This window comes from Streptomyces sp. NRRL S-37, assembly GCF_000721605.1.
Classification (GTDB): Bacteria; Actinomycetota; Actinomycetes; order Streptomycetales; family Streptomycetaceae; genus Streptomyces.
This window is the reverse complement of the sequence record NZ_JOIZ01000003.1, coordinates 1-230,686: the sequence shown is the minus strand read 5'-3', so window position 1 is coordinate 230,686 and position 230,686 is coordinate 1. Positions and strand designations below refer to the sequence as shown.

Here is a 230,686-nt window from a genome sequence, read left to right as displayed (position 1 = left end):
GGTGTTCTTCACGAGGAACTCCCTTGGTACGTCGGCGGGTCGAGCAGGGGGAAGGGGGTGCGGCTGTCAGCCCTTGACCGCGCCGAGCATCACGCCCGAGACGAAGTAGCGCTGCACGAACGGGTAGAGGCAGAGGATCGGCAGCGAGGTGAGCACGATCGTGACCGACTGGATGTTCGCGTTGACCTGGGTGAGCTGCTCGGTGGCCGCGCCGGCGCCGGTGCCTCCCGTGGCGCCCGCGAGCAGGTTGCGCAGATAGACCGTGACCGGCATCAGCTCGGTGCGGTCCATGTAGAGGAACGCCGAGAACCAGGAGTTCCAGAAGGACACCGCATAGAAGAGGATCATGGTCGCGACGACCGCCTTCGACAGCGGCAGCACGATCCGCAGCAGGATGCCGTACGTACTGAGGCCGTCGATCTGCGCGGCCTCCTCCAGCTCCGACGGCAGGCTCTCGAAGAAGGCCTTCATCACCAGCAGGTTGAAGACGCTGATCGCGTTCGGCAGGGCGATCGCCCACACGCTGTTCTTCAAGCCGAGGCTGGTGATCAGGACGTAGTGGGGGATCAGTCCGCCGGTGAAGAACATGGTGAAGACGGCGATCCCGACCAGGACGCCGCGCCCCTTGAGGTTCTTCTTCGACAGGACGTAGGCGTAGCAGGTGGTCAGCACCATGGCGACGGCGGTGGAGACCACCGTGTAGAAGACGGTGTTGCCGTAGTTGCGCCAGAACATCGAGTCGCTGAAGACGATCTCGTACGTGGTGAGGTTGAAGCCCTTGGGCCACAGCGTCACCTCACCGGCGCGGATCTGCCGCTCCCCGCTGAACGAGCGGGCGACGATGTTGACGAAGGGGTACAGCGTCACCAGCACGACGAGGGTGAGGATCACGCCGTTGACGCCCTGGAAGACGCGGTGGCCGCGGGTCGGCCGGTGGACGCTCACCACAGGCTCGTCCCCACCGTGCGGCGCGAGAGCTGGTTGGCCGAGGTGATGAGCACCAGGCCGATGACCGCCTCGAACAGGCCGATCGCGGCGGCGTAGCTGAAGCTGTTGGACTCCACACCGGTCCGGTAGAGGTAGGTGGAGATCACGTCGGCGGTGGGATAGGTCAGCGGGTTGTAGAGCAACAGGACCTTCTCGAAACCGACGGCCATGAACGTGCCGATGTTGAGGATCAGCAGCGTGATCATGGTGGGGCGGATGCCGGGCAGGGTGACGTGCCAGATCTGCTGCCAGCGGTTGGCGCCGTCGATGCGGGCGGCCTCGTACAGGTCCTCGTCGATGGTGGTGAGCGCGGCGAGGTAGAGGATCGTGCCCCAGCCGGCGGTCTGCCAGACCTCCGAGCCGACGTAGATGGTGCGGAACCATTCGGGTTCCTGGATGAACCGGATCGGGTCGTGCCCGAACCAGCCCAGGACGTGGTTGACCGGGCCGTCCGTGGCGAGCATCTGCAGCGTGATGCCGGCGACGATCACGATCGACAGGAAGTGCGGCAGGTACGACACCGACTGCACGAACCGCTTCAGGGAGTTCCTGCGCACCTCGTTCAGCAGCAGGGCGAGGACGACCGGGATCGGGAAGCAGAAGACGAGCGTGAGCCCGCCCAGCCACAAGGTGTTCCTGAACACCTGCCAGAAGGTCGGGTCGGACAGGAACATCTCGACGTAGCGCAGTCCCACCCAGTACTCGCCGAAGACCGAACCGCCCGGCTCGAACCGGCGGAACGCGATCACGTTGCCGATCATCGGCAGATAGCGGAACACCAGGAAGAACAGCAGCGGCAGTACGGCCAGCGAGTACAGCTGCCAGTCCTTGCGCAGCGCGCGCCGCCAGCCGGTGCGCGCCGGTGAGCGGGTGCGCCGCGGGGGTGTCTTCGCCGGAGGCGGGTCCTGCGTGCCCGGCGGTGGAACCGATGTGGTGGAGGTGCTCATTGCTCGGGCCTCCCGTGCGTAGAGCGCGGAGCCGAAAATTTCGCGCCCTTACCGGTAACTTCGCGGCAACCTATGAGCGGGGGTAAGCGGTGTCAATGGGTGGTGCAGAGCGGAAATTCAAGCGGTCGCGGTGGCGACGGATCCGGTACGCACGGCTGTGGAAACGGGACTTGATCTGCTAACGTCCCCAAAACTTTCTGGCGTGAGCCCGCAACGATCGGCCGTACCGGCCGTTCGACTCCGTTTCGACTCCGTTTCGACTCTGCGAGGTGCCCCGTGCCCGCGTTCGACCTGCCCCCGGCTGAACTGGAGCGCTACCGGCCGGAGATCGAGGAGCCCGCCGACTTCGACGCGTTCTGGGAGCGCACACTGAAGGAGGCGTCGGACGAGGGGGAGCCCCTGGTCTCGGTACGGCCGGTGGAGAACGGGCTGCGGCTCACCGAGAGCTGGGACGTGACGTTCCGCGGCTTCGCCGGCGACCCGGTGCGCGCCTGGTTCAGCCTCCCCGCGAACGCGGCCGGACCTCTTCCGGCGGTGGTGGAGTTCGCGGGCTACGGACGCGGACGCGGCCTGCCGCACGAGCGGCTCACCTGGGTGAACGCCGGGTACGCGCATCTGCTGATGGACAACCGCGGCCAGGGCGACCAGTACGGCTGCGGCGGCGACACCCCCGACCCGCACGCCCTGGCGCCGGGCGGCCCCGGTCCGGCGGTCCGCGGTCTGCTCGACCCGGGGGACTACCACTACCGCCGGCTGATCACCGACGCGGTGCGCGCGGTGGCCGCCGTACGCGCGCTGCCCGGGGTGGACGCCGGCCGTGTCGCGGCCGTGGGCAACAGCCAGGGGGGAGGACTCGCGCTGGCCGTGGCGGGCCTCGTCCCGGATCTGGCGGCGCTCCTGGTCACCGCCCCGCTGCTGTGCGGCATCCACCGCGCCCTGGACCTCACCGACGTGCCCCCGTACGGCGAGATCACCGCCTATCTCGCGGTGCACCGGGGCGCCGAGGAGGCCGCCCGCCGCACCCTCTCCTACGTCGAGGGCGTGTCCTTCGCCCGGCGCGCGCACGCCCCGGCCCACTTCGGGGTCGGGCTGCGCGACACGGTCTGCCCGCCGAGCGGGGCGTACGCGGCGTTCAACCGGTACGCGGAACGCACGGGCGGGGACCCGGCCACGGTGCTCCACGCCTATCCCTTCAACGGGCACGAGGGCGGGGACGCGGTGCACGTACGGCGCCAACTGGAGTGGCTCGCCTTGCTGTCGGGTGACTGACGGGGTGCGCGGGTGGCACCGATGACGGCCGGATATGTCATCGGGGCCGCCCGCGGGGCGGTTCAGCCGGTCCGGCAGGGCGGGGCCGGCGTGCTGTCACCGCCCGGGCCGTAGAGCACCTGGCCGAACACCGCGCTCTCCCCCGGATCGATGGAACCGTTGTGGACCGTCACGCCCTGGCCGACGTTCGCACCGCCCGCCGTCACGACCAGGCCGACGGCCGGGACGGTGGCGAGCAGGGAGACCAGGACGAGGAAGAGCGCCCGGGTGCGGGCGGGAAGCACTGATCGGGAAGCCGCCTCACTCCCCGGTCTTGTTTCGATCATGACACACCTGTCCCGACGGTGGGGTTGACGGAGCATGCGGGGGTGCGGGGAGAGGGCGAGGCGGGAGTGTCCCGACGGCGGGTTCCGGTCCACCTGAGTGTGGGAGCGCTCCCACCTCACCGTGAAGGGAAGGTAGCGCGGGGTGACGCCGTTGTAAACGGTTACCGCGGGGAGACTTGTGCCGCCGTCAGCCGGCGGTGGCGGCCGTCCGCTCGATCGCGTCGGCCGCCTCGTCCCCCTCGAAGATCCGGACCACATCCACCAGCACACGCTGTCCGCCCGGGATCTTGAGCGCGGCCCGCACCATGCTCGCCACGTCCTCGCGGAGACGGACGCCCCTGAGATCGACCGGACGGCCGAGCTGCTCCTTCAGCACCGTCGCGAACCGCGCACGGCCCTGCGCGTCCTCCATGCACGCCAGCTCGCACATCACCTCGGTGAGCAGCACCATCCGGGCGAGCGCGCCCGGGGGACGTTCCGCCCGGGGCCCGGTGTCCGCCGGGCCGGAGACGGCGTCGGGGCGTGGTGCCGGGAAACCGTGGCGGGGAGGTTCTCCCTCGGTACGCCGGCGGGGCCGCGTACCGGAGGGAAGGGCCGACCGCGCCACCACCACCCGCCGTTCCAGCTCGGCCCACATCTGCGGGCTCTGCCCGGCCCCGGCGGAGCGCAGTTCCTCGTACACGTAGTCGTACAGTTCGTGCACGTCGATCAGGCCGTCCTGGTTGCCGTCCGCCTCACCGGTGCGCAGGCCCCTGACGACGGCCCCGGTGAACCGCGAGGGTTCCGGGCCCAGTTCGGTGATCCGCTCGCCTTCCCAGGCGTATTCGGTGCGGTTGGTCGCGGTGAGGACCGCGCGGCCGTGTCCGGCCAGTGCGTCGTTCACGTGGACCGTGGTGTCGCCCTTGCTCCCGGCCAGGAAGGCGCCGCTGTAGCAGCAGTCCAGGAGCAGGACGACCGACCGGGCCCGGCAAGCGCGCATCCGCTGGTGCACGAAGAGGGCGGAGACGGACGTGGAGGCGAGCAGCCGCCGGTCGGTGTCCCCGGCGGCGAAGTGCAGTTCGCCGCTGTCGCTCTTGAGGCCGTGGCAGGAGATGTGCAGCAGGAGCAGATCGTCCCGGCGGCGGTCGAGGAAGAAGTGCTCGATGGCCCGGGTCACTTCACGATGGCTGCCGTCGACGACCATGCTCACCTCGAAGTCGCCGATCTCCGGGTCCTCGAGCACCTCCGCCAGCGCCTGGGCGTCCCCGGCGGGCGACCTCAGCCGCCGCAGCTCCTCGTGGTCGTACCGGCCCGTCGCGACGAGCAGCGCGTAGCGTCCCGCGGACACGGTCGTCCGTCCCTCACTCGCCCTGGCCGTCGGCCGGTTCCGCCTCGGGAGCGTGTGCGGCGAGGAAGGCGTCGACGATCCGCCGCTGGTCGGCGGAGGAGGCGGCCTCCAGTTCCAGGCTGTCGTCGCCCAGGGTGACGCTGACCGTGCGCACCGGTCGGTTCTCGATCCAGGTCCGCACCAGGTCGAGCACCGAGCGGAGCGCGAGGGGGGCGAGGGTCACGGCGAGTGCGCCGACGGCGATGGCGTCGGCCGGTTTGGCACCGTCGGGGACGTCCCCGGAGCGGACGGTCTCGACGTCCTCGACGTCCAGTTCGAGCAGCCGCTCACGCAACTGGAGGGTCAGCTCGTCGAGTTCTTCCTGGTCGCCGTCCCGACCGCCGGTCAGGACAAGACGCATGCGTTCCGTGCGGTCCACCGCCACCCCCGTCATCCGGTGAGGCTCCAGCGTACAACGGCGGCAACGGTGAGGGCCGTATCCCCGACGCCGGGGATACGGCCCTCAACTGCCCTGCCGGACCGCTTACTTGCGGATCAGGCTGCGCAGCACGTACTGCAGGATGCCGCCGTTGCGGTAGTAGTCGGCCTCACCGGGGGTGTCGATGCGGACGACCGCGTCGAACTCGACGCCCGTGTCGGTGGTGACCTTCACCGTGCGCGGGGTGGTGCCCTCGTTCAGCTCGGTGACACCGGAGACGGAGAAGGTCTCCTCGCCGGTCAGGCCGAGGGAGGACGCGGTCTGGCCCTCCGGGAACTGGAGCGGCAGGACGCCCATGCCGATGAGGTTCGAGCGGTGGATGCGCTCGTAGGACTCGGCGATGACGGCCTTGACGCCGAGCAGCGCGGTGCCCTTGGCGGCCCAGTCGCGGGACGAACCGGAGCCGTACTCCTTGCCGGCCAGGACGACCAGCGGGATGCCCTGCTCGATGTAGTTGCGGGAGGCGTCGTAGATGAACGACACCGGACCGCCGTCCTGGGTGAAGTCGCGGGTGTAGCCGCCCTCGGTGCCCGGCGCGATCTGGTTGCGCAGGCGGATGTTGGCGAACGTGCCGCGGATCATGACCTCGTGGTTGCCGCGGCGCGAGCCGTAGCTGTTGAAGTCGCGGCGCTCGATGCCGTGCTCCGTGAGGTACTTGCCGGCCGGGGTGTCGGCCTTGATGGCACCGGCCGGGGAGATGTGGTCGGTGGTGACCGAGTCGCCCAGCTTGGCCAGCACGCGGGCGCCGGAGATGTCCTCGACCGGGGCCGGCTCCATGCCCATGCCCTCGAAGTACGGGGGCTTGCGGACGTAGGTGGACTCGGCGTCCCACTCGAAGGTGTCGCCGGTGGGGATGGGCAGCGCCTGCCACTGGGCGTCACCGGCGAAGACGTCGGCGTAGGACTTGGAGAACATGTCCTCGCCGATCGCGTTGGCGACGACGTCGTTGACCTCGGCCTCGGAGGGCCAGATGTCCTTCAGGTAGACCGGGTTGCCGTCGGTGTCGGTGCCGAGGGCCTCCGTGGTGATGTCCACCTTCATGGAGCCGGCGATCGCGTAGGCGACGACCAGCGGCGGGGACGCCAGGTAGTTCATCTTGACGTCGGGGTTGATCCGGCCCTCGAAGTTGCGGTTGCCGGAGAGCACCGAGGTGACGGCGAGGTCGTGGTCGTTGACCGCCTTGGAGACCTCCTCCGGCAGCGGGCCGGAGTTGCCGATGCAGGTGGTGCAGCCGTAGCCGACGAGGTTGAAGCCGACCTTGTCGAGGTACGGGGTGAGGCCCGCCTTCTCGAAGTAGTCGGTGACGACCTTGGAGCCCGGGGCGAGGGTGGTCTTGACCCACGGCTTGCGGGTCAGGCCCTTCTCCACCGCCTTCTTGGCCACCAGGGCGGCGGCGACCATGACGTACGGGTTGGAGGTGTTGGTGCAGGAGGTGATGGCCGCGACCGTCACCGCGCCGTGGTCCAGCTCGTAGGTCGTGCCGTCGGCGGCGGTGACCGGGACCGGGTTGGACGGCACGCCGTTGGTGACGGCGGGGGCGTCGGAGGCCGGGAAGGACTCCTGGCCCGCCTCGTCCACCATGTCGACGTAGTTGCGCACGTCCTGCTTGAACTGCTCGGCGGCGTTCGCCAGGACGATGCGGTCCTGCGGGCGCTTCGGGCCGGCGATGGAGGGCACGACCGTGGAGAGGTCGAGCTCCAACTTCTCGGAGAAGTCCGGCTCGGCCTTCGGGTCCAGCCAGAGGCCCTGCTCCTTGGCGTACGCCTCGACCAGGGCGACCTGCTGGTCGCTGCGGCCGGTCAGGCGCATGTAGTTCAGCGTCTCGTCGTCGATCGGGAAGATCGCGGCGGTGGAGCCGAACTCCGGCGACATGTTGCCGATGGTGGCGCGGTTGGCGAGGGAGGTGGCGGCCACGCCCTCACCGTAGAACTCGACGAACTTGCCGACGACGCCGTGCTTGCGCAGCATCTCGGTGATGGTGAGCACCAGGTCGGTGGCGGTGGTGCCGGGGGTGAGCTCGCCGGTGAGCTTGAAGCCGACGACGCGCGGGATCAGCATGGAGACCGGCTGGCCGAGCATGGCGGCCTCGGCCTCGATGCCGCCGACGCCCCAGCCGAGGACGCCGAGGCCGTTGACCATGGTGGTGTGCGAGTCGGTGCCGACCAGGGTGTCGGGGTAGGCCTTGCCGTCACGGACCATGACGACACGGGCCAGGTGCTCGATGTTCACCTGGTGGACGATGCCGGTGCCGGGCGGGACGACCTTGAAGTCGTCGAAGGCGGTCTGGCCCCAGCGCAGGAACTGGTAGCGCTCGCGGTTGCGGCCGTACTCCAGGTCGACGTTCTGCTTGAAGGCGTCGTTGGTGCCGAACTTGTCGGCGATGACGGAGTGGTCGATGACCATCTCGGCCGGGGAGAGCGGGTTGATCTTGTTCGGGTCGCCGCCCAGCTCCTTGACGGCCTCACGCATGGTGGCGAGGTCGACGACACAGGGCACGCCGGTGAAGTCCTGCATGATCACGCGGGCCGGCGTGAACTGGATCTCCTGCGACGGCTGGGCCTGGGAGTCCCAGCCGCCCAGGGCGCGGATGTGGTCGGCGGTGATGTTGGCGCCGTCCTCGGTGCGGAGCAGGTTCTCCAGCAGCACCTTCAGGCTGTAGGGAAGGCGCGCGGAGCCCTCGACCTTGTCCAGCCGGAAGATCTCGTACGACTCGTCGCCCACCTGCAGCGTGCTGCGGGCGTCGAAGCTGTTCGCCGACACGACAGTCTCCTTCATTGATGTGCGCGTACCACCGCATCCTGCCGCCACGCCGCCCTGGCCTATCCGCTGAGGTAAGGCTAAGTTAGGTATCCCTTACCAGGGTGGCGGCTGCGGTGCGCCTCGGCAGATATCTCGATGTCGAGATAACTCTAGTACACAAGGGCCGAATGGTCATGCCCGGACCCGGTACGCCACCCCGCCCCACCCTCCACCCTCCGCCGCGTCACGGCCCGGCGCCATCTTTGCGCCCGGACGGGGTAACCGACTGAGACGGAGTCAGTTCGGGACGGAAAGGGAGACAGGGATGCCGCTCACGTTTCGCAAGAGCTTCCGGATCCTTCCGGGGGTACGGCTGAACATCAACAAGCGGTCGTGGTCCATCACCACCGGCGGCGGGAACGGCCCCCGGTACACCCGCAGCAGCACGGGACGTCGTACGACATCAGCGGATTTGCCCGGACCTTTCGGATGGCGTCGGACCCGCCAGAGCCGCCGCACCAGGGGACACTGACGCCACATCACCCGAATGGCCCCCCCAGGAGGTGCCATCTCATATCTGAGATAACCTCATTCTCATGTCAGACGACTACCTCGTACGCATCGGCAAGCTCATCCGTGACGCCCGTCAGCACCGTGGGTGGACGCAGACGCAGCTCGCCGAGGCGCTCAACACCAGTCAGAGCGCCGTCAATCGGATCGAGCGCGGAAACCAGAACATCAGCCTTGAGATGATCGCCCGGATCGGCGAGGCCCTGGACAGCGAGATCGTCTCGCTGGGCTACGCCGGTCCGATGCATCTGCGCGTGGTGGGCGGCCGCCGTCTCTCCGGCGCCATCGACGTCAAGACGAGCAAGAACGCGTGCGTGGCCCTGCTGTGCGCCTCGCTGCTCAACAAGGGGCGCACCGTGCTGCGCCGCGTCGCCCGCATCGAGGAGGTCTACCGTCTCCTGGAGGTGCTGAACTCCATCGGCGTGCGCACCCGCTGGATCAACGACGGCGTCGACCTGGAAATCGTGCCGCCGGCCGAGCTGGACCTCGCGTCCATCGACGCGGACGCCGCCCGCCGCACCCGCTCCATCATCATGTTCCTCGGCCCGCTGCTGCACCGCCTGGACCGCTTCATGCTCCCGTACGCCGGCGGCTGCGACCTCGGCACGCGCACCGTCGAGCCACACATGATCGCGCTGCGCCGGTTCGGCCTGGACATCGCCGCGACCGAGGGCCAGTACCACGCGGTGGTCGACCGCTCCGTCGCCCCCGACCGCCCGATCGTGCTGACCGAGCGCGGGGACACCGTCACCGAGAACGCGCTGCTCGCCGCCGCCCGGCACGACGGCACCACCGTCATCCGCAACGCCTCCTCCAACTACATGGTCCAGGACCTGTGCTTCTTCCTGGAGGCACTGGGCGTCAAGGTCGACGGCATCGGCACCACCACGCTCACCGTGCACGGCGTGCCCACCATCGACGCCGACGTCGACTACTCCCCCTCCGAGGACCCGGTCGAGGCGATGAGCCTGGTGGCCGCGGCCGTGGTGACGGAGTCGGAGCTGACGGTCCGCCGGGTCCCCATCGAGTTCCTGGAGATCGAACTGGCGGTCCTGGAGGAGATGGGCCTCGACCACGACCGCACGCCGGAGTACTTCGCCGACAACGGCCGCACGCGCCTGGTGGACCTCACCGTCCGCCCCTCCAAGCTGGAGGCGCCGATCGACAAGATCCACCCGATGCCGTTCCCCGGCCTCAACATCGACAACGTCCCGTTCTTCGCGGCGATCGCGGCGACGGCCCAGGGCAAGACCCTCATCCACGACTGGGTCTACGACAACCGCGCCATCTACCTGACCGACCTCAACCGCCTCGGCGGCCGCCTCCAGCTCCTCGACCCGCACCGCGTCCTGGTCGAGGGCCCGACCCGCTGGCGCGCCGCGGAGATGATGTGCCCGCCCGCCCTGCGCCCGGCCGTGGTCGTCCTGCTGGCCATGATGGCCGCGGAGGGCACGTCGGTCCTGCGTAACGTGTACGTCATCAACCGGGGTTACGAGGACCTGGCGGAGCGGCTGAACTCCATCGGGGCGCAGATCGAGATCTTCCGGGACATCTGACATCTTTCAGAAAAAGCGCCGCCACGCCCTTGCTGACCTGTATGAACGCGAGGCATGAAGGGGCGTGGTGGCGCCTCTGGGGCTTTTCGGGGCTTTCGGCCGGAACCGAAGGCGTCGTCTTGCGGGCCGGAGCGAGACCGGGAGAAGGGCCGAGCCGGGGCCCTGCCCCGGCTCACCGCCCCGCGCCGGCGTTGCCGTCGCCCTTCGCCGGGCCACCGGCGACTTCGGCGGTGTCGGTGTGACTGTTGTCGTCGCGGCAGCCGTCCCCGTCGTGCCGTCGGTGTCGTGCTCGACCCGCGACAGGCACTCGCCCCGTGTGACGGGTCGCATCGGGTGCCGGGCGTTCCGGGAGCGGCTTACGCCGACAGAACGATGTCGATGGCCGCTGTCAGCGCCTTCGTCTGGTTCTCCATGGCAGGCAGAAGTTCCTCGACGGCCTCGTCGAATTCGGCCGCGGTTTCCGCCTCGGTGGCGGTCAGGCAGTGGTCCCTGGTGATCCGGGTCTCGGCAAGGTAGTGATCCCACGCCTGCTCGAGGTCCGGCGAAAGGGACATGCTGATCCGGCGGCCTCGGTCCTCGGCGTCTCGCAGGATGCCGGTCCATGTGGCACAGGCCGGCTCCAGCCTCTTCGCCACCCTGATGACGTCGTGGCGTTGTGGGGTCGCGGGCATGGTGGCGAGAGCCTCCGCCATGATGTGGCGGGCGTCCGCGGTCCGATCACGGACGCCCTCCAGGTGGGACATCCGATCGATGAGGGGTGAGTTCACCGACCGGCCCGGTCCGGTCGGGGAGATCGCGTACTGGATCAGCAGGTCGTTCGGGTGCAGAGGGGCGGACACGACCAGCGTCTGGAAGACGGTGGTACTGAGAACGAGCCCCATGGTGATCGTATGGAGGAACTCGATCACGGGGCGACGACCGGCCATGCGAGGTGCGTCCGTCGTGCCGCGCGGCGGCCCGCTCAGGCGCCTGCGTGCCCTCAGCACCGTCGCCAGGGCGTGGGAGAGTGCCGCTCCCCCCGCGGCTGCCAGCAGTCCGAGGGTCATCACATACCCCAGCGCGTACTCGACCAGGGGTGCGTAGCGGCCCGGCTGCCAGGTACACGTCCGGGCAAGACTGTTCGCCGGGCCCAGACACCCGTCGAGGACACCTCTGACGCTCTGGCACAGCAGGCCGATCAAGCCGGAAAGGCCGGAGGCCACCAGAGCGGTGAGGACGGGATGACGACCGTGAGCGGTCCATCCGGCCACCACCCCCGTCACCAGCATCACGGTGCCGGTCACCACGGTGATCCAGGCGAGATTTTCGATGCTGTCGATCCGCCAGCCGGTCCCTCCCGCCGCGGAGCCGGTGACCATCGGCTCCGCGAGGATACCGGCACAGCACAGCAGGCCGCCTACGACGCCGATACGGACGAGGGGAACCAGCTCGGGAACGTGCGCGGCGGGCAGCACCGATCCCGGTCGCACCAGGTCCAGCCAGTAGCCCTCGCGGTCCCGTCCGTGCCGGTGCCATATCACCAGGACGATCCGGCGCCATATCAGCAGAATGACGGACCACAGCAGCATTCCCGGAACGATGCCGCCCAGCCTGCCGACGGCCGTCAGGAAGGAGAGAAGAAGGAGCAAGCCGAGGAACACGACGCCGCCGTACGCCACAAAACGAAGCAGCACCCTCATGGCCGCGCGTTTTCCGGCGAACAGCTCGGTCACCAGGTCCGGTGGCCTGTGGTCGGGGGACTGCTGCACCTGCTCCAGAAGCAGCTGAAGCCTGCGGGCCCGCCGGCGGGCCCCGGCACGCCTGATGCGTCCGAACCGATTCCCCACGGTCGGCAGGGGCCGCCGGGCCAGCCACAGCCGGAGGGGGACGAGCCACAGGAGCGGCACCGACCACCACAGCCCTGTGAAGCCCATGTCGCTGCCGGGCAGAGCGGTGAGGATCGCCATCACCCGCACGGCCAAGGGTGCGTCATGTGCGGGAAGTTCAGCCCATTCCAGCGCCTCGGTGACGGAGAAGTGCCAGCCGGTGATCCACGCTTCCCTCACCCACCACAGCAGCACGAACGCCAGGACGAGCCCGGGTACGAGCAGTCCCGCACGTATATGGAGGTTGATGCTTCGCCCCCGATAGGTTCGTATGCGCAACTCCGCGTACTGCGCGGTCCAGCTCATCAGCAGGACGGCCACGGCGACGAGGAGCACCAGGACCTCGGGGCGGGCGGGCAGCGGCTGTCCCTCCCTGACGCCGGCGTTCGACAACTCGCCCAGGGCGAGTCCGGCGCCCAGCCACAGCCCCGCCCACCAGCCTGCGGGCACGGAGCGGCCGGTGAGCACCGCGTGGAGAACGGCGCGCCACAGCACGACCCCTCCGATCTGCGCGGTCAAGCCGCCGACCAGCAGATACTGCCCCAGGGCGGGCCACGCCCACGAGGAGCCGGACATCGAGGTCATCGCGTCCCGCGTAGCGGCCGGCCACTCACCGGCCGCACGGAACGGGGACGTGAGCCGCGTTGCGGCGATGTCGGCGGCCAGCCCTGTGAGCAGCAGGGGGAACGCCCGCTGCGCGAACAGCGTCTCGGAATCGGCAAGGGCCCGGCCGCGCAGCCGCCAGGACGGATGAGTGTGCCAGACCTCCACCGCGGCGGTACGCAAGCGCGCGAGCCGGCCCTGGCCGAGCGGTCGTTCCCCGCGGGCGGGGAGCAGGTCGGCGGGATCGACGTGCCAGAGGTGAACGGCCGTGCGGTCGGCGTAGATCTCACGGGTGCGGAGGATGTCGGCCCGGGTCAGGTAGACCAGCGCCACGATCAGGGCGTCCTGGGCCAGATCGTACGGGTTCAGGGACACCGGAGGGGTGATGACTCCGCCGAGTACCACCCCGATGAGGATCACGACTGCCTTGGGGAGCAGCACCATGGCCATCAGGGCCCGCCACATGGACTCGGTGGCATAGGTGATGCCGACATCCCGATTACGGATGTGCGCCAGCTCGTGGAGGACCACGGCCCGGAACGTGGCGGGAGCGAGTGTGGCGCACGCGACGAGGCCGGCGTCGAGGCAGACCTGGGGATGCCGGTGGGTGCCGAGGACGGCGGCGCCGGCGGACGGTGCCCCGGGTGCGTAGAACCAGGCCGGCTCCACCCGCAGGTGCGACCGTTTCCACAGGCGGTCGAGCTCGGCTCGCACCCGGCCGCCGTCGGCGATCTCCGCTATCGGGACCAGCCGGCCTCGCCGGACCCTCCACCCGGGGAGTTTCCGGTAGAGCCAGCCCGCGGCGATGGCCAACGCCGCCGAAGCGAGGTAGGGCAGGAGGACGACCAGCAGGCGTCCGCCCCAGGCGCGTGCGAGGTGTCCGGCGGCCTCGTGCGCCGCGCCGACGCTCACCGCCACACACAGCACCAGCAGCAGGACGAACCGCTCCGTGGTGCCGGTGATGAGGACGCGCTCGTCGAGTGTCGGTTCTCCCGGTTCTTCCGGCAGGGACGCCTCGGGCCGGGCCTCCGACGTCACACCTCGCTCTCGCCGTTGCCGGCCCTGACCAGACGGCCGACGACGCTGTCGGCGAGCTGCTGCGCCCGGGCCTCCTCCATGCCGGCCTGCTTGGCCTTGTCCAGAACGCCCGCCCAGACCTCCCGCAGTGCCTCGGCGCTGAATTCCGGAAGCTCCGCTTGCTCCGGGGCGGAGCCGGGGCGGCGCCGCAGCCGATGCCAGAGTGCGGTGCCGCGCTTCTGGGCCCCGGTCACCGCCGCCTCGCTGATGCGGTTGGCGACCTGTTGCACCACCACCCAGACGACGGGGCTCACGAGAACCACCACCTCGCCCATCCCGAATCCGAGAGGGTCGTCACGCCGGGCCCGCCGGACGAGTCTTCGGCCCATCTCCTCCTGGTCATACTGCCGAAGTCCGGTCAACAGCGGCAGCTCGTACGGCGCGGTCTCCGCCACCACATCATGAACGACGTCGTACAACCGCCGGCCGCACGCGCCGTCGCGGCCCTCACTGCCCTCCGCGTTCTCTGCCCTCATGCCGCCCTCACGCCCCCTCGCTCAAACTGGCACTACGTCAAGTATTCCCGCCGGCCAGGGTTTGCGCCGGACAACTCGTCATCACCGGCCGCCGGCGGATCCGCCCCGCCGCGCGCCGACGGGGGTCAACGCCGGAGCCACTCGAGAAGTTCGTGATGACGTACCTGGTAGACGGTGCGGGCGTCAGGCCAGGGGGAGTGTGCGGGGCACGCCCCGGCGGAACACCGTCCAGGTGCGGAAGCCGATGTCGTGCAGCACGCGCACCACATCCGGGTACTGGTCGCAGACGCGCTCGGGGACGTGCGCGTCGGAGGCGAAGGTGAGGGGCACGCCGAAGTGGTGGGCGCGCTCCAGGAGGTCGTGCTCCGGGTACCAGCCGCCGTGCATCTTGGTGCCGCCCGAGGTGTTGACCTCCATCACGGCACCGGCGTCGCGGATCGCCCGGAGCATCTCGTCGGCCGCGGCCGGCGCGGGGACGGTCCCCAGTTCCGGGCGGTTTCCCTTGAGAGCGTCCACGTGCCCCATGACCTGGAAGAGCCCCGAGCGCGCGCACTCCGCCACCGCGCGGAAGTACCGTCCCTTGACCGCGGCCAGTGCGTCCTCGCCGTCCTCGACGGTCTCCCAGCGGGTGGTGTCGAAGATGTCCCGGCCCTCGAACATGTGGACGGAGCCGATGACGTAGTCCAGCGGGTACCCGGCCAGCTCCCTGGAGTAGGGGTCCATCCGGCCCCGGAAGAAGTCCGCCTCGGTGGAGACGAGGATCTCGATGCTGCGGGCGAACTCCTCCTTCAGCGCCAAGGCCTCGGCGATGTACGAGGGGAACTCCGACTTGGGCATCGCCACCGGGGGCAGTGCGTGGTCGGCCTCCTCCGCGAACATGGGTGTGTGGTCGGACAGGCCGAGCACCTTGACGCCCTTGTCGAGCGCCGCCGTGACGTAGTCGCGCAGCGAACCGGTGGCGTGCCCGCACCGCTCGTGGTGCGTGTGGAGGTCGATCACCGGCTCACACCGCCAGGTATCCGCCGTCGACGGGCAGATCGGTGCCGGTGATGAAGCTCGCCTCACCGGAGAGCAGGAACGCGATCGGCGCCGCGATCTCCTCGGGATCGGCGAACCGCTTCAGCAGGAACTTCCCGCCGTGTTCGGGTGCCGCCTCGGCCGTCGCCCGGTCCAGGCCCAGGGCCTCGCGGTGGAAGCGCTCGTTGTTGGCGTTCCAGACGGTGCCCGGGCTGACCGAGTTGACGCGGATGCCGCGCGGGGCCAGTTCCTCGGCCGTGCACCGGGTGAAGCCGAGTACGGCGGACTTCCCCGTGTTGTACGTCAGGTAGCCGCTCTGCGAGATGTGCGCCGAGATCGAGGCCATGTTGACGACGGCCGCGTCGGCGTCGCGCTCCGGAAGGCCCGCCACGAACTCACGGGTGACGAGCGAGAGTCCGACGATGGTGGGGTCGAGCGCGGCGTGCCAGTCCTCGGCGGTCGCCTCCAGCCCCTTGAAGACGAACCCGGCAGCCAGGTTGACCAGCAGTGTCGGCCGGTCCCAGTCGTCCGGGAGGCCCGCGAAGGCGGCCTTGACGGCGGCGGTGTCCATGACGTCGCCCACCGCGAGCCGGACCTCGTACCCCTCGGCCGTCCACTTCTCGGTCGCGGCCCGGCCGTGCTCCGCGCTCTTGTCGTAGACCAGGACCCGGCAGCCCTCGGAGCACAGGCGCTCGACGACCGCGGCTCCGATGCCCTGCGCGCCGCCGGTCACCATCGCGGTGCGTCCGGCGAGTCCTCGTTCCCGGCCCCTCATCCTGCCAGCTCCTTCGTGGTGGTCCATCGTCCGACGAGGCGGACGGCCTCGTCGCGGTCCAGGTTCTCGGTGGCTCCGTGCGGGGACAGCGTCCGCCCGGTGCCGTCGGTGACGTCCGGGTCGGTGGCGAGCGCGGCCACCGCGTCCAGGTCCACGCCCGCCCGGAACAGGGCCCGGCCGAAGGGGGTGCCGTCCAGGCCGTCGCCGTCCCCGGCGGTGAAGTACCGCCAGTTCTGGAACATGCCCTCCAGGTGTCCCGCGGACAGGTGCACGGCGTTGCGCCCCTCCGAGAGCTCGATGCCGTGCTCGCGGGCGAGGGCCCCGAGGGTGCCCCGCAGCGATCCGGGTGCGGCGTGGAACGGGTGCAGCTCGCCGAGTACCTCGTCACGCAGCTCCGCCACGGGTCGCGCGCTGTGGCACTCCAGCAGGCCGACCAGGGCGTTCGGGGTGCGGTACCCCTGGTCCAGGGCCGGCAGGAAGCCGTTGAGGACCACCGTCGGCCGGCCGCCCACCTCGGTGACGGAGGCGTACGAGCCGGAGCCGAGCTTGTTGATGCCCGCCTCCCGGCAGCGGTCCTCCAGCGCGCGCGGCGACAGGCCGCCGTGGGCCATCGCCACGTAGGCCGGGAGGACGTCGCGGACGCCCGCTTCCTCCCGCAGGGCGTCGAGTTCGCGGCGGGCGCCGGAGGTCAGCGCGGCGACGCCGTCGACGGCCACCCGGTGCAGGCGGGGGTAGTGCAGCAGCAGCTCGCCACGGGCGGCGAAGTCCGCGGCCGGGACGACCGCGCAGCGCAGGACGGACACTCCCTGGCGGCCGAGTGCCTCCACCGCCGCCGCCGCCATGCCGGCGGCGTGCGGGGCGGTCATGACCTCGGGCTTGACCACGACGGCGACGTGGCTGCCGCCGTCGGGCGCCGGCGTCCGCGGCCGGCCGCTGTCGGCGCGGCGCCGGGTGGCCGGCGCCGCGGCCGACAGGGCGCGTACCTCCTCGGGGGTCACCACAGGGTGATGCCCGTCTCTATCAGTTCCGCCGTCAGGTCGCCGGAGCTCGCGACCGTCTTCTCCACCAGCTCCTTCAGCGCGGTCTCGTCCGCGTCGAGGGAGGTGACGACGACCTCGTCCGGGGCCTCCAGCGGGGCTTCCTTGGAGGTGAAGATGTGCACCTGGGAGGGGCCGCCGAACCGCTCGTGGACCTCGCGGGCCAGGCGCATGGCCATCACGTTGTAGATCTTCCCGGTGTGGTCGAGCGGGTTCTTGCCGGCGGGTGCCTCGATGCTCATCGGGCGCATCGGGGTGATGAGGCCGTTGACGCGGTTGCCGCGGCCGACGACGCCGACGTCTCCGGTGTCGGCGACGGAGCCGATCGCGGTGAGGTACGGGCGGCCGTTGCGGTCGGTGGCGTTCATCAGCATCTGCACGTCCTGGATGCCGAGCGAGGCCACGTACGCCTCCAGCTCCTGCTGGATGACGGACTTGCGGGCCCAGTACTGGTCCATCGTCTCGATGTCGGCCGCGAGGAACGGCATGTTGACGACGAGGCTGAAGGTGTCCCGGCGGCGGCTGCCGAAGACCTTGACGTCCCAGCCGGTGTCGGCGTGGCGCTTCTTGAAGTCGGCGCCGTTGATGAGGTTCTCCAGGCCGAGCACCACCGTCTCCAGGCGTGACAGCGGCGCGTAGCCGTGCAGCAGGTTGGTGTCGTTGGAGACGAGACCGGGGGCCCGCAGCGGCACCAGGTCGGCCGCGGAGGCCGGCTGGTAGCGCGAGACGCCGCGGCCCGAGCCCTGGTGGTCGACGATGCCGAGCTCGACCACCAGGTGACGCCCGGGATCGAAACCGGTGGTGACCTCGGAGAGGACGTCGGCGGCGGCACGGAACATGATGTCGTGCACCGGGATCTCGGTGGAGCCGACGCGGTAGGCGCCCTTGCCGAACACCTTGACGCGGTACGGGGCGGTGATCTCGCCCCGTCCGAAGTCGACGTCGGCGCCGCCGCCGTACAGTGTGACCTTGTCGAACCAGTGGTGGGCGACGCCGCCGAACTCCTTCAGGCAGTGCTGGGAGTAGTAGCGGGACATGCGCTCCGCCATGGCGTCGCACATGGTGTCGGGGTGGCCGACGCCCTTGCGCTCGACGAGCTCGTAGGGGAGGTCCTCGACGGTGCGGGAGTCTCGTTCGATCGACAGCATGGCCATCTCTTCTCGGTGATGAGGGGGAGGCGGGGGAACGGGGGCGGTCAGGCGCGCCAGGGGCGCGGTACCCGGCGGGCGGACGCCTCGTGGGTGTCGGCCCAGCGCCGGATCGACCGGTACAGCACGTCCCGTGTGTCCGGGACCCGGACGGTGACGTCGAAGGGGTCGGTCACCGACAGGTAGCCCTGGTAGGCGCGGAAGGCGGTCACCTTCAGCAACTGCGCCCGGTCCAGGTACTCCTCGGCGAACGGCAGGTAGAAGCGGTTCCACTGCTGGGGTGTCACGTACGGCAGCCGGTCCAGCGGGGTCACATCGTGCTCGGCGCGCCAGTCGTTCAGGGCGTCGAGCACGGTGTCGAAGGCGTCGCCGACCCGCTGGGCGCCGTCGCCCCGGCCGAGCACCGACAGCCGGTGCCCCCGCGGTGGACCGGAGTCGAGCAGCCGGGTCACGTGCCCGGCGACGTCGTCGGTGCTGACCATGTCCAGCAGGCCCTTCTCCTCCGCGACGAGCGCGGGCACGGCGCCGTTGCACATCGCGGCGGGCAGCCAGAAGAAGCCGCTGTAGCGGTCGAGCGCGCCGTCCGCCCGGGAACCCATGACGATCGGGAAGCGCACGATGTCGGCGCCGTCCCGCTCGGCGTTGACGATCCGCTCGGCGTGCGCCTTGGACCACTCGTAGGAGTTGCGGTAGGCGTCGCGCGAGGAGGAGGTGATGTCGCCCTCGAGGCCCGTGACGAAGGACGAGGACAGGTGGACGAAGTGGGTCTCGGGGCCGGCCAGGGAGAGCACCGCGCGCAACGGCACGACGTTGGCGTCCTCGGCGTCCTCGTCGGGAAGGTTCCAGCGGGTGTCGGCGGCACAGTGGACGACGGTGTCCCAGGGGCCGCGCAGCTCCCGCGGTGGCTCCTGCGTGCCGATGTGCCAGGCGGAGTGGTGCTCCCCCTCGCCGCCGCGGCGGCTGACACCGTGCGGTGTGTGGCCGGCCGCCCGCAGCGCGCGCATGACGGCGCTGCCGACGGCCCCCGTGGCACCGGTGACCAGGATCCTCGCGGGCACGGTCACGAGACCGCCGTGATCCGCCGCTCGATGGCGTGCAGCATGTGCTCGGCGTTCTCCCGCAGTGCCTTGGTGGCGACCGGGTTGAGCATGTCGGCGAGGAGCGGGATGCCTATCTCGAAGTCGACGACGAAGGTGACGACCGAGGTGCCGTCGCCGGTGTCCTCGACGCGCCAGTACCCGTTGAAGACGTCGAGGTCCCCGGAGACCTGGTCGAAGGACATGACCCTCGCGTCGTGGTCGAGCGTGTCGGCCTCGATCCACTCCAGGACCGAGCCCTTGAGCAGGACGGACCACTCACTGGTACGGGCCCCGGTGTCGGTCTCGCCGATCACGGTGACCGACTCGACGTTCTCCATGTAGGCGGCGTAGTCCTCGAGGCGGGTGACGGCCGTCCAGGCCTCGGCCGCCGGGGCCTTGATCGGCAGGTTGACCTCGACATGCGGCATGGTGGTGTGTCTCCTTGTGTGGTGCCCGGGGTGGGTTCCGCGGCGTCCGGCGGCAGCGGCGGGGCGTCAGTCGGCCGGGTCGAAGGTGATCTCACGCCCGGTTCCGAAGCTGCCGACGACCTCGTCGCAGACCAGGAGGGACGGCGGGTGGTGGTGGGCGGCGAGCGAGTCGAGGGCGAGCCCGGCCGCCTGCTGTCCGCGCCCGTAGAGGCGGCTGCCGACGACCGGGGTGAGGAGGGACACCACCCGGTCGCGGGTGTCGCTGAGGGTGGCGCGCAGTCCCACCGCGGCGGCCATGGCCGCCGCTCCGTCCAGGGTGCCGTTGTCGATGTCCGCGGCGAGCTGGCGGCAGGCGCTGCCGAGGGTCAGCAGTTCGCGGGTGGCGCGGCCGAGCAGGGCGGTGCGCGGGCCGAAACGCCGCGAGACGTTCACACCGTGGTACGCCGTGTCCAGCAGGCCGCTGAGGACACCGTGGTACGTGGCGGTCAGCAGCACCGAGAACCAGGCCATGCCGGCGGTGACGTTCTCGTCGATGACGTCGGCGGGGCCGCGGTGGAAGACGAGCCGGTCGTCGACCTCGACGTCCCGCAGGACCAGCCGGGCGGTGTCGGACTCCCGCATGCCGAGCGAGGGCCACTCCCCCTCGGCGTCCAGTCCGGGCGAACTGCTCGGGATCAGGGCGAGGATGGTCTCGTCGGTGCCGGTGACGCGGGCCGTCAGGCAGACCAGGGTGGCCGTGGTGGCCAGCGAGCACGGGTACTTGACGCCGCTGACGCGGTAGCCCTTCCCGGTCGGGACGGCCTCGGAGCGGCTGGTCATGAAGTTGGGGCTGCCGCCGGGCTCGGCGAACGCGGACGCCACGAGGGCGCCGGAGCGTGCGATGCCCTCCAGCAGCATCCACGTGGTGTCGCGGTGCCGCCGGAAGTAGTCGACCATCAGGCCGACCGTGAAGGCGTGCATGTTCAGGGCGACCGCGGCGGAGGGGTCGAGCCTGCCGAGCGCGCGCTGCGCCGCGGCCGTCCCGGCCAGGTTCGCGCCGGCGCCGCCGAGGTCCTCGGGGATCGGCAGCGCGGCGTATCCGGCCGCGGCGAGGTCCTTGATGCGTTCGGTGCCGGTGACTCCCTCGCGGAGCCGGGGCGGTGTCCACGCCGTGCTCCAGCCGGCGTCCAGCAGAGCCCGGTGCGGCGGCACGCCGTCGTCGGGGTGTCCTGCCGTGTTCTCGGCAGCCGTGCTCATGGTTCTCCCTTCGCCCGTCACGGACCGGCCGGCCCGGTGGCCCGGGTGCCCGGCTCGCCGTGACGGATCGACTCTAGGCAGCGTGGCCGCCGTAGTTCAGCGGGTGTTTCTTTGTGCGGAACGCGAGATCGGGCGGATGCGGCTCCGCCGGTCGTCACAGGTCCCGCACGGGCCTCGCCCGGCCCGTCGTCACAGCTCGAGCAGGGTGAAGAACGCGTCCGGCACGGGAGCACCGGGCGTCACGCGGACGGTGTCCCAGCCGAGGGCGGCGGCGGGTACGAGGTCGAGTCCGGCCGAGTCGCCCACCATCACCCGGCGCTCGAAGCCGCCCTCGCCGATCCGCCGGAACGCGCGGGCGTCGGGCTTCTTCGGGCCGCCGTCGGCGGTGAACAGTCCCCGGTCGAAGACGTCGGGCACCCCGGCCTGGCGCAGCAGGTCCCACATCAGGGTGCCGGGCAGGTAGCAGTTGGACAGGATCCGGAGCGTGTGGCCCGCCTCGTGCGCCCGGCGCGCGGCCTCCGCGACCGGCGCGCACAGGGCGTATCCGCCGGGGTCGGCGCAGCCCAGCGCTCGCCACAGGGCCCCCTCCACCGCGGCTCGCTCCCGGACGGCGCCCTGGGCGCGCAGCGCGCCCTCCATCAGGTCGAGGGTCGCGGGCTGCGAGGCGCCCGGGTCCGTCATGACCTCGTACAAGGTGCCGTACACGGTGTGCACGACGGCGCCGGCGGACCTGGTGTCCAGCTCGAGCGTGTCGGCGAGGACGGCGGTGAACCGTTCCGGGCCCGGCAGCGGCCGGGACGTGACCAGGGTGTCGAAACAGTCGAAGACGACGAGCGCGGACATGGGTGTCCCTCTCTGACGGCGTCCCGGATCCGGCGGCCTACCGCTCAGGACCAGGAGAGTTTGCGGTGGTCGGCCCGGAAGAAGACGAGGGTGACGACGGTGAGTCCGGCCGTGAAGGCGCAGAGGACACCCGCCGGCAGCAGGACGTCCGCGACCCCGCCGCCGCGCAGGATGACCTCGTTGAAGCCGCGCATCGCCCAGTAGCTGGGCACGGCGGGAGCGAAGGGCTCCGCCCAGTCCGGCATCGCCGACTGGGGGGTCAGGGCGCCGCCGAGTCCCGCGAAGACCAGGGCCAGGAGGTTGGCGATGACGCTGAGCTGGGAGATCGTGCGGCACAGTGCGACCAGCGCCATGCCCACCATGACCACGCAGAGCGCCAGCGGCAGCGCCACCACCACCAGGGCGAGGCAGGAGCCCGTCACCCGCAGGCCGAACAGCGCTCCCCCGGCCCCGAAGATGACGGCGAGCTGGAGCACCGCGGCGGCCAGCGGCACGACGACGCGCGCGGCCAGCAGCTCGGCCGGGCGGGCGGTGCTCGCGCGCAGCCGGTCCCAGGTGTTCCAGCCGTGTTCGCGGAACATGGCGAAGCCGACCACGTTCACCAGGAAGAAGAGGAACATCACCGCCATGCCGGGGACGGCCTGTTCGGCGCCGTTGGCGTCGGCGGCCTCGCCGCCGGCCCGCAGGGCGGCGCGGAACAGCGGCTGCATGAAGCCCATGATGAGCAGCGGCATGACCGTGCGGACCACCAGGGGCGCGGGGTCGCGCAGCAGCAGCCGGACGTCCTGCCGGACGAGGGCGGTGATCCGTGTCAGTGCCCCGTCACGCATGCTGCTCCGCCCCGATCCTGTCCGTGCTCGTGTGGTCTTCCCCGTTGCCGCCGTGCTGCCCTCCGGTGAGCCTCAGGAAGACGTTGTCGAGGCTGGGCCGGACGACGCGCAGGGCGGACAGCCGGGCGGCGGCGTCGCCCAGGGCGGCCAGCACCTGGGCCGTGACCAGGTGGGGCTGTTCCACCCGGACGAGGAGCGTGTCGCCCTGCCGGGTCACCGGCCAGGGCAGGCCGAGTTCGGGAGGCGTGCCGGAGAAGACCAGTTCCACGGCGCTGTCGCCGTGCCGCCGGACCAGGTCGTCGACGGAGCCGCGGGCGATGACGCGCCCTTGGTGCAGGACCGCCACGTCCGCGGCGAGGTCCTCGATCTCGGGGAGGTAGTGCGTGGAGTAGCAGACGGCGGTGCCCTGCGCGGCCAGCTCCCGTACGTGGGCGACGAGGCGGGCCCGGGTCTCCACGTCGACACCCGCGGTGGGCTCGTCGAGAAGCACCAGCCGCGGCCGGTGGATCAGTGCCATCGCGGTGTGCACACGGCGCTGCTGGCCGCCGGAGAGCCGGGACGCGGGGCGGTCCATCAGCCCGGTGAGCGCGAGGGGTTCGGCGACCTCCTCGGTACGCCGCCGGGCCTCCTTGCCGCGCAGACCGGCCAGTTCGGCGAAGAACCGCAGGTTCTGGCGTACCGTCAGGGGCGGGTAGATGCCCAGTTCCTGTGGGGCCAGGCCGAGTTCGCGGCGGGCCCGGCGCGGATGCCGCGTCACGGAGTGCCCCAGTACCTCGATCTCCCCGGCGTCCGGCCGCACCAGGCCCGCGATCAGGGACATCAGCGTGGTCTTGCCCGCGCCGTTGTGTCCCAGCAGGCCCACGATCGTGCCCTCGGCGATCTCCAGGTCGACGTGGTCGAGGGCGATCGTGCGGCCGTAGCTCTTGCCGGCTCCGCGCACGGAGAGGGCCGGTGGCCGGACCGGCCCCGGCTCAGTCGGCACGGCGCGTCCAGGCGTCCGGCAGCAGCGGGGGCAGACCGACGCGGTCCATCAGAGGCTGCCAGGTACGGGCGAGTTTGAAGCCCTTCATCATGCCGCTGCCGGACCGGACGTCGGGCAGCGGTTCGGTGTACCCGAGCTGCGCCTCGGTCTCCGCGAGGTGGTCGCGCAGCCGCTGGAGCCACGCCTCGCCTCGCTCACCGGCCGCGTCCAGTCCCTCGGCGGCGAGCGCCGTCCCGGCCTCCGCCTCCTCGGCGGGAAGACCGGCGAACGGATCGAAGGCGGCCTCGTCGTGGCCGTACATCAGTTCGCCCTCGGTGCGCAGCCCGCGGATCGACAGCGACAGCTGGATCAGGTCGTACGCCATGAGGACGGCGACCTCGTCCTGTCCGGCGGCGACGGCGCCCTCGACGTCCTCCAGGCGGGCCCGGCAGCCCAGGAGGAGACGGGCGGCGCCGTGGCCGCGGAAGGTGAGCAGCCGCCGGAGGTCGGCGGACGCCTCGGCGGGGCCGGTGGCCGTGTCGCCGGTCACGGTCGTGGGGGAATGCGTCACGCGGGAACCTCCGGAGCCGGGTGGGCGACACCGAGCCACACCATGTTGTGCGTGAAGAGCGGAAGAAGATCCTCGGGGGGCGGGGTGCCGGCCGGCCCCGACCAGACGACGCCGTCGCCGTCGGCGGCCGGCAGGCCGAGCCGCCGTACTTCCAGGGCCCGCAGCTGCCAGCGGTCCACGACCGTGCGGTCGTCCAGTTCCATGGCCCCGGCGCCGGTGGCCCAGCGCAGCACGGTGTGCAGCGTCCCGGCGGGACCGACGAGCCGTTCGACGGCGTCGAGGCAGAACGGCACCCGCTCGCGGGGATCGGCGGGCGTCAGGACGGTGCGCAGCAGCCGCAGGTTCTCGTGGTCGCCGAGCACCTTCAGCTTCTCGCCCACCCACTTGGCGGCGAAGTACAGTTCCCCGCCGTCGGCCGCACGGGCGTTCAGCGCGGCGACGACCGCCTCGCGGGCCCGGACCGCGGCCGTCAGCGGCTTGGCGTCGAGCAGCCAGCGGGCGGCCTGTGCGAGCCGGTGCGCCTCGACCACCCACCACTCCCGCAGGACTTCCGCGAGCCAGGGCCCGCGCAGCCCCGCGTGCCAGACGTCCCAGGGCTGGACGACCGCGAGGGGCAGTCCGAGGGCGAGCCGGGAGACGGTGCTGAGGGTACGGCGCCGGTGGTTCCAGGCGTCCTCGGTGACGCTCTCGAAGCGCGGCCACGGATCGGCGGTCAGCGCGGCGGCACTCGCCCGGACGGTGCTCGCCCGGCGGATGCCGATGTCGATCAGCGTGCCGTGCTCGTGGGACTGGATGGGGAAACGCTTGAGGTTCTCGTTCTCGACGAGGACCAGGAGATCGAGGTCGCTGCGCACGTTGCCGAAGCCCGCGAGCACCGACCCGGCGGCGACCGCGAGGGCCGGCGTCCCCATGCCCTGGTCGGCCTCCTTGAGCACGGCGTCCTTGCTCAGTCCCCGCAGGTCGAGGAAGGCGGCGAGGCGCCTCTCCAGGACATCCGGTCCGGGGAACGCCGCAGCGCCCGGGGAAGTGGTCTCCATGCGTCGGTGCACCTTTCGGATACGGACGGCGAGGATGATCACCCTGTCAAGGGCGGCGTCCGGGTTCAACGCGTGTTCCGGCAGCCGGAACACCGCTTCGCAGGGACGCGCGCGGGGGGCTAGAACCGTGTCCCGACAGCTGCGGACCGTCCGCCCCGCCGACCGGCGGCCCTCCCCCTGAGGAGCACCGCGTCGCGCGGTCCGCGATCCGCCGGACCACGGAAGAGGACGGCTGCGCACATGACCGCGAACACCGGTGACAGGACGGCCCGGGAGACGCTCACCGCGATCCGGCGGCACCTCTCGCCGCAACTGGCCCTCGTCTACGGCATGAACGGCTCGGGCGCCGTCGAGGCGCGGGGCGAGGGCGCGCGGATGCGCCTCTCCGACGGCCGCACCACGCTCGACTTCGGCAGTTACGCGGTGACGCTGCTGGGCCAGCGCCACCCGGCCGTGGTGGCGGCGGTCCGTGACGAGCTGGACGCGATGCCGGTGTCCAGCCGGGTCCTGGGCAACCGGGCCACCGCGGCGCTCGCCGAGGCGCTGGCCGGCTGGGCCGACCCGGGCCGCCTGACGAAGGTGTGGCTGGGGCTGAACGGCGGCGACGCGGTGGAGGCGGCGCTGAAACTGGCCCGCCGGGCCACCGGCCGCCGGCGGGTGATCGCGGTCGAGGGCGCCTACCACGGCAAGTCCATGGGCGCGCTGGCCGCGACCTGGAACGCCCGCTACCGCGCATCCCTGGAGCCGCTCCTCGGCGGGGTGACCCACATTCCCGCGGACGTCTCCGCGGTACCCGGCGCCTTCGAGGGCGAGGAGGTCGCCGCCGTCCTGTTCGAACCCGTGCAGGGCGAGGGCGGCGTACGGCCCCTGGACCCCGCGTTCCTGAAGGCCCTGGCCGACGCGGCCCGCGCCCACGGTGCGTTCGTCATCGCCGACGAGGTGCAGACCGGGCTGCGCCGCTGCGGTCCTCGCCTGGTCGGCACCGGCCTCGGTCTCGAGCCGGACGCCGTACTGCTCGGCAAGGCACTGGGGGGCGGGGTGCAGCCGGTGTCCGCCGTGGTGGCGACGCCGGAGCTGTACGCGCCGCTCGCCGCGGACCCCTTCGCGCACACGACCACGTTCTCCGGGCACCCGCTCGGCGCCGCGGCCGGTGTGGCGGCGCTGCGGGTGGTGGAGGAACTCGCCCCGCGCGGCGCACGTCTGGCGGAGGTCTTCGGCTCCGGCCTGACCCGGCTGGCGGAGCGCCACGCCGGTCTGGTCACCGCGGTGCGCGGACAGGGCCTCCTGTGGGGCGTCGAGTTCGCGACGCGGGCCGCCGCCGGCGAGATCCTGATGGAGCTCGGCCGCCGGGGCCTGGTCGTCTCGCCCTGTCTGGGCCGGCCGGAGGTGCTGCGGCTGCTGCCGCCGCTGGTCGCCACGGACGAGGACGCCGAGGAGGCACTCGCCCTGCTGGACACCGTCTGCTCGGCGGTGCCCGACGAGTTCCGGACGCCGGCCGCCCCGGCCCTGACCGTCCGACGCCCCGCCCCACGACCGTCCGGGCCGGGCCCCGGCAGCAACGCGAGGAGTACGAGATGAGCACGGAACCCGGCGTCCCGGCCGGAACCCGGGAGACACGGGAGACACAGAGGGCTCAGGGAACACGGAGCGCGCGGGAAACACAGGCGCCCGACCAGACCGGCGTCCAGTACCGCTACCACCGCGACCTGTTCCCCGCGCTGCACGACTGGGAGAACACCGAGCGGGCCATCGTGGAGTTCACCGGCGAGCAGGGACCCGACGGGCTCCTGGGCCTGGACCAGATGGGTCACTTCGGCCCGCAGGGCTGCGACGCCGTGGTCGGCGCCGTCGTCGCCCGCCTGGGCTCCGGCCGCGCGGTGGACCTGTGCGAGCTGGGCAGCGGTTTCGGCGGCGCGCTGCGCTACACCGTGGACAGGCTCGCCGCCGCGGGCGTCGAGGTGCGGCGCTCCTACGGTGTCGACCTCGTCGCCGAGCACTGCGAGGTCAGCGCCCGGATCAGCCGCGCACAGGGCCGCACCACGATGACGGAGCTGTGCGCCTCGGCCACCGCCGTGCCCCTCCCCGCCGCCTCGCTCGACCTGGTGCTGGTCACGGGCTCGATGCCGCACTTCCCCGACCCGGGCGCCGTACTGCGCGAGGCGGCACGGCTGCTGCGGCCCGGCGGGCTGCTGGTGGTCACCGAGGAGGTGAGCCTCACGCCGGACGGCGAGGAGCCCTCGGAGGCGTTCCGCGCGGTCCATCCGCGCGGCGTCTTCTTCACCACGTCGCTGACCGGCCGGACGGACCAGCTGGCCCGGGCCGGTTTCGGCGACGTGGAGCGCAAGGACCTGACCGACTGGGCCGTGGCACTGCTCACCGACCGGCTGAAGGTGGTGCGCATCTTCCGCGGGAGCGTCGCGAACATCTACGGGGGAGCCTCGGCGGACCTCATCCGGGACACCCTGACCGCGGCCCGGGAGGAGTACCTCGCGGGCAGACTGCTGCCCACGCTGTTCGTGGCCGGGAAGCCGTAGCCGGGAAGGGCGGCGGGTGCCGTACGCCGTCAGGAGGCGGTCAGCAGTTCGGGATTGCGCCGCAGGGCGCGGGAGACGGCGGCGCACGCGGTCTTGAGGTGCGCGGCCGCCGGGCCCACGTGGAACCCGGCCTGCGGCCCCGCGACGGCCAGTGCCCCGGCGACCGCGCCGGATGCCGTCAGTACCGGGGCGGCGACACCGACCACGCCGGGCACGCCGCGGACGACCGCGAAGCCCTGATGCCGCACGCGGGCCGACTCGGCCTCCCGGACGCGCGCGCCCCGGCCGGCCACGGTGTCGTCCTCGGCGCCGAAAGCACGGAACACCCTCGTCGCGGCCCGGTCGGAGGCCCGGGTCTCCTCCATGCCCAGTCCGCGGCCGGGTTCGTGGGTGCGCCGTACGGCGTCCACCAGGACGGCGTCCGCACCGGTGGGGTCGGCGACGAGGACGAACGCGCTGCCGTGGGTGAGCCGGTGCAGTTGTTGCGCGTGCGGGAAGGCGATGTCGCGGAGCATGAGCCGGCGGGGCACCCTGGCTCCCAGCATGAACAGGCCCATGCCGAGCCTGAGTCCCTTCTCCCCGCGCTCCAGCATGCCCTCCTTGACGAGCTCGGTGATGATGCGGTGGGCCGTCGCCTTGGGCATGTCGGCCCGGCGGGCGATCTCGGAGAGCGGGAGTTCCGGCTCGCCGGACCGGAAGGCGCGGAGGACGCCGAGACCGCGCGCGAGCATGGAGCGGGAGCTGTTGTCGACGGACAAAGAATGACCTCCGTGTCGGGGCGGAGCGGTGGTGCGGTGCCGGCCCGGTACGCGACGGGGCGTACCGGGCCGACGCGGGCTGCGAGAGTGGGAGCCGCTACGCGGCGAGGGCACCGGCGGCGTGCCGGTCGCGCAGTTCCTCGGCGTGGGTGACGACCTTGCGGATGCCTTCGGCCCAGGCGTCCATCAGTTCGGGGCGCTCGTCGGAGTACGTGGGCAGCCGCAGCACGCGGGCGATGTAGGCGTCGGCGCCCGGGAACTCGTCGCCCCGGTACACGCGGTAGGTGTTGTCCCCGGGGTGGTACGTGCCGGGGTGCCAGGACGGGCTCTGGAAGGCGGCCTCGCGGTGCAGCGGAGGCGAGGTGGGCCGGGTCAGCGGGACGCCCTCGGCCCTGACGGCGGCCGTGAAGACGTCGATGGGCAGGCCGCCGAGCTCCTCGGCGACGTAGAGGGGCTGGTAGCTGACGTAGTGGGCGACGCGGTCGACGTGCTGCCGGCGCACCGGCGGGGTGATGCCGGGGATGTCGTCCAGGAGGGCGCCGAGCCGGCCGTAGTTCCGCTCGCGTCCGGTCAGCACGGTGTCGAGCCGGGCGAGGGCGCCCCGGGCGAGGGCCGCGCCGACCGGGTGGATGCGGTAGTTGAGGCCGAAGCCGGTCCGGCCGTAGGCGCCGTACTCGTCGCTGGTGACGTCCTCCTCGCCGCGGTCGATGCAGTGACCGAGCATCACCGCGCGCTCGTAGATCCTGCGGTCGTCGGTGACGAGGACGCCGCCCTCGCCCGCCGTGACCTGCTTCTTGGCCTGGAGGCTGAAGGCGGCGACATCGCCGTGGCGGCCGACCGGCCGGCCCGAGCACTCCGCGCCGTGCGCCTGGGAGCAGTCCTCGACGACCGCGAGGCCGTGTGCGCGGGCGAAGGCGGTGATGCGCTCCATGTCGGCGGGGAAACCCATGAGGTGGGTGACCACGACGGCCTTCGTGCGCGGCGTGAGGTGGGCGGCGAGCCCGTCGGGGTCGAGGATTCCGGTGTCGGGATCCACGTCGGCGAGGACGGGGACGCCGTTGCAGGTGAAGACCGGCATGGCGGTGGCGAGGAAGGTGTAGGCCGGGGCGATGACCTCGTCACCGGGACGCAGGTCCAGGCCGAAGAAGGCCGAGTGCAGGGCGGACGTGCCCGAGTTGACGGCGAGGGCGTGGGCGGCGCCGAGGCGCTCCCGGTAGCCGTTCTCCAGGGCCTGGACCTCGCCTTCGCTGCCGTTGTAGGTGATCTCACCGCGTCGCAGCATCGCGGTGACCGCTCCGATGTCCTCCTCGGTGATGTCCGGCCACTTGGGCCGCTCGGCCGGGGTCAGCAGGGGCTCTCCGCCGAGGAGCGCGAGTCGCGTCATGCCCGTTCCTTACTGAGTAGTTCTCGGATGTCGTGCGGGGTCCGCAACCGCAGGCAGGGCACGGAGCGGGCCTGCATGCGGGCGAACAGGTCGGTGTTGGTGCGCCGGACCACGGGGAACTCCCGGTGGGCCCAGAGCACGAGCTGCAGGGCGCTGCCGGGGCGTTCGCGGTTGCCGTTCCACAGTTCCTCCCGCGTGCGCAGCCGTCGTACGGTGCGACGCAGCAGCCGGGCCGTGGTGGCGCCGCGGGGCGGGTCGACCCAGACGACGGTGTCGGCGAGTTCCTCGAGGACCGGGTGGGCCGCGGCGTACTGCCCGTCGGCGATCCAGCCGTCGGTGCGGTCCAGGGCGGCGACGTCGGCGAGGAACTCGTCCTCGGGACGCCGCTGCCAGCCCGGCGCCCAGAACATGGCGTCCAGTTCGTAGTGGGGCAGGCCCCGGGCCTCGGCGAGGGCGCGGGCGACGGTGCTCTTGCCCGCGCCCGAGGGGCCCACCACCCACACCCGGCTGCCGGTCGTGCTCACGTTCTGTGCCCTTCTTCCCTCGCCGGAGGTGGTACGGGGATGTCTCCGTCCAGGAGCCGGGTCAGTGCGGCGGTTCCGTCGTGCAGGGCGGAGAAGTCCTGCCGGAGTTCGACGCCGGGCACCTGTGCCGCCAGGCGGGCGAGGAGGTCCTGCCGGACCGCCGGCGCGACGGGGGCGAAGAACGGCAGCAGGAAGTCGGCGTGTTTGACCACGGTGGGCAGTTCGTTGGCGGTGAGCCGGGCCAGGGTCTCCTCCGGGCCGAGGGGCACGACACCGGGTTCGGGGTGGAACCGAGGGAAGACCAGGACCCCGACCCGCGCCTCGGCCAGCAGCGGAGGGCCGCCCACGAGGTCGCGCAGTTCCGCCGGGTGGAGCAGGCGGCCGGTGTCGCCGGGCAGTCCGGCGGCGGCGAAGGTGTCCCCGCGCACGGAGACCCGACGGGGCCAGCCCCGCCCGGTCCAGCCGCCGGCGTCCGCGCGGACGGAGACGTCGTCGTTGCCGACGAAGCGGAGCCCGTGACGCAGGGCGGACAGGACGGTGGAGGTCTTCCCCGCGCGTTTCGCCCCCAGTACGAGCGCGCCGTGCCCGTCGTCCCGGGCGACCAGCCCGGCGTGCGGGAAGACCTCCGGTTCCTCCGCGTGCATCAGCCGCAGCAGGATGCGGGTGAACCGGACCAGGTTGTGCCGCAGGAAGTGGCGTGGCATCGCCGGGTCGAACAGCACCTCGCGGGCCGTTCCGTCGTACCAGAGCCGGGTGGGGGGTTCGGTGGCGCTGGTGATGACCACCTCCTCCCCCGCCGGCCGCGTCCGGTCCGCGGTCCCGATCCGCCAGCGGGCGTCGTCGGGGCCGCCGGGCCCGGGAGCGACCCGGACGTAGGGGCCGAGCAGCTCCCGGGCGTACGCGGCCGTGTCGCGGCCCACGTCCAGCGCCACCGCGTGCTGCGGGGTGCGGCACACGTACCGCGTCATCGCGGTGTTCCCTGCGGCGCCGTGGCGATGACGTCGGAGAGGATGCCGCGGACCGCGCCGGCGCCCTCGGCCCGCCAGCCGAGGTACCACTCCAGGATGCCCGGGGCGCGCCGCGCGACCTGCCGGAGGTAGTCGGGCGACGGGACGAAGTTCAGCTCCAGCACCGGGATGAGGGAGCCGAGTTCGTCCGGTGTGAGCGGCTCGTGCGCCGTCGCGGCGGCGAGGACCGCCCGGGCCCGGTCCGGCAGGACCTGGAAGCCGCCGCGGGCCTTGCGGGGCAGGAACAGCAGCGCCCGTGCCACGTCGTAGACACGGGAGCGCAACTGCAGCGCGTCCCAGTCGAGGACGCAGGCCAGCTCCCCGCTGTCGGAGTACAGCAGGTTGGAGCCCGCGACCTCGCCGTGGGTGAGGACCTCGGGGAGGTCTCCGTACCCGGCGAGTTCGGTGCGGGCCCGGCTCAGCACCGCCGCGTAGGCGCGCCGGGCACGGGCGCGCACGGCGGCGCTCACGTACGGGGCGGCTGTCTCGTCGACCTCGTCCAGCGCCGCGTGCGGGGGCTGCGCGGTGGTGAGCCAGAACTCCAGGTTGCGGGTGGAGCTCTGGCCGTCCGCGGGCAGCCCGTCGACCGGGACGCGGTGCAGTGCCGCCAGGAAGGCACCGGCCTGTTCGATGTCGCCCGGCCGGCCCGAGTCGAAGGGCCGGCCCTCCCGCCAGGGCCGCAGTTGCCAGACGGACCCGTCGTGGACGGCCGAGCTGCTTCCCTCAGCCGTCGGCACGGGAACCGCGACCGGGATGCCGGCGGCGGTCAGCCGGGGCAGGGCGGCGTGCTCGAAGGCCGTCCACTGCGGGGAGACGTCCCGCCCGAGCCGCTTGAGCGCGTACTCCCCCCGCGAAGTGGTCACGCGCCAGACGGTGTTGACGCTCTCCCGGTTCAGTGCCCACGCCCGGTGGGTACCGAGGCCGTAGCTCCGGTCGAGGACGCGGGCCACGGCGGGGTCGCGCTCGGGCAGCCAGGAGGCGGGGTCAGGCATTCCCGTCGACCGCCTGCAGCGCGTGGTGCTCGCCGGCCTTGCGCACGAAGGCCTGGAAGTCGTGCAGTGCCTCGGACTCCTTGGCCCCCGTCTTCGGGCTCTTGAACAGGAAGGCGCAGACGGGGTCGATGACGCCGACCATGCCCTGGCGGGAGGCGCTGTACGCGGTGCGGACGGCGTTGGCCAGCACCGCGGCGGCATTGGGGCTGTCCTCGACCTCGAGGCGTACCTCCATGTGCACGGGGGCGCCGATGATGCTCTCGCCCTCGATGCGCAGGAAGCACACCTTGCGGTCGCCGAGGTGTTTGACGAAGCCGTTGGGGCCCGCGGCGACCTCGCGGGAGTCGATGCCGGCGTTGGCGAGGGCCTTGCGCTTGGAGACCTGCTTCGAGCGGGACCTGGCCGGGTCGGAGAGGTTCAGGAAGTCGGTGTTGCCGCCGACGTTGAGCTGGTAGTTGTCCTTGACCTCGACACCGCGGCTCTGGAAGAGCTCGATCAGGGCGGTGTGCAGGGTGGTGGCACCGAGGTGGCTGCGCAGGTCGTCACCGAGGAGGGGGGCGCCGTGCTCGGTGAACAGGGCCGCCAGCGCGGGGTCGTTGGCGACGGGCTCGGGGGTGGCGTTGACGAAGCCCGCGCCCGCCTCGGCGGCGGCCCTGGCGTACGTCTGGACGGCCTCGGTCGAGCCGGTGGGCAGCAGGCAGACCACGACGTCGGGGCGCGCGGCGGCCAGGGCGGCGGCCAGCGACTCCGGGGTCGCGACGGCGGTGGCGAGGTGGGCGTCGACGGCGTCGCCGAGCGTGCCGTCGAGGCCGTCGAGCAGCGGGCCGGCCTGGACGGTGACGTCCAGGTGCGGCACGTCCACGTGGCGGACGGCGGCGGTGCGTCCCGCGTACACGGCCTCCGAGAGGTCCCGGCCCACCTTCAGGGCGTCGACGTCGAAGGCCGCGACGAACTCCACGTCGCCGAGACGGTGGCCGCCGATGTACTCGTGCATCACGCCGTTGGAGGGGCCGGACCGCTCCCGGTCCAGGACCACGGACTGCACGAAACTGGAGGCGCAGGAGCCGACGCCGGCCAGCGCGACCCTGATCACGTTGTCACTCAATGTATTCCTCCGGACGTATACCTGACGATCGTCAGGGATTACTCGGCGCACTGAGGCATCTCACGCGGCGTCGAGGCATTTCACTCGGCCGAGGATCGGTGCGAACAGTGGATCCGGTCCAGCAATGTTCGCCCGGTTCAGGAAAACGTATATCAGCGGACTTCATTTATCCACCAGGAGCATCGAAAAACGCAAGGGATTCTCCCCGTCACATGTGACGGCGATATTCCAGAACGCGTTCCCTCGCGCATCGAACCGAATCCCGGTGTCTCACGCGCGCCCCCGAGAAGCGCAGAGAAAAGGAGCGGAAAATGGGCATGGCAAGCCACCCGTAAACCCCCGGGCGAAAAACAGGAGGATGTACGGCGGGTACGGGTCCACGAGATCATCGGCGCCGGGTGAGCGGCGCCGGACAGGAGAACGGGGCGGCGGCTTCTTTCCGGAGGGAGCGGCCCCGCCTCACGGTGTGCCGTCGTGCCGTGAAGGCCTCGCACGGCACGACGGCGTCACGTCACGGTGAGCCCGGCATCGACCATGAGGTTCTCACCGGTGATGAAACCGGCCTCCGAGGAGAGCAGGAAGGCGACGGCGGAGGCGATCTCCTCCGGGTCTGCGGTGCGGTGCAGCATGTGCCGGCCGCCGATGTCCGGGCGGGCATCCGCCTCCTCGCGCGACACTCCGTACTTCTCCTTGTAGCGGCGCGCGAGGTTGTCGCTCCAGACCGTTCCCGGGCTCACCGCGTTCACCCGGATTCCCGCTCCGGCCAGATCGGTGGCCATGCACCGGGTCATGCCGATGATGGCGGCCTTGGTGGCGCTGTAGGTGACGGACCGGGGCTGCGCGATGTGCGCGGAGATCGAGGAGACGTTGACGACGCTGCCGCCGCCGGCGGCCTCCATCAGGGGCGCGCTGTGTTTGACCATCAGGGCGTGGCCCATGATGTTGACGTCCGTGACGCGCCGCCACTCCTCCACGGTGGCCTCGATCCCGCGCGTGATGAATGCGGCGGCGCAGTTCACGAGGAGTTCGACACCGCCGAACGCGGTCCGTGCCGCCTCCACCGCGGCCACCACGTCGCTCTCGTCGGAGATGTCGCCGTGCACGAAGCCGACGTGCTCACCGCCCGGGCGCTGTGTCAGTTCCGCGACCGCGGACTTCCCGGACTCTTCGTTCGTGTCCATGATCATGACGTGGGCGCCCTCCTCGACGAGGCGCTCGGCGACCGCCCTGCCGATCCCCTGGGCGCCGCCGGTCACCAGGGCGGGCCGTCCTCGTAGTCCCTTCACGTGCTGGTCCCTCCGGTTCCGTGCTCAGCTGCCGACGACATCGGGCTCGGCGGGGGCGCCGTCGGTGAGCACGGCGCGCAGCCGGGGTGCCAGGTCGGCGGGCACCAGCCGGTCCGTGGCGGCGTCCAGCTCGTCCAGCGTCCACCACCGGTGACCGGAGACCGTGTCGATCTCCCCCTGGCTGAAACCGCTGGTGTCGACGGAGAAGTGGGAGACGCGGCAGAGGTAGAACCGCTCGCGGCAGTCGTAGGTGTTGCCGCCCCAGGAGGCGACGGCCTCCCGGTACCAGATCTGGGGGCCGATCTCGAACTCCGTGCGTCCGGTCTCCTCCTCGACCTCCCGGCGCAGGGCTTCCTCGGGCGACTCCCCCTCCTTGATGCCACCGCCCACCGGGTACCAGAAGGTCTCGCCGTTGGCGTCGTCCACGCTGGAGAACAACAGGAGTCTGTCGTCCTCGTCCAGCAGCAGGGCCCGGGCGCTGTAACGGATCTTCGGGGTGGTCGTCATGAGGGGTCTCCTGTCTTCTCGGCACCGGCGCGCGGGGTGAGCCAGGCCGCCAGAACGTCGCTCTCGTAGGTGGCCGGTGTCCATGTGGCGTGCCGGGCGGGCACGGCGGCGGCCAGTTCGCCGAGCCGGCCCTTGACGTCACCGGCCGGTTCGGGGCTCGCGTCCGCGGACAGCCACCGGCCGCGGTACGCCGTGTCGGGCACGAGGATGTGCTCGGCCAGGGCGGTCACGGCCTCCCCTTCGGCGACCGGGCCGGACAGGGGCCGGGGGGCGCCGGTGTTCTCGAGCAGCACCAGTGTGCCGATCCGCGTGGAGGCCAGGAACTCGACACCGGCCAGCCGCCGCATCTCCTCGTTGCTGAGCGAGATCTTGCCCTTGGGGTCCGGTCTGCGGACGGCCGCCTCACCGTGTCTGATCAGCCTGTCCTTCTCGCCGGGCTCGATACCGAGACCGGCCGCCGCTTCCCGGGTGAGGCGGGTGGACAGCGGCAGACCGACCACGGCCCATTCCGGGCCGTCGGCCAGCAGCAGGCACCGGTCGGTGGCGACGCAGTGGCCGCCCGCGCGGGCGAGCTGGACGGAGGCCGAGGTCTTGCCGGCGCCGGAGGGGCCGGCGAGGACCACCCCGGTGCCGTCGGGCAGGACGGCCGCCGCGCCGTGCAGCATGAGCGCGCCGCGGTCGACGAAGTGCTCGCGCACCAGTTCCCGCATGGTGCGGGTGACGACGAGTCCCAGCTCGTGCTCGTGCGCGGCGACGATCTCCCAGGTGAGGAAGTCGGTGGTGATCAGGGCGTGCGGGAACTCGTGCCCCTCCTGCGAGACGAGGACGAACGCTCCGTCCTCGTTCCGGTGGCAGCCGTACCACCAGCCGGCGTAGGACTCACGACGCTCGGTCGCCGGTCCCGCGGTCAGCTCCGCGAGCCGGGACGGGGAGCTGACGGCTTCGATGTCGATCCGCGTGGCGGCCCGGTCCGGCTCCTCACGGGCGAGACGGTGCTGGCTGCTGACGTAGTCGAGGACCTCGGGGTCCTCGGCCCGGACCCGTAACTCCAGGTCGTGCCAGGTCGTCCGGGTCTCGCGTGGTAACCCCAAGGTGAAACGCCTCCATGACGCGGAAGAAGTGATCGTGCGGCACCGGCTACGGGTGCTCTATCTCCCTCGCGTACCGGAGCCGGAGGCGGTCACGGTCGGTCCTCCTGTGGCGGACATCTCCGCAGGAGCCGCTTCTGCGCAGGAGCGCGTTCTCTTCAGCATTCCGCTTCTTTCTGTCGCGACGGACAGCGATCACCTCGGCGGATATCCACTGCGACACTCCCCTTCATGTCACGGCAGACCCTCACCGCATGGCCGGATCTCCTCCGGAAAGGCAGAGGAGAGACCGGGCGACAATTATCGGTTTTCACTGACTGGGCAGAGGGCGAACCGGCCGGTAAGTTACTGGCCCGTTGACTTCTGAGTCTCGCTTGCTGACCACATGAGGTTTACGAACTGCAAGCGATCATCTCAAACATCATTGAAACTTTCAACGCTCCTTTTCCCTTTCGGCGAGGGCGAGCGGGACAGTTCCTTGACATGAAGGACCACGGACACACCGATTCGGCCTCCTCACCCCTTCCGGTGATGTGGCGTGAAATCGGCGCGGACTTGTTCGGTATGGGCGGATTCAACCTTTCCGACCCCGGCCGGACGGTGCCGGACCGTACCGGATCCCGCCTGCCATGGCGCGGTTCTCGCCATGGGCCGGCGGATCGGCCGCGAGGCGCTGCCGGACGTGAACTAGTGATGTCACTAGTCGGCCGTCGGAGAACGACCGTCACACCCGCCTTCGCGAGGCGGCCGCGGTACCGGATATGACGAAGGCCACTTCCTGTGCGCCGCCCGGCGGATCCGAGCCGCGTCCACGCGCACGCTCATCGGCCCGTCTCCGCCATCGGGGGCGGCAGTACGTCCAGATCGAACGTCCGGGGCCCGCACGGGCGCCCGGAGCGTCAGGGCCGGCAGCCCACGCCCGGCCCCTTCCCGGGCCGGAGCCGGAGCGCCGTGGGAAACCGGACGCCGTCCGGACGATCCGCGTGCCGCCCACCGATGACTTCCGGCGGGTGGCACGGTCATACCCGGTACACGCACCAGGATCCGGAGGACACCATGCCGCGGAAGATCACCGCCAGCCTGTTCATCTCGCTCGACGGCGTCGTCGAGGCGCCCGACCAGTGGCACTTCCCCTATTTCAACGACGAGATGGGGGCCGCCGTCGGCGCGGGCATGAACACCACGGAGGTCCTGCTCTTCGGCCGCAGGACCTATGACAGCTTCGCCGGCGCCTGGCCCGAGCGGGAGGCGGCGGGCGGCGAGGACGCGGGCTTCGCCAAGCAGCTCGGCGACATGCGGAAGATCGTGTTCTCCCGCAGCCGGCTCGACCTGCGGTGGCGGAACTCCGAGCAGGCGCAGGGGGACGTCGCCGAGGTCGCCGCCGCGCTGAAGAGCGAGCCGGGCGGTGACATCTCGCTGAGCGGCTCGGTCTCCGTCGTCCGGCAGTTGCTGGCCGCGGGCCTCCTCGACGAACTGCACCTCCTCGTCCACCCCATCGCCGTACGCAAGGGCATGCGCCTCTTCGACGAGGGCGAGCCGTCGATCCCGCTGAAGCTGCTCAAGTCCCAGACGTTCACGACGGGTGTGCTGAACCTCGTGTACGGGCCCGACACCGCGCCGCCGACGGGCGGTTACGAGGAGGCCGTCGCCACGCTCGGGGAGTGAGGGCCCCTCGTACCTCACCCTGGCCGTGGTGACCTGCTCCCCGAACCGCACGACGCCCGGACTGGCCTGCCCGTGCGCGTAGAGCACACCGCGGTTCCCGGCCGCATCCCGCTCCGGGGTGCGGCCCGCTCGGTTCACGGCCCGGCCCGCGACGCCTCGCGCATGCCCGCCCCGGAGCCGGCGGTTCACTGGATCAGGTCGGTGTGCGGGTGCTCGGGGGGAGGCCGGGCAGACTTGAAGTGCTCTCCCTCGTGAACGAGGGAGATTCCTGCCTACCTTGCGGTGGCGGGCTTGACGCCACAGGGACGCCTGACCACTGCCCTCCCGACAGCCGGGGTTTTTGCACACGAACGTGGCCTGGTCCTCCCGGCTGCCCGGTGTGGTGAAACCACAGGCCGAGCAGCGCAGGGAGGTGTCGGGGGCGGGGACTTTGTGCAGGGTGCCGCCGTGGCGGGCGGTCTTGTACGTCAGCATCGTCACGGTGCGGCCCCATGCCTCCTGGCTGATGGAGCGGTTCGGGCCGGACTTCTGCGCGACGTTCCTGCCGGGTTCCTCGATGGTGCCTCTGGCGGACTTGACCATGTTCTTGATGGTGAGCTGTTCGACCACGACGGTGCCGTACCGCTTGGCGATGTCGGCAGTGGTCTTGTGCTGCCGGTCAACGGCGCGGCGCGTGGCTGTTGCGCGGAACTGCTTGATCCGGTCGTAGGTGTGCCGCAGGCGGCGGGAGGTCTTCTCCCCGCGCCCCCGGTGCTGCTTGCGCTGGGCGGCGCGTTGTTCCAGGCCGAGCAGTCTGGCCTTCTCCCGCGGGTTCAGCCACTTGTCCCGGTCGGCCGTCCCGTCGAAAAGGCGGGGCGGGCGTCCGTGATCTTGGTGGTCGCCGTCGGAGAGGGCGAGGGGCAGGTTCACCCCGGCGTCAATGCCGACCTCGGGTCCCTGGTGAGGCTCGGCCCGGGCGCTTCCACGAGGTACGCGGGACGGCGGCGGGGCCGGACGGCCGGCCCACAGCCGGTCACGTCCGTTGCGGCTCCCGCGACCTGGTGGTGAGCAGGGTGCGGAGCATGGCGAGGAGGACCAGGGTCCAGGCGGTGAGGGCGACCCAGAGCCAGGCCCGGCCGATCCATTCCACGATGGGGAGGTCGTCGGCGCGGCCGAGGTACATGCCGGCGACGGCGTACATGCCGAGGGGGAAGACGATGCTCCACCAGGTGGGCTCGTAGGCGAGGGGCACCCGGTGGACGCGGTGGCGCCAGACGCCGACGGCGATCAGGACGGGGACGAGCCAGGTCGCGAAGCACCAGAAGACGACCGACATGCCGGCCACCAGTCCGCGCACCGCGTCGACCATGGGGGCGCTCTCCATCTCCACGATGCGCGCTCCCGCGACCACGGTGATGGCGACCGCGCCCATGGAGACCCAGTAGGGCGGGTCGAGTTCGCGCGGTTCGAGGGGGTAGAGCATCAGGCGGAGCGAGACGAAGATCGCGGAGGCGGCGTAGAGGACACAGCCGACCGACCAGGAGAAGACCGCGACGACGGCCAGGCCATGGCGTGCGGCCTCGTAGTGGGGCTCCAGGGTAGCGGCGGCCACGGCGACCGACTGGCTGGCGACCACCCAGACGAACCAGGTCCCGTTGGCGGCCGCCACGACCGGGCGTTCGCTGCGGCCCAGGACCGCCGCCCAGGGGATGGTGTAGCCGAGGACCACCCAGGTGAGCGCGGCGATCACGAGGAGGACGGTGGCGGGGAGGAAGTGGCCCTGGCCGGCCAGGCCGACGGCGAGGACGTCGGTGCCCGCCACGAAGGTGAAGAAGAGGAACGCCTTGCGGGTGTCGTGGGCGTCCGCGGCGAGTTCACGGCGGTGCGCGACGAAGCGCCAGACGGTGAGGACGACCAGCAGGGCGTACGCGACGGCGGTGAGGACGAGGAGGGACCGGGCCGTCAGGGTCCAGCCGCGCAGTTGACAGCCGACGGAGATGATGCCCGTGGCCATGACGAGGGCGAAGTACCCGGGGGACAGACGCGCCGGTGTCAGGCCGGCCAGCCGGGGTGACGGGGGCAGTGACGTGGAAAGCACTCCGGCACCGTATGTGATCAGGGCCCCGGCCGCCTCGGGACGTTCGGCCCTCTCCATGACGACGGGCGTGCGGCGTGACCCCGGACGGAGCCCCGGGGCACGGGCGTACGACGCCGGTCCGGCGGTTCTCCTCGACGGTTCCCGCCGGGCACCGCACCCGCGACGGCGATCGGCTTCGGGCGGCGCCCGTGACGAAGACGCACGTCGCCCGGCACGGACGGAGCCCGTGCCGGGCGACGGTGCCCGAGCGCTTCACGGCACGGGCCGCGAGGACGGATCCATGGATCTACGGTCTACTTGTTGATCCAGATGCCGAAGTCCCGCGTGGCCGTGTAGAAGTCCTGGAAGCCCAGGCGCGACCCCGCGCTACGGGTCAGCGTGCCCTTGGCTATCGCGCCGCCGGAGGCCGAGGCGGTGTAGACCGGGCCGCCGCTGTCACCGCTGCGGGCCACCGTCTGGCCGTTCATCTGCTCCGCCTCCACCAGGTCCTCGGAGTCGTTGTAGAAGAAGAGGACCTTGATGTTGCAGACCGGGCCGCCCGTGGCCCGGGCGCTGGTGATTCCGGACTGGCACAGGTACTCGCCCGGGAAGACGTGGTCCCAGCCGTCGACCCGTACGCCCGCGTCGCTGTCGGGTCCCCCGGTGTACATGAAGTTGTCGGAGTTCGTGGGGATGAGCATCACGTCGTGGGGGTCGCTGGACTTGGTGGAGGTACCGATGTAGGCGCCCTGCGGGTTGGTGAACCGGTTGCCGCTCCGGCCGCAGTGCTCGGCGGTGAGCAGGTAGGTCGCGCTCGCGTCACGCACACCGAACCCGGCCGTGCACGCACCGCCGTCGAAGTTGATCTGTGCCCCGCCCGACCACGGCGCGCCGTCGTTCACACGGGAGCGTTCCCGCAGGGGCTCCTCGCTGACCGCCTTCACGGGCACGCCGGCGATCCGGTCGACCGTGCGCCGGGCCTGCGCGGCGGAGGCGGTGCGCGCCGTGCTGGTGGTGTCCCGGGCCAGTACCAGTCCGCTGCCGTCCGTGGGGATCTTGACGCTGTGGCCGAGTGAGGGGTCCTTCTCCAGTCGGGCCTGTAAGACCTCGGAGGCGTCCTCGAGTTCGGCCAGCGAGTGCTCCGCGGCGACGATGCGCACGGGGGCGGTCCCGCGGGCCCGCTCCGCGGCCTGCCGCACGGGCTCGGGCAGATCGCCCTTCCACCACAGGGTGACGTGCTCCTCCTGGAGGCCGATGCCCGTGTAGCCCTCGTAGTCGCCCTGCTCCTGGGCCTTGGCCAGGATGCTCGCGGCGGCGACGAGGGGGCGCTGCTCGTTCATCTTCCGCAGGTCGTCGGCGCCGACGACCTGTGAGATCGGGACGGCCTTCTCGCCGTTGCCGTCGTGCTGCTGCCCGGCGCTGGCGCCCGAGGCGAGGGCGCCGACGAGCGCCATCGCGGCGGTCAGGGCCGAACCCGCGGCCCACAGGCCGGTTCTGCTGTCACGCATGAGGATGCCTCTCTTCTTGCCGTGGCGGTCTGTGATCCAGACGTCACGGGCATCCTCATGGCCCCCGATCTACGTTCGATCCACAGCTGATCCACACCGCCCAGGCTCCGACGGATCGGAAGGCGCGCGAACTTCACATCTATTGCTTCGAGTTGGGATCTCGGCGGAGGAGAGACCGGGCGCCCCCAGCGCTCCGAGAGAAGTACGCGGTCCGCGACACGCCGGCCGCCGCACCCCGGCACGCCCTGGCCGAGGGCATCCTGCCGCATCTGACCACACGGTCCTGGAACCGCGCACCGCGGGAGGGCGAGTCCTACGCGTACGCCACGATCGGCTTCGAGCTGTGACGAGGACGCGCGTGGCCCCCGCCGGATGTGCCACCCTCCGAGCGTCCACACGAGCGATGACACGTCGGCAGCGTAAACACATAGAGGCGACGCCCCGGGCGGCAGCGGTCTGCCCTGTCCGGCCGTGGAGCCGGCGACCATCAGGGGGTTTGTCCACCCACGCGGGTACGGGCTCCCGCCGGGAGCGGAATTCCTCGCATACGCCAAGCGAACGAAAGGGCAACGCTCTGCCCCGGAGAATGCCCCATCCTCCCTTCCAACGGGACCGGGGGGCCGGTCAGTCTGAGGGATGCACACACAGCAGCAGCGACGGGAGCGGTGGCAGGACCGGGACACGCGGCGGAGACGATCGGGCTTGTCGTCGCGGTCGGTGGATGACCCCACCGGCCTGCTGGCGCTCCAGCGCACCGCCGGGAACCGGGTCGTGACCGCAGCGGTCCAGCGGGTGCGGCAGGAGGAGACCGAGGCGTCCCCTCCTCCCGACGAGGCGTCCCTGGAGACGTCCACCGACCCGGACGCGGTGATCGTGCGGCTGGCCCGGTCGATCGAGGAGCACGCGCGTCAGAAGAAGCGGAAGTTCAACATCTGGGAGCCGCACAAGAAGTGGCCGGAGGACTGGCTGCTTCCCGATGCCAAGGTGCGGTGGGTCCTGGAACGGCGGCTGGTCCTCGGCGAGGTCTTCCAGGAAAAAGAGCTCAAGGACATCGAGTTGCTGTCGGAGAAGCGGACGGCGTGGCTGAACCGTGTGGGCATCGGCACCCTGGCGGAAGGCCTCGGGATCGCCGAGGGCCGGAGGTCCGCCGCGGCGAAGGCAAGCACATCCGAGGACAAGGGCAAGGGCAGGGCCACGGAGGAGAAGCCCGACTACTCGGACTGGCTGAAGCTCACTCCGGGCCGGCGCATCCTCGCCGCGACGCTCGCCTTCCGGACCCAGCGACCCGCCCCCGGCGCCCCCGTCCCGGTCAACCCCGCCTACACCCTGGGCCGTTTCATGCGGACCCAAGGGCTTGCCGAGGACAGTGAGGAGCGCCGGGAGCTGGAGGCGGAGCGGGACACGCAGATCCGGGAGACGGCCCTCGACACCCTGGTCCCGGAGAGCGTGCCGGAGGACCGGAAGCACCCCGGGGCGAACGAACTCGAGCCGGAGCACGAGTCGCAGGACGCCTTCGCCCGGAAGATCCTCACCAACGTCCTGCTGATCCTGCGGCACGGCCTGCAGTACACCAAGGACAAGAAACACGTCGACTACCGGGAAGGTGACGTCATCCGGGCCCTCGCGCACGGCGGACGCGTAAACATCCGCATCCCCGCCCTCCAGGACGGCGACAACCCCCATCAGCTGCTCGAATTCCTCGGCGTCACCGAGGACGGCAAGCAGGACGAACACGTCAGGGAACGCGGCTTCGCCACGCACCGTTCCTCCATCGGCCCGAACAAGGGCGGGACGTCCGGCCGTTTCGTGGAAAAGGGCGGCATCGGGGCGTCACTGACGAATGTGGCGTCGAAGGCCGTCCCGGGCGTGACCACCCCGAAGCTGCTGGGGATCGACCAGGCGATCGGCGGCATCGGCACCAAGGACTGGAACGGTGACGTCATCCTCCCCAACGGCTCCTACGGCCACATGCTCCTGGTGTTCACCGCACCGACCACGTCCACGGACGGCTCCCTGCTCGTCGGCATCGAGACGATCGCGCCGGGCGCCTCCAGCCCGGTGGGCTACCACCACGGCGTCAAGTCCACGGAGACGATCGCCAACCCCGAGTCCGCGTTGCACGGCCACAAGCCGGACAAGATCGGCGACGGCAAGATGAAGAACAACCAGCGGTTGGTGGAACTGGCGAAGATGGGCGGCGACGGCAAGAGCTGGCACGCCTTCCTCGACGAGATCAAGAGCGACTGGGCGGACCGGGTCCGGGCGGCCAAGACCCCGGAGGAGAAGCGGGAACTCCACAAGACACTGGTCGGCCGGCGGGAGTAGGAGGGAGCCGTCGAAGAACCCTCTCCGACCGGACCTCCGGACCGAAGCCGACGCAGGTGGCTCCACGAACGCCTCGTCCGGCATCCGGCGCCCTTTCCCTCCGTACCGCAGACGGCCCCTCACACCGTCCCGCGCTCACCTCCGGACTGACGGCCCGTCCACTCTTCGCGTCCGTACGCCGACTCGGCGTACGGAGTGCCGTGCTCGTCCCCACCCCGTCGGACCGGCCCGGAGGAACGCTTCGGCGACGAGGCGAAGGCGGCGGCCCGGCCCGTTCGCGGTCCGCGGCCTGCCAGCGCAGGAACGCGTCCTGCACGGCGTCCTCGGCGTCGGCGGCCGAGCCGAGCAGACGGTACGCCGGCGAGGCCGGCCGGCCGCGAAGAGCGCCAAGCAGGCGAAGGCGACTCCGGCCAAGCGTGCGGGCGGCGAGAAGCCCGCCCCGAAGAAGCCCACGGCGAAGAGCGCCGTCCCGCAGCCGAAGCCCGCACCTGTGCGCGACCCCGGTGACCGTCTCATCAACCGCGCGGCCCTCGGCTACGGCTCCACGGACGAGACCAAGCGCCCCCGAACGCGCTGAGGGCGTGCCGTCCGCCACTCCGGCGGACGGCACGCCCTCAAGTCGCTCAGCGCTCCGACGCGAACCGTACGAACCGCCCCCGGCCTTCGCGGCCGACGGCGAGGGGCGAGCGGGTCACGTCCTTGGAGTCCCGTACGTGGACGGCCTGTTCGGCGATCGCGACCTCCACACAGCTGTCACCCCGGAGAGGCAACGTGGAGAACGTTCACAGACGGATTCCAGGCAGAGGGCGGGTGCCACACGTACTCCCGGGTCACTCCGGAATCCGGGCTACGCGCCGGGGCGGACGCCGGCTGCGAGGTCGTGCAGGTGCGCGGTGGTGCCGTTGCGTCGTGCGCGGCGCAGTCCCTGTTTGGCCAGCAGGCCGTTGGCCACGGTCATGACCGTCCTGCTGGGCGGCGCCGTCATGCCGACCGATGTGTGGGGGGCGTACAACGCCTCTCCGTCGTCGACGGTCAGCCAGCCGGTGGCGGTGCGCATGCTCACACCGACGCACTGCGGTCGGAACGCGTGGGCGAGGAATCCCGCTCGGCGTCCGCCCGGTGGCAGGAGTTCGGGCGGTGCGCCGAGGCGCAGCCCGGTCCCGTCGTGTCCGGTGACCGTCACCGGGAGGATGACGGGACTGCCGTCGGCCCCCTCGTACGCCAGCAGGCGATGCGGGAGGGCGGCGATCCGCCGGGCGAGCTTGGAGACGGGTATCCGGGGTGTCGTGCCGTTCTTCGGGGGGCGCTGTTCGGCGGGATGCTGTGGCCAGGACGGGCCGGTCACGGTTGCCGGTCCGTGTGCGGAGAGGTGGGGCCAGGTGCTGATGCGTTCCAGGCCTACGTCGACGAAGACGCGCTCCTGGTGGTATTCGCGCAGCAGCCAGTCCCACACTCTTCCGTGCTTGGTCTTCCCGAAGAACGGCTCCGTGGCGTCCATCAGCTCCGCCAGCCGCTGTGCCGAGGGCTGAAGGTCCACCGATGCCCTGCCCTGGGCGAGGACATAGTGGCTGTGGGCGGCGAATCCGTGCGTGCGCGTGTGATAGGCGAGGGCGACGCGGGGGTTGTTGAAGATGCGTTCCAGTTTCTTCGGGAAGCCCAGCGAGGTGGTGAAGCTGACCTGGTTGGCCGCCCGGTTCGCGAGCCCTACCGGTGAGACGCTGGTGACCACCGCGCCTCCGGCGGGGGTGAGGTAGGCGACCGCGACGGTCAGGTCGCCCGTGATCGCCTCGTACGCCGTGTCCGGCCAGCGGAGGTGTGTGTCCGTCACGAGCCGATACCTCGCAGCACCCGCAGGTCGGCGGCGGCCTGGTCGCGCAGGGCGGGCAGCAGCGACTTCATCGGCGGCGGCATGTTCACGAATATCGATTCCACCTCGGCCGGTGTGCCCACCTCGTCGAGGAGGCCGATCATCAGATGCCCGGCCACCGGGGGCGTGGTGGCGATGACCCGTTGGGCGAACTCCGCCCACTGCGCGGGCGTGACGTGCGCCCGCAGGGCGGGGAACAGCACCGGTTCCTCGTGGTCCAGGTGGTCGCGCACGCTGTCGCGCACGGCGACGGCCGCCTCGCGCAGTGCGTGCCGGTCGTCTTCGTTCGGATCCTCGCCGTCCTGGTCCTTCGCGCCGGTGAGGCCGATGTCGGCGAGGCGGTCGAGCGCGACGTCCAGACGTTCGTGTTCTTCGCTCAGGTCGTCGAGTGCGCGCTTCGCATCGGGCGCCGCGGTCAGGATGAGCGGCCACAGCCACTCGTCCTCGGTCTCGTGGTGGTGACGCAGGTTCACCACGAGGAAGTCCCGTAACTGCGCGAGCGCTTCGCCAGGCACGGAGGGGTGGCCGGCGGCGTCCACGAGCAGCCCGGTGGCCAGTCTGTGTGTCTCATGGGTGAGCCGCGTTTCCACGACGGCTTGTGAGTCACGCCCGGCGTTCATGTCCATGGGGTGCGAAACCTTCGGGTTGAGGGGTGCATGGTGCAGGGTCTTCCCGTCCGGAAGGGAAGTCCCATTTTGAAGTTACAGCATCTGCAATGAATACGCTTGCCCTTACCTCGGGGTAAGGTGGAGACATGTCCGCACCGACCCGGAGTTATCGATCGCCACGGCGCGAGCGGGGCGCGGCTCAGACCCGGCAGGACATCCTGGCGGCCGCGCGTGAGCTCTTCATCGCGCAGGGCTACGCACAGGTGACGATGGGGCACATCGCTCGCGCGGCCGGCGTCGCGACCAAGACGCTGTACGCGAGCGTGGGGACCAAGACGGAGCTCCTGCACGCCCTCCTGGCCACGGACGTGGCGGACTCGCGGACCACCGGGATCCATGAGGAGGTGTTCCGGAGCGAGGACCTCGCCTCGGCGGTCGCACGCCTGGCGCACGGTGTCCGCGACAACACCGAACGCTTCGCTCCGTCCATCGACCTGCTCTACTCCTCCATGGCGAGCGACGCCAAAGCGCGGGAGGTGTGGGACTACGTCGTCACGCAGTACCGCCAGGCGCTTCGCGAAGCCGCGGAGCACCTGGTCTCCATCGGCGCAGTGGCTCCGCATCTCGACGTGAACGGTGCGGCGGACCGTCTGTGGCTGTGCTTCGGGCTGTCGGCATGGCGCTCGCTCGTCGTCGACTGCGGCTGGAGCTACGACGCCGCGGAGCGCCTGCTCTCCCGCCAGGCCCTGAACATGCTCGAAGACCCTGACCCGGCATAGGCGAGGCGGGCGTTTCCTTCTCGCGCCGCCACCACGCGGCGTGGACGGCAGGCCGGCCGGCCGGGGAGTCTGTCGAACAAGCGGCCCCGTCCCCTCTTCGGTCCAGCACCCCGGGCGCCTCCGCACTCAGGGCCTGAGGAGTTGATCGAACTCCATCATCTGCGTGCCGTGGCGCGTTCTCGTGTTCTCCAGGACGGCCGCCTTCAGGACGTCGGTGCGCACGTCGGCGGCGTCGCGGGGAGAGGTGACCTCGGGCGTGTGCTCGTAGTTCCAGACGACGGCGTCGAGGAGGACCGGTGCCGTGAACCGCCATCCCCGCAGCAGGATCACCTGGGAGATCGCCGGATAGGGCGTGTGGACCGGATCGCCCAGCCAGCTGAGGAGCGCGGGCCGCGGGACACTGAAGTCCACACCGGCCCTGCCCAACGCCCGCAGGACGGCGGGAGCGAGAGGCGGTCCGTTGCGGTCCGGGTCCAGTCCGACGAGCTCGTCCCACAGCCGCACCGCGTCCATGACGGTCGCCCGCGCGTCACGTGCCCTCCCCTCCTGGTCGAACGCCTCGGCGGCGGCGAAGAGTTCCCGCGCGAGTTCAACCGACGCCGCCTGCGGGCCGTCGCTCTCGTCCCGCCGGGGGACGTGCGCCGACCCCGCCGCCGCAGGCAGGGTCACCCCGACCAGGGCGGCCAGCAAAGCGCGTCGGCGGGTCGTCCTCACCCGCTGCCTGCTCGACGACGTGTCGGTGGCGTCCGCAGCAAGGTGCCCGAGCGGCACCTCGGGCGACGACGGCGTCCCGGTGGGACCGGGGCGGGGAGCAGTGGTGCGGGCCGCCGTCCGGGCGCCCACCCCGGACGGCGCACCGACGGACGCACCGCCGCCCACCGGAACCGGATCGGCCCAGCGGTGGGCCACCGCGGGAGGCGAGGCCGCAGCCCGCGACCGGAGAGGACCCGGCCCGGCGGTGCGCAGGGCGGCGCCGGCCTCTCCTGGCGGGGGCGGATCCCCCCTCAGGACGGTCCGGTACACGGTTCGGAGCTCCTCACCGGGGTCGGCGCCCAATTCTTCGGCCAGCCGTCGTCGGACGACGCCGTAGCGGTCCAGAGCCTCCGCACCCCGCCCGGCCGCGTGCAGCGCCTGGATCAGTACGCATTCCAGGGGCTCGGCCAGCGGATACTCGGCGGTGAGATCGGGCACCGCGGAGATCACCGCGGTGGGACGGCCGAGCCGGAGCTCCGCCTGCGCCCACCACACCACCGCGTCCAACCGCCGCCGATGGCAGCTTGCCCGGATCTGCGCGGCCCATTCGCCCGAGAGACCGGCCAGGGGTTCTCCACGCCACAGGCCCAGAGCCTCGGCGAGCGCCGCGGCCCGGGCCTCGTCATCACGCTGCCGGTCGGCGCCCTGCTCGACCAGTCGACGAAACCGGTGAAGATCCACCAGTTCGGGGTCGACATCCAGCACGTAGCCGGCGTGCCGGCGTTCTATCCGCGCAGTCGTCCCGCCCCCGGGGGCGGCCGCCTGTCTCAGCAGCCCTCGGATCCTGCTCAGGTGCGCGTACAGCACAGGCCGGGCGCTGGCGGGCGGGTCGTGGTCCCAGACCCGGTCGACGAGTGCCTCCAACGCGATCGGTTTTCGGGCGCCGACGACCAGCGCGGCCAGCACCACCTGCTGCTGCGGTGTCCCCACGTCGAGCGGCCGGCCCGCTGACCGCACCTCGATCTCCCCCAGCAGCCGGAAGTCCACACGTCCCCCCATGTGATCAACAGCGCATGCAAGGCGTTCCCACTTCCCATGCTGGCTGGCCCGCAAGGTGACTGCAAGGTCGGTGCAGAGGCCGCGACGCCAGGGTGGGGACGTCCGGGCCGACCGGCTCGGCCCGAGCGCCACGGAGACGCTTTGCCGCCGGACCGCTGCGGTCGGATCCGAACGGCGTCCGACGGGAAAAGACCGCGGCGATACCAGGGGATGAGGCCGCTCGCGCTCCGTCCCGCTCCGTCCCGCTCCGCCGCTCCGGCGACGACGAACGCCGGGCATTCGAAACTCATGGAGGAGAACACCATGTGGAGACCCCTCGCCCTACGGCCCCACCGTCCCGGCAGGACCACCGCATCGGCCGCACCGTCGATGTCGGCCGGGCGCAGACGCTCTCGACTCACTCCGGCGGCCATGGCAGCGGCCTTGGCGTTCGCCGTCTTCGCGGCGCTCGCGCCTACGCCCGCTCACGCGGCGGAACCCACCCGCTACGAGCTCGTGAACTCCCGGACCGGGCTGCGCGCTGACGTCATGTGGGCGTCGGCCGATCCGTACACCGGCGTCTTCCTGTGGCCGGACAACGCCAGCGCCTCCCAGGAGTACGAGCTGCTCGACAGCGGAAACGGCTACTTCCGGATCAAGGCCCGGCACTCCGGCCAATGCCTCATGCTCGACTGGCGTTCGGGGTACTACGAGAACGGCACTCGCGTCATCCAGTACCCCTACTGCGACGCTGGTTACGCGCCGGCCGAATGGACCACCGCCTGGGCGCGGCCGAGCTGCACGGGACAGTGCTTCCCCACGACCATGCTCCTGAAGAACCGGGCCACTGGCAGGTGCCTGGACGCGGCGGCCCCGTCCGGCACGCCCGGCCAGCAGGCCCCCTTGCAGCAGTGGGACTGCATCTCCAGGGACGACGAGTGGAACACGGGGAACCAGAGCTGGAACCTCCGACAGCTCAACAACTTCCCCCACATCCCCTGAGCGGCGCGCGGCGCCGGCCCCGTCGCGCGCTTCGCCGCCCTGAAGCGAAACGGCCCTCCACGGCCCTTGCGACGGCCGTGGAGGCCCCCAGGCCGTAAAGACCGAGGCCGCGACCGCGCCCCCGCTGCCGGCGGAAGCCGGCGTCCGACCGGCAGGTGGTGCGCGAGACCCCCGCGCCGAGTCGTGCGCTCCGTGATCGCGGACCGGTCGGCCCGCCAGTCCGGCCCCACGGCCACGATCGCACCCGGAGCGGCCCGCAGGCTCTCCCCGACCAGGGGCCAGACGGTTCAGTCCCGTGATCGCTCCCAGCACCTTCGCGGAGTCGGCAGAGCGGTCGCCGGGGACTTCGTGATGGTTGCCCCGGCGTCGATCACCGGCAACTCCGCCAGGAAGCAATAGCCGACACAACCTCCACCAGCCGACGGCAGGCCGGAACCGGTCGAGCGCTACCGCCAGGTGGCCGCAGAGTTCCGCACGTCGGACCTGCCGCCCCTGGAGACGGCGTACTGGCTCGTCAAGCCCCGCTCACTGGTGCGGGGCACCTGGGGGGAGGCGAAGGAGGCGGCGGCCTGGCTCGGTGAGCGCCCGGCCGAGTACGCGCCCCGGTTCGCGGCGGAGGACGACCGGGACACCGCGCGCCTGGCCCGGCTGGTGGACGCCGCCGCCGAGCGCCTGGGCTCGGGCGCCGACGTGTCGTACGGCTGCTACCTCGAACGCCCCTCGTACCTCTCCCTGGCCGTGGTCACCTGCTCCCCCAACCGCGCGCTCCCCGAACTGCCCTGCCCCTGCGCGTAGAGCAGGCCCGGCACTCGCCCCCGCCCCGACCGCGCGCCTCGGCGTCAACCTCAGAAGGTTCCGTCAAACGGGTGATCACACCTCAAAAGCCAACGAATGTTCTTGCTTCACGCATAGTTTCACCTCATGCCCAACGTCAGTCACGACACCCTGCACGGCTTCCTGCCGGGACGTCCGAAAGCGCTGAACCGTGCGCTGGACCTCCTGGACCTCGGAATCCCGCCCGGTGTCACCACCGAAACCCTTCCGACGGACGCGTCCGGCGCCCCGAAGATGTTCGCCCGGCAGATGGACTCCGTGCTGCGGGTGGTCCGTCCCGACGGGCGTGATCCGTTCATCCTGCTGGTCGAGGCGCAGACCGGCATCGAGCCGAAGAAGGAGACCTCCTGGCCGTACTACGTCGCGTACTTGCGTGACCGGTACAAACTCGAGGTCGTCCTGCTGGTCCTGTGCGTGGACACGGCGACGGCGGCGTGGGCGGCCAGACCCCTGCACACCGGTCTGGGGCGGCCCACCCAGGTGACGGCGCCTCACGTGCTGGGCCCGGCCAACGTTCCGCGTGTGAGCCGGATCCAGGACGCCTCGGCCGACCTGGACTTCGCCGCGTTCTGCCTGTGGATCCACAGCAACGACCCGGACATCGAGGGCATACTGACGGTCATGGGCGAGGCCTTGGCCCAGGACGCGGACCGCGAAGCGCGGGACGACCTGGCGGGACTGATCGAGGACGGCTTGGGCAGCGAACACGCCCGGAAAATCTGGAGGAACCTGATGGAAACCCTCTTCACCCCCAGGCGAGGCACCATCGTGGGCGACGCCCGCCTCGCCGGACAGGAAGAAGGACGCGAAGAAGGACGCGTGGCCGGAAAGGCCGAGCAGTTGCTGCGCCTGATGGAGCGCCGCGGCTTCTCGCTGACGGAAGAGACCCGACAGCACGTCACCACCTGCACGGACATGCCGCTCCTGGATCTCTGGTTCGACCGCGCCATCGACGCCACCACCCTCGACGAGGTCTTCGCCGCCCCCTCCTCCACGAACCGCGTCCCCGCCCCCGCCCAGAACCCGGAGCACACCGCAGTCCCCGGCCAAGGGATGACGGACCCCAGGCCCTCGGCCGACTGACACCAAGGGCGCACACCCGGCCGCACCCCACCCCGGGGTGCGGCCCGCTCGGTCCACGGCCCGATCCCAACGCCTCGTGAATGCCCGTTCCGGAAGCGCGCCGACTCCTCTCCGCCTCCGTACGGTCACCCCGCATACGGGGCGCGGCGCTCGCCCCCGCCCGCGTCCGGCCGCCACCCTGGCGCCATGAACCACGCAACACCTCACGTCGGCGCGCCCGTTCACACCTTCACGCAGCTGCTGTCGTCCACCCGGCGCGGCGCCCGTCTCGCCCGGCTCCTCGCGGTGACCGAACTGCGCTCCCGGGGCGCCTCCCACGACCTCACGGAACGCGCCGAACTCGTCGTCGCGGAGCTCGCCGCCAACGCCGTCCTGCACGGCCGCTGCTTCTGGCTCACCCTCGTCCTCGACCCGTCCGCCCGCCGCCTCCGCGTCGAGGTCAGCGACGCCCGCGGCGACCTCCGCCCGCACCCCCGCCCCACGACCACCGCACCCGACCCCCTCCCCACCGGCGGACGCGGCCTGACCCTCGTCACCACCCTCGCCGACCACTGGGACTGCGTCCCCTACCCGCCCAGCGGCAAGACCGTCCGGGCCGAGCTGTTCGACACCGGCCGAGGCGTGACGGCGCCGGTCGAGGAAAGCCCCGTGCAGCCTCCTCCGGACTCAAGGCATACGCCGGCAGTGCACCAGTCACCCGGACGAGCGGCAAAAGCCGCACGGTGATGGCCCGCAGGATCAGGACCCAGCGGCCGGCCGCCGTCGGCTGCGTCCGGGCCTTCGCCTCCCTGACCGTCTCCCCGGGCGGCGGGCTTCCTCGCTTTCACGAGCATCGCCCGCACCTTCATCCGCTACCGCGGGGCGGCAGAACTTGGGACGAGTGAGCGCCCACGGGTGTCAGCCGGCCGCCCCACAGGTCCAGGACCGGGAAGCAGTCCCCGCCCAGCGTGACCGCCGGCGCCTACTTCTCGGTGCGGCCGGCGTCCTCGCCGTGGAACACGCAGGCGACCGCCAGGACAGTCGTCCCTGGGGGCCGGCCCCGCGCCACCGGGGCCCACCGGTTCCGCTTTCCTCGCGAGGGGCGCGAAGCCCTCTCACGCTTCCTCGCCCCCGGGCGCGTACGTCACTGGCTCAGGCCATCCGGCTTGCGGTGCTTCCGGGGGCCCCTCGACGCCACCCCCTCGACGAAATCCTTCGCCACCCCTCATCCGCGGCCCCCAGGCCCTCGGTCGACCGACTCCAAGGGCGCACACCCGGCCGCACCCCACTGCGGGGTGCGGCCGTCGCGGGCCGGGGGCTACTTCATGTGGGTGGCGAACCAGTCCAGCATTTCCTCGGGCTCGCGCTGGAAGTGCAGGTAGCCGTCCCAGCGGGCGGTGGTTCCGTGGACCCAGACGAGTTTCTTGTCCTCGATCGGGATGTTGTCGAACATCGCCTGGACGTCGTCGGGGCGAGTCAACAGGTCGTCGTGGACCTGGTAGAGGAGGGTGGGGACGGTGACGCTCCTGGCGGCCTCGACCGGCGACATCTCGGAGAAGGGGAAGCCGACGATCAGGCGGACCTTCTCCTCCAGCTCGGCGATGCGCTCGGGCAGCCCCAGCCTCTCCAGAGTGCGCTGCATGGTGACGCCGACCGACAGCGGCTGCGGGGAGACGACGCAGCGCACGCCCTCGAAGTGCTCGGGGTACATCTGCATGGCGAACATGGTCGCGTTCGAGCCCTGGCAACGGCTGAACAGGCCGATGGTCATGTCCTTGAGGTCTTCGCGGGCGCGTACGTACTGCAGGGAGCCGACGACGTCGCGGGCTTCGAAGCGGCCACCGCTGCCGATGCCGCCGTTGCCGGTTCCGCTGTGGCCGAGGTTGCGCATGTCGTACGTGAGGACGTTGTATCCGGCCTCGTGCAGGATGCGGTAGTCGGGCACGAAGTCGACCTCGAAGTCGTTGCCGGTGCTCGCCCCGATCGACTTCCAGGGCTCCAGGTGGGCGGGGAGGCCGTAGCGGTTGAACCACAGGGGGTGGTTGGCGATGATCAGCTTGTCCGATCCGTCGCAGGGGATGTACCAGGCTTCCAGCGGCACACCGTCCATGGAGGGAAAGAACACCTCCTGGTAGGCCAGGCCGTAGTCGCCCGGGGTCTTGAGGATCGGCGAGCGCATGGGGTGGCCGAAGCCTTGCGCGATGCCGTCCAAGATGCCCTGGATCTCCTCTTCGCCAAGGGCCTGTTCCTGGTGGGTGGTGCTCATGTGCTCCTCCTTCATGTCGAGCATGTCGAGCCCGCAGGCCGGGGGAACCCGCCGGTTGTGCGGCCGGTCGCTCCGGAGAGCCCCGTCAGGACGGGTCGCCGCCTGCCGCGCGGCCGAGCACGGACAGTTGGGCCAGCCATTCGCGCAGCAGCGCGGTTTCCGAGGCACGGAGCGTGCCGACGGGACCATGGGGCATCTCCGCTTCCAGTTGCGCGGCGGCTCGCACGAGCCGCGGCGTCACCGGAGGCGCTCCGGGGACAGCCGGCGGGCTGATGACGGCCGCGGTGACGGCGTCACGCACGAGGGCCGACAGGTGGTCGTCGGCCGCCGCGCGGGTGCGGATCAGATGCAGGGTGACCCCTACCGCGGCCGAGGCCACCACGTCCGCGGCCGTCCCGGCCGGCACGCGCAGCCGTCCGGCCCTCTCCAGGTCGCGCATCATCGTCACGAGAACGGCGTGGGCGTGGTCCGCCGGGGCTGTACGGCCGTCCATCGGGCGGCCGTACATGATGGTGTAGAGCGCGGGGTTGGTCACCCCGAACTCCACGTGCATGTCCCAGCCGCGAAGAAAGTCCTCGACCGGATCCCCGGTCGTCTCCAGGGCCTGCTTGCGGGCCAGGTAGCGGCTGAACCTGTCCGCCGCCACCTCTCGCAGCAGTCCGTCCTTGTCGCCGAAGTGGTGGTACAGGGTCGGCGCCGCGACGCCTGCCGCGACGCACACCTCGCGGGTCGAGAACTCCCCGCCGGCCGAAGCCGCCAGAAGATCGGCGGCTGCGTCGATGATCAGCGCGCGGGTTCGCCGGGCCGATGAAGCTTCCTTCGCCATGTAGCGATGATACACAGAATTGCCCAGAATGCTCAAGCTGTCTTTATCAACGCTACATGAGGTCGAGGCCGCAGGCATCACGCTCTCCCCGGACGGCGCGAAGGCGCGCGGGTACCTGCTCACCGAGTTCGGCGGGAACGGGACGTACGAGTGCGCGCCGCGTGAGGGGGCGGTCGTGACCGCCGAGGAGTGGTCGGGGCCCGGCCGCCACGCGCGCCGGTTCCGGGCGGACGGCGCACCGCGGACGCCCCGGCCGCGCCCGGCCGGACCCAGGGCACGCCGGCGTGGTGACCCGGGACATCGAGTGCGCCTCCTCCTCGGCCGCCGCCGCTCCGGCGTACGGCTCTGACGCCTCCGGCCCGGAGCCGGCCGGGAAGGCGACGGCCCGTCACCCGGGTGCTAGGAGTCCCTGATCAGCTTCTTGACCTCGGGAGGGAGGTCGTCGCCGGAGTCGACGACGAAGAGGACTCCGTCGGGTGCGTCGTCCACCGCGATGGCGACGGCGGGGTCCACCCCTTCGACCGCGTAGGCGGTCGTCGATTCCGGTGGCGCCTGACCGTCCCCGTCGCCCGGTGAGTCGTCGCACGGCGGGAGGACGGCCGGTCCCAGCTTCCCGCCGGTCGTGAACTCGGCACGGGACACGTCCGCGTACAGGCGCCCGTCGTACTCGACCCGGAACGCGCAGGACGCCTCGGACCCACCGCCGCCCGGCGACGCGCATCCGGCGGACATCACGACGGTCACCGCCATCCACATCCCCACGAGGGCGCTTCGCCCGGTCGACGTCACGGTTCCCACCCGGTCACCTCCTCCCGGAGCCCCGGCTCCGGATCAGCGGACGTTACGGAAACAACGACGGAGCGGACGCCGTGTTCGTTCGGGCGGCCGCCGGTCGCCTGGTGGGTGACGTCGTGGTCGTGAGTGCCGGACCGGACACCGGCCTCCTCAGGGCCGGGTCACCGGTCCCGCAGGAGGGAGCCGTCGTGCGGGACCGGCCGGCGGGGAGCAGCGGTGTCCTCGCGGCTCACCTCGTGGTGGCGGCCGTCGGGGCGGGGAAGGGGTTTGAGGGCCACCTCGATGCGGTGGGTGGAGTCGTGGCTCACCGCGCCGCCCAGGCGGGCCTCGACCACGCCCAGGCGCAGGCCCGCCCCGCCCTCGCCGGCCCGGTGGAACTGCACCGAGAACTCCAGGGTGACCTGCTCCACATGGAACCGCCAGTCGCTCTCCGCGCCTTCCGCCTGGGCCCGCGCCAACTCCGCGCGCACCGTGCCGATGGCCTCCGCCAGTCCGATCGGTTCCGCGTTCGCCATATCAACACACCCCCGCTTTCGGTTGATTGACCGATCCACCCTCCTCACGAGTCTAGGGACACCCCACGCTTTGCACGTAATGTGAGACGGCATGGGGGAACTGCGTGCGGACTGGAGACTCAGACTGCGGCGCGAGGACGCGCACGGTCCCGTGTGCGGCGCCGGCGTGCTCGTCGACCAGGACACGGCACTGACCTGCGCGCACGTGGTGCGCCGGCCGGACGCCGTCATGTGGCTGGAGTTCGCCGAGAACGGCGGGCTCGAACCGGTCTCGGCGCGGGTCATGCCCGGTGGCTGGCTGGCGGACGGCCCCGGCGGTGAGGACGTCGCCGTGCTGCGGCTGGACAGTCCCCGACCGCAGGCGCGCCGTGCTCCGCTGGAGACCGGGCTGTGGGGCGGCATGGAGGTGTACGCGACCGGTTACGCGGAGGGCTTCGACGACGGCATGAGCCTGTGGGGGCGGATCGGCGGTGTCAGCGGTGAACAGGTGCAGCTCGACGCCGTCACCAGGTCGGAGGTGGTGCGCGCCGGGTTCAGCGGCGCCGCCGTGTGCACCCGGCCCGAGGAGGACCGGCCCACCCGGGTGGTGGGGCTCGTCGTCAGCTGGCGCGGAGACCTCGGCGCGGCCCTGCCCGAGGACAACCGGCTCTCCTTCTCATATCTGATCCCCGTCGGACGTATCGCGGAAATCTCGCCCCTCATCAAGGAGTTGACCAGTCCGGGGGCCTGGGACCACGGCTTCGAGGAGCGGCTCGGCCGGTGGTTCGACGACCCGGACGAGGACCCGGTGAAGATCACCGTGGTGCCCCCGGGCAGCGGCAAGGACCGCTCGCTGCGCCATCTGGCGCACCGCGCCCACGTCGTCCACCGCGGCGGCGCCAGCAGGCCCGACCTCATCGACCACGCGCTGGACCAGGTGACCTTCCCGGCCGGTGAGTACCTGGCGTACTGGGACTGGCTGCGCGGTGCCAAGGCCCGGCCCGAGCGGGCGGCCGACCGTGCGCCCGTACGGCCGGTCACGGTCCTCGTCGACGGGCTCGACGAGGAGCCGCAGCCGGGACCCCTCATCGAGATCCTGTCCCGGTTACGGACGTTCGGCTTCCGGCTGCTGCTCGTCTTCCGCCACGAGGGCGGGCCCGGCTGGGCCGCCTCCCGTGACCTCCTCCTGCGGCCCGCGCTCCTCCACCACGCGGACACCCTGCTCGACCGCCTGCAGCGGGCGGAGTTCAGCCGGGCGATACGCCGCGACATCGTCGACAGCGCCTCCCTCGGCTCCGTGACCGAGACCGCCGACCGGCACCGCGCCACCCGCCGCCTGCTCGACGACGTACGGGACCCGCAGCAGCAGCTCACCCGGCTGCGCGCGCTGATCAGGACCCTGCGCGCCGACCTGAGACGCTGCGGGGACCGGTGACGCCGTGCACCGTCCGGGCCGGGAGGGGAAGGAGAGGCACGCGAGGATGACGACCTGCCCGCACCGGCGTTTCACCGGGGCCCCCTGCGGCGGCACCGTCCTGCCCACCGGCTACTGCGCCGTCTGCGGTCGCGCGCAGGACGGCCCCGGACTGCCCGCCCTGCCGGAGGACCCCCGCGCACTCGGCCCCCGCGAACTCCTCACGCTCCCCGAACGCGAGCCGCGCCCCGCCGGGGAACGCCTCGTCCGGCCCGAGGCCCCGCCGCGCATCCGCATGAGCTGCTCGTCCGCCGACTGCGGCATCACCTTCGCCCCGCCCTACACCGAGGGCCCGGTGCCGATCGAGGGGTTCTGTCCGGCGTGCGGCGAGCGCTACTCGTACCGGCCCGAACTCGTCGAGGGCGACCTGCTGCGCGACCAGTACCGCGTCATGGGGCCCATCGCGCACGGCGGCCAGGGCTGGGTCTACCTCGCCGAGGACACCCATCTCGGTGACGTCGTCGCCGTCAAGGGACTGCTCAACCGGTACGAGCACGACGGCGCCCGCCTCGCCGACGTCGAACGCCGCAACCTCGTCGCCATCCGCCACCCCCGCATCGTCCAGATCCGCGACTTCGTCGCCCGCCGGGACGACACCGGCCGGGTCACCGGCGGTTACATCGTCATGGACGACGTCGGTGACGGCACCCTCGCGAAGGTCGTCGAGGAGGTCCGGCGCGGGGAGTCCGTCCTCGACATCGAGCACGTCGCGACGTACGGCTGCCAGATCCTCGAGGCCTTCGTCCATCTGCACGCCGACGGCGAACGGGTCTTCGTCTACGGGGACATGAAGCCCTCCAACGTCGTGCACCACCGGGACGGCATCAAGGTCATCGACCTCGGCGGCATGCGCGAGCAGGGACAGAGCCTGCCGCCCGCCCATGTCACGCCCGACTACATGGCGCCCGAGACCGGGACCTCGGCCGTGCCCACCGTCGCCCACGACCTGCACACCGTCGGCGTCACCCTGCGGGAACTCGCCCGCTGGGCCGTCGCCGGCGTGCCCGGTCTCGGCACCGCCTCCTTCGACCGGGTCGTCGACCGTGCCGTACGGACCGACCCGGGCCGCCGCTTCGCCGACGCCCGCGAGATGGTCGGCCAACTGCGCGGCGCCCTGCGGGAGATCCGCGCGCTGCGCGGCAAGAGCGACCCGCCGGAGCCCTCCGACCACTTCCGGCCGTCCAGCAGACTGCCCGGCGCCCGGCTCGGCACGGTGCCGGACATCGGGCACTGGCTGGACCGGCCCCGCCGCGACCGTTACCAGCCGCCCGTGGCGCCGGTCCTCGACCTCGGCACGCCCACCCCCACCGAGATCGCCGCCTGTCTGCCGGTGCCCAGGCCGTATCCGGGCGATCCGCAGGCCACCCGGTTCGAGGTGAGCAGCGGCTACGATCCGGGCCGGCTCCTGGAGCAGGAGGAGGACAAACCGCGCTCGGTGGAGATCCGCCTGCACAACGTGCGTGTCCTGCTGGGCCGGAACACCCGCGACGACCTGCGGCGGGCCCAGGAGGAACTGGACACGGCCGACTCCGTCCCCGGGCCGTCCGCCGTGCGCCGGTGGCGGCTGGAGTGGCACCGCGCCCTGCTCGCGCTGTGCAGCGCCGGCCTCGACGACGCCCCCAGGCAGGTCGCCGAGGCCCGCCACCACTTCACCCAGGTCCACCTCGAACTGCCTGGTGAGTACGCGCCGAAACTGGCCCTCGCCCACTGTGCGGAGTGGCTCGGCGACGACACCGCCGAGCCCACGGCCAAGGAACTGTACGAGGCGGTGTTCGCCCGCAACCCCGCGCACGGCGGCGCCGCCCTCGGCCTGGCCCGGCTCGCGCTGCGCGCACGCGACCGCCGGACCGCCATCGACGTGCTCGGCCGGGTCGGGCCGGGCACGCTGGACCACACCGTCGCCCGGATCGCCGCCCTGCGCATCCGCGCGGCCCGGCTGCCCGGGGACGGTGATCCGCTGCCCCTGCCCGCCGAGGTCGACGCGGCGCTGGCCGAACTGCACGGTCTGGTGGGCCGGCGGCCGGGCGACGGGGAGCCGAGCCTGTCCGAGGACGAGGCGCTGCGTCTGAGCACCGAGCTCCACGAGTGGAAACTGGACGCGGTGCACAGCCTCAGCGACCGTCCCGGCGCTCCGGGAGGGGGCACCGGACGGCTCACCGCCCGCGCCCTGCGCCGGCTGAGCGCTCCGGAGCGCGAGGCGCGCGAGCGGCTGGAGTCGCTCTACCGGCGGCTGGCGGCACACCACCAGGAGCCCGCCGCCCACGAACACCTGGTGGACCTCATGCACGCGGTACGGCCGCAGACCGTGTTCTGACCGCACGGCACGACGGGAACGGGACGGACGGCACCCGGCGACGAAGGTGAAGGAAGGAACGGTGACGTACGACATGAGCGGCCCCACCCGGCCTCCGCAGCCGGGCATCCGGCTCCACGTCGACCTCGGCGGTGACCCGCGCCCGCACCGCAGTGCGAAGATCGAGGCACATCTGCGGGTCGACGTGGCCGCCCACGGCGCCCCCACCGACCTGCCCGCGGTCCAGCTCGCGGTGATCATCGCGGTGGACGTCGCCGAGTCCCACCGGGCGGCCGTCCGGCACGCCCTGCCGGCGGCGCTGCGCGCCCTGCCCGACCGGATCTCCTTCGCCGTGCTCGGCAGCGGCCCCGAGCCGGTCCGCTGCTATCCGCGGGGCGACGACGAGTGGGCCGTCGCCGACCAGGACGTGAGGCGCCGGGCCGCCTTCGTCGCGGGTTCGCTCCCGCTGCACCGGGAGGGGCCGCGTCCCGCGGGGTACGCCGCCTGGGTGGCCGGGGCGCGCGCCCTGCTCGCCGGCCGGCCGGTGTCCGTACGCCATCTGGTGCTGATCACCGACGGCAGCAGTGCCGCCGCCACCGACGAGCACCGGCTGGAGGAGGAACTGGACGCCTGTGCCGGGCGGTTCACCTGTGATGTGTTCGCCGTGGGCTCGGACTGGACCCCCGACCCGCTGCTCGCCCTCGCCGAACGGCTGCACGGCACGGCCGAGTTCGTGGACGACGGACTGGGCCGCGCGATCACCGACGCCATCCAGCGGCTGCGCCGGGTGCACACTCCCCAGCTGCCGATCGAGGTGACGGTACGGCCCTCCGTGCGCCAGGTCTCGCTCAGCGAGAAGGCGCCCCGGCCGCACCGCCTCGGCGGACTGCCCGAGCCCGGCCGGCCGCACTGCTGGAGCTTCCCGACCTACCAGTGGGAGCAGGGCGGACGCGACTATCTCCTCACCCTGGTCGCCGACTCCGACGGCGACCCGCTGGAGACCGAACTGCAGTTCGCCATGGTCTCCGTCGGTGAGGTCCACGCGCCCGTCACCGCCCGCTGGCACCTGCCCGGGCAGTCCCCGCCGCACGCCCCGGCGGGCGCCGACAGCGTGCGCACCCTCAACGCCACCGCCCGGATGCGCAGCGCCCTGCGCCAGGGACTCGTGGCCCTGCGGGAACACCGGCGCGACACCGCGGAGGACCGTCTGGGGCAGGCCGCCCGGCTGGCGGCGCGGTTCGGCACGGACTGGGTGCTGGACGAGATCCGCGCGGTCGCCCGCATCGAGGACGCGGCCGAGGGGCGGGTCCGGCTGCGCCCCGTCGACGCCGGCACTCTCGGCCCGATGATCCTGCGCGCCGGGTCCCGTCCCGGCGGCCCCCTGGCCGACGCCGTCGGCGCCCGGCCGGGGCCGGGCTGCGGCAACTGCGGTGCCCCGGCGGGGAGCGAGGCCCGTTACTGCATCGTGTGCGGGGAGAGACTGCTGTGACGGCCGGACGCGCCGGCTCCCGGCGCCGGTACTCCCCCGCCGCCTTCTGGCGCGGGCGTCTGGGCTCCCGGCGGACCCGCCGGCTGCTGGAGGCGCATCTGCTGGTGTTGTTCCTGCTCACGGCCGTGGCGTCGACCGCCCTGTTCCTCTCCAGCCGTCAGGTCCAGCACGGCGCCGAGGCGCTGGCGTCCCGCGAGGCACCGGCCGTGCAGGGGCTCGCCGCCAGCAGGCTCGCGGCCCTGCGGGCCCAGGAAGAAGTCGACTACCTGGTGGAGAGGAACCTCATCGGCGTCGTGGGCTCCGGCGAGGCCTACCGGTCCCAGCTCTCGGCCGCCGACCAGGGCCTGTCCCGGATCGCCGACCGCACGGACCAGGACCTCGGCACGGTCAAGGGTCTGCTCGCCACCTACAGCGACTCCCTCGCCCTCGGCACCTCCCTCTACCGTGACCAGCCACTCATGCGGGAACTGAGGCTCCGGGAGGCCGAGTCGCTGCTCACCCGCGACACGGTGGGAGTCGCACCGCGTCTGAAGGTCCTGCAGCGAAGCCAGTTGGAGCACGCCGAGGCCACCGCCGCCATGGGGTGGTGGCAGCGCGCCGGGTGGTGGATCACCGAACTCTCCCTGGCCGCGGTGGCGCTGACCCTCCTCTCGGCGCTGTTCGTGCTGCGCGACCGCTGCGGCCGTGACTGGAATCCGTACCTGCTCGCGGCCTTCGTCCTCACCGTGCTGCTCGCGGTGGTCCCGCTGATGACGGCGTACTCCACCCAGGACGATCTCACCGGGGCGCTCGGGGACCTGCGGCGGATCACCGAGGAGTCCTGGGGGAACGGCCCGCCGGACGAGGCGCAGCAGAGGGTCACGGAGATGTCGGAGAAGGTCCGGCTGCGGCTGGCCGACGGCGCGTGGACCGAATCGGTGTACCGGGGTGCTCTCGTCGGGAGCCTGCTGGCCGTCGTCCTGCCCGCGCTGGGGCTCGGTCTGCGGCTCGACAAGGACTACTGGAGGCGACGGTGACCCGGCGGTTCAGGATGCTGGTGTTCGTGATGGTCATGCTGCTGGTCGCCGCCGGCGGCATGGTGGTGGTCTGGGCGCAGCACGACGAGGAGCCGGTGACCATCCTCGGGACGTGGACGGCCGGGCAGGCGGAGCAGTTCGAGGACGTGCTGCGGGATTTCGGCATCCCCTTCCGCTACCAGGGCACCGCGGCCCAGCGGGAGGTGCTGCTCTCCAAGGTGCAGTCGGGCGAGCCCCCGGACATCGTGATCATGCCGGGCCTCGGGGAACTCGCCGAGTACGCCGAGAGCGGCCTTCTGGAGCCGCTGGACGCGTTCTACGAGCCGCGGGAGTACGGCGCTCCCTGGATGCCGGCCGGTTCGTCCTCCGGACATGTGTACTGGGTACCGGTCAAGGCGGATCTGAAGAGCATCGTCTGGTACCGCGAGGGCGAGGAACCGGGTGACGCCCCTGCCCCGTTGAGGAGTTGGTGCGTCGGCATGGGGGACGACGGCGCCTCCGGCTGGCCCGGCACCGACTGGATCGAGGACCTCGTGCTGCAACGGGAGGGCCCGGAGGTCTACGAGAAGTGGGCGCTGGGCGCGGGCCGGGTGAAGTGGTGGCGCAGTGACGCGGTGCGCACCGCCTGGGAGGCCTGGGACGGTCTGCTGCGGCAGGACGGGCGCGCGGCCGAGAGGGCCCTGCTCACCGACCACCGCGGCGCCCCGGACGGCAACGGACTGCTGTTCGACGGCCCGCGCGGATGCACCCTGGAGCACCAGGGTTCCTTCGCGCTCTCCTTCTACCGGTCCGACGCGCGGCACGCGCGCCTGACGGACTCCGCTCCGCTCCTGCCGGACGGCGGCGGCCGGGTCCGGGCCCACGAGGTGACCGGCGACTTCGCGGCGCTGTTCAGCGACCGTCCCGAGGCGCAGGAGCTGATCGAACGGCTGGCGTCGGAGGAGGGACAGCGGGCATGGGCCGACCGGGCGGGCGTCTTCTCGGCGAACCGCCGGGTGAAGCCGCGGGGCGACGCGGTCAAGGGCGAGATCGCCCGGCGGCTCCGGGAGGGGCCCCGCTGCCTGGACGCCTCGGACGTCATGGCGCCCGCCGTGCGGGACGCCTTCTACGAGGCCGTGCTGCTGACCCTCGCACGGGCCGCCGCCGGCCGGGACCCCGACGTTCCGGGCCTCCTCCAGGACGTACAGCGGGTGCAGGACGCGCAGTCCCCGCCGGGGGCCGGCGGCAGGGCGGCTCCGAAGAGGGTGTGCAGTACGCGGTGAGCGACGGGTGGTGCCTCCCGCATGCGGCACGACGGCCGGTTCCGCCCGGTGCCCGCCGGGCGGAACCGGCCCGGGGTCACGCTGTCGGCGGAGGGACGGAATTCCGGGCCCGTACACCTGGCTCCAGGGAACCGGTCGAGCGAGCGATCATGCGAGAACGGCGAGGAGGGCATGGGAACGGGGCCGCGCGAACGACGGGACGCAAGGGCACGGTGCCGCCCCGCACGGCTCCACCATAAAGCGATCTCGACCACAGGAAAGGACCTCGCGAAAATCATCCAGCGAATTCATGACCAATCAAAGGTGTCCAATAAATGAACGACCCGCTGCACTGAATTCTTTGCGAGAGATTTCACGGCATACTGTTAATGTCCCGCGTCGTGACCGATTTGTTGACAGCGCGGACCCGTACGCAACCGCCGGCCGGGCAACGAGCGCGCGTGGCGCGGCTGGTCGTCGGACTCGTGACGGGGGCCGTGCTGGTGTACTCCGTGACGACGGCCCGGCTGCACGGGGACATCCGGTATGTGCTGGCGTGTCTGCGCAGTGGTGAGGCGGTCGGCATTTCGCCGTCGGAGACCTTTACCCACCGGCCGTATTTCTACCGGTGGTTCCTGTACTGCCTCGATCAGCTGGGAACCGGTCCCACCGCGGTGCGCGAGGCGGTCCTGCGGGGCGCCGGTGTGCTGCTGTGCCTCGCCACCGGGCTCGCCCTGCGCGCGGCGCTGCGGCGGCGGCTGCCGGGCCGGGAGGCGGATCTGGCCGGTGCCGCGGTGGCCCTGGTGCTCGCGCTGGCGCCGCGCACCGACTTCCTGCAGCCGGAGTGGACGGCCGCGCTGCTGTCGGTGCTCGCGGTGGCCGTCGTGCTCGCCGGCGAACGGCCCCTGCCCGCCGCGGCGCTCGCGGCCGTACCGCTGGGGCTCGCGGTGATGATGAAGTACTCCACCGCCGCGACCGCGCTCATCGCGCTGCTGGCCGTCTTCGCCGCCGACCGGGTGCGCGCGCTGCTCCTCGCCGCCGCGACGGCCGCGTCGAGCGTGCTGCTGCTGGGCTTCAGCCTCTGGTCGGGGTCGCGGGAGTGGCAGTGGGTCCGGGACATGCCGCAGATCAACCAGGGTTCGCTGTCCCGGCAGGGCGTGCGGCCCGGGGAACTCCTCACCCGCTCGGTCGACTTCCTCGCGGACCGGGCCGTCCTCAGCCCCGTCCTGCTCCTGCTGCCCGCGGCGCTGCTCCTGCTGCTCGCCTGCCAGGAGGACCGGCGCCGGCGCACCGAGTGGGCGGTGCTCGCCGTGGCGGGGGCCGCCGTGGGGCTGGGCGCGGTCGTGGTGCAGGGCAACTGGTTCGCGTACCACGGCGCCGCGCTGCCGGTGGGCGCCGCCGCGCTGTGGGGGCTCGCGGTGGCGCGCTGGTACGGGGTGCGGGGGCGGGTGCCGGTGGGTTTCCTGGCGGTCAGCGGCGTGATCGCCGTCCTGGCGCCGTGGTACTCCGCCGCCCCGCAGGGGCTGCAGCGGTCGGCGGTCGTGTGGGGGGCGGGGGGCGTCGCGCTCGGCGTCGCGTTCCTCGACGTGCGGCGCCCGACCCGGGGCGGCTCCGGGTTGCGGGTGCCGGCCGCCGTGGTGGGGATCGGGCTGGTCGCGGTGGCCGTCTGGCCGTCCTCCCCCCATCTCATGAACCGCGGCGAGGTGGGCAGTACCAACGCCGCGTACCTGCGGGCCTCCGAGGAGAGGGCCGACGAGGCGGCCGAGGTGCGGCGGCGGCTGCCGGACGGGGCGCTCGTGCAGTACCTCGCCTTCGGCGACGAGGCGTACTTCATCGGGCACGCCTCGCCGTGCCCCTACCCGATCCCGACGTTCCTGCAGCGCACCCGCTACCTCCCGGACGTGAGCACCCTCGACTCGTACGCCGAGAACGCCCGTTGCCTGGACGAGGACCCGCCGCGGTACGCGGTGCTGAACCGCGGCTGGTTCCCTCCGGGGAAGATCGACCGGGAGCTGGCGCGGCGGATCGAGGCGCGCTACGCCTGCCCGCCGGCGCCCGCGAGGCAGCTCGTCGTGTGCCGGCTGCGGTGAGCACGGGCCGACGCGCCCGTACGGCGACGGCCACCGCCCCCGTCCGGGGCGGTGGCCGTCGCCGTACCGCGGCTCACCGGGCGCCGATCAGCTCCATGACCCGGTGCGCCATCGCCACGGCGTAGTTCTGTCCCCGGTCCTGCGGGTAGACCTGCGCCATCGTGGCCAGCGTGACCCGGCTCATCGTCGTCTCGTGCGGCGGGATGAGCTCCCGGTACTCCGGGGTGACGACGGGCTGCGCGAAGGGGGCGCGGGAGAAGTGCCGGCGGGAGATCCAGGAGCGGTCGAAGTCCGGGTTCAGGCGTCGCAGCCAGGGCGTGTACGCCTCCAGCAGGTCCTCCGGGTCGGAGGTGAAGCGCCAGTCGTCGCGCGGCACGTAGTTCCCGACGTACACGATGTGCTTGCCGCCGTACTCCGCCGGGTCCACCATCCGGGTGTGCTCGACGACGGCCAGGAACGGGAAGTCGGTGTCGTTGACGTTGAGCCAGTAGTACGGGATGAGGCTGCGGTCCAGCTCCAGCACGAGGCAGGTCGCGCCGAGGTACTGGTTGCGCCACGTCACGTCGTCGGACGGCAGTCCCGCGGCCCGGGCGAAGGCGGGCTGCGGGACGGTGACGACGACGTGGTCGAAGCCGTACGACGACCCGTCCTCGGTGTCGACCGTCACCGTGTCGCCGTCCTGCCGGATACGCGTCAGCCGCTTGCCGAACTCGATCTTCCCGCCGCGTGAGGCGACCGCGTCCGCCAGCGCCGCGTACACCTTGTCGAACCCGCCGTGCACATAGCCCAGTTCGAAGGTGCGGCAGTGCACCCGGGCCCACAGCCAGGCCATGGACACCTCTTCGGCGCGCTCCCCGAACTTGCCGCGCAGCAGCGGCTCCCAGATCTCCTCCGTGGCACGCCGTCCGGCCCAGCGGCGCAGCCAGCTCAGCGCCGTGCGGTCGTTGAAGCGCTCACCCTTGCGGACGGCCTTCAGCGCGGCGGAGGAGAACGCGAAGCGCAGTGCCGGCAGCGGCGGGAGGAAGCGCAGCATCTGCAGCGGGGTGCTGAAGGGGCGCAGCCGTCCGGCGCGGTAGATGCCGGTGGTGGGCTTGTGGAAGCGCAGGGACGAGCCCAGGCCCAGCTCCTCGATCAGCTCGATCATGGCGTGGTCGGAGCGGAAGATGTGGTGGTAGTAGCGCTCCAGCGGTGTGCCCTGCACGGTCAGTGAGGCGGCCAGGCCGCCCAGTTCGTCGGCCGCTTCCAGCACCGTGACCGTATGTCCGGCCTTGACCGCGTCGTAGGCGGCGGTCAGTCCGGTGGCGCCGGCGCCGATGATGCCCAGGTTCACGCGAAGCTCCACTTCCGGTTGAGCACGAATTGCACCGCCAGGACCAGCGGCAGGGAGGCGGCCTTGACCAGGTTCGGGTCGGCTCCGAGCCGGCCGGCGAAGAACCACAGCAGCCCGAAGGTGAGCGCGATACCGACCAGGCCGACGGCGTAGAAGCGCACGAAACGCAGCAGCGGACGGTCGCGCTTGCCGAAGGTGAAGACCGCGTTGAGGATGAAGTTGTTGGTGATGCCGAGGGTGGTACTGACGCCGTTGGCGATCTGCTCGTGCCAGCCCAGGACGTTGAAGAGGAGCGCGAAGGCGGCCAGGTCCAGGGCGACTCCGCTGCCGCCGACGAGGGTGTAGCTGACCAGTTGGCGGAGGTCGCGTCGCGGGCGCCGCCCGGTCGGTGCGGGCGTGTCAGTGACCGTCATGGCGGACCACCTGCCGGACGATGTACAGCGGCCGTCCCTGGGCCTCGCTGTACGTGCGCCCGATGTACGAGCCGAGCACCCCGAGCGAGAGCATCTGCACCCCGCCGAGGAACAGCACGACGACCATGAGCATGGTCCAGCCGGACACCGTGATGTCGGGCCGGAACACCTTCATCGCCAGCGCGTAGAGGATGCCCGCGAAGGAGAGGGTGAGCACCAGGAACCCGAGGCGGGTGATGAGCTTCAGCGGAACCGTGGAGAAGCCGGTCACCCCGTCGATCGCCAGCCGCGCCATCTTCCGCAGCGGGTACTTGGTCTCGCCGGCGAACCGCTCGTCCCGGTCGAAGTACACCTCGGTCTGGACGAAGCCCATCGAGGCGACGATGCCGCGCACGAACCGGCTGCGTTCGCGGTAGCGCCGCAGCTCGTCGGCGACCCGCCGGTCCAGCAGCCGGAAGTCCCCGGTGTCCAGGGGGATGTCGACCTCCGTGCACGCGCGCAGGACCCTGTAGTACGCGGCGGCCGTCGCCCGCTTGAACAGCCCGTCCTGCCGGGACCGGCGGCGGGCGTGCACGATCTCCGCGCCGTCCCGCCAGGCGTCGATGAGCTCCAGGCTCACCCGCGGGGGGTCCTGCAGATCGGTGTCCATCACGATCACCGCGTCGCCGCGCGCCTCGTCCAGTCCGGCCGTGATCGCCATCTGGTGCCCGAAGTTGCGCGCGAAGTCGACCACGCACACCCGCGGATCGTTCTTCGCCAGGTCGCGGAGGATCGCCAGGGAGGCGTCGGACGAACCATCGTTGACGTACACCAGTTCGAAAGAAAGTTCCGGGCGGGTGTCGATCGCCTCCACGAGTTCGTCGTGGAAGCGCCGTATGCCGTCCTGCTCGTTGAACACCGGCAGCACGTAGCTGATCAGTGCGGTTCCGCCGGGGCTCTCCCGGGGGCGCGGCACCGGTGACGGCGCCGCGGGGGCGGATGTGTCTGACATTGCCGCGACGCTAGGGAGCACTGCTGAACGGCGGGCGAACGGCCGGTGGTCTTCCGCGCTCGAACAGGTGGCGAGCGGTCACCCACCGAAAACTCGGCTGCGCCGTGCAACCGTTCGGGGTGATGATCGGTCTTCACATCGACCACATCGGTCGTATTGACGAGGAGCTCCTCATTTCCGCCATACGCAAGACCCTCACCGCCACCGCCGTCGCCACCGCGGTCCTGGCGGGTTCCGCCGCCTGCGGCACCGTGGAGAACCTGTCCGCGGGACAGAAGCTCGACCAGGCCTTCGAGAAGCTCGGCGAGAAGCGCTCGCTCTCCTTCGAGCTGGACCTGGACACCGACGCCGCGTCGCTGAAGGCGCTGGACGCCGGGGCGGAACCCGGCGAGGAAATACCCGAAGAACTCGCCGAACTGCTCAGCGACGCGCGGGTATCCCTGTCGGTGCGCTCCAAGAAGCCGCTCGGGGAGTCCGGCGAGAAGGACCTCGACGGCATGGCGCTGAAGTTCGGCGGCCCGGACGGCGACCTGTTCGAGTACCGGCTGGTCGGCGACTACACCTACGTCCGTGCCGACCTGGACGCGGTCGGGCGGATGAGCGGCAGCCCCATGCCGTCGGCCGACGAACTGCCCGACAGCGCCGGGGCGTTCAAGAAGCTCCTGGCCGGTGAGTGGATCAAGATCTCGACGAAGGAGGTCGAGGAGGCCGGCGGGCGGATGTCGGGGGCGGAGGGCGCCGAGGACGGGGAGCCCTCGGCGGACCCCACGCTCGACGCCAAGACGCAGAAGAAGCTCACCAAGGCACTGCGGCAGGTCATCGCCAAGGAGGTCGACTTCAAGACCTCCGACGGGCCGGACGGCACCGAACACATCGAGGCCACGGCGCCCTTCCGCACGCTGATGACCGAACTGACCGGCAAGCTGGCCCCGTTGGCGGAGGAACTGCCGCCGGGCGCCGAACTGCCGACGGCCGAGGACTTCAAGGACGCGCCGAACAAGAAGGTCACGGCCGACTTCACACTGAAGAACGGCGAGCTGACCGAGGTCTCCATCGACCTGGCCGAGCTGGCGGAGAAGGCGAAGGTCAAGAAGTTCGCGCTGGTGCTGCGCCTGGGCGGGGGCGAGAAGGCCACGGCCCCGGCGAACGCCACCGAGGTGCGCGTCGAGGAGCTCATGGAGGGCTTCTTCGGCGGCTTCGCGGCGGGGGCGCTCGGCGAGGAGGCGTTCATGGAGGGCACCGAGGTCTGACCTCACCCGGTACAGGCTGTATCGAGATCTGACCCCACCCGGTACAGGCGGTTCCGGCCGCCTGTACCGGCCGCCCGGCGGAAAAAGGGGTGCGTGCCGGCTCCGCCCGTGTCAGGCTCCGGCGGTGCGTCGTGAACAGATCTCCCTGCTTGCCCACGCGGATCACCCGATCGCGGCCCCGCTCGACGACGACTCGGTACGGCGGCTGCTGGAACGTGCTGTCCCGCACGACAACGCCCGGGTGCTCGACCTCGGCTGCGGCGGCGGGGAGTGGCTGCTGCGCGCCCTGGCCGCGTATCCGGGACTGCGGGCCGAGGGCGTGGACGTCTCCGCGGGCTCGCTGGAGCGTGCCCGGGAGGCGGCGCGCGTGCGCGGGGTTCAGGAACGCCTCGTGCTCCATCACGAGGATGCCCGGGATTTCGCCGCCTCCCACGCCTTCGACCTGGTGATCAGCGTCGGGGCCACCCATGCCTTCGGCGGTCTGCCCGCCACCCTCGCGGCGGCCCGCGGGCACCTGGCTCCCGGCGGACGCGTCCTGATCGGTGACGGGTTCTGGGCGCGGGAGCCCTCCCCCGAGGCCGTCGGGATGCTCGGCGAGCTCAGCGACCTGCCGGCCACGACGGACCGCGTCGTCGCCGACGGATGGACCCCCGTCCACGGGCACATCAGCACACGTGAGGAGCTCGACGACTACGAGTGGGCGTGGACGGGATCGCTGGCCTCATGGGCCCTGGACCACCCGGACGACCCGGACAGCGCGCAGGCCCTGGCCACGGCCACCGCCCACCGCGACGGCTGGCTGCGCGTCTACCGGGACGTCTTCGGCTTCGTCTGCCTGGTGCTGCGCCCGACGTCCGGCCGATCCGGACCGCGCACGATGCCGTGAGGCGGTAAGGAACCCGATGCCCCCCGCCTCATCCTCCGGTGACCGTGTCCCAGTGGACCGTGCGGTCGCACCAGCGGTTCAGGAGGACCCGGTCGTGGCCCACGGCCAGCAGGCCCGCGCCCGTCGAGGCGCGGTAGGCCTCGACGGCCCCGACCAGCGCGGCCGTGGTCGACGCGTCCAGCATGGCCGTCATCTCGTCGCAGATCAGCCAGCGGGGGCGCAGCACCAGCGCGCGGGCCAGGCAGGCGCGCTGGAGCTGACCGTCGCTGACCTCGTGAGGGCGGCGGGTGAGCAGGTCGGGGGTCAGGCCGACGGTTCCGGCGAGTTCGGCCACCCGGCCGGGGACGGACGAGCGGCGGCCCGTGGCGCGCAGGGGCTCCGCGATCAGGTCGGCCAGGCGCAGACGGGGGTCGGCGGAGAGGCGGGGCTGCTGGAAGACGACGCCGACGGCGGTGCGCAGCTCGCGCGGGGCGCGGTGGCGCCAGCGGCGTACGGGGGTGCCGTCGAGGACGACGTCCCCGGCGTCCGGGCGGTGCAGGAGGGCGGCGACCCTCGCCAGGGTGGACTTGCCGCAGCCGCTGGGGCCGAGCAGGCCGACGGACTCGCCGGGGGTGACGGTGAGGGTGGCGTCCCGTACGGCGGGAGCCCGCCGGTCGTATCCGGCGGTGATGGAGCGCAGTTCAAGCACGGATGTCCTCCGGGGCGGGTGCCGGGGCCGGGTGGTGGCAGGCGACCGATCCGGTGAAGGGCGGGAGCGCCGTGCAGGTGTCGGTGGCGCGGTCGCAGCGGGGGGCGAAGGCGCAGCCGTCGGGGAGGGCGCCGAGTTCGGGGGGCATGCCGGGAATGGGGGTGAAGGCCCGGTCGGGGAGGGCGTCCAGCAGACCCCGGCTGTAGGGGTGGCGGGGGCCCGGTGTACCGAAGAAGGCGTCCGCCTCGGTCAGTTCGACGATGCGGCCCGCGTACATGACGGCCACCCGGTCGGCGACGCGTTCCGCCGCCGCGAGGTCGTGGGTGATCATCAGCAGGGCCCGGTCGCCGTCGGCGTCGACGTGGCGGCGCAGTTCGTCGACGGTGCGGTCCACCAGGTCGCGGTCCAGGCCCGTGGTGGGTTCGTCGGCCAGCAGGAGGGGTGCCTCGCCCACCAGGGCGAGGGCGGTGGCGGCGCGCTGGGCCAGGCCGCCGGAGAGTTCATGGGGATGGCGGTCGAGGTGGTCCGGCGGGAACCCGGCGCGTCCGGCGGCCCGTTCGGCCGCCGCGCGCAGGGCCGCGCGGCCCCGGACGCCGGTGAGCTGGGCGACCGTCTCCTCCAGTTGGGAGCGGATGGTGCGTACGGGGGTGAGGTGGGCGGCGGGGCTCTGCGGGATGAGGCCGATGCGGCGACCCCGCACGGTGCGGGCGAGGGTGCGTTCGCCGGCGGTCAGCAGGTCCAGGTCGCCGAGGTGGGCGTGGCCGGCCGTCTGCGCGTTGGCGGGGAGCAGGCCGAGGAGGGCGGAGGCGAGGACGGACTTGCCGCAGCCGCTCTCACCGATCAGGGCGAGGCACTCGCCGGGCGCCACGTCGAAGCGGGCGTCGGTGACGGCGGCGACGCGGCGTCCGCCCGGCAGCAGGAAGCGTACGGACAGGCCGCGCACCGACAGCACGGGAGGTCGCTCGGTCGTCACAGCGTCAGCTCCGATCGGCGGCGGGGATTGATCCGCTCCCGCCAGACACCGGCGAGGCCGGCGACGGCGAGGGTGGGGATGATCAGGAACAGGCCGGGGAAGAGGGTCGGCCACCACTGTCCGGCGAGCAGGGAGCCGCGGGCGCCCTGGATGAGGGTGCCGAGGCTGGCGGTGTGGGTGGGCAGGCCGAGGCCGAGGAAGGACAGGGCCGACTCGTGCCACATGGCGTGCGGCACCATGAGGACGGCGGCGAGGCCGGCCTGGGGCAGCACGCCGGGCAGCAGGTGCCGCACGACGACCCGCCACCGGGAGGCGCCGCCGGAGACGGCCGCGTCGATGTAGGGGCGGGAGCGCAGCGAGAGGACCTCGGCGCGGACGATGCGGGCGGTGGACAGCCAGTGGGTGAGGCCGACGGAGACCACCACCGGCCAGACGCCCGGCCGGAACATGGCGACGATGAAGACGCCGAGCAGCAGGTGCGGTACGGAGGAGAAGGTGTCGACCAGGCGCATGACCACGCGGTCGGCCCAGCCGCCGAGCGCGCCGGCGGTGGCGCCGACGGCGGTGCCGATCACGGTGGCGGCGAGCGCGGCCACCACGCCCACCAGCAACGACACCCTCAGCCCGTAGACGCAGCGCAGCAGCAGGTCGCGGCCCACGTCGTCGGTGCCGAAGGGGTGGGACCAGGACGGCGGCAGGAGTTTGGCGGCGAGGTCGACCGCCTGCTGGTCGAGCCGGACCAGCGGGGGGACGAGGAGCACCGCGAGGACGGTCACGGCGACGAGTCCGGCGGAGACGTACAGCCGCAGGGTGTGGGTGGAGCGGCGGGCGGTGCCGTGTGCGCGCCACGCCGTCTTCGTCACGGTGGTGGTGTCAGCGGCCATGGGGGTTGCCTCCGTGGGGATCACGTCCATGGGTGGCACGTCCATGGGTGGCACGTCCATGGGAGTCACATCTCATTCAGCTTCACCCTCGGGTCGATCAGTCCGTAGAGCAGGTCGGCGAGGAGGTTCCCGGCGAGGACGGCGGCGGTGGCGAGGGTGGTCAGCGCGGCGAGGAGCGGGAAGTCCACGGAGGTGGCCGCCTCGACGGTGGCCGAGGCGATGCCCGGCCAGCTGAACACGGTCTCCACCAGCAGGGCGCCGGTGATGAGCTCGGGGACGCGGGAACCGATCAGGGTGAGGACGGGCAGCAGTCCGGAGCGCAGGGCGTGGCCGAGCAGGACGGTGCGTTCGCTCAGGCCGCGGGCGCGGGCGCCGCGCACGGGGTCCTCCGCGAGGGCGTCACCGACGCCCTGCCGGACGTAGAGGGTGAACCAGGGCAGCTGGGAGACGGCGAGGACGCCTGCGGGCAGGATCAGATGGCTCGTGACCTGGCCGAAGGTGACCTGGTCGCTGCCGGTGTCGGTGAGGCCGCCGGCCGGGAGGACGTCCAGCTTCAGGGCGAACAGCCAGACGGCGAGCAGGGCGGTCCAGAAGACCGGGGCGGCCTCCAGGGCGTACGCGAGGGAGGTGACCGCACGGTCGGGGAGCGAGCCGGGGCGGCGGGCGGCGAGGACGCCGAGCACGGTACCGAGCAGGACGGCGACGGCGAACGCGACGGCGCACAGCAGGGCCGACCAGACCAGGCGTTCGCCGATGACCTCGGCGACGGGCTGGCGCATGACGGTGGACCGGCCGAGGTCGCCGCCGGCCGCGGAGGTCAGCCAGTCCCACCAGCGGGCGGTGAACGGCCGGTCCACGCCGAGGTTCTCGCGCAGCCGGTCCAGGGTCTCCTGGTCGGCGCCGAGCGCGGCGGTGCCGGCGTACGCCTTGACGGGATCGAAGGGGGAGGCGGCGGCGACGGCGAACACGCCGAAGGTGACGACCAGCAGCACCGGCACGGCGAACAGGGCCCGCCGTGCCGTGAGCCGGGTCATCTCTCCCCAGGGGAGGGTGGTCATGCGGCGGGCTGCCAGTCCTCGACGTTCCACCAGGGGCCGCTGGCGAAGCCGTGCTCGTGGGGTTCGGTCTGGGTGGTGAGGTCCTTCCAGCGGTCGGCGAGGACGTACAGGTGGTCGATGTGGGTGAGGAAGGTGTAGCCGGGGTTCTTCACCAGTTCGCGCTGGAGGGTGTCGTAGGCGGCCTCGCGGTCCTTCGGGTCCTGGCCGCGGCGGCCGGTGTCGAGGGCCTCGTCGACGGCCGGGTTGTCGTAGAGGGCCATGTTGTTGAAGCCGTCGCCGGCGAGGGAGGAGTGCAGGAGGGTGTAGAGGCCGAAGTCGGGGTCGCCGGTGCTGCCGAAGCCGGCGAGGACGGCGTCGTGCTTCATCCGGGGTTCGATGACCTCCCAGGTGGCGCTCTCCACCTTGACGTCGATGCCGGCCTTCTTGGCGTCGGAGGCGTAGGCGAGGGCGTGGTCCTGGCGGACCTTGTCGCCGGAGGGGTAGTAGAGGGTGAAGCGGGCGGGGCGGCCGTCCTTGGCGCGGATGCCGTCCTTTCCGGTCTTCCAGCCGGCCTCGTCGAGGATGCCCTTGGCCTTGCCGAGGTCCTGGGGGCGTTCGACGTCCTCGGCGAACCAGGGGTCGTCGACGGGCAGCGGACCGTAGGCGGGGCGGCCGGCGCCGTCGAGGATCTTGTCGACCATGGTCGTGCGGTCCACGGCGAGGTCCAGGGCGCGGCGGATCGCGGTGTCGCCGGCGACGGGGTTGCCGGTGGGGAGGCTGACGGCGCGGAAGTCGTACGACGTCGCCTGATACGTCTTCTTCCCGTCGTCGTCCTTGAAGGTGGCGGCGAGGTTGGGCGGGAGGGCCGCGCCGTCGAGGTCGCCGGAGCGCAGCCGGGTGGCGCGGACGTCGTCGTCGGCGATGATCGCCATGGTGAGCTTTTTCACCTTCGGGGCGCCGCCCCAGTAGTCCGGATTGGCCTTGAAGGTGAGTTTCTCGCCCTTGCTCCAGCCGGTGAGGACGTACGGTCCGGTGCCGACCGGCTTGGTGTTGAACGGGCCGGTGTTGGGGTCCTGTCCGCCCGCTATGTGCTCGGGGACGACGGGCAGCACCGTGCGGGCGGCGAAGGCCGCGTAGGGGTAGTCGAGGGTGAAGACGACCTTGTCGTCGCCCTCGGCCCGGACGTCCTTGACGGCGTCCAGTTCGCTCTTGGCGGTGTTGTTGGTCTTCTCGTCCAGCACGGTGTCGTACGTGAAGACCACGTCGTCGGCGGTGAGCGGCTCGCCGTCGCTGAACTTCACGTCGTCGCGCAGGGTGTACGTGTAGGTGCGGCCGCCGTCGGTGACCTCGGGGAGCGCCTTCGCCAGGGCGGGCTTCAGCCTCATGTCGGCGTCGCGGGCGAGGAGTCCGTCGAAGATCTTGGAGTTGCCGTCCTTGCCGTAGCCGAGCAGGGGGCTGAGGGTGTCCGGTTCGGACGGGACCCCGATCACGACGGATTCGGCGGACGCCCCGCCGTCCGCGCCGCCGTCGCCCGGCGCCGAGCAGGCGGCGACCGCACCGGCCATCGCGAGCGCGGCGGCGGTACCCCGTATTCGTCGGGTCGTCATCGAACCTCACATTCCTGTTGCCTGAAAACCGTTGTTGCATATTAATTGCAGCAAGGTACTGCCCAGGACGACGGCCCCCACTCCCCCGCCCCCACAGACGGCACCGCTCGTGTCAAGTGCGCAGGTGCGCGCCGGGGTGTGAGCCGCCGGGCGCCGTCCGCGCGCCCCCGGTGGCCGCTTGTCACCGGACCGGAACGGGCACTACTGTCACCACGCCTTGGTGACGGGAAATCGGTGCGATACCGGTGCGGCCCTCGCCACTGTGATCGGGAAGTCCGGCTCCGGCCCTCACGGGCAGCCACTGGGTTCTTCGGAACCCGGGAAGGCGGAGCACGGGCGGTGGTACCCGTCAGCCAGGAGACCGGCCAAGGCACGTCAACCATCCACGAGGTGCTGGAGAGGGTCTGCTGAGCCATGCACATAGCCGAGGGTTTTCTGCCACCGGCGCACGCGGTCGCCTGGGGCGTCGCGTCGGCGCCGTTCGTCGTCCACGGAGCCCGGTCGCTCGTCCGTGAGGTACGGGAACATCCCGAGAGCACCCTGCTGCTCGGCGCGTCGGGAGCGTTCACGTTCGTCCTGTCCGCACTGAAACTGCCGTCCGTCACCGGGAGTTGCTCCCACCCCACCGGCACGGGGCTCGGCGCGATCCTGTTCCGGCCGCCGGTCATGGCGGTGCTGGGCACCATCACCCTGCTGTTCCAGGCGCTGCTGCTCGCCCACGGCGGGCTGACCACGCTGGGCGCCAACGTCTTCTCGATGGCGGTCGTCGGCCCCTGGGCCGGGTACGGGATCTACCGGCTGCTGCGCCGGTACGACGTGCCGCTGATGGTCGCGGTGTTCTGCGGCGCGTTCGTCGCCGACCTGTCGACGTACTGCGTGACGAGCGTGCAGCTGGCGCTCGCCTTCCCCGACCCGGGGAGCGGATTCTGGGGCGCGCTGGGCAAGTTCGGCTCCGTCTTCGCCGTGACGCAGATCCCGCTCGCGGTGAGCGAGGGGCTGCTGACCGTGCTGGTGATGCGCATGCTGGTGCAGTCGAGCAAGGGGGAGCTGACGCGGCTCGGCGTGCTGGTGGCGTCGGTGGCCGGGCGGCAGACGGCGAAGTCGTCCGACTCGGCGGAGGCGGTGGCCCGATGAGCCGCAACGCGAAGATCAACACGCTGCTGCTGGTGCTGGTGGCCGCGCTCGCCGTGATCCCGCTGGTGTTCGGGCTCGGCGACCACAAGGAGGAGCCGTTCACGGGCGCGGACGCCGAGGCCGAGACGGCGATCACCGAGATCGACCCGGACTACGAGCCGTGGTTCTCGCCGCTGTACGAACCGCCGTCCGGGGAGATCGAGTCGGCGCTGTTCGCCCTCCAGGCGGCGATCGGCGCGGGCGTCCTCGCGTACTACTTCGGGGTGCGGCGCGGGCGGCGGCAGGGGGAGGCGCGGGCGCTGGAGCGGCTGCGGGCGGAGGCGGACACGGACGCCGGGGCCGAGGCCGGCACGGACGCCGGTACCGGGGCCGCCCCCGGACGACGACGGGTCTGACGGCACGTGCTGCCGATCGACGCGGCGGCGCACAGCAGCCGCTGGCGCCACCGTCATCCCGTGGACAAGGCCGTGCTGGGACTGGGCCTCACCGTGCTCGCGATCTCGCTGCCGCCGTGGCCGGGCGCGGCCCTGGTGCTGGTGACGGCGCTCGCGCTGCTGCTCGGCCCGGCGGGGGTGCCGGGCCGACGGCTGTGGCGGGCGTACCGGGTGCCGCTGGGCTTCTGCGTCACCGGGGCGCTGCCCCTGCTGGTACGGGTGGGCGGGCCGGGCGGGTTCGTGTCCTGGGCCGAGGACGGGCCGCCGCGCGCCGGGGAGTTGCTGCTGCGCACGTCGGCGGCCTCGCTGGGCGTGCTGCTGTTCGCCTTCACCACGCCCATGTCGGATCTGCTGCCGCGCCTGGTACGGGCCGGGGTACCGGCCCCGCTCGTGGACGTGGCGCTGGTGACGTACCGGATGAGCTTCCTGCTGCTGGACTCGGTGCGCCGCGTCAGCCAGGCGCAGGCGGCCCGGCTCGGGCACACCACCCGGGCGGCGACGTGGCGTTCGCTGGGCGGGCTGGGCGCGACCGCGTTCGTCCGGTCCTTCGACCGGGCGGCGCGGCTGCAGACGGGGCTCGCCGGACGCGGTTACGACGGCACCCTGCGCGTGCTGGTGCCCGAGGCCCGTATCTCCGTCCGGTTCACGGTGCTGAGCACGGCGCTGCTGGCGGCGCTGGCCGCCCTCACCTTCGTACTGGAAAGGCCCCTGTCGTGAGCGAGTCCGTCCTGGTGGCCCTGCGGGGCGCGTCGTTCGCGTACGAGGACGGCCCGCCCGTGCTCAGCGGCCTGGACTTCGAGGTGCGCGAGGGGCGCGCGCTGGCGCTGCTGGGACGCAACGGCAGCGGCAAGACGACGCTGATGCGACTGCTGAGCGGTGGACTTCGGCCGGACGGCGGCGAGTTGACCGTCGAGGGCCGGGCGGTGCGGTACGACCGCAAAGGGCTGACGGCGCTGCGGACCACCGTGCAGCTGGTGGTGCAGGACCCCGACGACCAGTTGTTCGCGGCGTCGGTCGGCCAGGACGTGTCGTTCGGGCCGCTCAACCTCGGCCTGCCCGACGCGGAGGTGCGCGCCCGGGTGGCGGAGTCGCTCGCCGCGCTGGACATCACCGCTCTCGCCGACCGTCCCACGCACCTGCTGTCCTACGGGCAGCGCAAGCGGACGGCGATCGCGGGCGCGGTCGCCATGCGGCCCCGCGTGCTGATCCTGGACGAGCCGACGGCGGGCCTGGACCCGGACGGCCAGGAACGCCTGCTGGCCACCCTGGAGGGGCTGCGCGCGGGCGGCACGACGGTCGTCATGGCCACCCACGACGTGGACCTCGCCCTGCGCTGGGCCGACGACGCGGCCCTGCTCACCCCGTCGGGCACGCACACCGGTCCGGCGGCCGAGGTGCTGGCCCGCACGGACCTCCTCGCGGCGGCGGGGCTGCGGCTGCCGTGGGGGGTGGCGGTCGGGCGGCTGCTGCGGGCGCAGGGGCTGGTGACCGGCTCGGCCGCCGGCCCCCGTTCCCCGGAGGAACTGGCGGCCCTGGTGGCCGCGTCCGCCGGCGAAGGCGACGCGCACGTTCCCTGAGGTCACCGGGGCGTGGGCGGCCCGTCGGTGCCCCGCGGAAGCCGGCGCGGGTCCGCGGCGCGGGTGATGGCCGACTCGACGGCGGCGATCCGGTCGCCGAGGAGGGCGAGGGCGGCGACCGCGCGGGACAGGGCGTCCTCGTCGGGGGCGCCCAGGGTGAGGGTGCGGACGTGGGCGGACTTCACCTCGGTCCAGCGGGCCGCCTGTTCGGCGGTGAGCGTGCCGCGCAGTTCGGCGAGTTTGAGGAGGTTCGCCTCGGCGCCCGTGGTGAGGGTCTGGGCCTCGGCCGTGTAGTGGTCGTCGATGACGGCGGCCAGTTCGGCGGCGTTCATGACGGGCTGGATCCGCTGGGCGATCTTGTTCATGTTGCGGTAGGAGCCCTGGAGCCGGAACGGCGGCTCGGTGCGGGCCTCGTCGGACCGGGCGGCGGAGGCGATGTACGCCGCGTTGACGGCGAGGACGGTCCGGCGGGCGGTGAGGAGGTGACGCAACACCGCCAGGACGCGGTCCAGTTCGGTGGGGGCGTAGGGGTGGGTGAGGCGGTCGGCGCGGGCGGTGGGGTCGTTCCCGGCGAGGCGGATCAGCAGGTCGAGGTCGGCGCGGTCACGGCCGGCGAGCGGGGCGAGCACCGGGTTGGCGGTGAGGGCGTTCTCCACGAAGCTGAGCGCGAAGACGTCCTCCTTGCCGGTGAGGACGTCGCCGAGGTTCCACACGTCGGCGCGGTTGGCCAGCATGTCCGGGATCCGGAAGGCCTCGCCGGACTCGGTGTAGGGGTTGCCGGCCATGCAGACGGCGAACCGCTTCCCGCGCAGGTCGTAGGTGCGCGGCTCGCCCTCCCACACGCCTTCCATCCGGCGCGTGGCGTCGCACAGCGGGATGAACTTCTGCAGCAGTTCGGGTGAGGTGTGCTGGATGTCGTCGAGGTACAGGAGGGTGTTGTTGCCGGCCGCCAGCGCGAAGTTGATCTTCTCGATCTCCTGGCGGGCGGTGGCGTTCGGCGCCTCGGCCGGGTCGAGCGAGGTGACCGCGTGGCCGAGGGCCGGGCCGCTGATCTTCACCAGGACCAGGCCGAGGCGGTCGGCGACGTACTCCATGAGGGTCGTCTTGCCGTAGCCGGGCGGGGAGACGAGCAGCAGCAGGCCGCCGGTGCCGGTGCGGCCCGACTCGCCCGTGGTGCCGAGCTGTTTGGCGAGGCTGTCGCCGACCAGCGGGAGGTAGACCTCGTCGACCAGGCGGTTGCGGACGAACGTCGCCATCACGCGCGGCCGGTGGTCGTCCAGGCGCAGCCGGGTGCGCTCGGCGGCCACCAGGGCGGTGCGGCGGCGCTGGAAGGCACGGAAGGCGGGCACGTCACGCTGCCTGAACTCCTCGGTGCGGGCGAGGAATTCGTCCAGGCGGAGGGTGAGGCGGCGGTCGGTGATCCGGGGGTGGGTGCCGAGCAGGCCGTCCACGGTGACGGTCAGGGGCGCGTTCGAGGTGTGACGGGGCGCGTCCGGGCAGAGTTCGGCGGCCACGGCCTCCGCGAGGTCGCCGGCGGCCGGCTCGTCCCCGGTGGTCGCGGCGTACGCGGTCAGCCAGGCCTCGGCCAGTTGGCGGCGGGCGGTGAGGTCCGTGAGGGCGGTGAGGTCGTCGTCGTACGCCTCGGTGGTGACCGTGCGGCGGAAGGCGTCGAGCAGGGCGCGGGTGCGGGCGGCGATGACGAAGCCCTCGGGTCCGGTGGTGAGTTCGTCGAAGAGGTACGCGGCGCAGGCCTCCGGGCGGACGGCGGCGTCCTCGTCCCAGGCGCGTACGGCCCCCGCGAGTTCCTTCCGCAGCGCGTCGAGGGCGGGCGGCGGGCCGAAGGCGTCGCGGACGCGGGCCAGGGAGCGGGCGCGGCGGGTGAGGTCGGCGCGCTCCTGGGCCGTGGTGCCGTGCGTCCAGTACAGCAGGGCGTGGGCGCGGGCGGCGGGCTCGTGGCGCAGCGGGCCCGCGCCGTCGTACAGGGGCAGGACGGCGGTGAGGATCGCGGTGGCGTCGTGGTCGTGGACGCCTCGCTCGTACCCCTCGTCGTACGCCTCCTCGGCGGTCCGGCGGACCAGGGCGGCGAGGTCGCCGGCGCCGGTCAGGGCGTCGGGGCCGGGGTCGTGCAGCAGGCGGGCGGCAAGGTGTTCGGCGCGGTAGACCTCGGGCGACTCGGACGGCAGGTGCCGGTCCCACAGCGGGCGGGCGGCGAGGAGGGCGGGGTCGGTGACGGGGGCGCGGTAGTCGGTGCCGGTGAGGGCGAGCGCGAGGCCGTCGCCGTGCGGGACGACGGTGAGGTCGAGGGGCTGGGTGGAGACGGCGAACCGGTGGCCGCCCAGGCGGAGGGCGCGTCCGCCGTCCGCGTAGAGGTCGGTGCGGTCGCGCAGGGCGCGGGCGGCCTCCTGGCGGGCGGAGCGCAGCCGGCCGTCGAGTTCCTCGGCGCGGACGCGGTCGCCGAGTCCGCGCAGGGCGTCGGCGGTGCGGCGGACCTTGGCGACGAGCGGGTCGGAGGCGAAGTAGGTGCTCACCGCGTCGGCGTCGGGGAGCGTGGCACAGCGGCGGGTGATCGTCTCCAGTACGCGGGCGGCGGCGGCAGCGAGCTGTTCGGCGCGGCGGGCGCGGGCGTCGGAGAGGCTCTGCCTGCGGGCGGAGAACGCCTCGTAGACTTCGGCGCGCCGGTCGGCGAGCTCGCCGAGGACGTCGTCGAACTCGGCGAACCGGGACTCCAGCGCCTCCAACTGGGCCAGCACCCGGGTCAGTTGCTCGTCGCAGGCCTCCGGGGTGTCCGCCGCCGCGAGGGCGCCGGTGACCGTCTGGCCGAGGAGGGAGAGCTCGGCGGCGAAACCGGCGCGCGCCTCCCGGTCGAGGAGGGACCGGCGACGGGCGTCGAGGGTGGCACGGGCCCGGTTGACGCCGCCCGTCGCCTCGGCGATCCGCTCCAGGACGGCCGTGCGGACGGTGGCGTCGGCGATGTCGAGCCCGGCGACCACCTCGGTCACCGTGCGCAGTCCGTCGGCCAGTTCGTCCAGGCGCGCGGCGACCGGGGCGGCCTCGGCGGTGGTGGTGACCGACTCGGCGTCGGCGGCCAGCCGTTCGACGTCCGCGTGATGGGCGGCGAAGGCGTCCTCGCGGGCCAGGAAGGCGATCGCGCGCTGCCCGAAGGAGGCGAGGTCGCCCTCGGCGCCGTCGGCGAGGGCGTCGATGCGGGCATGGTCCGCGTACCGCATCTCCTTCAGGGTCAGCAGATGGCCCTGGGCGTGGCGGAGTTCGGTCAGTCCGGCGACCCAGGCGGCGGCCTCGCGGGGCTGCTCGCCGCGCAGCCGGCGCACCACCGAGGCGATCCGGCCGGCCGCCTCGTCGAGCGCTTCGGCCGCCCGGCGGGTGAGGTCGCGTACGGTCTCGAACTCGGCCAGCACCTGGTCGGAGGTGGCCCGCATCTCTTCCAACGGCGTGCGCAGATCGCCGAGTTCGGTGTCGCCCAGCCAATGGTGGGCGTCGAGTGCGCGGACACAGGCGGCCACCAGGGCCGTGTACACCTCGGTGGTGGGGGTGGTCCCGGCGACGGAACGGGCCAGGGACAGACAGTCGGAGATGCCGCGTACGAGGTCGGCGTTGCCGACCCGGGCCAGCGGGCCCTCACCGACGGGCTGTGCGGCGGCGTGGGTGTCGGAGACGTAGGGCGACTGCCACGACTGCACGGGGTGGACGCGGGCGGGTTCGTCGCCGTCGGGGCGCAGCAGGGCGAGGAGTCCGTCGTCGAACAGCGCCCAGCCGTGGCAGGCCATCGGAGTGGCGACCGCCTCGCGGATGAGGTTGTACGACAGCAGCAGCGCGCGTCCGTGTCCGGGCGCGTGGAAGACGTACAGCACGTCCTCGCCGTACGGGGAGCGCACCTCGCGTGCGAACTCCATGCCGGTGGTGTCGAGTTCGTACGTCTTGTGGGGGCCGGCGGCGAGGCAGTAGCCGCCGGGGAAGACGATGCCCTGGTCGTCGGGGAGCCGGCGGGCCCCCTGTCCGATGCCGTCGAGGCGGACGACGGACCGGGTGAGGGTGTTGAAGACCAGGTGGCGGTGGGCGGTCTCCTTGTAGGGGAGGATCCGCAGCAGGATCAGGGGGCCGACGCGGGCGTGGGCGATCTCGGCGTCGGCGAGGGACTGCAGGGGCTCGTCGACCGGTTCGCTGTGGATGCCGTCGGGGGTGGTGGTGTCATTCTCGGTCTTGACGGTGAGGGTGCCGCCGAGGGTGTCGACGAACACCTCGCCCTGGACGGAGATGTGCGGGTGGCGGCCGAGGACGTGGTCCTCGCGGGTGGTGGGCGTCCAGTCGATGTCGGCGGGCGGGGTGCGGGCGTGGTCGCGGTCGCCGCGCGCGTCCAGGAAGACCGCCGACCGGCCGTCCTCCGGGATCGTCCAGCGCAGGACGCGGATGTCGCCGGCCTTCTCACCGGTCTGGAAGACGGCGAGCAGCTTGCCGTCGGTCCGGCGCAGCCGCAGCAGGCGGGCCTGGCGGTAGTAGCGGTGCAGGGCGGCGAACTCGCGGACGAAGCCGGGGTCGTCGAGGAGTCCGGGGACGGCGTCGTCGGGGAGGCGGTTCAGGTCGCGGTCGTGCGGGGCGAGGACGTCGGCGACCGCGGTGTCCCGTTCGGGCCGGGGCCGGGCCTCGTATCCGAAGAGGAGCACGTCGCCGACGGCGACGATGTCGCGGGGCACGGCGGTGCGGTCGGTGCGCAGCCGCTCGGTGCCGGTGAGGCGCAGTTCGGGGGCGCCGAACTCCTCGGCGCGGCGGTGGTTCAGCGCCTCGGCGCGGCGGGCGAGTTCGGCGGCCTGGGCGGCCAGGCGGTCGCGCAGTATCCGGTAGGCGCCGCCGTCGTCCGCCGCGTCGGTCCCGCCCGGCGCGGGCGTACCGGGCGCCTCGTGGGGCCCGTCGGCGCCGGCCCGCCCGCGAGCGGTGTCCGCGCCGGACGCCCCGCGGGATCCGGTTCCTCCGGACGCCCCGCGGGATCCGGCCGGTTCGGACCTCCCGGGGGCTCCGCCCCGCCCGGAGCCCCCGCCGGGCGCGCCCTGCGTTCGGTCCGCGCCCTGCGTCCGGTCCGTGCCGGGCGCCCCTCCGGAGCCGCTCGCTCCGGGCGTGCCGTGGCCGGCGCCGGACGCGGCGGCGGCACCGGTCGCGGGAGCGGTGCCGGCGTCGGTCCCGGGACGGCCGGGAGCGGTGCCGGTTGCGGGTGTGCCCGGGCCCGGGGTCCTGCGCGGGGCCGTGTTCATGGGCTCGTGGGTGCCGGTGGTCATGGCTGGCTGCCTCTCGGAAGGTGCGGCCGGGAGCCGCCGTCCCCTGTGCGGCGGCTCCCGGCCGGAGGGTGGTCAGGCCCCGGCGCGGCCGTTCGGCACGGCCAGCGGTGTGTCCGAGAGGCCCAGCTCACCGGCTTTCTCGATCAGTTCCTGGAACCGGCCGGTGTTCTCACCGCCCTGCTGCATCAGCCGCATCAGCAGCGCGGAGACCGTGAGGTTCTGCACGTCGGCGGTGGAGACGGAGCCCAGGATCCGGCTCAGGTCGTCGGTGAAGCTCGCCGAGCCGTCCAGCCAGGGCCCGGCGAGGGCCTGCGCGGTCTCGGAGTTCTTGACGAAGCCGTCCACGCCCTTGCCGAGCGCGATCGAGGAGACCAGCCGGTCGAAGAAGACCGACTCGCCGCCGACGATGTTGATGTCCGCGTTCTCCAGTCCGGTGGCGAGGACCGTGGCCTGCGCCTCGGCGACCTGCCGCTGCACGTCCAGTCCGGCCAGCCGGATGTCCTTCTCCGCCTCCAGCCGCAGCCGGTACTCCTCGTGGCCGCGGGACGCCTCGTCGAGGGCGGCCATCGCCGCCGCCTTCTCGGTGAGGCCGGCCGCTTCCGCCCGCAGCCTGCTGCCGATGGCCTCCGCGTCGGCGAGGGCCTTGGCCCGCGCTCCCTCGGCCTCCGCGCGCAGCCGGGCCTGGGTGGCCTCGGCCTCGGCACGGCCCGCCTTCTCGATGACGTCGGCCTCCTTGTCGCGGACCTGGACGACGGCCAGTCCCTCGGCGGCGGCCTCCGCCTGCACGCCCTCGGCCAGCCGCACCTTGGCCCGCGCGTCGAGGTCGGCGGTCTTCAGCCGGGCCTCGGCGAGGGTGAGTTCCTCGGCGGCGCGGTGCGTGGCGGCCTGCTCGGCGGCCTCGGCGGCCTTGATGTCCTTGACCAGCTTCTCCTGCGCCTCGGCCTCCGCGGCGATGATCACGGCCTGCCGCTGCCGCTCCGCCTCCTCCACGGCCCGCAGCTTCTTGATGGACTCCTCCTGCTCGGCGACCGTACGGTCCACCGCGACCCGCTCCCGGACGACCTCGGCGATCTCCCGCTTCTCCGCCTCGACCTCCTTGTCGGCGGCGATCCGGGTCAGCTGGGTCTCCCGCTCGCGGGCGATGACCTCGAGGAGGCGGTCCTTCTCGACGCGCTCGCTCTCCACGGCGATGACCCGCTCGCGGTTCTTGGCGGCGACGGCGACCTCACGGGCCTGGTTCTCGCGCTGCACGCCGAGCTGTTCCTCGGTGCGCAGGAAGGCGCTCTGCGCCCGCAGCCGCTCCTCCTCCACCACCCGCGCGGTCTCGGCCTCCTCGCGGGCCCGTACGGTCTCGATCTCCCGCTTCTGCTTGATCTCGGCGTCGGCCTGCCGGCGCTCCAGCTCCAGGATCGCCTCGCGCGCGTCGACGTCCTGCCGGGTGATCTCCTTCTGTTCGTTGCGCTGGGCCTCGTTGGTGCGGACGTGCTCCACCGCCGTCAGCTCGGTGATCTTGCGGATGCCCTGCGCGTCGAGGACGTTGCCCGGGTCGAGCTGGGTCAGCGGCGTCTGCTCCAGGTAGTCGATCGCCGCGTCCTCGAGGTGGTAGCCGTTGAGGTCGACGCCGATGACCTCGATGATCCGGTACCGCAGTTCCTCGCGCTTGGTGTAGAGGTCGGTGAAGTCGAGCTGCTTGCCGACGGTCTTCAGCGCCTCGGAGAACTTCGCGTGGAACAGCTCCTGGAGCGTGTTCCGGTCGCTGGCCCGCGCGGTGCCGACGGCCTGGGCGACCTTGATGACGTCGTCGACGGTCTTGTTGACCTTGACGAAGAACGTGATGCGGATGTCCGCGCGGATGTTGTCCCGGCAGATCAGGCCTTCCTTGCCGGCCCGGGTGATCTCGATGGTCTTCACCGAGATGTCCATCACCTCGGCCTTGTGCAGCACCGGCAGCACGACCGACCCGGTGAAGGTCACGTCGACCCTGCGGGTCTTGGAGACGATCAGTGCCTTGCCCTGCTCCACCTTGCGGAACAGCTTGGAGACGACGAGCAGGCCGATGAGTATGAGCAGCAGGGCGACGCCGACGAGTACGGCGATGCCCACGGTGGCGGCATCCATGGGACACGTCCTCCCGGGCTAGGAAACAGGTCGAGCGGTGCCTCGTTGGTGAGGCGTGTGAAGGTCCGGTGGAGGAGGAGACGACTAGATCGGCGCCGCGGTTCTGCGCCGGGTGCGGACGGATGCCGTCCGTATCCGGCAAGCCCTCCCGCTCCCCCCCTCACCGTTCACGTTCGTAGGGAGGGTGGCACCGCTCCCCTCCGGATTCCGGTGCCGGACACCTGCCGGTGTCCGGCACCGGAACCATCCGCGGTGCTCCCCGCGGACCATGCTGCCCGCCCGGTGTGTGCTCGCGCATTGCCGTAACCCGGCAATGTTCCCTAGGGTCTTGATGCCGGTGTGACACAACCGGCGCGTCAGGAAAGCGTCAAAAACCAAGGGGAACGCGTGACGGAACGGGAGATCCCGGAGGAGTATTTCGAAGACTATGCCCGCATCCTGGCCGAGGTCGCGGCCACGGGCAGACGTCTCACCCGCGACGAGATCGCCTCCCGGCGGGCCCTGGGGGAACGGGCCGCGGAGGCGGGTTTCGGTCTGCGCTCCCTCGTCAGCGCGCATCTGTCCGGCGCCCGCGGCGCGTGGCCGCGCGGGGCGGACTCGGCCGACGGCGCGCTCGCGGCCGTACAGCAGGTCGTGGACGCGTTCGCCGAGGGGTACGAGCGGGCGCAGCGGATGGCGGTGCGTCAGGAGGAGGCGGCGCGCCGGGAGTTCATCGACGACCTGCTCTACGGCCGCAGCGACCTGGGTCGGCTGGCGGAGCGTGCCGAGCGCTTCGGGCTGCGGCTGTCCCACGCGCACGCGGTCGCCGTCGCCCGGGGCGCGGTCGCCCACGACGAGGGCGACCCGGTGCCGCGGCAGGTGGAGCGCGCCCTGATCTCCCGGTTCGGTGACCGCAGCATCCTGCTCACCACCAAGGACGGCCGGCTGCTGTGCGTCGCGCCCGGGCACCAGGAGGAGGTGCTCACGTACTTCGCGAAGCAGGCGTACGCCGCCACCGACGGCGGCCAGGTCGCCATCGGACGCCCGCGGTCCGGTCCCGGCGGTGTCGTCCAGTCCTACGAGGAGGCCCTGAGCGCACTGGAGATAGCCGAGCGGATGGGGCTCGACGACCCGGTGCTGCGCGCCGCCGACCTGCTCGTCTATCCCGTACTGGCCCGTGACCGCCAGGCCATGGCCGACCTGGTGCACCACACCCTGGGACCGCTGACCACGGCCCGCGGCGGTGCCGGGCCCCTCCTGGACACGCTCACCGCGTACTTCGACTCCGGCTGTGTCGCCGCGGAGGCGGCCCGGCGGCTCTCGCTGAGCGTGCGCGCGCTGACGTACCGCCTGGAGCGCATCCGCAAGCTCACCGGCGCCGACCCGTCGGACGCGTCCCACCGCTACATGCTCCAGACGGCGGTGATCGGGGCGCGTCTGCTGGACTGGCCGGCCGGCGAGCCGTGAGCGGCCGGACCCGGGTCAGCCCTCGACCAGGGTGATGTCCCGGTGCCCGACCGCGTGGACGACGGGCACCAGGAGGATGCCGCTGGGACGCAGCTCCATGAGGGTCGCCTCGACGTGGGCCCGGCCCGCCTCGAGGGCGCCCGCGGGCACGGTCCCGGTGTTCTCCCAGCGGTGCTCCTCGCCGTCGCAGACCGCGCGGGTGCCGCCGACGGAGTAGTGGATGTCGGACGAGGGCCGGTGGACCGAGGAGCCGACGAAGACCGGTCCGTCGCCGCCGAGGCAGCGGTAGGTACCGGAGAGGGTGACGGTTCCGTCGGCCATCCGGCCCTCCTGGTCCACCGTCACGGACTCCGAGGGGGCGGCGGGGGCGGCCGCCGCGGGCGCGGGGGCCGCCGCGGTGAAGCCGAGCAGCAGCAGCGCGGAACCGGCCGCGGCGCCGAGGACGGGACGTACGGGCATGGGGAACCTCCCGGAACGGGTGTGATGAGGGATTCCACCAGTACCCGGCGCGGGGTCCGGGACCGCTCACCGTCACCCCTTCGGTGGCGAGTCGGCCCCGGCCGTCGGGGAACCGTCCCGGGATTGTCCGGGGGGCTGTCACGTTTCCCGGCGGGCGGTTCCGGCGCCGGAGCGGGTGAACGGGTTGTTCGACTTCATGAGGTGGCGGATCGCGGCCGCGCGGAAGCACGGACCCGCCGCCCGTGACGGTGCGACGTTCCGGACGCCGCATCACGTCGGGCTCCGCTCCGAGGAGGCATCGCTGTCGGAGACGCCGGCCTCGGGATCCCGTGCCCTCGTCCCGATGCGACAGGAGTCCGACCCGTGCTACCCGCCGATTCGCTCTTCGACGAACCGGGACACGCGGGCGAACCCGATCAACTCGTCCTCGGTCGGCGCACCGCCGCGTCCGGCCAGTACGCCCCGTGCGACCAGGCGGAAGACCAGCGCCCGCAGAAGCATCTGAGCGCCCTCGGCTCCGGGGACCACCGAGTCCACCAGGTGAGGTCCGGCCCCGTGATGGAGCAGGCCGTCGACCACCACGATCGCATCCGCGTAGGCGACCGGTCGCCAGTACGGCGAGAAGTCGATGATCGCGGGGGCCTGGCCGGGGGCGAAGAGGACGTTTCCCGTCAGGTCTCCGTGAATGAGCTGAGAACGAGCGTCCACGGGTTCGCGGAGCGCCTGCAGTCGGGTGACCGACCGGTGGATCGGCGCTGCTACTTCCACGGTCGCCTCGCCCCAGGCAACTCGATCAGCCACCGCCCACGGATGCCGGTGCACGTCCAGCCGATCAGAGCGCGGCTCGTCCCGCAGAGCCTCGTGGAAGGCTCTCCCCGCGGCCACCAGGGCATCCCATCTGCCGGCCGGCCCCGGCTCGCCCGTCAGGAACCGGGTCGCCGCCCATCCCTCGACGACGAAACCGCCGCTCACCGAGCGCAGAAATCGCGGGACACGGAAGTCCCCCCGGTCCTGCAGACCGTCCATCAGCCTCGCGGTCCACTCCACGTCCGAACCGTCACCGGCCGGCTTCAGCACGACATCGCCCACTCGGACACTCTGCCCCTGGCCTCCTTCCAGCGGCTCAGGCCGTCCGGCGAGCCGGAACGCCTTCAGAACGGACGGCGGCGGCAGGGCTGTGTCGGTCGCGGGAGTCACACCGTGCATCCTTCCGGACCGGCACCGCCTCACGCACCCGCGTTTCAGGAGACCTGCCGGCGTCTCCGCCCCGTCCCTTCGGGTGAAGCGCGGAGAAGGAGCCCGCTGCGCGACGGTGCGATCGTCCTCGACGACACCGGTGAGCTGCTCCCCGACGGCCGGGGACGCCCCGCACCGGGTCCCCGCCGACCGGCTCGCGGTCGCCGCCCGAGCCGGTCCGGCCGCCCTCTCAGGGCAGCAGGGCGAAGCCGTCGAGTTCCACCAGGGCCTGTTCGTCCCACAGGCGGACCACCCCGACGACCGCCATCGCCGGGTAGTCCCGGCCGGCCAGCTCCCGCCAGATACGGCCGAGTTCGCGGGCGTGGGCGCGGTACGCGGCCACGTCGGTGGCGTAGACGGTGACGCGGGCCAGGTCGGCGGGGGCGCCGCCGACCGCGCGCAGGGCGGTGAGGAGGTTGGCGAGGGCCCGCGTGAACTGTTCGGGCAGGGTGTCGCCGACCACCTCGCCGTCGGCGTCGAGGGCGGTCTGGCCGGCCAGGAACACCAGCCGGGAGCCGGTGGCGACGACGGCGTGCGAGAAGCCGGCCGGCGGGGAGAGCTCGGGCGGGTTGACGCGCTCGGCGGTCACCGGTCCTCCAGGTTCCCGTACAGCTCCTTGGCGATGATGCCCCGTTGCACTTCGCTCGCCCCCTCGTAGACGCGGGGTGCGCGGACCTCGCGGTAGAGGTGTTCGAGCAGGTGCCCGCGTCGCAGGGCGCGGGCCCCGTGCAGTTGGACGGCCCGGTCGACGACGTACTGCGCGGTCTCGGTGGCCAGCAGCTTCGCCATCGCGGCGCGCCCGGGGACGCCGTCGGCGCCCGCGTCGTACGCCGTCGCCGCCGCGTACACCATGAGCCGGGCGGACTCCGTGCGCAGCGCCATCTCGGCGACCTGGTGGGCGACGGCCTGGAGGTCCTTCAGCTTGCCGCCGAACGCGTCCCGCCGGGCGGTGTGGGCGAGGGTGGCGTCCAGGGCGGCCTGGGCCATGCCGACCGCGAAGGCGCCGACGCTGGGGCGGAACAGGTTGAGGGTGTCCATGGCGACCCGGAACCCCCGGTCGACCTCGCCGAGCACGTCGTCGGCGGTCACCGGTACGGCGTCGAAGCGGAGGGCGCCGATGGGGTGCGGAGAGAGCATGTCGAGGCGACTGCCGGTGAGGCCCGGGCGGTCGGCGGGGACCAGGAAGGCGGTCACACCGCGTGCGCCGGCGCCGGGGGTGGTGCGGGCGAAGACGGTGTAGAAGTCGGCGTCGGGGGCGTTGGAGATCCAGCACTTCTCCCCGGTGAGCCGCCAGCCGTCCGGCCCGTCGGGCCGGACGGCGAGAACCGGCGGAACCGGGCCCGCCGCCGGGCGTGGCCCGGCGCCGGGTGCCCCACCGCGCTCACCCCCCACCCGGCGGCCCGCAACCGGTCCGGCCGCCTCGCCCCGGCCCGTGAACCGGGCGTCCGGCGCACCGCCGTGCGGGCCCTGCGCCGGGGCGGGCGGTGGCGCGGCCCTTCCGGTCGGCGCTGCCGGGCCGGTCGCGGCGGACGGCTCCGCCGTGAGGGACAGGGACGCCGCGTCCGAGCCCGCGTCCGGCTCGCTCAGGGCGAAGGCCGCCACCGCGGTGCCGTCGGCCACTCGGGGGAGCCAGCGGGCGCGCTGGGCGGGGGTGCCGTGGGTGTGGACGGGGTGGGCGCCGAGGCCCTGGAGGGCCAGGGCGGTCTCCGCCTCGGTGCAGGCGTGGACCAGGGACTCGCGCATCAGGCACAGATCGAGGGCGCCGGAGGTGAACAGGCGGGACAGCAGGCCGAGGGTGCCGAGTTCGGCGAGGAGGGGACGGTTGACCCGGCCGGGTTCACCCTTCTCGGCGAGTGGCCGCAGGCGTTCCGCGGCCAGGGCGCGCAGCTCCGCGCACCAGGCGAGTCGTTCCGGTTCGAGCGAGAATGCGGTCATCGCCGGTCCCTTCCCTCGCCGCCGGGCCACTCCCGAGGTTATCGCGGACCGTTGACTGCCGTCACCAACACGATACGCTCCTGATGCGAGCCCACCACGCCAAGGGGGCGAACCGTCATGAATCCACGGGCCACCGCGCACGTCGACACCTTCGCCCGCGACCACCTCCCGCCACCCGGCCAGTGGCCCGAGCTCCGCTTCGACCTGCCGGAGCTGCACTACCCCGACCGGCTGAACTGCGCCGCCGCACTGCTGCACGGCCCGCCCGACGGCCGCCCGGTGTTCCGCACCCCCGACGGCACGACCTGGACGTACGGCGAGCTGCGCGCCCGCGTGGACCGGCTCGCGCACCTCCTCACCGGCGACCTCGGAATCGTCCCCGGCAACCGGGTGCTGCTGCGCGGCCCCACCACACCGTGGCTGGCCGCCTGCTGGCTCGCGGTGCTGAAGGCGGGCGGGATCGCCGTCACCGTGCTGGCCCAGCAGCGCCCGCACGAGCTGAGCACCATCTGCGAGATCGCCGAGGTGCGCCACGCCCTGTGCGACGTCAGGTCCGTCGACGACCTGGTCAAGGCGGAGATCCCGGACCTCTCCCTCACCACCTACGGCGGCGACTCCCCCGGCGACCTGCTGCACCGCCCGGCGCCCACGACGCCGTACGAGGCCGTGCCGACCGCGGCCGACGACGTGGCGCTGATCGCCTTCACCTCCGGCACCACCGGACGCCCCAAGGGCTGCACGCACGTCCACCGGGACGTGCTGGCGATCGCGGACACCTTCTCCCGGCACGTGCTGAAGCCGGTCGCGGACGACGTGTTCGCCGGCAGTCCCCCGCTGGGCTTCACCTTCGGCCTCGGCGGCCTGGTGGTGTTCCCGCTGCGGGCCGGGGCGAGCGCACTGCTCCTCGAACAGGCGCACCCCGGCCAGTTGTTGCCCGCGATCGCCGAGCACCGGGTGTCGGTGCTGTTCACCGCGCCCACCGCCTACCGCGCGATGCTCGCCGGACTCGACGGCCACGACGTCTCGTCGCTGCGCCGCTGCGTCTCGGCGGGCGAGAACCTGCCCGCCGCCACCTGGCGGGCCTGGCACGAGCGCACCGGGCTGCGGATCATCAACGGCATCGGCGCCACCGAACTGCTGCACATCTTCGTCTCCGCCGCCGACGGGGCGATCCGCCCCGGGACGACGGGAGTTCCGGTCCCCGGCTGGCAGGCGCGCGTGCAGGACGCCGACGGCACACCCGTGCCCGACGGGGAGCCGGGACTGCTCGCGGTGCGCGGCCCCGTCGGCTGCCGCTACCTCGCCGACCCGCGCCAGCGGGAGTACGTGCGCGGCGGGTGGAACATCACCGGTGACACCTATGTCCGCGACCCCGACGGCTACTTCCGGTACGTCGCCCGCGCCGACGACATGATCATCTCGGCCGGGTACAACGTCGCCGGCCCCGAGGTCGAGGACGCCCTGCTGCGCCACCCGGACGTGGTCGAGGCGGCGGTGGTCGGGCGGCCGGACGAGGCGCGCGGCCAGGTCGTGGTGGCGTACACGGTCCTGAAGGAGGGCGCGGAACGCGACGCCGAGGCGCTGCGCGCCTTCGTGAAGTCCGAGCTCGCGCCGTACAAGTGCCCGCGGGAGATCGTGTTCCTGGACGCCCTGCCCCGCACGGCCACCGGCAAGCTCCAGCGGTTCCGGCTGCGCGCTCGCACCGGGACGGGGGACGGCCGTGCGTGATGCCGGGGAATCCCGTCATCCGCATACGACTTAAGATGATCAACGTGTCCGACCAGCAAGTCCCCCACGCTCCGAGATCCCTCATCGTCACGCTCTACGGCGCGTACGGCCGCTCGGTGCCGGGCCCGGTGCCCGTCGCCGAGCTGATCCGGCTGCTGGCCGCGGTCGGCGTGGACGCCCCGTCCGTCCGCTCCTCGGTGTCCCGGCTCAAACGGCGCGGCCTGCTCCTCCCGGCGCGCACCGCGCAGGGCGCGGCCGGATACGAACTCTCGCCCGAGGCACGTCAATTGCTCGACGACGGCGACCGGCGCGTGTACGCCACCGATCCACCGGAGGACGAGGGCTGGGTCCTCGCCGTGTTCTCCGTACCGGAGTCCGAGCGGCAGAAGCGGCACGTGCTGCGCTCCCGGCTGTCCGGCCTCGGCTTCGGCACGGCGGCCCCCGGCGTGTGGATCGCCCCCGCGCGGCTGTACGAGGAGACCAGGCACACCCTGGAGCGCCTGCGCCTCGACACCTACGTCGACTTCTTCCGCGGCGAGCACCTGGGCTTCGCGCCCACCGCGGAGGCCGTGGCCCGCTGGTGGGACCTGGCCGGGATCGCCGAGCGGCACGAGGCGTTCCTGGACCGGCACGCGCGCGTGCTGCGCGCCTGGGAGCGGCGCGCGGACACCCCGCCCGAGGACGCCTACCGCGACTACCTCCTCGCCCTGGACTCCTGGCGCCACCTCCCCTACACCGACCCCGGCCTGCCCGCCGCCCTGCTCCCCGCCGACTGGCCGGGCATCCGCTCGGCGGCCGTCTTCCGTTCCCTGCACGAGCGGCTGCGGGACGCGGGGGCGGTGTTCGCCGGCGTGTAGCGGCCCCGCCCGGCCGGTCCTCGGCTCGTTCGCCCCGTCCTCTCCCCTTCCTCGCCCGGCCTCCGGCGCGTCGCAGGACGGGCGGGGCTCGTGACGTCCGGGGTTCAGCTCCCGAGGCCGAGCCGGGGTTTGGGCGCGTCCGTGCGGCCGGTCCGGGGCCGCCTGCTGCCCGCCAGGTACGGCGTCGGCCAGACCGCGCCCGGGCCCTCGTAGCCCTGCTCGGCCGCCGCGTGGAGCGTCCAGTGGGGGTCGTAGAGGTGGGGGCGGCCCAGGGCGCACAGGTCCGTACGCCCGGCCAGGATCAGGGAGTTGACGTCGTCCCAGGACGAGATCGCGCCGACCGCGATCACCGGGACGCCCGCCTCGTGCCGGATCCGGTCGGCGAACGGGGTCTGGTACGAGCGCCCGAACTCCGGTGTCTCGTCGGCCACGACCTGCCCGGTCGACACGTCGATCGCGTCGGCGCCGTGCGCGGCGAAGGCGCGGGCGATCGCGACCGCGTCGTCGGCCGTGGTGCCGCCCTCCGCCCAGTCGGTGGCGGAGATCCGGACGGTCATCGGCCGGTCCCCGGGCCACACCGCGCGCACCGCGTCGAACACCTCCAGCGGGAAGCGGAGCCGTTTCTCCGGTGAGCCGCCGTAGGCGTCGGTGCGGTGGTTGGTGAGCGGGGAGAGGAAGCCGGAGAGCAGGTAGCCGTGGGCGCAGTGCAGTTCCAGCAGGTCGAAACCGGCCCGCGCGGCCCGCACGGCGGCGGCCGTGAACTGTTCCCGCAGGTCGGTGAGCTGGGCCCGGGACAGTTCGCGGGGCACCCGGCCGCCCGGCCGGTACGGCAGGGGCGAGGCGGCGACGAGGGGCCAGTTGCCGTCGTCGAGCGGCTCGTCCATGCCCTCCCACATCGGCTTGGTCGAGCCCTTGCGGCCACTGTGGCCGAGCTGCACGCCGATCGCGGTGCCGGGTGCCCGCGTGTGCACGAAGTCGGTGATCCGCCGCCATGCCTCGGCCTGTCTGCCGGTGTAGAGGCCGGTGCAGCCGGGCGTGATGCGCCCCTCGGGGCTGACGCACACCATCTCGGTCATCACCAGTCCGGCCCCGCCCAGCGCGCGGGCGCCGAGGTGCACGAGGTGGAAGTCGCCGGGGACGCCGTCGGCCGCCGAGTACATGTCCATGGGCGAGACGACGACCCGGTTGCGCAGGGTCAGTCCGCGCATCCGGAACGGGGTGAACATCGGGGGCGCGCCAGGCGGGCAGCCGAACTCGCGCTCCACGGACCCGGTGAAGCGGGCGTCGCGCAGCCGCAGGTTGTCGTGGGTGACGCGGCGGCTGCGGGTGAGCAGGCTGAAGGCGAACCGGCGGGGTGGCTGGCCGAGGTGGAGGGGCAGGTCCTCGAACCACTCCAGGCTGGCGCGGGCGGCGCGCTGGGTGGAGGCGACGACCGGTCGGCGTTCCGTCTCGTACGCGGTCAACGCGACTTGCAGAGAGGGTTGTTCGTCCAGACAGGCGGCGAGTGCCAGCGCGTCCTCGACGGCGAGCTTGGTGCCGGAGCCGATGGAGAAGTGCGCGGTGTGGGCGGCGTCCCCGAGGAGCACGATGTTGCCGTGCGACCAGCGGTCGTTGACGACCGTGCGGAAGGTGGTCCACGTGGAGTTGCCGGACTTCAGGGGGCGTCCGCCGAGCGCGTCGGAGAATATCTTGGCGCAGCGTCCGACGGACTCCGTCCCGTCCGTCTCGTCGAATCCGGCGGCACGCCAGACCTCGTCGCGCATCTCGACGATCACGGTGGAGGCGTCGGTGGAGTAGGGGTAGCCGTGAAGCTGCATCACGCCGTGCTCGGTCTCGGCGATCTCGAAGCGGAAGGCGTCGAAGGCGAAGTCGGCGGCCAGCCAGATGTAGCGGCAACGGTGCTCGGTGACGCGGGGTCGGAACACGTCCGCGAAGGTCTCGCGGGTGGTGCTGTGGACTCCGTCGGCGGCCACGACCAGGTCGTACGTCTCCGCCAGCCGGGCGGGGGCGGGGGCCTCGGTCCGGAAGCGCAGATCGACCCCGAGGGAGCGGCAGCGGTCGTGCAGGATCTCCAGGAGGCGGTGCCTTCCCAGGGCGGCGAAACGGTGTCCGCCGGAGGTCTGGAGGGTGTTCCGGTGGACGATGTCGATGGTGTCCCAGTGGACGAAGGCCCGCTGGAGGGCTCCGTAGACCTCCGGGTCGGCGTGTTCGATGCCGCCGAGGGTCTCGTCCGAGAGGACGACACCGAAGCCGAAGGTGTCCTCGGGAGCGTTGCGCTCCCACACGGTGACCTGGCGGTCGGGGGCGAGGCGTTTGAGCAGCGCGGCGGTGTAGAGGCCGCCGGGGCCTCCGCCGATGATCGCCACCCGAAGGGGGTGGTTGTTCTCGTGGGGCGGGTACGGCGCCGTCGTGGCCGGCCGCGCCCCTGCGGCGGTGGCCGCGGATCCGGAGCAGCCCCGCGCCCCTGCGGCGGTGGCCGCGGATCCGGAGCAGCCCCGCGTCCCTGGGGAGGTCGAGCGCATCCCTCTACCTCCCTTGCCACTTCGGCGGGCGCTTCTCCGTGAAGGCCGCGTGGAACTCCGCGTAGTCCTCGCCGTTCATGAGCAGGGCCTGGGTCGAGGCGTCCAGTTCGATCGATGCCGACAGGGGCATGTCCAGTTCGGCGGTCAGGAGGGCCTTGGTCTGGGCGTGGGCCAGGGCCGGGCCGTCGGCCAGGCGGCGGGCCAGGGTCCGGGCGGCCTCGTCCGCGCCGCCCTCGTCGGCGAGTGCGCTGATCAGGCCGATGCGTTCGGCCTCCGGTGCGCGCACCGTGTCGCCCAGCATCAGCAGCCGGGTGGCGTGGCCCAGGCCGACGACCCTCGGCAGCAGGTAGGCCGCGCCCATGTCGCCGCCCGACAGGCCGACCCGGGTGAAGAGGAAGGCGAAGCGGGCACTGGGGTCGGCGACCCTGAAGTCGGCGGCCAGGGCGAGGACCGCGCCGGCGCCCGCCGCCACTCCGTGCACCGCGGCGATCACCGGGAACGGGCACTCCCGTACCGCCCGCACCACCTGGCCGGTCATCCGGTTGAAGTCGAGGAGCTGGGCGGTGTCCATCGAGAGGGTGGCGCCGATGATCTCGTCGACGTCGCCGCCGGAGCAGAAGCCGCGCCCCTCGCCGGCCAGCACCAGGGCGCGCACCGCCCGCTCCCGGGACAGCTCGGCGAGCAGGTCGCGCAGGTCGGCGTAGGCGCCGAAGGTGAGCGCGTTGAGCTTGTCGGGGCGGGCGAGGGTGACGGTGGCGACACCGTCGGCGATATCGACGCGCAGATGCTCCCAGCGGGCGGTGCGGGCGGCGGAGCCGGTGAAGGGACTCATGAGGGCGGCCTCCTAGGACGGGCACTGCGCTGCTCAGTGAGCTCTGCCTCATGAATTTATCACCCATTGGTGACTGTCGTCACGTGCGCGCGATACGCCGTTCGGGCGCCGTCGTGCGCGCGGTGGGGCCCGCCCCCTCGAAGGGCCGTAGCGGGTGCGCCGTACCATGGGCGGCTGAAAGCAGGAGCGCCCGCTCCATGAACGGACTCGCTGTGCACGAATCTCCCCTCGCCTCCACCTCCTGGCGCGTCGCGCTGCCGCACACCACCGCGGCGGTGCCGGTGGCGCGTGCGCTGGTCCGTACGGCGCTGGCCGAGCGGGAGCACTCCGCCGACTGCGACACGGCGGAGCTGCTGACCGCGGAGCTGGTGGCGAACGCCGTGGAGCACACCTCGGGGAGCGGCCCGATAGAGCTGGTGGTGCGGCTGCTGCCGGCCGGCTGCCAGGTCGAGGTGCACGACGCCGACCCGGAGCCGCCCGGCGACCTCACCCGCCCGACCCCCCTCGGCCTGCCCGATCCCTGGCAGGAGCACGGGCGGGGGCTGCTGCTGATCCGCGCCCTCAGCTCGTCCTGCGGGCACCGCCCCACCGAGTCCGGCAAGGCGGTGTGGTTCCGGCTGCCGGGTCAGCGGCGCCCGCTCTGAGCGGGACGCGGGGTTCGGGGGCTCAGGCGAGGGTCGCGACCAGGACGGCCTTGATCGTGTGCATGCGGTTCTCCGCCTCGTCGAAGACGACCGAGTGCGCCGACTCGAAGACCTCGTCGGTCACCTCCAGGGAGGTGAGGCCGTGGGTCTCGAAGATCTCCTGGCCGACCTTGGTGCCGAGGTCGTGGAAGGCGGGCAGGCAGTGCAGGAACCTGACGTCCGGGTTGCCGGTGGCGCGCAGGACGTCCATGGTCACCGCGTACGGGGCGAGGGCCTTGATCCGCTCGTCCCAGACGTCCTTGGGCTCCCCCATGGAGACCCAGACGTCCGTGGCGACGAAATCGGTGCCCGCGACGCCCTCGGCGACGTCCTCGGTGAGCGCGATACGCGCCCCGCTCGACGCGGCCAGCTCCCGCGCCCGGTCGACGATCTCCTGGGCGGGCCAGTAGGCCTTCGGGGCGACGATGCGTACGTCCATGCCCAGCAGGGCCGCGGTGACGAGGTAGGAGTTGCCCATGTTGAAGCGGGCGTCGCCGAGGTAGGCGAAGGCGATGCCGGTGAGCGGCTTGGGGCTGTGCTCGGTCATGGTGAGCACGTCGGCGAGCATCTGGGTGGGGTGCCAGTCGTCGGTGAGCCCGTTGTAGACGGGCACCCCCGCGTACGCCGCGAGCTCCTCCACCTTGGCCTGGCTGTCCCCCCGGTACTCGATGCCGTCGAACATCCGGCCCAGCACCCGCGCGGTGTCCTTCACGGACTCCTTGTGGCCGATCTGCGAGCCGGACGGGTCGAGGTACGTCGTCGAGGCGCCCTGGTCGGCGGCCGCGACCTCGAACGCGCAGCGCGTACGCGTCGAGGTCTTCTCGAAGACCAGCGCGATGTTCCTGCCCCGCAGGTACCGGTGCTCGGCCCCGGCCCGCTTGGCGGCCTTCAGTTCGGCGGCCAGCTCCAGCAGGCCGAGGAACTCCGGCGCGGTGAAGTCCAGCTCCTTGAGGAAGTGGCGGCCGGCGAGGGCGGTCGGGACAGTCGCCATGGGGCGCTCCAGGGATGGGGGACACGAACGCTTGGAAGTGTATACGAGGTTTGGTATTTCTATACGACCTGTTTCCGTACGGCTCGCTCACGTACGGTTCTCGTTCCCGCGCGGCTCGCCCCCGTGCGGTGTCTCACACCGCGTCCCGCTGGACGGGACAGCTCATGCAGCGCGGCCCGCCCCTGCCCCGGCCCAGCTCGCTGCCGGGGATCTCTATCACCTCGATGCCCTGCTTGCGCAGGTGCGTGTTGGTGGTGGCGTTCCGCTCGTAGGCGACGACGACGCCCGGTTCGACGGCCAGAACGTTGCAGCCGTCGTCCCACTGCTCGCGTTCGGCGGCGTGCACGTCCTGGGTGGCGGTCAGCACCCGGATCTCGCTGAGCCCGAGGGCGGCGGCGATCGCGCGGTGCATGTGCTCCGGCGGATGGTCGGTGACCTTCAGCTCCTTGTCCCCCGCGCCCGGCTCGATGGTGTACGAGCGGAGCATGCCGAGGCCCGCGTACTGGGTGAAGGTGTCGCCGTCGACCATCGTCATCACGGTGTCGAGGTGCATGAAGGCGCGCCGCTTCGGCATGTCGAGCGCGACGATGGTCGCGGCGGAGCCCGCCGCGAACAGCTTGTGCGCGAGCATCTCCACCGCCTGCGGGGTGGTCCGCTCGCTCATCCCGATCAGCACCGCGCCGTTGCCGATGACCAGCACGTCCCCGCCCTCGATGGTGGACGGGTAGTCGGCCTGTCCTTCGGACCAGACGTGGAAGGGCTCCGCGCGGAACAGCGGATGGTGCCGGTAGATCGCCTCGAAGTGCACGGTCTCGCGCTGCCGGGCCGGCCAGCGCATCGCGTTGATGGCGACACCGTCGTAGATCCAGGCGGAGGTGTCGCGGGTGAAGAGGTGGTTGGGCAGCGGGCCGAGCAGGAAGTCGTCGAGCTCCATGGCGTGGAAGCGCACGGAGGTCGGCTCCGGGTGGGCGTCCAGGAACTCCCGCTTGGTCATCCCGCCGATCAGCACCTCGGCCAGCCCGGGCGCCGGGAGCGTCTCGAACGCGGCCCGCAGGTGGTCGGTGGCCAGCGGGCCGTACTCCTTCTCGTCGAAGACGCGGTCCAGGACGAGCGCGCGGGCCGCCGGGAGGTCCAGCGTCTCGGCGAGCAGGTCACCGAAGAGGTGGACGGTGACGCCCCGGTCGCGCAGGACGTCGGCGAACCCGTCGTGCTCGGCGCGCGCCCGGCGCACCCAGAGCACGTCGTCGAAGAGCAGGGCGTCCTTGTTGCTGGGGGTGAGCCTTTTGAGCTCGAGATCGGGCCGGTGCAGGATGACGCGGCGCAGCCGCCCGGCCTCGGAGTCGACGTGGTAGGTCATGCCTTTCATCCTGACCCTCCGGGCGCGTGTTCACCCCTGCCTCCGGGTCATCGACTCGGGCCGGGCCAGCAGCCGCCGCGCTCCGGGCCCGCGCTCCAGTCCGGCCCGGGCGACGATCCACCCGGCGAGGAGGTGCGGGTCACCGGGATCACGGGCCAGGCCGTCGTCGTACCCGGCGAGCGCGGCGGCGGCGTCGCCGGCGGCGAGGTGTTCGTCGGGGGTGCGGGGGTCGGCGGGCGGGAGGGCGAAGGCGTGGGTGCGGACGTCGGGCCAGAGGGCGCGGCCGGGGCGGAGGCGGAGGGGACCGTCCGGCCGCTCGGACGGTGCGGCCGGGGCGACGTTGCGCAGGCGCCACTCGGTGCGGTGCAGGGCGGCGGCGGTGCGGGCGCGGGTCAGGGCGGCCGGGGGCACGGGCTCGCGCAGCCAGCCGTCCAGGCTCCGGGCGAGACCGGTGACCAGGGCGTGCCCGGTCTCGGTGAGGCGTCCGCTGGTGAGGAGGGTGCGCACGACGAGCCTGCTCTGCGTCCGGCGCAGCGCGAAGTGGTAGGCGGCCGTCTCGGCGTGCTCCGGGTCGGACAGCCGGTCCCGCCAGAACCCGGCGACGCCGGTGAAGGCGTAGGCGCCGTGCAGCAGACCGGTGAGGTGGCGCGGGTCGGGGCGCCAGGGAGCGTAGTAGCGCTCCGCGCGGTCGTCGCGCAGCAGCGGGAAGAGGTGGAACAGCGCGGCGAGCTTGCTGTGCTGGAACTCGTGGACCAGCGCCTCGGCCAGGGCGAGCGGCGAAGAGGGGCGGGCGATGACCATCGCGCCGTAGGAGTCGCCGCTGGACGCGGAGACGCGGACGTCGGGCGGCGGCGGGGGCAGCAGGCCGGTGCGGGCCCAGGGGACGACGGCCCGGATCACGGCGGGGTCGAGCCGCCCGGGTCCCGTCCCCTTCCCGGCCGCGAGGATCACGGCGGCCTCGTCGAACAGCCGCTGCCAGGCCAGGGCCTCGTCGGCGTCCAGCCGGGCGGGCGGCACGGGGTCGTCGAGGTCACGGTAGGGATCCAGGTCCTCCAGGGGTACGGCGACGGGGCCGACGGCGAGAGTACGGAGGGGAAGCCAGTGGGGGTCGTCGACGGGCGGCGCCCCGGTGACCGGCACGGGGGCGGGGCGGCGGGTCAGGCTCCGTCGTCTGCCGTCGGGCCCCGGCCCGCTGAGGGTCAGCACACCGGCGCGGGTACTCGCCCGGCCCGCCGACAGACCAGCCGCCCCGTCTGCCAGCCGGACCAGTCCCAGGCCCGGCAGGTGCAGCGCGCCGTCGTCCAGCGGGACGCGCAGGGACGTCTCCGTGCCGGCGTGCAGCGAGGCGACCACCGCGAGGGTGTTCAGCCGGGCCGCCTCCGCCCACAGCTGAGGCCCGGTCGCGGTGCCGTACACCCTGCGCAGCATGTGTGCGATCCAGGCGCCGGTCGTCGGGGCGAGCAGCAGCCGCTCGACCGGCTCGGGCGCCCGCTCCGCCGCCTCCTTGAAGACCCGCCAGGCCTCCGCGACCGGGGTGAGGGGGGTGGGCAGGTCCCAGAGCTGCTTGAGCAGGGTGCGCAGCAGCAGCAACCGGCGGGCGCGCTCGCCCTGTTCGAGGAAGGCGACGGCTTCGGCGGAGTGGCCGCCGGCGGCGAGTTCCGCGAAGAGGGGGGCGGGCATGCGGAACGGGCTGGGGCGCTGCTCGCTGTTCATTACCGGGCCTCCGGTCGGTGGGCGGGCATGCGGGAACCCGGTGGGGCGCTCCCGGCACGGCGGGCGGCTCTACTCGGCCCGGCCTGGCTCGCCGCCGCCCCGGATGCTGCCGCGGGACCGGAGAACCTCTACGAGAAGACGGGTGCCGGGGGCGAGGGGAGCGAGGCCGTCCAAGGCGGTCAGGGGCAGTGCCGCAAGATCCGCCAGGTCCGACTCCCGTGCTGCGGTTTCGGCGTTGCGCTGAGCGGCCGGCTGATGCAAGGTGCGTCCCCCTTCTCGCACGGTGGCACTCGATGCCCCGTGTCCTTGGATTCATCATGACCATTCAAGACCGCATCGAAAACCGTACGATCACGCCACCCGATCATCATCAACTGTGCGGACGGCGAAGGGAATCGGTCCCCCTGCCCCTACTCGGAGGCCGACGGGGAGGAGCGTTCGAAGCCGACCTCGCCGTGGCGCACGTCAGCCTGTGACGAGGCGGATTCCCGGGACGTGAGAGCCCCCGGCGGCGTCGGCCGGCCCGAGGCGGCGTCCCGGTCCGCACGGGGCGGGACCGCCGGATCGCGGGTACCGCGGAGAACGGCTCGCTTCCCTGTGGGCCGCGAGACGCGCCCGTACGGCCGGAAACAGCCCCTCCGGATCAGCGGCCCGGGAGTGCGGTACCCGCGACCGCCGAACCCGAGGGCGCACCGACGGCGCACGGCAGCACATGCGGCGGACGAATGCACCCTGGTCCCATGGCCGGGCACGACCGCTACCGGTGTGCCTCCTGTGACTCGGGTCAAGCGTGTGTACAACACCCGATGCCCTGTCAGATCACCTCTATCCTGAGGAAGTTGACTTCGCGCAAGCGTGCGACGACTCATCGGCGGCCGCTCGGCCGGCTGAACGACCGGACCACAGGGGGACACATGAGCCCTGACGCGCTGATCGCGCACTTCGTGGGGGCCTCGGCCCTGATCCTGGTGGCCGCGCACGCGGCGGGCTGGGCTGCACGAAAGCTGGGGCAGCCGTACATCGTCGGCCAGCTGACGGCGGGGATAGCGCTCGGCCCCTCCCTCCTCGGCAGTGCGGTACCCGACGCGTACGAGACGCTGTTCCCTGAGGAGATCGATACGGCCCTGACCGGCTTCGCACAGTTCGCCCTGGTGGTGTTCCTGTTCGCGGTGGGCTACGAACTGGACCTGAAGCTGCTGGGCGACCGGGCGCGTACCGCGGTGACGGTGGCGCTGGCCTCGTTCCTGGTGCCGATGCTGGTGGGCGGCGGGTGCGCGTTGCTGTTCTGGGACCGTCTCCGGGCCCTCGGCATGCCACGCGATCCGTCTCCGTCGACCGTGGTGTTCGCCGGGATCGCCCTGTCGGTCACGGCCGTACCCGTACTGACGGCCATAGTGCGGGAGAACGGACTGGCCCGGACGGTGCCCGGCGTGGTGGCGGTCTCGGCCGCCGGCCTGCTCGACGTGGTCTGCTGGACGGTACTGGCCGGGGCGTTGCTGGAGAACGGCGGCGACCACACGCTCGGGTGGCCGTGGCGGGTGGCGATCGCGGCCGGTTTCCTCACCGGGATGCTCCTCGCAGCCCGGCCGGTGCTGCGCCGGCTGCTGTGGCGGACGCGCATGGAGCCCTCGCTGCGGATGGCGCTGCTCATCGGCTTCGCCCTCGGGTCGGCCTGGGTGACGCACTCCCTGGGGCTGCATGTGATCTTCGGTGCGCTGCTGGCGGGCGTGGTGACCCCCCGGGAGCCGGACGACCGGCTCGACCCCGATCTGCTGCGGCCCCTGCACGACGTCAGCTCGCTGCTGCTCCCGTTCTTCTTCGTGATCTCGGGTCAGGCCGTCGTGCTGAACGGCATGGGGGCCACGGGATGGGTCGCCGTGCTGGTGGTGACCGCACTGGCCGCGGTGACCAAGATCGGCAGCGGTGCGGCGGCGGCCCGGCTGGGCGGCCTGGACCGGCACGACGCGTACACCGTGGGCATCCTGATGAGTGCCCGCGGTCTCACCGAGCTGATCGCCCTCGACGCGGGCCTGCACGCGGGCCTGCTGAGCGACCGGCTCTACAGCATCCTGGTGTTCATGGCCCTGGCCACCACACTCTTCACCCAGCCGCTCCTGCACCTGACCCGCCGCCTGGCCGAACGGCATCCGCGGGGGCGGACCGACGACCCGGCCGACCTGCCGCCCCCGCCCTCCGAGCGGGACGACACACGCACCGCTCCGGCGGCAGACCTGGGCTGACACCGGGCCGGGGCGGCGATCGCGCCGCTCCGGCCGGCCCGCGCCCCCGCTACAGCGGCATGGGGGCGATGTCGCACTCGATACGGTGGTTCAGGCGGGCCGCCTCCAGCCAGGGGTGGCCGGCGCGGACCACCCGGGTGAAGCCCTCCACCGCCTTGCTCTTCATCTGGTCCGCCTCCGCGCCCCGGCCGAGACCGCGCAGGTCGAGAGCGAGGTTCGCGGTGCAGGACAGGGTCAGCGGGTGTTCCGCGCCGGCGACCACGGTGAGCCCCGCCAGATTGGCCTCGTCGATCTCGTACGCGCGGTCGAAGTCCAGCCGTGCGTAGGCGGTGTTGGCCCGGCCGATGTCGACGGTCCGGGTCATCACGTGCTCGGGTCCCAGGGTGGCCACCAGTCTGCGGGAGGCGTCGTCCTCCAGTTCCGCGGCGCTGTCCACGGCGCCCATCATGCGCAGGGTGGCGGCGAGGTTCGCCTTGGCCAGCAAGGTGTACGCGTGGTCCTCGCCCAGCAGCGACGCGTAGCCCCGCGCGGTCTCCTCGCCGAGCTCACGCGACTTCTCGAGGTCGTCGGAGCTTCCGGCGAGGCGCCGGTCGACGCAGAGGTTGATCGCCGTGGAGAGCGAGTCCGCGTGAACGGGGCCGTAGCGGGCGACGAAGCGGCGCAGGGTCTCCTCCGAGAGCTTCAGCGCCTCGTCGAGCGCCCCGTCCCGGCGGTAGCAGACGGCGAGGTTGCGGGCCACGCGCAGGGTGAGCGGGCGCTGTTCGCCCAAGGTTTCGCTGGCCCTGCGGTAGACGTCCTCCTGGAAGCTCCGGGCGCCCGGGTAGTCGCCGCTCTCCCGCATGTCGATGGAGAGGCCGTTGAGGGTGTTGAGCGTGAGGAGGTTGTCGGGGCCGAACATGTGTTCACGCTGCCGGGCGTTCTCCTGGTCCAGGGGCAGCGCCTCGTCGAACTGCCCGCACAGCCGCAGGTCGACCCCCCAGCTGTGGGTGGCCCGCAGGGTGATCGGGTCCTCGGGACCGAACATGGAACGCGCCAGCTCGGTGGCCTCCTTGCCGAGGTCCCGTGCCTCCGCGAACCGACCCTGGTAACGGCGTGCGTCGGCCATCTCGCACAAGGAGTCGATGAGGTCCTCGGGCTCGAGCACGGCCTCGAGACGCCGGGAGACCTCCAGGGCCTTCTCGGTCAGCGGGATGGACTCGCCGATCTGGCCGATCTGGCGCAGGGCGAAGGCGAAGATCTTCGTGATGCGGATGACGTGGTTGTCCTCCTCGCCGGAGGCGGCGAGCCAGGCGTTGTACGCCTGGCGGCCGAGGTTCGCGGCCCCTTCGTGGTCACCCCAGTAGTAGAGGAAGAACACGGTGTCGGAGACGAGTTCCCGCACATAGGTGTCGGAGCTGGTGACCGCCTGGGAGGTGAGGATGTGCGGCAGCAGCGCCTGGTAGGCGGGCCATTCGCGCGACGAGGCGTAGTGGCCCGGTTTGGCGGCGGAGAGCAACTGGTGGGCGGCGTCCCTCATCCGGCCGCGCTGCTCCTGGTCGAGCTTGGCGAGAAGCACCGTCTGCAGCAGGCGGTGCATCTGCAGGGTGTCGGTCCGGGGGTCCGTCTTGACCAAGGAGAACTGGTTGAGGTCGCGGATGGCCCGGTTGAGTTTGATCGACTCCCGCAGCAGCGGGTCCACCTCGGGCGTGATGTTGACGCCCCGGCCGCCGCGCAGCATGGACCGCGGAATGGGCTCGGGGGCCATGCTGGCGCAGATGTCGAGGAGCTGGCGGGCGCCGGGGTTGTTCTCCTTGATCCGCTCCAGCGAGATGTCCCAGGCGGCGGCGACGGAGACCGGGTAGTCGGGAGCGGGGTCGAGGTCGAGGATCTCGGGGCTGCGTTCGGCGAGCAGGGTGAGGTACTCGTCGACGAGCATGCCGGTGACCGCTCGCCAGGCACCGGCCTGCTCCACCGCGAGCGGCAGGTCGCCGAGGGCGTCGGCGAGGCGGTCGGCGTCCTGGGCCGAGAGGTCGGGAGAGCGCTTCTGGAGCAGCTCGACGGACTCCTCGCGCTCGAACACGCTCACCGGGAGCGGGGTCGCCACCCGTTCCCAGGACCGGTTCCGTGAGGTGACGATGACCTTGCCGGGGCCGCTGGCCGGGAAGTACCGGCGGACCACCTCGATGTCCTCGGCGTTGTCGAAGACCAGCAGCCATTTGTCGTAGGGCTCACCGGAGCGCAGCGCGTCCAGGACGGCCTGGACCGACGTGTTGGCGGTGCCCTCCTGCCCCGGCTGGGCGACGCCCAGCCGGGTGGCGAGACTGGACAGCGCCGCGAGGATGAGGCTCTCCCGCTCCGCGGGGATCCAGCAGATCACGTTGTGGCTGTGCTGGTGGGTGTAGATGTACTCCAGGGCCAGCTGGGACTTGCCCACGCCGCCGAGGCCGTGCAGCGCGTGCGGCAGCACGGCCGCGGTGTCCTGGGCCTCGAGCTGCTCCTCCACGGCCCTCAGCAGCGCCTGGCGGCCGACGAACGAGGTGTTCCTGAGGGGAACGTTCACCATGATGGCCGGCGGTGCGGTCGTGGTGCTCTGCATGAGCGGCTCAGCCTCCGGGGCTTCGTTTGGGATCTCGGTCACCAGGCTCGGCACGGTGTCTCCAGGTGTGACGCGAACGTCCGACGCTGGATGCCTCCCGTCCTGGTCGTCGGGGAACTCGCCGCCCTCCGGGTCTTTCACGCTTCCGGATGGTTCCGCGGACACCCGTTCGGCCGCGTGGGGCAGGAGCCTGGAGACATCGGGTTCGATGCGGTTCGCCCGTTCGGAGTAGGGACCCGAGAGGGCCCGCATCACGGCGAGTTCACTGCGCCGCCAGCCGGGCTCGGCCGGATCGGGCAACGTGGCGCCGACCGGGTCGTGCAGCGCGGCGCGCAGTGCGACGCCCCGCTCGCCGGCGGCCGGCAGGTCGCCCACCACACTGACGGTACGCGCGAGTTGGGACCGGGTGGTGGTGGCCAGCAATGCCTCACGGACGCCGTCGGCGAAATCGGGGCGGCCCTGGCCCCCGCCGTCCCAGTCGATCAGTCCGCCCATGAGGATCTCGGCGAGGTGGTCGGGGCCGGTCTCCGGCATGACCCGGCGCCGTAGCTGTTCCACCAGGTCGAACTCGAAGGGGACGGCGGCCAGTTGAGCGGCGAGACGGCGCGCCGCGGGCGTGGCGAGCGTCAGGAAGCGGCGTACGGCGGCGGCCGCGGCGCGCGGGAGGCGCGGGGCGCGCAGACCGGGGGCGGGCGTCCCTTTGGTGAGGGTGCCCGCGAGGACGACGGGCAGGTCACGGCGTACTCCCCGCTCGCCGGTCACGAGGTCGGCCCAGGCGGCGACGGAGCCGGGTTTGAGGGAGAGCACCGGGACGGGCAGGAAGTCGTCGGCCACCTCGGGCAGCGGGCGCAGGGGGTTGGCACCGCCTGGTGGCGCCCCGTGCCCGAGGCAGTCGTTGGGCGTGCCGAAGCCACCGGCCTCCAGGACCGCCGGGTGGGGGTAGAGCGAGGTGCGGTGGCGGAGGTGGGGCGGGAGCAGATGGACCAGTGCGGTCGGGCCGGAGCGGGCGAGCCGGCTCAGCAGGACGTCGGCGGCGGGGGCGGCCCAGCCGTGGGCGAGTCCGTCGGTGACGGCGAGGAAGATCCGGCCGCCCCGTCCGTCGAAAAGCTCGGACGGATCCGCGACAGCCCCGCCGCTGGCCCAGCGCAGGGCGGCGGACCCGGTCCGCGGGAGGGTGGCCCTGAGGGTGCGGACGCTGCGGAAGGCACCGCTGTGCTCGGCGGCCTCGGCGAGGCCGGCCACCGTCTCTTCCCAGATCCTCATGGTGGGCGCGTCGTCGGCGAGCAGCACCAGGTCGAACGCGGACGTACGGGCGGGGCGGAGGAACGGCATCCACATGCCGTCGGCGAGCCCTTGCTCGGCGGTGGTCTCCTCGTCGAGCTCCAGGGTGTCGCGGGAGGGTACGCGGCGGGCGAGCCGGTGCAGGGCGCGGGCGAGCAGGGCGGTGCGGTGGCCGGGCCCGTACCGCGGCAGGTTGGCGTCGGGCAGCAGGGGGCGGCCGACGTGGAGGGTGGCGGCGCCCTCGGGATGCGGTAAGAGCCCGCCGCCGACGAGGAGCGGCTCACGCGCCGGTGCGGGGGCTCCGGCCGCGTCCGCGGAGGCGGCGGGTCCGACGCGGCCCGGGGTACCGGGCCGGCCGGGCGGGAGCTGCGCGAGGGGCGCGGGAAGACCGGAGCCGGCCGCGAGATCGGCTGAATCCGTATGCCCGGAGGGCGTCGCGGGTTCCGGTTCGTCCTCGGTGCGGGGTGTCGTGGCCGTTTTCGCGGCGCCCGCGGCCGGAGGGGCGTCCGGGTCCGGCGCTGCTTGCGGTCCCGCACCGGCGGGGCCGCCGTGACGGTTCCAGTACGCGGCGAGCCACACCGCGTCGGCGACCTCCTGCCACCGCGGTGCCTCCCGGTCCTCGCCGTCCGGCCGGGGGAACGGCTGGTCATGGGTCAGAACGTGCCGGGGCGGGGCAGCGGCGGCGGAGCCTTTGACCTCACTCGCGCATGCGACGGACTCGGGGAACTCCGAAGGAGGCGATGCCCCTGATTCGGATCCGCCGTCGCCGGGTCCGGATGCGCGCTCCCTGGGAAAGCCGTTGTCCATTCAGCGGCCCTTCGCGAGGTCGCGGAGCAGCATTTCCACGAGCTTACGCCCGTTCCCGTCGACCTGGAAACCACCCATGGTAGTGATCTGGACAGCGTTGAGTAACTGGTCCAGGGAGTGTGTGCCCCCGGCCCGGACGCGCTGGAGGAACAGGTCCACCAGGTCCTCGCCGTGCCGCGCGCTCCGCCCGAGATGCCGGTCGACCATGGCGAGGAGCTGTTCGCGGGTGGGTGTACGGAGCTCCAGGGGCAGGCAGCGCCTGCGGAACGCGGCCGGGAACTCCCGTTCCCCGTTGCTGGTGATCACCACGACGGGGAACTCCCGGCACTCGACCCGCCCCTGCCGCAGTACGGCACGGACTCCGGGGTCGCTGGTGTGGACGCTCGCGGTGTCGGCGGCGTCACGGACCAGCTCCGGGACGTCATAGCTTCCGTTCTCCAAGACGTGCAACAGGTCGTTCGGCAGGTCGATGTCGCTCTTGTCGAGCTCGTCGACAAGAAGCACACGGGGACGATGGTAGGGCAGCAGAGCGGTCCCCAGTGGCCCGAGCGTGATGAAATCACCTAGCAGAGGCGCATTTTGACGATCGGTCAGAGAACTCCCGGTGTCCTCCGCCCCGTCGGCACCGGGTGCCACCGCGTCCCGCAGCCCCGCCTGCCAGGCGGCGATGGCCTGGGCGCGCCCCATCGCGTCATGGACGTACAGGCCGTCGCGCAGGGTGGTGCGGCTGACGATGTTCCACTCCAGCACCCGGCCGAGCCCCAGCTCCCGCGCGATCAGATAAGCGAGGGTGGACTTGCCGATGCCAGGAGGCCCCGTGATCAGCAGCGGCCGACGCAGCAGTAACGCGGCGTTGACGGTGTCGATCTCCTCGGAACCCAGCTGCGGGGCGATCCCGTCGGGGCCCAGCCTGCGCTGTGCCCCGTCCGGATCGTCGGGCGGGGCGGGCTGGAGCGGGTCGCCGCCGAACCGGCGCCAGGGCGGGGGCTCGGGCAGTTCCACGGCGTCGGCGGGAGACCGGCCCGTGGCATGGAAGATCCGCCAGCCGTCCGGGACCGTCTGCTCCTCCTGCGCGGTCATGCCGGTGCCTCCTCGTTGGCGAGATCGCCGTCGTCGGTGTGGATGTCGACCAGTCGTGTCGGATCGTCCCAGAAAAAGGCGATATGGCGCCCGAGCAGATCGGGGCTCTGCGCGGGATCGACGGCTTTCCTGCGCAGCCGGTGGATGGCCATGGGGATCTGCGCCGCGATCGGTACGGAGGCGAACACCGCGGTGACGACCTCGCGCCGCTCCTCGACGAAGGCGCCCCGACGGTCCCATATGGCGAGGGAGATGCCTTCCGCGATGGCGGCCTTGAGCGCCTCCAGGGCGGGCGTGTCGGCGGGTGCGTCGAGGACCACGGCGGTGCGTCCGGTCTCCCCGGCGAGCGCGGTCTGCCAGGCCTCGAGCCGCTGGGCGTCGGCGCCCGTCCAGCCGTGCACCGTGACACCGTGCTGCCGCAGTCTGTGCCAGCGGTCGCGCCATTGCCGCCGGACCATCGCGTCGTCGGTGCGCATCCGCTCCAGACTGCGCAGGTGTACCCCGTACTTCAGGGCGAGCGGCAGCGGCCGGCCGTGGCCGGTCCTGAATCTCAATCCCGCGACGTCGTGGTTGAGGAGGTCGTACGGGAGGACGAACTCGACGTACGTCGGCTGTTCGCGCCCGGCCGGGTCCTGGTCGGCCGGGGTGGACCAGAGCCGGGCACCCTGCCGGAGGGAGTCCTCGACGGCCTGCCCGAGGCCGTCCAGGGTGGTGACGGCCGGCTCACCGGGCTGCGGGTCCCAGTGGCCGGGGACGGTGTTCAGCCAGGGACGGACGACGATGTCGCCGGAGCCGTCACGAGCGGGTTCCACGGCGACGATGAGACAGCAGGGGATGTCCGGATCGTCGGCGCTCTTCCGGCGGGAGCTCCGGTGCCGCGCCACCGCCGCCGTCAGGCCCGAGCGCTGCGCCCAGCCGTCGACCCATTTGAGGAGGGCTCCGCGGTGACCGGGTGACGCGGCGAGGGAGGCGGCCACGTCGACCAGGAGCACCGCGGGTGGTAACCCGTCCGGCTGCACGTTCCATTCCAGGGTGTGCGCCAGAAGCTGTTCGGGCGAGAGTCCGGCGGGCAGGTAGAGGCCGTTGAGTTCCTCGGCGAGCCGGTCCCGCAGCCGTACCGCGGACAACTCCCCCTTGGCGTCGGCCAGCAGGGCGTGGGCCGTGCCGATGTCGTGACCGGAGAGCGGACCGGGGAGGGAGACGGTGGCCGGGGGCGGCGCGGCGGGGGGGAGCAGCCGGTCGAGTTCGTCGGCCGGCGCGGCCCCTTCGAAAAGCTCCACCACGTTCACCAGCACGCGTTCGCCGCCCGCCACGCCCAGCGCGGCACGCACCATGGCCACGACGTCCTCGCGGAGCCGTACGCCGCGTATGTCGACCGTGCGGGCGAGCTGTTCGCCGAGCACGGTCGCGAACTGGACACGCCCCTGGGCGTCCTCCATGCAGCTCAGTTCGCACAGGGCGCCGGTGAGCCGGGACAGCAGTTCCAGACCCTGCGTGCGCGGCACCCCGCCGTCGGGGCCGTCGAAACCCTCGCCTCTCCCCACCGACTTGTCCCCCATGAGTCGGTTCGCCTGACCGGCCTGCGAAGTTAGCACGGCGAGTGATGGTTCACCAGGGACTTGGGAGGCACGGAGGAACGAAGTCCGGCCGAGTCCCCCTTGCGGGTGGCACTCGGCCGGATTCATTCACCACCGATGCGGCACGTGCCTGTCACAGCCGCGGGTCCACCGGCTCCGACTCCAGGGCCAGTACGGCGAAGACCGGCTCGTGGACGCGCCACAGCGGCTCGCCCTCGGCGAGACGGTCCAGGGCCTCCAGGCCGAGGGCGTACTCGCGCAGGGCGAGGGAGCGCTTGTGGTTGAGGAAGCGGTTGCGCAGGCGGGCCAGGTTCTCCGGGCGGGTGTACTCGGGACCGTAGATGATCCGCAGGTACTCGCGGCCCCGGCACTTGACGCCGGGCTGCACCGGGCGGCCCTTCTCGTCGTGGACCAGGGCGCCGACCGGTTTGACGACCATGCCCTCGCCGCCGCGTCCGGTCATCTCCAGCCACCAGTCGACTCCGGCGCGCACGGACTCGGGGTCGGCGGTGTCGACGTAGAGGCGGCGGGTGGTCCGCAGCAGGCCGGTGGTGTCGTGCTCGACCAGGCGGTCGATGAGGGCGAGCTGTTCGTCGTGGGGCAGGGCGGCGAGGCTGCGGCCCTGGGCGGCGAGGATCTGGAACGGGGCCAGGCGGACGCCGTCCAGGCCGTCGGTGGTCCAGCAGTAGCGGCGGTACGCGTCGGTGAACGCCTCGGCGGAGCCGGCGCGTTCGCGCTGGCGGTCCAGCAGGTCCCCGACGTCCACACCGCGGGCCGCGGCGCCCTCCAGGGCGGCCAGGGCGCCCGGGAAGACCGCGCCGGAGGCGGCGCCGACCGCCGCGTACTGGGAGCGCAGCAGCCCGGACGCCTTCAGCGACCACGGCATCAGTTCGGCGTCCAGCAGCAGCCAGTCGGTGGCGAGTTCCTCCCAGAGGCCGGCCTCGGTGGCGGCGGTGCGCAGCCGGCCGAGGATCTCCTCCGTGACGGAGGTGTCGTCGAAGAAGGGGCGGCCGGTGCGGGTGTAGAGGGACCCGGTCTCGCCGCCGGTGGTACCGAAGCGCCTGGCGGCCACGTCGGCGTCGCGGCAGACCAGGGCGACCGCGCGGGAGCCCATGTGCTTCTCCTCGCACACGACCCGGGCGACGCCGTCCCGCTCGTACTGGGCGAACGCCTCGGCCGGGTGCTCCAGGTAGCCGTCGAGGTGCGAGGTGGCGGTGGGTGCCATGGTCGGCGGGAGGTACGGCAGCAGGCGCGGGTCGATCGCGAAGCGGCTCATCACCTCCAGGGCCGCGGCGGCGTTCTCCTCGCGGATCGATATCCGGCCGTGGTGCCGGGTCTCGACGAAGCGGCGGCCGTGCACGTCCGCCAGGTCCAGCGGGCGGCCCTCGTGGCCGCCGGGGGCCTCGGTGCGCAGCGGGCGGGCCGGTTCGTACCAGACCCGCTCGGCCGGTACGTCGACCAGTTCCCGCTCCGGCCAGCGCAGCGCGGTGAGCTTGCCTCCGAAGACGGCGCCGGTGTCCAGGCAGATGGTGTTGTTGAGCCAGGTGGCCTCCGGGACCGGGGTGTGGCCGTAGACGACGGCGGCGCGGCCGCGGTAGTCCTCCGCCCACGGGTAGCGCACGGGCAGGCCGAACTCGTCGGTCTCGCCGGTGGTGTCGCCGTAGAGGGCGTGGCTGCGGACCCGGCCGGAGGTGCGGCCGTGGTACTTCTCCGGCAGACCGGCGTGGCAGACCACCAGCCGGCCGCCGTCGAGGACGTAGTGGCTGACCAGTCCGTCGATGAACTCCCGTACCTCGGCGCGGAACTCCTCGCTCTCGCCGTCCATCTGCTCGATGGTCTCGGCGAGTCCGTGGGTGTGCTGGACCTTGCGGCCCTTGAGGTACCGGCCGAACTTGTTCTCGTGGTTGCCGGGCACGCACAGCGCGCCGCCCGCCTTCACCATGGCCATCACGCGGCGCAGTACGGCGGGGCTGTCCGGGCCGCGGTCGACGAGGTCGCCGACGAAGACGGCGGTACGGCCCTCGGGGTGCACGCCGTCGGCGTATCCCAGCTTGCCGAGCAGCGCCTCGAGTTCGGACGCGCAGCCGTGGATGTCGCCGATGATGTCGAAGGGGCCGGTGAGGTGGGCGAGGTCGTTGAAGCGCTTCTCGGTGACGACGGTGGCGTGGTCCACCTCCTCCACTCCGCGCAGCACGTGCACCTTGCGGAACCCCTCGCGCTCCAGATGCCGCAGGGAGCGGCGGAGTTCGCGGGTGTGGCGCTGGATGACGCGGCGGGGCATGTCGGCGCGGTCGGTGCGGGCGGCGTTGCGCTCGGCGCACACCTGCTCGGGCACGTCGAGGACGATGGCGATCGGCAGGACGTCGTACGTCCTGGCCAGCTCGATCAGCTGCCGCCGGCCGTCCTGCTGCACGTTGGTCGCGTCGACGACGGTGCGGCGGCCGGCGGCCAGCCGCTTGCCGGCGATGTAGTGCAGCACGTCGAAGGCGTCGCGCGACGCGCTCTGGTCGTTCTCGTCGTCGGCGACCAGACCGCGGCAGAAGTCGGAGGAGATGACCTCGGTCGGCTTGAAGTGGCGGCGGGCGAAGGTGGACTTGCCCGAGCCGGAGGCGCCGACGAGCACCACGAGGGAGAGGTCGGTGACGGGCAGGGTACGGACTCGCGGCTGCGGGGTCCCGGGGGTGGTGGTCATGCGGCCTTCGCCTCCTTCACGGTGCCGGCCGTGAACACGGCCATCTGGGTGGGCGGTCCGACCTCGGGGTCGTCCGGTCCGACGGGTACGAACTCGACGCCGTAGCCGTGCCGTTCGGCGACCGCGTACGCCCAGGCGCGGAACTCCTCGCGGGTCCACTCGAAGCGGTGGTCGCCGTGCCGGACATGGCCGGCCGGGAGGGTCTCCCAGCGCACGTTGTACTCGACGTTGGGGGTGGTCACGAGGACCGTACGGGGGCGGGCGGAGCCGAACACCGCGTACTCCAGGGCGGGCAGCCGGGGCGGGTCGAGGTGCTCGATCACCTCGCTGAGCACGGCGGCGTCGTACCCCTTGAGCCGCTTGTCGGTGTACGCCAGCGAGCCCTGGAAGAGCTGGACGCGCGCCGCCTGCCGCTCCCCCATGCGGTCCAGCTTGAGCCGCCGGGAGGCGATGGTGAGCGCCCGCATCGACACGTCGACGCCGACGATCTCGGTGAAGGACGGGTCCTTGAGCAGTGCCTGGACGAGCTGGCCCTGGCCGCAGCCGAGGTCGAGCACCCGGGAGGCGCCGGAGGCACGGAGCGCGGTGAGGATCGCCTCCCGGCGCCGCACGGCGAGCGGGGTCGGCTTCTCCTCGGACTCGGTCTCCTCGGCCACGGCGTTGTCGATCTCCTCGACGTCGCTGTCGTCCGCCTCGGCCAGCCGGACCAGCTCCAGGCGCTCCATGGCCTGGCGGGTCAGCGACCAGCGGCGGGACAGGTAGCGGCTGGTGATCAGCTTCTGCTCCGGGTGCGCGGGCAGCCAGCCCTCACCGGCGCGCAGCAGCTTGTCGACCTCGTCGGAGGCGACCCAGTAGTGCTTGGCGTCGTCGAGGACGGGGAGCAGGACGTAGAGGTGGCGCAGGGCCTCGGCGAGGGTGAGCGTGTCCGCCTCCAGGACCAGGCGCACGTACCGCGAGTCGCCCCACTCGGGGAACTCGGCGTCCAGGGCCACGGGCTCGGCGGTGACCGTCCAGCCGAGCGGCTCGAAGAGCCGGCGGACGAGTCCGGCGCCGCCGCGGGCGGGCAGCGCGGGCACCTCGATGCGCAGCGGGCGCGGCTGGTCCGGCAGTTCCGGGCGGGCGGCGCACACACCGCGTATCGCGCTGGAGAAGACGCCGCTCAGCGCGACGGCGAGCAGGGAGGACGCCGCGTACGGGCGGTCGTTGACGTACTGGGCGAGTGCCGCGTCGGGGGCACCTCCGCGGCCCTTGCCCTTGCCGCGCCGGACCAGTGCCACCGCGTCCACCTCCAGCAGCAGCGCCGCCGTGCAGCGCTCGGCGTCCGCCTCGGGGTAGAGGACGTGGGCCGTGCCGTAGGACGTGGAGAACGCCTGCGCCTTCTCGGGATGCTTGTGCAGCAGGAAACCGAGGTCGGTCGCCGGGCGCTCGGCGGAGCCGGTGGTACTGATCGTCAGGAACACGGTGGTTACACCTCGAAACGCCTTCTGAGCTGGGGATACACGCCGGGTTCAGGCGTACGGTGCCAACGTACCGGGAACGGCCGGGAAGGCTCCGGGAATTTACCGGCGGATGCGGCGGGGCCGCCCGTGGTGCACGGACGGCCCCGGTTCCCGTGGAGCCGGTGTCACGACAGCTGGGACTGGACCTGGGCGGAGATCAGCTCCAGGTGGTCGAGGTCGTGCAGGTCGAGGACCTGGAGGTAGATGCGGCCGCAGCCGGTCTCGGCGTAGCGGCCGATCTTGTCGACGACCTCGGCCGGGGAGCCCGCCAGGCCGTTGGCCTTGAGTTCGTCGGCCTCGCGGCCGATCGCGGCGGCGCGGCGGGCGACCTCCTGGTCGTCCTTGCCGACGCAGACGACGAGGGCGTTGGAGTAGACGAGGTCGCCCGGGTCGCGGCCGGCCTCCCGGGCGGCGTCGCGGACCCGGCCGAACTGCGTCGCGGTGTCCTCGACCGAGGCGAAGGGCATGTTGAACTCGTCGGCGAACCGGGCCGCCAGCCGGGGGGTGCGGATCGCGCCGTTGCCGCCGATGAGGACCGGCACCTTGGGCTGGGCCGGCTTGGGGAGCGCGGGGGACTTGGTGAGGTCGTAGTGGGTGCCGTGGTGGTCGAAGGTCTTGCCGGTCTCGGTGGCCCACAGGCCGGTGACGATCTCCAGCTGCTCTTCGAGGCGGGCGAACTTCTCCTTCGGGAAGGGGATGCCGTACGCCTTGTGCTCCTCCTCGAACCAGCCCGCGCCCAGGCCGAGTTCGACACGGCCGCCGGACATCTGGTCGACCTGGGCGACCTGGATGGCGAGCACGCCGGGAAGGCGGAAGGTGGCGGCGGTCATCAGGGTGCCGAGCCGGATGCGCTTGGTCTCGCGGGCGAGGCCGGCGAGGGTGATCCAGGCGTCGGTGGGACCGGGCAGGCCGTCCCCTGAGCCCATGCTGAGGTAGTGGTCGGAGCGGAAGAAGGCGTCGAAGCCGAGGTCCTCGGTGGCCTTGGCGACGGTGAGGAGGGTGTCGTAGGTGGCGCCCTGCTGGGGTTCGGTGAAGATGCGAAGATCCATGGGTCCATCCTGCACGGTCCGCGGCGGGCCGCCGCACACGCGGGTCCGGGGCGCCCCGTCCACGACCGGGTGAACCGGGCGGGGCCGGGGGTGCGGCGCGACCGGTGCCGGTGGAGGCCGTCGTCCTCCGGGCCGGACCCGGCCGGCGTCCCGCTCCGGGCGTCCGGGGCGTGCCCGGAGCCCACGCCGTGACGGGAGGCGTGTCCGGAGGCCACCGTCGGTGGCGGGAGAGTCCCGTGGGGGCCGGGGTCCCCGGCCGGCACAGGCCCGTTCCGTGCGGGCCGGGCCGACGGAGCAGGCCGTGCGGGCCGTGCGGTGCGCGGTGTCAGCCCGCCTCCCGTTCCGGCACGTGTGCGTCGCGGTCCGCCAGTTTGCGGAGCATCTCCAGGACGCGGTCGCGGGACTCGTCCGCCGCGTCGATGGCCTCCACGCACTGCCAGTAGGTCGCCTCGTCGGCCGCCGAGCTGGCGAGCCCCACCAGGGCGATGCCGACCTCGCCGAGCAGACCGCCGAGGTGCATCAGGACCGGGCGGGTCTCGCCCAGCTCGGTGAGCCGGGCCGCGCGCAGTTCGTCCGGGCCGAGGTCCGGGGCGCCCAGCACTCCGCAGCCACGGCCCGCCAGCTCGGTCAGCCCCAGTGCCTCACCCCGCAATTCGGGCGGGCCGGCGACGGCGAGGCGGCTCCCTATCGCCTGCGCCAGGGCCTGCGCCTGCCACACCTCGGTCAGCAGCTCCCGTACGCCGCCGCTCGTGGCCAGGGCGCGCCTGCTTGTCACGATGAGCCGCACAGCGTCCATGCGCTGCCCCCGTCTGTCCGACGCGCTGCCCACGCGTCCGCATCCGTTGAACTCCCTTGTTCACTACCCAGAGTGAGAGCACGTGAGACAAAAAGCCAGAGGAAGACCGAAATCTGTGGACAACGATTCGAACGGAGTTCACTTTTCTTATACGGAGAGTGACAACGGAGTCGGTGGTTCCTCACCCCTGGGGCGGCTCCCCCACCGGGAACCTGCGCTCGTTGCGGTCGATCTTCGCGGCCAGCGCGGCCAGCGGATCGACGCCCAGCACCTCGCAGAACTGGAGCAGATACGCGAGGACATCGGCGACCTCGTCGTTCACGCGGTGCGCGGAGTCCGGGTCGTCCATGACGCGGGCGGACTCCTCGGGCGTCAGCCACTGGAAGATTTCGAGGAGTTCGGAGGCCTCCACACTGAGCGCGGCGGCGAGGTTCTTGGGCGTGTGGTACGGCTGCCAGTCGCGCGCGGCGGCGAACGCGGCGAGCCGGTGCCGGAGCCCCGTGAGGTCGTACGGATCAGTCACGGTCCAGGTGTACCACCGTCACTCCGCTCACCCCCGCCGCCCAGGAGGCGTCGCTCACCGCGCCTACCAGCCGGATGTGCCCGCGCTCGCACATCCGCGCCGCCAGGCGCAGCAGTTCGCCCCGCTGTCCCGGATCGAGCGCCCGGTCCAGTCCGTCGGCGAGGACCGTGAGGGTCTGGAGCGCGGCCGGGACCTCGCCGGGCGCGTCGACCTCCAGCACACCGGGGCCGGTGAGCAGCACCAGGGCGAGGGCGGTGTACCGCAGCTCGCCGTCGCCGAGGCGGCGCAGGTCGGTACGGGTGCCGTCGCCCCGGTCGAGGAGGGCGCGGACCAGGCGGCCGGTGTCGTACGGCTCGGCGAGCAGGTCGGTGACCGGCCCGGCGCATCCGGCGCGCACCGCCTCCACGAGGAGGGCGTGCCGGCGTCCGCATTCGGCGCGGGTGCGCCACAGGACGTCGGCGAGGTTGCCGCAGCCGCCGAGCAGCCGCCCGGTGCCGACCCGGACGGGTTCCCGCATCCGTTCGGGGCGGGGGTCGCAGGGGAAGACGGAGCGCAGGGCGACGACCATCTGCTCGGCGGCGGCGAGCACCCTGCGCTGTCCGGGGGTCTTGCCGGCGACGCGCAGCGGCAGCAGTGCGGTGCCGAGCCGGTCGTCCGGCAGCGGGGCGCGGGTCACCGGGGTGGCCCCGGCCGTGTGCCAGGCGGCCTGTACGGTGCGCCGGCCGGGGTCGCGCAGGGCGGTCTCCAGGAGGACCACCCCGTTCGCCGTCAGCCGCTCCCCCACGATCCGCAGCCCGGGTTCGGCCTGTACGGCGACCTCCAGCCGGACCGGTCCCTCGGGGCCGTCGGCCGTGCAGCCGATGCGGAAGCCGCGGCGGTGCTGGGCGTCGGCGCGGGCCCGCTCCGGCACGCAGGCGCCGGGCTCCGGGAACGTCTCGCCCAGCTCGGCGCCGCCGCCGAGCCGGGCGAGCGCCTCGTACGCCCGCAGCGCGCTGGTCTTGCCGCTTCCGCTGGGCCCGGTGAGCAGGGTGAGCGCACCGAGCGGGAGCCGGACGGCGCGGTGCCCGGCGAAGGCGGACAGCCGCAGTTCGGTGATCCGCGGGAGCGCGGGGCGGCCGCCCGGGGGCGCGGGTGGCGGGGTGGTGTCCGGGCGGGGCGGGGAGGCTGAGGTCATGTGCGGGACGGTAAGGGGCGCGCGGTCAGGCGAACCGTTCCGCTCGGCGTCCCTTCCCACGATCGGACGACATGCTCAGGCCCCCGGCGTTCCCAGTCCTTCCATCAGGCCGGTGACCTCGGTACCGGCGGGTGTCAGCAGGAAGACGTTGCGGTCGACGCGGTGCATTCCGCTGGCCAGTCCGAAGACGACTCCCGTGCTGAAGTCGAGGACGCGTTTGGCGGTGTCCGTCTCCGCGCCGGTCAGGTCCAGCAGGACCGGTATCCCGGACATCAGTGTCTCGGCGACCTCGCGGGCGTCCGCGAACACGTTCACGCGCAGGACGACGAAGCGGCGGCGGGCCTCGGTCCCGGCCTCGGGGAGGGTGCGGTGGCCTACGGCGGACGGCCATGCGTCGCGGCCCCGGAGTGGGACGACCTGAGCGAGGCCCTGCCACTGTTCGTCGGTGACATCGTGGCTGTTCACCGGCATGCTCCGTCCCCTGTGGTGCTGGCTGTCTGCATCGGGCAATTCTTACGCATGGTCACCCGATCGGCCCAATGTGACACGCTCCGCCATCGGGGCGGCGGGGGGCATGGGGGGCGGCGGCGTGGGGGCCGCAGGGTTTTTTCGCCCCCGCCGCCCCTTCCCGTTCCCGTCCCCCCGGGGGCGCTGCCCCCGGGCCCCCGCTCCTCAAGCGCCGGAGGGGCTGATCGTCTCGAGGGGCCGGCTGCGGAGAACGCGTTGACCTGGATCGCTCCGGCCGGTTGCATGGGCGTATGACCGGTGAAGTGGATGGTGTGGTGGGGCCCGTTGTCGCCTTCGAGACGCAGGAGGACTGGGAGGCGTGGCTGGAGGAGCATCAGGGGGACGTCGACGGGGCGTGGCTGAGGATCCCGAAGAAGGGGTCCGGGATCACCGGGATCGACTACGCGACCGCCCTGGAGTCGGCGCTGTGCTACGGCTGGATCGACGGGCACAAGAGGGGGCTGGACGACACCCACTGGCTCCAGCGGTTCACCCCGCGCCGGGCGCGCAGCCGGTGGTCGGCGGTCAACCGGCAGAAGGCCCTCGACCTCATCGAGCAGGGGCGCATGCGGCCGTCCGGGCTGCGCGAGGTGGAGCGGGCGCGGGCGGACGGCCGCTGGGAGGCCGCGTACGCGAGCCAGAGCACGGCGACCGTCCCCGACGACCTCCGGGCCGCGATGGACGCGGCACCCGGAGCCGCCGACTTCTTCGGCACCCTCGACAGCCGCAACCGGTACGCGATCCTGCACCGGATCGAGGAGGCCAAGCGGCCGCAGACCCGGGCGGCCCGGATCGAGAAGTTCGTCGCCATGCTCGCCAAGGGCGAGAAGATCTACCCGTAGACCTGCCGGGTCAGCCCGCGACGACCGCCTCCGCCCCCGCCACACCGCACACCCGCGCCGCGCCGTACGTGGCGATGTGCGCGGCGCCGCGCGGCGGTGACTGCGGTACGCCCATCTCCACGATCACGGTGGACGGGTCGGCGGCGAGCAGGGTGTCCAGGGCCGTGCGCATCCACGGGTGCCGGTGCTCGTCGCGGACCACGGCGACGACGCGCCGGCCGGCCGCCTCCTTGAGCGCCCGCTCGCCGGCGTCGGGGCCGGTGAAGTGGCCGGTGGTGGTGCCCGGCAGCAGCCGTTCCAGCTCCGCGCCGACGCCCCACGGGGTCTCGTCGCCGACGGCGATGTTCGGGGCCGGGTTGAAGGTGGCCACGTACACCGGTCCGGTGACCGGCGCGGGGCCGGCGGCGCGGGTGACGGTGACCGCGCGGCGGGCCGCCGTGAGGCCGATCTCCGGCTCGGGTGCGACGGCCGCGGCCGGGGAGCGTCGTACGCCCGCGGTCCAGTCGGCGAGGGCGCGCACCCGGGCGGCGGCGTCGGCGAGCCGCTCCTCCGGGAGTTCGCCGGAGCGTACGGCGGCGACCAGCGCGTCCTGGAGGCTCTGTACGGTGCCCTCGTCGCACAGCCCGCCGCCCACGCAGATCGCGTCGGCGCCGGCGGCGATGGCGAGGACGACTCCCTGTTCGAGGCCGTAGGTGCCGGAGATGGCGCGCATCTCCATGCCGTCGGTGACGATCAGGCCGTCGTAGCCGAGTTCGCCGCGCAGCAGGTCGGTGAGGATGCGCCGGGAGAGCGTGGCCGGGCGGTCCGGGTCGAGGACCGGGACGCGGATGTGGGCGCTCATGACGGCGCGGGTGCCGGCCGCGATCGCCGCCCGGAACGGCTGGAGTTCGCGCTCGTCGAGGGTCTTGGCGTCGAGGTCGATGTGCGGGATCGCGTGGTGGGAGTCGACGCTGGTGTCGCCGTGGCCGGGGAAGTGCTTGGTGCAGGCGGCGACGCCGGTGGACTGCAGGCCCTCGACGTAGGCGGCGGTGTGCCGGGCGACCAGGGCGGTGTCGCCGCCGAAGGAGCGCACGCCGATCACCGGGTTGTCGGGGTTGGCGTTGACGTCGGCGGACGGCGCCCAGTCGAAGTTGACACCGCACTCGGCGAGCCGGCGGCCCAGTTCGCGGGCGACGCCGCGGGTGAGGTCGGTGTCGTCGACGGCGCCGAGGGCATGGTTGCCGGGGAAGGAGGAGCCGGTGCGGACCTCCAGGCGGGTGACGTCGCCGGACTCCTCGTCGATGGCGATCAGCAGGTCGTCGCGTTCGGCCCGCAGTTGTGCGGTGAGGGCGGTGACCTGCTCGGCGGTGGTGACGTTGCGGCCGAAGAGGGCGACGGAGGCGAGGCCCTCGGCCAGCCGGCGGCGCACCCAGTCGGGCGCGGTGGTGCCGGCGAAGCCCGGCTGCAGTACGGCGAGCGCGTCCCGGGTGAGGGTGTCGGTGCCGGTGGTGGTGGTCGTCATCGGGTGGCGTTATCCCTTCACGGCGCCCGCGGTGAGGCCGCTGACGGCCTTGCGCTGCAGGAAGACGAAGAGGATCAGGATCGGGACGGCGAACAGGGAGGAGGCGGCCATGGTCGCGCCCCAGTCGTCGCCGAACTGGGTCTGGAACCGGGACAGCCACAGCGGCAGGGTCTGTGCCTCGGCGTCCTTGTTGAGCACCAGGACCAGGGCGAACTCGTTCCAGGCGGTGATGAAGCCGAACAGCGAGGTGGACATCAGTCCCGGCGCGAGCAGCGGCAGGATGACCCGGCGGAACGCCTGGGCGCGGGTGCAGCCGTCGACCATCGCCGACTCCTCCAGCTCCTTCGGCACGGCGGCGACGAAGCCGCGCAGCGTCAGGATGGTGAAGGGCAGGATCATCATCATGTAGAAGAGCGTCAGCGGGACGAGGCTGTTCAGCATCGACGTGTCCCGCACGATCATGTACATCGCGATGATCATGACTTCCCAGGGCGCCATCTGGGCCAGCATGAAGCCGACGATGAAGCCGCGCCGTCCCTTGAACCGCATCCGCGCCAGGGCGAAGGAACCGGCCAGCGCGATGATCAGCGAGAAGAGGACGGCGAGGACGGTGACGGTCAGCGAGTTGGTGACGTACGTCCAGAAGTGGTCGACGCCGGTCGCGGTCCTGAAGTGCTCGAAGGTGACGTCGGTCGGGAACCAGACCGGGGTCTCCGAGATGATGTCGCCGGTCGGCTTGAAAGCCGTGGAGAACATCCAGTACACGGGGAAGACGAAGCCGATGAACAGGACGACGGCCGTGACGTTGGGCCACAGGCGGCCGAAGAGCGAGCGCTTCACAGCTCGTCCTCCTCTTGCTTGAGCACGATCCTGAGGTAGTAGGCGGTCAGGCCGAGCAGGATCAGGATGGTCAGGACGGCGATCGCCGCGCCCATGCCGTAGTGCTGGTTGCCGACGCCCTCGACGTAGGCGTAGACGGGCAGGATCTCGGTGAGCCGGTCGGGGCCGCCGCCGTTGAAGGTGAAGACCTGGACGAACGCCTTGAAGACCCAGATGACCTCCAGGAACGTCGTGGCGTAGAGGAACGGCCGCAGGAACGGCAGGGTGACCGTGGTGAAGCTCCGCCAGGCGCCGGCGCCGTCGAGGGACGCGGCCTCGTAGAGCTCCTTGGGGATGGTGGTGGTCGCCGCGTAGAGGTTGATCGCGACGAACGGGATGGACATCCACACGATCAGCAGGGTGACGACGAAGAACGTCGACATCTGGCTGCTGGTCCAGCTGTAGTCGGCCATGGAGTGCCAGCCGAGCTTGTCCAGGACCCAGTTGACAACGCCGAAGCGCTGCGCGAACAGCCACTGGTAGACGGTGGTGGCGGCCACGACGGGCATCGCCCAGGCGAGCACCAGGCCGAGCAGCAGGGTGAACCGCATCCGCTTGCCGAGGCGGGCGAGCAGCAGGCCGGTCAGCGTGCCCAGGACCATGATCAGGACGACGTTGGCCGCCGTGAACAGGATCGAGCGGACGGTGACCCGCCAGAAGTCCTCACCGGTGAGGACCTCCGTGTAGTTGTCGACGCCGTTCCACTCGGTGACGTGCTGGATGAGCTGCGCCATGTTGAGGTTCTGGAAGGACAGCAGCACGTCCTTCAGCAGCGGCCAGCCGAGCAGCAGCACGGTGGCCGCGACGGCGGGCAGCAGCAACAGGTACGGGGCGAGCGCGCCGGCGCGCGACGCGGCTCGCGGTGTCGGCCTGCCGGGTCCTGTGTCGTCCGTCTTGCGGACGTCCGCCGGGCCGGAGGGCGGCCGTTCGGTCTGCACGGTCATGCTCGCGATCTCTCTTCTCGGCGTGCTCAACGCGGGGCGGGGGCCGTCGCGTGGCCGGCCCCCGCTCCGGTCGGAGCGCGTGCGCTGTTACTGCTGCTGCGCCAGGCGCTTGTTGAACTCGCCCTCGACCTGCTGGGCGGCGTCGGCCGGGGACTTGCCGTTCAGGACGGCGGTCAGGTACGTCTTGATCGGGTTGGGGTCGTTCTCGACGGCGGCCCACTCGGGGATCAGCGGCGTGGTGCCGCCGACGGCGGCGGCCGGCGCGGCGGCCTCGGCGGGGGCGTTGCCCTCGAGGTTGCTCTGCAGCGACTCCTTGTTGGGGATGACGCCGTTGGCCTTGGCGAGCGCGCCCTCGTACTTGTCGGAGAGGGCGAGCTTCAGGAACTCCTTGGCGAGGTCCTGCTTCTGGCTGCCCGCGGCGACGGCGAGGTTGGAGCCGCCGAGGAAGACGCCCTCGGGCTTGTCGGCCGTGGCACCGGGGATGGTGAAGTAGCCGATCTCCTTCTCGATGGCCGGGTTGGCCTTGATCGCGGTGGCGGCTTCCCAGCCCATGCCGATGAACGCGCCGGTCTTGCCCTTGGCGAAGATCTCGGCCTGCTGCGGGGTGGCCTCGTCCTTGTCCTTGGGGGCCTTCGACAGGGCCTGGAACTTCTTGTACGTCTCGGTGGCCGCGGCGACCTTCGGGTCGGCGAGGTTGGAGACGTACTTGTCGCCGTCCTTCTTGACCAGCTCGCCGCCCTCGCCGATCACCAGGCCGACGAAGTGGTACCAGTTCTGGCCGGGCAGGTAGATCGGTTCGGCGTCGGTCTTCTCACCGATCGTCTTGAGCGCGTCGTAGAACTCGTCGCGGGTCTTGGGGGTGTCCTTCAGCCCCGCGTCCGCCCAGACCTTCTTGTTGTAGAGGACGACGCGGTTGGCGAAGTACCACGGCACCGCGTACTGCTTGCCCTCGAAGACGGAGGAGTTGTTGAGGGAGTCGGTCCACTCGCCGCCGATCTCGGACTTGAGGTCGGCGAGGTCGGCGAGGCCGCCGGTCTTGGCGTAGGCCGGGGTCTGGGTGTTGCCGATCTCGAAGACGTCGGGCGGGTTCTCCTCGGACAGGGCGGTGGTCAGCTTCTGCTGGATGCCGTTCCACTGCTGGAGCTCGAACTTGACCTTGGCCTTGGTCTTCGCCTCGAACTCCTTGGCGAGGTCCGCCTGCCAGTCGTCGGGCGAGGAGCCGTCCATCACCCACACGGTGAGCGTCTCCGCGCCGGCTCCCTTGTCACCGTCGTCGCCGCCGCACGCCGCGACGGAGAACAGCATGCCCGCGACCCCGATCGCGGCTATCAGCTTGCGCTTCACGCGCCACCCCTCCTCAGGAATGCCTTGCTCACCCACGCCCTCGGCGGTGACCCCCACAACGGCGCAACAGCTCGGCGGGCTGGGACCCGGCTTCCTCTAAATGGTTTAGACCAGCAAGGGGAGCTTGGCCTAGACCTATGGCTCTGTCAAGGGTCGTGAACTCACGCCTGGATAACGGCTTCGACGCCCCTGGCAGGGCGCAGAACTCCGCCCAAAGAGGGACGTGTTGATTCTTGGACTAGACCAAAGCGAGAACGCACGGTTATAACGGGGTCGCCGAGCGTGCGGCGCCGAACCAGGCCGTCCGCCGACGTGCACCGCGGTCGGCACCTGCCGTCCGCGCGCCGGACACCGCAGCCGGAAGGCAGGTCATGAGCACGGACGTCAGCAGCGCCCAGGCCGACACGGGGGCGCCGGGCCGTATCGGGCGCGTACCGAAGTACTACCGCATCAAGCAGCGGCTCCTGCAGATGACCGACGAGCGCGCCCCGGGCGCCCCGATGCCGGCCGAGCGCCTGCTCGCCGTCGAGTTCCGCACCTCCCGCACCACGGTCCGCAAGGCCCTGCAGGAGCTGGTCAGCGAGGGCCGGCTCGACCGGATCCAGGGCAAGGGCACGTTCGTCGCCCGCCCGAAGGTCTACCGGACGCTCCAGCTCACCTCGTACACCGAGGACATGCGGGCGCAAGGACTCAGCCCCACCTCCCAGATGCTGGACATCGGGTACGTCGCCGCCGACGCGGAGCTGGCGGCCCTGCTGGAGGTGGACCCGGGCGACAGGGTGCTGCGCATCGAGCGGCTGCGGCTGGCCGGCGGGGAGCCCATGGCGATCGAGGCGACCCACCTGTCCGACCGGCGCTTCCCCCGGCTGCGCCGGAACCTGTCCCGCTGCACCTCGCTCTACACCACCCTCGCCGAGGTGTACGGGGTGCGGCCGGCGGAGGCCGACGAGACCATCGAGACCTGCCCCGCGACACCGCGGGAGGCGGGGCTGCTCGCCACGGACGTGGGCCTGCCGATGCTGCTGCTGTCCCGCCACTCGCGGGACGAGACGGGAACGCCGGTCGAGTGGGTCCGCTCGGTGTACCGGGGCTCGCGCTACAAGTTCACGGCGACGCTGACCCGTCCGGGGCCCTGACCGGGCGGTTCACCTCCAAAGCGGTTTTTCGTGGGGGGAGTTGGGCCGCCGCGCCGAAAGGGCGTTCCTTGACACGGCCCAATGGTCCAGTCCAATATCCCAGTGGTCCGCACCGGGCGGCCGCACGTTCGGCACCCCGGGCGACATCGATGTCACGCGGGTGGCCCGGGACGCCGCCCGCCCTGTCCGGCCGGCCCTCGTGCCGACGCCCGTGAGGGGTGTGCCGGACCGTCGTGGCACCGGCCCCGCACCGACTCCTCCCGCCCTCCCGTCCGCATGCCGTGAGTGATCCCGATCTCCGGAGTACCGCATGACGACGCACCACCGCTTTCTCCACCGCGCCGCCTCCGAGCGCCCCTACTTCAGCGCCGACGGCGAGACCTACCTCGCCGAAACGCAGCTGCGGCACCTGACCAAGGACCTGCCGCTGCGGGTGCTGACCGAGGAGCAGTTCGCGTCCTGGCAGAACCACGGCTACGTCGTGGTGCCGGAGGCGATCTCCCCCGACGCGGCCAAGCTGCTGCTGGAGTTCGCCTGGGACTTCCAGGGCCTGGACCCGCAGCGCCCCGAGACCTGGTACGAGGAGCGCGCCTTCCGCTCGGACCTCGACCGGGACCTGTACGTCTACGGCTTCGTCGAGGCGTACCAGCACCAGCTCATCTGGGACAGCCGGCAGGCGCAGCGGGTCTACGACGCGTTCGTGGACGTGTGGGACTGCGAGGAGCTGTGGGTCACCCTGGACCGGCTCAACCTCAACCCGCCCAACATCAAGAACCGTTCGCGTTCCCTCATCGACCCCACGGACGAGGGGTTCGACATCGAGCTGCACTGGGACGTGGACACCACGGCGAGCGTGCCGCCGCAGCGGGTGCAGGGCATCATCGCGCTCACCGACACACAGCCGGACGAGGGCGGCTTCCAGTGCTCCCCGGAACTCTTCCGCCGGTTCGAGGAGTGGAAGGTCGCACAGCCCGCCGGCCGGGACCCCATCCGCCCCGGTGCCGACCGCGCCGAGTTCCCGGTCGTACGGCCCCGGCTCAAGGCCGGTGACCTGCTGATCTTCAACGGGATGCTGGCGCACGGGGTGGCGCCCAACACCTCGGCCGACGGGGTGCGCGCGGTGCAGTACCTGTCGATGATGCCGGCGCTGGAGGAGCACGAGGAGCTGCGCCGCTCCCGGGTGGAGTCCTGGCGCACGCTCAGCACCCCGGAGTGGAACGGGACCCTGCTCGGCGACGCCGTCAAGCACGAGTCGCTGCGCTACGGCCCGGCCGAACTCGACGAGCTGGGGCGCAGATTGCTGGGCCTCGACGCCTGGCACGAGCGGACACGATGAGACGGGGAACCGACATGGACCGGATATGCCTGAGCCTGCCGACCAACCGGGAGTGCTCCGCCGCCATCACCGGCATCGGCGTCGAAGCCGCGTACGCCGCACGGAACTTCGACGTCGAAGTGCACCTGCTGATCCTCGACTCCGCCGACGAACCGACCCGCGCGTCCCACACCCGCGCGGTCGCCGCGCTCCCCGGGGCGCCGGGCGTCGTCGTGCACCACCTCGACGAGGCGGCCCAGCGGGACTTCCTGCGGCGCGCCGTCGACCGGGCCGGACTCCCCGAGCCGGAGCTGGTCCTCGACCTGATGCTCCCCGACGCGCTCTCGTACGGCGCCTGCACCAACCGGGCGTTCCTGCTCGCGGCGGCGCTGGGCTGCCGTTCGCTGCACCGGCGTGACTCCGACTGCAGCTACCAGGTCTTCGACGGCGAGCCCGTCTACCCCATCCACCACGAGCTGACCTCCCTGGGCAAGCCGGCGGCCGACGCGGCCGACGGTGTGTCGGAGGTGACGCTCGACCCCGCGATCGCGCACCGGCCCGTGTCGATGGTGGGCGCCTCCTTCATCGGGGAGCTCTCCGTCGACATCGGCGGCATCCGGGAGCTCGACAAGGAGGTGTACGACGAGGTCGTGGGCCTGTGGGCGCCCGGCCACTGGTCGGCCGAGCAGCGGCGGGAGCTGGTCGAGGAGTCGTTCAAGGGCGCGGGGATGCTGCCCTTCACCGGCGACCGCTCCACGCTGACGCTGGTCGACCCGATGCGCGTCGACATGTCCAACATCGCGTTCGACCGGGACGTGTACGAGCGGCTGCCGCTGCCGCCCGCCACCGACACGATCGGCAGCGACTACTTCCTCATCCACGCCGTGTACGACGCCGCCCTCCCCGGTGTCCTGCACAACCGGCACATCGAGAACTACTACACCGGGGAGCGGCGTACCCACGCCGGTTTCCTGGCGTACCAGACGCGGTTCGTGAAGTTCCTGCTGTCGATGCTGTACCTGCACTACGTCTACGAGCGGATGGCCGACGCGGGCGACACGCTGCTGGACGGGAGCGGACGGCTGGATCCGGCGCCGTTCGCGGCGTTCCTCGCCGAGAGCGTACGGCTGGACCGTACGGAGAACGAGCGGCGGCTGGACACGGTCGCGGCGGCGTACGGACGGCTCGGCGGGAAGTACGCCGAGTTCGCGCGCGGCATGACGGCGGACCGGGAGCGGCTGCTGGACGAGGCCGCGCGGGACACCGAGGACTTCGTGACGCTGATCGGCGCCTGGGAGGCCCTCGTGCAGGCGAGCCGGGGCGCTCTCCGGTGACCGCGGCCCTGCGCGCCGCCCTCGCGGCCGCCACCGAGGACGCGCTCGTCTACGACCTGGACGGCATCGCCGGCCGGTACGACACGCTGACCGCGGAACTGCCCGGTGTGGACGTGCGGTTCGCGATGAAGGCGTGTCCCGTGGCGGAGGTCCTGGACCTGCTGGCGCGCAGTGGCGCCGGTTTCGACGCGGCGAGCCCCCGGGAGATCTCCCGGGCGCTGGCGACGGGCGTGCCCGTGCACCGGGTCCACTACGGCAACACCGTGAAGTCCGACCGGAACATCGCCCGGGCGTACCGGCTGGGCGTCCGCGACTTCGCCACGGACAGCGTGGAGGACGTGGCGGCGCTGGCCGGACACGCGCCGGGGTCGCGGGTGTTCTGCCGGCTGGCGACCAGCGGCGAGGGCGCGCTGTGGGGGCTGAGCCGGAAGTTCGGGTGCTCGGCGGACGACGCCGTACGGGTGCTGGAGGCGGCGCGGGAGGCGGGTCTCGTCCCCGCCGGTCTCTCGGTGCACGTCGGGTCGCAGCAGATGACCGCCGAGGCGTGGCAGCAGGCCTTCACGGCCCTCGCCGACGTGCTCACGGCCCTGCACGGCCGCGGGATCGTGCCGGACCACGTCAACCTCGGCGGCGGTCTGCCGGCGCTCGGCTACGCCGACCGCCGGGGTGAGCGGCTCGATCCTCCGCTGGACAAGATCTTCGCCGTGTTCCGGGAGGGCATGGAGCGGCTGAGGGAGCTGTCGCCCGGGCCGCTGGACTTCGTCGTCGAACCGGGGCGCCATCTGGTGGCCGACCACGGCGCGATCAGGGCGCACGTCGCCCGGCTGACGTCCCGTCGCGGGCCGGACGGGGAGCGCGAGCACTGGCTGTATCTGAGCTGCGGCAAGTTCAACGGCCTGTACGAGATGGACGAGGTGCGCCACCCGCTCGTCTTCCCGTCCCACGAGGACCCGGCCGGCGCCGACCTGGTGCCGGTCGTGGTCGCGGGCCCCACCTGCGACAGCGACGACGCCTACGCCCACGAGCACCCCCGGGTGCGGGTGCCGAGGGCGGTCGCGTCGGGCGACCCGGTGTGGGTGCTGTCCGCCGGCGCGTACGCCGCCAGCTACACGACCGAGGGCTTCAACGGCTTCGACCCGCTCCCCCGCGTCTGTGTGGGCGGTGACGGACCGGACGTGCGCGTCCGCCCGATCGTGGAGGACGACTGGCCGCGGATCGCCGCCCTGGAGGCCGAGGTGTACGCGTCGGCCTCGCTGTCCGAGGGCGTGGCGGCGCTGCGGTCCCGGGGCCGGATCTCCCCGCGGACGTGCTTCGTCCTGGAGGCCGGCGACCGGATCGCCGGCTACCTCCTGGCCCTGCCCTACCCGCGGTACCGGTACCCGGACCTGACCCGGCCGGAGGAGCGGGCGTACGACTCCCGCAATCTGCATCTGCACGACCTCGTGATCGCGGACGATCTGCGCGGCAGGGGGCTGGGCAGCAGACTGCTGCGGCGGCTCACGGACACCGCCGCGCGCTCGTCCTTCGAACGGATCTCCCTGGTCGCCGTCGGCGGCACGGGCGGCTTCTGGGCCGGGCACGGCTTCCTGCCCGAGCCGGCGGTCGAGCTCCACGGCGAGTACGGCGACGGCGCCGTCTACATGTCCCGCCCGGTCCAGTACGACCGCTCCGGCGGCCCGGAAGAGAGGTCCTGACGCCCATGCTGCCCACCCTCGGCGATTTCCGCCGTGACCAACTGGCCATCTCCACCCTGTTCTTCTTCCTCGGCTTCCAGTACGCCACCTGGGCGTCCCGGCTGCCCGCGCTCAAGGACCGCTTCGACCTGGGCGGGACGGAAGTGGGGCTGCTGCTGATGGCCGCCGGGGTCGGGGCGGCGGTGTCCTTCCCGCTGGTCGCGCCGCTGATGCGACGGCTGGGGGCGCGGCGGCTCGCGCTGTGGTCCGCGCTGGGGCTGGCGGCGGTGCTGCCCGTGCTGGCCGCGGCGGGCAGCTACCCCCTCGCCCTGCTGGTGATCCTGGCCGACGGCGTCGCCGTCGGCTGTCTGAACGTCGCCATGAACGCGCAGGGCGCCGCCCTGGAGGCCCACTACGGGCGGGCCGCGATGGCCCAGTTGCACGCCACGTTCAGCGGAGGGTCGCTCGGGGGCGCGCTGCTGGCCTCCGGGGTGAACACCGTGACGCACTCGGTGACCGCGCACTTCGCGGTGGCGGCGGGGCTGGGGGTCCTGCTGCTGGCCGCCTCCAGGCCCCGGGTGCTCGCCGACGCGCCGGCCGCCCCGGACGCCGTGGAGGACGGGCAGCCGGGCGAGGAGAAGAAGGGGCTCAGGAATCTGACGGGTGCCTCGCGCACGGCTCTCGTCCTGGGCTGCGCCATGGTGTTCGGCACGGTCGTCGAGGGGGCCATGAACGACTGGTCGGCGCTCTATCTGACGGAGGAGACCGGCGCGTCGGGCCGGCTGGCGCCGCTGGGCATCGCCGTCGTGTCGGTGATGATGGTGGTGGCCCGTCTCCTGGGCGACGGCTGGCGCAACCGCTTCGGTGACCCGCGCATGGTGCGGGTGGGCAGCACGATGGCCGGCACCGGTCTCGCCCTCGCCCTGCTGGCCGGCGGCACCTGGCCCGCGCTCGTCGGCTTCGCCTGTGTCGGCCTGGGCATGGCGACGGTGACCCCCTGTCTCTACGTCGCCGCCGCCGCACAGGGGCCGGGCGCCCTCGCCCTGGTCGCCGCCATGGGCACCACCGGCCTGCTGGCGGGCCCGGCCCTGATCGGTTTCGTCGCCGGCCAGGCCGGTCTGACCACCGGCATGGCGGTGGTCGCGGCGTCCGCGGTCCTGGTGGCGGTGTGCTCACGGTGGGTCGGCTGGGCACCCCGTTCGCCCTCGCCGAGCGCGTCACGGGCATCCGCGTGACCCCAAAACCGCTCACCTCGGCACCGTACGGGTGCGGCCTCGGCGCGCACCCGTGGGAGGCGGGCGGGGCCCCTGGGGAGCCCCCGTCGTCGCGGTGATCCGGACCGGCGGATCGCGTGCTCCGGCTCCGGGTGACCGTTCTCGTGGGACGTGCCGGGTCAGCCGGTGTCGTCCGGCCGAGCGGGTGACCGGACGATCTCCCGCTCGGCGGATTCGATGATGGCCAGGACGGCGGCCGCTGCCGCCGCGGGATCGCGGGCCTCGACGGCCCGTACGACGGCGCGGTGACCCGGCAGCGAGGCCTCCACCGCGCCCGGGGTGCGGGTGCTGACGGCGAAGCTGTGCTCCAGCGCGATGTCGACGGCGCGCCCCAGCGAGCCGAGGAGACGGTTGCCGCCGGCGTCGAGCAGCGCCCGGTGGAAGGCGATGTCGGCCTCGACGTAGCCGGCGCGGCCCGGTGCCGCCGCCGCGGCCTCCATGGCGGCCAGGGCCTCGTACAGGACGCGTACGTCGTCGGGGCCGGCCCGCTCGGCGGCGAGCCGGGCCGCCTCGGGCTCGACGATCCGCCGCAGTTCGCCCGTGTCGCGCAGCAGGGCCGCGGCGTCCTCGGCCTGTTTCCAGCGCAGGACGTCGCGGTCCAGGTGGTTCCACTGCTCCGGGGGCAGCACGCGGGTACCGGTGCGCGGCCGTACCCGCAGCATCCCCTTGGCCACCAGGGACTTGACCGCCTCCCGCAGCACTCCGCGGCTGACGCCGATCCCGGCCGCGAGCGCGTCCTCGACCGGCAGCGGGTCCCCCGGCCCCCACGCGCCGCCCACGATGCGCCGGCCGAGCTCGTCGACCACGCGCTGGTGCATGGTCGGGAACTTCGTCATGATCTCCGCTCGCCCCCTGGACGCCATTCATCGAATCATTTAATGATTGATTCCCAGGGTAGGGCCTGCGGGCCCGTGCCCGCAGGCGACCCAGCACGCCACGGACGACGCCGGAGCCACGGGAGGGCGCACATGACCGACGGTCCGAGGAAGAACCGCCGCAGCCAGGCCTGGTTCGGCGCACAGGGCCGCAGCGGGATGCTGTACCGCTCCTGGATGCGCAACCAGGGCTTCGGGCACGAGGTGTTCGACGGACGTCCCGTCATCGGCATCGCGACCAGCGCCTCCGAACTCGCCCCGTGCAACGCCCATCTGACCCGCGTCGCCGAGGCCGTCGAGCGGGGCGTGTGGCAGGCGGGGGGCTTCCCGCTGCAGTTCCCCACCATGGCCACCGGCGAGACCCTGATGCGCCCCACCGCCATGCTGTACCGCAACCTCATGGCCATGGAGGTCGAGGAGCTGATCCGGGCCAACCCGCTCGACGGTGTGGTGCTGCTGTCCGGCTGCGACAAGACGACCCCCGCCATGCTCATGGGTGCCGCCAGCGTCGACCTGCCCGCCGTCATGGTCACCGGCGGGCCGATGCTGAACGGCAAGTACCGCGGCCAGGACGTGGGTTCCGGCACCCATGTGTGGAAGTTCGAGGAGGACCTGAAGACCGGCCGGATGACCGAGGAGGAGTGCTTCTTCGCCGAGGGCTGCATGGCCCGCTCCAACGGTCACTGCATGACGATGGGGACGGCGTCGACGATGGCCTGCGTGGCCGAGGCGCTCGGCATGCAGCTGCCGGGCTCGGCGGCGTGGCCCGCCGTCGACTCCCGGCGGATGGAGACCGCGCAGGCCGCCGGGCGGCGCATCGTGGGGATGGTGGAGGAGGAGCTGCGGCCCTCGCGGATCCTGACCAGGGAGGCGTTCGAGAACGCCGTCCGGGTCAACGCGGCCATCGGCGGCTCCACCAACGCCGTCATCCACCTCACGGCCCTCGCCGGACGCGTCGGCGTCGAACTGGACCTGCGGGACTTCGACGACCTGGTCCGCGCGGTGCCGACCCTGGTCAACCTGATGCCCAGCGGCACGTACCTGATGGAGGACTTCTGTTACGCGGGCGGGCTGCCCGCCGTCATGGCCGAACTCCTCGGCGGAGGGCTGCTGCACGGGGAGCCGGTCACGGTCACCGGGCGCACCGTCGCCGAGAACACCGGCGGCGCCGAACGCGTCGGCTCCGACGTCATCACCCCCCTCGACGCCCCCTTTCAGCCGGCCGGCACCGGAATCGCCGTGCTGCGCGGCAACCTGTGCCCCGACGGCGCCGTGATCAAGCAGTCCGCCGCGTCACCGCACCTGCTCACGCACCGCGGCCCCGCGCGCGTCTTCGACTCCCCGGAGGCGTACCACGAGGTCGCCGACGACCCGGACCTCGACGTCGACGAGAACACCGTGATCGTCATCCGCAACGCCGGCCCGAAGGGCTATCCCGGCATGCCCGAGGTCTCCAACGTCCCGCTGCCCGCCAAGCTGCTGAAGGCCGGCGTCACGGACATGGTGCGCGTCTGCGACGGCCGGATGAGCGGCACCGGCTACGGAACGGTGGTCCTCCACGTGGCACCCGAGGCCGCCGTCGGCGGACCGCTCGCCCTGGTACGCGACGGGGACCCCGTCGTCCTCGACGTCCCGAACCGCACCCTGGACCTGGACGTGGACGACGCCGAACTCGCGTGGCGCCGACAGGAGTGGACACCGCCCGCCGAGCGGTACGCCGGCGGCTACACCTGGCTCTACACCCAGCACGTGGAACAGGCCGACCGGGGCGCCGACTTCGGCTTCCTGCGCGGAAGCCGCGGACACGACGTCCCCCGGGACTCCCACTGAGCCCGCCCCTCGCATCCAGGAGAGCATCGATCGTGGAATCGGCAGCAGTGCGCCCCCGCCCGGTCCTCACCGCCGGTTCCGTCCTGCCGGAGGACGCCGGCCGGGCCGCCCTCGTCGCCCGCGTCCACGACCCGGAGGAGGGCGGACCGTGTGTGGCCGCGGTCCGCGGCGAGCACGTCGTCGACCTGACGGCTCACGCGCCCACCGTCTCCGGCCTCATGGAACGCGACGACGCGGCGGATATTGTCCGCGCGGCCGACGGCGGGCGCGCCTGGCGTCTGGACGACCTGCTGCAGGCCCCGCCCGGCCGCCGCGACGTGCCGCGGCTGCTCGCCCCCGTCGACCTCCAGGTGATCAAGGCCGCGGGCGTCACCTTCGCCCGGAGCCTGCTGGAACGCGTCATCGAGGAACGCACGGGCGGCGATCCGGCACAGGCCGCGAGGGTACGGGCCCGCGTCGGGCAGGTGGTGGGCGGCAGGCTCGACGGCATCCGTCCCGGATCCCCGGAAGCGGCCAGGGCCAAGGAACTGCTGCTCGCCGAAGGGCTGTGGTCGCAGTACCTGGAGGTCGGGATCGGGCCGGACCCGGAGGTGTTCACCAAGGCGCCCGTCCTGTCCGCGGTCGGCACCGGCGCCGACATCGGCGTGCTCGGCGCCTCCGTGTGGAACAACCCCGAGCCCGAGGCCGTCCTCGTCGTGGACTCGCGCGGCCGGGTGCGCGGCGCGACCCTCGGCAACGACGTCAACCTCCGTGACATCGAGGGGCGCAGCGCCCTGCTGCTGTCCCGCGCGAAGGACAACAACGCCTCCTGCGCGATCGGCCCGTTCGTCCGCGTGCTCGACGAGGACTTCGGCCTCGACGCCGTACGCGGGCTCGACATCGCACTGCGGGTCGACGGCCCGGACGGCTACGTGCTGCGGGGCGGCAGTTCGCTGCGCGAGATCAGCCGCGACGTACTGGACCTGGTGGCCGCCACGCACGGCGCGCACCACCAGTACCCGGACGGGTTCGTGCTGTTCACGGGGACGCTGTTCGCCCCGACCGAGGACCGGCAGGCGCCCGGCTCCGGCTTCACCCACGAGTACGGCGACGTCGTACGGATCTCCAGCCCGCGCCTCGGCGCCCTGGTCAACACCGTCGTCCGCAGCGAGGAGGCCGCGCCGTGGACGTTCGGTGTGGGGGCGCTGATGCGCAGCCTCGCCCGGCGCGGCCTGTTGTGAGACCTCCCGGCGGTCCGGGTGCGCGGCGGCGCCGCGCACCCCTGGTTCAGGGGGTGGGCGGCTCCTCCACGATCGTGGCGTGCAGGCGTCGTGTGTGGTCCACGTGGCGCTCGGCCCCGGTCAGCACGAGCCTGGCCGTCAGGCGGGGATCCGCGCTGGAGGCGGCCACCCGCACCTCCAGTTCACCGGGTTCGACGATCCGGCGGCCGTCGCGGCCGGTGAAGGAGGCGACGTCGGCCGGGACGGTGACGCTCAGGCGCCGGGTCTCCCCCGGCTCCAGTGCCACCCGGGTGTAGCCGACGAGGCGCTGCACCGGCTGGACGACGGAGGCGACCGGGTCGCGCAGATAGAGCTGGACGACCTCGGTGCCGGACCGCTCCCCCGTGTTGCGGACGGTGAAGGAGAACGCGAACTCTCCGTCTGTCGGGGCTTCTTGGGCCCGCACAGTCAGGTCGGTCCAGTCGAACCGCGTGTAGGACAGGCCGTGTCCGAAGGCGAACGCGGGGGTCGGGTCGACGCTGGACGCCGTGCCGGCGTGCGCGAGCCGCGCCCCGAGGTAGGTGGCCGGCTGGGATCCCGGGCCGCGCGGCACGCCGACCGGGAGCCGTCCGGAGGGGGTGACCCGGCCGCTGAGCACCCCGGCGATCGCGTGCGTGCCCTCCTCGCCCGGGAAGAAGGACTGCACGATCGCCGCGGACTCGGCGACGGCGCGGCCGAGGGCGTACGGCCGTCCGGCGAGCAGCACGGTGACCACGGGTGTCCCGAGGTCGAGCAGGGTGTCGAGCAGGTGCTGCTGGGCGCCGGGCAGGGCCAGCGTCCCGGCGTCACTGCCCTCGCCGCTGGTGCCCCGCCCGAAGAGTCCGGCGCGGTCGCCGAGCACCACCACGGCGACGTCGGCCCCGCGCGCCACCCGCGCGGCCTCGTCGAGGCCGGAGAGGTCCCCGTCGTCGACACCGGTGCCGCGGGCGGTCGTGATCTCCGCGTCGGGGAACTCGGCGGCGAGTGTCTCGCGCAGGGTGGGTGAGCAGGACGACCGCCTTCTCGGCGATCTCGCGGGCCAGCTCCCGGTTCTCGGGCCGGTCCAGGTCGATCCGGCCGCGCAGGGCCTCCGGGTCGTCCGCCTCCGCCCCGTCGAGCGCCGCCGGTACGGGGTTCCAGTCCGGGTCGAGCAGGCCGAGGGCCACCTTCTGGGTGAGCACCCGGCGCACGGCGCGGTCGACCAGCCGCTCCGGGACCCGGCCGTCGGCGACGGCCTCGGTCAGGGGCTCACCGTACGTCTTGACGTTGGGCAGTTCGACGTCGATGCCCGCCTTGAGCGCGGTGCCGGCGGCGCCCGCCCAGTCGGCGGCGACGCGGTGCCGACGAGGTACGGGTCCTCGCCGATGGTCTCCTCCACCCGGCCCCAGCGGGCGTCACGGACCACGTCCAGGACGGGGGCGAGCCCCTGGTGGACGCCGACGGAGCGCATGTCGCGGCCGATGGCGGCGGCCATCCGGCGCACCGCGTCCGGGTCGAAGGTGGCGCCCCAGGACAGCGGGACGGGATAGGCGGTGGCGCCCCAGGCGGCGAAGCCGGCCAGGCACTCCTCGTGCGCGACCGCGGGGATGCCGAACCGGTTCGTGGCGGCGATCCGGGCCTGGGTGCGGGCCAGGGAGAGGGCACCCAGGGCGGGGTCGACCGGGACGGTGCCGAAGGGGCGGGTGAGCTGGCCCAGTCCGGCGGGCAGGAGCGCGTCGAGGTCGACGGCCTCCTCCATGTCGTGCTGGTGCGGGGCCACTTCACCCCCGTCGTCGGAGGCGCCCACCCACACCCCGTACAACTGGGCGATCTTCTCCTGGAGGGTCATCGCGCCGACCAGCGCGTCGACCCTCGCGGCGACGGAGGCGGTGGGGTCGTTCCAGAGGGAGATCGTGGAGGTGTTCTCTGCGGCCACGTCGGCGTTCACTTTCCTCCCATGCCCGTCGGGCCCTGGACCAGGGCAGGACGGGCGGACCGGCGGACGAGGGGGACTTCGGGCGAGGCGGACCGCGTGGCGCCTCGGGCGTCCGCGCTCGTGTGGGCGTGGGTCAACGGCTGAACCCCGCGGTCAGACCGCTCAGCAACTGGCGGCGGCCGAAGGCGTACAGCACCAGGACGGGCAGGGTGGTCAGGACGACGGCGGCGAGCACGGCGGGGACGTTGACGCCGTACTCGCCCTGGAAGGTCCACAGGGCGAGCGGCAGGGTCCGGCGGTCCGGACTCTGGGTGAGGACCAGCGGCAGCAGGAATCCGTTCCAGATGGTCAGGGCGTTGAAGACGCTCACGGTGAGGATGGCCGGCCGGGTGAGCGGTGCCGCGAGCCGCCACAGCGTCGTCCATTCGGTGGCGCCGTCGACCCGCATCGAGTCGAACAGCTCCTTGGGGACGTCGCGGATGAAGTTGGCGAGCACCAGCACCGACAGCGGGATGGCGAAGGCGATCGACGGGAGGATCAGCGCCGTCAGACTGTCGTAGAGCCGCAGCTTGATGATGATCAGGTAGACCGGGATCACCGTGGCCTGCAGCGGGATGGCCAGGCCCATGAGGAACAGCCCGTTCACGGCCCGCAGGAACCGCATGCGCCAGCCGCGGACGATCGCGTAGGCCGCCATGAAGGAGAACACCACCGCCGGCACCACGGCGCCGACGGTCACCACGACGCTGTTCACGAAGTAGCCCAGGAAGTCGGACTCGACGACCAGCCGGTAGTTCTCCAGTGTCGGGTCGCCCGGCGGCACCAGCGGGTTGCTCGCGTAGTAGCGGCTCCGCTCCTTGAGGCTGGTGATGAGGGTCCAGTACAGGGGCACGGCGACGACGGCCAGCCAGAGCCATCCGGCCAGGCCCCCGGCCCAGTTGCGCCGGCGGGCCGACGGGCGGGAGGAGTGGTGTTCCTCCCGGTGGGTGGTCTTCCGCGGTCGTCGTGTGCTGGTGAGCGTGGTGGTCACGTCAGGCCCCCTCGAGTTGGCTCGCGCCGGCGTCCCGGCCTCCGAGGCGGCGCAGCAGCAGGGCGAGGGCGAGTCCCACGAGGACGAGGATGACCGCGATGGCGCTGGCGGGTCCCATCAGGCCGGCCTGGAACCCCCGCTTGTACATGTCCAGGGCGAGGACCCGGGTGGCGTCGCCGGGGCCGCCCTCGGTCAGGACGAAGATGAGGTCGAAGAAGGTCAGCGACCCGACCACCATCAGCGTGGACGAGGTGATGATGGTGTACTTCAGCTGCGGCAGCGTGATGCCGAAGAACTGCCGGATCCGTCCGGCTCCGTCCAACTGCGCCGCCTCGTAGAGGGACTTCGGGATCTGCTGGACGCCGCCCTGGTAGATCAGGGAGTGGAACGGGACGAACTGCCAGGAGACGACGAAGACGACGACTCCGAACGCGAGCCAGGGCCGGCCCAGCCAGTCCTGGCTGAGCGCCCCGATATCCAGTCCGGCGCCGAGCCCGAAGTTGGGGTCCAGCAGGGCCTTGTAGGCGATCGCGATCGCCGCGGAGCTGAGCATCAGCGGGACGAAGTACACCACGCCCAGCACCGCGCGGTAGCGCTGGCGGCCCGCCAGGAAGGTGCCGAGCAGAATGCTCAGCGGTGTCTGCACGAGCCAGGACACGACCATCACCAGGAACGTCACCCACAGGGCGTGCGGCAGCCCGGGGTCGGTGAGCACCTCGCGCCAACTGGTCGTTCCCGTCAGGCGGATGGCGCCGATGCCGTCCCAGGTGGTGAAGCTCAGCGCGAAGACGCCGATGAGCGGGACCACGGCGAAACCGACGAAGAACAGCAGTGCCGGTGCCGCCAGCCACGGCAGGACACCGCGCGGCTCGCGATGCCGCGTACGGCCGGTGAGCGCGCCGCTCATGCGCCGGTGACCGCGTTGAGGTTGCTCGCGAACTGCTGCGGCGAGATCGACAGCTGGAACAGCTTGACGATGTTGTCCAGCAGTGTCTCGGCGGCCGCCGGGCCGAGCGCCTGGTCCCAGGACTGGACGAACACCTTGGCCTTGCTGGCGATGTCGTAGGTGAACTGGAGGAAGTCGGCGTTCTCGGAGGCGGCCAGCAGTTTCTCCGTACCGAGCCGGATCGGGACCGACCCGGTGCCGATCCACTTCCTCACCTCCTCGTCCTGGAGGACGCCGGTGGCGAAGAACTCCTTCGCGGTCTTCTTCTGTTCGGCACTGGCCTTGGCGGAGATGGACAGGTAGTGGGCGGGGTTGCCGACCGTGTCGCTCTGGTCGCCCTTGCCGCCCTCGACGGGCGGGAAGGTCATGTAGCCGAGCGAGCCGCTGGGGACGAAGTCCCCGCCGTCGGTCTGCTGGATGCCGTACGACCAGGTGCCGTGCAGCATCATGGCGGCCCTGCCGGTGTACAGCAGCGCCTGGTCGGCGTTGGAGTCCGCGGTGATCGAGGAGAAGCCCTTGATGAACCCGTCGGCCTCGACCAGGTCCTGCAGTGCGGTCAGCGCCTTGATGGCGTCCGGGTGGGACCAGGCGTTCTTCTCGCCTTCGACGGCGGCCTGGAAGACCTCAGGACCGCCGATGCGGTCGAACAGGAACTCCAGCCACATCATGTTGGTCCACCGGGACTGGCCGCCGAGTGCGAACGGCGCTATGCCCTTGGCGTTGAACCTGGGCACCAGCGCCATGATGTCGTCCCAGGACTCCGGTGGTTCCACCCCGACCCGGTCGAAGACCTTCCTGTTGTAGTAGAGGACGATCGGCTGCACGGTCTCGCACGGCATCGCGTAGATCCTGCCGTCGACGGTCGCCGCGCCGAACGAGGACGGGAACAGCCCCTTCTTGATGTCGGGATGCTCGTCGAACCACGAGGTGAGGTCCTCGACCTGCTCCGCCTCCGCGTAGGCGCGCAGCGTCCCGCCGCCCCAGCCCCAGATGACGGTGGGCGCCTTCCCGGCACCGATGGCGGTCTTGATCTTCGTCTTGTACGCGTCGTTCTCGTAGGTCGTGTCGTCGATCCGCTCGTCGGGGTGGGCCTTGTTGAACGCGTCCACGGCGCCGGCCCTGACCCCTTCCTGCGGCTGTCCGTTCAGGTACCAGTAGGTGGCACCACCGCCCTTGCCGGGTCCTGACGAGCCGCCGCACGCGGTCAGCGCCGCGGAGGCCGGGACGGCGGCCGCCAGGCCGAGGAGGGTACGTCGAGAGAGCGCCATGATGTTCTCCGCACTCGAGAGCCGTCGGCTTCTCGTGAGTCGTGGTGATGAGTCATGGTGAAAGGTTTTCGAAACTTCTTTCCTCCAGCTCTGTTCGTGCAAGCTAGGTTTCGACCTGATGCCGTGTCAAGATGCGTGAATTCGCTTTCCCGTGGGGAAGATCCGCGTGTGGAATCGGCGTCCGAGCAGTGCTCCGGGAATCCGGGCGAGGTTCGAAACCGTTTCGAAAAGGCCGGTCGGAGGCGGGAGTGACGTCATGGCCGGGGGCTGACACACTGTCGGTGCAGGTCACACCGGGCCGTCGGCGTCCGGTGCCGGCTCACCGGTACGGTTGACCGGCTCCGTCCGCGTGGCCGGCCCGACCGGCGGACAGCCCCACCGGTGGACCCACGGCTGAGAGGAACCGATGCGACCGAACGCCAGGCGCACCACGTTGGCGGACATCGCCCGAGCGGCCGGGGTCTCCGTCGCGACCGTGTCCAAGGTGGTCAACGGACGCGGTGACGTGGCGCCGCACACCCGCGTCCGGGTGCAGGAGCTGCTGCGTCAGCACGAGTACCTGGCGCCCGTCTTCCGCCACACCGAGACCGTCGAGAACCCGACCATCGAGGTGCAGTTCCAGGGCGGCCTCAAGTCGTACGTGGCGGAGACCCTGGAGGGCATCATCGACTCGGCCGCCGCGTCGGGGGCCTCGGTGGTGGTCGGCAAGGTGTCCGGCGCCCCGCACTGGGCCCGGGACCTGGTGGCGGCCGGGCGCCGCGCCGTCATCGCGGTCACCAGCGTGTACACCGCGGCTCACCTGAACGAGCTGGCCCGGTCCGGGCTGCCGCTGGTCGTGCTGGACCCCCTGCACCTGCCGGACAGCCGGGTCCACAGCGTCGGGGCGACCAACTTCGCCGGCGGTCTGGCCGCGACCCGGCACCTGCTCTCCCTGGGCCACCGCCGCGTCGCCTATCTCGGCGGACCGGCCATGGCCGTCTGCAACCAGGCGCGCATGCACGGCTACCGCGCCGCCCTGGAGGCCGAGGGAGCGCGGGTACCGGACGGCTACGTACGGCCGGGGGAGTTCACGTACGAGTCCGGCCTGCTCGGCGCCACGGCGCTGCTGGACCTCGAGGAGGCCCCCACGGCGGTCTTCGCGGGGAACGACGAGATCGCCCTCGGCATCGTCGAGACCGCGCGCGCCCGCGGCCTGCGCGTTCCCGAGGACCTGAGCGTGGTCGGCTTCGACGACACGAGCCTGGCCCGGATGTCCTCGCCGCCCCTGACCACCGTGCGCCAGCCGCTCCGGGAGATGGGCGCCGCCGCCCTGCGCACCGCCCTGCGGCTGGCCAACGGCGAGAAGACCGAGTCGCACCACGTCGAACTCGCCACCGAACTCGTCGTACGCGCCTCGACGGCGCCTCCCCGCGAGGAGGCGCCGGCGCACGGGTGAGCACGGTGGCGGGGCGCCGGCGTGGGTCAGGGGGCGAGCAGCAGGCTGTCGCCGCGCTCCTTGGCCGCGGTGTAGCGCCGGGCCACGTCCTGCCAGTTGACCACCTGCCACATGGCCTCGATGAAGTCGACCTTCTGGTTCCGGTACTGCAGGTAGAAGGCGTGCTCCCAGGCGTCGAAGACCAGGATCGGGGTGGAGCCCTGGCCGACGTTGCCCTGGTGGTCGTAGACCTGCTCGACGATCAGCCGGCCGCTCAGCGGCTCGTAGGCGAGGACGCCCCAGCCCGAACCCTGCGTGGTGGCCGACGCCTTGGACAGCTGCGCCTTGAAACGGTCGAAGGAGCCGAAGGACTCGGCGATCGCGTCCGCCAGCTCCCCCACACCGTCCTTCTCCAGCGGCTCGCCGCCGCCGTCACCGGTCATGTTGTGCCAGTAGATGGAGTGCAGGATGTGTCCGGAGAGGTGGAAGGCCAGGTTCTTCTCCAGGCCGTTGATGGAGCCCCACGTCTCCTTCTCCCGCGCCTCGGCGAGCTGCTCGAGGGTGTCGTTGGCTCCCTTCACATAGGCCGCGTGGTGCTTGTCGTGGTGCAGCTCGATGATCTCGGGGCTGATGACCGGGGCGAGTGCCGCGTAGTCGTACGGGAGCTCCGGGAGCGTGTACAGCGCCATGTCCAACGTCCTCCACTGTTATTGCAACTCATGTGCAAGTGCAGGCTAACAGCAGGAGGCGTGGACTCGTGGCTACTCCGGCACCGCGCCCAGCGTCTTCAGGACGCCGTACACGCCGACGCACAGGATCGCCACGCTGCTCAGGACCAGGGCCGCGGTGAGCCAGGGGTTGGCGCGGAAGCGCTTCGGGACCCCGGTGTGGCGCAGCCGCCACACGGCGACGACCACGGCGAGCAGGAAGATCCCGCCGCCGATGCCGCCGATCTGCACCATCAGGACCGGCGACTGCATCCAGAGGAAGAAGCAGGTCCACAGCAGCGGCAGGCACCAGGTGAGGACGCGGATGGCGCGGGTGCGGGCGCGGACGTCGCTCCAGTCGACGACGCCGAGCAGGCCGAGCGTGTTGGTCCACAGCCGGGGCACGGAGGCGGTGGAGCCGATGAGGGTGGAGAAGAGGACGGCGAACGCGCCGACGAGGAACAGGTACTCGGCCCAGGGGCCCATGGTGTCCGTGTAGATGCGGGACAGCGTGGTGATCATCTCGTTGCCCTCGGGCACCAGGCCCTGCGGGTGGAGCACGGCCGCGCCGATGACGTAGAAGGACAGGGTGCACAGCACGCAGACGGCGAGACCCGTCAGGGCGTCCAGGCGCATCACCTTGATCCAGCCCTCGGCGCGGCGGGCGCGCTCCTCGCTGCCGTCGTCGGGGCCGGTCCAGCGGGCGTAGCCCTTCTCCAGGCACCAGTAGGTGTACGTCGTCATCTCGTCGGCGCCGACGCCGGTGATGCCGAAGACGGCGAGCGCGATGCCGACGGTGCCGGCCGGGATCTCGAAGCCGAAGCCGCTGCCGAGTTCGCTTCCGCCGTAGCCGAACTCGGTGCCGGGCAGGCCGACCGCGAGGCTGACGGTGACGAGGGTGAAGACGACGACGGAGACGAGGCAGGCGCGTTCGACGAGGCTGTACTTGCCGGACTGCAGCAGCAGGATCGCGGCGACCGTGACGACGACGGCCCACAGCGCCAGGGAGCCCCAGCTCAGCGGTTCGCCGATGACCGGCCACAGCACCGAACAGGCCGCCGCCGTACCGCCGATGATGCCTCCGCGCTGGAACATCTTGGCGAAGTCCATGCCGATCCAGAGCCAGTTGATCCAGCTCAGCCGGCCGATGCGGGGGCCGACCTCGCGGTAGCCCTCGAGCGCGGTGCGCCCGTTGAGGATGGTCCACTGGGCCAGTTCCATCTGGACCCAGACCTTGACCGCGGTCGAGACGATCACCAGCCACAGCAGCGCGAAGCCGGCCTGGGCGCCGAGCGCGGTGGTGGTGATCAGCTCGCCGGAGCCGACGACGGCGGCCGACAGCACGAAGCCGGGGCCGAGATGGCGGATCCGGTCGCGGAAGGCGGTGGGCGCCGGGCGGGCGTCCTCGGGGCGCAGGGCGTACGGATCGGCCTGCGCGTGCTCCGCCGCTGGGGCGGTGGCGGTGGTCGACATGGCGGTGTTCCTTTGCTGGATCCGGCGCCGTCGCCGGAGCGGAAGGCAGACAGGGCGGGTAAGGGCATGGGGGGTGACGTGGTGGGTCGGCGGCGGGGTCAGCCGGCCGCGTGGCGCGGGGACTCGCCGGCGAGGACACGGAGTACGTCCTCGGCGACCATCAGGCCCATCGCGCGGTTGGCCTCCGGGGTGCAGGCGGCCATGTGGGAGGTGAGGGTGAGCCGGGGCGCCGTGCGCAGGACGTGGCCGGCCGGGAGGGGCTCGACGGCGAAGGCGTCGAGCGCGGCGGCGGCCAGGTGCCCGGAGCGCAGGGCGGCGGCGAGCGCGGTGTCGTCGACGAGGCCGCCGCGGGCGGCGTTGACGAGGATCGCGCCGGGTTTCATGGCGGCCAGCCGGGCGGCGTCGAGGAGCGGCGCCCCGGCGGGCGGGAGGTGCAGGGTGACGACGTCGGCGCGGGCGAGGAGCGCGTCCAGGGCGACGGGCTCGGCGTCCGCCGCCCTTACCGCGTCGTCGGGGACGTACGGGTCGTGGGCGAGGACGTCCATCCCGAAGGCGCGCGCGTAGCCGGCGACGAGCCGGCCGATCCGGCCGAGGCCGACGACGCCGAGGGTCCGGCCGTGCAGTTCGGGGCCGAAGAGCTTGGGCCAGCCGCCCCCGGTGACGGCCGTGTGGGAGGCGCTGATCCGGCGGGCGGCGTCGAGGACGAGGCCGAAGGTGTACTCGGCGACGGCCCGGGAGTTGGAGCCGGGCGCGAAGACCACGGGGATGCCGCGTTCGCGGGCGGCGGCGACGTCGATGGTGTCGGTGCCGACGCCGTGCTTGGCGATGACCTTCAGCCGCGGGGCGGCGTCCATGACCTCGGCGGTGACCGGGTCCATGCCGGCGACGAGCGCGTCGGCGCCGGCGATCCGGGCGAGCAGTTCGTCGTACGGCAGCGCCCGGTCGTCGTACGGGCGGACCGGGCCCGCGCCGCCGTCGGCGAGGAGGGTCCAGGGGTCGGGCGAGTGGCGGGCGAAGGTGGGCGTGGTGATGAGGGTGGTGCGGGCGGGTGCGCTCATGCCCGGCCGCCCTTCCGTGCCGCGTCCAGGTGGGTGGCGGCGATCTGCTGGAGGTGGACCACGTCGGCGGCGACGGAGGCGAAGGTGAAGCCCTCGTCGAGCCGGCGGGCGGCGCTCGCGCCGTCGCCGTTGTGGATGCCGGCGGCGATGCCCGCGGCCGCGGCGGCCGTGCGGATGCGGGTGAGGGCCCGCTCGAACGCGTCGGCCACGTCCGGGTCGGTGGAGGTTTTGCCCCCGATGGCCAGGCGCAGGTCGGACGGGCCGACGTAGACGCCGTCGAGTCCCGGGACGGCGCAGATCTCCTCGACGTTGGCGAGCCCGTCGGCGGTCTCGATCATGGCGAGGACGGCGGTCTGCTCGTGGGTGTCGGCCGGGTCCGGGCCGATGCGGAGCTGGGCGCGCATGGGGCCGTAGGAGCGGCGGCCGTGCGGCGGGTAGCGCACGGCGGCGACCGCGTCGGCGGCGTCCCGCGCGGTGTCGACGAGCGGCACGATGACGGCGGCGGCGCCCGCGTCGAGCGCGCGGCCGATGTACGTGGGGTCGTTGGCCTCGACGCGGACCATGCCGACGGCGGTGGAGCCGCGGGTGTCGGTGGCGATGAGGTTGTTCAGCAGGCCCTGGTAGCCGAAGAGGCCGTGCTGGGCGTCGAAGGCGAGGTAGTCGTAGCCGAGCCGGGCGAGGCGTTCGGCGGCGACGGGCGAGTCGAGCAGCGACCAGTAGCCGATGAGGCGCTGGCGGTCGCGCAGGGCTGCGGTGAAGTGCGCGGCGGTGGTCATGGGGCGGCTCCGGGCAGGTGGGGTACGGCGGTGGTCAGCGGTGGTAGGCGGGCATCGGGCCGCGCAGCACGGAGCCGACGGCGTCGCAGGCGGCGGTCACGTCCGCGGGCAGCGGACCGGCCTGGGCGGCGGCGATGTTGGCCCGCAGGTGTTCCGGCCGGGAGCCGCCGAGCAGGAGCGCGTCGGTGGAGGGGCGGTCCAGCAGCCAGCGCAGGGCGAGTTCGGTGAGCGGGAGGCCGGCCCCGTCGGCGATCTCGGTGAGCCGGGCGACGGCGGCGAAGAGGTCCTCGTTCCAGTAGCGCTCCCGGTACATCGCGGCGAGTCTGGAGTCGCCGAAGCGGCCGGTGGCGGGGTCGGCCTCGAAGCGGTGCCGGCCGGTGAGGAGGCCGCCGCCGAGCGGGTTGTAGACCATGGTGCGCAGTCCGCTCACCGCCGCGTACTCGACGTACTCCTCCTCGATCCGGCGGGCGAGGAGGTTGTGCAGCTGCTGTGCGACGACCGGGCGCGGGGCGCCGGTCGCGTCGGCGGTGCGGGTCAGTTCGGCGATCTGCCAGGCGGCGTAGTTGGAGACGCCGAGGGCGCGGACCTTCCCCTCCGCGACGAACTCGGCCACGGTCGCGAGGGTCTCGGCGAGCGGCGTACGGCGGTCCGGCTGGTGCAGGTAGAAGAGGTCGACGTGGTCGGTGCCGAGCCGCTTCAGGCTGCCCTCGAGGGCGGCCCGCAGACCGGCCGGGGAGAGCGGGGCGTGCTCGCCCTGGTCGGGGTGCGGGATGCCGGCCTTGGTGGCGAGCACGATCCGGTCCCGGCGCCCGGGCAGCAGCCCGGCGAGGATCCGCTCGCTCTCGCCGCCCGCGTAACCGTTGGCCGTGTCCACGCCGGTGAGGCCGGCGTCGAGGGCGGTGTCCAGCATGGCGGCGGCGCCCGCGCGGTCGACGGTGTCGCCGAACGTCATGGTGCCCAGGACCAGGCGGGAGAGCGGTACGGGGACGGACGGGAGCTCGATGCCCTGCGGGCTTCCCTGGGGACTTCCTTGGGGGCTTCCCTGTGCGCTTCCCTGCGGGCTTCCGTGCGGGCCGGGGCGGGTGCCGGTGCTCACGAGTGGTTCCTTCCGGAGCGGGCGGGTGGCTTCTCGGTGGGTGAACGCTCGCATGACTGCGCGTTATGCGCAAGAGTCTCGCGCGAATCGCGCAATCTATGTCATCATCGGGGCACTACGGCGCCGAGTTCCCGGAGGAGGTCCGCATGTGCCGTCGAAACGGCATCCCGGTCGTCGCGCTCGCCGACGACCTGTCGGGGGCGGCGGAGGCGGCCGCGCTGCTGCGGGTGCCCTCGCGGCTCGTGCTGCACGTCGACGACCTGGGAGTATCCGGTGCCGACGGGGAGGCCGTGGTGATGGACCTCGACTCGCGGTACCTGGACGACGAGGCGGCGGCCGATGCCGTACGGGCCGCGCTGGGCGTGGTGGAAAGGCCCCCGGCCGCCGCCGGCACCCCCACGGACACGGACAGGGACACCGCCAGCTCTCGCGCGTTTCGCGCAGTCAACTCCTCCGAGGCGTACGGCGATCCGCTCTGGTTCAAGAAGTGCGACTCGCTGCTGCGCGGGCCGGTGGGCGCGGAGGCGGCCGCCTTCGCGGAAGGGGCCGAGGTCCTGGTGATCGCGACGGCCCTGCCCGCCGCACGGCGCGTGGTGCGCGGCGGCGTGGTGCTGGTCGACGGGGTGCCGCTGCACGAGTCCCCGGCCTGGCGCGCCGAGGAGCGCGCCGCGCCGCGGTCCGTCGCCGGGGCACTGGCACCGCTGCCGACCGCGGAGGTGCCGCTGGAGACCGTGCGGCAGGGCCCCATCGCGCTGGCCGGCCGCTTCCGGGAGCTGTCGGTCCGCGGACGGCACCCGGTCTGCGACGCGGAGACCGACACCGACCTGACGGTGATCGCCGCCGCGGCGGCACTCCTCGGCCCGGGCGCCCGTCTTCTGGGCAGCGGCGGCCTGGCGGCGGCCCTCGGCCGCCGGCTCGCCGCGCGACGCGCGCACGGGCCGTCGGCGGGAGCCGGGCCCGTGGCCGCCCCGCCGAGGGCGACGGCGGTGCCGGCCGGCGTCTCCGCCCGGCCGGCCGCCGGGGACGGGGGGCCGTCGGGAGCCGGGGGTGCCGCGCGGCCGCTGCTCGTCGTCGCCGGGAGCGCGGAGCCGGTGGTGGCCGAGCAGGTCGCCCTGCTGGTCGCGGCCGGGGCCCGGCATCTGCCGCTGGCGCCCGGAGAGCTCGCCGGGGCGGACGGCGTCGTCCTGCCCGCGCTCGTGCCCGGCGCGGTGACCGTGCTGTCCGTCGACGGATCCGACGGCGTCCGGCCCGGTGCGGCACGCGCGGTCGTGGCCGGACTGGCACGGGCCGTCTCCGCCGTGCCGGGGCGCCCGGACCTCGTCCTGACCGGCGGCGAGACGGCCCGCCGGGTGCTCGACGCGCTCGGTGTCACGACGCTCCGGCCCGTCGGCGAGATCCACCACGGTGCCGTGCACTGCAGGACCCCCGACGGCCGGTCGGTCGTCACCCGCCCCGGGAGCTTCGGCGGCCCGGACTCGTTCGTCCGTATCGCGGCGGCACTCCGCCCCTCTCAGCAAGGAGTCACCCAGTGAACGCGCAGCAGCCCCTCCCCCTCATCGGTGTCACCATGGGCGACGGCGCCGGTATCGGGCCCGAGGTGATCGTGCCCGCCGTGCTGGACGCCGCGACGCTGGGCCGGTGCCGGCCGGTGGTGATCGGTGACGCCGCCCGGCTGCGGGAAGCGGCCCGGATCCTCGGCACCGACTGCGAGATCGTGTCCGTGCCGACGCCGGCGGAGGCCGAGTCCGCGCCCGGCCGGATCAATGTCGTCGACCTCGGCCTGCTCCCCGCCGACCTGCCCTGGGGCGCCCTGTCCCCCGTCGCCGGGAACGCCGCGTACGAGTACGTCAGGCGGGCCGCGGAACTGGCCCTCGCCGGTGAGATCGACGGCATCTGCACCGCCCCCCTCAACAAGGAGGCGCTGCACGCCGCCGGGCACGTCTACCCCGGACACACCGAACTGCTCGCCCACTTCACCGGCGTGGATGAGGTGTCGATGATGCTCTCCACCGAGAAGGTGAAGGTCATCCACGTCACCACCCACATCGGCCTCATCGACGCCGTCAACCGGATCGAGCCCGGCCTGGTCGAGCGGACCGTGCGCCGCGGCCACGAGGCCATGGTCCGCGCCGGGGTGGCCGCGCCCGTCATCGGCGTCTGCGGCATCAACCCGCACGCCGGCGAGAACGGCCTGTTCGGCTACGGCGAGGAGGAGGAGAAGATCGTCCCCGCGCTGGAGACGGTGCGCCGCGACGGCATCGACGCGCGCGGCCCGCTGCCCGCCGACACCGCGTTCTTCCTGGCCTCGCGGGGCGACTACGACCTCATCGTGGCGATGTACCACGACCAGGGCCACGGCCCGGTCAAGGTGCTCGGCATCGAGGCGGGCGTCAACCTCACCGTCGGCCTGCCGGTGATCCGCACCTCCGTCGACCACGGCACGGCCTTCGACATCGCCGGTACGGGCAAGGCCGAGGCCGGTAGCATGATCGAGGCGCTGCGGCAGGCCGCCGAGATGTCCACCGCCCGCTGAACCCACGTACCGCGAAGGACACTTGATGCCGCCCAACGGATCCCAGGCTCGGCGCGAGGAGATCCTGCGACTCGCCACCACCACCGGCCTGGCCAGCGTCGAGGAGCTGTCCCGGCACTTCGGCGTGACCGCCTCCACCATCCGCCGCGACCTCGCCCGGCTCACCGCCGACGGCCGGCTGGCCCGCACCTACGGCGGGGCGATGGCGCTGAACGCGCACCCGGAGGCGTCGCTGCGCCAGCGCACCACGGAGGCGTACGCGCAGAAGCGGGCCATCGCCCGGTGGGCGGCGGCCCAGGTCCGGCCCGGTGAGACCGTGTTGCTGGACGCCGGGTCGACGGTCGGGGCGCTGGCGCACGAACTGCGCACGGCGCGGGACCTCACGGTCGCCACGACCGGTCTGACCGCGCTGCACGAGCTGGCGGACGTCGAGTCCGTCCACGTGGAGTGTCTGGGCGGCACGTTGCGGCCGCTCAGCCAGGCGTTCGTCGGGCCGCTGACGGAGGCGGCGCTGGAGCGGATGACGTTCGACCGGGTCTTCCTGTCCGCGGACGGGGTGACCGCCGACGGCGGGATCTGCGAGGCGGACCTGCGGCAGACCCGGCTGAAGGAACTGATGGCCCGGCGGGCCGCCCGGACGTATGTGCTGGCGCACGCGGCGAAGCTGGGGCGGGCCCCGTTCCACGCGTGGGCCGCGCTGCCGCAGGGGTGGACGCTGGTCACGGACACGTCGGCGGCGGAGGCGGACGTGTCGGCGTTCAGGGAACGCGGTACGCGGGTGGTGCTGGCGGAGGCCGTGGAGGAACCGGCACCGCCGGAGAGGGACTGAACAGCGGGACCGGCGCACCGCGCCGATGCGGGCCGGGGGTGGGGTCGCGCGGCCCGGCACCTGCCGGGTGCCTCCCCGTCGTCCACCTGTACCGCCCCCCGGGCCCTTCCGGGCTCCGGGGAAGGCACGACCGCCCGCGGGGACGGCGGGGGACCGCCAGGCGAACCACCTCAGCCGGCCGGCGTCTTCACCGGGCGTCGGCCCCGGCCGTCGCGGTCGGCGCCGCCGTCACCGGCCGGGGGTGCCGACGGCCCGGACGCGGTCGCGGCCCTGGAGGACGACGTCTACGCCCGCACCGTGGAGCGTTCGCCGGACGGCGTGGCGGCCGTGGCGGCCGTGCCGGACGGGCCGGACCGGGGCGGCCTGCCGGGCCCGGCCTGACCGCCGGCGGTGCGCCCGGCCCCCGTCACTCCCCCTCCCCTTCGTCCTCGTCCGGGCCGGCCTTGAACAGGCGGGCCGACTTGTCCTCCTGGGCGAGGCGGCGCATGGCCAGCAGGGCCGGTTCCAGGAGGACCGAGACCAGGACCGCGCGTTCGGCCAGCTCCAGCACGCCGGACACGCCGTCCATCTGCCGGACGTCCAGCTCCGAGATACGGTCCGCCAGCCGCGCGTAGGGCAGCAGGGACCGCCAGTCGATGTCCGAGCCCAGGTCCGACAGGGCGTCCAGGACTTCACCGAGGCTCCATATGGCGGCGGCGCCGGAGTGCACCTCCCAGCCCATCGCGGCGACCAGTTCGCGCGCGTCGGTGACGCCGCGCGTCTCCTCGCCCGCCTCCCGCCGCTCCCGTTCCCGCGCCTGCTTCTGCTGCTGGGTGGCGGGGCGGGCGTCGGTCACGATGCCGAAGATCTCGTGCAGATCGCCGCCCTGCTCCGCGACGGCGCCCAGGATCTCCTTCACCGCCCCCACCGGCAGCCGCCGTACGCCGACCAGCGTGCGGACGAGACGGAGGCGGCGCAGGTGCTCCTCGCCGTAGTCGGCCTGGTTGGCGGCCGTCGCCCGGCCCGGGGGCAGCAGACCGTCCCGTAGGTAGTACTTGATCGTGGGGATGGAGACGCCGCTGCGGCGGCTGAGTTCCGAGATTTTCACAGAGCCTCGCTTGCTCACTGGCCAACGGATAATGGATCGCACTACTATCTATTATGAGTCGAGCCGGTCGGCTCACCCTTCCCACGCGACGGGGGTATTTGTCATGAACGCTCTCAAAAAACCCTTATGGTCGGTCATCCTCGCATGCAGTCTGCCGATGTTCATGGTCGCGCTCGACAACCTGGTGGTGACAACCGCGCTGCGGACCATGGCCGTCGACCTCGACGCGTCCACCGAGGATCTGCAGTGGTTCGTCAACGCCTATGTCCTCAGCTTCGCTTGTCTGTTGCTGACCGGGGCGGCGCTGGGTGACCGGTTCGGCCGGCGCCGGGTCTTCGTGACCGGCATCGCGCTGTTCACCCTGGCATCGATCGGCTGCGGCCTCGCCGACAGCAGCGAACAGCTCATCCTCATGCGGGCGTTGCAGGGTATCGGCGCCTCGGCCGTGATGCCGCTGTCGCTGACGCTGCTCGCGGAGGAGGTGCCGGAGCACAGGCGTGGTCTGGCCCTCGGGCTGTGGTCCGCGGTCAGCGGTACGGCCGTGGCGTTCGGGCCCGTGGTGGGCGGCGCGGTGGTCAACGGCCTGGACTGGCAGTGGATCTTCTGGATCAACGTCCCGGTGTGCCTGGTGGCGATTCCGCTGGTGCTGTCCGTGCTCCGGGAGAGCTCCCTGGCCGGCACCCGGCTCGACCTGCCCGGCATGCTCCTCGCCACGGCGGGACTCCTCGCGACCGTCTGGGCGATCGTGAACGGCGAGGAGGAGGGCTGGGGTTCGGGCCCCGTCCTGTCGGCGTTCACCGGCGGAGCCGTCCTGCTGACCCTGTTCGCGCTGTGGGAGCGCCGGGCGGCCCAGCCGCTGCTTCCGCTCTCCTTCTACCGCGAGCGGACCTTCGTCCTGTCCAACCTGGTCTCCGCGAGCATGTACTTCGGCGTCTTCGGGTCGATCTTCCTGCTGGCGCAGTTCCTCCAGGTCGCGCCCGTCCGCACCCCGCTGGAGGCCGGTGTGCTCACGCTGGCCTGGACCCTGATGCCGATGTTCGTCGCGCCGGTCGCCGGCGCCCTGACCGACCGGGTGGGCGGCGGACGGCTGATGGCCCTCGGCCTCTTCCTCCAGGCGGCCGGACTGGCCTGGATCAACCTGGTGGCCACGTCGGACACCCCGTACGCGCGCATGGTCGGCGCCATGGTCGTCGCGGGCGTCGGCATGGGCCTCGTCTTCGCGCCGACGGCGGCGGTGGTACTGGGCGCGGTCGGGCCGCGGCACCGCGGCAAGGCGTCCGGCGCCAACAGCACCGTCCGTGAGATCGGCGGCGCCCTCGGCACCGCCATCCTGAGCAGCGTCTTCATACGCTACGGCGACGACCGCACCGCTCAGGGCTTCGTGGACGGCATGCGCCCCGGCATCTGGATCGGCGTCGCCGTGGTCCTCGCGGGCGCCCTGTGCGCCCTCGCCATCCCCCGCCCCGCCACCACCCCGGCCCCCGTACCCGAGGACCACGAACCCGACCGGACCCCCAGCCCGGCGACCCGCTGAGCCCCGGCCCGCCCCTCCCGCTCAGAACGGGATCTCGAAGTGGACGGTGGACACGCCCGGGCCGTGTTCGCCGGTGGTGCGGGCGTCGAAGATCTCCTTGGCCATGCTGCGCCAGAAGGCCTCCGCACCCTCGACGTCCACGTTGGTGTGCAGGTAGAGGGAGTCGTAGCCGGGGGTGTCCGCGACGAAGTCGCGGGCCGCGTCGACCAGGGTGCGGGCGAGGCCCCGGCGCCGGTGCTCCGGGCGGACGTAGACGCGGACCAACTGGGCGGTGGTGCCGGACGGGTAGCGTTCGGCCAGCCAGCGGGGGTGGGGCGGGTGGGCCGGACCCGTCGAGTGCACACCGGTGGTGGCGACCACCTCGCCGTCGTGGACCGCCACGAGCAGGAGGTGGCGGGGGTCGTCGAGGTAGGTGCCCTTGAGGTCCGTCACGTCCCGGTGCCAGCGGGGCACATAGCCGTATCCGAACTCCTTGTAGAACGTGTCGAGCATGACGGCGCGGGCACCGTCGGTGTCCGCGGGGGTCGCGGGACGCACGGTGTAACCGGCGGGCGCGGTCCGACTCATCGTGAGGTCCTTCCGTATCGGGGCCCCCACAGTACCTGACAATGAAAATGATTACCGATATCGTGTCGTCGGTTGCGGCCCTGGCGTCAGGGCCGTGCCGTACGCGACGACACGAAAAGGGGAGCCGTGGCTCATCTGCTGGTGGTCGAGAGCTGGGTCGGGTCGATGAGCAGACTGCTGCCGCGGGCGATTCGGGAGGGCGGACACGAGTTCACGTTCCTCACCCGCGACCTGCACCACTACCTGCGCTCGGCGCCCGAGGGCGCCGCGCACCCGCTGCTCGGGGCGCGCAATGTGATCACCGCGGACACCAACGACACCGAGGCCCTGCTGCCCCGGGTGGAGCGGCTGCACTCCGTGCTGGGCTTCGACGGGGTGATCACCTCGTGCGACTACTACCTGCCGGTGGTGGCGCGGACGGCCGCCCGGCTCGGGCTGCCCGGGCCGGCCCCCGAGGCGGTCGAGAACGCCTGCCGCAAGGACGCCACCCGCCGGGTCCTGGACGACGCCGGGGTGCCGGGACCACGGTTCGCGGTGCACGAGGAGTGGGCCGGGCTCGCCCGTTCGGCGCGGGAGATCGGCTACCCGCTGGTGGTCAAGCCCGTCGACCTGTGCGCCGGCATGTACGTGCGGCGGGTGGACGACGAGGAGCAACTCGCCGCCGCCGTCAAGGCACTGGGCGAGTTCCCGGTCAACGCGCGCGGGCAGCGACGGGCACCCGTCGTCCTGCTCGAAGAGCTCCTGGACGGTCCGGAGGTGAGCGTCGAGACCGTGTCGCACGCGGGCGCGGTCCATGTCGTCGGCGTGACCGACAAGAGCGTCGGCGGGGCACCCGCGTTCATCGAGACCGGCCACATGTTCCCCGCCGCCCTGTCGTCCGCGGACGCCGAGGCGGCCGGGCAGACCGCGCTCGGCGCGCTCAAGGCGCTCGGCCTGACGGACGGCGTGGTGGCGCACACCGAGATCAAGCTGACCTCCGCCGGGCCGCGCGTGGTCGAGGTCAACCCGCGGCCCGCCGGGAACCGCATCACCGAGTTGATACGGCATGTCACCGGCCTCGACCTCGCCGCGGCCTTCGTGGACGTGTCCCTGGGCCGCGCGCCCGATCTGCGGCGTACGGACACCGGGTTGCGCAGCGCCGCCATCGGCTTCCTCGTGCCGGAGGCCACGGGCACCCTCGAAGCGCTGGACGCCGGCCGGGTGCGGACCGCGCCGGACGTCCTCGAGGTGCAACTCGCCGAGCCGGGGCGGCAGGTGAAGACCGCGGGCAGCAACAACGAGTACCTCGGGCACGTGATGGCGGGTGACCCGGCCGGCACCGGCGCCCGCGCCCGGGTCGAGGCCCTGCTCGACGAGGTGCGGTCCGGGCTGGTGATCCGATGAACCCCACCGCCCCGGCGTCCGCCCGCGCGGCGACGTACGACGAACTCCTGGCGCTCGCCCGCGCCGGCGGACTCGGCCCCGATCCCGCCGGGTCGCGGGTCTCCGTGGCCTTCACCACCCGGCAGGCCGTACGGCACGAGGGGCGCGGCACCGGTTACCGCAACGAGGTGCTCAGCCTGCGCCTCGCCGAGGCCGTCGGCAGTTGCGCGGTCGAGCCCGGCACGCTGCCCGACGGCGCGGTGGAGGACTGCGCCGGCGCGGACGTGGCCCGCCTGCTGGAGCATCCGGTGCCGGCGGTGCGGGTCGCCGCGCTCGACGCGTACCTGATGCACGTCACCCCGCACACCCCGGAGAACGGGGCGCGGCCCGTCGCTCTGCCGGCCGGGACGTCGCTGGAGAAGTCCCGGGTGCGGGCCGAGGCCGTCGCCGGGCTGCTCGTCCTGCCGCCCGGGGCGACGGTGCTCGTGGTCGGTGTGGTCAACTCCCTGCTGGAGGCGCTGCGTGCGCGCGGCCTGGGATACGTCCCGTGCGACCTCAAGGGCGGGGTCACCGAGTGGGGCGAGCCGGTCGTCACCGACGCCCTCGGCGCGGCCGGCCGGTGCGACGCGCTGCTCGTGTCCGGGATGACGCTGGGCAACGGGACCTTCGACGCGCTGCGGGAGCACGCGCTGCGACAGGACAAGCAACTGGTGATGTTCGCCCAGACCGGCAGCGCCGTACTCCCCCGCTTCCTCGGTCACGGGGTGAGCGCGGTGTGCGCGGAGCCGTACCCCTTCTTCTGGCTGGACGGCGGTCCCGGCACCATCCACCGCTACCGTGCCGGCCGTCCGGGAGGCACCCGGTGACCACCGCCGCCGTACGGTCCGCCGCCCGCCCGGAGCTGCTCTCCCTGCTCGGCCGCACCCCTCTCGTACGCGTCACCGCCGGTCTGCCCGGACCGCACCCCGGTTTCTGGGCCAAGCTGGAAGGGCTCGCCGCGGGCGGGATGAAGGCGCGGGCCGCCGTCTCGATGCTGATGGGCGCCCGTGAACGCGGGGAACTGCGGCCCGGCGCCCCGGTGGTGGAGTCCACCTCCGGCACCCTCGGCATCGGGCTCGCCTTCGCCGGGCAGGCCCTCGGGCATCCCGTCGTCCTGGTCGGCGACAGTGAACTGGAGCCGTCCATGCGCCAGTTGCTGCGCTCGTACGGAGTGCGGCTGGAGATCGTGGACCGGACCGCGCCCCGGGGCGGCTGGCAGGCCGCGCGCCTCGCCCGGCTGCGCGAACTGCTCGCCGTGCTGCCCGGTGCCTACTGGCCCGACCAGTACAACAACCCCGACAACACGGCCGGTTACGCCTCGCTGGCCGCCGAGATCGCCTCTCAGCTCGACCACGTGGACGTCCTGGTGTGCAGTGTGGGCACCGGCGGACACAGCGCCGGTGTCATCGGGCCGCTGCGCCGGCACTGGCCCGCGCTGCGGCTGATCGGCGTGGACTCCACCGGCTCCACCATCTTCGGCCAGCCCGCCCGGCCCCGGCTGATGCGCGGCCTCGGCAGCAGCATCCATCCGCGCAACGTCGCCTACGACTCCTTCGACGAGGTGCACTGGGTGGGCCCCGCCGAGGCCGTGGACAGCTGTCGCCGGCTGGCCCGGGGCAGCTTCGTCAGCGGCGGCTGGAGCACCGGAGCGGTCGCCCGCGTCGCCGCGTGGGCGGCCCGGGTCCACCCCGGCGCGGTCGTCGCCACCGTCTTCCCCGACGGGCCGCACCGCTATCTCTCCACCGTCTACGACGACGACTTCACCACCGCCCACGGCGTCGACCCGGACGCCGCGGCCCTCCGTCCCGTGGAGATCCCGCACCCGTACGCGGCCGAGGCCACCGGCTGGACGCGGTGCACCCGTGTCACCGACCCTCTCGCCCGTCCGGAGGAAAACCGGTGAGGACCGGCCTGCGCACCGTGCGCCTCGAACTCACCGAGCCGCTGCGGATATCCCGCTCGACGATGTCCGCCCGTGACGCCGTGTGGCTGAGCGTCGAGCACGAGGGCGTGACCGGTCACGGCGAGGCCGTCAGCAGCGTCTACTACCGGCTCGACGCCGAGAGCCTCGGACGTCACTTCACCGCCGTGGGCGCGGACCTGGCCCGCTTCCCCGACCCGGAGACCGCCCTGGAGGCCCTGCGTGTACGGGAGTTCGCCACCGGGAGCACTCCCCCGGCCGTGACCGCCGCCGTCGACGCGGCCCTGCTGGACCTCGTCGGCAAGCGTGCGGGCAGGCCCGTCCACCGGCTGCTGGGCGCCGCGGACACCCCGGTCGCGGCCACCGCCCGCACCATCGGCATCACGTCCCCCGCGCACGCGGCGGCGCAGGCCCGCTCCCTCACGGCCGACGGCTTCGAGGTGCTCAAGGTCAAGGCGGGGGCGGCCGATCCCGAGGAGGACGTCGAGCGCGTACGGGCCGTCCGGGACGCCGCGCCGGGCGCGCGGCTGCTGCTCGATCCCAACGGTGCCTGGACCACGGGACAGGCGGAGGCGTTGCTGCCCCGGTTCGCCGCACTCGGCGTCGAGGCCGTCGAACAGCCCCTCGCCCCCGGTGATCCGGAGGCCCTGGCGGCACTGGCCGAACGCTCACCGCTGCCGGTCGTCGCCGACGAGGACGCGGTGGACCTGGAGGACGTACGCCGGCTGGCCGGACGCGTCCACGGCGTCAACGTCAAGCTCGCCAAGTGCGGCGGGGTGCACGCGGCCCTGCGCATCGCCGAGTCGATCGACGGCAGCGGTACGGAGCTGATGCTGGGCTGTCTGGCCGCCAGCAGCCTCGGGCTCGCACCGGCCGTGCACCTCGCCGGCCGGGCCCGCTGGGCCGACCTGGACGGCCATCTGCTGCTCGCACACGACCCGTGGACCGGCATCGGCGGCGAGGACGGCCGGGTGAGGACGAGCGGCCTGCCCGGACTGGGCGTCGAACCGCGGAAGGGGCACCGTACGGATCCGGAGGGGCGTCGTGCGGACCTGGCATGAGATACGCCGCTTCCCGCTCGCCGTTCAGCTCCTGCTGGTCAACCAGTTCGGCGTGAACACCGGCTTCTACCTCCTCGTTCCCTACCTCGCCACCCACCTCACCGAGAACCTGGGCCTGTCGGCCGCCGTCGTCGGCGTCGTCCTCGGGGTCAGGAACCTCAGCCAGCAGGGCCTGTTCGTCATCGGCGGCTCCGCCTCCGACCGGCTCGGCGCGCGGGGCGTCATCATCGCCGGCTGCGCCCTGCGCACCGCGGGCTTCGCGCTGTTCGCGCTCGGCGACCACCTGGCCGTCCTGCTCGCCGCGTCCGTCCTCAGCGGGTTCGCGGGGGCGCTGTTCAACCCCGCCGTCCGTGCCTACCTCGCGCAGGAGGCCGAGGAGCGCAGGGCCGAGGCGTTCGCCCTGTTCAACGTGTTCGCCACCACCGGCGCGCTGATCGGTCCGCTGCTGGGCAGCGCGCTGCTGCTCGTGGACTTCCGCACGTCGGCGCTGACCGCCGCCGGGATCTTCGCGGTCCTGACCGTCGCGCAGGCCCTGGTGCTGCCCGCCCGGCAGGTCGAGCCGAGCGGGGGCGGAGTGCTCGCCGACTGGCGGGAGGTGCTCGGCAACCGCGCCTTCCTGGCCTTCGCGCTCGCCATGGCCGGCCTGTTCACCCTGGAGAGCCAGCTGTACCTGCTGCTGCCCGACGGGGCACGGCGGGCCACCGGCTGGGACGGGGCCGCCGGTCTCGTCTTCGTCGTCGGCGCCCTCGCCAACCTCCTGCTCCAGTTGCGACTGACCCGCGCGCTCAAGCGGCGCGGGGACCGGGCCCGTTGGATCGCGGTGGGGCTGGGCCTCATGGCGCTGGCCTTCCTGCCGCCCGCCCTGGCCACCACGGCGTCCGGCGGCCCGGACGGCGTGACCGACGCGACGCTGCGGGTGCTGCCCGTGCTGGCGGGCGCCCTGCTGCTGTACCTCGGGGTGATGGTCGCCCAGCCGTTCGTGATGGACATGGTCCCCGCCTTCGGCCGCCCCGGACTGACCGGCACCTACTTCGGGATCTTCTACGTCGTCTCGGGCGTCGCCGCCGCGATCGGCAACACCGTCGTCGGCTGGGCCATGGACACCGGGCGGGACGGCGGTGCCTCGTGGCTGCCGTGGGCGTGCTGCGCGCTGGCCGGGCTCGCCTCCGCGCTCGGCGTCGTACGGCTGCGCCGGCGGGGATCGCTGCCCGTACCGCCGGAACAGCCCGCCGTACCCGCGCCCGCCCGAGGAAGGACCCCGGCATGACGGACAACCTGCTCACCGACAACCCCGCGCTCTACGAGGCCCGTTTCCCCGACCCCGGCCGGCTGGCCGGACGCTGGGCGGAGGACTGCCTGCGCCGGCACGGGGCGGGGAAGCGGGTGTTGGACATGGGCTGTGGCACCGGGCGCGACGCCGCGTGGCTGTGCGGCGCCGGCCGTGACGTGACCGGCGCGGACCTTTCCGAGGCGATGCTCGCGCACGCCCGCGACCACCATCCCGGACCCGGGTACGTCCGTGCCGACCTGCATGGATTCGACCTGGGGCAGGGGGTGTTCGACGCCGTGGTGTGCCTGGACAGCGCCCTGCTGTACTGCCACACCAACGATCAGCTCGACGGCTTCCTGTCCTCCTGCCGCCGCGCCCTGGCACCGGGCGGCCTGCTCGTCGCGGAGATGCGCAACGGCGCGTACTTCCTCGGCCGCACCGACCTGCTCGACACGCCCAAAGTCAACGAGTTCACCTGGCGGGGCACCGTCCACCGGTCCGTCACCACCCTCACGGTGGACCGTACGGACCAACTGCTGCGCCGCAGGCGCGTATGGACCGCGGACGACGGGTCGGCACCCGTCGAGCAGCGGTCCGCGTGGCGGCTGCTGTTCCCGCAGGAGCTGCGCCACCTGCTGGCCGCGCACGGCTACGAGGTCCTGGAACTCCACGACGGACCGGGCCCGCGCACCGAGCCGCCCTGGCAGGAGGGCCTGCTCCCCGGCCGTACCACCGACGCCGACCGGCTGCACGTGGTGGCCCGTCTCACCAGTACAACTACACACTGAGGAAACTCACATGCACGACGATTCGACCCGCTCCCTCCCCTTCCCGGCCCTGCGCCGCCGCGGCTTCCTCGCCGCGACCGGTCTCGGTGCGCTCACCCTGACCGGATGCGGCGGCGGTTCCGGTTCCGGCTCCGACGACGGCGCGGGCGACGGCTCGCCGAAGAAGGGCGGGCGGCTGCGCGCCGCGTTCGCGGGCGGTGGCGCGAGCGAGACCCTCGACCCGCACCTCGCCAACCTGTTCGCCGACGTCGCCCGCGCCAAGGCCCTGTTCGACAAGCTCGCCGACTACGGCGCCGACCTGTCCGCACAGCCCCGCCTCGCCGAGAAGTGGGAGCCGAACAAGACGCTGGACCGCTGGCAGGTCACCCTGCGCGAGGCCACCTTCCACGACGGCAGCCCGGTCACCGCGCAGGACGTCCTCTACAGCTACCGCCGTATCGCCGACCCGAAGCAGGCGTTCCGCGCCAAGGCGTCCCTGGAGCCCATCGACCTCGACGCCAGCCGCGCCACCGGCGAACGCGTCATCGAGTTCGTGCTCAAGCGGCCCACGGCCGAATTCCCCAACGTCCTGGCCGCGTTCGGCGCGTACATCGTGCCCGAGAACGCCACCGGGTTCGACAAGGAGCCGGTCGGCTCCGGCCCGTTCCGCTTCGTGTCGTTCGCGCCCGGCCGCTCGGCGGTCTTCCGCCGCTACGACGACTACTGGGAGGGCGCCCCGCACCTCGACGAGATCGAGTTCGTCGTGGCGAACGAGGAGTCGGCCCGGGTCAACGCGCTGCTCGGCGGACAGATCGAGTACGCCCACGAGCTCAACCCCACCACCGCCCGCGCCCACGAGGACAAGGGGCAGATCGAGATCGTGCGGCTGCGGGGCAGCGCCATGCAGGCGTTCTGCATGAAGACCGACCGGCCGCCCTTCGACGACGAGCGGGTGCGCCAGGCGTTCTTCCTGATCGCCGACCGCCAGGAACTCGTCGACGGCGCGCTGTCCGGCGCGGGCGAGGTCGGCAACGACCTGTTCGGCAAGGGCTACGAGTACTACGCCGACGGTCTGCCCCAGCGCGAGCAGGACCTCGACAGGGCCCGTGCGCTGCTGAAGCAGGCCGGCGCCGAGGACCTGAAGGTGACCCTGGACACCTCCGCCGTCGCCGCCGGGTTCACCGAGGCCGCGAGCATCTTCCGCGACCAGGCGAAGAAGGCCGGGGTCACCGTCGAGGTGAGGATGGGCAGCAAGGACTCCTACTGGAGCGACATCCTCGACAACGGCTCCCTGTGCTGCTACCGCTCCGGCGCCATGCCCATCGAGGCGCACATCTCCCAGCGGCTGCTCACCGACTCCACCACCAACGCCACCAAGTGGCGGCACAAGGACTTCGACGCGCTGTACCAGCAGGCCCAGTCCACCCGCGACAAGACGGAACGCGCCGCCGTGTACGAGCGCATGCAGCGCCGCCTGTACGCCGAAGGCGGCTTCCTCATCTGGGGGTTCGCCGACTGGATCATCGGAACGGCCCGCAACGTCAAGGGGGTCGACACGAAGGCGCCCGCCAACACCCTCGACTGGGCCCGCTTCGACACGGTGTGGCTCGCGTGAGCGGACTGCGCTCCTTCGTCGCCCGGCGGCTGCTCCTCGGCGGCGTGCAGACCGTGGCCGTGGTGCTGCTGGTCTTCGCGCTCACCGAGGCGCTGCCGGGCGACGCCGCGGTCGCCCTCGCCGGGGACCAGCCCGACCCGGCCCGGATCGCGGCCATCCGGGAGGCGATGGAGCTGGACCGGCCGGCGTGGGAGCGGCTGGCCGACTGGGCGGCGGGGCTGCTCCACGGCGACCTCGGCACCTCCCTGGTCTCCGGCCGCCCGGTGCGCCAGTACCTCGCCGACGGCTTCGGCCCCACCCTGCTGCTGGCCGCGCTCACCGTGGCCCTGCTGGTACCGGCCGGGTTCGGGCTCGGGGTGCTGGCCGCCCGTCACGCGGGCCGGCCGGTGGACCGGCTGATCAGCTCCGTGACGCTCGCCGTGTACGCCGTCCCCGAGTTCGCCCTCGGTGTGCTGCTGGTGACCGTGTTCGCGCTGCGGCTCGGCTGGTTCCCGCCGACCGCCGTCGGCTACGGCACCGACCTGCTCGCCCACCCGGCCGCGCTGGTCCTGCCCGTACTGGTGCTGCTGTCGCGGCCCGTCTGCTCGCTGGTGCGGCTGGTGCGCGCGGGCATGATCGACGCGCTCGCCTCCCCGTACGTGGCGCAGGCCCGCCGCTACGGCGTGTCCGGCGCCCGGGTCCGGTACACCCACGCCCTGCCCAACGCCTTGGCGCCCGCCGCCCAGCAGCTCGCCCGCACCGTCGACTGGCTGCTGTGCGGGGTCATCGTCGTGGAGGCCCTGTACGTGATCCCCGGGCTCGGCACGGTTCTGCTGGGCGCCGTCGCCGAACGCGACGTGCCCGTCGTGCAAGGGCTGGCGGTGGTGTTCGGCGTGCTGACCGTCGTACTGAACCTGGGCGCCGACCTGGTCGCCCACCGGCTCGCACCCCGGGCGGGGGTGGCCGCGTGAGGAGTCCGCGTACGGGCCGCTTCGCGCTCGGCCTCACGATCGTCGCCGTACCGCTCGTACTCGCCCTGCTCGGGCCGGTGTTCGCGGGTGAACCGGGGGCGCGGGCCGCGTCCTTCACGCTGGGCGGGGGGCACTGGCTCGGTACCGACTTCGTGGGCCGGGACGTCTGGGGGCAGGTGCTGCACGGCGGGCGGCCGGTGGTGCTGACCGCGCTCGCCGCGACCGCCCTGGCCTACCTGGTCGCCCTCCCGGTCGGGCTGGTCAGCGCGCTCACCCGGCACCGTCTGCTGGAGGAGCTGCTGATGCGGCCGCTGGACGTGCTGCTCGCCGTCCCGTCGCTGCTGCTGATCCTGCTGGCCGCCACGGTGTTCACGCCGGGCGCCGTCGGTCTCGCCCTGCTGGTCGCCCTGGCCAACGTGCCCGACGCGGCCCGGCTGGTGCGTGCCGCCGCCGCCGAGGCCGCCGCCCGGCCCGCGGTCGAGGCGCTGCGCATGCAGGGCGAGACGTGGTGGCGGACGGCCGTCGGCTATGTCGGCCGCTCCATGCTGCGCACCCTGGCCGCCGACGCCGGCACCCGGCTGACCGGCGTGCTCTACCTGGTCGCCACGGCCGCGTTCCTCGGCGTCGGCGTGGCACCCGACGCCGCCGACTGGGCGGTCATGGTCGACCGCAACCGCACCGGCCTGTTCGTCCAGCCGTGGGCCGTGGTCGTCCCCGCCGTACTGATCGTCGCGCTGACGACGGGGACGAACCTCCTCTTCGACGCCGCGCTGGACAAGGGCGGGCACCGGGGCCCGCGCCGGACAGAGAAGGAAGCACGCCCGTGAAGCACGAGTACGAGAAGGGCGCCGGCGGAGACACCGACGTGGACACCGGCGGGGATCCCTTGGCCGAGATCCGCGACCTGCGCGTCGTCGTCGACGGCCGGGCGATCGTCGACGGGGTGAGCCTGCGGGTGCTGCCCGGCAGGGTGACGGCGCTGATCGGGGCGTCCGGCAGCGGCAAGACCACCACCGGCCTCGCCCTGCTCGGCGAGTACCCGGCGGACGCCCTGGTCACCGGCGACGTACGGGTGGCGGACGGCGGCCTCGTCGGCTACGTCCCCCAGCATCCGGCGGCGGCCCTCAACCCCGCCCGCCGGGTCTCCGCGCTGCTGACCGACATCGCCCGCGCCCAGGTGCGCCGGCTGCCGGTGCGGCAACGCCGGGCGGCGACCCGCGAACGTGTCCTGCGGGCGTTGACCGAAGCACAACTGGCTGATGCCGAGTCCCTGTTGCGACGCTATCCGCACCAGCTCTCCGGCGGTCAGCAGCAACGCGTCGTCCTCGCCCAGGCGTTGCTGCTGGGCGCGCGCGTCGTCGTGGCCGACGAGCCCACCACCGGCCAGGACGCCCTGACCAAGAGCCGTATCGTGGAGCGGTTCAGGGCCGTCGCGGCCCGCGGCATCGCGGTGGTGCTGCTCAGCCACGACCTGGACGTGGTGCGCGCGCTCGCCGACGAGGTGGTGGTCCTGCGGGCGGGCCGGGTCGTCGAGTCGGGCCCGGCCCGGCGGGTCCGGGTCTCGCCCCGGCACGAATGGACCCGTGAACTGTTCGGCGAACACGCGGAGTCGCCGGACCCGGACGAGCCGACCGGGCAACCGGGACCGCGCGTACACGGGCTGCCCCACGCACGTACAGAGGTACCGGACCCGGACGAGCCGGCCAGTCGGCCGGGGGCGCCGACACGCGGACTGCTCGGTACACGTACGGAGTCGCCGGACGCGGACGGCCACACCGCCCGCACCGGGCCGCCGGTGTTGCGGGTGCGCGGTCTGACCGCCCGCCACCGCGACGGCGCCCGCGGCACGGCAGTCGTCCTGCGCGCCCCCGAACTCGACCTGTACCCGGGCCGGTCGCTCGCCGTCGTCGGCCGGTCCGGCAGCGGCAAGACCACCCTGGCCCGCTGCGTCGCCGGCCTCCACCGGGACCACGACGGCGAGATCCTCCTGGACGGCACACCGTTGCCGCGAAGCCTGCGCGACCGCAGCCGCACCCAACTCGCGGCCGTGCAGTACGCCTTCCAGGACGCGCACGCCGCCTTCGACGAGCACCGCCCCGTCGTACGGCAGGTCGCCCGCACCGCGGTCCGCCTGCGCGGCACCGACGAGGACACGGCGACTCGGGAGGCGCTGACCACCCTGGCCGGCCTCGGGCTCCCGGAGGAGCTGGCCCACCGGCACCCCGGCCGGCTCTCCGGTGGCGAACTCCAGCGCGCCGCCCTCGCCCGCGCCCTGCTCGCCCGCCCCCGTGTCCTGGTCTGCGACGAGATCACCTCCGGCCTCGACACGCTCACCCGCCGGGGCATCCTCGACGTGCTCACCTCGCTGGTCCGCGAACGCGACCAGCTGTCCCTCGTCCTGATCACCCACGACCTGGACACGGCCGCCCTGGCCCACCGTGTCGCCGTACTGGACGCCGGCGAGCTCGTCGAACAGGGCCCGGCCCGGCAGGTCTTGACCGCGCCGAGCCACCCGTTCACCGCGTCCCTCGTGCGGACGACGACCCGTCTGGCGGTGGGAACGGTCACGTGACGCACGTACCGCCCGACGTGCGGTCAGTGGCCCACCGAGAAGGTGGCGTCGGCGCGGTCGGTGGCGGTGCCGACCGGGTCGACGCGCAGGGCGTAGCCGGAGTGGCGGAGGTAGCGGGTGGGGTGGTTGTGGGAGCGGAAGGAGGACCAGGAGGCGTCGGCCAGGCCGGCGACGCGGTGGAAGGTGGCGTCCTGGGCGAAGGCACTGGTGCCGTCGTTGACGTCCAGTCGGACCTGGTAGTCGTAGTGCCGCAGATAGCGGGTGGGGTAGTTGACCGACTGGAACGAGACGCCGGAGGAGTCGGCCAGCCCGGGGACCAGCCTCCACTGGGAGTCGGTGTACGGGTCGAAGGGGTAGGTGTCGATCCGTGCCAGGTAGTCGGCGTGGCGGACGTAGCGGTCCGGGTAGTTGTACGACTTCAGCCGGTTCCAGGCGGGGGCGCCCCAGCGGGCCAGCAGGTTGGTGTACTCGGCGGCGGTGATCGGGGCGATGGTGCAGTGCTTGGCGTTGACCGGGTGGGTGTAGAGCTTCTGGTCCACCGGGGTCCAGGTGCCGGTCGCGAGGTCGGTGGTCCGCCAGGCGTAGAAGACGCCGTTGGGGGTGTAGGTGTCGCCCCACAGGTACCAGGTGTTCGAGGTCAGGGACTTCACGAGCGTGGGCGCCTCCGTTCCCCCGTGGGCGACCGACGTGCTGAACGGCGTGAAGCTGCCCGGGTTCAGTGAGGTGGAGCGCGCCCCGACCAGACCGCCGGTGCTGCTGCTCTTGAAGTAGAGGTAGTTGACGCCGTTCACGCCGACGGCCATGTCGCCGTCGATGACGTCGTAGCCGGGGTCGAAGAACACCTGGGGCGCGGAGACGGTCGTGAAGTCGCTGGTGTAGTTGACCATCAGGACGTTGTGGCCGGTGGAGTTCACGGCCGAGTAGAGGATGGCGTACTGGCCGCGGCTCGCGTCCCAGAAGGCTTCGGGGGCCCAGCTGTGGGTGACCATGTCGTGCAGGTGGGGGCGGCGGTAGTTGGTGAAGGTGCGCAGGTCGGCTGAGTCCCACACGTGGATGGTCTGGCTGTTGTAGCCCCAGTCGGTGCCCTTGAGGTCCGTGGCCAGCACGATGAAGCCGCCGTCGCGCTTGCGCATGATGAACGGGTCGCGCAGGCCGCCGGCGCCCGCGGTGGGGGTGACGACGGGGTTGTTCTGGTTCAGCGGCGTCCAGTTCAGGGAGTCGGTGCTGACGGCCAGGTGGAGTCCGTAGTCGGTGCCGAGGCCGTTCGGTGACTCCGTGAAGTAGCCCATGACGTAGGCGGAGTCGGCGGCATGGGCGGGCGGGGCGCCCAGGGACAGGTCGGCGGCCAGGGCCACCGACGTGGCCGCGGCGGCGCCGAGGAACAGTCTGCGGGACGGCATGGCCTGGCTGTGGGGGCGTACGCTCATCGGCTCTCCAGGTATGTGGGGCTGGTGCGCGAACGGAACGGGCGTGACCTGCTCGACGACCCCCATTACTGTTCGACATGACGAACAAGGTTCGGGGAGACGGTCAGAAACTAGAACCCGGCTGACGACCCGTCAATGCTTTCGCGCGACTCCGTCCGCACTCGCCGTTTCGACCGATGCCCGTCTTCCGCTCACCACCTGGGGGGCAGCGGCATTGACGTCACATTCAACGGCATACAGGGTTTCGGCGTCCGGCTGCCGTTTTCTCCTCGCCCGGCCGGAACACCGGGCGACATCACCGTTCGTGCCGGACGAAGCGCACCGGTTCCGTGAGCACGGAGGCGGACTCCGTGTCGGCCAGTGGTGGCGTCCCGCTTTGCGGTGCAGGGGATCGCGGCGTCGGAATCCGCAGGTGGAACGGTCGGCTCTGACGGGTCGAGTGACCGCCTGTACCGCGTCGCAGGGCACGGCCCCTCGCCGCACCCTCAGGAGGCATGTACCCGTTCCGAAAGCGGGAGCATTTCGGCCTCCAGTGTTCACGCTCCGCTCATTTGAGTGTGTGAGTCGCATTCGCCCGCCGGGTGCTCACCCTTTTCGGCAGAGTGAGGGGACATGAGCCCACAGGAGATCATGTCCCACCGGGTGGCGCAGTCGATCAAGCACGTGGAACGTGCAGGTCGCTGCCACATCAGCGCTGTTCAGGCGCCACCGACGGCAGGTCGGCCGCGCGATGCCATCAGAGGTGCAGTCCGACGTGGTTCACGATGAACCGCTTCCCCTCGGGATCGAGAGCGAAGTAGATCCGTCCGACCTCGTTGGGGGAGACGGCGTCCCGGACTTTGATGTGCGGCAGTCCGTCCCAGGGCTTCTGGTCGAACGTGAAGTAGCGCTTGTCCTTGTCCTTACTGAGCCTCTCGTCGCTAGGCGCGTACTTCAGTCCATGGTTGTCGTAGAACCACTGGGCCAGCCTGGGTATCTTGCCGGACTTCCTGTAGAGGTCCATCGCGGCCTGTGCGAGAGCCGTCAACCGGTCGGTCATCTCCTGGCGGTGCGGGTACCGGGACTCCTTCCAGGCGCGCGCCGCTCTCGCCGTGAACACGATGTGCTGCTCCGACGCCTCGGTGAGTGCTTGGAACGTGGGCAGGGCGTCCGTCGCTCCCAGGACCGGAATCTGGCTCCAGACGTCGAGCGTCGCCGTCTGCGCAGCACCGCCTCTCGACAGATCCAGGTACTGGTTCTTCCAGTAGTCCCGGTTCTGGCGCAGTGCCTCGGCGTCGGCTGCCTCGGAGCGCGCCTTGTCACGCTCCTCCATGCAGCTCTGCGCCATGTCCTCCCAGGACTTGGCCTCCTCTTCGAGCTGCCGCACCCGATCGTTCAGCGCTCTGAGCTCACCGGCCTTGTCCCCGGCGGCCTGCGCGCGGGACAGTTGCTCCGCCGCCCTGCGCGCCCCTGCCCGGTACGAGGCCTGCCGCGCCCGCTCCCACGCAGTGTCACTGCCTCGGGCGATGACAGAGAGGTGACCGAGCGAGGGCATCAACTGCGTTTCCACGAAGGACGGCCGGCACACCTCCTCACGCGAGTAGGCGGGATGCTCCAGGTCGAGATGGGGCCAGACCAACCGGGCGCCACCGCTGGGGACGGCCACTTGCTCGTGGACCCGGCGGACCGCTTGCGCGGTCAGGTAGTTCAGGGTCACCACTTGGGCGAGTCCGGCGAGTTGGCCCGAGGCATCGGCCGCCATGTTCCATGCCGCCTGGTCCCTGGGCTGCACCAGGAGAATGGGCAGGCGCGTACTCAGCGCGAGGGAATCGAGAAGCACGGCCGCGCTGCCCTCGTCCCTGATCCTCTCGTACCGCCCGGTGGCGACCTGGGTCAGCACCCGTACTTCGAGTTCCCGGTCCTTGAGCACCTCCCGCAGCAGGTTGGGGCGCCTGAGCCGCGGATCTCGCACCGGGGCGATCCAGCCGTCGGGGATCTCCCTGCCCATGACGGCCCTCAGTCCGCCACCACCTTTCTCCGACTGGGAGACCGTGATCCGCGTGACGAACTGGGCCGGCCCGTCGAACAGCGGCTGGTGGATGGTCACGCGCAGGGCGCGAGTGTGCTCGTCCCCCGCAACCATCCAGCTCACCGTGCGGTCGCCATGGCCGGGGATCTTCCCCGGAAGCACCGCTCTTCCCTCCTGGTCGAAGTCGGTCTCGGACGGCGCCGGTATACGGCCGCGACCGCTGAGCCAGTCGGCGAGATGACGGCGGAGACGTTCGTAGACACGGTCCGGCTGGTCCTGGGCGGACCGGACGTCGAAACTGACGGCATACAGCGCCTGCACGGTGGCCCCTCTCCCCGGATGCCCTGTGCAGCGGACCGAGTCCCCCACCGAACACGGTCAGGGCACCGCTCGGAGAGCCACCGTAATACCGCCCCGCCGAAGTCCCCAATGCTCTGGGCACGCTCAGGTCCGGGCTGTCAGGCTCAGGGAGCCGTCACGCACTCGGCCCATACCGTCTTGCCGGGGCCGGGACGGTCGCAGACACCCCAGGCGACGGCGAGGGCATCGACGAGGACCAGGCCGCGGCCGCCGGCCTCGTCCGAGTCGGGAGCCTTGCGCACCGGCTGGGCGGGGTGGGTGTCGGTGACCTCGATCCGGACCGCGCCTCGGGCGGCGTCGTAGGACAGTGACAGGGCGAAGTCCCGTCCCGGGACCCGGCCGTGGAGGACCGCGTTCGCGGCGAGTTCGGCGACGACGAGGAGGACGGTGTCGTGCATCTCGGTGCCGTGCGGGTGGCCCCATTCGGTCAGTTGGCGGGCGGCGAGCAGTCGGGCGAGGCGCGCGCCGCGGCGGGTGGCGGAGAAGCGTTGCGCGAACGTCGCGGTCAGGGCGGGGCTTTGCGTACGTGGAGCTGACATACCGATCACCCTGCCGAGAGGTGACGGCCCGTCGGCAGGCCCTGCGCCGATACAGATCGCGTTGTACTGGTCGACTCACTGGACCGGGTCGGTCACTGTACGTGAGCATGAGTGTGCCGAGCGTGGCGCAGCGCGCTCGGCACACGGTACGAGAGGTGCTCGGGCCTGGCAGGGATACGGCCCGGGAGCACGCGGGCACAGGGGAAGGCGGCTGCGATGGCGACGGACAACGGCTGCGGGGCGGACGGAAGCACCGGGCAGGGCGGGGGCGGAAACTGCGAGCCGGAGCTCTCGGACAGCTTGAAGACGTTCGGGGCGGTACTCAAGGCATTGCGTGAGGAAGCCCGCCTGACGCAGGAGCAGTTCGCACCGCTGGTACGGTACTCCGTCGCGTACATCGCCAAGATCGAACAGGGCAAGCGGTTCCCTCCACGAGACCTGCTGGAACGGTCGGAGGAGGTGCTGGGGGCGTTCGCGGGGCGAGTGTTGGGGGCGGCGGCGAAGAGCCTTACCCGGAAGGCGGGACTGGCGTCGTGGTTCCGGCAGTGGGCGGGGATCGAGGAGGAGGCGATCTCGCTTTATGCCTATGAGTGCGCTGTGATTCCGGGCTTGCTCCAGCCCGAGCCTTACATTCGCGCGCTCTTCGAGCGGCGTCTTCCGCCTCTGTCGGAGGAGCAGTTCGAGCGACAGGTCACGGCTCGACTCGAACGCCAACGCCTACTGACGGAGCGGCCGAACAGCACCTTCTGTTTCATCATCGAGCAGGCTCTGGTGGATCGCCGCTTGGCCGGTGAGGGCGTCACACACGCGCTGCTCAGCAGTCTCATCGATGTGGGCCGTCTCCGGAACGTGGAGATTCAGATCATGCCTCGCGTCCAGGAGGATCACTCCGGTTTCGAGGGCCCCCTCTACCTCGCTGAGACGGCGGAGAACCGATGGGTGGGCTACGTCGAAGCGCATGACTGCAGCATGCTTGTCACCGACGCAAAAGCCGCAAGCGCCATGCTTCAGCGCTATGGCAAGATGCGCTCGCAGGCTCTGAGTCACCATGCCACCGCGAGCCTGCTGGAGCAGATGCGAGGAGCGCTATGAGCACCACCGAACTGGCTTGGTTCAAGAGCAGCTACAGCGGCGGTGGGGGCGGCAACTGCGTCGAGGTCGCCGTGCGCGCGGAGGCCGTTCTCCTCCGGGACTCGAAGGACACGCACGGTCAGACGCTGGCCGTGTCCCACAACGCCTGGTCGGCGTTCACGGAGCTGGCGGCCGACTCACTCGTCTGAACTTCCGGTCCTTCACACCGGCCTGGTGCTTGCGGAGCCGGTTCCCGCAGGCGACGCCGCCGCGTCGGAGGCGTGGGCGAGCGCGGCATCGAGGAGGTCGCGGAGCAGGGCCGGGGTCGGGGCGACGGCGGTGGCGAGGAGTGCCGTGCCGTCGGCGAGGGGCGCCAGGACGCACTGTCCCCGTTCCGGGTCGCCGAGGAGGACGGGCTCCGGGAGCCGCACCGGTGCGGGGTCGACGAGGAGGAGCTGACCGGTCGCCCGGTGGCCGCCCAGTACGGAGGGTCCGTCCCACGCCGGGGCCGGAGCCCCGTAGACGGCGTGCTGGTCGAGGACCGGGCGGCCGTCGCGTCGTACGGTCAGGCGGGTGGACAGGTGGCCCGACGGTTCGGCGGTGCGTCCGAGGAGTTGCTCCTCGCGCAGGAGGAGCCGGGAGGTTCCGGCGAGTTCCACCCGGTAGGTCTGGTGCAGGGTGCTGCCCCGCGCGCTGATCAGCGGCTGGGGCAGCCAGTGCAGCGACGCGTGCTCGCCGACGGTGAGCCGTACGTCGTAGGTGGCGGAGTCCGTGGTGGAGCCGCGCAGGGCGATGGTGGCGGCGGACGTGGTCACCTCCAGCCGGGTGTGCGCCTCGGCGGTGATGTCGAGCGCGAGTCTGTCTCCGCCGAGCGGTGCGCTCATCGCGCCGAGCACACAGACCCGTGCCCGCTCCCCGCGGGGCCGCAGCCGGCGCAGGTGGAAGGGGCCGTCGCTGTGCAGGAGGGGGAGTGTCGTGGCGCGGCCGTTGTGGGTGGCCCTCAGCCGGGCGGTGGCACGGACGCCGGTGGGGTGGGGGCGGGGCTTCGGAAGGTCCCCGGCCGGGGCCTGGGCGGCGGTGGCCGTCACCCGGTGACTCCGGCGTGCCAGGCGGCGAGGCACTCGGTGACCCAGTCGGTGACCGGACGGATGCCGTCGGCCGCGGTCAGGCTGGTGAAGGCGTACGGCAGGTCCCCCCGCTGCCTGCGGGTGTCGGCCCTCATGGTGTCCAGGTCGGCTCCCACGTACGGCGCCAGGTCGGTCTTGTTGACCACGAGGAGGTCGGCGGTGGTGATGCCGGGGCCGCCCTTGCGGGGGATGTCGTCACCGCTGGCCACGTCGATGACGAAGACCTGGGTGTCGACGAGTCCGCGGGAGAAGGTCGCGGTGAGGTTGTCTCCCCCGGACTCGATGAGGATCAGGTCCAGCGGGTGCAGGGTCTCTTCGAGCTGCTCGACCGCTTCGAGGTTGGCGGAGATGTCGTCGCGGATGGCGGTGTGCGGGCAGGCGCCGGTCTCCACGGCGGTGATGCGCTCCGGTGGCAGTACGGCCTCGCGGCGCAGGAAGGCGGCGTCCTCCTGGGTGTAGATGTCGTTGGTGACCACGGCGAGGGACAGCCGGTCCCGCAGGGTGCGGCAGAGCGCCGCCACGGTCGCGGTCTTGCCCGAGCCGACCGGTCCGCCGAAGCCGATCCGCAGGGCGCGGCGGCTGCCGTCCGGGCGCCGGGGATCGGCGCTGTGGGTGTGGCGGTGCGGCAGGGTCACGGGAGGGTCCAGGTGCACGGGGGCTCCAGTTCGGTGCGGTGGAGGCGGGTCAGGAGGCGAAGAGGCGGACGGGCCGGGCGGCGTGCTGCTCGCCGGTGATGTCCAGCAGCGGGGCGGACGCGGCGGGCAGGGCGGTGACGCCCTCGGCAGCCACGCGCTCCGCCGCGCCGGCCGCGGCGCCGGCGACGGTGTCGCACTCGTCGGCGAGCCGCGCCAGGACCGCGGTGGCCTCGAACGGGTCGAGGCTCAGCAGGCGTACCGCCGCGGTCGCCGGGCCGCCGACGCTCTCGTAGGCGGCGGCGTGGGCGGCGTCGAGCGGGGTGAGTCCGGCGGCGCGGGCCGTGACGCCGAGGACGACCGGCTGGTGGGCGCCCTGGGGGCGGTGGTGGGCGAGGTGGTCGAGTTCGGGACTGGGCCAGGTGGCGCGGGCGGCGCGCATCAGCTGTCGGCCCAGGCGGCGGGCGACACGGCGCAGGGCCGGTGCGGGGGTGCGGGTGTCGGCGGCCTCGTCCAGGGCGAGGGCGTCGTGTCCGGTGGCGGCCGCGGCGGCGAGACCGGCGGCGGTCAGTCCGGCGGTGTGCAGCCGCCCGCGGCAGAACGCCTCCAGGCCGGCCGCGTCGTGCACGCTTCCGGAGGCGACGGCGGCCTCCATCCCGCCGGAGTGGGCGTGCCCGCCGGCGGGGAAGCGGCCGTCGGCCAGGAGGAGCAGGGCGGTGCGGCTCATGGCCCGCCTTTCGCATGGGGGCCGGGGCCGGTCGGCCCCGGCCGGGGGTCAGAACAGGAAGTACCGCTGGGCCAGGGGGAGTTCCGTCGCGTAGTTCCGTCCGACCTCCTGTCCGTCGACGCTGGTGCGGACGTCGGAGGTGGTGGCGCCGCCGATGGTGACGTCGAAGGTGTCGGGGTCGACGTCGATCTCCGGGAGGCCGTTGTTGTGCACCATGTCGGCCTTGGTGACGCCCCGGGTGGAGCGGATCGCGCGCAGCGGCTTGAGCAGCCCGGTCCGGGAGAGTTCGCCGTCGAGGGCGGCCTCGGCGACGAAGTTGAAGGAGTTCGCCGCCGGGGCGCGGCCCTGGAAGCCCCAGACCGGGCGCGGCAGATAGGGCTGCGGGGTGGGGATGGAGGCGTTGGCGTCGCCGATCTGCGCGTAGGCGATCTGGCCGCCCTTGATGACCATGTGGGGTTTCACGCCGAAGAACTTCGGCTCCCACAGGACCAGGTCGGCGAGTTTGCCGTCCTCGACGGAACCGACCTCGTGGTCGATGCCGTGGGTGACGGCGGGGTTGATGGTGTACTTGGCGATGTAGCGCCGGGCCCGGAAGTTGTCCGCGTCGGCGTCGTCCTCGCGCAGATGTCCGTAGCGGGACTTCATGACGTGCGCGGTCTGCCAGGTCCGCAGGATCATCTCGCCGATGCGGCCCATGGCCTGGGCGTCGGAGGACATCATCGAGATGGCGCCCATGTCGTGGAGCAGGTCCTCGGCGGCCATGGTGGAGGGCCGGATCCGGGAGTCGGCGAACGCCATGTCCGCCTCGACCTCCGGGTTGAGGTGGTGGCAGACGATCATCATGTCGACGTGTTCCTTCACGGTGTTGACCGTGAAGGGCCGGGTGGGGTTGGTCGACGCGGGCAGCACGTTCGGCTTGCTCGCGAGGCTGATCATGTCGGGGGCGTGACCGCCGCCCGCGCCCTCGATGTGGAAGATGTGCAGGCCGCGGTACTTGGCGTCCTTGGTCCTGCGGTCCTTCTTGGTCGCGGCGAAGGCGTGCTGCACGAAACCGGACTCGTTCAGGGAGTCGGCGTGCAGGGCGACCTGGACCCCGGTCTCCTCGCACACCGTCAGGGCGGCGTCGATCACGGCCGGGGTCGCGCCCCAGTCCTCGTGGATCTTGAAGCCGAGGGCGCCGGCCTCGACCTGGTCGTGCAGCGCCTTCCCGGAGACGGTGCTGCCCTTGGCGAGCAGGCCGATGTTGACCGGGAAGGCGTCGAGCGCCTCGAACATCCGCTGGATGTGCCACTTGCCGGGCGTCACGGTGGTGGCCGAACTGCCCTCGGCGGGGCCGGTGCCGCCGCCGATCAGGGTGGTCACGCCCGACGCGAGGGCCTCGTGGATCTGGCCGGGGCACAGGAAGTGCACGTGCGTGTCGACGCCGCCGGCGGTCAGGATGCGCCCCTGACCGGAGATCACCTCCGTCTCGGGCCCCACGACGAAGGCCGACGCGCGCGCGTCGTCGTTGTCGGGCGGCGTCATGGTCTCGGGGTTGTACGCCTTGCCGATCGCCTGGATCCGGCCGTCGCGCAGTCCGACGTCGGCCTTCACCACACCCCCTGGGACGCCGGCGCCCGCATGGTGCCGTCCGGTGGCGTGGGGTGGTCGAGTCCGGTCGGGACGGGCCTGCATGACGGACGGGCCCGGCGCACGCATTGCGTGTGCCGGGCCCGTCCGCCGGATCAGCGACCGGTCACTCCCCGGTGGCCGCCTTCTTCCTGCGCAGGAAGAACATCGCCGCGCCGCCCGCGACCACGAGGACCACCGCGATGCCCGCGATCACCGGCGTCGCGCTGGAGCCGCCGGTGTTGGCGAGGTCGCCCTCGCCGCCGGTGGTGTCGTCGGAGGAACCGCCGGCCGGGCTGGGGGCCGAGGACGGGGTGTCACCGTCGGTGCCCGGCGTCTCCGCGCCCGGCGTGCCCTGGGTCTTGCAGTCCAGGACGCCCTGGAAACGCTCCGAGAAGCCGTTCGGGCCCGTGATGGTGAAGTCGTACGACGCGTCCTCGTCGACCGGGACGGTCACCGTCTTGCTGCCGCCCGCCTCGACCGTGTGCTCGGTGCCCGCGAGTTCGAAGGTGAACGGGGTGTCGCCCTCGTTGCTCGCCGTGACGTCGACGCCGCCCTTGGCGCAGTTCTTCTCCGCCGTGACCGAGGGGATGGCGCCCTTGGTGGCCCAGTTCGCGGTCGCGTCAGCCGTGACCGTGGACTCGCTGGAACCGGCGAGGATCTGCGTCTGGCTCTTGCTGGGGCTCGCGAACGCGCGGCCGACCGGGATCTCGGTGGTCGCCCGGACCGTCAGCGACGCCGAACCGTCGGCCGTGCCCTCGGGCACGTCGAAGTACAGCTCGGTGCCGTCGCCGGCGGACGTGACGGCCTTGCCGTCCTTGTCGGTCACCTTGACACCGGCCCCGGCCGCGTCGGCGGAGGCGGCGACGGAGACCTGGCCGGCGTCGGTGCGCACGGTCACCGGGCCGAGCTTGCCGCCGGCCTTGCCGGAGACCGCGTTGGGCTCCAGCGTGAGGGAGGTCTTCGGCTCCTTCAGGTTCTGCGCCTGGGCCTCGAGCCAGTCGGCGAGCTTCTCGGCCTGCGCGTCGCGGGCCTCGACCTTCGCCCCGTCAGAGAAGCGCCAGATGGCCACCTGGGTGCCGGCCGCCGCGGTCTTGGCCGTCAGCCCCTGGGCACCCGCCTTCTGGGACAGCGCCGTCAGGTCGTCGACCTGCGGGTACGAGTTCTGGAGGATCCAGAGGATCTTCCCGGCGTTCTCGTTGGCGCCGAGCGAGGTCTGGGCCCAGGGGGTCTCCAGGTACGTCGCCTTGTTCTGGGTCGGGTTGTGGATGTCGATGCAGTACGACTGCAGACGGCCGCTGCCCTCGACGTTCATCTCGAACAGGCCGGCGGCGATGTTCTTGGTCTTGCCGTCGCCGAGGTCGAGGCGGGCCGAGTCGTACGTCTTCAGCCCGTCGAGCGTGGCGACCGCGCCCCCCTGGTGGTGGACGTCGTCCCCGTCGTCGGCGGCGGCGTTGCCCGCGCCGGCCAGGAGGCCCATGGTGAGCAGTCCGGCCGTGGCCGCCCCCGCGGCGATACGCCGCCCGGTGGTGCGCCGCCCGGTCGTGGCGGACGCGGAATGAAGAGCAAACACAGATTTCCCCTCCGGCGGGACCCGCAACGGGACACGCGAGATGTGTTCACACATGATGCGTGGTGGAAGAGTCACGCCAGTTGTCTCAAGTGCTGGACAAGCACACAGGGATCCTATGGATGGAAGCGCTCCGGATCTTCGTTCCCGACGCCGCACGACCGTTCCGAAGCGGAACCGTTACTTCACGCGACCGGAGTGTCCCCATCCATCCAATCTTCACAACCCGCCCGGGAAGCCTGCACACCTACTGTCCGGTAGAGGGCGGCCACCGCTCTGCGCTCGGCATGCGTTCCCGTACCCATGTGCCGTGCCGGGGGCGGTGGTTGGGCGACCGCCGGGAGAGACGGTCACGGCCGTCGGGAGAGGCGGGGGCGGACGACGGCCCGCCCGACGCCGGGGCACACACCCACGAGCAAGGCGTGAGCACCGACGACCCGTGCGTGTCCATCGGCGACGGCCACGTACATGCCGTCGACGAGGCGGAGGAAAGCGGCCCTGTGCCGTTCCACACGGGGGCGACGGGACGTGGCCGGTGCGGCTCGGCCGCTCCGCGGCCGGCAGCCGCTGGTGGAGCTGCCTCAGCCCGCCCCCGGGGGCGGCGCCCGGCTCTTCGGCGAGCAACGCGGTGGTCACGCGGTAGCACTCCAGCGCCTCACCCTGCCGTCCCGGCCAAGTCCGGCAACCGGTAAGCGCTTTTCGGACAAACTGGGGGCCGTCCGGGTGAGCAGAGACAACCCGGAAGGTGCCCAACGGCCTCTCATGATCCGAACACCGCGGCTCCGCAAGGCAGTTGGGGTCGTGCTGATCGTCCACGTTCCATGACGCACTCGAAAGCCGGAAGCACGAGGACTGATGACCAGACTCCAAAAGGGCCGCCCCAGCCGCCTGACCCGCCCCTCCCTCGCCGTCGCCGCGGCCATCGCCGTGACCGCTGGCGTCGTCGCCGCCGCGCCTGACGCGAAGTCCGAGGAGCCGACGCCGAAGCTCAGCCTGATCGCCGCGTCCACCTCCGTCACGCTCGACTCGTGGAAAGAGGATCCCGGGGTCTATCTCGATCTCGGGACGTACCTCACCTCCGAGAACGGCGCCTTCGAGCTCAAGGTGACCCGGAAGTCCTACAAGGACCCGGTCGTCGCCCAGCAGATCCTCCGGAACGGGAAGAAGACCCGGACCAAGACGCTCCCCGCCGGGCTCGTGAACGACTTCGCCGGCCTGCCGGACTTCACGCAGATCACCCTCACCGACGCGGCCGGCTCGACGGTGCTGGAGAAGACCGAGACGTTCTGCCCCAACAACGCCTCGGGGCGGATCCGGCCGGACGCCCCCGCCAACTCGAAGTATCCGGAGAGCTGTCCGACGAACCCGTTCACCCTCGGTTCGGTATGGGGCGTCGAGAACGGCTGGGCGTCCAACACCTACTCGGGGCACTACACCGAGACGGCCCAGCTGGCCGCCGGCACCTACACCGCCGAGATCAACGTGGCCAAGAAGTACCGTGATCTCTTCGGCATCGCCGACAAGCCGCAGACCGTCAAGGTGGTCGTCCGCGAGCGCAGTTGGGAAGACGAAGAGAGTGCCGGCGCCCGCAGCCCGGCGAAGACCACCGCCTCCGGGCACAGCGCCCACGCGCAGCACGACGCGCACGCGCAGCACGACGCGCACGCGCAGCACGGGGCCGCCGCGGACACCCCGGCCCCCGGCGCCGTGACGAGCGGCGCCGGCCCCTCGTACAACGCCGGCCACGGACCCTACCCGTCGGCTCCGCCCGCCCTGCCGTGGGCGCTGAAGAGGAAGTCCCTGGGGCGGCAGGCCCTCGCCACCGCCGAGGTCGGTGACAGTACCGGGCAGACCGACGGTTCGCGGCAGGCACCGGGCGCCCAGCCCAACGCGAAGCGGCCCGCAGGCAAGGCGTCCGTTCCCGACGTGCCGAAGCCCGACCTGCGCTCGCTGCCCGCGTTCGGCATCACCGTCAGCGACGGTTACGAGGAGGTGCCCGGCAAGGACTACCTCGCCTTCAGCGCCAACGTGTGGAACGCGGGCCCGGCCAAGCTCGTCGTGGACGGCTTCCGCTCCCCGGGCGCGGAGGTGATGGACGCCTACCAGTACTTCTACGACGCCGACGGCACACAGGTCGGATACACCCCGACCGGCGGCATGGAGTGGGACCCGCGTCCCGGCCACGAGCACTGGCACTTCCTGGACTTCGCCAGTTACCGGCTGCTGTCGGCCGACCAGAAGGAGACGGTGCGCAGCGGCAAGGAGGCATTCTGCCTGGCCAACACCGACGCCGTCGACTACACGGTGAAGAACGCCGACTGGCACCCGGACAACACGGACCTGTCCACCGCATGCGGCTACGAGAACTCCATCTCCGTCCGCGAGGTGCTCGACGTCGGCTCCGGTGACACCTACACCCAGGACCTACCCGGCCAGTCCTTCGACATCACGGACCTGCCGAACGGCACGTACTACATCCAGGTCCTCGCCAACCCGGAGAACCGGCTCAAGGAGACCGACCACAGCAACAACAGCGCGCTGCGGGAGGTCGTCCTGGGCGGCGAGAAGGGCGCCCGTACGGTGACGGTCCCCCCGCACCACCTGGTGGACGCCAACTGACCCGCCCGTGACAGCCGGGGCGGCCCCGGAGACGAACCGGAGCCGCCCCGGCCCGCCGGAACCGCCCGGGGATCCCGTTCGCCCGCGAGGGTCAACGGAGGTGCCCGGTAACGGAGTCGGGGAGGGGCTGCGCCGAGGGACGATGCCAGGGCCAGGGGTGGCGTCATGGTGCGGCATCGGTGAGGGTGAGAGCGGCGAGTTCGGTCCGCGCGGTGACGCCGAGTTTGGGGAACGCCTTGTAGAGGTGGTACCCGACGGTGCGCGGACTGAGGAACAGCTGTGCGGCGATGTCCCGGTTGGACAGGCCCCGTGCGGCCAGCCGGATGATCTTCCGTTCCTGCGAGGTGAGCACGGACAGCGCCCCGCCCGCGGCCTCGGCCCCGGGTACGGTCGCGCCGGTCGCGTCGAGCTCGGCGCGGGCCCGCTCCGCCCAGGGCGTGGCGCCGAGTCTCCGGAAGGTCTCGAACGCGTCGCGGAGCTGGGTCCTGGCCTCGGACCTGCGGCGCATGCGGCGCAGCCACTCGCCGTAGAGGAGAGCGGTGCGCGCGCGTTCGAACCGCCGGTCGTCGGGGTGCAGCCGCAATGCGGCCCGGTACAGCTCCGCCGCGTCCGTTTCCGGCGCGAGCAGCGCGCGGCAGCGTTGGACGTGCGCGTCGATCCACGGCTGCGCGGCGTCGTGCGCCCAGGCCGTGAGCCGTGCGAGCGGCTCACGGGCGTCGGCCGGCCGGCCGAGCCGCACCGCCGCCTCGACCAGGTCGGGGATGCTGCGCAGGCCGGGAAGCTGGTGGCTCACCGGTCCGGTGTGCAGGGCGGTCAGGCGGGTGCGGGCGGACTCCCACCGGGCGTGGCCGAGGTCGAGCAGGGCCAGTGCCCAGTGCGCCCAGGACATGCCGGGCGGGGTCGCGCCGGGTTCCGGCGCGGCGAGCGCGTCGTCGGCGAAGGCGTGACAGCGCCGCTCGTCGCCCGTCACCGCGGCCAGGTAGGCCAGTACGCCGCTGATTTCGGCGGTCCACTGCCGGTGTCCGAGCTCCTGGGCGATGTGCAGCGCCTCGGTCGCCTCGTCCCAGGCGTCGGTGTGCAGGCCGAGGAAGGTCGACGTCCGGGCGACACACGCCAGCACGGGCGGTGTCCGGCCGATCCAGCCGCGGTCGCGGCACCGGGCGAGGAGCTCGCCGGCCACCCGGTGCGCCTCGGTGTCCTGACCGGCGGCCTGGAGGCTGGTGGCTCCGACCAGGATCGTGTCGTGCGGCCCGCCGAATCCGGTCCGTCCGGCGGCCGCGACACGGCGCACGAGGGCCCCGGGGTCCCGGTCCCCCTGACCGATCGCGGACCGCACCGTCCAGGTCAGCAGGCGGGCCACATGGGTGAGCGGGTCGTCGGGCGGCAGCGGCAGGGCGTCCAGCCGGTCCGCGGTGTCCGCGATCTCGTCCTTCCCGAGGTACCAGGCGGCGTGCACCGCGTCGAGCAGCAGGTGGGCGGCCAGCGCCGGATCGTCGTCCCGGATCGGCTCGGCCGCCTCGGTCAGCAGCCGGCAGGCCGTGCGGAGCAGGCCGTGGTGGAACGCCGCGGCGGCGCGGACCCGGGTGGCGCGCACGGTCAGGGCCGGGTCGTCGGTGCCCGCGGCGCCGTGCCGGGCGAGCTCCACCATGCGGTCGATGTCGCCCTCCTCGGCGATCGCCTCCGCGGCCAGCACGAGCCGGCGGGCCCGGTCCGTGCCGGACTCCGTGAGCCGCGCGGCCCGTTCGTAGGCCGCCGCGGCGGCGGCGTACCCGCTGCGCTCGACGGCCCGCCGGGCGGTGTTCTCCAGTTCCGCGGCCACCTGCTCGTCGGGTCCTGTGGCCACCACGGCGTGGTGCCAGGCGCGCCGGTCGGCGTCCTCCGGCCGGTGGAGGGCCTCGGCGAGGGCCGTGTGCACCACGAGGCGGAGGCTGACCGGCGCCGCCTGGTAGACGGCCGACCGCACGAGGGGGTGGCGGAAGCGCACGGTGCGGTTGTCCACCCGGAGCAGCCCCGCCGTCTCCGCGGGCACCAGGTCCGTGGGGCGGCAGCCGAGGGGGGCGGCCGCGCGCAGGACGACGTCGCGGTCACCGGTGTCCTCGGCGGCCGCGACGAGCAGCAGGTTCCTGCTCGGCTCGGGCAGCCGTCGTACCCGGTCGAGGAACGCCGCCTGGACCGTCTCGGTCATGGGCAGGTCCTCGCCGGCGGCGACCGGCCGGCCGGCGGCGAGGGCGAGGGGCAGTTCGAGGAGGGCGAGCGGGTTGCCCTGTGCTTCGGCCAGGACCCGGTACCGGTGGGCGGGGGACAGCGTGGCGGCGTGCTCGGCCAGGAGGCCCGCGGCGGCGGGCGCGTCGAGCCCCGTCAGCGGCAGGTGGGCGAGTCCGGGGGCCTCGAAGCCGGTCCGGGCGGTGATGATCAGTGCCGTGCCCTCGGCGTCGAGCCGCCGCGCGGCGAACAGCAGGGCCTCGGCGGACGCCCGGTCCAGCCACTGCGCGTCGTCGACGAGGCACAGGACGGGCCCGCCGTCGGCGAACTCGGCGAGGAGGGAGAGGACGGCGAGGCCGACGAGCATGCGGTCGCCCGGTTCGGCCGGGGCGAGGCCGAAGGCCCCGCGCAGGGCGCGCGCCTGCGGTGCCGGGAGGGCGTCGGTCCGGTCCAGGGCGGGCCGCAGCAGCAGGTGCAGGCCGGCGAACGGCAGGTGGGCCTCGGACTCGATCGCGGTGCCGCGCACGACCCGTAAGCCGTCGGCCGCCGACGCCGCGTACTCCATCAGTGCGGTCTTGCCCATGCCCGGCTCCCCGGTGATGAGCAGGCAACCGCTGCGACCGGTCCGGCAGTCCGCCAGCAGGCGGTCGATGACCGATATCTCGTCACTCCGTCCGTACAACACCAGGTGAGCGTACTTAAACAGGCCGGATGTCCCGGACCGGATTGCCGGGGCGTGACGGATTCCGCTGCCGGCTCCCGGCCCTAGCGTGGTGGGACGGAACACGGCGGCGGAGGGAGATCGGCCATGTCCGGCTTCGACGAGCCGGCCAGGCGGTACCTGGCGAGCTGGAACGAGCGTGACCCGGTCAGGCGCCGGGCGCTCGTCGACGCGCTGTGGACCGACGACGCCGGTTACGTCGATCCGATCACGGCGGCCGAGGGCCGCGACGCCGTCGAGGAGGTGATGGCCACGGCCCAGCGGCAGTTCCCCGGCCTGGTGTACCGGCCGGCCGGGAAGGCCGACGGCCACCACGGGGTGGCACGCCTCGGCTGGGAACTGGCGCCGGACGGCGGCCCCGCGGTGATCGTCGGACTCGCCGTCATGGTCACCGAGCGGTCCCGGCTGCGCCGCCTCCACGGATTCCTCGACCCCGTCCCGCAGTCACCACCTCACCAGGAGCCGGACGTTGACACCTGACCCGATGACCCTCCACCCGCTGCCGGCACATGAGCGGGTGGTGTTCCTCAGACCGCTGGTCGGCTCACCGAAGATCGTCGTGGGCGAGTACACCTACTACGACGACCCGGACGGCGCCACCGGCTTCGAGCACCGCAACGTGCTCTACGCCTACGGCCCGGAACGGCTGATCATCGGCAAGTACTGCGCCATCGCCGCGGGCACCCGGTTCCTGATGGCCGGCGCCGACCACCCGACGATGGGGGTGTCCACCTTCCCGTTCACCATGTTCGGCGGCGAGTGGGCCGAGCGGACCCTCGACATCGTCACCGGCATGCCCAGCCGGGGCGACACCGTGGTCGGCAACGACGTCTGGTTCGGGTACCGGTCCACCGTCCTGCCCGGGGTCCGCATCGGCGACGGCGCCGTCATCGCCGCCGGCGCCGTCGTCACCGCGGACGTACCGCCGTACACGATCGTCGGCGGCAACCCGGCCCGCCCGATCCGGCGGCGGTTCGACGACGCCGACGTCGACCGGCTCCTGCGGGCCGCCTGGTGGGACTGGCCGGCGGAGCTGGTCACCGAACACGCCCGCACCATCATGGCCGGCACCCCGGCCGACATCGCCCGTATCGCCGCCGGCCACGGACCGGAGAGCGCATGACACCCGTGTCGATCGAGGAGCACCCGGTGTCCGGCGGTGGCGGACCGTACGCGGTCACCACCGGACCGGACGGCGCGCTGTGGTACACGCTGGTCCACAGCGGCCAAATCGGCCGGCTCGTACCCGGCGCCGGACCGGAGAGCCACCGGCTCGACCCGGACTGCGGGCCGACGGTCATCACCACCGGGCCGGACGGCGCCCTGTGGTTCACCGAGTACCGGGCGCACCGCATCGGCCGGATCACCACCGCCGGCGCCGTCACGGAGTTCCCGCTGCCCACTCCGGAGTGCGGGCCGTTCGGCATCGCGGCGGGGCCCGACGGGGCGCTGTGGTTCACCGAGACCGCCGCCGACCGCATCGGCCGGATCACCACCGGCGGTGAGATCACCGAGTTCCCGCTCCCGGTCACCGGCGCGTTCCCGTCCGCGATCACCGCGGGAGGGGACGGCGGGATGTGGTTCACCCTGAACCAGGCCGACGCGATCGGCCGGATCGGCACCGACGGCACGGTCACCGTCCATCCGCTGCCCACCGCGGGCTCCGCACCGGTCGGCATCACCCTCGGCCCCGACGGTGCCCTCTGGTACGTCGCCATCGCCGCCGGCCACATCGGCCGCGTCACCACCGGGGGTGAGATCACCGAGTTCCCGCTGCCCGACCGCGCCGGCCGGCCGCACGCCGTCACGACGGGCGCCGACGGTGTCCTGTGGTTCACGGAGTGGGGCGGCAACCGCGTCGGCTCCCTCACCACCGAGGGCGTGACCGAGGTGCACGACCTGCCCACACCCGGCTCGGAGCCGCACGGCATCACCCTCGGCCCCGACGGTGCCGTGTGGACGGCACTGGAGGCCGGCGCCCTCGCCCGCATCACCCCGAACCCGTTGTCCCGACCCAGGAGGGAACCTCGCCCATGACGTCCAAGCACACGATCCCCCAGCCAGGAACCGCGAGGAACCGGCCCGGTTCCACCGACCCCGGAGCCGAGTTCGACCGGCAGGTGCACAACCTCGCCGAACGGGACTATCCGGCGATGGCCCGCCTGACCCCGGAACAGTTCACCGCGCTGGTCGCGCCCCTGCGCGACCTCGTCACCGACGTCGGCCACGAGGCATGGGCGCCGGACACCGGGCGTGTGCCCTTCCTGCTCGTGGTCACCCGGGACGTCGTCCCGATCGAGCGGGCGACGGCGCGCACCACCCTCCACGGAAGGACCGGACCCGGCTTCGTCGACCGGTCCTTCGAGCCCGGCGCCCTCGAACGGTTCGTCGCCGTCGAGGAGACCGGCCTCCCCGACCGGCGCGTCTACCTGCTGCTCGACGTCGAGCGCGGGGAGGAGTTCTGCGGTGCCGTGCCCCACGACGCCCTGGACACCATCGCCGCCAGGGGACGCACCCCGCTCACCATCGAGGAAGGGGTCGCGCTGATCACCCACTTCCCCGAGGTCCTGGTCAAGAACAAGTGCTTCTCCCTGGGCGGTTCACGCTCCGGCGACCGCCGCGTCCCGGCGATCTGGATCAGCCGGCACACTCCCAAACTGGGCTGGTGCTGGGAGGGCAATCCCCATACCTGGCTGGGCATGGCCTCGGCCGGCTCCCGCCGCGCCGCCGTGGAGCGGTAGCGCGGGCAAGTTCCGTTCAATAAAAGGAAGTTCGAGCCACGAACGCCATGTGCTGGATGTTCCCGGCCCTGTTCCAGGTGGAATGGTCGCCCGGGGTCCCGACACCCCGGGCCCGGCCGCACAGCCACTCCTCCCCCGCACTCGCCACCGCTCCCCGGAAGTCCGCGAGGCCGGTGAGGCTTCTGGCCGCCGCCCGACACCGACAGCCGGGTGACGTACGCCACGGGGTGCCGGACCCGATCACGATGTACGACCTCGACGGCAAGGGCTGGTTCTCCTGGGACGCGCCTACCGCATCACCGTCTGCGCCGGCGCGGTCCTGCGGGTCCTGGGCACCGCCTGCTTCGCCGCGGCGAAGGTGCGCCGGATCCGGCAGGTCATCCGCCGGTGGGGCGGCATCCGTGCCGCGACCTCGCGGATGATGAGCGCACGCACCCGCTACCCGCGCATGCGGCGCCCGACCACCATGATGATCACGACAGGTTCCGCGATCCTCGGCCTGGACTCCGTCCACGACAAGTGCATCAAGACGAAGCTGTGACCCCCCGGGACCGCCGGTCCTGAACGGCCGGCGGTCCCCCGCCCCATCCGTACGACGGCCCGCTCCGGCCGGGAGACCCCCGGCCGGAGCGGGCGTACGGGAAGGATGTCCCATGAGCTCCCCCAGTCCCCTCCTCGTCGTCCCCACCGTCCTGTGGACCGCGGTCGCCGCCGTGGCGGTGGTCACCGCGATCGTCCGGTCCGTCCGGATCAGGCGCCGGTCCGCGGACCCGGCCGGCTCCTCCGCCCCCTGGAACCCCTACGGCCCCGACTTCACCGTGGCCGTGGTGGCGGCCGCCGCCGGGTACGCCGTCGGGGCCCTGATCGCGCGGCGTTTCACCGTGGGCCAGGCCGCGCTGGGCATCCTGTGGCCCACGCTCGCCGCGACGGCCCTCGCGCAGGCGGCACGGGGGCGCCTGCGCGGGTCGGCCCCGGTAGTCACCGTGCTGTTCGCCGCCGTGGGCGCCGCGCTCCTCGGCGTGCTGCCCGGCTGATCCCCGACGGGTGCGGGGCTCCGCCTCGGGGCACCACGGGCTCGGGCGGCGTGGTCCCCCCTCCGCCGGAAGGCGGGGAGGACGCGGCCCGCCACCCGGGAGGCCGGTGTGCCCCCGCCCGCAGCACACCCGGGCGAGCCCGTCCTGCTTGCCGGGCGGATCGCGGTGATCAGCAGGTCACGTACGCCCGGCGTCCGCGGGCGGTCACCGGCAGACCGATTCCGTCTCAAAGCTTGCGCACGAATCACACACATCCCCTCTACATGTCGGCCCCGATGGTCTAGATTGACCTTGCTTCAGCCGTTCGAACGCACGGTGACGATCGATGAACCCTGGGTGCGGGGAGCACCCGAGGGCCGGGGTGGGTTGTTCAGCCGGTTCCGGGAGAGCCGGGACGGCATGCGCGGGAGGCGGGGGCCTCCTGTGGGGGAGGAACGGCGCGGCGCGGGAGGCGGGGGCCTCCCGGGTGGAGAAACGGTGTCAGGGGAACACGTCGAACCACTGGGGACCTGGGGGGTTCTGTGCGGCAGGGGGAATTAGTCGGCCCGTTTCCGTCGGCGCACGAGCGTTCGGCGAACGGGAGAATCAGCAGACCCGCGACCGACTGGGAGCAGCGGTACCGCCGTACCGTGATCACCGGCGATACGGTGACCACCGCCTTCGTGGTGGCGGCGATCGGCAACTTCTTCGGGGTCCGGGACGCGGCCAACTGGCATGAGAAATGGGGGATCCTCGCCTTCGGCACCTGGCTGCTGGTGCTGGGGGCGCTCGCGGTGGGCCGGGCGTGGTCCTCGTCCGTGCTCGGCCAGGGCGCCGAGGAGTTCCGCCGGCTCGGACGCTCCCTGTTCATGGCGACCGTCGTCCTGGCGCTCGGCGGGATCGCCCTCACCTCGCGCAACATCAAACTCTGGATCTTCGTCGCGGTCCCCGCGATCGCGGTCGTCACCATGGTCGCGCGGTATCTGCTGCGCCTGTGGCTGCACAGGGAGCGGAAGGAGGGCCGGTGTCTGAGACCGGTGCTCGCCGCCGGGAGCCCGGCCACCGTGCACGACCTGATCACCCGGACCCGGAGGTTCCCGCACCTGGGCTGGCGGGTGGACGCCGTGTGCACGACGGACGGTCTCGGACTCGACGGTGACCGGGTGGACGGAGTGCCGGTCGTCGGCCGGCTGGCGGACGTCGCCGACCACGTCCGCCGCGACGGCTACCGGGTCGTCGCCGTCACCCCGGACCCGCACTGGTCACCGCACCGGCTGCAGCGGCTGGCCTGGAACCTCGAGGGCAGCGACGCCGAGATGGTCGTCGCCCCCGTGCTGATGGAGGTGGCCGGCCCCCGGCTGCACATCGACGCGGTGCTCGGGATCCCGCTGCTGCGGGTCAGCATGCCGGCCTTCACCGGGGGCCGCCGGGCGGTCAAGGGAGTCGTCGACCGGCTGGGCGCAACGATTCTGCTGCTGCTGTTCGCGCCGCTGATGGCGGGCGTCGCGCTGCTCGTGCTGACGACCAGCCGGGGCGGGGCGTTCTACCGTCAGCGCAGGGTCGGCAAGGACGGCCGCGAGTTCACCATTCTCAAGTTCCGCACCATGGTCGTCGGGGCCGACCGGGCCCGTGCCGAGCTGGCCGGCCTGAACGAGGGCGCAGGACCGCTGTTCAAGCTCCACCGGGATCCGCGGGTGACCCGGGTGGGAGCGGTGCTGCGCCGGTACTCGATCGACGAACTCCCGCAGCTGTTCAACGTACTCACCGGATCGATGTCGCTCGTCGGGCCGCGGCCTCCGTTACCGGAGGAGTCCGCCGCCTACGGCCCGGACATCCGGCGGCGGCTGCTGGTCAAGCCCGGCCTCACCGGCCTGTGGCAGATCAGCGGACGCAGCGACCTGTCGTGGGAGGAGGCGGTCCGGCTGGACCTGCGGTACGTGGAGGACTGGTCGCTCGCCCTGGACACAGTGATCTTGTGGAAGACGCTGCGTGCGGTGCTCTACGGGCAGGGGGCCTACTGATGTGCGGGGGGCGGCGCCGTCGTACGGACGGTGTACGGACCGCAGGCCGCGAGGGCCTGCCCTGGGGGAGGAACGGAACGTGAGAGTCAGCGTTTTCGGGCTCGGCTACGTGGGCTGTGTGTCGGCCGCGTGCCTGGCCAGTATGGGCCATCAGGTCATCGGGGTGGACGTCAGCCAGGTGAAGGTCGACCTGGTCAACGACGGCAAGGCCCCGGTGGTCGAGGAACGGATCGGCGAGCTGATCGCCGAGGTGGTGGGGAGCGGGGCGTTACGCGCCACCGGCGACGTCCGCGAGGCCATCATGGACAGCGAGATATCGCTGGTCTGCGTGGGCACGCCGTCGGAGCCCAACGGCAGCCTGTGCACCACGTACCTGGAGCGGGTCACCGAGCAGATCGGCGCCGCGCTGGCCGAGCGGGGCGGGCGGCACACCGTCGTGTTCCGCAGCACCATGCTCCCGGGCACCTGCCTGAACCTGCTGGTGCCGATCCTGGAGAAGTACGTCGGCGGCACGGCCGGGGTGGACGTCGGGGTCGCGGTCAACCCGGAGTTCCTGCGCGAGGGCACCAGCGTGCGGGACTTCTTCGACCCGCCCAAGACCGTCATCGGCGAGCTCGACCCGGCGAGCGGCGACGCGGTCCTGGCGCTGTACGAGGGCCTGCCCGGCGAGGTGTTCCGGGTGCCGGTGCCGACGGCCGAGGCGATCAAGTACGCGGACAACGCGTTCCACGGCCTCAAGATCGGCTTCGCGAACGAGCTGGGCGCGGTGTGCCAGGCGCTCGGCGTGGACTCGCACCAGGTGATGGACGTGTTCCTGGCCGACCGCAAGCTGAACATCAGCCCCGCCTATCTGCGGCCCGGCTTCGCCTTCGGCGGCTCCTGCCTGCCCAAGGACCTGCGCAGCCTGGTCCACGCGGCGCGGCGGGCCGACGTCTCGGTGCCCATCCTCTCCCACGTGCTGCCCTCCAACGCCGACCACCTGCAGCGGGCGGTGGAGCTGGTGGAGCGCGCCGGCAAGCGCCGGGTGGGACTGTTCGGGCTGTCCTTCAAACCCGGCACCGACGACCTGCGCGAGAGCCCGCTCGTCGAACTGGCCGAACGGCTCTTCGGCAAGGGGTACGACCTGAGGATCCACGACGCCAATGTGAGCCTGTCCCGGCTGCTCGGCGCGAACCGCGAGTACGTCGAGACACGGCTGCCGCACCTCGCGCAACTGCTCGCGGACTCCGTCGACGAGGTGCTCGAACACGCCGAGGTGTGCCTGGTCGGGACCAGGGACCCGGAGGTGCTGTCGAAGCTTCCCCACGGCGACGGTCCGGTGATCGTCGATCTCGTCCGCCTTCCCGACGCCGAGACGCGCCGGACCGAACCGGGGTACATGGGCCTTGCTTGGTGACACGTCGTTCGACGACACGGCCAGGGACGGCCGGCACGGCCGGCGTGCGCTGATCCTGGTGGAGAACCTGTCGGTGCCGTTCGACCGGCGGGTGTGGCAGGAGTGCACGACCCTGCGCGACGCGGGCTGGACGGTGCACGTCATCTGCCCCCAGGGGAGCAGACGGGACACGGAACCCGAGGCGGTGATCGACGGGGTGCGGATCCACCGCTACCCGTTGCGCGCGGCCACCGGCGGGCCGGCCGGCTATCTGCGGGAGTACGGATCGGCGCTGTGGCACACGGCCCGGCTGGCCCGGAAGGTCGGCCCGGTCCATGTGGTGCACGCCTGCAACCCGCCCGACCTGCTGTTCCTGCCGGCGCTGTGGCTGAAGCGGCGCGGCGCGCGGTTCGTCTTCGACCAGCACGACCTGGTGCCCGAGCTGTACCTCTCCCGGTTCGGCCGCGGCGAGGACCTGCTCTACCGCGGCGTGTGCGCGCTGGAACGGATGACCTACCGGGCCGCGGACATCGTGCTCGCCACGAACGAGAGCTACCGGGACGTCGCGGTGCGCCGGGGCGGCCGGCGGCCGTCGGACGTCTTCGTGGTGCGCAGCGCACCCCAGACCGACCGGTTCCAGCCGGTGCCGCCCGAACCGGAGTTGAAGAACGGCAAGCCCCATCTGCTGTGCTATCTGGGCGTCATGGGCCCGCAGGACGGCGTCGACTACGCCTTGCGGGCCCTCGCGAAGCTGCGCGACGAGGTCGGACGGACCGACTGGCACGCGGTGTTCATCGGCTCCGGCGACGCCTTCGACGCGATGGTGGAGCTGTCCCGGCGGCTCGGGCTCGACGAACAGGTGCGGTTCACCGGGCGCATCCCGGACGCCGACCTGGTGCGCTACCTGTCCACCGCGGACGTGTGCCTCTCCCCCGACCCGCGCAATCCGCTCAACGACGTGTCGACCATGAACAAGGTCCTGGAGTACATGGCGATGGGCCGGCCGATCGTCTCGTTCGACCTGAAGGAGGCGCGGGTCTCCGCCGGTGACGCCGCCGTCTACGCGCCCGCGAACGACGAGTCCGAGTTCGCGAGGTCCGTCGCGCTGCTGCTGGACGATCCCGAACTGCGGGCCCGGATGGGCAAGACCGGCCAGGAGCGGATCAACGGGGAGCTCTCCTGGCGGAACTCGCAGACGTCGCTGCTCGCCGCCTACACCGCCGCCTGCCGCGACCGGGTCCCGGCGCCGGCGGGCGCCCGGAGGCGGGCGGGGAAGAGGCCACGTCGTTGAGCGATGACACGATACGCCTGGCCACGGTCGGGCGGATGATCCACCGGCGGTGGCGGCTGCTCGCCGTCCTCGCCGTGCTGGGCGCGCTCGTCGGCTACGGCACCTCCGTGCTGTTCCCGCCGCGCTACACGACGTCGGCATCGGTCCTGCTGCCGGGGGCGTGGGAGGAGCGCGAACTGCTGACCCGGACGGAGATCGCGACCAGTTCGGTGGTGGCCGACCGGGTGGCCGCCACGCTCGACTGGGCCGGGGTCGACGGCCGCGAGCTGCGGAAGCGGGTGAGCGCCGAGGCCGCCGACGGGAACATCATCAAGATCTCGGGAACGGCCGACACCCCGGAGCGCGCGCAGCGGCTCTGTGACCAGGTGGCCCAGGAGTTCGTCGCCTTCACCGCGGGGATCGCCGGCGACGACGCCGGCTCCGCGGCGGCGGCGCGGCCCGAGGAGCTGCGGAAGCTGGTGACGCGGACCAGCCGCCGCATCACCGAGCTGGCCGACGCGGCCGATCCCGGCCGGACCGTGGAGAGCGTGCAGACCCGCACCGAGCTCGCGAAGCTGCGCACCGCGCTGCAGGAGGCCGTCACCGCGCTGGAGCAGGCCGGCCCGGCCGCCGACGAGGCCGGCATGGTCGTCATGGGGCCGGCGGCCCGGCCGGACGGTGAGGCACCGCCGACGCGGATCCAGCTCGTCGTCGGCGGGGCGCTGCTGTTCCTCCTGCTCGCGGTCGTCGGTCATCTCGCCGCCGCGCGGGCGAGCCGCCGGCTGCGCACCGAACCGGAGATCGTCGCGGCGCTGGGCGCGGTGCCGCTCGGTACCGTCGACGTGCCCGCCGGGCGGCCCGCGCATCCGCCGGAGGGCCGTGACGTGCGGGCCCGGATCCGCCGGTTCCTCGGTGTCGACGTCCGGTGGGACGTACCGGCCCCGCGGACGTCCGGCGACGAGGCCGGCCGGCGGATCCGCTACCGGCGGGTGTGCGCCCGCCTCCGGGACCGGCTGCCGCGCTCCGGGCGGCGGTTGCTGGTCGTCGTCCCGGACGGCGACGAGGTCGCCCACCGGGCCGCCGAGCGGCTCGTCACCGAGGCCGAGGGGGATCCGCTGCTGCGGGTGACGGAGGTTCCGGTGTCCCGGCCGGTGGTGCCGGACCGCGGCGAGGAGTCCGGTGCCCTGGTCGTGCTCAGCGCGGGCAACTGGACCGCGGGGGAGCTCACCGGCATCGCCGAGGCGTGTGCGGACGCGGGGCACGAGATCGTCGGCGTCGTCGTCGCCGGCCCGGTCCGGACCCGTACGGCACGGTCCGCCGGCCGTCCCCGGGACACCGCCGAGCCGGTGCTCACGGCCGGCGACGACGCGACGGGAGGCCCACGGTGACGACACGTACGAACGCGGAGCCGTCGGCCGCTCCGCTGCTGGACCTGCAGGCGCTGGTGGTCGCGGTGCGCAGGCGGCGCCGCCTGTGGTGCTCCATGGCGCTGCTGGGGCTGCTGGCCGGCGTGGCGGTGGCGGTGCTGCTGCCGGCGCCGCCGACCGCGGTGACCACGGTGCTGGTCGCGCACGAGGCGGACCAGCCGAACGACCCCGGAACGCTGATCCGCACCGACGCCGCGCTGCTGGGGACCACGCGGATCGCGGGAGAGGCCCTGCGGTCCCTCGGTTCCCCGGAACGCCCGGAGGACTTCATGCGGGACTACCAGGGCACCGGTCTGACCAACAACCTGCTGCGGATCACCGTGACGGGTGACAGCGACGCGGAGGCGGTGGCCCGTGCCGAGGCGCTGGCCGAGGCGTTCGTCGCGGACCACGTGAAGCGGATCAAGGAGGCCGCGGACGCCGAGTCCAAGGCCCTGCTCGGCCGGCGCGACGACATGCGGGACGAACTCGCGCGGGTCAACGAGGAGATCGGGGAAGGGCCGCCGCAGAGCGACCCGGAGGCGTCGGCGAACCTCGAGTCGCTCTTCGCCCGCCGGGCCGAACTCACCTCGCGGATCACCGACTTCGACCAGCGCGCCGAGGAGGCGCGGCTGGGCACGCCCCGGCTGGTCGCGGGCACGCAGATCGTGGACGCCGCGCGGGCGGTGGAGCACTCCCTGCCCAGGACCGCCGCCACCGACGCCGGGATCGGGCTCGTCCTCGGGCTCGCGCTCGGCCTCGCGCTGGCCGCCGTCGGCGTGGTGGTGGCGGACCGCCCCGTGCTGCGCCGGGAGATCGCGGCGAACCTGGGCGCCTCCGTCATCGCGGAGCTGCCCGGCCGGCCGGCCGGGCCGTGGCGGCGCCGGCGGGGCAGGGCGGCACGGGAACGGCTCACGGTGTCCCTGACCCGTACCGTACGGGGCTCCGCGGAACCGGTGTCGCTGCTGGAACTGGGCTGTGCGCGCGGTGCGAGCACGATCGCCCTGGACCTCGCCGGGGCCCTGGGAGCGGACGGGCCGGTGGCCGTCGTCGACGGTCTGCCCGGCCCGCAGCTCGCCAAGCGCCGGCCGAGGCCGGGAGACCCCGCCGTGGTCGACGGCGCGGACACCGCGGCCGTGGCGTCCGGGGAGCGCCGGATCGGTGTCGGCTCGGTGGCGCCCGGCACCGCGTGGACCGACCTCCGGTACCTCGGCACCCGGACCGTGCTCGTCGTACGGGCCGGGCACGGCAGCGCCGCGTGGCTGCACACCGTGGCGCGGCAGCTCGCGGACCAGCGCATCACGGTGATCGGCGTGGTGCTGATCGACCCCGATCCGCGGGACCGGACCGACGGCACGCTGTGGGACGGGCCGCACACCGTGCCGCGCGACCGCGGCGAGCGGCCGGCCGGGCCGGACGGCGGGGGTGCCTCCCCCGCCGGGCGGGCGGCGGGGGAAGGCCGGCGGGGGACGGAGCGGCTGCCGATGCCGGCGGCCCGGGTCCCGGACAGCGACCAGGAGGCGCGGTAGGACATGTGTGGCATCGCAGGCACGTACCGGTGGCCGGAGGGGAAGGCCGTGGCCGACCGGCTCACCGATGTCCTCGCCCATCGCGGCCCGGACGGGGCGGGACGGTACAGCCATCCCGTCGGTGACGGCGAGGTGCACCTCGGGCACCGCAGGCTGGCCATCGTCGACCTGTCGGAGACCGGCGCCCAGCCGATGGTCTCCGGCGGTCTCGTCCTGACGTACAACGGCGAGCTGTACAACGCGCCCGAGCTGCGTGCGGAGCTGACGGCCGCCGGGGTGCGCTTCCGCGGCACCTCCGACACCGAGGTGCTGCTCGAGGCCTGGCGGCGCTGGGGCACGGACTGTCTGCCCCGGCTGCGCGGCATGTTCGCGTTCGGGATCTTCGACGAGCGGACCGGTGAACTGGTGCTGGCTCGCGACCAGTTGGGCATCAAGCCGCTGTTCCTGCTGCGGCGCGGCACGGGTCTGGTGTTCGCCTCCGAGCTCAAGGCGCTCGCCGCGGTGACCGGCCAGAGGCTGGACGTGGACCACACGGCCCTGGTGGCCTCGCTGCTGTACTACTGGGTGCCGGACTCGCGGTGCGCGTTCCGCGAGGCGGAGAAGCTGCCGCCGGGGAGCTGGCTGCGGTGCCGGCCCGACGGCCGGGTGGAGCGCGGCCGGTTCTGGAACCTGCGGGACGTCGCCGCCGAGGGCCGGGAGCGGGCCCTGGCCGGCGAGCGGCCGGACCTGGCCGCGATCGTCGAGGAGTCGACCCGGCGGCACCTGTTCTCCGACGTGCCCGTGGCGACCTTCCTCTCCGGCGGTCTCGACTCCAGCTACCTGACCGCGCTGGCCGCCCGCCACCAGCCGGGGATCTCCGCCTACACGATCGGGTTCCGCGCCGAGGACGCCCGGTTCGAGGCGATGCCGGACGACCTGCGCTACGCCCGGCAGGTGGCCAGGCGGTTCGGCGTCGACCTGCACGAGATCGAGATCGCCCCGGACGTGCTCGACCTGCTGCCGCGGATGACGTACCACCTGGACGAGCCGATCGGCGACCCCGCCGCGATCAACACCTTCCTGATCTGCTCGGCCGCCCGGGAGGCCGGGGTCAAGGTGATGCTGTCGGGGATGGGCGCCGACGAGCTGTTCGCCGGCTACCGCAAGCACCTGGCCAACCTGCTCGCGCTGCGCTACCAGCGCGTGCCGCGGCCCCTGCGGCGCAGGGTGTCCGCGGCGGTGGACCGGCTGCCGGTGGCCACGTCCCGCCGGGGGTACCGGTCGGTGCGTTTCGCGAAGCGGTTCCTCTCCTTCGCCGAGCTGCCGGAGGAGACCGCGTTCCGGCGCAGCTACACCATGTACGACCGGGACGAGCTGCTCGCCCTGGTCGACCCGGACCTGGCCCCGGCGGTCGACGACGTGCTGACCGAGCACGCGGACACCTATCAGGACAACGGCCTCGACGACTTCGTCAACCGCATGTGCCTGGGCGACGCCCGGATGTTCCTGCCGGGCCTGAACCTCGCCTACACGGACCGTTCCAGCATGGCCGCATCGACGGAGGTGCGGGTGCCGTACGTGGACGTCGAGGTGGTGAGGGCGGCGTTCGCCTTCCCCGGCGACCGCAAGATCGTCGGACGGCAGGGCAAGGCCGTCCTCAAGGAGGCGGCCACCTCGGTGCTGCCCCGGGAGATCGTGTACCGGCCCAAGGGCCTGTTCAGCGCCCCGCTGCGGGCCTGGATGAGCCGGGATCTGGCGCCGCTGGTGCGCGAGGTGGTCGACGACGGCGAGCTCGTCCGTGCCGGGATCCTGCGCCGCGACGCGCTGCGGCGGCTCGTCGCCGAGGACGCCGCCGGGCAGCGGGACTTCTCCAAGCATCTGTGGCATGTGCTGACCCTCGAGTACTGGTACCGCGGCGCGACCTCCCCGGCCGGCCAGACCCCTTCCCCGACGGCGTAGAGAACAAGAGGACTTCCGGTGAAACAGGTTGTGCAGAACTACAAGAGCGGCGAGCTGGCGCTGCTCGACGTGCCGGTGCCGGGCTGCAAGCCGGGCGGTGTGCTGGTGCGGAGCGCGTACTCGCTGATCTCCACCGGGACCGAGCTGATGAAGGTCTCCGAGGCCGGCATGTCGATGGTGGGCAAGGCCCGTTCCCGGCCGGACCAGGTGGCGAAGGTCGTGCAGAGCGTGGCCGTCAACGGGGTGCCCGCCACCTACCGCAAGGTGATGGGCAAGCTGGACTCCTACACGCCGCTGGGTTATTCGCTGTGCGGGGTGGTCGAGCAGGTCGGCGCGGGGATCGACGACGTGAAGGCCGGCGACCTGGTGGCCTGCGCCGGCAACGAGCACGCGCTGCACGCCGAGCTGAACTGGGTGCCGAAGAACCTCTACGTCCCGGTGCCGGACGGCCTCGCGCCGCGGCACGCGGCCTTCGGGACCGTCGGGTCGATCGCGCTGCAGGGTGTCCGGCAGGGCGAGTCGCGGCTCGGCGAGGTGGCGCTGGTCGTCGGCCTCGGGCTGATCGGGCAGCTGGTGGTGCAGCTCCTCGCCGCCTCGGGGGTACGGGTCGTCGGGGCCGACCCCGACCCGGCGCGCTGCGAGCTCGCCGAACGCCTGGGCGCGGCGGCCTGCGGCGATCCCGCGTCCGCGGCCGTGGAGAACGCCGTCGCCGAACTCACCGACGGCCACGGCGTGGACCAGGTGTACCTGGCCGCCGGCGGCGGCAGCAACCAGCCCGTGGAACTGGCCGCCCGGCTGAGCCGGGACCGGGGCCGGGTCGTCGACATCGGCAAGTGCCGCCTGGACCTGCCGTGGAACGCGTACTACGAGAAGGAGCTCGACGTCCGGTTCTCCCGTTCGTACGGGCCCGGCCGCTACGACCCGGAGTACGAGCTCCAGGGGCGGGACTACCCGATCGGCTATGTGCGCTGGACCGAGCGCCGCAACCTGGCCTGCTTCCTCGACCTCATGGCCCGCGGCAGCGTCGACGTGGAGCCCCTGGTCTCCCATGTCGCCGACTTCGACGACGCCGTCGAGACGTACCGGAGCCTGAAGGACGGCGAACTGAAGGCCGTGGCGGTGCTGTTCCGGTACCCCGGGCAGGAGACCGAGGCGCAGGCGCCGGCCCCGGTGGTGGCCGTGCCCGCCGTGGACGTGAAGCGGGGCCCGGTGCGGGCCGCGAGGACGCCGGTGCGTCTCGCGTTCGTCGGCGCGGGCAACTACGCGTCGTCGATGCTGCTGCCGCACCTGGCGCGGCGCGACGGCGTCGAGTTGTCGACGGTCGTCACCACGACGGCGCTGTCCGGCGCCAACGCGCAGCGCAAGTTCGGCTTCACGGCGGCCACCACCGATCTCGACGCCGTGCTGGGCGACGCGTCCGTCGACGCGGTGTTCGTGGTCACCCGGCACAGCTCGCACGCCGAGCTGACCCGGAAGGCGCTGCTGGCCGGCAAGGCGGTGTTCGTGGAGAAGCCGCTGGCGCTCACCGAGGACGAACTGGCCGGGGTGCTCGCCGCGGTGGAGGAGTCCGGCAACGACCGGCTGCAGGTGGGCTTCAACCGCCGGTTCGCGCCGCTGCTCCAGGAGGCCAGGAAGCGGTTCGGTGCCCGCAGCGGTCCGGCGAGCCTGCGCTACCTGGTCAACGCGGGCCGCCTCGACCACGGCAGCTGGTACCTCCAGCAGGGCACCGAGGGCTCGCGGTTCGCCGGTGAGGGCGGGCACTTCATCGACACGGCGAGCTGGCTGCTGGAGGCCGACCCGGTCTCGGTGTACGCGGTCGCCCCGTCCGGCAACGAGGACCTCCAGATCGTCCTGCGCTACCCGGACGGGTCCACCGCCACGATCAGCTACGTCACCACCGGATCGGCCGGGTTCCCCAAGGAGACGCTGGACCTCATCGCGGACGGCAGGGTGCTGCGGCTCGACGACTTCGTCCGCGCCTCGGTGTACGGCCGGAAGCGGTGGGTCAGTTCGCGGCTGCCCCAGGCCCGGGACAAGGGCCAGAACGCCGAACTGGCCGCGTTCGTCAAGGCCGTGCGGACCGGCGGGCCGATGCCGGTGCCGCTCCGGTCGCTGGCCGCGACCACGGCAGCCACCCTCGCCGTACAGGCGTCTCTGGCCGGGGGCGTGCCGGTGACGCTCACGGGGTCGCGATGAGCATGAGCGCGGGATGGTACCTGCGGCGGCTGTCCCGGATGGGGCCGCGGGAGATCGGCGGCCGGGTGGGAGACACGGTGCGCAGACGGCGGTGGCGTTCGGCGCCGCCGGACTGCCCGGACGTGACCGGCGCCCGGTTCACCGCGGTCCTGCCCGCGGGGGCGGTCGCCGCGGTGCCGCCGGACGCCGCGAAACGTCTCGTCGCGGAGGCGGACCGGCTGATGGCCGGGCACGCCGAGTACTTCGGGGTGGACCGCGACGACCTGGCCGACCCGGACTGGTGGTACGACCCGAAGACCGGACGCCGGGCCCCGTCGGGCTACGCCTTCGACGTGCCGTACCGGGACGAGGACGCGGTCGGGGACATCAAGCAGATCTGGGAGCCGTCCCGGCACCAGTACCTCACCGTGCTCGCCGCCGCCTACGCGGTCACCGGGGACGAGCGGTACGCCGAGCGGGTGGCAGGGCACCTGCGGTCGTGGTGGGCGGCCAACCCGCCGCTGCGCGGGGTGCACTGGGTCAGCGGCATCGAGCTGGGGATCCGGCTGCTGTCCTGGGTGTGGGTCCGCCGGCTGCTGGACGGCTGGCCGGGCGCGGCCGCCCTGTTCGAGGGCAATCCGGTGGCGCTGCACCAGATCTGGCACCACCAGCGCTGGCTGGCCGCCTTCCCCAGCCGGGGCTCCTCGGCGAACAACCACGTCATCGCCGAGGCCGCCGGGCAGTTCGCCGCGGCCTGCGCGTTCGGGTGGTTCCCCGACTCGGCGCGCCGGCGGGCCGACGCGCTGCGGTCGCTGGAGCGGCATCTGCGCGGCAACACGTTCCTCTCCGGCCTCAACCGCGAGCTGGCCACCGAGTACCACGGGCTGGTGCTGGAGCTCGGCCTGGCCGCGGTGGCGGAGGCGGACGCCGCCGGTGTGCCGGTGCCCGCGACGGTCCGGCTGGTGCTGCTGCGGATGACGGACGCGCTCGCGGCCGTCGTGGACGACCGGCTGCGGCCGCCGCGCCAGGGGGACGCGGACGACGGGCACGGTCTGGTCGTGGACGGCGCGGGCACCGACCGCTGGGGTTCGCTGCTGGCCACCGGGGACGCCGTGTTCGGCCGGCTCGACTGGTGGCCGGAGGTGACCGGCACCGATGTGCGCACCCCGCTGCTGGCCGCGCTCATCCGGCCGTACGCGGACAAGAAAACCGTGCGCCCGGCGAGCCGGCCGGCCCACTTCGCCGACGCGGGGATGACGATCCTGCGCGGTCCGGAGAAGATCTGGTGCCGCTGCGACGGCGGTCCGCACGGCTTCCTGTCCATCGCCGCGCACGCCCACGCGGACGCGCTGTCCGTGGAGGTCCGGCACGACGGGGTCGACGTGCTCGCCGACCCGGGGACGTACTGCTACCACGGGCAGCCCGAGTGGCGGCGGTACTTCCGGTCGACCCTCGGCCACAACACCCTGGAGCTGGACGGCGCCGACCAGTCCGTCTCCGGCGGACCGTTCCTGTGGACCCGGCACGCCCGCAGCCGCGTCCTGGCCGTGGACACGTCCGGTGGAGGCGTGACCCGCTGGTGCGCCGAGCACGACGGCTACCGGCCTTCCGTGCACCGCCGCCGGGTGGAACTTGACTCCGCCGTCCAGGAGGTGAGAGTGGTCGACGAGGTGCGCGGCCCGCGCCGGGCCGTGCGCCTGGCGTTCCACCTCGGCCCGGAGATCACCGCGGACCTGACGGGGAACCGGGCCCTGCTCACCTGGACCCGGGACGGCGAGGACCGCTCCGCGGTGCTCGACCTGCCCGGGCGGCTCTCCTGGCGGGCGCACCGCGGCGAGACAAAGCCGCCGCTGGGCTGGTACTCCGCCGGCTTCGGACGCAGGGAACCCGCCACCACGCTGGTCGGCACCGGTTTCACCGACGGCACGGAGAAGTACACCACCGTCCTCGGCTTCCGCGGTCAGGGGGCCTGATCCGTGGGGATGAAGGGGCGGCTCCGGGCGTTACCGGCGGCACCGCTGACGCCGGTCCTGCTGACGCTGGTCCTGCTGGCGGCGGCGACCGGCTGCGACGGCGGCACGCCGGACGCGCGGCCGGAGCCGTCCGCCACGCCGTCCGCGTCCGTGGCCCGGGTGTGCGACCGGCCCGCCGCCGGGCCGGCGAAGGCGCCGGCGGGCGCGGTGACGGTCGACCCCGCGGTCGCCGGCGACCTGGCCGAGAAGACCAGGAACAGCCCCCCGCACACCACCTTCTGGCTCCGGCCGGGCACACACCGGCTCGGCTCCGGCCGCTACGCCCAGGTCGTCCCCAAGGAGGGGAACACCTACCTCGGCGCGCCGGGCGCGGTGCTCGACGGCCGCAGGACCAACCAGTACGCGTTCGGCGGCACCGCCCGCGACGTCACCCTCCGCCACCTGACCGTGCGGGGGTTCGTCGCCCCGCACGACGAGGGCGTGGTCAACCACGACTCGGCCGACGGATGGGTGATCGAACACTCGACGATCCGGGACAACTCCGGTGCCGGGCTGATGGCCGGCGCCCGCCAGCAGGTCCGCGCCAACTGCCTGCGCGACAACGGCCAGTACGGCATGAACGCGTACAAGGCCGACGGCGCTCTCGGCGGTCTGGTGGTCGAGGGCAACGAGATCACGGGCAACAACACCGGTGACTGGGAGCGGAGGCGGCCGGGCTGCGGCTGCACCGGAGGCGTCAAGTTCTGGGCCGTCGACGGCGCCGACGTACGCGGCAACTGGGTGCACGACAACCGCGGGACCGGGCTGTGGGCGGACACCAACAACAACGACTTCCGCATCGAGGGCAACCTGCTGGAGGAGAACGACGGTGCCGCGCTGATCTACGAGACCAGCTACAACGCGGTCGTCCGGGACAACACGATCCGGCGGAACAACTGGGTCGAGGGCCGCAGGTACGCCGACCGCGGCGACACCTTCCCGTTCGCGACCGTCTACATCTCCGAGTCCGGCGGCGAACCCCGGGTGCGGGCCCGCACCGACAGGATCGAGATCCACCGGAACGTGCTGGAGGACAACTGGTCCGGGATCACCCTGTGGGAGAACGCCGACCGGTTCTGCAACAGCCCCGCCAACACCTCCTCCGGCGACTGCACGCTGCTGGTGGAGGACAAGGACCGCTGCGCGCAGCCGGCGATCGCCACCGCGCCGCTCTACGCCGACTGCCGGTGGAGGACCCAGCGGGTGGACATCCACGACAACCGTTTCGTGCTGGACAAGTCCGTCGTCGACTGCACGGCGATGTGCGACCGGATGGCGGTGCTGGCCAACTACGGCACCTACCCGGACTGGTCGCCGTACCAGGGCGAGCGGGTGTCCGAGGCGATCACCCGCGAGCAGCACAACCGCTGGCACGACAACACCTACGTCGGACCGTGGAAGTTCACCGCCCACGACCCGAGCCGGGTGCTCGACGCCGTGCAGTGGCAGGGGCCTCCGTACCGGCAGGACGCGGGCAGCACCTTCCGCGCGCGGGGCGGTGGCTGAGATGACCACGGACCGCACACCGAAGCTCGTCGGGACGGCCTGGGGACTGCTGGTCCTCAACACGCTCGGCTCCGCCGGGGCGAAGACCGTCGTCCCGCTGCCCCGTTCCCTCATCCAGATGGTCACCATGGGCGCGCTGGCCGTCGCGTTCACGCTGGCGCTCGCGGTCGATCCCCGGCTGCGCGTCCGGCCGAGCGCCTACCTGTTCCTGCTCACCCTGCTGCTGGTGCCGAGCGTGATCTCCAGCGCGGACCCGGAATCCGGGTTCGGCGCGCTGTTCCGCTGCGCCCGGCTGGCCCTCTTCGTCGCCACGCTGTGGCTGCTCAGCCGCTGGTGGGACGGCGGCACGACGTTCGTACGGCACCACATCCGGATGTACTTCCTGGTCCTCGGGTCGGTCGCCGCCGGCCTGGCCGTCTCACCGGGCGCCGCCCTGCCCGACCTGTACGGCGGGCGGCTGGTCGGCGCGCTGTGGCCGCTCACCCCGCCGCAGATCGGACAGTACGCCGCGGTGATCATCGGGCTCACCGTGCTGCTTCTGCTGGGCCGCCGGACCGACGGGCGCGGCGCGGCGGTCGTCATCGTGCCGTCGCTCGTCCTGCTCGCGCTGACCCACACCCGGACGGCCACGGTCGGCCTGCTCGTCGGGCTGGCGCTGGCGATCGGCTCGCTCGTCCTGACCAGCGCCGCCGCCCGCCGCTTCTTCACCTGGACGGTGCTGTGCGCCGCCGTGGCCGCGGTGGTGTTCGGCTCCGCGCTGCAGGCGTGGTTCCTGCGCGGGCAGAGCCAGGAGAACTTCACCAGCCTCACCGGCCGGGCCAAGGTCTGGGACGCCCTGCTGGCGGCACCCCGGACGACCTCGGAGCACCTGCTCGGCACGGGCCTGGGCGACAAGTCGTTCGGCGGGCTGCCGATCGACAACAGCTGGCTGGCCGTCTACCACGAGCAGGGCGTGACCGGTGTCGTCCTGGTGGCGGCGTTCCTCGTCGTGCTGGGCGGTGTCGCGCTGCTGCGGCCGCCGTCGCTGTCGAGGGCCTGCGCGATCTTCCTGATCGGTTACTGCGCGATCGCGTCGTACACCGAGGCCGGGCTGGGCGACGCCTCGCCGTACCTGCTGCACCTGGCCGTGGCCGCCTCGCTCCTGGTGGCGCCCGCCCCGGCCGCTCCCCTCCCGGTGCCCGACGTCCCCCGGCGACGCGTTCCGCGCTGGGCCCAGAGACCGGAGGTGATCTGAGCATGCACGTCCTCGTGGTGCACAACCGTTACGCCTCGGCGCAGCCGAGCGGGGAGAACAAGGTCGTCGACCAGGAGGTGGCGCTGCTGCGCGAAGCCGGCCACCGGGTCGAGGTGTTCGAGCGGCGCAGCGACGACATCGCCGCCATGTCCCTGCCGCGCAAGGCCGCGGTGCCGCTGCTCGTGCCGTGGAACCCGGCGGTCCGCAGGGAGCTCGCCGCCCGGCTGCGCGCCGGCCGGCCGGACGTGGTGCACGTCCACAACGTCTTCCCGCTGCTGTCGCCGGCGGTGCTGGCCGCCTGCGCCGACGCGGATGTGCCGGCCGTCGCCACGCTGCACAACTACACCCAGGTCTGTCCGCCCGGCACGCTGCAGCGGGACGGCCGGCCGTGCGCCGAGTGCGTCGGGTCGGCGCCGCTGCCCGCCGTCCGGCACGGCTGCTACCGCGGCTCCCGGGCGGCGACGGTGCCGCTCGCGGTCGGTCTGTCGGTCAACCGGCGGCGGTGGTGGTCCGGCGTGGAGCGGTTCTTCTGCATTTCCGCGGCGCAGCGCGACGTCCTGGTACGGGCCGGCATGCCGGCCGGACGGCTGGCGGTGAAGCACAACTTCGTGCCCGATACGGACGCCCGCCGTACGGGCCCCGGCGAGCATCTGCTCTACCTCGGCCGGCTCGCCGAGGCCAAGGGCGTACGGCTGCTCATGACCGCGTGGGACGAGATCGCCGCCGCCGGCGGTGTGGGCGTGCCGCTGGTGATCGCCGGTACGGGGCCGCTGGAGCCGGAGGTGACCGCCTGGGCGGCGGGCCGGGACGACGTGCGGTACGCCGGCCTGTACGACACGGAGCGGTGCCGGCGGGCGATCGCCCGCTCGGTGGCCGTGGTGGCCCCCTCGACGTGGCTGGAGGCGTTCGGCCTGGTGGTCGTGGAGGCGATGGCGGCCGGGGTGCCGGTCGTCGCCGCCGGCCACGGCGCCTTCACCGAACTCGTCGAGGACGGGACGACCGGGCTGCTGCACCGGCCGGGCGAGGCCGCCTCGCTCGCGTCCTGTCTGCGCCGGATCACGGCCGGGCAGGGCCGCAACGAGGAGATGGGCCGGGCGGCCCGGCGCCGGTACGAGCGGGGCTTCAGCCCGGCCGTCGGCCTGGAGCGCCTGGTGGAGGGATACCGCACCGCGATCGCGGGGCGGTCGGCACTGGCTCGCGGCGGGGACACCCGCGCGGGCAGGGGGGATGGGGACAGCAGATGACACGATGCCGGCTCTGCGGCTCACAAGCGATGGCGAGCGTCGTCGATCTCGGGGCGACGCCACCGTGTGAGAGCTTTCTCGCCGCGGACCAACTGGACCGGCCGGAACCGGCGTACCCGCTGCACCTGCGGGTCTGCACCGACTGCTGGCTGGCGCAGATCCCGCCGCTGATCACACCGGAGGAGACGTTCAAGGAGTACGCGTACTTCTCCTCCTACTCCACCTCCTGGGTGGAGCACGCGCGCACGTTCGTCGCGGACGCCGCGGAGCGGGTGGGACTCGGCCCCGACGCCTTCGTGGTCGAGGTCGCGAGCAACGACGGATACCTGCTGCGGCATGTGGTGGACCGGGGCATCCGCTGCCTGGGCATCGAGCCGTCGGTGAACGTCGGCGCCGCGGCGCGCGAGGCGGGGGTGCCCACGCTCACGGAGTTCCTGAGCCCGGACACCGGCGCGGCCGTCCGCGCCGAGCACGGCCCGGCGGACCTGGTCGTCGCCAACAACGTGTACGCGCACATCCCCGACGTGGTCGGGTTCACCCAGGGGCTGCGCGCCCTGGTCGCCGACGACGGCTGGGTCTCGATCGAGGTGCAGCACCTGCTGACCCTGATCGAGGAGAACCAGTACGACACGATCTACCACGAGCACTTCCAGTACTACACGGTCGCGTCCGCGATCCGGGCGCTGGCGAGCGGCGGACTCACGCTGGTGGACGTCGAACTGCTGCCCACGCACGGGGGTTCCGTCCGGCTGTGGGCCCGGCCCGCCGAGGCGGCCGGCGAGCCGAGCGGGCGGGTGGCCGAGGTGCTGGACCGGGAGAAGGCCGCCGGGCTCCAGGAGCTGACCGGGTACGCCGAGTTCTCCGCCCGGGTGGCCAAGGTGCGCCGGGACCTGCTCAGGTTCCTCATCGAGGCGGCCGAACGCGGTGAGACGGTCGTCGGCTACGGCGCCCCGGGCAAGGGCAACACCCTGCTCAACCACTGCGGCATCCGGCCCGACCTGCTGCCGTACACGGTCGACCGCAACCCCTACAAGCACGGCAGGTTCACCCCGGGCACCCGCATCCCGGTCCTGGCGCCCGAACGGATCGCCGCCGACAGGCCGGACTACGTCCTCGTCCTGCCGTGGAACCTGCGCGAGGAGCTGGTCGAGCAGCTGTCCTTCGTGCACGAGTGGGGCGGCCGGCTGGTCTTCCCCATACCGGAACTGAGCATCGTCGAGGCCGCGTCCCGAGAGGTCACAGCATGAAGGTCGTACTGTTCTGCGGCGGTTACGGGATGCGGATGCGCAACGGCACCGCGGACGACGTGCCCAAGCCGATGGCGATGGTCGGCCCCCGGCCGCTGATCTGGCACGTCATGCGCTACTACGCGCACTTCGGGCACACCGAGTTCATCCTGTGCCTCGGCTACGGGGCCCACCACATCAAGGACTTCTTCCTCCACTACGAGGAGACGACGTCCAACGACTTCGTGCTGCGCGGCGGACGCACCGAGCTGCTCTCCACCGACATCGCGGACTGGACGATCACGTTCGCGCAGACCGGCATCGAGTCCCCGATCGGGGAGCGGCTGCGCCGGGTGCGGCACCACCTGGACGGCGACGAGATGTTCCTCGCCAACTACGCCGACGTGCTCACCGACGCCCCGCTGCCGGAGATGATCGAGAACTTCGCCCGGCGCGACGCCGGCGCGTCGATGATGGTGGTGCCGCCGCAGTCCTCGTTCCACTGTGTGGACCTGGGCGAGGACGGCCTGGTGGGGGGCATCACCGCGGTGAGCGACATGCCGCTGTGGGAGAACGGCGGCTATTTCGTGCTCCGTCAGGAGGTCTTCGACCACATCCCCGAGGGCGGGGACCTGGTCGCCGACGGATGCGCGGGGCTGGCCAAGGAGGGGCGGCTGGTGGCACACCGGCACCGCGGCTTCTGGAAGCCGACCGACACCGTCAAGGAACGGGCCGCGCTCGACGCCGCCTACGCCCGGGGCGACCGCCCGTGGGCCGTGTGGGAGCGGGACGGCGTGGGGGTGGGCGCGTGATCCGGCTCGGCTCCGGGCGCCTGGACCGGGTCGTCGCGGTGGGCGCGCACTGCGACGACATCGCCATCGGCGCCGGCGGCACCCTGCTCGCGATGTGCCTCGCCCGGCCGGGTCTCCGTGTCGACGCGCTGGTGCTCTCCGGCGGTGGCGGCGAGCGGGAGCAGGAGGAACGGGCCGCGCTCGCCGCCTTCTGCCCGGGCGCCGACCTGCGGCTGACCGTGCTGAAGCTGCCGGACGGCCGGATACCGGCGCACTGGGAGGAGGCCAAGACCGCGGTCGAGGAGCTGCGGACACGCACCGATCCGGAGCTGGTCCTCGCCCCGCGCACCGAGGACGCGCACCAGGACCACCGCGGCCTGGCGCGGCTGATGACCACCGCGTTCCGCGACCACCTCGTGCTCGGCTACGAGATCGTCAAGTGGGACGGCGATCTGGGCCGTATGGCGGCGTACCAGCCGCTGTCGCCGGAGACCGCCGAGCGGAAGGTGCGGCTGCTGCAGGAGCACTACCCCTCGCAGCGGCACCGGCCCTGGTACGACCGGGAGGCCTTCCTCGGCCTCGCCCGGATCCGCGGCATCGAATGCAACGCGCGCTACGCCGAGGCGTTCGCCGTCACCAAACTCACTCTCGACCTGGGGGACTGAACCTTGCGCGTACTGCTCACCGGACACCAGGGCTACCTGGGCACCGTGATGGCCCCGGTCCTCACGGCCGCCGGACACGAGGTCACCGGCCTCGACTCCGGCCTGTTCGCCGACTGCCTGCTGGGCCCGGCGCCCGCCGACCCGCCGGGACCGCGGGTGGACCTGCGCGACGTCACGGCCGACCACCTGGCCGGGGTGGACGCCGTGATCCACCTGGCCGCCCTGTCCAACGACCCGCTGGGATCGCTGGCGCCGGAGCTCACCTACGACATCAACCACCACGCCTCCGTACGGCTGGCCCGGCTGGCCCGCGACGCCGGGGTGCAGCGCTTCCTGTACGCGTCGACCTGCTCGGTCTACGGGGCCGCCGGCGGCGACGAGCTGGTGACCGAGGACGCCCCGCTGCGCCCGGTGACGCCGTACGCGGAGTCCAAGGTGCGGGTGGAGGACGACCTGCACGCGCTCTGCGACGGCGACTTCAGCCCGGTGTACATGCGCAACGCCACCGCCTTCGGGTACTCGCCCCGGCTGCGCGCCGACATCGTGCTGAACAACCTGGTGGGCCACGCCCTGCTCTCCGGGGAGGTGCTTGTCCTCTCCGACGGCACCCCCTGGCGCCCGCTGGTGCACGCCGCCGACATCGCGCGGGCCTTCACGGCGGCGCTGACCGCGCCCCGGGAGGCGGTGCACGACCGGGCGTTCAACATCGGCAGCGAGGTCAACAACGTCACGGTCGCCGAGATCGCCGGGCAGGTAGCCGAGGCGGTACCCGGCTCGAAGGTGGTGATCACCGGGGAGACCGGCGCCGATCCGCGCTCCTACCGGGTGGACTTCTCCCGCTTCCGCGCCGCGATCCCCGGCTTCGACTGCGAGTGGACGGTGAAGCGGGGCGCGCTCGAACTCGCCGACGCCTACCGCAAGCACCGGCTGACCCGGGAGGACTTCGAGCGGCGCTTCACCCGCCTCGCCGTGCTGCGCGCGGCCTCCGACGCCGGCACCGTCGACGACACCCTGCGGTGGCGCCGGTGACCGCGTTCGGCGAGGAGATGTACGAACTGGTGGAGCGGCTGTACCCGCTCTGCCGGAGCATCACCGGCGACGGTGTGCGCGCCACCCTGGAGATCGTCGGCGAGTACCTCCCGCTGCACGTGCACGAGGTGCCGACCGGGACGCAGGTGCTCGACTGGACGGTGCCGCAGGAGTGGAACATCCGGGACGCGTACGTCGCCGACGCCTCCGGCAGGCGGGTCGTCGACTTCCGTGCGTCCAGCCTGCACGTGCTCGGCTACAGCGTGCCGGTGTCGGCGACCATGCCGCTGGCCGAGCTGCGCCCGCATCTGCACACCCTGCCGGACCACCCGTCCTGGGTGCCGTACCGCACCAGCTACTACAAGCCGGAGTGGGGGTTCTGCCTGGCCCAGGAGACCCTGGACGCGCTGCCGGACGGCGAGTACGAGGTGCGGATCGACTCCACGCTCGCCGACGGCCACCTCACCTACGCCGAGCACGTGGTCCCCGGCCAGGTCGCCGACGAGGTGATCGTCTCCTGTCACGTCTGCCACCCGTCGCTGGCCAACGACAACCTGGCCGGCATCGCGGTGGCGACGTTCCTGGCCCGGACGCTGGCGGAGCAGAAGCCGTACTACACCTACCGGTTCCTGTTCGCGCCCGGCACCATCGGGGCGATCACCTGGCTGGCCCTCAACGCGGAACGGGTGGAACGGGTCAAGCACGGACTGGTGCTGGCCTGCGCCGGCGACCCGGGGCCGCTGACGTACAAGCGGAGCAGACGCGGCGACGCGGAGATCGACCGGGTGCTGCAGCATGTCCTGGCCGCCTCCGAACGGCCGCACCGGGTCACCGAGTTCACTCCGTACGGCTACGACGAGCGGCAGTTCTGCTCGCCCGGGTTCGACCTCGGCGTGGGCTCGCTCACCCGGACCCCGTACGCCGGCTACCCGGAGTACCACACCTCGGCGGACGACCTGGACTTCGTCTCCCCGCGGGCGATGGCGGACACGCTCGCCGTCTGCCGTGAGGCGTTCGGCGTCCTGGACCGCAACCGGCGGTACCTCAACCTCAGTCCCTACGGCGAACCACAGCTCGGACGGCGGGGGCTGTACGACTCGCTCGGCGGGCGCAGCGACGCGAAGCAGGCGCAGATGGCCATGCTCTGGGTGCTCAACCTCTCCGACGGCGAGCACAGTCTGCTGGACGTCGCCGAGCGGTCCGGGCTGCCGTTCGACACCGTCGCCGCCGCGGCCGACGCCCTGCACGGCGCCGGGCTGCTCAAGGCGTGACGCCGATGTCCACCGGGAAAGAGACGACGACCCCGGCCCGGTCCGCCCGGCGGGCCGTCGCCGGGCGGCTGTCCTGGGGACTGGCCGACCAGGCGGCCTCCAGCCTGTCCAACTTCGCGGTGGGCATCTACGTGGCGCGCTCGCTGGGACTGACCGCGTTCGGTGTGTTCAGCCTGGCCTGGGTGACCTACGGCGTGGTGCTCAACGTCTCCCGCGGGCTGGCCACCGACCCGCTCGTGGTGCGCTTCAGCGGCGTGCCGGAGGCGTCCTGGCGCGAGGCGGTGGCCCGGTCGTCGGGCACCGCGCTCTGGGTCGGTGCCGGTATCGGCACGGTGTGCCTGGCCGCCGGACCGGTCATCGGCGGCCAGGTGGGGGCCGCGTTCGCCGGTCTCGGCCTCGTCCTGCCGGGGCTGCTGCTGCAGGACGCCTGGCGGTACGCGTTCTTCGCCGCCGGCACCGGCCGGAAGGCGTTCGTCAACGACGTCGTGTGGGGCGTCGCGCTCGTCCCGGCCATGGTGGTGGCGGACCGGGTGGGCAGCGTGACCGCCTTCCTGCTCGCCTGGGGCGGGTCGGCCGCGGTGGCCGCGGTGTACGGCTGCCTCCAGTCCGGCATCCGGCCCCGGCCGGCCGGGGCGCGCGCGTGGCACCGCGACCACCACGACCTCGGTCACCGGTACCTGGTCGAGAACGTCGGCGTCAGCGGTTCGAGCCAGTTGCGGGCGTACGGGCTCGGCGCGATCGCCGGGGTCGGCGCGGTGGGGGTGATCCGGGGCGCCGAGCTGCTGCTCGGCCCGTTCCTCGCCGTACTGATGGGACTGTCGCTGGTCACCGTCGCCGAGGCGGCGCGGGTGCTGCGGCAGGCCCCGCAACGGCTCGGGGCGTTCTGCCTCCTCCTCGGCGGCGGGCAGGCCGTCGGCGCGCTGCTGTGGGGCGGGGCGCTGCTGCTGGTGCCGGACCGGCTCGGCGAGCTCGTCCTCGGTGACGTCTGGCCCGCCGCCTCGGAGATCATCGTGCCGGTCACGCTCGGCGTCGCGGGCGCCGGCCTCGGCACCGGCGCGGCGGCCGGGCTCCGCGCGCTCGCCGCGGCCCGGCGCAGCCTGCGCTGCCAGATGTTCGCCTCCGCCTGCTACGTCGTCGGCGGGATCGGCGGTGCGGTCGTGGCCGGCACGGCCGGCTCGGCCTGGGGCGTCGCCGCCGCGGCCGCCTGCGGCTCGACCGTGTGGTGGCTCCAGCTCCGGTCCGCCCTGCGCGAGCGGCATCCCTTCCCCATCCCCGAAGCATCCGCGAAGTGAGGACACCGTGACCACCCATCCCCGGCTGAGCATCGGCCTGCCCGTCTACAACGGCGAGGAGTATCTCGCCGAGGCGTTCGACGCCCTGCTCGGCCAGACCTACGAGGACTTCGAGCTGGTCGTCTCCGACAACGCCTCGACCGACGGGACCCAGGACATCTGCCGGAAGTACGCCGCGCGGGACTCCCGCATCCGGTACATCCGGCTGCCCCGGAACATCGGTGCCGCGCCGAACCACAACTACGTGTTCACCGAGTGCCGCGGCGAGCTGTTCAAGTGGGCCTCGCACGACGACCTGTACGCCCGTGACCTGCTGCGGGCCTGCGTCGAGGCGCTGGACGAGCGGCCGGACGTCGTCCTCGCGCACAGCGGCCAGGCGGTCATCGACGGCGACGGCCGGGTGAAGGTCCCCTACGAGTACGGGCTCCGCACCGACTCGCCGCACGCGCCGGAGCGCTTCCGCAGCCTGCTGTTCGAGCCCGGTGGCGACGACTTCTACGGGGTGATGCGGGCGGACATGCTGCGCCGGGTGAAGCCGCACGACAGCTACCACCACGCGGACCGCACGTTCGTCGCCGAGATCACCCTGCACGGTCCCTTCCACCAGGTGCCGGAGCTGCTGTACTTCCGCCGCGACCACCCCACCCGCGCCGAGCGGGCGAACCCCTCCAAGCGCTCCCGGTGCGTCAACCTGGACCCGCGCCGGGCCGGCCCGCTGCACCCGACGCCCCGGCTGCTCGCCGAGTACGTCTGGGGTTTCGTCTCCGCGATCGGGCGGGCGCCGCTGTCCTCCGCCGACCGGCGTGCCTGCTACCGCCACCTGGCCGCGTGGATGACCAGCCGGGCCCGGCCGGGCGCCGGCGAGCGGGTCGAGGACCGCGCCCCGGTCGACCCGGACCGGCTCACCGTCTCCGTCGACGCCCTCGTCGCCGGCCGTGAGGGGAGAAGCGCGTGACGTCCCCGCGCGTAGGGGTGTTCGGCCTGCTCGGCGCCGGCAACATCGGCAACGACGGGTCGCTCGAGGCCGTGCTCGGATACCTCCGCGCCGAGCATCCGGAGGCGGTCGTGGACGCGATGTGCGGCGGCCCCGAGGCCGTCACGGCCCGGTACGGGATCCCCGCGACGCGGCTGCACTGGTACCGCGGGGAGTACCGGACCGCGTCCCGTGCGGGCGCGGTCGCGGCCAAGGGGCTGGGCAAACTCGTCGACGTCGTCCGCACCGCCGCCTGGGTGCGCCGGCACGACGTGGTGATCGTGCCGGGCACGGGCGTCCTGGAGACCACGCTGCCGCTGCGGCCGTGGGGCTTCCCGTACGCGCTGTTCCTGCTCTGCGCGACCGGCCGGCTGCTGCGCACCCGGGTCGCGCTGGTCAGCGTCGGCGCCGGCACGATCGGCAACCGGCCGACCCGGGTCCTGACCCGCTGGTCCACGCGGCTGGCCGCCTACCGGTCGTACCGGGACACCATGTCCCGTGACGCGATGCGGGCGATGGGCGTGGACACCACACGCGACGAGGTCTACGAGGACATCGTGTTCGCCCTGCCGGCACCGGCGGCGAGCGCGCCCGCGGGACCGCCGGGCCCGGTCTGCGTCGGCGTCATGGACTTCCACGGCAGCAACGACGAACGCGACCGGGCCGAGGAGATCCACCGGCGCTACCTCGACGGGACGACCCGGTTCGTCCGCGCGCTGGCCGAGGAGGGCAGGCCGGTCCGGCTGCTCATCGGCGACGAGCTCGACCTTCCGGTGGCCGAAGCGATCCTCGACGCGGTGGGCTCGCCGCTGGTCACCGTCGCCGAGACGGCCTCGCTGGCCGACCTGATGAAGGAGACGGCGGCCGCCGGCGCCGTGGTGGCGACCCGGTACCACAACCTGATCTGCGCGCTGAAGACCGGCACACCGACGCTCGCGCTCAGCTACTCGGCGAAGAGCGACACGCTCATGGCCCGGATGGGTCTCGGCGCGTACTGCCACCCGGCCCGCGAGACCGACGCCGGCCGGCTGCTCGCACAGTTCCGTGAGCTGGAGCGGCGGTCGGCGGAGCTGCGGCGCGTCCTCGCCGAGCGGAACCTGGACGCCGACCGGCGCGTCGAGCGCCAGTTCGCCGCCCTGACCGCGGCCCTGTTCCCGACGGCCGACCACGCCCCCACCCTGAGAGAGGCTCCATGAAGGCGACCGAAGTCCCGGAGATCACCGGGGCGTACCTGTTCGAACCGACGCCGTACGCCGACGAGCGCGGCTTCTTCTGCCGCACCTTCGACGCCGACGTGGTCCGCTCGGTGGGCCTCGACCCGGACGCCTTCGTCCAGGACAGCCTGTCCCGCTCGGTCCGGGGCGTGCTGCGCGGCCTGCACCTGCGCTCCGGCGCCGGCGAGGCGAAACTCGTCCGGTGCTCGTACGGAAGGATCTTCGACGTCGTCGTGGACCTGCGGCCCGACTCGCCGACGTATCGCGGCGTGGCCACCTTCGAACTGTCCGGCGAGACACAGACGACCCTGTACATCCCGGCGGGGTGCGCGCACGGCTTCCAGGCGCTGACCGACACCGCCGACACCTCGTACCGGATCGACCGCCCGCACGACCCGGCCGAGGACGTGACGATCGCCTTCGACGACCCGGAGCTCGCCGTCGACTGGCCGCTGCCGGTCACGTCCATGTCCCGGCGGGACCGGGAGGCGCCGAGCCTCGCCGAGGCACTGAAGCACAGGGGAAGGTGAAGTGAGCGTGGACAACGAAGAGTTCCCCCTCCCCCGGTCGCGGGCGGCGAACGAGCGGCTGCACGCCCTGGTCCCCGGGGGCGCGCACACCTACGCCAAGGGCGACGACCAGTATCCCGAGAACCTGGCCCCGGTCATCAGCCACGGCCAGGGGGCGCACGTCTGGGACATCGACGGCAACCGCTACATCGAGTACGGCTCCGGCCTGCGCTCGGTCAGCCTCGGTCACGCCCACCCGCGCGTCACCGAGGCGGTGCGACGCGAACTCGGCCGCGGCAGCAACTTCGTGCGGCCGTCCGTCATCGAACTCGACGCCGCGGAACGTTTCCTGGCCACGGTGCCGACCGCCGAGATGGTGAAGTTCGCGAAGAACGGCTCCGACGCCACCACCGCCGCGGTGCGCCTCGCCCGCGCCGCCACCGGGCGCCCGCGGGTGGCCGTCTGCGCCGACCACCCGTTCTTCTCCGTCGACGACTGGTTCATCGGCACCACACCGATGTCGGCCGGCATCCCGGCGGCGACCACCGACCTCACCGTGACGTTCCCCTACGGGGACCTGGCCGCCACGGAGGAGCTGCTCACCCGGTACCGGGACGAGATCGCCTGCCTGGTCCTCGAACCGGCCGGCCACACCGAGCCGCCGCCCGGCTACCTCGCCGGCCTGCGCGAACTGGCCGACCGGCACGGCTGTGTGCTGGTCTTCGACGAGATGATCACCGGCTTCCGCTGGTCCGAGGCGGGCGCCCAGGGCCTGTACGGCGTCGTCCCCGACCTCTCCACGTTCGGCAAGGCGCTGGGCAACGGGTTCGCCGTCTCCGCGCTGGCCGGGCGCCGCGAGCTGATGGAGCGGGGCGGGCTGCGCCACTCCGGGGAGCGGGTGTTCCTGCTGTCCACCACGCACGGCGCGGAGACGCACGCGCTGGCCGCCGCGATGGCCGTGCAGACCGTCTACGCCGAGGAGGGCGTCACCGCGCGGCTGCACGCGCTCGGCGAGAAGCTGGCCGCCGGTGTGCGCGAGGCCGCGGCCGGCATGGGCGTCGGCGACCACGTCGTCGTCCGGGGCCGGGCCAGCAACCTGGTCTTCGCCACCCTCGACGAGCAGGGCCGGCCCTCACAGGCGTACCGCACCCTGTTCCTGCGCCGGCTCCTCGCGGGCGGGGTGCTGGCCCCGTCGTTCGTGGTGAGCAGCGCGCTCGACGACGCCGACATCGAGCACACCGTGGACGTGGTGGCCCAGGCGTGCGCGGTGTACCGCAAGGCGCTGGACGCGGGCGACCCGGCCCCCTGGCTGGGCGGACGCCCGGTGAAGCCGGTCTTCCGCCGCCTGGCGTGACGTCAGCGGTGCCTGGACCGGCCGGTGTCGGCCAGCCACGCGGTCGCCGGTGTCACCGCCAGCGCGGTGCACCAGCCGCCGAGGGCGTCGGTCGGGTAGTGCGCGCCCAGGGCGACCTGCGCCCAGCCCATGGCGGCGCCGGCGGCCGACGCCGCGGCGAGGACGAGTGAGGTGCCGGCCGGCCCGCCGAGGCCGCGCCGGCCGGTCACCAGCAGCGCCGTCACGAGGACGAACGCGGTGAGGAAGGCGGTGTGCCCGCTCGGGTAGGACAGGTTGTCGTCGCCGTGGATGGTGCGCCCCACCAGGGACTTGAGCAGCGTCGTCGTCCCCACGCTCAGGCCGGGGCCGGCCACGACGAGCACCGCCGCGCGAGGACTCCGGAGCAACAGGCAGCCCGTCACGGCGGCCCCGACCAGCACCGCCGCTCCCACGGGCTCCCCCAGGAAGTCGACGGCCAGAGCGACCTGCCGCCACGGCGGCCCCACACCGTCCACCACCGCCAGGATCCGCGCGTCCACCTCGCCGGGCCCGCTGTCACCGGCGTACAGAACCCCGAGCACGACGACCGTCAACGCGGCGAAACCCGCGACCGCCCCGAGCCACGCGCGCAGCCCCGACGGCAGCACCGTGAGTGCCGGCCTGCCTGTCGTACGCCCACCGCGGGTGGGCCGGATCAGATCTTCCCCCATCGCTCCATCATCGCCGCCACACCCGCCGGATGCCCCGCCTTGTGGACAACTCCCCGCCCGTGACGACTGTGTCAGCCGGGCAGGTCAAGTTCGGAGCGATTCCTGTCAGTTCGCTCACGATGATCCGTGTACGCAGAGTCAGCGTACGTATACATTCCGTAGACGGTACGTATCACTTGGCGGGACGATGGAGCTCAGTCAGAAACGGTACGGCGTGGCACGTGCGCGGGAGGTGGCCGACGGTGGCCTACGAGAACACGGACGGCGGGGCGGGTGCGGGGAGTTGTGTCGAGCCCGGGACCTCGGACAGCATGCGCACCTTCGGCGCGTTCGTCCAGGCCTTACGGGAACACGCGGGCCTCAGCCGGGAGGAGTTCGCCGCTCTGGTCCACTTCTCGAAGCACACGGTGGCCTCGGTGGAGCTGGGCCGCCGGATGCCGGACCAGAACTTCGTGGAGCGCGCGGAGGAGGCGACCGGCAACACCGGCGCGCTGCGCAGGGCCGCGCCGCATCTGTCACGGCAGGCGGGGCTGGCGAGTTGGTTCCGGCAGTGGGCACGCCTTGAGACGCAGGCGGTGACCCTGTGGACGTACGACTGCCGGGTGGTTCCCGGCCTGCTGCAGACGGAACGCTACGCGCGGGCGGTGACGGAGAGCGTCCCGCCGGTGAAGGACGAGGAGCAGGTGGTCGAGCAGGTCACAGCCCGGCTGGAGCGTCAGCGTCTGTTCGACCGCAGGCCGGCGATCACGTTCAGCTTCATCGTCGAGCAGGCACTGCTGGAGCGCGGCACCGGAGGCCCGGACGTGACGCGGGAGTTGCTCGACAGCCTCCTGGAGAGGTCGTCGCAGTTCAACGTAGAGCTGCAGATCATGCCGACCTATCAGCCGGACCACGCCGGTTTCGACGGGCCGTTGATGCTCCTTGAGTCGCCGGACAACAAGTGGTTCGGCTACGCGGAGGGACAGCGTGGCGGGATGCTGATCCTGGACCCGAAGGAGGTCAGCATCATGCTCCAGCGGTATGCGAGACTGCGCTCACAGGCTCTCACCTCCGACGACTCCAGGAGCCTGCTGAAGCGACTGCGAGGAGCGCTATGAGCAGCATCGACGAACGGGCTTGGTTCAAGAGCAGCTACAGCGGTTCCGACGGCGACGCCTGCGTCGAGGTGGCGCGGGCCACGCGGGCGGTCCACGTCCGGGACTCCAAGGACCGGCAGAGCCCCGAACTCGCCCTCTCCCCCACCGCGTGGACCGACTTCGTCACCTACGCCGCCCAGCATTGACCTCCACCCCCGCCCCGCACCGGACCCGTCCGGTACGGGGCGCTGTCGTCCGCTTTCCTCAATCACGCGAAGCAGGACGCGCATACGACCACCGCGGCTATGGCCGTCCCGGCTACCGCAGCATCGCCCAGCCCAGTGCCAGCCCGACGACGGCACCCGCCACGTGGGCGGTGACGAGAACCGACCACTGCAGCTTCTCCGCCCGCCCCACGGGCCGTACGGCCATCCTGTTCTCCACGCGCAACCCGAGGAAAAGGATGTCGGCGACGCCACCGCCACGAACAAGCGTTCGCCCGTAGAAGTATCCCAAAATAAACAGAAAAATAAGGCCGAGAATGGCGACAAAAATTCGAGTTCCCGGATTCTCGGCATAAAAGACCGCCGCCCATACGAACCTTCCACCCAACCCGAACCCGAACACCAAGGGAATCAGCAAGAAAGGCATGGGCCCCATAGGTCGGTCCGCCATGAGAACCAGCAGAACGATTGCGGCGATTACGGCGACCCACATGGCGCCAACTCCGTAGCCCACACTCGGCGGGCACTGCACGCCGAAACGTGGACCGCACGACACCGCCCTCCCCGGTCCTGACCACCAGGACCAGAAGGTCACCAAAGACGCTCCCCATATGGGCATATTCAGAACAAACACAACCGAACTGAGCACCGCACGACGTAAGGGACTCAACGCGGGCACACCCTTCCCGCGGATCGCCTCGACCACACCGAAACCTCTTCCCCGTGCCGGAACATGCGCGCCGAATATCACACATGAGTCACTCTAACAAAGCCAGAGGAGCTTCTGCTGTCGGAAACCGATGACGCCAAGGGAACGGCCAAGCCCGAAGGGGGAAGGAAAGAATCCGTCTACGTCACCAAGGATCAGTCCGTCCTCGATTGATCTGTCCAGCCGCACCTTGTGGTTCCTGACCCGGCAACGGACGGCCAGGCAGCAGCGGATCGGGACACGAGGGCGCCGCCTTCCCGCCGCGCGACAGGCTCTGCCCGCTCTGGCCCACTCGCGGTGCGGTGACACCTGCGCACAGCTCGCGGCCGGGCTTCCGGATCGGGATCGCGACCGTCTTCCGCTGTACACGCGAGGCCGTCGACGTTCTGGCCGCCCTCGCCCTCACCAGGTGTGCCGGTGCGGTACATCACCGCACCAGCACACCGCCGTCCCGCTCAGACCGGCACCCGGGACAGCGCGCCCACGATCTCGTCGACGCGGGTCTTGGCGTCGCCGAAGAGCATCCGGGAGTTCTCCCGGAAGAACAGCGGGTTCTGCACGCCGGCGTAGCCGGCGGCCATCGACCGCTTGAAGACCACCACGTTCCCCGCCTCCCACACCCGCAGCACCGGCATCCCCGCGATCGGCGAGTCCGGGTCCTCGGCCGCCGACGGGTTGACGGTGTCGTTGGCGCCGATGACCAGCACGACGTCCGTGTCGGCGAGTTCGTCGTTGATCTCGTCCATCTCCAGGACGATGTCGTACGGCACCTTCGCCTCGGCCAGCAGGACGTTCATGTGTCCGGGCAGCCGCCCGGCGACCGGGTGGACGGCGAAGCGCACGTCGACGCCCTTCTCGCGCAGCAGCCGGGTCATCTCCGCGACCGGGTACTGCGCCTGCGCCACCGCCATGCCGTAACCGGGGGTGATGACGACGGACGAGGCGGACAGGAGGAGTTCCGCGGTGTCCTCCGCGGAGATCTCACGGTGCTCGCCGTACTCCCTGTCACCCGCCGGGCCCGTCTCCAGCCCGAAGCCGCCCGCGATGACGGAGACGAAGGAGCGGTTCATCGCCTTGCACATGATGTACGAGAGATACGCGCCGGAGGAGCCGACCAGCGCACCCGTGACGATCAGGAGGTCGTTGCCCAGCAGGAATCCCGAAGCGGCGGCCGCCCAGCCGGAGTAACTGTTGAGCATGGAGACGACCACGGGCATGTCGCCGCCGCCGATGGAGGCGACCAGGTGCCAGCCGAGGGCCAGCGCCAGCGCGGTGACCGCTGTCAGCAGCCCGAGTGACGGCGTGATGACGTAGAACACCGTGAGGATCACGAAGCCGGCCAGGGCCCCGATGTTGACGGCGTTCCTGCCCGGCAGCATCAGCGGCGCGGACTTCATCCGTGCCGAGAGCTTCAGGAAGGCGACGACGGAGCCGGTGAAGGTGACCGCGCCGATGAAGACACCGATGAAGACCTCGGCGTGGTGGATGCCGTCGGTGTGCGAACCCCCCTCCAGGTGACCGTTCCAGCCGATCAGCACCGCGGCGAGACCGACGAAGGAGTGCAGCAGCGCGATCAGTTCGGGCATGCCGGTCATCCGCACGCGCCTCGCGCACCAGAGTCCGACGACCGCGCCGGCCGCGACCGCGGACCCGAGGACGGCGAGGGAGACGAGGGAACCGGCGTCGGTGACCCGCAGGATCGTGGCCGCGAGCGCGAGGGTCATGCCCGCGACGCCGTAGGCCCAGCCCTGGGACGCGGTTTCGTGCCGGGAGAGCCCGGCGAGCGACAGGATGAACAGGAGGGCGGCGACCAGGTACGCCGCGCCGGAGACCGAGAGGACGTCCATGGTCACCTCACGCCTTCCGGAACATCGAGAGCATGCGGCGGGTGACGGCGAAGCCTCCGAAGATGTTGACCGAGGCGAGCAGCGTGGCGACGCCGGCCAGCACCAGCACCACGTGGTCGGAGCCCGTCAGCTGGAGCAGCGCACCCACCACGACGATCCCCGAGATGGCGTTGGTGACCGACATCAGCGGTGTGTGCAGCGCGTGGTGCACGTGCCCGATCACGTAGAAGCCGACCACGACCGCCAGTGCCAGCACGGTGAAGTGCTGGGTGATCTCCGAGGGGGCGAAGGCGTTGAGGAGGAACAGCGCCAGTGAACCGGTGCCGACGAGGGCCGCCTTCGCGCTCGCGGAGAGCTTCTTCTCCGCCCTGACCGCCTTCTCCTCCGCCTTTCCCGGTTCCTCCGCCTTTCCCGGCTTCTTCGCCGCGGTGGCCCCGGCGGGGGCCGCGGACACCTGTACCGGGGGCGGTGGCCAGAGCACGTCGCCCTGGTGGACCACGGTCAGCCCGCGTTGCACGGGGTCCTCGAGGTCGACGGAGACCCGGCCGTCCTTGGCGGGAGTGAGGAGCTTCATCAGGTTGACCAGATTGGTGCCGTACAACTGTGACGACTGTGCCGGCAGCCGCGCGGGCAGGTCGGTGTAGCCGATGATCGTCACGCCGTTGCCGGTGGTGACGACCTCGTCCTTGACCGTTCCCTCCACGTTCCCGCCCTGGGCGGCCGCCATGTCGACGACGACGCTGCCGGGCTTCATGGAGGCGATGTCGGCGGCCGTGATCAGCCTCGGCGCCGGCCGTCCGGGGATCAGGGCCGTGGTGATGATGATGTCCACGTCCGCGGCCTGTTCGGAGTAGATCTCGGCGGCCCGCCGGTCGTACGCCTCGGAGGTCGCCTTCGCGTACCCGTCGGTCGACTGCTCGGTCTCGACGTCCACCGGCAGATACACACCACCGAGCGACTTCACCTGGTCGGCGACCTCGGGCCGTGGATCGGTGGCACGGACGACGGCGCCCAGGGAGGCGGCCGTGCCGATCGCCGCCAGACCCGCCACGCCGGCGCCGGCGACGAGCACCTTGGCCGGGGGCACCTTGCCCGCCGCGGTCACCTGACCGGTGAAGAACCGGCCGAAGTGGTGCGCCGCCTCGATCACCGCACGGTACCCCGCGATGTTGGCCTGGCTGGAGAGGATGTCCAGCGACTGGGCCCGGGAGATACGCGGGACGGCGTCCATCGCGAAGGCGTCGACCTTGTGCGCGGCCAAGGCCGCGAGCAGGCCGCCGTTGGTCGCCGGCGCGAGCGGGGCGACCAGCGTCGCGCCCTCCTTGAGCCGCTTCACCTCAACGAGTTCGGGGGCGTTCACCCGGAGGACCAGGTCGGCACGCCACGCCTCCTCGCCGGTGCCGATCGCGGCACCGGCCCGCGCGTACGCCTCGTCGGTGATGCTCGAGCCCGCCCCCGCCCCGGTCTCGATCACCACGTCGTAGCCCAGTCCGGTCAGTTGCCTGACGGTCGCGGGTGTGGCCGCGGCCCTGGTCTCCCCGGGTCTGGTCTCCCGGGTCACTCCGATCAGCATGCTCGGCTCTTTCGTCTCGTGGTCAGCCCTGGTGGTCCGCGAGGACGCGATGGTCCGAAGTGCCCCGGCCGCCCGTTCCGGGAAGGGCCCCGGCTTCCCACTCCGCGGCGGTACCCGGCGATCGATCAGCGGCCGTGGAAGTACGGTAGGTCCACTTCCCGCCGCAGTCGACGTGGCGGCGGCATGAAGCACGTCGCACCGTGCCGATCGCGCCGACGGCACTCCGCGTACGCGGAGTCGGCGTACGCGCACATTCCGTGGACGGTACGCCTCGCTCCGGGTGGCGACGGAGCCCGGTCGGAAGCGGTACGGCGTGGCACGTGCGCGGGAGGTGGCCGACGGCGGCCTACGAGAACACGGACGGCGGGGCGGGCGCGGGCCGTCCGGGCCTCGTCACCATGATCCGGTGGTGAACTCGCGCTCGCCGGTGAAGGAACGGCCGTCCCGGATGCTGCCGCTGATCCGCTCGATGAGGTCGAGGGCGTGCGCCAGGGCGCGCCGGTCCTCCTCGTCCAGCGTTTCCTCCAGCGCGTCGGCGAGGACGCCGACGCGCTGACGGCGGTCCGCGTCGAGCGCCTCCTTCCCCTCCCCCGTCAACGTGAGGACCTTTCTGCGGGCATCGCCCGGATCAGGGCGTACGGCCAGGAAGCCGGCGTCGGTCAGTTCCCTGACGGTCGCGGCCATCGTCTGGTGACGCACCCCGCGGGCCGCCGCCAGGTCGGCCGTGGTCATCGGCCCACCCGTGTCGAGGAGGCCGAGCACCGCCGCCGGGACGGACGCGAGGCGGTCGGCGGTGCGGGCACTGCGGACCAGGGTGCCGACGACCGCCCTGAGGCGGGCGGCCAACTCGCCGGAGAGAGGAGCCGGTTCGTTCGAAGTCGCGTTGTTCACGTCTGCCAGCCTAGCAAGGTCATACAGGGCACCCTGTATATATTGTGCAGGGAACCCTGTACATCAAGCCGACGGGAGCCGGCAGTGAAGCTGATCAAGCACGCCCACGCATGTGTGTCGCTGGTCAAGGACGGTGGGCGGATCGCCGTCGACCCGGGCACGTTCACCCCTGACGCGAAGGAGGTGGTGGCCGCCGCCGACGCCGTCCTGATCACGCACGAACACTTCGACCACTTCGACGAGGACCTGATCGCCCGGGCCCTGGACGCCCGCCCCGGCCTGCGGGTCTACGGGCCGGCCGGTGTGGTCGGACGCTGGCCGGACCGACGCGCCCAGGTCACCGCGGTCGAGGCCGGCGACCGTGTCGATGTCGCCGGCTTCGGCATAGCGGTCTCCGGCGACCTGCACGCCACGATCCACCGCGACATCCCCCGCGTCACCAACGTCGGCTACCTCGTCGACGGCCGGGTCTTCCACCCCGGTGACGCCTACCAGACACCACCCGCACCGGTCGACACGCTGCTGCTGCCCACCAGCGGCCCCTGGACCCATCTCGGCCGGGCGGCGGACTACGTGCGCGAGGTCGGGCCCAGCCGTCTCGTCCAGATCCACGAGATCATGCTCAGCCGGACCGGCCAGGAGTCGACGGCCCGCTTCCTGAGCCCCGCGGCGCTGACCGAGGTGCCCCTGACCATCGTCCCGGAGGGGGACGCGATCACCGTGTGACCCCGGCCGGCCGCACCGGTCCACGCCGGAGGTGGAGCCCGGACCCGGGCTCCACTCCCCCGCCGTGGACCGGGAAGGTCAGCGCCGCAGGGTGAGGAGGCCCGGCCGCCACGGCAGCCGGTTGTAATCGCCGCCCGCGTTGGGGTCCTTGCCCTGGTAGAGGAGCTGCAGGTTGCAGGGGTCGATGGTCATGGTCTGGTCGGGGTTGGCGCGGACCAGTTCACCGTGGCTGATGTCGTCGGTCCAGGTGGCGCCGCTGTTGGCCTTGCCCGCGAAGGGGTTGCTCTCGCTGGCGGCCTGGGGGGTCCAGGAGCCGTTCAGGCTGGATGCCGTGAAGGAGCGGAAGTAGCGCCGCTCGGTCGCACCCCGAGCCTCGACGATCATGAGGTACTGGTTCTGGCCCTGGACCTTGTAGACCTGCGGCGCCTCGAAGAGGTTCTTCTCCGTGTCGCTCATGATCGTCGTGTACGACGACCCGAAGTTGCCCGGGAAGTTCCCGATCGGCATGCTCGCCCGGTAGATCTTGCCGTTGTCACCGGCGAAGAACAGGTACATGTTCTGGCCGTCGCCGATCAGCGTCTGGTCGATCGGGCCGGTGCCGGAGCCGGAGATGCTCCCGGTGAACAGCGGCTGCGCGGAGGACCAGCCGTTGGGGTTGGTGGGGTCGCTCGACGTGCGGTACATGAAGGCCGCCGAACCCCACTGGTAGGCCAGCACCCAGATGTTCTTGGGCGCGAAGTAGAACAGCGTGGGCGCCACCGCGGCCTGGTTCATCCCGGTCTGGCGGGCCGACGCCATGTCCGACCAGTTCGTGAAGGGACTGAACATCATCGATCCGTACGAGGATCCCGAGAAGTTGGACGCGTAGACCAGGTGCCTGCCGTTGTGCGTCACGGTGGTGAAGTCCTTCAGCGAGGCCCACCCGTTCGCCGGCTGCGCCAGCGCCCCCGTCGACGTCCAGCGGTACGTGGACGGAAGGGCACACGTGCCGTCCGTCGGCGGCGTCCCGGTCAGGCCGGTCCACTTCTGGTTGTCACCGCCGTTGCACGTCCACAGCTGCACCGCCGTGCCGTTGGCCGTGCCGTGGTCCTTCGCGTCCAGGCACAGCCCGGACTCCACGCCGACGACCGTGCCGTCGGAGTTCACCCGCCACTGCTGGTTCGCGGCACCGCTGCAGCTCCAGATCTGCACCCGGGTACCGGCCGTGGTGGCGTGGCCCGGAACGTCCAGGCACTTGTCGCCGTACACGGTCAACTGGTTGGCGTCCGTCAACGTCCACTGCTGGTTGGTTCCGTTCCAGCAGTCGTAGAGCTGCAGGTACGTGCCGTCGGTCTGTTCGGCGCCCGACACATCGAGACACCGGCCCGAACCGACACCGCGCAAGCTGCCGCTACTGGCCGCCTGGGCCGGGGTGACGACGAGCATCGCCGCCAGCGCGGCCAGGGCCGCGACCACGGCGGCGAGCGCCGCGGACGGATGTCTGCGGCTGAAACTTCCTCTGCGCATGGGGACTTCCTCAACCTCGAGTGGGTGGTTCCGGCCTGCCTCCGGCGAGGCCGGCCGGACTGTCGGTGCGGTGCGGTGTGCGGCGGTCCGTGAGCGTCACGGCGGACCGTTCGCACCTCCCGGCCTTTCACGGCCTTTCGAAAGACCGGTGACGCCCGGCGCCTTCGGGCGGCCCGGACGAAGAGGCGACGACAAGAAATTGTCAAGACCATGACATACGCGCATGACACGACTCCTTGCGGTTCCGCGTTCGGGCGGTACGCCCCGGAGGCACCCGCCGCGCAGTGAAGCATCGACATGTTCGTCATATCGAACATGGGTCGAAGGATCGAGCAACCTGAATGATAGGGAGCCGGTGAACGGCGTCAATACCTCTCGCACGTATCGCTGCCGGTGTCGAAACATTAGGGGAAGCTCGCCCGCGAGACGTCGCACGTCAGGCCGGATCGGCGGATCCAGCAGGATCCACCACCCTCAGAAGCCGGGGCGCCGCCACCCTCGCGAGCTCTCGACCCGGCCCGTCACCGGTGACACCGGGGGGCTCAGCACCCAACTCTCGAGGCTTCGAAAGTTTCGAACAACGAACAGAAAGTTTTCTTGCAGGAAGTATTGACGATGCATCGTCAACACCCCAATCATTCCTGTCTGGGAAAGCGGCCACAGATCGATATGTCGAACCACACCGCCTTGGACAAGCCATGTCGCACGGCAGATCCACGCACCACCGCACCACAGATCCGCACACCGAACCACCCGCACCACCCCGTGTCGTTCCGGTGAGGTTCGCGCCGGCGCGTCCTGGCTCTCCACGCGGTCGAAGAGGTACGCGACGCCGCGTGACGCTTCCCCGGCCGAGCCGCGACGGATCACTCCCGTACCCGTACCGAAAACCGGCCCGTTCCATGACCGCGGTGTCCGGCGGCTCCGTGCCGCCCGGACTCCGGAACCGCTCCGTCCGTCCGCCGCAAGGGAGCGGACGCCACACTCCCCCGCACTCCAGTCCTTCCCCCATGTCTACCTTGGAGGCACAGTAATGGGCTCGTACGCCCTCCCCGGACCCGCCGCCCGGCGGAAAGTCCGCGGCCTGCTGCTGGCGCTGGCCGTCGGCGTCCTCGGCGCGGCCACCGCGGTGGCCGCGCCGCCGCCCGCCCACGCCGCCGAGAGCACGCTCGGCGCCGCGGCGGCGCAGAGCGGCCGCTACTTCGGCACCGCCATCGCCTCGGGCAAGCTCGGCGACTCGGCGTACACGTCGATCGCGTCCCGTGAGTTCAACATGGTGACGGCCGAGAACGAGATGAAGATCGACGCCACCGAGCCGCAGCGCGGTCAGTTCAACTTCTCGTCCGCCGACCGCGTCTACAACTGGGCGGTGCAGAACGGCAAGCAGGTGCGCGGCCACACCCTGGCCTGGCACTCCCAGCAGCCCAGCTGGATGCAGAACCTCAGCGGCAGCACCCTGCGCCAGGCGATGATCAACCACATCAACGGCGTGATGGCCCACTACAAGGGCAAGATCGTGCAGTGGGACGTGGTGAACGAGGCGTTCGCCGACGGCAATTCGGGCGCCCGCCGGGACTCCAACCTGCAGCGCACCGGCAACGACTGGATCGAGGTCGCCTTCCGCACCGCGCGCGCCGCCGACCCGTCCGCCAAGCTCTGCTACAACGACTACAACGTCGAGAACTGGACCTGGGCCAAGACCCAGGCCATGTACAACATGGTGAAGGACTTCAAGTCGCGCGGCGTGCCGATCGACTGCGTCGGCTTCCAGTCGCACTTCAACAGCGGCAGCCCGTACAACAGCAACTTCCGTACGACGCTTCAGCAGTTCGCCGCGCTCGGTGTCGACGTGGCGATCACCGAGCTGGACATCCAGGGCGCGTCGCCGAACACCTACTCCGCCGTGGTCAACGACTGCCTCGCCGTCTCCCGCTGCCTCGGCGTGACCGTCTGGGGCGTGCGTGACATGGACTCCTGGCGTTCGAGCGACACCCCTCTGCTGTTCAACAACGACGGCAGCAAGAAGCAGGCGTACTCCTCCGTGCTGAACGCCCTCAACAACGGCGACGGCGGCGGCGGCCCGGACCCGGAGGAGCCCGGTGACGGCACCGCCATCAAGGGCGTCGGCTCGGGCCGCTGCCTGGACGTGCCCAACGCGAGCACGACCGACGGCACGCAGGTCCAGCTGTACGACTGCAACGGCCGCTCCAACCAGCAGTGGACGCAGACCGACGCCGGTGAGCTGAGGGTCTACGGCGACAAGTGCCTGGACGCCGCCGGCACCGGGAACGGCGCCAAGGTCCAGATCTACAGCTGCTGGGGCGGCGACAACCAGAAGTGGCGCGTGAACTCCGACGGCTCCATCGTCGGCGTCCAGTCCGGCCTCTGCCTCGACGCCGTGGGCACCGGCACCGCCAACGGCACCCTGATCCAGCTCTACTCCTGCTCCAACGGCAGCAACCAGCGCTGGACCCGCGCCTGAGGGGACCCGTCACAGCCGGAAGGCGCATCGATGACAGCCTGAGGTGCGGCTCCTCCCGCCCCTCCAGGAAGACATCCTTGACGGTCCCGGGCCGCCGCCGTGAAGGCGGCGGCCCTCGCGGTCCGGCGGAGTCCGTGAGCGCGCGACGACGTCGAGGGCGCCGGACGGTACATCACGCCGGCCGGTCGACAGCGGCCCGCCCCGGTCCCCGGACCGGGGCGGGCCGCGACGGCGTCGCCGAACCACCGGATCACCGGCAGCCGCCCTCCGCTCTTCCCTCCCGCGTGCCGCACCCGTCCGGCTCAGCCGTGATGGCGGTGGGGCCGGGGCGAGGCGAGAGTGGGAGCGTGCTCGACGTTTCCGTCGGTGCGCCCCCGGTTCGCTGTGTGAAGGAGCACCATCATGTCCGAACGCAACACTCTCATCCGCAGCCTGCACGATGTGGGTCTGGCCGCCTGGTTCGGCGGCTCGCTGATGGGCGCGGTCGGCCTCAACGGTGCGGCTCAGGACGTGGGCGGACAGGGGGCGGCCGCCGACCGGATCTCGTCGTCGGGATGGGCGAAGTGGGTTCCGGTCAACGCCGCCGCCATCGGCGCGCATCTGTTCGGCGGCGGCGGACTGCTCGTCGCGAACGCCCACCGCGTCGCCACCCAGCAGGGAGTGGCCGCCTCCACCACGGCCAAGACCCTTGTCACCGCCGCCGCTCTGGCCGCCACCGCCTACGCCCGTGCCCTGGGCAAGAAGGTCGAGCTGGCCTCGTCGACCGATCCCGAGGACGTCGAGAACGCGCAGAAGCACCCCATCGACCTCGACAAGGCGCGGCGCCAACTGGCCGTCGCGCAGTGGGCGGTGCCGGCGCTGACCGGCTGCCTGGTGGTGCTCAACGCCCTCCACGGCGAGCAGCAGCGTCCCTCCGAGCAGATTCCCGGCATCTGGGAGCGGGCCCGTTCCGCGACCCACTTCATGGCGTAGGGCCCCGTCCTGAGGACGGGGCCCGCAGCCGGTGGTTCGCCGGGCAGAGGTCAGCCGCTGACCGTGATGGTCGAGCTTCCGCTGCTCTGGTACCCCTCGGTGGCCATGATCATGTAGTACCTGAACTGGCCCATGTTCATGCCCGCGCGGGCCCAGGCGTCGAAGTGGTTGCCGGTGGTGATGGTGCCGGAGCCGCTGGTCACCTTCGACTGGCGGACGCTCCAGTACTGGTTGAAGGTGCGGGTGCCCTCGACGGAGGGGGCGTTGTACCGCGTCGTCCTGTAGATGTCGTACACGCCGCCGTCGCTGTAGACGGTGCCCCGGTGCTCGCCGGTGGGCCGGTAGCTGCCCCAGTTGTCGACGATGTAGTACTCCACCAGCGGGTTCGAGGTCCAGCCGTAGAGGCAGCCGTAGCCGTTGCCCGACGGGTTGAACCAGCCGGTGTAGCGGACCGTCCTGCGCCCGCCGGTGTTCCAGCCCTTGCCGGCGACGAAGTTGCCGCAGTTGGTCCACCGGGTGCTGTAGCTGCCGCCGCCGTTGAGGGTCATGGAGACGGAGCCGCCGCCGTCGGTCCAGAACGAGTAGTACATGCCGTCGTACCCGGTCTGGTTGGTGGTGATGGTGGTGGCGGCGTGGGCGGCGCCGGGCAGCAGCAGTCCGGACGCGGTGGCGAGCGCGACGGTGCCGGCGCCGCCGAGGAAGCCTCGCCGGCTCAAGCCGCTGAAGGGGGCGGGGTTCTGCTGAATGTGGTCCTGCTGCATGCGTCCTCCCGATGAAGGCTGGTGGGGGGCGGGCGACGTCTGCCGTCCGCGGCCTTGCATGGAACACGGCGGGGGGTCACCCGCCGCCGCGCCGCGACGACCGGCCGCCCTCCCCGGTCGCATGACGCGAGGGGAACGGCGGCCTCCTGTCGTCCGGTGGCCACAGTTTTCGTAGAACGCCATGACCCTGTCAATACTTTCGACGACCTTTCGGAAACACTTCTTTCACCAGCGGAGGCCTTGGCGAGCATATCTTCCCTGGTCAAACCGCCTCTCAGACAAACCGCCATGGGGGACGGAATGAGATAAGAGAGGGGTGCAACGCAAGCACATCCACACCCCTCCGAAACTTTCGACCAGGTGTGGACGCGACTGCGACACCCCGCCGGAAACGACCGCGCGCGAGCGGCCCGGTCCGGACCACCGCGTACGACGCGGCGAGATCCGCGACCGTCGCCTGCGTCGAGGCGCGATACCGCGCGAGGCCGCGACGAACGCGAGCGCGGCGCGGTCACCCCTGCGAACGCGGCCCTCACCCTGTCGCGGCCGGACGCGAGTTGACCCTCCCCCTACGTCAGGCTTGAAGCTGTGGGCCGACGAAAGGGCAGGTGGATGAGTTACTCCGTGGGGCAGGTCTCGGCCTTCGCCGGCGTGACGGTGCGGACACTGCATCACTACGACAAGGCGGGACTGCTCTCGCCCAGTGACCGCAGCCACGCCGGATACCGGCTCTACAGCGAGGCCGACCTGGTCCGTCTCCAGCAGATCCTCTTCTACCGCGAACTCGGTTTCCCCCTCGCCGAGATCGCCGCGATCTTCAAGGATCCGCAGGTGAACCCCCTGGAGCGGCTCCGGGCCCGGCAGCGGCAGCTGAACGAGGAGATCGCCAGGCTGCAGCGGCTGGCCGAGGTGGCGGAACGGGCCATCGAGGTCCAGAAGACCGGGGTGCCCCTGACTCCCGAGGAACGCTTCGAGGTGTTCGGTGAGGTCGCCTTCGACCTGAGTTACGCCACCGAGGCGGAGCTGAAGTGCGCACGCTGGTTCACCTCCTGCCCGCCCGACATGCACCGGCGCATCGCGGACGACTTCGTCGCCGACCCGCGCGCCTTCGCCCTGGTCGTACCGCCCTCGCAGCAACGCCCGGGCCTGGCCGCCTACACGCGCAAGGCCGTCTACGCCAACGCGGCCCGCCGCGCCGGTGACGGCACCGATGGTGAGGAGAACCGATGAGAATCATGATCGCCTCGGCAGGATCGCGCGGCGACGTCGCGCCCTACACGGGCCTGGGCGCCGAACTGCGCCGGGCCGGCTACGACGTCGCCCTCGCCGCCACCGACACCTTCGCACCCCTCGCACGCGAGGCGGGGCTGGAGTTCCGGAGTCTGCCCGCGGACACGCGGGGGCATGGCGATGTCACGGGCAAACGGGACTTGATGCGGGCCGCTTCGGCCTTCATCACCGAACTGGGCCAGGGCTTCGCCGACGCGGTGGACAAGGGCACGGACCTGCTCCTGCTGTCGACCACCACGGCTCCCCTCGGCTGGCACCTCACCGAGGCCACGGGCACACCGAGCCTCGGCGTGTACCTCCAGCCCACCGCACCGACCGGCGACTTCCCGCCCGTCGTGACCGGCACCCGCTCACTGGGCCGGCTCGCCAACCGGGCGACCGGACGCTTCGCGCTGCGGATGGCCGACCGCGTCTACGCACAGGCGGTCGCACAGCTGCGCCACCGCCTCGCCCTTCCCCCGGCCTCCCCCTCCGAGGTGCGCCGGCGCCAGGAGCAGGTGGACTGGCCCGTCCTGCACGGCTTCAGTACGGCCCTGGTACCACGTCCCTCCGACTGGCGCCCCGGCCTGGACGTCGTAGGCAACTGGTGGCCCCATCACGACCCGGCTGAACGGCTGCCTGCCGAGCTCGAGGACTTCCTGTCCGCCGGACCCCGGCCCGTCCTCATCGGCTTCGGGAGCATGGCGTCCGGCGACGGGGAACGGCTGAGCGAGATCGCGGTACGAGCCCTGCGCCGCGCCGGCCTGCGCGGCATCCTCCAGGCCGGCAGCGCCGGACTCGCCGCCGACGGGGACGACGTGCTCACCGTCGGGGACGTACCGCACGCCCTGCTGTTCCCGCGGCTGGCCGCGGTGGTCCACCACGGCGGGGCCGGCACCTCGGCCGCCGCGTTGCGCGCCGGAGTGCCCGCGGTCACCGTCCCGGTGACCGCGGACCAGCCGTTCTGGGCCGGCCGACTCGCCGCCCTCGGCGCCGCCACCGACCCGATCCCGTTCCGGTCCCTCACCGCCGAACGGCTCGCCGCCTCCCTTCACCAAGCGGTGAGGCAGCAGTCCCACAGTCGAGCCGCCGCGACAGCGGCACACCACATGGCGACCGAAGACGGAGCACAAAGGACGCTCAAGGCCGTCCGGCACCTGACCGAGGGATGACGCCGAACCGTTCCTCGCGCTCGTCCCGTCGCCTGGGGCTGTCTCTTCACCCCGCCCTGACAGCGCTGGTGCCGGCACGTGAGTGACGAGCGTGAATCACCCCGTGGGCTTGACGGCGTGGCCGATCACAGTGATCCCGAGCCCGTTGACTTCCTCCCCCTCCTGAAGGAGGGGGATTCCTACGGCTCGCGCCGTGGGGTTTTCTGCTTCATCGCCGACTGCCCGCCCGGAGTACTCCGTTGAGGTCTTACACCGGCTCCACAGACAGACGCCGTCAGCCCGACGGCCAGGATGTTCTTCGCCGCGTTCACGTCCCGGTCATGGATCGTCCCACAGCTGTCACACGTCCAGGTGCGGACGTGCAGCGGCATCTTGTCCCGCAAGGTGCCGCAGGTCGAGCACAGCCTGGAGGAGGGGAACCAGCGGTCGATCGCGATCACTTCGCGGCCGTACCACTGGGC

At 72.3% G+C, this 230,686-nt stretch carries 190 protein-coding genes, 6 pseudogenes and 1 riboswitch (1 of these 197 cut by a window edge); of the genes and pseudogenes, 91 read left to right on the top strand and 105 right to left on the bottom strand.

Features of this window, described 5'->3' with window-relative positions; genetic code table 11:
- The 3 genes in view from IH50_RS0105190 to IH50_RS0105180 are tightly spaced (at most 54 nt apart) and all read right to left on the bottom strand, a layout consistent with a single transcriptional unit that may run on beyond the window.
- A protein-coding gene (locus tag IH50_RS0105190; RefSeq protein ID WP_030857715.1) for an extracellular solute-binding protein crosses the window boundary here: on the bottom strand, positions 1–12 show its start. 1,650 nt of this gene lie to the left of the window's left edge; 12 of the gene's 1,662 nt are visible here — the first part of the coding sequence; it begins with the start codon at positions 10–12; the stop codon falls past the left edge of the window.
- 54 nt (positions 13–66) lie between these two features.
- Positions 67–948 carry a carbohydrate ABC transporter permease gene (locus IH50_RS0105185; RefSeq protein ID WP_030857713.1) on the bottom strand — a complete coding sequence of 294 codons (882 nt, stop codon included), beginning with the start codon at positions 946–948 and terminating at the stop codon, positions 67–69.
- Positions 942–1,934, bottom strand: a complete 993-nt coding sequence (locus tag IH50_RS0105180) for an ABC transporter permease (RefSeq protein ID WP_030857711.1) — start codon at positions 1,932–1,934, stop codon at positions 942–944. Before IH50_RS0105180 ends, IH50_RS0105185 begins: the two co-directional genes overlap by 7 nt.
- Before the next feature lie 276 nt (positions 1,935–2,210).
- Between IH50_RS0105180 and IH50_RS0105175 the strand changes: the two genes are divergently transcribed.
- Positions 2,211–3,203: an acetylxylan esterase gene (locus tag IH50_RS0105175; RefSeq protein WP_030857709.1), complete on the top strand. Its 993-nt coding sequence runs from the start codon at positions 2,211–2,213 to the stop codon at positions 3,201–3,203.
- Positions 3,204–3,265: 62 nt separating this feature from the next.
- Here the strand turns inward: IH50_RS0105175 and IH50_RS42420 are convergent, their stop codons facing one another.
- The 4 genes from IH50_RS42420 to acnA all read right to left on the bottom strand — a co-directional run bounded on the left by IH50_RS42420 (position 3,266) and on the right by acnA (position 8,094).
- Positions 3,266–3,487: a hypothetical protein gene (locus IH50_RS42420; RefSeq protein ID WP_030857707.1), complete on the bottom strand. Its 222-nt coding sequence runs from the start codon at positions 3,485–3,487 to the stop codon at positions 3,266–3,268.
- Between the two features lie 229 nt (positions 3,488–3,716).
- The gene (locus tag IH50_RS42415; RefSeq protein ID WP_051767178.1) at positions 3,717–4,856 is read right to left on the bottom strand and encodes a caspase, EACC1-associated type; all 1,140 of its coding nucleotides are present in this window, start codon (positions 4,854–4,856) and stop codon (positions 3,717–3,719) included.
- A 13-nt stretch (positions 4,857–4,869) separates the two neighbouring features.
- Complete coding sequence (locus IH50_RS0105160) at positions 4,870–5,289, bottom strand: hypothetical protein (RefSeq protein WP_234328090.1); 420 nt, start codon at positions 5,287–5,289, stop codon at positions 4,870–4,872.
- Between the two features lie 90 nt (positions 5,290–5,379).
- Positions 5,380–8,094, bottom strand: a complete 2,715-nt coding sequence (acnA, locus tag IH50_RS0105155; RefSeq protein ID WP_030857701.1) for an aconitate hydratase AcnA — start codon at positions 8,092–8,094, stop codon at positions 5,380–5,382.
- A gap of 304 nt (positions 8,095–8,398) precedes the next feature.
- Here acnA and IH50_RS39380 point away from each other — a divergent pair, with 304 nt between their 5' ends.
- Together IH50_RS39380 and IH50_RS0105145 are read left to right on the top strand one after the other, a co-directional pair.
- The gene (locus IH50_RS39380; protein WP_078913860.1) at positions 8,399–8,605 is read left to right on the top strand and encodes a DUF4236 domain-containing protein; all 207 of its coding nucleotides are present in this window, start codon (positions 8,399–8,401) and stop codon (positions 8,603–8,605) included.
- Between the two features lie 64 nt (positions 8,606–8,669).
- On the top strand, positions 8,670–10,199 hold the full coding sequence (locus tag IH50_RS0105145; RefSeq protein ID WP_030857700.1) for a UDP-N-acetylglucosamine 1-carboxyvinyltransferase: 1,530 nt from the start codon (positions 8,670–8,672) through the stop codon (positions 10,197–10,199).
- A 356-nt stretch (positions 10,200–10,555) separates the two neighbouring features.
- On the opposite strand, the gene IH50_RS0105140 is transcribed toward IH50_RS0105145, so the two are convergent.
- The 14 genes from IH50_RS0105140 to IH50_RS0105075 all read right to left on the bottom strand — a co-directional run bounded on the left by IH50_RS0105140 (position 10,556) and on the right by IH50_RS0105075 (position 25,182).
- Entirely contained in the window at positions 10,556–13,705 is a 3,150-nt protein-coding gene (locus IH50_RS0105140) for a M48 family metalloprotease (protein WP_030857697.1), read from the bottom strand.
- Positions 13,702–14,220 carry a hypothetical protein gene (locus IH50_RS0105135; RefSeq protein WP_234328089.1) on the bottom strand — a complete coding sequence of 173 codons (519 nt, stop codon included), beginning with the start codon at positions 14,218–14,220 and terminating at the stop codon, positions 13,702–13,704. The genes IH50_RS0105140 and IH50_RS0105135 overlap by 4 nt, the downstream gene beginning before the upstream one ends.
- 183 nt (positions 14,221–14,403) lie before the next feature.
- The gene (locus tag IH50_RS0105130; RefSeq protein WP_030857693.1) at positions 14,404–15,219 is read right to left on the bottom strand and encodes a histidinol-phosphatase; all 816 of its coding nucleotides are present in this window, start codon (positions 15,217–15,219) and stop codon (positions 14,404–14,406) included.
- A 4-nt stretch (positions 15,220–15,223) separates the two neighbouring features.
- Positions 15,224–16,012 (bottom strand): SDR family NAD(P)-dependent oxidoreductase, encoded by a 789-nt coding sequence (locus tag IH50_RS0105125; protein WP_030857691.1) that lies wholly within the window; start codon positions 16,010–16,012, stop codon positions 15,224–15,226.
- Entirely contained in the window at positions 16,009–17,010 is a 1,002-nt protein-coding gene (locus IH50_RS0105120) for a hypothetical protein (RefSeq protein WP_158801165.1), read from the bottom strand. The genes IH50_RS0105125 and IH50_RS0105120 overlap by 4 nt, the downstream gene beginning before the upstream one ends.
- Positions 17,007–18,197 (bottom strand): methionine adenosyltransferase, encoded by a 1,191-nt coding sequence (locus IH50_RS0105115; protein WP_199822046.1) that lies wholly within the window; start codon positions 18,195–18,197, stop codon positions 17,007–17,009. Before IH50_RS0105115 ends, IH50_RS0105120 begins: the two co-directional genes overlap by 4 nt.
- A gap of 47 nt (positions 18,198–18,244) precedes the next feature.
- Positions 18,245–19,261: an NAD-dependent epimerase/dehydratase family protein gene (locus IH50_RS0105110; protein ID WP_030857685.1), complete on the bottom strand. Its 1,017-nt coding sequence runs from the start codon at positions 19,259–19,261 to the stop codon at positions 18,245–18,247.
- Entirely contained in the window at positions 19,258–19,704 is a 447-nt protein-coding gene (locus IH50_RS0105105; protein ID WP_030824543.1) for a type II toxin-antitoxin system RatA family toxin, read from the bottom strand. Before IH50_RS0105105 ends, IH50_RS0105110 begins: the two co-directional genes overlap by 4 nt.
- A 66-nt stretch (positions 19,705–19,770) precedes the next feature.
- A complete protein-coding gene (locus IH50_RS0105100) occupies positions 19,771–20,940 on the bottom strand; it encodes an acyl-CoA dehydrogenase family protein (protein ID WP_030857682.1) in 1,170 nt (389 codons plus the stop codon).
- A 189-nt stretch (positions 20,941–21,129) separates the two neighbouring features.
- Positions 21,130–21,783 (bottom strand): HAD family hydrolase, encoded by a 654-nt coding sequence (locus tag IH50_RS0105095; protein ID WP_051767176.1) that lies wholly within the window; start codon positions 21,781–21,783, stop codon positions 21,130–21,132.
- A gap of 44 nt (positions 21,784–21,827) precedes the next feature.
- Complete coding sequence (locus IH50_RS0105090; protein ID WP_030857678.1) at positions 21,828–22,613, bottom strand: ABC transporter permease; 786 nt, start codon at positions 22,611–22,613, stop codon at positions 21,828–21,830.
- Positions 22,606–23,595, bottom strand: coding sequence for an ABC transporter ATP-binding protein (locus IH50_RS0105085; protein WP_037872021.1), 990 nt, complete (start codon positions 23,593–23,595; stop codon positions 22,606–22,608). The genes IH50_RS0105090 and IH50_RS0105085 overlap by 8 nt, the downstream gene beginning before the upstream one ends.
- A complete protein-coding gene (locus IH50_RS0105080) occupies positions 23,585–24,145 on the bottom strand; it encodes a hypothetical protein (RefSeq protein ID WP_234328088.1) in 561 nt (186 codons plus the stop codon). The genes IH50_RS0105085 and IH50_RS0105080 overlap by 11 nt, the downstream gene beginning before the upstream one ends.
- Positions 24,142–25,182, bottom strand: a complete 1,041-nt coding sequence (locus IH50_RS0105075) for a hypothetical protein (protein ID WP_030857672.1) — start codon at positions 25,180–25,182, stop codon at positions 24,142–24,144. The genes IH50_RS0105080 and IH50_RS0105075 overlap by 4 nt, the downstream gene beginning before the upstream one ends.
- A 240-nt stretch (positions 25,183–25,422) precedes the next feature.
- On the opposite strand from IH50_RS0105075, the gene IH50_RS0105070 reads away from it, so the two are divergent.
- Both IH50_RS0105070 and IH50_RS0105065 read left to right on the top strand, forming a co-directional pair.
- A complete protein-coding gene (locus tag IH50_RS0105070; RefSeq protein ID WP_078913856.1) occupies positions 25,423–26,760 on the top strand; it encodes an aspartate aminotransferase family protein in 1,338 nt (445 codons plus the stop codon).
- Positions 26,757–27,716, top strand: coding sequence for a class I SAM-dependent methyltransferase (locus tag IH50_RS0105065; protein ID WP_078913855.1), 960 nt, complete (start codon positions 26,757–26,759; stop codon positions 27,714–27,716). The genes IH50_RS0105070 and IH50_RS0105065 overlap by 4 nt, the downstream gene beginning before the upstream one ends.
- Positions 27,717–27,745: 29 nt before the next feature.
- Here the strand turns inward: IH50_RS0105065 and IH50_RS37470 are convergent, their stop codons facing one another.
- The 9 genes from IH50_RS37470 to IH50_RS0105020 all read right to left on the bottom strand — a co-directional run bounded on the left by IH50_RS37470 (position 27,746) and on the right by IH50_RS0105020 (position 36,370).
- Entirely contained in the window at positions 27,746–28,474 is a 729-nt protein-coding gene (locus IH50_RS37470) for a helix-turn-helix domain-containing protein (RefSeq protein ID WP_234328087.1), read from the bottom strand.
- A 97-nt stretch (positions 28,475–28,571) separates the two neighbouring features.
- The gene (locus tag IH50_RS0105055) at positions 28,572–29,858 is read right to left on the bottom strand and encodes a DegT/DnrJ/EryC1/StrS family aminotransferase (protein WP_037872019.1); all 1,287 of its coding nucleotides are present in this window, start codon (positions 29,856–29,858) and stop codon (positions 28,572–28,574) included.
- Positions 29,855–30,382: a hypothetical protein gene (locus IH50_RS37465; RefSeq protein WP_037872017.1), complete on the bottom strand. Its 528-nt coding sequence runs from the start codon at positions 30,380–30,382 to the stop codon at positions 29,855–29,857. Before IH50_RS37465 ends, IH50_RS0105055 begins: the two co-directional genes overlap by 4 nt.
- A complete protein-coding gene (locus IH50_RS0105045) occupies positions 30,379–31,350 on the bottom strand; it encodes a hypothetical protein (protein WP_030857661.1) in 972 nt (323 codons plus the stop codon). The genes IH50_RS37465 and IH50_RS0105045 overlap by 4 nt, the downstream gene beginning before the upstream one ends.
- Complete coding sequence (locus IH50_RS0105040; protein ID WP_030857659.1) at positions 31,347–32,381, bottom strand: phosphotransferase; 1,035 nt, start codon at positions 32,379–32,381, stop codon at positions 31,347–31,349. The genes IH50_RS0105045 and IH50_RS0105040 overlap by 4 nt, the downstream gene beginning before the upstream one ends.
- Positions 32,374–33,486, bottom strand: coding sequence for an inositol-3-phosphate synthase (locus IH50_RS0105035; protein ID WP_051767175.1), 1,113 nt, complete (start codon positions 33,484–33,486; stop codon positions 32,374–32,376). The genes IH50_RS0105040 and IH50_RS0105035 overlap by 8 nt, the downstream gene beginning before the upstream one ends.
- A 506-nt stretch (positions 33,487–33,992) precedes the next feature.
- Positions 33,993–34,772 carry an SDR family NAD(P)-dependent oxidoreductase gene (locus tag IH50_RS0105030; RefSeq protein ID WP_030857656.1) on the bottom strand — a complete coding sequence of 260 codons (780 nt, stop codon included), beginning with the start codon at positions 34,770–34,772 and terminating at the stop codon, positions 33,993–33,995.
- A gap of 24 nt (positions 34,773–34,796) precedes the next feature.
- A complete protein-coding gene (locus tag IH50_RS0105025; RefSeq protein ID WP_030857654.1) occupies positions 34,797–35,279 on the bottom strand; it encodes an NUDIX hydrolase in 483 nt (160 codons plus the stop codon).
- Positions 35,276–36,370, bottom strand: a complete 1,095-nt coding sequence (locus IH50_RS0105020) for a hypothetical protein (RefSeq protein ID WP_030857651.1) — start codon at positions 36,368–36,370, stop codon at positions 35,276–35,278. The genes IH50_RS0105025 and IH50_RS0105020 overlap by 4 nt, the downstream gene beginning before the upstream one ends.
- A 1,053-nt stretch (positions 36,371–37,423) precedes the next feature.
- On the opposite strand from IH50_RS0105020, the gene IH50_RS0105015 reads away from it, so the two are divergent.
- Positions 37,424–38,032, top strand: a complete 609-nt coding sequence (locus tag IH50_RS0105015) for a dihydrofolate reductase family protein (protein ID WP_030857646.1) — start codon at positions 37,424–37,426, stop codon at positions 38,030–38,032.
- Positions 38,033–38,422: 390 nt separating this feature from the next.
- On the opposite strand, the pseudogene IH50_RS43495 reads toward IH50_RS0105015, so the two are convergent.
- From IH50_RS43495 to IH50_RS0105000, 3 genes and pseudogenes are all read right to left on the bottom strand, one after another.
- A pseudogene (locus IH50_RS43495) lies at positions 38,423–38,506 on the bottom strand (zinc ribbon domain-containing protein); the annotation flags it as partial.
- A gap of 538 nt (positions 38,507–39,044) precedes the next feature.
- On the bottom strand, positions 39,045–40,109 hold the full coding sequence (locus IH50_RS0105005; RefSeq protein ID WP_199822045.1) for a tellurite resistance/C4-dicarboxylate transporter family protein: 1,065 nt from the start codon (positions 40,107–40,109) through the stop codon (positions 39,045–39,047).
- Between the two features lie 293 nt (positions 40,110–40,402).
- Complete coding sequence (locus tag IH50_RS0105000) at positions 40,403–41,596, bottom strand: trypsin-like serine protease (protein ID WP_030857640.1); 1,194 nt, start codon at positions 41,594–41,596, stop codon at positions 40,403–40,405.
- Positions 41,597–41,748: 152 nt separating this feature from the next.
- Between IH50_RS0105000 and IH50_RS39370 the strand changes: the two genes are divergently transcribed.
- Positions 41,749–41,943 carry a hypothetical protein gene (locus IH50_RS39370; RefSeq protein ID WP_078913852.1) on the top strand — a complete coding sequence of 65 codons (195 nt, stop codon included), beginning with the start codon at positions 41,749–41,751 and terminating at the stop codon, positions 41,941–41,943.
- 370 nt (positions 41,944–42,313) lie between these two features.
- Positions 42,314–43,921 (top strand): PE-PGRS family protein, encoded by a 1,608-nt coding sequence (locus IH50_RS42410; protein ID WP_234328086.1) that lies wholly within the window; start codon positions 42,314–42,316, stop codon positions 43,919–43,921.
- Positions 43,922–44,180: 259 nt separating this feature from the next.
- Here IH50_RS42410 and IH50_RS39365 read toward each other — a convergent pair.
- The 4 genes and pseudogenes from IH50_RS39365 to IH50_RS0104975 form a co-directional block, all read right to left on the bottom strand.
- Positions 44,181–44,315 (bottom strand): annotated as a pseudogene (locus tag IH50_RS39365) (sigma factor); the annotation flags it as partial.
- A 229-nt stretch (positions 44,316–44,544) separates the two neighbouring features.
- A complete protein-coding gene (locus tag IH50_RS37455) occupies positions 44,545–44,691 on the bottom strand; it encodes a DUF397 domain-containing protein (RefSeq protein ID WP_037872016.1) in 147 nt (48 codons plus the stop codon).
- A gap of 77 nt (positions 44,692–44,768) precedes the next feature.
- Entirely contained in the window at positions 44,769–45,749 is a 981-nt protein-coding gene (locus tag IH50_RS0104980; RefSeq protein WP_051767173.1) for a hypothetical protein, read from the bottom strand.
- Positions 45,746–46,414 carry a hemerythrin domain-containing protein gene (locus tag IH50_RS0104975; RefSeq protein ID WP_030857634.1) on the bottom strand — a complete coding sequence of 223 codons (669 nt, stop codon included), beginning with the start codon at positions 46,412–46,414 and terminating at the stop codon, positions 45,746–45,748. Before IH50_RS0104975 ends, IH50_RS0104980 begins: the two co-directional genes overlap by 4 nt.
- Positions 46,415–46,542: 128 nt before the next feature.
- On the opposite strand from IH50_RS0104975, the gene IH50_RS38655 reads away from it, so the two are divergent.
- Positions 46,543–47,175 (top strand): TetR/AcrR family transcriptional regulator, encoded by a 633-nt coding sequence (locus tag IH50_RS38655; protein WP_030857632.1) that lies wholly within the window; start codon positions 46,543–46,545, stop codon positions 47,173–47,175.
- Positions 47,176–47,301: 126 nt separating this feature from the next.
- On the opposite strand, the gene IH50_RS0104965 is transcribed toward IH50_RS38655, so the two are convergent.
- A complete protein-coding gene (locus IH50_RS0104965; protein ID WP_030857631.1) occupies positions 47,302–48,927 on the bottom strand; it encodes a BTAD domain-containing putative transcriptional regulator in 1,626 nt (541 codons plus the stop codon).
- Between the two features lie 411 nt (positions 48,928–49,338).
- Between IH50_RS0104965 and IH50_RS41545 the strand changes: the two genes are divergently transcribed.
- From IH50_RS41545 to IH50_RS0104945, 4 genes and pseudogenes are all read left to right on the top strand, one after another.
- Positions 49,339–49,908: an RICIN domain-containing protein gene (locus tag IH50_RS41545; protein WP_030857629.1), complete on the top strand. Its 570-nt coding sequence runs from the start codon at positions 49,339–49,341 to the stop codon at positions 49,906–49,908.
- 408 nt (positions 49,909–50,316) lie between these two features.
- Positions 50,317–50,703, top strand: a pseudogene (locus IH50_RS37445) (hypothetical protein); the annotation flags it as partial.
- 126 nt (positions 50,704–50,829) lie between these two features.
- Positions 50,830–51,825 (top strand): hypothetical protein, encoded by a 996-nt coding sequence (locus IH50_RS0104950; RefSeq protein WP_051767172.1) that lies wholly within the window; start codon positions 50,830–50,832, stop codon positions 51,823–51,825.
- Positions 51,826–52,011: 186 nt separating this feature from the next.
- Positions 52,012–52,551, top strand: coding sequence for an ATP-binding protein (locus IH50_RS0104945; RefSeq protein ID WP_420709009.1), 540 nt, complete (start codon positions 52,012–52,014; stop codon positions 52,549–52,551).
- Positions 52,552–53,122: 571 nt separating this feature from the next.
- Here IH50_RS0104945 and IH50_RS0104940 read toward each other — a convergent pair.
- The 4 genes from IH50_RS0104940 to IH50_RS0104925 form a co-directional block, all read right to left on the bottom strand.
- Positions 53,123–54,070, bottom strand: coding sequence for an alpha/beta hydrolase family protein (locus IH50_RS0104940; RefSeq protein ID WP_030857623.1), 948 nt, complete (start codon positions 54,068–54,070; stop codon positions 53,123–53,125).
- A gap of 85 nt (positions 54,071–54,155) precedes the next feature.
- A complete protein-coding gene (locus IH50_RS41940; protein WP_234328085.1) occupies positions 54,156–54,932 on the bottom strand; it encodes a TetR/AcrR family transcriptional regulator in 777 nt (258 codons plus the stop codon).
- A gap of 363 nt (positions 54,933–55,295) precedes the next feature.
- Positions 55,296–55,694, bottom strand: a complete 399-nt coding sequence (locus IH50_RS0104930) for a DUF6281 family protein (protein ID WP_199822044.1) — start codon at positions 55,692–55,694, stop codon at positions 55,296–55,298.
- A gap of 158 nt (positions 55,695–55,852) precedes the next feature.
- Complete coding sequence (locus IH50_RS0104925; RefSeq protein ID WP_030857616.1) at positions 55,853–56,206, bottom strand: trypco2 family protein; 354 nt, start codon at positions 56,204–56,206, stop codon at positions 55,853–55,855.
- Positions 56,207–56,297: 91 nt separating this feature from the next.
- Here IH50_RS0104925 and IH50_RS0104920 point away from each other — a divergent pair, with 91 nt between their 5' ends.
- From IH50_RS0104920 to IH50_RS0104895, 6 genes are all read left to right on the top strand, one after another.
- Complete coding sequence (locus IH50_RS0104920; protein ID WP_030857614.1) at positions 56,298–57,620, top strand: S1 family peptidase; 1,323 nt, start codon at positions 56,298–56,300, stop codon at positions 57,618–57,620.
- Positions 57,621–57,666: 46 nt separating this feature from the next.
- A complete protein-coding gene (locus IH50_RS0104915; protein WP_030857612.1) occupies positions 57,667–59,973 on the top strand; it encodes a tetratricopeptide repeat protein in 2,307 nt (768 codons plus the stop codon).
- 61 nt (positions 59,974–60,034) lie between these two features.
- Complete coding sequence (locus IH50_RS0104910) at positions 60,035–61,441, top strand: hypothetical protein (protein WP_234328084.1); 1,407 nt, start codon at positions 60,035–60,037, stop codon at positions 61,439–61,441.
- Entirely contained in the window at positions 61,438–62,457 is a 1,020-nt protein-coding gene (locus IH50_RS0104905) for a hypothetical protein (protein ID WP_030857608.1), read from the top strand. The genes IH50_RS0104910 and IH50_RS0104905 overlap by 4 nt, the downstream gene beginning before the upstream one ends.
- Positions 62,454–63,719: an ABC transporter substrate-binding protein gene (locus IH50_RS0104900; RefSeq protein ID WP_030857606.1), complete on the top strand. Its 1,266-nt coding sequence runs from the start codon at positions 62,454–62,456 to the stop codon at positions 63,717–63,719. The genes IH50_RS0104905 and IH50_RS0104900 overlap by 4 nt, the downstream gene beginning before the upstream one ends.
- 440 nt (positions 63,720–64,159) lie before the next feature.
- Positions 64,160–65,788, top strand: a complete 1,629-nt coding sequence (locus IH50_RS0104895) for a hypothetical protein (protein ID WP_051767170.1) — start codon at positions 64,160–64,162, stop codon at positions 65,786–65,788.
- A 73-nt stretch (positions 65,789–65,861) separates the two neighbouring features.
- On the opposite strand, the gene IH50_RS0104890 is transcribed toward IH50_RS0104895, so the two are convergent.
- From IH50_RS0104890 to IH50_RS0104880, 3 genes are read right to left on the bottom strand one after another with little or no spacing between them, the layout of a single operon-like run.
- Positions 65,862–67,118, bottom strand: coding sequence for an NAD(P)/FAD-dependent oxidoreductase (locus tag IH50_RS0104890; RefSeq protein ID WP_037872014.1), 1,257 nt, complete (start codon positions 67,116–67,118; stop codon positions 65,862–65,864).
- Positions 67,115–67,531, bottom strand: a complete 417-nt coding sequence (locus IH50_RS0104885; RefSeq protein WP_030857601.1) for a GtrA family protein — start codon at positions 67,529–67,531, stop codon at positions 67,115–67,117. The genes IH50_RS0104890 and IH50_RS0104885 overlap by 4 nt, the downstream gene beginning before the upstream one ends.
- Positions 67,518–68,522, bottom strand: coding sequence for a glycosyltransferase family 2 protein (locus IH50_RS0104880; protein WP_030857600.1), 1,005 nt, complete (start codon positions 68,520–68,522; stop codon positions 67,518–67,520). Before IH50_RS0104880 ends, IH50_RS0104885 begins: the two co-directional genes overlap by 14 nt.
- A gap of 122 nt (positions 68,523–68,644) precedes the next feature.
- Here IH50_RS0104880 and IH50_RS0104875 point away from each other — a divergent pair, with 122 nt between their 5' ends.
- Together IH50_RS0104875 and IH50_RS0104870 are read left to right on the top strand one after the other, a co-directional pair.
- Positions 68,645–69,772 carry a hypothetical protein gene (locus IH50_RS0104875; RefSeq protein WP_078913868.1) on the top strand — a complete coding sequence of 376 codons (1,128 nt, stop codon included), beginning with the start codon at positions 68,645–68,647 and terminating at the stop codon, positions 69,770–69,772.
- 124 nt (positions 69,773–69,896) lie between these two features.
- The gene (locus tag IH50_RS0104870; RefSeq protein ID WP_030857597.1) at positions 69,897–70,658 is read left to right on the top strand and encodes an SAM-dependent methyltransferase; all 762 of its coding nucleotides are present in this window, start codon (positions 69,897–69,899) and stop codon (positions 70,656–70,658) included.
- A 28-nt stretch (positions 70,659–70,686) separates the two neighbouring features.
- Here the strand turns inward: IH50_RS0104870 and IH50_RS0104865 are convergent, their stop codons facing one another.
- The 5 genes from IH50_RS0104865 to IH50_RS0104845 all read right to left on the bottom strand — a co-directional run bounded on the left by IH50_RS0104865 (position 70,687) and on the right by IH50_RS0104845 (position 75,847).
- Positions 70,687–71,346 carry an ABC transporter ATP-binding protein gene (locus IH50_RS0104865; RefSeq protein WP_030857595.1) on the bottom strand — a complete coding sequence of 220 codons (660 nt, stop codon included), beginning with the start codon at positions 71,344–71,346 and terminating at the stop codon, positions 70,687–70,689.
- Entirely contained in the window at positions 71,339–72,319 is a 981-nt protein-coding gene (locus IH50_RS0104860) for an ABC transporter ATP-binding protein (RefSeq protein ID WP_078913849.1), read from the bottom strand. The genes IH50_RS0104865 and IH50_RS0104860 overlap by 8 nt, the downstream gene beginning before the upstream one ends.
- A complete protein-coding gene (locus IH50_RS0104855; protein WP_030857591.1) occupies positions 72,316–73,203 on the bottom strand; it encodes an ABC transporter permease in 888 nt (295 codons plus the stop codon). Before IH50_RS0104855 ends, IH50_RS0104860 begins: the two co-directional genes overlap by 4 nt.
- 65 nt (positions 73,204–73,268) lie before the next feature.
- Positions 73,269–74,237, bottom strand: a complete 969-nt coding sequence (locus IH50_RS0104850; RefSeq protein WP_030857589.1) for an ABC transporter permease — start codon at positions 74,235–74,237, stop codon at positions 73,269–73,271.
- 20 nt (positions 74,238–74,257) lie between these two features.
- Positions 74,258–75,847 carry an ABC transporter substrate-binding protein gene (locus tag IH50_RS0104845; protein ID WP_030857587.1) on the bottom strand — a complete coding sequence of 530 codons (1,590 nt, stop codon included), beginning with the start codon at positions 75,845–75,847 and terminating at the stop codon, positions 74,258–74,260.
- Between the two features lie 201 nt (positions 75,848–76,048).
- A riboswitch (cobalamin riboswitch) is annotated at positions 76,049–76,232 on the top strand.
- Between the two features lie 29 nt (positions 76,233–76,261).
- On the opposite strand from IH50_RS0104845, the gene IH50_RS0104840 reads away from it, so the two are divergent.
- Genes IH50_RS0104840 through IH50_RS0104825 form a run of 4 tightly spaced genes read left to right on the top strand, consistent with a single transcriptional unit; the run spans position 76,262 to position 78,992 of the window.
- Positions 76,262–76,981, top strand: a complete 720-nt coding sequence (locus tag IH50_RS0104840; protein ID WP_030857585.1) for an energy-coupling factor ABC transporter permease — start codon at positions 76,262–76,264, stop codon at positions 76,979–76,981.
- The gene (locus IH50_RS0104835; protein ID WP_030857583.1) at positions 76,978–77,376 is read left to right on the top strand and encodes an energy-coupling factor ABC transporter substrate-binding protein; all 399 of its coding nucleotides are present in this window, start codon (positions 76,978–76,980) and stop codon (positions 77,374–77,376) included. The genes IH50_RS0104840 and IH50_RS0104835 overlap by 4 nt, the downstream gene beginning before the upstream one ends.
- A 6-nt stretch (positions 77,377–77,382) precedes the next feature.
- Positions 77,383–78,132, top strand: coding sequence for a cobalt ECF transporter T component CbiQ (gene cbiQ, locus IH50_RS0104830; protein WP_030857581.1), 750 nt, complete (start codon positions 77,383–77,385; stop codon positions 78,130–78,132).
- Positions 78,129–78,992, top strand: a complete 864-nt coding sequence (locus tag IH50_RS0104825; protein WP_030857579.1) for an energy-coupling factor ABC transporter ATP-binding protein — start codon at positions 78,129–78,131, stop codon at positions 78,990–78,992. Before cbiQ ends, IH50_RS0104825 begins: the two co-directional genes overlap by 4 nt.
- 2 nt (positions 78,993–78,994) lie before the next feature.
- Here IH50_RS0104825 and IH50_RS0104820 read toward each other — a convergent pair whose 3' ends face one another.
- Together IH50_RS0104820 and IH50_RS0104815 are read right to left on the bottom strand one after the other, a co-directional pair.
- Positions 78,995–84,277: a DNA repair ATPase gene (locus tag IH50_RS0104820; RefSeq protein WP_234328082.1), complete on the bottom strand. Its 5,283-nt coding sequence runs from the start codon at positions 84,275–84,277 to the stop codon at positions 78,995–78,997.
- 72 nt (positions 84,278–84,349) lie between these two features.
- Positions 84,350–86,395: an SPFH domain-containing protein gene (locus tag IH50_RS0104815; protein ID WP_030857574.1), complete on the bottom strand. Its 2,046-nt coding sequence runs from the start codon at positions 86,393–86,395 to the stop codon at positions 84,350–84,352.
- Between the two features lie 387 nt (positions 86,396–86,782).
- On the opposite strand from IH50_RS0104815, the gene IH50_RS0104810 reads away from it, so the two are divergent.
- Positions 86,783–87,841 carry a PucR family transcriptional regulator gene (locus IH50_RS0104810; RefSeq protein WP_030857572.1) on the top strand — a complete coding sequence of 353 codons (1,059 nt, stop codon included), beginning with the start codon at positions 86,783–86,785 and terminating at the stop codon, positions 87,839–87,841.
- Between the two features lie 15 nt (positions 87,842–87,856).
- Here the strand turns inward: IH50_RS0104810 and IH50_RS0104805 are convergent, their stop codons facing one another.
- From IH50_RS0104805 to IH50_RS0104790, 4 genes are all read right to left on the bottom strand, one after another.
- On the bottom strand, positions 87,857–88,300 hold the full coding sequence (locus IH50_RS0104805) for a DUF6299 family protein (protein WP_030857570.1): 444 nt from the start codon (positions 88,298–88,300) through the stop codon (positions 87,857–87,859).
- A 366-nt stretch (positions 88,301–88,666) separates the two neighbouring features.
- Positions 88,667–89,497, bottom strand: a complete 831-nt coding sequence (locus IH50_RS41540; RefSeq protein ID WP_158801163.1) for an aminoglycoside phosphotransferase — start codon at positions 89,495–89,497, stop codon at positions 88,667–88,669.
- Positions 89,498–89,726: 229 nt separating this feature from the next.
- Complete coding sequence (locus tag IH50_RS0104795; RefSeq protein ID WP_030857561.1) at positions 89,727–90,125, bottom strand: RidA family protein; 399 nt, start codon at positions 90,123–90,125, stop codon at positions 89,727–89,729.
- Complete coding sequence (locus tag IH50_RS0104790) at positions 90,122–91,471, bottom strand: acyl-CoA dehydrogenase family protein (protein WP_030857559.1); 1,350 nt, start codon at positions 91,469–91,471, stop codon at positions 90,122–90,124. The genes IH50_RS0104795 and IH50_RS0104790 overlap by 4 nt, the downstream gene beginning before the upstream one ends.
- Positions 91,472–91,588: 117 nt before the next feature.
- On the opposite strand from IH50_RS0104790, the gene IH50_RS0104785 reads away from it, so the two are divergent.
- Together IH50_RS0104785 and IH50_RS0104780 are read left to right on the top strand one after the other, a co-directional pair.
- Complete coding sequence (locus tag IH50_RS0104785; RefSeq protein ID WP_030857556.1) at positions 91,589–93,199, top strand: AMP-binding protein; 1,611 nt, start codon at positions 91,589–91,591, stop codon at positions 93,197–93,199.
- A gap of 35 nt (positions 93,200–93,234) precedes the next feature.
- A complete protein-coding gene (locus IH50_RS0104780; protein WP_030857554.1) occupies positions 93,235–94,056 on the top strand; it encodes a PaaX family transcriptional regulator C-terminal domain-containing protein in 822 nt (273 codons plus the stop codon).
- 104 nt (positions 94,057–94,160) lie between these two features.
- On the opposite strand, the gene IH50_RS0104775 is transcribed toward IH50_RS0104780, so the two are convergent.
- Together IH50_RS0104775 and IH50_RS0104770 are read right to left on the bottom strand one after the other, a co-directional pair.
- The gene (locus IH50_RS0104775; protein ID WP_078913848.1) at positions 94,161–96,578 is read right to left on the bottom strand and encodes a bifunctional salicylyl-CoA 5-hydroxylase/oxidoreductase; all 2,418 of its coding nucleotides are present in this window, start codon (positions 96,576–96,578) and stop codon (positions 94,161–94,163) included.
- Between the two features lie 4 nt (positions 96,579–96,582).
- The gene (locus tag IH50_RS0104770; RefSeq protein WP_030857545.1) at positions 96,583–97,410 is read right to left on the bottom strand and encodes an enoyl-CoA hydratase family protein; all 828 of its coding nucleotides are present in this window, start codon (positions 97,408–97,410) and stop codon (positions 96,583–96,585) included.
- A 197-nt stretch (positions 97,411–97,607) separates the two neighbouring features.
- Between IH50_RS0104770 and IH50_RS0104765 the strand changes: the two genes are divergently transcribed.
- Entirely contained in the window at positions 97,608–98,054 is a 447-nt protein-coding gene (locus IH50_RS0104765; protein ID WP_030857542.1) for an ATP-binding protein, read from the top strand.
- A gap of 22 nt (positions 98,055–98,076) precedes the next feature.
- Here IH50_RS0104765 and argF read toward each other — a convergent pair whose 3' ends face one another.
- The 3 genes from argF to IH50_RS0104750 form a co-directional block, all read right to left on the bottom strand.
- Entirely contained in the window at positions 98,077–99,084 is a 1,008-nt protein-coding gene (argF, locus tag IH50_RS0104760; protein ID WP_030857540.1) for an ornithine carbamoyltransferase, read from the bottom strand.
- A gap of 133 nt (positions 99,085–99,217) precedes the next feature.
- Entirely contained in the window at positions 99,218–100,441 is a 1,224-nt protein-coding gene (locus IH50_RS0104755) for an arginine deiminase (protein WP_030857538.1), read from the bottom strand.
- A 30-nt stretch (positions 100,442–100,471) separates the two neighbouring features.
- A complete protein-coding gene (locus IH50_RS0104750) occupies positions 100,472–102,154 on the bottom strand; it encodes an HEXXH motif domain-containing protein (protein WP_030857536.1) in 1,683 nt (560 codons plus the stop codon).
- Between the two features lie 914 nt (positions 102,155–103,068).
- On the opposite strand from IH50_RS0104750, the gene IH50_RS0104745 reads away from it, so the two are divergent.
- Positions 103,069–104,394 (top strand): cation:proton antiporter, encoded by a 1,326-nt coding sequence (locus IH50_RS0104745; protein ID WP_030857534.1) that lies wholly within the window; start codon positions 103,069–103,071, stop codon positions 104,392–104,394.
- 49 nt (positions 104,395–104,443) lie between these two features.
- Here IH50_RS0104745 and fxsT read toward each other — a convergent pair whose 3' ends face one another.
- The 10 genes from fxsT to IH50_RS0104695 form a co-directional block, all read right to left on the bottom strand.
- A complete protein-coding gene (gene fxsT / locus IH50_RS0104740) occupies positions 104,444–109,057 on the bottom strand; it encodes an FxSxx-COOH system tetratricopeptide repeat protein (protein WP_030857533.1) in 4,614 nt (1,537 codons plus the stop codon).
- On the bottom strand, positions 109,058–110,137 hold the full coding sequence (locus IH50_RS0104735; protein ID WP_030857530.1) for an AAA family ATPase: 1,080 nt from the start codon (positions 110,135–110,137) through the stop codon (positions 109,058–109,060). It abuts the gene before it with no gap.
- Positions 110,134–111,696, bottom strand: a complete 1,563-nt coding sequence (locus IH50_RS0104730) for an effector-associated domain 2-containing protein (protein WP_030857528.1) — start codon at positions 111,694–111,696, stop codon at positions 110,134–110,136. The genes IH50_RS0104735 and IH50_RS0104730 overlap by 4 nt, the downstream gene beginning before the upstream one ends.
- 151 nt (positions 111,697–111,847) lie before the next feature.
- Positions 111,848–114,406, bottom strand: coding sequence for a polynucleotide kinase-phosphatase (locus IH50_RS0104725; RefSeq protein WP_030857526.1), 2,559 nt, complete (start codon positions 114,404–114,406; stop codon positions 111,848–111,850).
- Positions 114,403–115,866: a 3' terminal RNA ribose 2'-O-methyltransferase Hen1 gene (locus IH50_RS0104720; protein WP_030857524.1), complete on the bottom strand. Its 1,464-nt coding sequence runs from the start codon at positions 115,864–115,866 to the stop codon at positions 114,403–114,405. Before IH50_RS0104720 ends, IH50_RS0104725 begins: the two co-directional genes overlap by 4 nt.
- A 164-nt stretch (positions 115,867–116,030) precedes the next feature.
- On the bottom strand, positions 116,031–116,954 hold the full coding sequence (locus tag IH50_RS0104715) for an LLM class F420-dependent oxidoreductase (protein WP_030857522.1): 924 nt from the start codon (positions 116,952–116,954) through the stop codon (positions 116,031–116,033).
- A 325-nt stretch (positions 116,955–117,279) separates the two neighbouring features.
- Positions 117,280–117,750 carry a DUF6099 family protein gene (locus IH50_RS0104710; protein WP_030857520.1) on the bottom strand — a complete coding sequence of 157 codons (471 nt, stop codon included), beginning with the start codon at positions 117,748–117,750 and terminating at the stop codon, positions 117,280–117,282.
- 181 nt (positions 117,751–117,931) lie between these two features.
- On the bottom strand, positions 117,932–118,273 hold the full coding sequence (locus IH50_RS0104705) for a nucleotide pyrophosphohydrolase (protein WP_030857518.1): 342 nt from the start codon (positions 118,271–118,273) through the stop codon (positions 117,932–117,934).
- Positions 118,266–119,447: a biotin transporter BioY gene (locus IH50_RS0104700; protein ID WP_030857516.1), complete on the bottom strand. Its 1,182-nt coding sequence runs from the start codon at positions 119,445–119,447 to the stop codon at positions 118,266–118,268. The genes IH50_RS0104705 and IH50_RS0104700 overlap by 8 nt, the downstream gene beginning before the upstream one ends.
- 75 nt (positions 119,448–119,522) lie before the next feature.
- Positions 119,523–119,918, bottom strand: a complete 396-nt coding sequence (locus IH50_RS0104695) for a cell division protein SepF (protein WP_030857514.1) — start codon at positions 119,916–119,918, stop codon at positions 119,523–119,525.
- A 287-nt stretch (positions 119,919–120,205) separates the two neighbouring features.
- On the opposite strand from IH50_RS0104695, the gene IH50_RS0104690 reads away from it, so the two are divergent.
- Positions 120,206–120,796, top strand: coding sequence for a YdeI/OmpD-associated family protein (locus tag IH50_RS0104690; protein ID WP_030857512.1), 591 nt, complete (start codon positions 120,206–120,208; stop codon positions 120,794–120,796).
- Positions 120,797–120,806: 10 nt separating this feature from the next.
- On the opposite strand, the gene IH50_RS0104685 is transcribed toward IH50_RS0104690, so the two are convergent.
- The 4 genes from IH50_RS0104685 to IH50_RS0104670 form a co-directional block, all read right to left on the bottom strand.
- On the bottom strand, positions 120,807–122,297 hold the full coding sequence (locus IH50_RS0104685; protein WP_030857510.1) for a glycoside hydrolase family 3 protein: 1,491 nt from the start codon (positions 122,295–122,297) through the stop codon (positions 120,807–120,809).
- Between the two features lie 9 nt (positions 122,298–122,306).
- Positions 122,307–123,137, bottom strand: coding sequence for a carbohydrate ABC transporter permease (locus tag IH50_RS0104680; protein WP_030857508.1), 831 nt, complete (start codon positions 123,135–123,137; stop codon positions 122,307–122,309).
- A complete protein-coding gene (locus IH50_RS0104675) occupies positions 123,134–124,120 on the bottom strand; it encodes a carbohydrate ABC transporter permease (RefSeq protein ID WP_030857506.1) in 987 nt (328 codons plus the stop codon). The genes IH50_RS0104680 and IH50_RS0104675 overlap by 4 nt, the downstream gene beginning before the upstream one ends.
- 87 nt (positions 124,121–124,207) lie before the next feature.
- Complete coding sequence (locus tag IH50_RS0104670; protein ID WP_030857504.1) at positions 124,208–125,464, bottom strand: extracellular solute-binding protein; 1,257 nt, start codon at positions 125,462–125,464, stop codon at positions 124,208–124,210.
- 371 nt (positions 125,465–125,835) lie between these two features.
- On the opposite strand from IH50_RS0104670, the gene IH50_RS0104665 reads away from it, so the two are divergent.
- From IH50_RS0104665 to IH50_RS43490, 7 genes and pseudogenes are all read left to right on the top strand, one after another.
- The gene (locus IH50_RS0104665; protein WP_030857502.1) at positions 125,836–126,600 is read left to right on the top strand and encodes a GntR family transcriptional regulator; all 765 of its coding nucleotides are present in this window, start codon (positions 125,836–125,838) and stop codon (positions 126,598–126,600) included.
- A 310-nt stretch (positions 126,601–126,910) separates the two neighbouring features.
- The gene (locus IH50_RS0104660) at positions 126,911–127,936 is read left to right on the top strand and encodes a phytanoyl-CoA dioxygenase family protein (RefSeq protein WP_030857500.1); all 1,026 of its coding nucleotides are present in this window, start codon (positions 126,911–126,913) and stop codon (positions 127,934–127,936) included.
- A gap of 14 nt (positions 127,937–127,950) precedes the next feature.
- Positions 127,951–129,249: a DUF6271 family protein gene (locus IH50_RS0104655; RefSeq protein WP_030857498.1), complete on the top strand. Its 1,299-nt coding sequence runs from the start codon at positions 127,951–127,953 to the stop codon at positions 129,247–129,249.
- Positions 129,207–130,409 (top strand): annotated as a pseudogene (locus IH50_RS37440) (type III PLP-dependent enzyme); the annotation flags it as partial. The gene IH50_RS0104655 and the pseudogene IH50_RS37440, both read left to right, overlap by 43 nt.
- Entirely contained in the window at positions 130,404–130,943 is a 540-nt protein-coding gene (locus tag IH50_RS42405) for a GNAT family N-acetyltransferase (protein WP_234328096.1), read from the top strand. The pseudogene IH50_RS37440 and the gene IH50_RS42405, both read left to right, overlap by 6 nt.
- A gap of 5 nt (positions 130,944–130,948) precedes the next feature.
- On the top strand, positions 130,949–132,157 hold the full coding sequence (locus IH50_RS0104645; protein WP_030857494.1) for an MFS transporter: 1,209 nt from the start codon (positions 130,949–130,951) through the stop codon (positions 132,155–132,157).
- A complete protein-coding gene (locus IH50_RS43490; RefSeq protein WP_420709008.1) occupies positions 132,091–132,255 on the top strand; it encodes a DUF6461 domain-containing protein in 165 nt (54 codons plus the stop codon). Before IH50_RS0104645 ends, IH50_RS43490 begins: the two co-directional genes overlap by 67 nt.
- 60 nt (positions 132,256–132,315) lie before the next feature.
- Here IH50_RS43490 and IH50_RS0104640 read toward each other — a convergent pair whose 3' ends face one another.
- Positions 132,316–133,059 (bottom strand): FadR/GntR family transcriptional regulator, encoded by a 744-nt coding sequence (locus IH50_RS0104640; protein ID WP_030857492.1) that lies wholly within the window; start codon positions 133,057–133,059, stop codon positions 132,316–132,318.
- A 105-nt stretch (positions 133,060–133,164) separates the two neighbouring features.
- Here IH50_RS0104640 and IH50_RS0104635 point away from each other — a divergent pair, with 105 nt between their 5' ends.
- Both IH50_RS0104635 and IH50_RS0104630 read left to right on the top strand, forming a co-directional pair.
- Positions 133,165–134,901 carry an IlvD/Edd family dehydratase gene (locus tag IH50_RS0104635; RefSeq protein ID WP_030857490.1) on the top strand — a complete coding sequence of 579 codons (1,737 nt, stop codon included), beginning with the start codon at positions 133,165–133,167 and terminating at the stop codon, positions 134,899–134,901.
- A gap of 32 nt (positions 134,902–134,933) precedes the next feature.
- Entirely contained in the window at positions 134,934–136,121 is a 1,188-nt protein-coding gene (locus IH50_RS0104630) for a fumarylacetoacetate hydrolase family protein (protein ID WP_030857488.1), read from the top strand.
- Positions 136,122–136,167: 46 nt separating this feature from the next.
- Here IH50_RS0104630 and IH50_RS37435 read toward each other — a convergent pair.
- The 4 genes and pseudogenes from IH50_RS37435 to IH50_RS0104610 all read right to left on the bottom strand — a co-directional run bounded on the left by IH50_RS37435 (position 136,168) and on the right by IH50_RS0104610 (position 141,298).
- Positions 136,168–138,066, bottom strand: a pseudogene (locus tag IH50_RS37435) (glycoside hydrolase family 3 C-terminal domain-containing protein).
- Between the two features lie 121 nt (positions 138,067–138,187).
- Complete coding sequence (locus IH50_RS0104620; RefSeq protein WP_030857486.1) at positions 138,188–139,084, bottom strand: carbohydrate ABC transporter permease; 897 nt, start codon at positions 139,082–139,084, stop codon at positions 138,188–138,190.
- Between the two features lies 1 nt (position 139,085).
- On the bottom strand, positions 139,086–139,991 hold the full coding sequence (locus IH50_RS0104615) for a carbohydrate ABC transporter permease (RefSeq protein ID WP_030857484.1): 906 nt from the start codon (positions 139,989–139,991) through the stop codon (positions 139,086–139,088).
- On the bottom strand, positions 139,988–141,298 hold the full coding sequence (locus tag IH50_RS0104610; RefSeq protein ID WP_030857483.1) for an extracellular solute-binding protein: 1,311 nt from the start codon (positions 141,296–141,298) through the stop codon (positions 139,988–139,990). The genes IH50_RS0104615 and IH50_RS0104610 overlap by 4 nt, the downstream gene beginning before the upstream one ends.
- A 406-nt stretch (positions 141,299–141,704) precedes the next feature.
- Here IH50_RS0104610 and IH50_RS0104605 point away from each other — a divergent pair, with 406 nt between their 5' ends.
- Positions 141,705–142,733, top strand: coding sequence for a LacI family DNA-binding transcriptional regulator (locus tag IH50_RS0104605; RefSeq protein ID WP_030857482.1), 1,029 nt, complete (start codon positions 141,705–141,707; stop codon positions 142,731–142,733).
- 26 nt (positions 142,734–142,759) lie between these two features.
- Here IH50_RS0104605 and IH50_RS0104600 read toward each other — a convergent pair whose 3' ends face one another.
- From IH50_RS0104600 to IH50_RS0104580, 5 genes are all read right to left on the bottom strand, one after another.
- The gene (locus tag IH50_RS0104600; RefSeq protein WP_030857481.1) at positions 142,760–143,401 is read right to left on the bottom strand and encodes a superoxide dismutase; all 642 of its coding nucleotides are present in this window, start codon (positions 143,399–143,401) and stop codon (positions 142,760–142,762) included.
- A 72-nt stretch (positions 143,402–143,473) separates the two neighbouring features.
- Complete coding sequence (locus tag IH50_RS0104595; RefSeq protein ID WP_030857480.1) at positions 143,474–144,892, bottom strand: Nramp family divalent metal transporter; 1,419 nt, start codon at positions 144,890–144,892, stop codon at positions 143,474–143,476.
- 98 nt (positions 144,893–144,990) lie between these two features.
- Positions 144,991–145,950 carry a phosphoglycerate dehydrogenase gene (locus IH50_RS0104590; protein WP_030857479.1) on the bottom strand — a complete coding sequence of 320 codons (960 nt, stop codon included), beginning with the start codon at positions 145,948–145,950 and terminating at the stop codon, positions 144,991–144,993.
- On the bottom strand, positions 145,947–146,726 hold the full coding sequence (locus IH50_RS0104585) for an HpcH/HpaI aldolase family protein (protein ID WP_030857478.1): 780 nt from the start codon (positions 146,724–146,726) through the stop codon (positions 145,947–145,949). The genes IH50_RS0104590 and IH50_RS0104585 overlap by 4 nt, the downstream gene beginning before the upstream one ends.
- A 34-nt stretch (positions 146,727–146,760) precedes the next feature.
- A complete protein-coding gene (locus IH50_RS0104580; protein WP_420709006.1) occupies positions 146,761–147,822 on the bottom strand; it encodes an aldo/keto reductase in 1,062 nt (353 codons plus the stop codon).
- A 146-nt stretch (positions 147,823–147,968) separates the two neighbouring features.
- Here IH50_RS0104580 and IH50_RS0104575 point away from each other — a divergent pair, with 146 nt between their 5' ends.
- The 3 genes from IH50_RS0104575 to IH50_RS0104565 are packed head-to-tail and all read left to right on the top strand — an operon-like array spanning position 147,969 to position 151,184.
- Positions 147,969–149,354: a four-carbon acid sugar kinase family protein gene (locus tag IH50_RS0104575; protein ID WP_030857476.1), complete on the top strand. Its 1,386-nt coding sequence runs from the start codon at positions 147,969–147,971 to the stop codon at positions 149,352–149,354.
- On the top strand, positions 149,351–150,355 hold the full coding sequence (gene pdxA, locus IH50_RS0104570) for a 4-hydroxythreonine-4-phosphate dehydrogenase PdxA (protein WP_030857475.1): 1,005 nt from the start codon (positions 149,351–149,353) through the stop codon (positions 150,353–150,355). The genes IH50_RS0104575 and pdxA overlap by 4 nt, the downstream gene beginning before the upstream one ends.
- Positions 150,356–150,380: 25 nt before the next feature.
- Positions 150,381–151,184 (top strand): DeoR/GlpR family DNA-binding transcription regulator, encoded by an 804-nt coding sequence (locus IH50_RS0104565; RefSeq protein ID WP_030857474.1) that lies wholly within the window; start codon positions 150,381–150,383, stop codon positions 151,182–151,184.
- 406 nt (positions 151,185–151,590) lie between these two features.
- Here IH50_RS0104565 and IH50_RS0104555 read toward each other — a convergent pair whose 3' ends face one another.
- A complete protein-coding gene (locus IH50_RS0104555) occupies positions 151,591–152,271 on the bottom strand; it encodes a MerR family transcriptional regulator (protein ID WP_037872006.1) in 681 nt (226 codons plus the stop codon).
- 157 nt (positions 152,272–152,428) lie between these two features.
- Between IH50_RS0104555 and IH50_RS0104550 the strand changes: the two genes are divergently transcribed.
- The gene (locus IH50_RS0104550; protein ID WP_234328081.1) at positions 152,429–153,805 is read left to right on the top strand and encodes an MFS transporter; all 1,377 of its coding nucleotides are present in this window, start codon (positions 152,429–152,431) and stop codon (positions 153,803–153,805) included.
- Between the two features lie 21 nt (positions 153,806–153,826).
- On the opposite strand, the gene IH50_RS0104545 is transcribed toward IH50_RS0104550, so the two are convergent.
- On the bottom strand, positions 153,827–154,372 hold the full coding sequence (locus IH50_RS0104545) for a GNAT family N-acetyltransferase (RefSeq protein WP_030857471.1): 546 nt from the start codon (positions 154,370–154,372) through the stop codon (positions 153,827–153,829).
- A gap of 126 nt (positions 154,373–154,498) precedes the next feature.
- Between IH50_RS0104545 and IH50_RS0104540 the strand changes: the two genes are divergently transcribed.
- From IH50_RS0104540 to IH50_RS0104495, 10 genes are read left to right on the top strand one after another with little or no spacing between them, the layout of a single operon-like run.
- Positions 154,499–155,755 carry an ATP-grasp domain-containing protein gene (locus IH50_RS0104540; RefSeq protein WP_030857469.1) on the top strand — a complete coding sequence of 419 codons (1,257 nt, stop codon included), beginning with the start codon at positions 154,499–154,501 and terminating at the stop codon, positions 155,753–155,755.
- On the top strand, positions 155,752–156,600 hold the full coding sequence (locus IH50_RS0104535) for a Rossmann-like domain-containing protein (protein WP_030857467.1): 849 nt from the start codon (positions 155,752–155,754) through the stop codon (positions 156,598–156,600). Before IH50_RS0104540 ends, IH50_RS0104535 begins: the two co-directional genes overlap by 4 nt.
- On the top strand, positions 156,597–157,676 hold the full coding sequence (locus IH50_RS0104530) for a PLP-dependent cysteine synthase family protein (protein ID WP_030857465.1): 1,080 nt from the start codon (positions 156,597–156,599) through the stop codon (positions 157,674–157,676). The genes IH50_RS0104535 and IH50_RS0104530 overlap by 4 nt, the downstream gene beginning before the upstream one ends.
- On the top strand, positions 157,673–158,755 hold the full coding sequence (locus IH50_RS0104525) for a dipeptide epimerase (RefSeq protein ID WP_051767167.1): 1,083 nt from the start codon (positions 157,673–157,675) through the stop codon (positions 158,753–158,755). The genes IH50_RS0104530 and IH50_RS0104525 overlap by 4 nt, the downstream gene beginning before the upstream one ends.
- Complete coding sequence (locus IH50_RS0104520) at positions 158,739–160,022, top strand: MFS transporter (RefSeq protein ID WP_030857461.1); 1,284 nt, start codon at positions 158,739–158,741, stop codon at positions 160,020–160,022. The genes IH50_RS0104525 and IH50_RS0104520 overlap by 17 nt, the downstream gene beginning before the upstream one ends.
- Positions 160,019–160,813 (top strand): class I SAM-dependent methyltransferase, encoded by a 795-nt coding sequence (locus IH50_RS0104515; protein ID WP_030857459.1) that lies wholly within the window; start codon positions 160,019–160,021, stop codon positions 160,811–160,813. Before IH50_RS0104520 ends, IH50_RS0104515 begins: the two co-directional genes overlap by 4 nt.
- Positions 160,814–160,823: 10 nt before the next feature.
- On the top strand, positions 160,824–162,407 hold the full coding sequence (locus IH50_RS0104510; protein ID WP_030857457.1) for an ABC transporter substrate-binding protein: 1,584 nt from the start codon (positions 160,824–160,826) through the stop codon (positions 162,405–162,407).
- On the top strand, positions 162,404–163,357 hold the full coding sequence (locus tag IH50_RS0104505; RefSeq protein ID WP_030857455.1) for an ABC transporter permease: 954 nt from the start codon (positions 162,404–162,406) through the stop codon (positions 163,355–163,357). Before IH50_RS0104510 ends, IH50_RS0104505 begins: the two co-directional genes overlap by 4 nt.
- On the top strand, positions 163,354–164,184 hold the full coding sequence (locus tag IH50_RS0104500; protein WP_037872004.1) for an ABC transporter permease: 831 nt from the start codon (positions 163,354–163,356) through the stop codon (positions 164,182–164,184). Before IH50_RS0104505 ends, IH50_RS0104500 begins: the two co-directional genes overlap by 4 nt.
- A complete protein-coding gene (locus IH50_RS0104495) occupies positions 164,181–165,929 on the top strand; it encodes an ABC transporter ATP-binding protein (protein WP_037872003.1) in 1,749 nt (582 codons plus the stop codon). The genes IH50_RS0104500 and IH50_RS0104495 overlap by 4 nt, the downstream gene beginning before the upstream one ends.
- A gap of 23 nt (positions 165,930–165,952) precedes the next feature.
- Here IH50_RS0104495 and IH50_RS0104490 read toward each other — a convergent pair whose 3' ends face one another.
- The 3 genes from IH50_RS0104490 to IH50_RS0104480 all read right to left on the bottom strand — a co-directional run bounded on the left by IH50_RS0104490 (position 165,953) and on the right by IH50_RS0104480 (position 170,263).
- On the bottom strand, positions 165,953–167,356 hold the full coding sequence (locus IH50_RS0104490) for a glycoside hydrolase family 43 protein (protein ID WP_030857449.1): 1,404 nt from the start codon (positions 167,354–167,356) through the stop codon (positions 165,953–165,955).
- A gap of 736 nt (positions 167,357–168,092) precedes the next feature.
- On the bottom strand, positions 168,093–169,685 hold the full coding sequence (locus tag IH50_RS0104485; RefSeq protein WP_030857448.1) for a hypothetical protein: 1,593 nt from the start codon (positions 169,683–169,685) through the stop codon (positions 168,093–168,095).
- A 143-nt stretch (positions 169,686–169,828) separates the two neighbouring features.
- Positions 169,829–170,263, bottom strand: a complete 435-nt coding sequence (locus IH50_RS0104480; protein WP_030857437.1) for an ATP-binding protein — start codon at positions 170,261–170,263, stop codon at positions 169,829–169,831.
- Positions 170,264–170,479: 216 nt separating this feature from the next.
- Here IH50_RS0104480 and IH50_RS0104475 point away from each other — a divergent pair, with 216 nt between their 5' ends.
- Positions 170,480–171,355 (top strand): helix-turn-helix domain-containing protein, encoded by an 876-nt coding sequence (locus tag IH50_RS0104475; RefSeq protein ID WP_030857435.1) that lies wholly within the window; start codon positions 170,480–170,482, stop codon positions 171,353–171,355.
- Positions 171,352–171,543, top strand: a complete 192-nt coding sequence (locus IH50_RS0104470; RefSeq protein ID WP_030857433.1) for a DUF397 domain-containing protein — start codon at positions 171,352–171,354, stop codon at positions 171,541–171,543. The genes IH50_RS0104475 and IH50_RS0104470 overlap by 4 nt, the downstream gene beginning before the upstream one ends.
- Before the next feature lie 12 nt (positions 171,544–171,555).
- Here the strand turns inward: IH50_RS0104470 and IH50_RS0104465 are convergent, their stop codons facing one another.
- The 6 genes and pseudogenes from IH50_RS0104465 to IH50_RS43485 all read right to left on the bottom strand — a co-directional run bounded on the left by IH50_RS0104465 (position 171,556) and on the right by IH50_RS43485 (position 177,814).
- Positions 171,556–172,422 (bottom strand): urease accessory protein UreD, encoded by an 867-nt coding sequence (locus IH50_RS0104465; RefSeq protein WP_107061970.1) that lies wholly within the window; start codon positions 172,420–172,422, stop codon positions 171,556–171,558.
- Positions 172,419–173,114 carry an urease accessory protein UreG gene (gene ureG, locus IH50_RS0104460; RefSeq protein WP_030857429.1) on the bottom strand — a complete coding sequence of 232 codons (696 nt, stop codon included), beginning with the start codon at positions 173,112–173,114 and terminating at the stop codon, positions 172,419–172,421. The genes IH50_RS0104465 and ureG overlap by 4 nt, the downstream gene beginning before the upstream one ends.
- Positions 173,115–173,145: 31 nt before the next feature.
- Complete coding sequence (locus IH50_RS0104455; RefSeq protein WP_030857427.1) at positions 173,146–173,820, bottom strand: urease accessory protein UreF; 675 nt, start codon at positions 173,818–173,820, stop codon at positions 173,146–173,148.
- Positions 173,821–173,868: 48 nt separating this feature from the next.
- A pseudogene (ureC, locus tag IH50_RS0104450) lies at positions 173,869–175,419 on the bottom strand (urease subunit alpha); the annotation flags it as partial.
- Positions 175,420–175,555: 136 nt separating this feature from the next.
- Positions 175,556–176,908, bottom strand: coding sequence for a Cys-Gln thioester bond-forming surface protein (locus IH50_RS0104445; protein ID WP_051767166.1), 1,353 nt, complete (start codon positions 176,906–176,908; stop codon positions 175,556–175,558).
- Positions 176,909–177,217: 309 nt separating this feature from the next.
- A complete protein-coding gene (locus IH50_RS43485; RefSeq protein ID WP_234328079.1) occupies positions 177,218–177,814 on the bottom strand; it encodes a bacterial transcriptional activator domain-containing protein in 597 nt (198 codons plus the stop codon).
- A gap of 39 nt (positions 177,815–177,853) precedes the next feature.
- On the opposite strand from IH50_RS43485, the gene IH50_RS0104440 reads away from it, so the two are divergent.
- Positions 177,854–179,617: a lysyl oxidase family protein gene (locus IH50_RS0104440; RefSeq protein ID WP_030857421.1), complete on the top strand. Its 1,764-nt coding sequence runs from the start codon at positions 177,854–177,856 to the stop codon at positions 179,615–179,617.
- A 163-nt stretch (positions 179,618–179,780) separates the two neighbouring features.
- On the opposite strand, the gene IH50_RS0104435 is transcribed toward IH50_RS0104440, so the two are convergent.
- On the bottom strand, positions 179,781–182,504 hold the full coding sequence (locus IH50_RS0104435) for a helix-turn-helix transcriptional regulator (RefSeq protein ID WP_030857419.1): 2,724 nt from the start codon (positions 182,502–182,504) through the stop codon (positions 179,781–179,783).
- Between the two features lie 123 nt (positions 182,505–182,627).
- Between IH50_RS0104435 and IH50_RS0104430 the strand changes: the two genes are divergently transcribed.
- The 26 genes from IH50_RS0104430 to IH50_RS0104300 all read left to right on the top strand — a co-directional run bounded on the left by IH50_RS0104430 (position 182,628) and on the right by IH50_RS0104300 (position 214,328).
- Entirely contained in the window at positions 182,628–183,020 is a 393-nt protein-coding gene (locus tag IH50_RS0104430; protein WP_030857417.1) for a nuclear transport factor 2 family protein, read from the top strand.
- Positions 183,010–183,663 carry a CatB-related O-acetyltransferase gene (locus tag IH50_RS0104425; RefSeq protein WP_030857415.1) on the top strand — a complete coding sequence of 218 codons (654 nt, stop codon included), beginning with the start codon at positions 183,010–183,012 and terminating at the stop codon, positions 183,661–183,663. Before IH50_RS0104430 ends, IH50_RS0104425 begins: the two co-directional genes overlap by 11 nt.
- A complete protein-coding gene (locus IH50_RS0104420) occupies positions 183,660–184,577 on the top strand; it encodes a virginiamycin B lyase (protein WP_030857413.1) in 918 nt (305 codons plus the stop codon). Before IH50_RS0104425 ends, IH50_RS0104420 begins: the two co-directional genes overlap by 4 nt.
- Positions 184,574–185,281 carry a DUF5701 family protein gene (locus IH50_RS0104415; protein WP_199822043.1) on the top strand — a complete coding sequence of 236 codons (708 nt, stop codon included), beginning with the start codon at positions 184,574–184,576 and terminating at the stop codon, positions 185,279–185,281. The genes IH50_RS0104420 and IH50_RS0104415 overlap by 4 nt, the downstream gene beginning before the upstream one ends.
- A gap of 653 nt (positions 185,282–185,934) precedes the next feature.
- Positions 185,935–186,315 (top strand): hypothetical protein, encoded by a 381-nt coding sequence (locus IH50_RS40730; RefSeq protein ID WP_030857407.1) that lies wholly within the window; start codon positions 185,935–185,937, stop codon positions 186,313–186,315.
- A gap of 521 nt (positions 186,316–186,836) precedes the next feature.
- On the top strand, positions 186,837–188,315 hold the full coding sequence (locus IH50_RS0104400) for a sugar transferase (RefSeq protein WP_030857405.1): 1,479 nt from the start codon (positions 186,837–186,839) through the stop codon (positions 188,313–188,315).
- Between the two features lie 79 nt (positions 188,316–188,394).
- A complete protein-coding gene (locus tag IH50_RS0104395) occupies positions 188,395–189,711 on the top strand; it encodes a nucleotide sugar dehydrogenase (RefSeq protein WP_030857403.1) in 1,317 nt (438 codons plus the stop codon).
- A complete protein-coding gene (locus tag IH50_RS0104390; RefSeq protein WP_030857401.1) occupies positions 189,701–190,981 on the top strand; it encodes a glycosyltransferase family 4 protein in 1,281 nt (426 codons plus the stop codon). Before IH50_RS0104395 ends, IH50_RS0104390 begins: the two co-directional genes overlap by 11 nt.
- Positions 190,978–192,348, top strand: coding sequence for a membrane-bound polysaccharide biosynthesis protein (locus IH50_RS0104385; protein WP_030857399.1), 1,371 nt, complete (start codon positions 190,978–190,980; stop codon positions 192,346–192,348). Before IH50_RS0104390 ends, IH50_RS0104385 begins: the two co-directional genes overlap by 4 nt.
- A complete protein-coding gene (locus IH50_RS0104380) occupies positions 192,345–193,895 on the top strand; it encodes a Wzz/FepE/Etk N-terminal domain-containing protein (protein ID WP_030857398.1) in 1,551 nt (516 codons plus the stop codon). The genes IH50_RS0104385 and IH50_RS0104380 overlap by 4 nt, the downstream gene beginning before the upstream one ends.
- Before the next feature lie 3 nt (positions 193,896–193,898).
- Positions 193,899–195,833, top strand: a complete 1,935-nt coding sequence (gene asnB / locus IH50_RS0104375; protein WP_030857397.1) for an asparagine synthase (glutamine-hydrolyzing) — start codon at positions 193,899–193,901, stop codon at positions 195,831–195,833.
- Positions 195,834–195,851: 18 nt separating this feature from the next.
- A complete protein-coding gene (locus IH50_RS0104370; protein WP_030857396.1) occupies positions 195,852–198,029 on the top strand; it encodes a bi-domain-containing oxidoreductase in 2,178 nt (725 codons plus the stop codon).
- A complete protein-coding gene (locus tag IH50_RS0104365; protein WP_030857394.1) occupies positions 198,026–199,981 on the top strand; it encodes an alginate lyase family protein in 1,956 nt (651 codons plus the stop codon). The genes IH50_RS0104370 and IH50_RS0104365 overlap by 4 nt, the downstream gene beginning before the upstream one ends.
- Before the next feature lie 3 nt (positions 199,982–199,984).
- The gene (locus IH50_RS0104360; RefSeq protein WP_030857392.1) at positions 199,985–201,526 is read left to right on the top strand and encodes a right-handed parallel beta-helix repeat-containing protein; all 1,542 of its coding nucleotides are present in this window, start codon (positions 199,985–199,987) and stop codon (positions 201,524–201,526) included.
- A 1-nt stretch (position 201,527) separates the two neighbouring features.
- Positions 201,528–202,760 carry a membrane protein gene (locus tag IH50_RS0104355; protein WP_030857390.1) on the top strand — a complete coding sequence of 411 codons (1,233 nt, stop codon included), beginning with the start codon at positions 201,528–201,530 and terminating at the stop codon, positions 202,758–202,760.
- A gap of 2 nt (positions 202,761–202,762) precedes the next feature.
- The gene (locus tag IH50_RS0104350; RefSeq protein ID WP_030857388.1) at positions 202,763–204,004 is read left to right on the top strand and encodes a glycosyltransferase; all 1,242 of its coding nucleotides are present in this window, start codon (positions 202,763–202,765) and stop codon (positions 204,002–204,004) included.
- Positions 204,001–205,251, top strand: coding sequence for a class I SAM-dependent methyltransferase (locus IH50_RS0104345; protein ID WP_030857385.1), 1,251 nt, complete (start codon positions 204,001–204,003; stop codon positions 205,249–205,251). Before IH50_RS0104350 ends, IH50_RS0104345 begins: the two co-directional genes overlap by 4 nt.
- Positions 205,248–206,042: a glucose-1-phosphate cytidylyltransferase gene (locus tag IH50_RS0104340; protein ID WP_030857384.1), complete on the top strand. Its 795-nt coding sequence runs from the start codon at positions 205,248–205,250 to the stop codon at positions 206,040–206,042. Before IH50_RS0104345 ends, IH50_RS0104340 begins: the two co-directional genes overlap by 4 nt.
- Entirely contained in the window at positions 206,039–206,686 is a 648-nt protein-coding gene (locus IH50_RS0104335) for a PIG-L deacetylase family protein (protein WP_030857383.1), read from the top strand. The genes IH50_RS0104340 and IH50_RS0104335 overlap by 4 nt, the downstream gene beginning before the upstream one ends.
- Before the next feature lie 3 nt (positions 206,687–206,689).
- Positions 206,690–207,715: an NAD-dependent epimerase/dehydratase family protein gene (locus IH50_RS0104330; RefSeq protein WP_030857382.1), complete on the top strand. Its 1,026-nt coding sequence runs from the start codon at positions 206,690–206,692 to the stop codon at positions 207,713–207,715.
- Positions 207,703–208,986: a DUF4910 domain-containing protein gene (locus tag IH50_RS0104325; protein ID WP_030857380.1), complete on the top strand. Its 1,284-nt coding sequence runs from the start codon at positions 207,703–207,705 to the stop codon at positions 208,984–208,986. Before IH50_RS0104330 ends, IH50_RS0104325 begins: the two co-directional genes overlap by 13 nt.
- A gap of 5 nt (positions 208,987–208,991) precedes the next feature.
- A complete protein-coding gene (locus IH50_RS0104320) occupies positions 208,992–210,278 on the top strand; it encodes a membrane protein (protein WP_030857378.1) in 1,287 nt (428 codons plus the stop codon).
- 7 nt (positions 210,279–210,285) lie between these two features.
- A complete protein-coding gene (locus tag IH50_RS0104315) occupies positions 210,286–211,233 on the top strand; it encodes a glycosyltransferase family 2 protein (protein WP_030857376.1) in 948 nt (315 codons plus the stop codon).
- Positions 211,230–212,447, top strand: a complete 1,218-nt coding sequence (locus IH50_RS0104310) for a polysaccharide pyruvyl transferase family protein (protein ID WP_030857374.1) — start codon at positions 211,230–211,232, stop codon at positions 212,445–212,447. Before IH50_RS0104315 ends, IH50_RS0104310 begins: the two co-directional genes overlap by 4 nt.
- Complete coding sequence (gene rfbC / locus IH50_RS0104305; protein ID WP_030857372.1) at positions 212,444–212,995, top strand: dTDP-4-dehydrorhamnose 3,5-epimerase; 552 nt, start codon at positions 212,444–212,446, stop codon at positions 212,993–212,995. The genes IH50_RS0104310 and rfbC overlap by 4 nt, the downstream gene beginning before the upstream one ends.
- Before the next feature lie 7 nt (positions 212,996–213,002).
- Complete coding sequence (locus tag IH50_RS0104300; protein ID WP_030857370.1) at positions 213,003–214,328, top strand: glutamate-1-semialdehyde 2,1-aminomutase; 1,326 nt, start codon at positions 213,003–213,005, stop codon at positions 214,326–214,328.
- Positions 214,329–214,330: 2 nt separating this feature from the next.
- On the opposite strand, the gene IH50_RS0104295 is transcribed toward IH50_RS0104300, so the two are convergent.
- Complete coding sequence (locus tag IH50_RS0104295; protein ID WP_030857368.1) at positions 214,331–215,017, bottom strand: phosphatase PAP2 family protein; 687 nt, start codon at positions 215,015–215,017, stop codon at positions 214,331–214,333.
- Between the two features lie 242 nt (positions 215,018–215,259).
- On the opposite strand from IH50_RS0104295, the gene IH50_RS0104290 reads away from it, so the two are divergent.
- Positions 215,260–216,114 carry a helix-turn-helix domain-containing protein gene (locus tag IH50_RS0104290; RefSeq protein WP_030857366.1) on the top strand — a complete coding sequence of 285 codons (855 nt, stop codon included), beginning with the start codon at positions 215,260–215,262 and terminating at the stop codon, positions 216,112–216,114.
- A complete protein-coding gene (locus IH50_RS0104285; protein WP_030857364.1) occupies positions 216,111–216,299 on the top strand; it encodes a DUF397 domain-containing protein in 189 nt (62 codons plus the stop codon). Before IH50_RS0104290 ends, IH50_RS0104285 begins: the two co-directional genes overlap by 4 nt.
- 112 nt (positions 216,300–216,411) lie before the next feature.
- Here the strand turns inward: IH50_RS0104285 and IH50_RS0104280 are convergent, their stop codons facing one another.
- From IH50_RS0104280 to IH50_RS0104265, 4 genes are all read right to left on the bottom strand, one after another.
- Positions 216,412–216,810, bottom strand: coding sequence for a hypothetical protein (locus tag IH50_RS0104280; RefSeq protein WP_030857362.1), 399 nt, complete (start codon positions 216,808–216,810; stop codon positions 216,412–216,414).
- 671 nt (positions 216,811–217,481) lie between these two features.
- Positions 217,482–218,873, bottom strand: coding sequence for a Re/Si-specific NAD(P)(+) transhydrogenase subunit beta (gene pntB / locus IH50_RS0104275; RefSeq protein WP_030857360.1), 1,392 nt, complete (start codon positions 218,871–218,873; stop codon positions 217,482–217,484).
- Positions 218,874–218,880: 7 nt separating this feature from the next.
- Complete coding sequence (locus IH50_RS0104270) at positions 218,881–220,446, bottom strand: Re/Si-specific NAD(P)(+) transhydrogenase subunit alpha (protein ID WP_030857358.1); 1,566 nt, start codon at positions 220,444–220,446, stop codon at positions 218,881–218,883.
- Between the two features lie 393 nt (positions 220,447–220,839).
- Complete coding sequence (locus IH50_RS0104265) at positions 220,840–221,337, bottom strand: MarR family winged helix-turn-helix transcriptional regulator (RefSeq protein ID WP_158801159.1); 498 nt, start codon at positions 221,335–221,337, stop codon at positions 220,840–220,842.
- Positions 221,338–221,421: 84 nt separating this feature from the next.
- On the opposite strand from IH50_RS0104265, the gene IH50_RS0104260 reads away from it, so the two are divergent.
- Complete coding sequence (locus IH50_RS0104260; RefSeq protein ID WP_030857354.1) at positions 221,422–222,063, top strand: MBL fold metallo-hydrolase; 642 nt, start codon at positions 221,422–221,424, stop codon at positions 222,061–222,063.
- Between the two features lie 78 nt (positions 222,064–222,141).
- Here the strand turns inward: IH50_RS0104260 and IH50_RS0104255 are convergent, their stop codons facing one another.
- Complete coding sequence (locus IH50_RS0104255) at positions 222,142–223,569, bottom strand: non-reducing end alpha-L-arabinofuranosidase family hydrolase (RefSeq protein WP_030857352.1); 1,428 nt, start codon at positions 223,567–223,569, stop codon at positions 222,142–222,144.
- 1,033 nt (positions 223,570–224,602) lie between these two features.
- On the opposite strand from IH50_RS0104255, the gene IH50_RS0104250 reads away from it, so the two are divergent.
- Together IH50_RS0104250 and IH50_RS0104245 are read left to right on the top strand one after the other, a co-directional pair.
- On the top strand, positions 224,603–226,051 hold the full coding sequence (locus IH50_RS0104250) for an endo-1,4-beta-xylanase (protein WP_030857350.1): 1,449 nt from the start codon (positions 224,603–224,605) through the stop codon (positions 226,049–226,051).
- Positions 226,052–226,453: 402 nt separating this feature from the next.
- Positions 226,454–227,023, top strand: a complete 570-nt coding sequence (locus tag IH50_RS0104245) for a hypothetical protein (protein WP_030857348.1) — start codon at positions 226,454–226,456, stop codon at positions 227,021–227,023.
- 50 nt (positions 227,024–227,073) lie between these two features.
- On the opposite strand, the gene IH50_RS0104240 is transcribed toward IH50_RS0104245, so the two are convergent.
- Positions 227,074–227,784 (bottom strand): glycoside hydrolase family 11 protein, encoded by a 711-nt coding sequence (locus IH50_RS0104240; RefSeq protein WP_030857346.1) that lies wholly within the window; start codon positions 227,782–227,784, stop codon positions 227,074–227,076.
- Between the two features lie 612 nt (positions 227,785–228,396).
- Here IH50_RS0104240 and IH50_RS0104235 point away from each other — a divergent pair.
- Together IH50_RS0104235 and IH50_RS0104230 are read left to right on the top strand one after the other, a co-directional pair.
- Positions 228,397–229,014, top strand: coding sequence for a MerR family transcriptional regulator (locus IH50_RS0104235; RefSeq protein ID WP_030857344.1), 618 nt, complete (start codon positions 228,397–228,399; stop codon positions 229,012–229,014).
- A complete protein-coding gene (locus IH50_RS0104230; protein ID WP_030857342.1) occupies positions 229,011–230,225 on the top strand; it encodes a glycosyltransferase in 1,215 nt (404 codons plus the stop codon). Before IH50_RS0104235 ends, IH50_RS0104230 begins: the two co-directional genes overlap by 4 nt.
- 179 nt (positions 230,226–230,404) lie before the next feature.
- Here IH50_RS0104230 and IH50_RS39340 read toward each other — a convergent pair.
- A partial coding sequence (locus tag IH50_RS39340; RefSeq protein WP_158801157.1) for a zinc ribbon domain-containing protein occupies positions 230,405–230,686 on the bottom strand: 282 nt, incomplete at its 5' end.

Bases quoted from the DNA above. Each gene is read 5' to 3' on its own strand.
- IH50_RS0105180 (WP_030857711.1), bottom strand. From the start codon at position 1,934: ATGAGCACCTCCACCACATCGGTTCCACCGCCGGGCACGCAGGACCCG.
- IH50_RS0105160 (WP_234328090.1), bottom strand. From the start codon at position 5,289: ATGACGGGGGTGGCGGTGGACCGCACGGAACGCATGCGTCTTGTCCTG.
- IH50_RS39380 (WP_078913860.1), top strand. From the start codon at position 8,399: ATGCCGCTCACGTTTCGCAAGAGCTTCCGGATCCTTCCGGGGGTACGG.
- IH50_RS0105145 (WP_030857700.1), top strand. From the start codon at position 8,670: ATGTCAGACGACTACCTCGTACGCATCGGCAAGCTCATCCGTGACGCC.
- IH50_RS0105135 (WP_234328089.1), bottom strand. From the start codon at position 14,220: ATGAGGGCAGAGAACGCGGAGGGCAGTGAGGGCCGCGACGGCGCGTGC.
- IH50_RS0105125 (WP_030857691.1), bottom strand. From the start codon at position 16,012: ATGAGGGGCCGGGAACGAGGACTCGCCGGACGCACCGCGATGGTGACC.
- IH50_RS0105115 (WP_199822046.1), bottom strand. From the start codon at position 18,197: ATGCTGTCGATCGAACGAGACTCCCGCACCGTCGAGGACCTCCCCTAC.
- IH50_RS0105105 (WP_030824543.1), bottom strand. From the start codon at position 19,704: ATGCCGCATGTCGAGGTCAACCTGCCGATCAAGGCCCCGGCGGCCGAG.
- IH50_RS0105100 (WP_030857682.1), bottom strand. From the start codon at position 20,940: ATGAGCACGGCTGCCGAGAACACGGCAGGACACCCCGACGACGGCGTG.
- IH50_RS0105095 (WP_051767176.1), bottom strand. From the start codon at position 21,783: ATGTCCGCGCTCGTCGTCTTCGACTGTTTCGACACCCTGGTCACGTCC.
- IH50_RS0105090 (WP_030857678.1), bottom strand. From the start codon at position 22,613: ATGCGTGACGGGGCACTGACACGGATCACCGCCCTCGTCCGGCAGGAC.
- IH50_RS0105075 (WP_030857672.1), bottom strand. From the start codon at position 25,182: ATGGAGACCACTTCCCCGGGCGCTGCGGCGTTCCCCGGACCGGATGTC.
- IH50_RS0105070 (WP_078913856.1), top strand. From the start codon at position 25,423: ATGACCGCGAACACCGGTGACAGGACGGCCCGGGAGACGCTCACCGCG.
- IH50_RS0105065 (WP_078913855.1), top strand. From the start codon at position 26,757: ATGAGCACGGAACCCGGCGTCCCGGCCGGAACCCGGGAGACACGGGAG.
- IH50_RS0105055 (WP_037872019.1), bottom strand. From the start codon at position 29,858: ATGACGCGACTCGCGCTCCTCGGCGGAGAGCCCCTGCTGACCCCGGCC.
- IH50_RS0105045 (WP_030857661.1), bottom strand. From the start codon at position 31,350: ATGACGCGGTACGTGTGCCGCACCCCGCAGCACGCGGTGGCGCTGGAC.
- IH50_RS0105040 (WP_030857659.1), bottom strand. From the start codon at position 32,381: ATGCCTGACCCCGCCTCCTGGCTGCCCGAGCGCGACCCCGCCGTGGCC.
- IH50_RS0105025 (WP_030857654.1), bottom strand. From the start codon at position 35,279: ATGACGACCACCCCGAAGATCCGTTACAGCGCCCGGGCCCTGCTGCTG.
- IH50_RS0105015 (WP_030857646.1), top strand. From the start codon at position 37,424: ATGCCGCGGAAGATCACCGCCAGCCTGTTCATCTCGCTCGACGGCGTC.
- IH50_RS0105000 (WP_030857640.1), bottom strand. From the start codon at position 41,596: ATGCGTGACAGCAGAACCGGCCTGTGGGCCGCGGGTTCGGCCCTGACC.
- IH50_RS0104975 (WP_030857634.1), bottom strand. From the start codon at position 46,414: ATGGACATGAACGCCGGGCGTGACTCACAAGCCGTCGTGGAAACGCGG.
- IH50_RS38655 (WP_030857632.1), top strand. From the start codon at position 46,543: ATGTCCGCACCGACCCGGAGTTATCGATCGCCACGGCGCGAGCGGGGC.
- IH50_RS0104965 (WP_030857631.1), bottom strand. From the start codon at position 48,927: ATGGGGGGACGTGTGGACTTCCGGCTGCTGGGGGAGATCGAGGTGCGG.
- IH50_RS41545 (WP_030857629.1), top strand. From the start codon at position 49,339: ATGGCAGCGGCCTTGGCGTTCGCCGTCTTCGCGGCGCTCGCGCCTACG.
- IH50_RS0104950 (WP_051767172.1), top strand. From the start codon at position 50,830: ATGCCCAACGTCAGTCACGACACCCTGCACGGCTTCCTGCCGGGACGT.
- IH50_RS0104945 (WP_420709009.1), top strand. From the start codon at position 52,012: ATGAACCACGCAACACCTCACGTCGGCGCGCCCGTTCACACCTTCACG.
- IH50_RS0104940 (WP_030857623.1), bottom strand. From the start codon at position 54,070: ATGAGCACCACCCACCAGGAACAGGCCCTTGGCGAAGAGGAGATCCAG.
- IH50_RS0104925 (WP_030857616.1), bottom strand. From the start codon at position 56,206: ATGGCGAACGCGGAACCGATCGGACTGGCGGAGGCCATCGGCACGGTG.
- IH50_RS0104920 (WP_030857614.1), top strand. From the start codon at position 56,298: ATGGGGGAACTGCGTGCGGACTGGAGACTCAGACTGCGGCGCGAGGAC.
- IH50_RS0104915 (WP_030857612.1), top strand. From the start codon at position 57,667: ATGACGACCTGCCCGCACCGGCGTTTCACCGGGGCCCCCTGCGGCGGC.
- IH50_RS0104885 (WP_030857601.1), bottom strand. From the start codon at position 67,531: ATGACGGTCACTGACACGCCCGCACCGACCGGGCGGCGCCCGCGACGC.
- IH50_RS0104880 (WP_030857600.1), bottom strand. From the start codon at position 68,522: ATGTCAGACACATCCGCCCCCGCGGCGCCGTCACCGGTGCCGCGCCCC.
- IH50_RS0104875 (WP_078913868.1), top strand. From the start codon at position 68,645: ATGATCGGTCTTCACATCGACCACATCGGTCGTATTGACGAGGAGCTC.
- IH50_RS0104855 (WP_030857591.1), bottom strand. From the start codon at position 73,203: ATGGCCGCTGACACCACCACCGTGACGAAGACGGCGTGGCGCGCACAC.
- IH50_RS0104850 (WP_030857589.1), bottom strand. From the start codon at position 74,237: ATGACCCGGCTCACGGCACGGCGGGCCCTGTTCGCCGTGCCGGTGCTG.
- IH50_RS0104845 (WP_030857587.1), bottom strand. From the start codon at position 75,847: ATGACGACCCGACGAATACGGGGTACCGCCGCCGCGCTCGCGATGGCC.
- IH50_RS0104840 (WP_030857585.1), top strand. From the start codon at position 76,262: ATGCACATAGCCGAGGGTTTTCTGCCACCGGCGCACGCGGTCGCCTGG.
- IH50_RS0104835 (WP_030857583.1), top strand. From the start codon at position 76,978: ATGAGCCGCAACGCGAAGATCAACACGCTGCTGCTGGTGCTGGTGGCC.
- IH50_RS0104820 (WP_234328082.1), bottom strand. From the start codon at position 84,277: ATGACCACCGGCACCCACGAGCCCATGAACACGGCCCCGCGCAGGACC.
- IH50_RS0104815 (WP_030857574.1), bottom strand. From the start codon at position 86,395: ATGGATGCCGCCACCGTGGGCATCGCCGTACTCGTCGGCGTCGCCCTG.
- IH50_RS0104805 (WP_030857570.1), bottom strand. From the start codon at position 88,300: ATGCCCGTACGTCCCGTCCTCGGCGCCGCGGCCGGTTCCGCGCTGCTG.
- IH50_RS0104790 (WP_030857559.1), bottom strand. From the start codon at position 91,471: ATGACCGCATTCTCGCTCGAACCGGAACGACTCGCCTGGTGCGCGGAG.
- IH50_RS0104785 (WP_030857556.1), top strand. From the start codon at position 91,589: ATGAATCCACGGGCCACCGCGCACGTCGACACCTTCGCCCGCGACCAC.
- IH50_RS0104780 (WP_030857554.1), top strand. From the start codon at position 93,235: ATGATCAACGTGTCCGACCAGCAAGTCCCCCACGCTCCGAGATCCCTC.
- IH50_RS0104775 (WP_078913848.1), bottom strand. From the start codon at position 96,578: ATGCGCTCGACCTCCCCAGGGACGCGGGGCTGCTCCGGATCCGCGGCC.
- IH50_RS0104770 (WP_030857545.1), bottom strand. From the start codon at position 97,410: ATGAGTCCCTTCACCGGCTCCGCCGCCCGCACCGCCCGCTGGGAGCAT.
- IH50_RS0104765 (WP_030857542.1), top strand. From the start codon at position 97,608: ATGAACGGACTCGCTGTGCACGAATCTCCCCTCGCCTCCACCTCCTGG.
- argF (WP_030857540.1), bottom strand. From the start codon at position 99,084: ATGGCGACTGTCCCGACCGCCCTCGCCGGCCGCCACTTCCTCAAGGAG.
- IH50_RS0104755 (WP_030857538.1), bottom strand. From the start codon at position 100,441: ATGACCTACCACGTCGACTCCGAGGCCGGGCGGCTGCGCCGCGTCATC.
- IH50_RS0104750 (WP_030857536.1), bottom strand. From the start codon at position 102,154: ATGAACAGCGAGCAGCGCCCCAGCCCGTTCCGCATGCCCGCCCCCCTC.
- IH50_RS0104745 (WP_030857534.1), top strand. From the start codon at position 103,069: ATGAGCCCTGACGCGCTGATCGCGCACTTCGTGGGGGCCTCGGCCCTG.
- fxsT (WP_030857533.1), bottom strand. From the start codon at position 109,057: ATGGACAACGGCTTTCCCAGGGAGCGCGCATCCGGACCCGGCGACGGC.
- IH50_RS0104735 (WP_030857530.1), bottom strand. From the start codon at position 110,137: ATGACCGCGCAGGAGGAGCAGACGGTCCCGGACGGCTGGCGGATCTTC.
- IH50_RS0104730 (WP_030857528.1), bottom strand. From the start codon at position 111,696: ATGGGGGACAAGTCGGTGGGGAGAGGCGAGGGTTTCGACGGCCCCGAC.
- IH50_RS0104725 (WP_030857526.1), bottom strand. From the start codon at position 114,406: ATGACCACCACCCCCGGGACCCCGCAGCCGCGAGTCCGTACCCTGCCC.
- IH50_RS0104715 (WP_030857522.1), bottom strand. From the start codon at position 116,954: ATGGATCTTCGCATCTTCACCGAACCCCAGCAGGGCGCCACCTACGAC.
- IH50_RS0104710 (WP_030857520.1), bottom strand. From the start codon at position 117,750: ATGGACGCTGTGCGGCTCATCGTGACAAGCAGGCGCGCCCTGGCCACG.
- IH50_RS0104700 (WP_030857516.1), bottom strand. From the start codon at position 119,447: ATGACCTCAGCCTCCCCGCCCCGCCCGGACACCACCCCGCCACCCGCG.
- IH50_RS0104695 (WP_030857514.1), bottom strand. From the start codon at position 119,918: ATGCCGGTGAACAGCCACGATGTCACCGACGAACAGTGGCAGGGCCTC.
- IH50_RS0104690 (WP_030857512.1), top strand. From the start codon at position 120,206: ATGACCGGTGAAGTGGATGGTGTGGTGGGGCCCGTTGTCGCCTTCGAG.
- IH50_RS0104685 (WP_030857510.1), bottom strand. From the start codon at position 122,297: ATGACGACCACCACCACCGGCACCGACACCCTCACCCGGGACGCGCTC.
- IH50_RS0104675 (WP_030857506.1), bottom strand. From the start codon at position 124,120: ATGACCGTGCAGACCGAACGGCCGCCCTCCGGCCCGGCGGACGTCCGC.
- IH50_RS0104665 (WP_030857502.1), top strand. From the start codon at position 125,836: ATGAGCACGGACGTCAGCAGCGCCCAGGCCGACACGGGGGCGCCGGGC.
- IH50_RS0104660 (WP_030857500.1), top strand. From the start codon at position 126,911: ATGACGACGCACCACCGCTTTCTCCACCGCGCCGCCTCCGAGCGCCCC.
- IH50_RS0104655 (WP_030857498.1), top strand. From the start codon at position 127,951: ATGGACCGGATATGCCTGAGCCTGCCGACCAACCGGGAGTGCTCCGCC.
- IH50_RS0104645 (WP_030857494.1), top strand. From the start codon at position 130,949: ATGCTGCCCACCCTCGGCGATTTCCGCCGTGACCAACTGGCCATCTCC.
- IH50_RS0104640 (WP_030857492.1), bottom strand. From the start codon at position 133,059: ATGGCGTCCAGGGGGCGAGCGGAGATCATGACGAAGTTCCCGACCATG.
- IH50_RS0104635 (WP_030857490.1), top strand. From the start codon at position 133,165: ATGACCGACGGTCCGAGGAAGAACCGCCGCAGCCAGGCCTGGTTCGGC.
- IH50_RS0104615 (WP_030857484.1), bottom strand. From the start codon at position 139,991: ATGAGCGGCGCGCTCACCGGCCGTACGCGGCATCGCGAGCCGCGCGGT.
- IH50_RS0104610 (WP_030857483.1), bottom strand. From the start codon at position 141,298: ATGGCGCTCTCTCGACGTACCCTCCTCGGCCTGGCGGCCGCCGTCCCG.
- IH50_RS0104605 (WP_030857482.1), top strand. From the start codon at position 141,705: ATGCGACCGAACGCCAGGCGCACCACGTTGGCGGACATCGCCCGAGCG.
- IH50_RS0104600 (WP_030857481.1), bottom strand. From the start codon at position 143,401: ATGGCGCTGTACACGCTCCCGGAGCTCCCGTACGACTACGCGGCACTC.
- IH50_RS0104595 (WP_030857480.1), bottom strand. From the start codon at position 144,892: ATGTCGACCACCGCCACCGCCCCAGCGGCGGAGCACGCGCAGGCCGAT.
- IH50_RS0104590 (WP_030857479.1), bottom strand. From the start codon at position 145,950: ATGAGCGCACCCGCCCGCACCACCCTCATCACCACGCCCACCTTCGCC.
- IH50_RS0104585 (WP_030857478.1), bottom strand. From the start codon at position 146,726: ATGACCACCGCCGCGCACTTCACCGCAGCCCTGCGCGACCGCCAGCGC.
- IH50_RS0104575 (WP_030857476.1), top strand. From the start codon at position 147,969: ATGTGCCGTCGAAACGGCATCCCGGTCGTCGCGCTCGCCGACGACCTG.
- IH50_RS0104565 (WP_030857474.1), top strand. From the start codon at position 150,381: ATGCCGCCCAACGGATCCCAGGCTCGGCGCGAGGAGATCCTGCGACTC.
- IH50_RS0104550 (WP_234328081.1), top strand. From the start codon at position 152,429: ATGTTCATGGTCGCGCTCGACAACCTGGTGGTGACAACCGCGCTGCGG.
- IH50_RS0104545 (WP_030857471.1), bottom strand. From the start codon at position 154,372: ATGAGTCGGACCGCGCCCGCCGGTTACACCGTGCGTCCCGCGACCCCC.
- IH50_RS0104535 (WP_030857467.1), top strand. From the start codon at position 155,752: ATGAACCCCACCGCCCCGGCGTCCGCCCGCGCGGCGACGTACGACGAA.
- IH50_RS0104515 (WP_030857459.1), top strand. From the start codon at position 160,019: ATGACGGACAACCTGCTCACCGACAACCCCGCGCTCTACGAGGCCCGT.
- IH50_RS0104510 (WP_030857457.1), top strand. From the start codon at position 160,824: ATGCACGACGATTCGACCCGCTCCCTCCCCTTCCCGGCCCTGCGCCGC.
- IH50_RS0104490 (WP_030857449.1), bottom strand. From the start codon at position 167,356: ATGAGCGTACGCCCCCACAGCCAGGCCATGCCGTCCCGCAGACTGTTC.
- IH50_RS0104480 (WP_030857437.1), bottom strand. From the start codon at position 170,263: ATGTCAGCTCCACGTACGCAAAGCCCCGCCCTGACCGCGACGTTCGCG.
- IH50_RS0104475 (WP_030857435.1), top strand. From the start codon at position 170,480: ATGGCGACGGACAACGGCTGCGGGGCGGACGGAAGCACCGGGCAGGGC.
- IH50_RS0104470 (WP_030857433.1), top strand. From the start codon at position 171,352: ATGAGCACCACCGAACTGGCTTGGTTCAAGAGCAGCTACAGCGGCGGT.
- IH50_RS0104455 (WP_030857427.1), bottom strand. From the start codon at position 173,820: ATGAGCCGCACCGCCCTGCTCCTCCTGGCCGACGGCCGCTTCCCCGCC.
- IH50_RS0104445 (WP_051767166.1), bottom strand. From the start codon at position 176,908: ATGGGCCTCCTGGCCGGCGCGGGCAACGCCGCCGCCGACGACGGGGAC.
- IH50_RS0104440 (WP_030857421.1), top strand. From the start codon at position 177,854: ATGACCAGACTCCAAAAGGGCCGCCCCAGCCGCCTGACCCGCCCCTCC.
- IH50_RS0104430 (WP_030857417.1), top strand. From the start codon at position 182,628: ATGTCCGGCTTCGACGAGCCGGCCAGGCGGTACCTGGCGAGCTGGAAC.
- IH50_RS0104420 (WP_030857413.1), top strand. From the start codon at position 183,660: ATGACACCCGTGTCGATCGAGGAGCACCCGGTGTCCGGCGGTGGCGGA.
- IH50_RS0104415 (WP_199822043.1), top strand. From the start codon at position 184,574: ATGACGTCCAAGCACACGATCCCCCAGCCAGGAACCGCGAGGAACCGG.
- IH50_RS40730 (WP_030857407.1), top strand. From the start codon at position 185,935: ATGAGCTCCCCCAGTCCCCTCCTCGTCGTCCCCACCGTCCTGTGGACC.
- asnB (WP_030857397.1), top strand. From the start codon at position 193,899: ATGTGTGGCATCGCAGGCACGTACCGGTGGCCGGAGGGGAAGGCCGTG.
- IH50_RS0104365 (WP_030857394.1), top strand. From the start codon at position 198,026: ATGAGCATGAGCGCGGGATGGTACCTGCGGCGGCTGTCCCGGATGGGG.
- IH50_RS0104355 (WP_030857390.1), top strand. From the start codon at position 201,528: ATGACCACGGACCGCACACCGAAGCTCGTCGGGACGGCCTGGGGACTG.
- IH50_RS0104350 (WP_030857388.1), top strand. From the start codon at position 202,763: ATGCACGTCCTCGTGGTGCACAACCGTTACGCCTCGGCGCAGCCGAGC.
- IH50_RS0104345 (WP_030857385.1), top strand. From the start codon at position 204,001: ATGACACGATGCCGGCTCTGCGGCTCACAAGCGATGGCGAGCGTCGTC.
- IH50_RS0104340 (WP_030857384.1), top strand. From the start codon at position 205,248: ATGAAGGTCGTACTGTTCTGCGGCGGTTACGGGATGCGGATGCGCAAC.
- IH50_RS0104320 (WP_030857378.1), top strand. From the start codon at position 208,992: ATGTCCACCGGGAAAGAGACGACGACCCCGGCCCGGTCCGCCCGGCGG.
- rfbC (WP_030857372.1), top strand. From the start codon at position 212,444: ATGAAGGCGACCGAAGTCCCGGAGATCACCGGGGCGTACCTGTTCGAA.
- IH50_RS0104295 (WP_030857368.1), bottom strand. From the start codon at position 215,017: ATGGGGGAAGATCTGATCCGGCCCACCCGCGGTGGGCGTACGACAGGC.
- IH50_RS0104285 (WP_030857364.1), top strand. From the start codon at position 216,111: ATGAGCAGCATCGACGAACGGGCTTGGTTCAAGAGCAGCTACAGCGGT.
- IH50_RS0104280 (WP_030857362.1), bottom strand. From the start codon at position 216,810: ATGTGGGTCGCCGTAATCGCCGCAATCGTTCTGCTGGTTCTCATGGCG.
- pntB (WP_030857360.1), bottom strand. From the start codon at position 218,873: ATGGACGTCCTCTCGGTCTCCGGCGCGGCGTACCTGGTCGCCGCCCTC.
- IH50_RS0104270 (WP_030857358.1), bottom strand. From the start codon at position 220,446: ATGCTGATCGGAGTGACCCGGGAGACCAGACCCGGGGAGACCAGGGCC.
- IH50_RS0104255 (WP_030857352.1), bottom strand. From the start codon at position 223,569: ATGCGCAGAGGAAGTTTCAGCCGCAGACATCCGTCCGCGGCGCTCGCC.
- IH50_RS0104250 (WP_030857350.1), top strand. From the start codon at position 224,603: ATGGGCTCGTACGCCCTCCCCGGACCCGCCGCCCGGCGGAAAGTCCGC.
- IH50_RS0104245 (WP_030857348.1), top strand. From the start codon at position 226,454: ATGTCCGAACGCAACACTCTCATCCGCAGCCTGCACGATGTGGGTCTG.
- IH50_RS0104240 (WP_030857346.1), bottom strand. From the start codon at position 227,784: ATGCAGCAGGACCACATTCAGCAGAACCCCGCCCCCTTCAGCGGCTTG.
- IH50_RS0104235 (WP_030857344.1), top strand. From the start codon at position 228,397: ATGAGTTACTCCGTGGGGCAGGTCTCGGCCTTCGCCGGCGTGACGGTG.
- IH50_RS0104230 (WP_030857342.1), top strand. From the start codon at position 229,011: ATGAGAATCATGATCGCCTCGGCAGGATCGCGCGGCGACGTCGCGCCC.